192 protein-coding genes and 2 rRNA genes (2 of these 194 only partly in view) are annotated in these 228,646 nt (G+C 70.7%); 84 read left to right on the top strand and 110 right to left on the bottom strand.

The window, feature by feature from the left end:
- Positions 1 to 1,252 carry the 5' portion of a S1 family peptidase gene (locus tag OV207_RS02325; RefSeq protein ID WP_267552199.1) on the bottom strand. It extends 8 nt beyond the left edge of the window, so the window shows 1,252 of its 1,260 coding nt (coding positions 1–1,252); the start codon lies at positions 1,250 to 1,252; its stop codon lies beyond the left edge, outside the window.
- A gap of 280 nt (positions 1,253 to 1,532) precedes the next feature.
- Between OV207_RS02325 and infC the strand changes: the two genes are divergently transcribed.
- Complete coding sequence (gene infC, locus OV207_RS02320) at positions 1,533 to 2,279, top strand: translation initiation factor IF-3 (protein WP_193347367.1); 747 nt, start codon at positions 1,533 to 1,535, stop codon at positions 2,277 to 2,279.
- A gap of 165 nt (positions 2,280 to 2,444) precedes the next feature.
- On the opposite strand, the gene OV207_RS02315 is transcribed toward infC, so the two are convergent.
- From OV207_RS02315 to OV207_RS02295, 5 genes are all read right to left on the bottom strand, one after another.
- Positions 2,445 to 3,929: a sialidase family protein gene (locus OV207_RS02315; protein ID WP_267552198.1), complete on the bottom strand. Its 1,485-nt coding sequence runs from the start codon at positions 3,927 to 3,929 to the stop codon at positions 2,445 to 2,447.
- A gap of 160 nt (positions 3,930 to 4,089) precedes the next feature.
- A complete protein-coding gene (locus OV207_RS02310; protein ID WP_267552777.1) occupies positions 4,090 to 5,433 on the bottom strand; it encodes a DHA2 family efflux MFS transporter permease subunit in 1,344 nt (447 codons plus the stop codon).
- Positions 5,434 to 5,730: 297 nt separating this feature from the next.
- Complete coding sequence (locus OV207_RS02305; protein ID WP_267552196.1) at positions 5,731 to 6,264, bottom strand: hypothetical protein; 534 nt, start codon at positions 6,262 to 6,264, stop codon at positions 5,731 to 5,733.
- 31 nt (positions 6,265 to 6,295) lie between these two features.
- Complete coding sequence (locus tag OV207_RS02300) at positions 6,296 to 6,670, bottom strand: hypothetical protein (RefSeq protein WP_267552194.1); 375 nt, start codon at positions 6,668 to 6,670, stop codon at positions 6,296 to 6,298.
- Positions 6,671 to 6,676: 6 nt separating this feature from the next.
- The gene (locus OV207_RS02295) at positions 6,677 to 7,576 is read right to left on the bottom strand and encodes a hypothetical protein (RefSeq protein ID WP_267552192.1); all 900 of its coding nucleotides are present in this window, start codon (positions 7,574 to 7,576) and stop codon (positions 6,677 to 6,679) included.
- A 249-nt stretch (positions 7,577 to 7,825) separates the two neighbouring features.
- Between OV207_RS02295 and OV207_RS02290 the strand changes: the two genes are divergently transcribed.
- From OV207_RS02290 to OV207_RS02275, 4 genes are all read left to right on the top strand, one after another.
- Positions 7,826 to 9,889, top strand: coding sequence for a M3 family metallopeptidase (locus tag OV207_RS02290; protein ID WP_420715170.1), 2,064 nt, complete (start codon positions 7,826 to 7,828; stop codon positions 9,887 to 9,889).
- A gap of 343 nt (positions 9,890 to 10,232) precedes the next feature.
- Entirely contained in the window at positions 10,233 to 11,867 is a 1,635-nt protein-coding gene (locus OV207_RS02285; protein WP_267552190.1) for a DUF1592 domain-containing protein, read from the top strand.
- On the top strand, positions 11,864 to 13,198 hold the full coding sequence (locus OV207_RS02280) for a DUF1552 domain-containing protein (RefSeq protein ID WP_267552188.1): 1,335 nt from the start codon (positions 11,864 to 11,866) through the stop codon (positions 13,196 to 13,198). The genes OV207_RS02285 and OV207_RS02280 overlap by 4 nt, the downstream gene beginning before the upstream one ends.
- Before the next feature lie 105 nt (positions 13,199 to 13,303).
- Positions 13,304 to 13,963 carry a CAP domain-containing protein gene (locus OV207_RS02275; protein ID WP_267552187.1) on the top strand — a complete coding sequence of 220 codons (660 nt, stop codon included), beginning with the start codon at positions 13,304 to 13,306 and terminating at the stop codon, positions 13,961 to 13,963.
- A gap of 107 nt (positions 13,964 to 14,070) precedes the next feature.
- On the opposite strand, the gene OV207_RS02270 is transcribed toward OV207_RS02275, so the two are convergent.
- On the bottom strand, positions 14,071 to 14,751 hold the full coding sequence (locus OV207_RS02270; RefSeq protein ID WP_267552185.1) for a tetratricopeptide repeat protein: 681 nt from the start codon (positions 14,749 to 14,751) through the stop codon (positions 14,071 to 14,073).
- A 49-nt stretch (positions 14,752 to 14,800) separates the two neighbouring features.
- Positions 14,801 to 15,013 (bottom strand): hypothetical protein, encoded by a 213-nt coding sequence (locus OV207_RS02265; RefSeq protein ID WP_193346145.1) that lies wholly within the window; start codon positions 15,011 to 15,013, stop codon positions 14,801 to 14,803.
- A gap of 116 nt (positions 15,014 to 15,129) precedes the next feature.
- On the opposite strand from OV207_RS02265, the gene OV207_RS02260 reads away from it, so the two are divergent.
- Positions 15,130 to 15,780 (top strand): CAP domain-containing protein, encoded by a 651-nt coding sequence (locus tag OV207_RS02260; RefSeq protein WP_267552182.1) that lies wholly within the window; start codon positions 15,130 to 15,132, stop codon positions 15,778 to 15,780.
- A gap of 25 nt (positions 15,781 to 15,805) precedes the next feature.
- Here the strand turns inward: OV207_RS02260 and OV207_RS02255 are convergent, their stop codons facing one another.
- The 3 genes from OV207_RS02255 to OV207_RS02245 form a co-directional block, all read right to left on the bottom strand.
- A complete protein-coding gene (locus OV207_RS02255; RefSeq protein ID WP_193346143.1) occupies positions 15,806 to 16,654 on the bottom strand; it encodes a dienelactone hydrolase family protein in 849 nt (282 codons plus the stop codon).
- Positions 16,655 to 16,865: 211 nt separating this feature from the next.
- Positions 16,866 to 17,696, bottom strand: a complete 831-nt coding sequence (locus tag OV207_RS02250; RefSeq protein ID WP_267552178.1) for an FKBP-type peptidyl-prolyl cis-trans isomerase — start codon at positions 17,694 to 17,696, stop codon at positions 16,866 to 16,868.
- A 219-nt stretch (positions 17,697 to 17,915) separates the two neighbouring features.
- Entirely contained in the window at positions 17,916 to 18,173 is a 258-nt protein-coding gene (locus OV207_RS02245; RefSeq protein ID WP_193346141.1) for a GlsB/YeaQ/YmgE family stress response membrane protein, read from the bottom strand.
- Between the two features lie 101 nt (positions 18,174 to 18,274).
- On the opposite strand from OV207_RS02245, the gene OV207_RS02240 reads away from it, so the two are divergent.
- Positions 18,275 to 19,381 carry a GNAT family N-acetyltransferase gene (locus OV207_RS02240; protein ID WP_267552176.1) on the top strand — a complete coding sequence of 369 codons (1,107 nt, stop codon included), beginning with the start codon at positions 18,275 to 18,277 and terminating at the stop codon, positions 19,379 to 19,381.
- 3 nt (positions 19,382 to 19,384) lie between these two features.
- Here the strand turns inward: OV207_RS02240 and OV207_RS02235 are convergent, their stop codons facing one another.
- The gene (locus OV207_RS02235; RefSeq protein WP_267552174.1) at positions 19,385 to 20,842 is read right to left on the bottom strand and encodes an MATE family efflux transporter; all 1,458 of its coding nucleotides are present in this window, start codon (positions 20,840 to 20,842) and stop codon (positions 19,385 to 19,387) included.
- 193 nt (positions 20,843 to 21,035) lie between these two features.
- Here OV207_RS02235 and OV207_RS02230 point away from each other — a divergent pair, with 193 nt between their 5' ends.
- Both OV207_RS02230 and OV207_RS02225 read left to right on the top strand, forming a co-directional pair.
- Entirely contained in the window at positions 21,036 to 22,091 is a 1,056-nt protein-coding gene (locus OV207_RS02230) for a gamma carbonic anhydrase family protein (RefSeq protein WP_267552173.1), read from the top strand.
- A gap of 72 nt (positions 22,092 to 22,163) precedes the next feature.
- Entirely contained in the window at positions 22,164 to 22,544 is a 381-nt protein-coding gene (locus OV207_RS02225) for a hypothetical protein (RefSeq protein WP_267552171.1), read from the top strand.
- A 10-nt stretch (positions 22,545 to 22,554) separates the two neighbouring features.
- Here OV207_RS02225 and OV207_RS02220 read toward each other — a convergent pair whose 3' ends face one another.
- The 4 genes from OV207_RS02220 to OV207_RS02205 form a co-directional block, all read right to left on the bottom strand.
- Entirely contained in the window at positions 22,555 to 23,724 is a 1,170-nt protein-coding gene (locus tag OV207_RS02220; RefSeq protein ID WP_267552169.1) for an aromatic ring-hydroxylating oxygenase subunit alpha, read from the bottom strand.
- A 19-nt stretch (positions 23,725 to 23,743) separates the two neighbouring features.
- Entirely contained in the window at positions 23,744 to 25,405 is a 1,662-nt protein-coding gene (locus OV207_RS02215; protein WP_420715169.1) for a GH3 family domain-containing protein, read from the bottom strand.
- 180 nt (positions 25,406 to 25,585) lie between these two features.
- Positions 25,586 to 26,347 carry a hypothetical protein gene (locus OV207_RS02210; protein ID WP_267552166.1) on the bottom strand — a complete coding sequence of 254 codons (762 nt, stop codon included), beginning with the start codon at positions 26,345 to 26,347 and terminating at the stop codon, positions 25,586 to 25,588.
- Positions 26,348 to 26,351: 4 nt separating this feature from the next.
- Positions 26,352 to 29,201, bottom strand: coding sequence for an FG-GAP-like repeat-containing protein (locus OV207_RS02205; RefSeq protein ID WP_267552164.1), 2,850 nt, complete (start codon positions 29,199 to 29,201; stop codon positions 26,352 to 26,354).
- A 152-nt stretch (positions 29,202 to 29,353) separates the two neighbouring features.
- Between OV207_RS02205 and OV207_RS02200 the strand changes: the two genes are divergently transcribed.
- On the top strand, positions 29,354 to 29,983 hold the full coding sequence (locus tag OV207_RS02200; protein ID WP_267552163.1) for a hypothetical protein: 630 nt from the start codon (positions 29,354 to 29,356) through the stop codon (positions 29,981 to 29,983).
- Between the two features lie 4 nt (positions 29,984 to 29,987).
- Here the strand turns inward: OV207_RS02200 and OV207_RS02195 are convergent, their stop codons facing one another.
- The 5 genes from OV207_RS02195 to OV207_RS02175 all read right to left on the bottom strand — a co-directional run bounded on the left by OV207_RS02195 (position 29,988) and on the right by OV207_RS02175 (position 34,724).
- Complete coding sequence (locus tag OV207_RS02195; RefSeq protein WP_324291496.1) at positions 29,988 to 31,205, bottom strand: imm11 family protein; 1,218 nt, start codon at positions 31,203 to 31,205, stop codon at positions 29,988 to 29,990.
- 48 nt (positions 31,206 to 31,253) lie between these two features.
- Positions 31,254 to 32,588, bottom strand: coding sequence for an AHH domain-containing protein (locus OV207_RS02190; RefSeq protein WP_267552161.1), 1,335 nt, complete (start codon positions 32,586 to 32,588; stop codon positions 31,254 to 31,256).
- Between the two features lie 63 nt (positions 32,589 to 32,651).
- On the bottom strand, positions 32,652 to 33,077 hold the full coding sequence (locus OV207_RS02185; protein ID WP_267552160.1) for an STAS/SEC14 domain-containing protein: 426 nt from the start codon (positions 33,075 to 33,077) through the stop codon (positions 32,652 to 32,654).
- 49 nt (positions 33,078 to 33,126) lie between these two features.
- On the bottom strand, positions 33,127 to 33,618 hold the full coding sequence (locus OV207_RS02180; protein ID WP_267552158.1) for a CinA family protein: 492 nt from the start codon (positions 33,616 to 33,618) through the stop codon (positions 33,127 to 33,129).
- Positions 33,615 to 34,724: a GRAS family protein gene (locus OV207_RS02175; protein WP_267552156.1), complete on the bottom strand. Its 1,110-nt coding sequence runs from the start codon at positions 34,722 to 34,724 to the stop codon at positions 33,615 to 33,617. The genes OV207_RS02180 and OV207_RS02175 overlap by 4 nt, the downstream gene beginning before the upstream one ends.
- A 374-nt stretch (positions 34,725 to 35,098) precedes the next feature.
- On the opposite strand from OV207_RS02175, the gene OV207_RS02170 reads away from it, so the two are divergent.
- The 3 genes from OV207_RS02170 to OV207_RS02160 all read left to right on the top strand — a co-directional run bounded on the left by OV207_RS02170 (position 35,099) and on the right by OV207_RS02160 (position 39,864).
- Positions 35,099 to 37,867 (top strand): TonB-dependent receptor domain-containing protein, encoded by a 2,769-nt coding sequence (locus OV207_RS02170; RefSeq protein ID WP_267552153.1) that lies wholly within the window; start codon positions 35,099 to 35,101, stop codon positions 37,865 to 37,867.
- 1 nt (position 37,868) lies between these two features.
- Positions 37,869 to 39,152 (top strand): carboxypeptidase-like regulatory domain-containing protein, encoded by a 1,284-nt coding sequence (locus OV207_RS02165; RefSeq protein WP_267552151.1) that lies wholly within the window; start codon positions 37,869 to 37,871, stop codon positions 39,150 to 39,152.
- A 148-nt stretch (positions 39,153 to 39,300) separates the two neighbouring features.
- Positions 39,301 to 39,864, top strand: coding sequence for a hypothetical protein (locus OV207_RS02160; protein ID WP_267552149.1), 564 nt, complete (start codon positions 39,301 to 39,303; stop codon positions 39,862 to 39,864).
- Here OV207_RS02160 and OV207_RS02155 read toward each other — a convergent pair.
- From OV207_RS02155 to OV207_RS02135, 5 genes are read right to left on the bottom strand one after another with little or no spacing between them, the layout of a single operon-like run.
- Positions 39,833 to 41,197 (bottom strand): sensor histidine kinase, encoded by a 1,365-nt coding sequence (locus tag OV207_RS02155; RefSeq protein ID WP_267552147.1) that lies wholly within the window; start codon positions 41,195 to 41,197, stop codon positions 39,833 to 39,835. The genes OV207_RS02160 and OV207_RS02155 overlap by 32 nt on opposite strands.
- Positions 41,194 to 42,615 carry a sigma-54-dependent transcriptional regulator gene (locus OV207_RS02150; protein ID WP_267552145.1) on the bottom strand — a complete coding sequence of 474 codons (1,422 nt, stop codon included), beginning with the start codon at positions 42,613 to 42,615 and terminating at the stop codon, positions 41,194 to 41,196. Before OV207_RS02150 ends, OV207_RS02155 begins: the two co-directional genes overlap by 4 nt.
- A 31-nt stretch (positions 42,616 to 42,646) precedes the next feature.
- Positions 42,647 to 45,067, bottom strand: coding sequence for an ABC transporter permease (locus tag OV207_RS02145; RefSeq protein ID WP_267552143.1), 2,421 nt, complete (start codon positions 45,065 to 45,067; stop codon positions 42,647 to 42,649).
- Positions 45,068 to 45,078: 11 nt separating this feature from the next.
- Entirely contained in the window at positions 45,079 to 45,816 is a 738-nt protein-coding gene (locus tag OV207_RS02140; protein ID WP_420715168.1) for an ABC transporter ATP-binding protein, read from the bottom strand.
- Positions 45,816 to 47,012 carry an HlyD family secretion protein gene (locus OV207_RS02135; protein ID WP_267552139.1) on the bottom strand — a complete coding sequence of 399 codons (1,197 nt, stop codon included), beginning with the start codon at positions 47,010 to 47,012 and terminating at the stop codon, positions 45,816 to 45,818. Before OV207_RS02135 ends, OV207_RS02140 begins: the two co-directional genes overlap by 1 nt.
- 266 nt (positions 47,013 to 47,278) lie before the next feature.
- On the opposite strand from OV207_RS02135, the gene OV207_RS02130 reads away from it, so the two are divergent.
- Positions 47,279 to 48,406, top strand: a complete 1,128-nt coding sequence (locus OV207_RS02130; RefSeq protein ID WP_267552137.1) for a hypothetical protein — start codon at positions 47,279 to 47,281, stop codon at positions 48,404 to 48,406.
- Positions 48,407 to 48,583: 177 nt separating this feature from the next.
- Here the strand turns inward: OV207_RS02130 and OV207_RS02125 are convergent, their stop codons facing one another.
- The 6 genes from OV207_RS02125 to OV207_RS02100 form a co-directional block, all read right to left on the bottom strand.
- A complete protein-coding gene (locus OV207_RS02125; protein ID WP_267552135.1) occupies positions 48,584 to 50,095 on the bottom strand; it encodes an ABC transporter substrate-binding protein in 1,512 nt (503 codons plus the stop codon).
- A gap of 176 nt (positions 50,096 to 50,271) precedes the next feature.
- Positions 50,272 to 51,840, bottom strand: a complete 1,569-nt coding sequence (locus OV207_RS02120) for a hypothetical protein (RefSeq protein ID WP_267552133.1) — start codon at positions 51,838 to 51,840, stop codon at positions 50,272 to 50,274.
- A 30-nt stretch (positions 51,841 to 51,870) separates the two neighbouring features.
- Positions 51,871 to 52,740 (bottom strand): hypothetical protein, encoded by an 870-nt coding sequence (locus OV207_RS02115; protein ID WP_267552130.1) that lies wholly within the window; start codon positions 52,738 to 52,740, stop codon positions 51,871 to 51,873.
- A 48-nt stretch (positions 52,741 to 52,788) separates the two neighbouring features.
- Positions 52,789 to 53,373: a hypothetical protein gene (locus tag OV207_RS02110; protein WP_267552128.1), complete on the bottom strand. Its 585-nt coding sequence runs from the start codon at positions 53,371 to 53,373 to the stop codon at positions 52,789 to 52,791.
- A 388-nt stretch (positions 53,374 to 53,761) separates the two neighbouring features.
- Positions 53,762 to 54,331, bottom strand: a complete 570-nt coding sequence (locus OV207_RS02105) for a hypothetical protein (RefSeq protein WP_267552126.1) — start codon at positions 54,329 to 54,331, stop codon at positions 53,762 to 53,764.
- A 36-nt stretch (positions 54,332 to 54,367) separates the two neighbouring features.
- Positions 54,368 to 55,099, bottom strand: coding sequence for a hypothetical protein (locus tag OV207_RS02100; RefSeq protein ID WP_267552124.1), 732 nt, complete (start codon positions 55,097 to 55,099; stop codon positions 54,368 to 54,370).
- Positions 55,100 to 55,139: 40 nt separating this feature from the next.
- On the opposite strand from OV207_RS02100, the gene OV207_RS02095 reads away from it, so the two are divergent.
- Both OV207_RS02095 and OV207_RS02090 read left to right on the top strand, forming a co-directional pair.
- On the top strand, positions 55,140 to 56,687 hold the full coding sequence (locus OV207_RS02095) for an AMP-binding protein (protein ID WP_267552774.1): 1,548 nt from the start codon (positions 55,140 to 55,142) through the stop codon (positions 56,685 to 56,687).
- A gap of 199 nt (positions 56,688 to 56,886) precedes the next feature.
- Positions 56,887 to 57,255 carry a response regulator gene (locus tag OV207_RS02090; protein ID WP_193346115.1) on the top strand — a complete coding sequence of 123 codons (369 nt, stop codon included), beginning with the start codon at positions 56,887 to 56,889 and terminating at the stop codon, positions 57,253 to 57,255.
- A 13-nt stretch (positions 57,256 to 57,268) separates the two neighbouring features.
- Here the strand turns inward: OV207_RS02090 and orn are convergent, their stop codons facing one another.
- The 4 genes from orn to OV207_RS02070 form a co-directional block, all read right to left on the bottom strand.
- Positions 57,269 to 57,817 (bottom strand): oligoribonuclease, encoded by a 549-nt coding sequence (gene orn / locus OV207_RS02085; protein ID WP_193346114.1) that lies wholly within the window; start codon positions 57,815 to 57,817, stop codon positions 57,269 to 57,271.
- Positions 57,818 to 57,881: 64 nt separating this feature from the next.
- A complete protein-coding gene (locus OV207_RS02080; RefSeq protein WP_267552121.1) occupies positions 57,882 to 59,081 on the bottom strand; it encodes an OsmC family protein in 1,200 nt (399 codons plus the stop codon).
- Positions 59,082 to 59,537, bottom strand: a complete 456-nt coding sequence (locus tag OV207_RS02075) for an archease (RefSeq protein WP_267552118.1) — start codon at positions 59,535 to 59,537, stop codon at positions 59,082 to 59,084.
- Positions 59,538 to 59,593: 56 nt separating this feature from the next.
- Positions 59,594 to 60,289, bottom strand: a complete 696-nt coding sequence (locus OV207_RS02070; RefSeq protein ID WP_193346111.1) for a phosphoribosyltransferase — start codon at positions 60,287 to 60,289, stop codon at positions 59,594 to 59,596.
- Between the two features lie 130 nt (positions 60,290 to 60,419).
- Between OV207_RS02070 and OV207_RS02065 the strand changes: the two genes are divergently transcribed.
- A complete protein-coding gene (locus tag OV207_RS02065) occupies positions 60,420 to 61,331 on the top strand; it encodes a ribose-phosphate diphosphokinase (RefSeq protein WP_267552114.1) in 912 nt (303 codons plus the stop codon).
- A gap of 11 nt (positions 61,332 to 61,342) precedes the next feature.
- Positions 61,343 to 62,095, top strand: a complete 753-nt coding sequence (locus OV207_RS02060; protein ID WP_193346109.1) for an enoyl-CoA hydratase — start codon at positions 61,343 to 61,345, stop codon at positions 62,093 to 62,095.
- Positions 62,096 to 62,183: 88 nt separating this feature from the next.
- Here OV207_RS02060 and OV207_RS02055 read toward each other — a convergent pair whose 3' ends face one another.
- Positions 62,184 to 64,940, bottom strand: a complete 2,757-nt coding sequence (locus tag OV207_RS02055) for a M1 family metallopeptidase (protein ID WP_193346108.1) — start codon at positions 64,938 to 64,940, stop codon at positions 62,184 to 62,186.
- 98 nt (positions 64,941 to 65,038) lie between these two features.
- Here OV207_RS02055 and OV207_RS02050 point away from each other — a divergent pair, with 98 nt between their 5' ends.
- Positions 65,039 to 66,097, top strand: a complete 1,059-nt coding sequence (locus OV207_RS02050) for a lysophospholipid acyltransferase family protein (protein ID WP_267552112.1) — start codon at positions 65,039 to 65,041, stop codon at positions 66,095 to 66,097.
- A 9-nt stretch (positions 66,098 to 66,106) separates the two neighbouring features.
- Here OV207_RS02050 and alr read toward each other — a convergent pair whose 3' ends face one another.
- A complete protein-coding gene (alr, locus tag OV207_RS02045; protein WP_267552110.1) occupies positions 66,107 to 67,318 on the bottom strand; it encodes an alanine racemase in 1,212 nt (403 codons plus the stop codon).
- 311 nt (positions 67,319 to 67,629) lie between these two features.
- Between alr and OV207_RS02040 the strand changes: the two genes are divergently transcribed.
- The 4 genes from OV207_RS02040 to OV207_RS02025 all read left to right on the top strand — a co-directional run bounded on the left by OV207_RS02040 (position 67,630) and on the right by OV207_RS02025 (position 71,060).
- Entirely contained in the window at positions 67,630 to 68,490 is an 861-nt protein-coding gene (locus tag OV207_RS02040; protein WP_193346106.1) for a transcriptional regulator, read from the top strand.
- 86 nt (positions 68,491 to 68,576) lie between these two features.
- Entirely contained in the window at positions 68,577 to 69,233 is a 657-nt protein-coding gene (locus OV207_RS02035) for a metallophosphoesterase (protein ID WP_267552107.1), read from the top strand.
- 66 nt (positions 69,234 to 69,299) lie between these two features.
- Positions 69,300 to 69,887 (top strand): hypothetical protein, encoded by a 588-nt coding sequence (locus OV207_RS02030; protein WP_267552105.1) that lies wholly within the window; start codon positions 69,300 to 69,302, stop codon positions 69,885 to 69,887.
- Between the two features lie 96 nt (positions 69,888 to 69,983).
- Positions 69,984 to 71,060: a hypothetical protein gene (locus OV207_RS02025; RefSeq protein ID WP_267552104.1), complete on the top strand. Its 1,077-nt coding sequence runs from the start codon at positions 69,984 to 69,986 to the stop codon at positions 71,058 to 71,060.
- Between the two features lie 6 nt (positions 71,061 to 71,066).
- Here OV207_RS02025 and OV207_RS02020 read toward each other — a convergent pair whose 3' ends face one another.
- The 3 genes from OV207_RS02020 to OV207_RS02010 all read right to left on the bottom strand — a co-directional run bounded on the left by OV207_RS02020 (position 71,067) and on the right by OV207_RS02010 (position 76,226).
- On the bottom strand, positions 71,067 to 71,969 hold the full coding sequence (locus OV207_RS02020) for a zinc ribbon domain-containing protein (protein ID WP_267552100.1): 903 nt from the start codon (positions 71,967 to 71,969) through the stop codon (positions 71,067 to 71,069).
- 175 nt (positions 71,970 to 72,144) lie between these two features.
- Positions 72,145 to 74,406, bottom strand: a complete 2,262-nt coding sequence (locus tag OV207_RS02015; RefSeq protein ID WP_267552097.1) for a serine hydrolase domain-containing protein — start codon at positions 74,404 to 74,406, stop codon at positions 72,145 to 72,147.
- A complete protein-coding gene (locus OV207_RS02010) occupies positions 74,403 to 76,226 on the bottom strand; it encodes a hypothetical protein (protein ID WP_267552095.1) in 1,824 nt (607 codons plus the stop codon). Before OV207_RS02010 ends, OV207_RS02015 begins: the two co-directional genes overlap by 4 nt.
- A gap of 242 nt (positions 76,227 to 76,468) precedes the next feature.
- Here OV207_RS02010 and OV207_RS02005 point away from each other — a divergent pair, with 242 nt between their 5' ends.
- Positions 76,469 to 76,816, top strand: a complete 348-nt coding sequence (locus tag OV207_RS02005; RefSeq protein WP_193347362.1) for a helix-turn-helix domain-containing protein — start codon at positions 76,469 to 76,471, stop codon at positions 76,814 to 76,816.
- A 100-nt stretch (positions 76,817 to 76,916) separates the two neighbouring features.
- Entirely contained in the window at positions 76,917 to 77,282 is a 366-nt protein-coding gene (locus tag OV207_RS02000; protein ID WP_193346098.1) for a response regulator, read from the top strand.
- 22 nt (positions 77,283 to 77,304) lie between these two features.
- Here the strand turns inward: OV207_RS02000 and OV207_RS01995 are convergent, their stop codons facing one another.
- Positions 77,305 to 77,910: a hypothetical protein gene (locus OV207_RS01995; RefSeq protein ID WP_267552091.1), complete on the bottom strand. Its 606-nt coding sequence runs from the start codon at positions 77,908 to 77,910 to the stop codon at positions 77,305 to 77,307.
- A gap of 137 nt (positions 77,911 to 78,047) precedes the next feature.
- Positions 78,048 to 79,601: a sensor histidine kinase gene (locus OV207_RS01990; protein ID WP_267552089.1), complete on the bottom strand. Its 1,554-nt coding sequence runs from the start codon at positions 79,599 to 79,601 to the stop codon at positions 78,048 to 78,050.
- A gap of 227 nt (positions 79,602 to 79,828) precedes the next feature.
- Here OV207_RS01990 and OV207_RS01985 point away from each other — a divergent pair, with 227 nt between their 5' ends.
- Positions 79,829 to 80,215, top strand: coding sequence for a serine/threonine protein kinase (locus OV207_RS01985; RefSeq protein ID WP_193346097.1), 387 nt, complete (start codon positions 79,829 to 79,831; stop codon positions 80,213 to 80,215).
- On the opposite strand, the gene OV207_RS01980 is transcribed toward OV207_RS01985, so the two are convergent.
- The 5 genes from OV207_RS01980 to OV207_RS01960 form a co-directional block, all read right to left on the bottom strand.
- Positions 80,205 to 81,224, bottom strand: coding sequence for a hypothetical protein (locus tag OV207_RS01980; RefSeq protein ID WP_267552086.1), 1,020 nt, complete (start codon positions 81,222 to 81,224; stop codon positions 80,205 to 80,207). The two genes, OV207_RS01985 and OV207_RS01980, sit on opposite strands and share 11 nt — an antisense overlap.
- Positions 81,225 to 81,230: 6 nt before the next feature.
- A complete protein-coding gene (locus OV207_RS01975) occupies positions 81,231 to 81,617 on the bottom strand; it encodes a hypothetical protein (RefSeq protein WP_267552084.1) in 387 nt (128 codons plus the stop codon).
- 10 nt (positions 81,618 to 81,627) lie between these two features.
- Positions 81,628 to 82,299 (bottom strand): hypothetical protein, encoded by a 672-nt coding sequence (locus tag OV207_RS01970; protein ID WP_267552082.1) that lies wholly within the window; start codon positions 82,297 to 82,299, stop codon positions 81,628 to 81,630.
- Entirely contained in the window at positions 82,296 to 83,237 is a 942-nt protein-coding gene (locus OV207_RS01965) for a hypothetical protein (protein ID WP_267552080.1), read from the bottom strand. The genes OV207_RS01970 and OV207_RS01965 overlap by 4 nt, the downstream gene beginning before the upstream one ends.
- Before the next feature lie 74 nt (positions 83,238 to 83,311).
- Positions 83,312 to 84,268, bottom strand: coding sequence for a hypothetical protein (locus OV207_RS01960; protein ID WP_267552078.1), 957 nt, complete (start codon positions 84,266 to 84,268; stop codon positions 83,312 to 83,314).
- Between the two features lie 529 nt (positions 84,269 to 84,797).
- On the opposite strand from OV207_RS01960, the gene OV207_RS01955 reads away from it, so the two are divergent.
- A complete protein-coding gene (locus OV207_RS01955) occupies positions 84,798 to 85,781 on the top strand; it encodes a pirin family protein (protein WP_324291488.1) in 984 nt (327 codons plus the stop codon).
- 31 nt (positions 85,782 to 85,812) lie between these two features.
- Here the strand turns inward: OV207_RS01955 and OV207_RS01950 are convergent, their stop codons facing one another.
- A complete protein-coding gene (locus OV207_RS01950; RefSeq protein ID WP_267552074.1) occupies positions 85,813 to 86,622 on the bottom strand; it encodes a hypothetical protein in 810 nt (269 codons plus the stop codon).
- A 407-nt stretch (positions 86,623 to 87,029) separates the two neighbouring features.
- Here OV207_RS01950 and OV207_RS01945 point away from each other — a divergent pair, with 407 nt between their 5' ends.
- Positions 87,030 to 88,211 (top strand): DUF2380 domain-containing protein, encoded by a 1,182-nt coding sequence (locus OV207_RS01945; RefSeq protein WP_324291487.1) that lies wholly within the window; start codon positions 87,030 to 87,032, stop codon positions 88,209 to 88,211.
- Between the two features lie 26 nt (positions 88,212 to 88,237).
- Complete coding sequence (locus tag OV207_RS01940) at positions 88,238 to 88,678, top strand: NUDIX hydrolase (protein WP_420715154.1); 441 nt, start codon at positions 88,238 to 88,240, stop codon at positions 88,676 to 88,678.
- Positions 88,679 to 88,726: 48 nt separating this feature from the next.
- On the opposite strand, the gene traA is transcribed toward OV207_RS01940, so the two are convergent.
- A complete protein-coding gene (traA, locus tag OV207_RS01935; protein WP_267552069.1) occupies positions 88,727 to 90,127 on the bottom strand; it encodes an outer membrane exchange protein TraA family protein in 1,401 nt (466 codons plus the stop codon).
- Positions 90,128 to 90,214: 87 nt separating this feature from the next.
- On the opposite strand from traA, the gene OV207_RS01930 reads away from it, so the two are divergent.
- Positions 90,215 to 91,438 (top strand): glycosyltransferase family 4 protein, encoded by a 1,224-nt coding sequence (locus OV207_RS01930; protein WP_267552067.1) that lies wholly within the window; start codon positions 90,215 to 90,217, stop codon positions 91,436 to 91,438.
- Here OV207_RS01930 and OV207_RS01925 read toward each other — a convergent pair.
- Positions 91,369 to 92,562 (bottom strand): glycosyltransferase, encoded by a 1,194-nt coding sequence (locus OV207_RS01925; protein WP_193346086.1) that lies wholly within the window; start codon positions 92,560 to 92,562, stop codon positions 91,369 to 91,371. The two genes, OV207_RS01930 and OV207_RS01925, sit on opposite strands and share 70 nt — an antisense overlap.
- 180 nt (positions 92,563 to 92,742) lie before the next feature.
- On the opposite strand from OV207_RS01925, the gene OV207_RS01920 reads away from it, so the two are divergent.
- From OV207_RS01920 to OV207_RS01875, 10 genes are all read left to right on the top strand, one after another.
- Complete coding sequence (locus tag OV207_RS01920) at positions 92,743 to 94,095, top strand: MATE family efflux transporter (protein WP_267552063.1); 1,353 nt, start codon at positions 92,743 to 92,745, stop codon at positions 94,093 to 94,095.
- Between the two features lie 207 nt (positions 94,096 to 94,302).
- Positions 94,303 to 95,529 carry an inositol-3-phosphate synthase gene (locus tag OV207_RS01915; protein ID WP_193346084.1) on the top strand — a complete coding sequence of 409 codons (1,227 nt, stop codon included), beginning with the start codon at positions 94,303 to 94,305 and terminating at the stop codon, positions 95,527 to 95,529.
- A gap of 10 nt (positions 95,530 to 95,539) precedes the next feature.
- Complete coding sequence (locus tag OV207_RS01910) at positions 95,540 to 96,475, top strand: hypothetical protein (RefSeq protein ID WP_267552060.1); 936 nt, start codon at positions 95,540 to 95,542, stop codon at positions 96,473 to 96,475.
- Positions 96,472 to 97,686 carry a methyltransferase domain-containing protein gene (locus OV207_RS01905; protein WP_267552059.1) on the top strand — a complete coding sequence of 405 codons (1,215 nt, stop codon included), beginning with the start codon at positions 96,472 to 96,474 and terminating at the stop codon, positions 97,684 to 97,686. The genes OV207_RS01910 and OV207_RS01905 overlap by 4 nt, the downstream gene beginning before the upstream one ends.
- Positions 97,687 to 97,688: 2 nt before the next feature.
- Positions 97,689 to 98,723, top strand: a complete 1,035-nt coding sequence (locus OV207_RS01900) for a Gfo/Idh/MocA family protein (RefSeq protein ID WP_267552058.1) — start codon at positions 97,689 to 97,691, stop codon at positions 98,721 to 98,723.
- Positions 98,714 to 99,547, top strand: coding sequence for a hypothetical protein (locus tag OV207_RS01895; protein ID WP_267552056.1), 834 nt, complete (start codon positions 98,714 to 98,716; stop codon positions 99,545 to 99,547). The genes OV207_RS01900 and OV207_RS01895 overlap by 10 nt, the downstream gene beginning before the upstream one ends.
- Positions 99,544 to 101,019: a YcaO-like family protein gene (locus tag OV207_RS01890; protein WP_267552054.1), complete on the top strand. Its 1,476-nt coding sequence runs from the start codon at positions 99,544 to 99,546 to the stop codon at positions 101,017 to 101,019. Before OV207_RS01895 ends, OV207_RS01890 begins: the two co-directional genes overlap by 4 nt.
- A 4-nt stretch (positions 101,020 to 101,023) precedes the next feature.
- Positions 101,024 to 101,890 carry a sugar phosphate isomerase/epimerase family protein gene (locus OV207_RS01885; RefSeq protein WP_193346078.1) on the top strand — a complete coding sequence of 289 codons (867 nt, stop codon included), beginning with the start codon at positions 101,024 to 101,026 and terminating at the stop codon, positions 101,888 to 101,890.
- On the top strand, positions 101,887 to 103,173 hold the full coding sequence (locus tag OV207_RS01880; RefSeq protein WP_267552052.1) for a glycosyltransferase family 4 protein: 1,287 nt from the start codon (positions 101,887 to 101,889) through the stop codon (positions 103,171 to 103,173). Before OV207_RS01885 ends, OV207_RS01880 begins: the two co-directional genes overlap by 4 nt.
- Entirely contained in the window at positions 103,170 to 103,916 is a 747-nt protein-coding gene (locus tag OV207_RS01875) for a PIG-L deacetylase family protein (RefSeq protein ID WP_267552050.1), read from the top strand. The genes OV207_RS01880 and OV207_RS01875 overlap by 4 nt, the downstream gene beginning before the upstream one ends.
- A gap of 73 nt (positions 103,917 to 103,989) precedes the next feature.
- Here the strand turns inward: OV207_RS01875 and OV207_RS01870 are convergent, their stop codons facing one another.
- From OV207_RS01870 to OV207_RS01855, 4 genes are read right to left on the bottom strand one after another with little or no spacing between them, the layout of a single operon-like run.
- Positions 103,990 to 104,781: a hypothetical protein gene (locus OV207_RS01870; protein WP_267552048.1), complete on the bottom strand. Its 792-nt coding sequence runs from the start codon at positions 104,779 to 104,781 to the stop codon at positions 103,990 to 103,992.
- A gap of 19 nt (positions 104,782 to 104,800) precedes the next feature.
- The gene (locus OV207_RS01865; RefSeq protein ID WP_267552047.1) at positions 104,801 to 105,385 is read right to left on the bottom strand and encodes an imm11 family protein; all 585 of its coding nucleotides are present in this window, start codon (positions 105,383 to 105,385) and stop codon (positions 104,801 to 104,803) included.
- Between the two features lie 18 nt (positions 105,386 to 105,403).
- Positions 105,404 to 106,252 (bottom strand): AHH domain-containing protein, encoded by an 849-nt coding sequence (locus tag OV207_RS01860; protein ID WP_267552045.1) that lies wholly within the window; start codon positions 106,250 to 106,252, stop codon positions 105,404 to 105,406.
- 23 nt (positions 106,253 to 106,275) lie between these two features.
- Positions 106,276 to 106,827, bottom strand: a complete 552-nt coding sequence (locus tag OV207_RS01855) for a hypothetical protein (protein WP_267552044.1) — start codon at positions 106,825 to 106,827, stop codon at positions 106,276 to 106,278.
- On the opposite strand from OV207_RS01855, the gene OV207_RS01850 reads away from it, so the two are divergent.
- A complete protein-coding gene (locus OV207_RS01850) occupies positions 106,816 to 107,019 on the top strand; it encodes a hypothetical protein (RefSeq protein ID WP_267552043.1) in 204 nt (67 codons plus the stop codon). The genes OV207_RS01855 and OV207_RS01850 overlap by 12 nt on opposite strands.
- A 76-nt stretch (positions 107,020 to 107,095) precedes the next feature.
- On the opposite strand, the gene OV207_RS01845 is transcribed toward OV207_RS01850, so the two are convergent.
- The 8 genes from OV207_RS01845 to OV207_RS01810 form a co-directional block, all read right to left on the bottom strand.
- Positions 107,096 to 108,264 (bottom strand): IS3 family transposase gene (locus tag OV207_RS01845; RefSeq protein WP_267552771.1). Its coding sequence is split into 2 segments (ribosomal slippage): positions 107,096 to 108,009 and positions 108,009 to 108,264, totalling 1,170 coding nucleotides; the frame shifts between segments, so codons are not numbered across the junction.
- Between the two features lie 470 nt (positions 108,265 to 108,734).
- On the bottom strand, positions 108,735 to 109,529 hold the full coding sequence (locus OV207_RS01840) for a hypothetical protein (protein ID WP_193347456.1): 795 nt from the start codon (positions 109,527 to 109,529) through the stop codon (positions 108,735 to 108,737).
- A 32-nt stretch (positions 109,530 to 109,561) separates the two neighbouring features.
- Entirely contained in the window at positions 109,562 to 110,629 is a 1,068-nt protein-coding gene (locus OV207_RS01835; protein WP_267552040.1) for a nicotinamidase, read from the bottom strand.
- Positions 110,630 to 110,649: 20 nt separating this feature from the next.
- The gene (locus tag OV207_RS01830) at positions 110,650 to 112,518 is read right to left on the bottom strand and encodes a hypothetical protein (RefSeq protein ID WP_267552039.1); all 1,869 of its coding nucleotides are present in this window, start codon (positions 112,516 to 112,518) and stop codon (positions 110,650 to 110,652) included.
- A gap of 4 nt (positions 112,519 to 112,522) precedes the next feature.
- Positions 112,523 to 113,326, bottom strand: coding sequence for a protein phosphatase 2C domain-containing protein (locus OV207_RS01825; RefSeq protein ID WP_267552035.1), 804 nt, complete (start codon positions 113,324 to 113,326; stop codon positions 112,523 to 112,525).
- Between the two features lie 193 nt (positions 113,327 to 113,519).
- Positions 113,520 to 114,209 carry an NUDIX hydrolase gene (locus OV207_RS01820; protein WP_120627027.1) on the bottom strand — a complete coding sequence of 230 codons (690 nt, stop codon included), beginning with the start codon at positions 114,207 to 114,209 and terminating at the stop codon, positions 113,520 to 113,522.
- A gap of 124 nt (positions 114,210 to 114,333) precedes the next feature.
- Positions 114,334 to 115,335: a diacylglycerol/lipid kinase family protein gene (locus tag OV207_RS01815; RefSeq protein WP_193346068.1), complete on the bottom strand. Its 1,002-nt coding sequence runs from the start codon at positions 115,333 to 115,335 to the stop codon at positions 114,334 to 114,336.
- An 84-nt stretch (positions 115,336 to 115,419) separates the two neighbouring features.
- Positions 115,420 to 116,424, bottom strand: coding sequence for an SDR family oxidoreductase (locus OV207_RS01810; protein WP_267552031.1), 1,005 nt, complete (start codon positions 116,422 to 116,424; stop codon positions 115,420 to 115,422).
- A 270-nt stretch (positions 116,425 to 116,694) separates the two neighbouring features.
- Between OV207_RS01810 and OV207_RS01805 the strand changes: the two genes are divergently transcribed.
- The 4 genes from OV207_RS01805 to OV207_RS01790 all read left to right on the top strand — a co-directional run bounded on the left by OV207_RS01805 (position 116,695) and on the right by OV207_RS01790 (position 124,770).
- On the top strand, positions 116,695 to 118,245 hold the full coding sequence (locus tag OV207_RS01805) for a PEGA domain-containing protein (RefSeq protein WP_267552029.1): 1,551 nt from the start codon (positions 116,695 to 116,697) through the stop codon (positions 118,243 to 118,245).
- Positions 118,246 to 118,296: 51 nt separating this feature from the next.
- A complete protein-coding gene (locus tag OV207_RS01800) occupies positions 118,297 to 119,718 on the top strand; it encodes an IgA Peptidase M64 (RefSeq protein WP_267552027.1) in 1,422 nt (473 codons plus the stop codon).
- Positions 119,719 to 119,849: 131 nt separating this feature from the next.
- Positions 119,850 to 121,799 (top strand): Ig-like domain-containing protein, encoded by a 1,950-nt coding sequence (locus OV207_RS01795; protein ID WP_267552026.1) that lies wholly within the window; start codon positions 119,850 to 119,852, stop codon positions 121,797 to 121,799.
- Positions 121,800 to 121,977: 178 nt separating this feature from the next.
- Complete coding sequence (locus OV207_RS01790; RefSeq protein WP_267552025.1) at positions 121,978 to 124,770, top strand: putative Ig domain-containing protein; 2,793 nt, start codon at positions 121,978 to 121,980, stop codon at positions 124,768 to 124,770.
- A 5-nt stretch (positions 124,771 to 124,775) separates the two neighbouring features.
- Here the strand turns inward: OV207_RS01790 and OV207_RS01785 are convergent, their stop codons facing one another.
- Both OV207_RS01785 and OV207_RS01780 read right to left on the bottom strand, forming a co-directional pair.
- A complete protein-coding gene (locus OV207_RS01785; protein ID WP_267552024.1) occupies positions 124,776 to 125,315 on the bottom strand; it encodes a hypothetical protein in 540 nt (179 codons plus the stop codon).
- Positions 125,316 to 125,520: 205 nt separating this feature from the next.
- A complete protein-coding gene (locus tag OV207_RS01780) occupies positions 125,521 to 126,399 on the bottom strand; it encodes a hypothetical protein (protein WP_267552022.1) in 879 nt (292 codons plus the stop codon).
- Positions 126,400 to 126,670: 271 nt separating this feature from the next.
- Here OV207_RS01780 and OV207_RS01775 point away from each other — a divergent pair, with 271 nt between their 5' ends.
- Complete coding sequence (locus OV207_RS01775; protein WP_267552020.1) at positions 126,671 to 127,447, top strand: hypothetical protein; 777 nt, start codon at positions 126,671 to 126,673, stop codon at positions 127,445 to 127,447.
- A gap of 168 nt (positions 127,448 to 127,615) precedes the next feature.
- Here the strand turns inward: OV207_RS01775 and OV207_RS01770 are convergent, their stop codons facing one another.
- Entirely contained in the window at positions 127,616 to 128,797 is a 1,182-nt protein-coding gene (locus tag OV207_RS01770) for a DUF6068 family protein (protein ID WP_267552019.1), read from the bottom strand.
- Positions 128,798 to 129,254: 457 nt separating this feature from the next.
- Here OV207_RS01770 and OV207_RS01765 point away from each other — a divergent pair, with 457 nt between their 5' ends.
- Together OV207_RS01765 and OV207_RS01760 are read left to right on the top strand one after the other, a co-directional pair.
- Positions 129,255 to 130,025: a zinc-dependent metalloprotease gene (locus tag OV207_RS01765; protein WP_267552018.1), complete on the top strand. Its 771-nt coding sequence runs from the start codon at positions 129,255 to 129,257 to the stop codon at positions 130,023 to 130,025.
- 30 nt (positions 130,026 to 130,055) lie between these two features.
- Complete coding sequence (locus OV207_RS01760) at positions 130,056 to 130,802, top strand: trypsin-like serine peptidase (protein WP_267552017.1); 747 nt, start codon at positions 130,056 to 130,058, stop codon at positions 130,800 to 130,802.
- A gap of 83 nt (positions 130,803 to 130,885) precedes the next feature.
- Here the strand turns inward: OV207_RS01760 and OV207_RS01755 are convergent, their stop codons facing one another.
- From OV207_RS01755 to OV207_RS01710, 8 genes are all read right to left on the bottom strand, one after another.
- Complete coding sequence (locus tag OV207_RS01755; RefSeq protein ID WP_267552015.1) at positions 130,886 to 131,644, bottom strand: immunity 52 family protein; 759 nt, start codon at positions 131,642 to 131,644, stop codon at positions 130,886 to 130,888.
- A gap of 12 nt (positions 131,645 to 131,656) precedes the next feature.
- On the bottom strand, positions 131,657 to 133,270 hold the full coding sequence (locus tag OV207_RS37620) for a Tox-REase-5 domain-containing protein (RefSeq protein WP_324291486.1): 1,614 nt from the start codon (positions 133,268 to 133,270) through the stop codon (positions 131,657 to 131,659).
- Positions 133,260 to 134,582 (bottom strand): hypothetical protein, encoded by a 1,323-nt coding sequence (locus OV207_RS01740; protein ID WP_267552013.1) that lies wholly within the window; start codon positions 134,580 to 134,582, stop codon positions 133,260 to 133,262. Before OV207_RS01740 ends, OV207_RS37620 begins: the two co-directional genes overlap by 11 nt.
- A gap of 1,341 nt (positions 134,583 to 135,923) precedes the next feature.
- Positions 135,924 to 137,114 (bottom strand): HNH endonuclease, encoded by a 1,191-nt coding sequence (locus tag OV207_RS01735; protein ID WP_267552804.1) that lies wholly within the window; start codon positions 137,112 to 137,114, stop codon positions 135,924 to 135,926.
- Positions 137,115 to 137,200: 86 nt separating this feature from the next.
- Positions 137,201 to 139,309: a DUF4209 domain-containing protein gene (locus OV207_RS37730; RefSeq protein ID WP_420715153.1), complete on the bottom strand. Its 2,109-nt coding sequence runs from the start codon at positions 139,307 to 139,309 to the stop codon at positions 137,201 to 137,203.
- A 118-nt stretch (positions 139,310 to 139,427) separates the two neighbouring features.
- Positions 139,428 to 140,717, bottom strand: a complete 1,290-nt coding sequence (locus tag OV207_RS01720; RefSeq protein ID WP_267552011.1) for a serine/threonine protein kinase — start codon at positions 140,715 to 140,717, stop codon at positions 139,428 to 139,430.
- Between the two features lie 174 nt (positions 140,718 to 140,891).
- Positions 140,892 to 142,727, bottom strand: a complete 1,836-nt coding sequence (locus OV207_RS01715) for a serine/threonine protein kinase (RefSeq protein ID WP_267552009.1) — start codon at positions 142,725 to 142,727, stop codon at positions 140,892 to 140,894.
- 11 nt (positions 142,728 to 142,738) lie between these two features.
- Positions 142,739 to 143,647, bottom strand: coding sequence for a DUF2381 family protein (locus tag OV207_RS01710; protein WP_267552008.1), 909 nt, complete (start codon positions 143,645 to 143,647; stop codon positions 142,739 to 142,741).
- Positions 143,648 to 144,021: 374 nt separating this feature from the next.
- Here OV207_RS01710 and OV207_RS01705 point away from each other — a divergent pair, with 374 nt between their 5' ends.
- The 5 genes from OV207_RS01705 (at position 144,022) to OV207_RS01685 (ending at position 148,538) form a co-directional block, all read left to right on the top strand.
- A complete protein-coding gene (locus OV207_RS01705; RefSeq protein ID WP_267552006.1) occupies positions 144,022 to 144,309 on the top strand; it encodes a hypothetical protein in 288 nt (95 codons plus the stop codon).
- Between the two features lie 227 nt (positions 144,310 to 144,536).
- Positions 144,537 to 145,604 carry a hypothetical protein gene (locus tag OV207_RS01700; RefSeq protein WP_267552005.1) on the top strand — a complete coding sequence of 356 codons (1,068 nt, stop codon included), beginning with the start codon at positions 144,537 to 144,539 and terminating at the stop codon, positions 145,602 to 145,604.
- Positions 145,601 to 147,136, top strand: coding sequence for a primase-helicase family protein (locus OV207_RS01695; RefSeq protein ID WP_267552003.1), 1,536 nt, complete (start codon positions 145,601 to 145,603; stop codon positions 147,134 to 147,136). The genes OV207_RS01700 and OV207_RS01695 overlap by 4 nt, the downstream gene beginning before the upstream one ends.
- On the top strand, positions 147,133 to 147,354 hold the full coding sequence (locus OV207_RS01690; protein ID WP_267552001.1) for a helix-turn-helix domain-containing protein: 222 nt from the start codon (positions 147,133 to 147,135) through the stop codon (positions 147,352 to 147,354). Before OV207_RS01695 ends, OV207_RS01690 begins: the two co-directional genes overlap by 4 nt.
- Complete coding sequence (locus OV207_RS01685; RefSeq protein ID WP_267551999.1) at positions 147,351 to 148,538, top strand: tyrosine-type recombinase/integrase; 1,188 nt, start codon at positions 147,351 to 147,353, stop codon at positions 148,536 to 148,538. The genes OV207_RS01690 and OV207_RS01685 overlap by 4 nt, the downstream gene beginning before the upstream one ends.
- A gap of 96 nt (positions 148,539 to 148,634) precedes the next feature.
- Here the strand turns inward: OV207_RS01685 and OV207_RS01680 are convergent, their stop codons facing one another.
- Positions 148,635 to 149,381, bottom strand: coding sequence for an SIMPL domain-containing protein (locus tag OV207_RS01680; protein ID WP_267551997.1), 747 nt, complete (start codon positions 149,379 to 149,381; stop codon positions 148,635 to 148,637).
- 124 nt (positions 149,382 to 149,505) lie between these two features.
- A complete protein-coding gene (locus OV207_RS01675; RefSeq protein ID WP_193346052.1) occupies positions 149,506 to 150,150 on the bottom strand; it encodes a hemerythrin domain-containing protein in 645 nt (214 codons plus the stop codon).
- A 311-nt stretch (positions 150,151 to 150,461) separates the two neighbouring features.
- Between OV207_RS01675 and OV207_RS01670 the strand changes: the two genes are divergently transcribed.
- Positions 150,462 to 151,433, top strand: a complete 972-nt coding sequence (locus OV207_RS01670; protein ID WP_267551995.1) for a PDR/VanB family oxidoreductase — start codon at positions 150,462 to 150,464, stop codon at positions 151,431 to 151,433.
- Positions 151,434 to 151,524: 91 nt separating this feature from the next.
- Complete coding sequence (locus OV207_RS01665) at positions 151,525 to 152,202, top strand: hypothetical protein (RefSeq protein ID WP_267551993.1); 678 nt, start codon at positions 151,525 to 151,527, stop codon at positions 152,200 to 152,202.
- Positions 152,203 to 152,250: 48 nt separating this feature from the next.
- Here the strand turns inward: OV207_RS01665 and OV207_RS01660 are convergent, their stop codons facing one another.
- Complete coding sequence (locus tag OV207_RS01660; protein WP_267551991.1) at positions 152,251 to 154,551, bottom strand: serine/threonine protein kinase; 2,301 nt, start codon at positions 154,549 to 154,551, stop codon at positions 152,251 to 152,253.
- A 338-nt stretch (positions 154,552 to 154,889) separates the two neighbouring features.
- On the opposite strand from OV207_RS01660, the gene OV207_RS01655 reads away from it, so the two are divergent.
- The 3 genes from OV207_RS01655 (at position 154,890) to OV207_RS01645 (ending at position 158,541) form a co-directional block, all read left to right on the top strand.
- Entirely contained in the window at positions 154,890 to 156,641 is a 1,752-nt protein-coding gene (locus tag OV207_RS01655) for a S8 family serine peptidase (protein ID WP_267551990.1), read from the top strand.
- A gap of 361 nt (positions 156,642 to 157,002) precedes the next feature.
- Positions 157,003 to 157,242 (top strand): hypothetical protein, encoded by a 240-nt coding sequence (locus OV207_RS01650; RefSeq protein WP_267551987.1) that lies wholly within the window; start codon positions 157,003 to 157,005, stop codon positions 157,240 to 157,242.
- A 135-nt stretch (positions 157,243 to 157,377) separates the two neighbouring features.
- A complete protein-coding gene (locus tag OV207_RS01645) occupies positions 157,378 to 158,541 on the top strand; it encodes a cytochrome-c peroxidase (protein WP_267551985.1) in 1,164 nt (387 codons plus the stop codon).
- Between the two features lie 53 nt (positions 158,542 to 158,594).
- Here the strand turns inward: OV207_RS01645 and OV207_RS01640 are convergent, their stop codons facing one another.
- The 4 genes from OV207_RS01640 to OV207_RS01625 form a co-directional block, all read right to left on the bottom strand.
- Positions 158,595 to 160,031, bottom strand: coding sequence for a M24 family metallopeptidase (locus OV207_RS01640; protein WP_267551984.1), 1,437 nt, complete (start codon positions 160,029 to 160,031; stop codon positions 158,595 to 158,597).
- A 109-nt stretch (positions 160,032 to 160,140) separates the two neighbouring features.
- Positions 160,141 to 160,455 carry a hypothetical protein gene (locus OV207_RS01635; protein ID WP_267551982.1) on the bottom strand — a complete coding sequence of 105 codons (315 nt, stop codon included), beginning with the start codon at positions 160,453 to 160,455 and terminating at the stop codon, positions 160,141 to 160,143.
- 55 nt (positions 160,456 to 160,510) lie between these two features.
- Complete coding sequence (locus tag OV207_RS01630) at positions 160,511 to 161,737, bottom strand: Kelch repeat-containing protein (RefSeq protein WP_267551980.1); 1,227 nt, start codon at positions 161,735 to 161,737, stop codon at positions 160,511 to 160,513.
- A gap of 148 nt (positions 161,738 to 161,885) precedes the next feature.
- Entirely contained in the window at positions 161,886 to 162,200 is a 315-nt protein-coding gene (locus OV207_RS01625; protein ID WP_267551978.1) for a DUF2171 domain-containing protein, read from the bottom strand.
- Between the two features lie 176 nt (positions 162,201 to 162,376).
- On the opposite strand from OV207_RS01625, the gene OV207_RS01620 reads away from it, so the two are divergent.
- Positions 162,377 to 162,574, top strand: a complete 198-nt coding sequence (locus OV207_RS01620; RefSeq protein ID WP_267551977.1) for a hypothetical protein — start codon at positions 162,377 to 162,379, stop codon at positions 162,572 to 162,574.
- 7 nt (positions 162,575 to 162,581) lie between these two features.
- Here OV207_RS01620 and OV207_RS01615 read toward each other — a convergent pair whose 3' ends face one another.
- On the bottom strand, positions 162,582 to 163,595 hold the full coding sequence (locus OV207_RS01615; protein WP_193346040.1) for an ABC transporter ATP-binding protein: 1,014 nt from the start codon (positions 163,593 to 163,595) through the stop codon (positions 162,582 to 162,584).
- A 348-nt stretch (positions 163,596 to 163,943) separates the two neighbouring features.
- Here OV207_RS01615 and OV207_RS01610 point away from each other — a divergent pair, with 348 nt between their 5' ends.
- Entirely contained in the window at positions 163,944 to 165,083 is a 1,140-nt protein-coding gene (locus OV207_RS01610; protein ID WP_193346039.1) for an AAA family ATPase, read from the top strand.
- 77 nt (positions 165,084 to 165,160) lie between these two features.
- The gene (locus tag OV207_RS01605; RefSeq protein WP_267551975.1) at positions 165,161 to 165,667 is read left to right on the top strand and encodes a hypothetical protein; all 507 of its coding nucleotides are present in this window, start codon (positions 165,161 to 165,163) and stop codon (positions 165,665 to 165,667) included.
- A gap of 24 nt (positions 165,668 to 165,691) precedes the next feature.
- Here OV207_RS01605 and OV207_RS01600 read toward each other — a convergent pair whose 3' ends face one another.
- On the bottom strand, positions 165,692 to 165,976 hold the full coding sequence (locus OV207_RS01600; RefSeq protein ID WP_193346037.1) for a DUF427 domain-containing protein: 285 nt from the start codon (positions 165,974 to 165,976) through the stop codon (positions 165,692 to 165,694).
- 38 nt (positions 165,977 to 166,014) lie between these two features.
- Positions 166,015 to 166,842 carry an alpha/beta fold hydrolase gene (locus OV207_RS01595; protein ID WP_193346036.1) on the bottom strand — a complete coding sequence of 276 codons (828 nt, stop codon included), beginning with the start codon at positions 166,840 to 166,842 and terminating at the stop codon, positions 166,015 to 166,017.
- Between the two features lie 184 nt (positions 166,843 to 167,026).
- Here OV207_RS01595 and OV207_RS01590 point away from each other — a divergent pair, with 184 nt between their 5' ends.
- The 11 genes from OV207_RS01590 (at position 167,027) to OV207_RS01540 (ending at position 183,106) form a co-directional block, all read left to right on the top strand.
- Complete coding sequence (locus OV207_RS01590) at positions 167,027 to 169,087, top strand: HEAT repeat domain-containing protein (protein ID WP_267551970.1); 2,061 nt, start codon at positions 167,027 to 167,029, stop codon at positions 169,085 to 169,087.
- Between the two features lie 19 nt (positions 169,088 to 169,106).
- A complete protein-coding gene (locus tag OV207_RS01585) occupies positions 169,107 to 169,388 on the top strand; it encodes a hypothetical protein (RefSeq protein ID WP_267551968.1) in 282 nt (93 codons plus the stop codon).
- 50 nt (positions 169,389 to 169,438) lie between these two features.
- A complete protein-coding gene (locus OV207_RS01580) occupies positions 169,439 to 169,975 on the top strand; it encodes a hypothetical protein (RefSeq protein ID WP_267551966.1) in 537 nt (178 codons plus the stop codon).
- Positions 169,976 to 170,149: 174 nt separating this feature from the next.
- The gene (locus OV207_RS01575) at positions 170,150 to 171,688 is read left to right on the top strand and encodes a TolC family protein (RefSeq protein ID WP_267551964.1); all 1,539 of its coding nucleotides are present in this window, start codon (positions 170,150 to 170,152) and stop codon (positions 171,686 to 171,688) included.
- Positions 171,676 to 172,848, top strand: a complete 1,173-nt coding sequence (locus OV207_RS01570) for an efflux RND transporter periplasmic adaptor subunit (protein ID WP_267551962.1) — start codon at positions 171,676 to 171,678, stop codon at positions 172,846 to 172,848. The genes OV207_RS01575 and OV207_RS01570 overlap by 13 nt, the downstream gene beginning before the upstream one ends.
- 9 nt (positions 172,849 to 172,857) lie before the next feature.
- Positions 172,858 to 176,046, top strand: a complete 3,189-nt coding sequence (locus OV207_RS01565; protein ID WP_267551960.1) for an efflux RND transporter permease subunit — start codon at positions 172,858 to 172,860, stop codon at positions 176,044 to 176,046.
- A 77-nt stretch (positions 176,047 to 176,123) separates the two neighbouring features.
- Positions 176,124 to 177,995, top strand: a complete 1,872-nt coding sequence (locus OV207_RS01560; protein WP_267551958.1) for a cyclic nucleotide-binding and patatin-like phospholipase domain-containing protein — start codon at positions 176,124 to 176,126, stop codon at positions 177,993 to 177,995.
- Entirely contained in the window at positions 177,992 to 178,960 is a 969-nt protein-coding gene (locus OV207_RS01555; protein WP_267551956.1) for a 3-oxoacyl-ACP synthase III family protein, read from the top strand. The genes OV207_RS01560 and OV207_RS01555 overlap by 4 nt, the downstream gene beginning before the upstream one ends.
- A complete protein-coding gene (locus OV207_RS01550) occupies positions 178,957 to 179,706 on the top strand; it encodes a lysophospholipid acyltransferase family protein (RefSeq protein ID WP_267551954.1) in 750 nt (249 codons plus the stop codon). Before OV207_RS01555 ends, OV207_RS01550 begins: the two co-directional genes overlap by 4 nt.
- A gap of 129 nt (positions 179,707 to 179,835) precedes the next feature.
- Positions 179,836 to 182,097: a hypothetical protein gene (locus tag OV207_RS01545; RefSeq protein WP_267551952.1), complete on the top strand. Its 2,262-nt coding sequence runs from the start codon at positions 179,836 to 179,838 to the stop codon at positions 182,095 to 182,097.
- A gap of 139 nt (positions 182,098 to 182,236) precedes the next feature.
- Positions 182,237 to 183,106, top strand: coding sequence for an SDR family NAD(P)-dependent oxidoreductase (locus OV207_RS01540; RefSeq protein ID WP_267551950.1), 870 nt, complete (start codon positions 182,237 to 182,239; stop codon positions 183,104 to 183,106).
- On the opposite strand, the gene OV207_RS01535 is transcribed toward OV207_RS01540, so the two are convergent.
- Positions 183,096 to 183,980, bottom strand: coding sequence for a methyltransferase domain-containing protein (locus OV207_RS01535; RefSeq protein ID WP_193346025.1), 885 nt, complete (start codon positions 183,978 to 183,980; stop codon positions 183,096 to 183,098). The two genes, OV207_RS01540 and OV207_RS01535, sit on opposite strands and share 11 nt — an antisense overlap.
- Complete coding sequence (locus tag OV207_RS01530; protein ID WP_267551949.1) at positions 183,977 to 187,564, bottom strand: serine/threonine-protein kinase; 3,588 nt, start codon at positions 187,562 to 187,564, stop codon at positions 183,977 to 183,979. The genes OV207_RS01535 and OV207_RS01530 overlap by 4 nt, the downstream gene beginning before the upstream one ends.
- A 189-nt stretch (positions 187,565 to 187,753) precedes the next feature.
- Here OV207_RS01530 and gor point away from each other — a divergent pair, with 189 nt between their 5' ends.
- On the top strand, positions 187,754 to 189,184 hold the full coding sequence (gene gor / locus OV207_RS01525) for a glutathione-disulfide reductase (protein ID WP_267551947.1): 1,431 nt from the start codon (positions 187,754 to 187,756) through the stop codon (positions 189,182 to 189,184).
- A gap of 71 nt (positions 189,185 to 189,255) precedes the next feature.
- On the opposite strand, the gene OV207_RS01520 is transcribed toward gor, so the two are convergent.
- The 7 genes from OV207_RS01520 to OV207_RS01485 form a co-directional block, all read right to left on the bottom strand.
- A complete protein-coding gene (locus tag OV207_RS01520) occupies positions 189,256 to 189,972 on the bottom strand; it encodes an immunity 52 family protein (RefSeq protein ID WP_324291495.1) in 717 nt (238 codons plus the stop codon).
- Between the two features lie 45 nt (positions 189,973 to 190,017).
- Positions 190,018 to 191,388 carry a Tox-REase-5 domain-containing protein gene (locus tag OV207_RS01515; protein WP_267551944.1) on the bottom strand — a complete coding sequence of 457 codons (1,371 nt, stop codon included), beginning with the start codon at positions 191,386 to 191,388 and terminating at the stop codon, positions 190,018 to 190,020.
- A 399-nt stretch (positions 191,389 to 191,787) separates the two neighbouring features.
- Positions 191,788 to 192,507: an immunity 52 family protein gene (locus OV207_RS01510; RefSeq protein WP_267551942.1), complete on the bottom strand. Its 720-nt coding sequence runs from the start codon at positions 192,505 to 192,507 to the stop codon at positions 191,788 to 191,790.
- 13 nt (positions 192,508 to 192,520) lie between these two features.
- Positions 192,521 to 193,810 (bottom strand): Tox-REase-5 domain-containing protein, encoded by a 1,290-nt coding sequence (locus OV207_RS37615; protein WP_324291485.1) that lies wholly within the window; start codon positions 193,808 to 193,810, stop codon positions 192,521 to 192,523.
- 608 nt (positions 193,811 to 194,418) lie between these two features.
- Positions 194,419 to 195,741, bottom strand: a complete 1,323-nt coding sequence (locus OV207_RS01495; protein ID WP_267551940.1) for a hypothetical protein — start codon at positions 195,739 to 195,741, stop codon at positions 194,419 to 194,421.
- A gap of 44 nt (positions 195,742 to 195,785) precedes the next feature.
- Positions 195,786 to 197,042 (bottom strand): RNA polymerase sigma factor, encoded by a 1,257-nt coding sequence (locus OV207_RS01490; RefSeq protein ID WP_267551937.1) that lies wholly within the window; start codon positions 197,040 to 197,042, stop codon positions 195,786 to 195,788.
- Positions 197,035 to 197,382: a YciI family protein gene (locus tag OV207_RS01485; RefSeq protein WP_193346017.1), complete on the bottom strand. Its 348-nt coding sequence runs from the start codon at positions 197,380 to 197,382 to the stop codon at positions 197,035 to 197,037. Before OV207_RS01485 ends, OV207_RS01490 begins: the two co-directional genes overlap by 8 nt.
- A 209-nt stretch (positions 197,383 to 197,591) precedes the next feature.
- Here OV207_RS01485 and OV207_RS01480 point away from each other — a divergent pair, with 209 nt between their 5' ends.
- Together OV207_RS01480 and OV207_RS01475 are read left to right on the top strand one after the other, a co-directional pair.
- Positions 197,592 to 198,848: a phospholipase D-like domain-containing protein gene (locus tag OV207_RS01480; protein WP_267551934.1), complete on the top strand. Its 1,257-nt coding sequence runs from the start codon at positions 197,592 to 197,594 to the stop codon at positions 198,846 to 198,848.
- Positions 198,849 to 198,961: 113 nt separating this feature from the next.
- Positions 198,962 to 199,618, top strand: a complete 657-nt coding sequence (locus tag OV207_RS01475; RefSeq protein ID WP_267551933.1) for an NAD(P)H-binding protein — start codon at positions 198,962 to 198,964, stop codon at positions 199,616 to 199,618.
- Between the two features lie 21 nt (positions 199,619 to 199,639).
- Here the strand turns inward: OV207_RS01475 and OV207_RS01470 are convergent, their stop codons facing one another.
- The 9 genes from OV207_RS01470 to OV207_RS01430 form a co-directional block, all read right to left on the bottom strand.
- Positions 199,640 to 200,449 (bottom strand): carbohydrate ABC transporter permease, encoded by an 810-nt coding sequence (locus tag OV207_RS01470; RefSeq protein ID WP_267551931.1) that lies wholly within the window; start codon positions 200,447 to 200,449, stop codon positions 199,640 to 199,642.
- Positions 200,446 to 201,270 (bottom strand): carbohydrate ABC transporter permease, encoded by an 825-nt coding sequence (locus tag OV207_RS01465; RefSeq protein WP_227026789.1) that lies wholly within the window; start codon positions 201,268 to 201,270, stop codon positions 200,446 to 200,448. The genes OV207_RS01470 and OV207_RS01465 overlap by 4 nt, the downstream gene beginning before the upstream one ends.
- A gap of 62 nt (positions 201,271 to 201,332) precedes the next feature.
- The gene (locus OV207_RS01460) at positions 201,333 to 202,613 is read right to left on the bottom strand and encodes an ABC transporter substrate-binding protein (protein WP_267551930.1); all 1,281 of its coding nucleotides are present in this window, start codon (positions 202,611 to 202,613) and stop codon (positions 201,333 to 201,335) included.
- A 56-nt stretch (positions 202,614 to 202,669) separates the two neighbouring features.
- A complete protein-coding gene (locus tag OV207_RS01455; RefSeq protein ID WP_267551928.1) occupies positions 202,670 to 203,314 on the bottom strand; it encodes an EcsC family protein in 645 nt (214 codons plus the stop codon).
- A 134-nt stretch (positions 203,315 to 203,448) separates the two neighbouring features.
- Positions 203,449 to 205,068 (bottom strand): LVIVD repeat-containing protein, encoded by a 1,620-nt coding sequence (locus OV207_RS01450; protein ID WP_267551926.1) that lies wholly within the window; start codon positions 205,066 to 205,068, stop codon positions 203,449 to 203,451.
- Positions 205,069 to 205,200: 132 nt separating this feature from the next.
- Positions 205,201 to 206,787 carry a sensor histidine kinase gene (locus tag OV207_RS01445; RefSeq protein WP_267551925.1) on the bottom strand — a complete coding sequence of 529 codons (1,587 nt, stop codon included), beginning with the start codon at positions 206,785 to 206,787 and terminating at the stop codon, positions 205,201 to 205,203.
- Entirely contained in the window at positions 206,784 to 207,245 is a 462-nt protein-coding gene (locus OV207_RS01440) for a response regulator (protein ID WP_267551924.1), read from the bottom strand. Before OV207_RS01440 ends, OV207_RS01445 begins: the two co-directional genes overlap by 4 nt.
- On the bottom strand, positions 207,238 to 210,651 hold the full coding sequence (locus tag OV207_RS01435) for a PAS domain-containing protein (RefSeq protein ID WP_267551923.1): 3,414 nt from the start codon (positions 210,649 to 210,651) through the stop codon (positions 207,238 to 207,240). The genes OV207_RS01440 and OV207_RS01435 overlap by 8 nt, the downstream gene beginning before the upstream one ends.
- 210 nt (positions 210,652 to 210,861) lie before the next feature.
- Positions 210,862 to 211,719, bottom strand: a complete 858-nt coding sequence (locus tag OV207_RS01430; protein ID WP_267552763.1) for a DUF4846 domain-containing protein — start codon at positions 211,717 to 211,719, stop codon at positions 210,862 to 210,864.
- Positions 211,720 to 211,964: 245 nt separating this feature from the next.
- Between OV207_RS01430 and OV207_RS01425 the strand changes: the two genes are divergently transcribed.
- A complete protein-coding gene (locus OV207_RS01425; RefSeq protein WP_267551922.1) occupies positions 211,965 to 212,543 on the top strand; it encodes a CDP-alcohol phosphatidyltransferase family protein in 579 nt (192 codons plus the stop codon).
- A 15-nt stretch (positions 212,544 to 212,558) separates the two neighbouring features.
- On the opposite strand, the gene OV207_RS01420 is transcribed toward OV207_RS01425, so the two are convergent.
- The 4 genes from OV207_RS01420 to glpD form a co-directional block, all read right to left on the bottom strand.
- A complete protein-coding gene (locus tag OV207_RS01420; protein WP_193346008.1) occupies positions 212,559 to 212,774 on the bottom strand; it encodes a hypothetical protein in 216 nt (71 codons plus the stop codon).
- Between the two features lie 78 nt (positions 212,775 to 212,852).
- Positions 212,853 to 213,815: a hypothetical protein gene (locus OV207_RS01415; RefSeq protein ID WP_267551920.1), complete on the bottom strand. Its 963-nt coding sequence runs from the start codon at positions 213,813 to 213,815 to the stop codon at positions 212,853 to 212,855.
- Positions 213,816 to 214,002: 187 nt separating this feature from the next.
- Positions 214,003 to 215,832 carry a S8 family serine peptidase gene (locus OV207_RS01410; protein ID WP_267551919.1) on the bottom strand — a complete coding sequence of 610 codons (1,830 nt, stop codon included), beginning with the start codon at positions 215,830 to 215,832 and terminating at the stop codon, positions 214,003 to 214,005.
- A 270-nt stretch (positions 215,833 to 216,102) separates the two neighbouring features.
- On the bottom strand, positions 216,103 to 217,806 hold the full coding sequence (glpD, locus tag OV207_RS01405; protein ID WP_420715152.1) for a glycerol-3-phosphate dehydrogenase: 1,704 nt from the start codon (positions 217,804 to 217,806) through the stop codon (positions 216,103 to 216,105).
- Positions 217,807 to 218,063: 257 nt separating this feature from the next.
- Between glpD and OV207_RS01400 the strand changes: the two genes are divergently transcribed.
- The 7 genes from OV207_RS01400 (at position 218,064) to OV207_RS01370 (ending at position 224,975) form a co-directional block, all read left to right on the top strand.
- A complete protein-coding gene (locus tag OV207_RS01400; protein ID WP_267551915.1) occupies positions 218,064 to 218,501 on the top strand; it encodes a hypothetical protein in 438 nt (145 codons plus the stop codon).
- A 397-nt stretch (positions 218,502 to 218,898) separates the two neighbouring features.
- Positions 218,899 to 221,103 (top strand): TonB-dependent receptor domain-containing protein, encoded by a 2,205-nt coding sequence (locus tag OV207_RS01395; RefSeq protein WP_420715151.1) that lies wholly within the window; start codon positions 218,899 to 218,901, stop codon positions 221,101 to 221,103.
- Positions 221,103 to 221,882, top strand: a complete 780-nt coding sequence (locus OV207_RS01390) for a hypothetical protein (protein WP_267551911.1) — start codon at positions 221,103 to 221,105, stop codon at positions 221,880 to 221,882. Before OV207_RS01395 ends, OV207_RS01390 begins: the two co-directional genes overlap by 1 nt.
- The gene (locus OV207_RS01385; protein ID WP_267551909.1) at positions 221,879 to 222,706 is read left to right on the top strand and encodes a hypothetical protein; all 828 of its coding nucleotides are present in this window, start codon (positions 221,879 to 221,881) and stop codon (positions 222,704 to 222,706) included. Before OV207_RS01390 ends, OV207_RS01385 begins: the two co-directional genes overlap by 4 nt.
- A 627-nt stretch (positions 222,707 to 223,333) precedes the next feature.
- On the top strand, positions 223,334 to 223,528 hold the full coding sequence (locus OV207_RS01380; RefSeq protein ID WP_267551907.1) for a hypothetical protein: 195 nt from the start codon (positions 223,334 to 223,336) through the stop codon (positions 223,526 to 223,528).
- A 121-nt stretch (positions 223,529 to 223,649) separates the two neighbouring features.
- Complete coding sequence (locus OV207_RS01375) at positions 223,650 to 223,994, top strand: DUF7577 domain-containing protein (RefSeq protein ID WP_193346000.1); 345 nt, start codon at positions 223,650 to 223,652, stop codon at positions 223,992 to 223,994.
- Between the two features lie 69 nt (positions 223,995 to 224,063).
- Positions 224,064 to 224,975, top strand: coding sequence for a tetratricopeptide repeat protein (locus OV207_RS01370; RefSeq protein ID WP_267551903.1), 912 nt, complete (start codon positions 224,064 to 224,066; stop codon positions 224,973 to 224,975).
- A 3-nt stretch (positions 224,976 to 224,978) separates the two neighbouring features.
- Here the strand turns inward: OV207_RS01370 and OV207_RS01365 are convergent, their stop codons facing one another.
- On the bottom strand, positions 224,979 to 225,278 hold the full coding sequence (locus tag OV207_RS01365; protein ID WP_120544379.1) for a tetratricopeptide repeat protein: 300 nt from the start codon (positions 225,276 to 225,278) through the stop codon (positions 224,979 to 224,981).
- Positions 225,279 to 225,309: 31 nt separating this feature from the next.
- On the opposite strand from OV207_RS01365, the gene OV207_RS01360 reads away from it, so the two are divergent.
- Complete coding sequence (locus tag OV207_RS01360; protein ID WP_267551899.1) at positions 225,310 to 225,510, top strand: SlyX family protein; 201 nt, start codon at positions 225,310 to 225,312, stop codon at positions 225,508 to 225,510.
- A 10-nt stretch (positions 225,511 to 225,520) separates the two neighbouring features.
- On the opposite strand, the gene OV207_RS01355 is transcribed toward OV207_RS01360, so the two are convergent.
- The 3 genes from OV207_RS01355 to OV207_RS01345 all read right to left on the bottom strand — a co-directional run.
- A complete protein-coding gene (locus OV207_RS01355) occupies positions 225,521 to 225,964 on the bottom strand; it encodes a hypothetical protein (protein ID WP_193345998.1) in 444 nt (147 codons plus the stop codon).
- Between the two features lie 198 nt (positions 225,965 to 226,162).
- Positions 226,163 to 226,279 (bottom strand): 5S ribosomal RNA (gene rrf / locus OV207_RS01350).
- A gap of 179 nt (positions 226,280 to 226,458) precedes the next feature.
- Positions 226,459 to 228,646: ribosomal RNA gene (locus OV207_RS01345) — 23S ribosomal RNA — on the bottom strand; it runs 780 nt beyond the window's last position.

Here is a 228,646-nt window from a genome sequence, read left to right as displayed (position 1 = left end):
AGTCAGTCCTGGACCGACCTCCTGGAATCCTCCGCCAGGACTGTCGCCACAGGAGCCCCAGGAGCACGGCCCCTGTGAAGCCCGGAGACGCGGGGGACGCGGCGCAGCCTCCTCCTTCGGCCCGGGGTTCTTCGTCCGGGCCCGGCGGGTCGGTGATGGCCTCACAGGGGGTGAAGCAGCGGCAGGCGTCGTCCCCGTCCACCTCCAGCCGGGCACACACGCCCTGCGCGCCACACGCGGCGTCCTCCGAGCACGACGCCCCGTAGGTCCCCGCCTGGAGCGCGGGCAGCAGGCACCGGGCGGGAGCGTCCCCGGCCGCGACGCAGAGGAGGCCCGCGGGGCACTGGGCGTCGGTGGCGCAGGACTCCCGGCAGAGCGCCTCCACGGGGAGGGGGGCGGAGGCGGGCGGGGGTGGGGCTTCGCCCAGGAAGGGTTGGAGGAAGTCCGCCAGCGCGTCCACCCGCACCTGGACCGCCTCCGAACGGCAGGCCACGTCCCCGCTCACGGTGAGCCCCCACAGCACCTCGCCTCCCTCCGGCCCTCCCAGCACCGGCCCGCCGCTGTCGCCCACGCAGGTCATCGCGGGGGCGGGGCCCGCCTGGAAGGCCGCGGCCTGCACGCCGGTCACCTGGAGCAGCCCCTGCCGCCGCCGGCCGGAGGGACGGGCCGCGTCCTTCGTGTCCCCGTAGCCCACCGCCCGCACGAGGCTGCCCACCGACACCGGGGCGTCCAGGCTCCCCGGGAGCCGGTAGGGTGGGACCTCCGTGACGGGCGTCGCCAGCCGCAGCAGGGCCGCGTCCCAGGCGTGGGTGGCCGGGACATAGGACGGATGGGCCATGGCCCGGGTGACGCGCACGAACCGGCCCTCCGGCCCGGCGGCCCCGGGCTCCGGGAACAAGGTAGGTCCCACGAACACCTCATAGGGCCCTGCTTCCCCGAAGACGGCCAGGCAGTGGGCCGCCGTCAGCACCACGTCCGGGGCGATGAGGGCGCCCGAGCACAGGAGCACCGGCGGCTCTCCGCCACAGCGCGTGCGCCGGGCCACCAGCGCCACCGTCGCCCCTTCCCCGGGGGCGTCCGTCCCCTGGACGAGGCCCCGGGCCACCGTCGGTGCGGGCTCCGGAGGCCCCAGGGGCTCCCAGGCAGGCAGGCAGCCGAGCGGCAGGAGGGCGGCGAGCGCGGCGAGCGCAACCTCCCTGGGGGGTCGGCATCCTGTCGGGTCCCGGCCGGACGCGGTGGACCGTTTCGCCATGGGGCGCATCATAGGCAACAGGGGGTCGTGGGAATGGGGAGGCGCCCGCGTTACCTTGCCTTGGGGGGTCGTGAACCGGATAGAGTCCGTTGCACGTCTCCCTGCCCACCCGGCCAGAAGGCGTGCTTCAAGACGCTCTTCGGCCGGTAGGTCTACCGGTCCGGACGGGAGTCAGACAGGCTGCCTGCCTGCCGGACATGCCGTTGGGGCCTGCCACATTGAAGGGCCCGCCACATCTTCACGGGTGGTGGGTCTGCAACCCTTTTTGGAGGATGTTCACATCATTCGCGAACAGAGAAACAGTCGCGGTCCCAACAGGGACCAGAGAACCAACCGCCGCATCCGCGCGCGGGAAGTCCGTGTCGTGGGCTCCGATGGTTCGCAGCTCGGAGTCATGACCATCGAGGCCGCCCTGGAGCGGTCCCGAACCGAAGGGCTCGACCTCGTCGAAGTCAGCCCCATGGCCAAGCCGCCAGTCTGCAAGATCATGGACTACGGCAAGTTCAAGTACGAGGAGAAGAAGAAGGCCTCGGACGCGAAGCGCACGCAGGTGGTCATCCAGCTCAAGGAAGTGAAGCTCCGTCCCAAGACGGAGGAGCACGACTACGAGTTCAAGGTGCGCAACACCCGCCGGTTCATCGAAGAGGGCAACAAGGCCAAGGTCGTCATCCAGTTCCGCGGGCGTGAAATCACGCACAAGGAGTTGGGCAGCGCCATCCTTGATGACGTCATCAAGGACCTGAAGGACGTGGCCGTCGCCGAGCAGATGCCGCGCATGGAAGGCCGGCAGATGTTCATGATCCTCGCGCCCACGCCGAAGGTCGCGCAGAAGGCCCGTGAGCTGACGCGCCAGGCCGCGGCAGCCGTCCGCAAGTCCTCGCCGCCGAGCCAGAAGAAGCCGCACCCCGAAGGTGGCCATCCCGCCGCGGAGGGTGCTTCCACCGCGCCCGCCGAAGCCGAGGAGACCGGTACCAGCGACGCCGCCGATACGGGCGACGAGCAGGACACCGCGACCGCGACGACGTAGCCGCTTCGCGCGAACGGGCTTCGCGTCTCCCCTTCCTTCTCGTGAGGATGGGAGACGCGCCCACGGGCGGTGCCCTCCAGGATGACCCCTGGGGACCCGCCCGCGCCCGTCGTCCGGGGCTGCTTCCCACGTCCCGCGCGTCGCGGGGGGACCGCTGTTCCCCCGCTAGAAGCGCAGGGCCCCGACGCGCCGGCGACGCCCCGCCTCCATCAGCAGCAACGTCACGCCCACCGCGAGCATCGCGCTGGCACCGCCGCACCCGGCGGCCATCGCCTGCTGCGAGGCCCCCGTCAGGGCGCTGCCCACCGAGCCCACGTCCGGGGGCGGGTCGAACGAGGACGGCCCTCCCGAGCCACCGGTGGCGGCCACGCTCCGAGCGTCTCCCGCTTCGTCTCCTGGGCGTTCTCCGGCGGAGGCCTCCGCCTGCTTCGCGGCCACCGTCTGGGACTTGAGCGACGACGCGCTGGTGGAGAAGAACGACAGCCGGACGCTGGAGCCGGACGAAGGCTCGATGCCGAAGAAGCACACCAGCGGCACGCCCGAGGGCAGCACCTCCGGCGCGGCCGGGTAGCCCGCGAAGCCGGACACCGACGCCAGCTCCCTGCCCGCCCCCGGCTTGCCGCTGGAGGAGAGCGCGCGGACCCACAGCCGGTAGCCGGCGCCGTCGCTCCGGGGCTGGTTGTAGAAGAGATACAGGGCGCTGCCCACGCGGGTGAGCGCGGGCTGCGTGGCCCAGTCCCCGTCCTCCAGCACGCGCACCGCGGAGCCGAACGCGCTGCCGTCGAAGCGGCGGTAGGCGAGCCGCTCGGAGTTGTCCTTGTAGACCAGGTGCAGGCCGCCCTTCCCGTCCGCCACCGCGCTCAGGGCGGCCCCATGGTAGATGCCGTCGGAGAAGGCCGTGCGCGTGGAGGACCAGGTGGACAGCGACGCGCTGTCATCGCGGATCCTGTAGTGCGTGCGGTCGTGGCCGTCGTGGGAGCTCCACAGCACCATCATCCGGCTGCCCAGGCTCACGAGCCGTCCACCGCCGCGCTTCGGGATGTCGCGCGCGAGCGCGGACTGTTCGCGGAAGGTGGAGCCCCCGTCGCTGCTCACCGCGATGCTCAGCGTGTTGCTGGCGTCCTTCTCCCGGAAGAAGGCCTGCACCCACAGCCGGCCCTTGGAATCGCGCGCCAGCTCCGCGCGGTAGTACGCGGTGCTGGAGCTGGTGGAGTCGAAGACGCGCACGGGAGACTGCGCGCTCCAGCGGCCCTTCGACGCGCTGTAGCGCCACCACTGGAAGTACACGTCCCGGCTGGTGGAGCCGCTGATGCCCGTGCTGTCCGGCGTCTCCACCGCGTAGACGAGCGCCACGTCCTGGCCCACCACGATGAGGTCCGCGCGGTCATACGGCGAGCCGTCGTGGATGACGCCCTCCAACTTCCAGGTGTTGCCGCCGTTGTCGCTGCGGAACATGCGCAGCCCCTGGCCGTCCAGCCCGCCCTGTTGCACCGCGGCGAGCAGCACGGAGCCCTCGCTGCGCGACACCCGCACGATGTGCCGGTGCGCGGGCAGCGTCAGCGCGTTGCCCCCTCGCACCGGGATGGCCGACGGCGGCGTCGCGGCCGTCATGCCCGTCAGCAACAGTCCTGTCAGTACTGCCCAACCCATTCCAGCCCCCATCCGTTGGATTCCTGGCGCGAAAGCTGGCCAGCGGGGTCGCCCTGGAGAAGGTGGGGGAAACGGGGCGTTGCCTGCCTGTCTGCCCTGCGGAGGGCACCCGCGCGGAGGCGTTGCGCGGACGGAGACGTCGTTTGGCGGACAGCGCCCTCTAGCCGCGCGCGGCGGCCCGGCCGCCGATCTGCGCCCCCGCGTCGGGAGGCAGCCGGCGGAAGAGGGGCCCGGCCAGCGCCGACACGAGGCCGATGGCCAGGAAGGGCAGCAGGAACCGCTCCGGCGTGAGGCGCACGTCACCACCGCCCCGCGCGACGTGCAGCATCAGGCCGCCGAAGCTGATGCCCACGCTCAGCGCCATCTGCTGCGTCACCACCGCCAGCGTGGAGGCACTGCTCACCGCCTCCTTGGGGAGGTCCGCGTAGGCCACCGTGTTGGTGGCGGTGAACTGCAACGAGCGCATGAAGCCGCTGAAGATGAGCGTGCCGATGATGAGCGGGACGGGCGTGCCGATACGGAAGAAGGCGGGCACGGCCGTCAGCGCGGCGGTGAGCAGGTTGGAGGCGATGAGCGTCTGGCGGAAGCCCACGCGCCGGATGAGCGCGGGCGCCACCGGCTTGCACGCGAAGGCCCCCATCGACGTGCCAATGGTGACGAGCCCCGCCTCCAGCGGCCCCCACCCCAGGCCCACCTGGAAGAGCAGCGGCAGCAGGAAGGGCGTCGCGCCCAGGCCCATGCGCACCAGGGCGCCCCCCATCATGCTGGCGCGGAAGGTGGGCACCTTGAACAGGCGCAGGTCGAGCACCGGACGCGGCGTGCGCAGCGCGTGGCGCACGTAGGCGACCAGCGTCCCCACGGCCACCAGCGCGATGCCCAGCTGCACCGGCCACGGCACCAGCCCGATGCCCGCCGTCTCCGCGGCGCCCATCAGCGTCGTGATGGCGACCGCCGCCAGGGCGAAGCCCTTCTTGTCGAAGGGGCCCGGGTCCGGCTGCTGCAACGCGGGCACGAAGCGCGCCACGGCCCACATGCCCAGCAGGCCCACGGGGACGTTGATGAAGAAGATCCACGGCCAGTCCGCGACGCCCAGGATGAGGCCCGCGAGCGGTGGCCCCAGCAGCGGCCCCACCAGCGCGGGCATGGTGAACCAGCTCATCGCGGAGACCAGCTTCTCGCGCGGCGCCGAGTTGACGACGATGAGGCGGCCCACGGGCGTCATCAGCGCGCCGCCCAGCCCCTGGAGCGTGCGGAAGAGCACGAGCTGCGTCAGGGACTGCGAGAAGCCACACAGCACGGAGGCCATCACGAACACGGCCATGGCCCACATGAAGACGCGGCGCGGGCCGTAGCGGTCGGCGATCCACCCGCTCGCGGGCGCCAGCACCGCCAGCGCCAGGATGTACGACGTCAGCGCGAGCTTGAGGTGGACCGGATCCGTGCCGAACGCCACCGACAGCGTGGGCAGCGCGGTGGACAGCGCCGTGGAGTCCAGGAACTCCATGAACAGCGCACTGGCTACCGCGACGGATGCCAGCCGGGAGCTTCGGGTGGAGCGGACGGGTCCGGTGGATGCGGTCGCGGTGGAGACGGACACGTCCTTTTCTATGCGCATGCCGCGCCGTGCCTGTCACGCACGCCCGGCCGGTGGGTCCCAGGAATCAGAAGCGAGCGTACTCCGAGCCCACAGCGTCGCCGGGCCCCCATCCGGACATGCCGGCCGGCCTCACGGAGGGCGGGCAGGCAGGCCCCGCGTCCGGGCACCCTGCGTCCTGCCCCGGAGCCGAAAGGCGCCTGGAGCTCAAGGCTCGGGCGGTTCGTTCCGGGCGGCCTCGGTGAGCGACCGCGCTTCCTCGCGCAGCTCCTCCAACCGGACGCGGTGACGCTGGAGCAGCGCCTCCACCTGTTCGACGCGAACCGTGTCACCCCGCGCCCGGGCCTCCTGCTTCTCCCCTTCCAGCCGCGTCACGTCCCGCCCCAGCAGCGACGCGACGTGCTCCGTCTTCTCCAGCTTCCACCGCGCCGTCTGCGGCAGCTCCTCCACGATGGGGTCGTTCGGCTGCGGGGGCGCCCCCTCCACCTCCGGCTCCGGCGGCACGTCCCCGGGGGCCGGTGGCACCACCGTGGCCTCCGGCGTCCTGGGCGCGGCCGGCCGCACCGGCGCCGTTCGCGGCGGCGCGACCTCCGTCGCCACGACCCTGGGGGGTGACGGAAGCTCCGGAGGCCTGTCGGTGGGAGCCCCCGTCTCCTGGGACGTCAGGAGCGCGACGGCCAGCACCCCGGCCACCACCAGCCCCGCGCCTCCCAGCAGCATCACCCGCTCACGGCGTCGCATGGTCCGCACCCTCGAAGCCTACGTGGGCCCTTCACAGCCGCAAGCGCCAGCCTTCCGCCTGGCGCTCCACCCGGAACACGAACGGCTCCCGCCGCTCCCGGCCGCCCTGGGACACGCGCGCCCGCACGAGCACCGCGTCCGGATCACGCCCGTCCACCTTCGCCTCGACGACGTCCACCAGGCGCAGGTCGTGCTCGTGCAGGTCCTTCACGGTGTCCTCGCACGACGGCAGGCCCTGGCCGCTCACGAGCAGCGGGCCCAGCACCGCGCAGTCCCCGGACGGCAGGGCCTGGAAGAAGCGGCGCACCGCCGCCTCGCCGGCCTCCGTCTTCGCGGACGTCGAGGACGAACAGGCGGCCAGGGCCAGCCACAGCACCACCGCCCCGTATCGCGTCACGCGTCCCATCCGCCGTCAGTAGCAGTTGGGCGCGAACAGCTCGTCGTCCGTGGCGGACAGGAACTGGTCGTCGCAGTAGGCGCTCGCCAGCATGTGCCCGTTGCGCACGCAGCCGTCGTGGTTCGTCGCGTCCAGCGTGTACTGCGTGTCACCGCCGCAGCCTCCGCCGCAGCGGCCGAAGCAGTTGCCCATCACCTTGGGGCGCGACCAGTGGTCCGGCTCACCGCACACCCAGGTGCTGCCGTTCATGTAGTACTCGTCGCCGTTGCACGTCGTGTGGTCACCCAGCTGGGCGATCTGCTGGTTCTTCGCGTTGTCGAAGCCGCCCTTGTTGCAGTCGTGCTTCGCGTACGAGTACCAGTTGTACGTGCCGCCGCAGCTGCCGGTGTTCTTGCCGCCGCACTTCGCGTAGCTGCACAGCATGGTGTAGCCGCGGCCCTGCTCGCCCATCACCGTGCGCTTCAGCGTGACGCTCGTGGGGTGCTGCGCCCACATGCCCACCGCGCGCCGCAGGTACATGGCCTCCGGCGTCGCCGCGTCGCCCGCGGGCAGGCCCTGGTTGAGCGCCTGGTAGAAGGCCGCCAGCACGTCGCGATCCGCGTCCACCACCTGCGTGTCCTGCGCGTTCTGGTCCGCGAAGCCATCCAGCGTGGACACGCCGGAGGCGGGGTCCATCAAGCCGGTGAGCGTCAGGCCGTGCGTGCGCACCTCCAGCCGGTACACCCCGGGCTCCACCTCGCGCGAGGAGAAGGACACCTCCTGTCCCTCCCGCGTCCAGGTGCCCCGGGTCAGCCCCGCTTCCGACCCGAGCGTCAAGCCCTCGGGAGAGCCCGGAGCGGCGGACGGCACGTCCGTCCCCGCGCCACCACAGCCCCACAACAGCAACGCCGCGACCGCACCCATTGCCTTGCGCATGTGTCTGTCACCCTCCGGCCAGGAGACCTGCTTGGACCACGAAGCAGCCGAGGGAGTTACCGGGAGGCCGGGCGCTGCTCAAGGCGAGGTGCGTTACGGTGGGCGCAAGGGGGTCAGGCCCCTCCCAGGGGGCAGGCGCACCGTTCACGGCGGACGGGCGCGGAGGGGTGGGGATGTGGCATGACGGGCCCGCGTTTCGCGTCGTTCCTTTTGGAGGAAGTCCCTTTGAAAATCCCCGCGCTCACCGTCATGGCGGCGCTCGCCGCGACGGGTTGCTCCAACGGCAGCATCACGAACAACCGCGAGGCCCAGGCCCGCATCGCGGCCAACGCATCCAAGCCCCAGCTGGCGCCCTTCAAGGGTTCGGAGCCGCTGGCGGGCACGCCGGACGCCTTCAAGGCCCTGTGCAAGGCGGACCTGGAGCGGGCCCAGGCGCAGGTGGTGGCGCTGAAGAAGCTGGATGCGAAGGCGAACGGGCAGGCGGTGCTCAAGGCCTATGACGAGGCGCAGACGGCGCTCATCAACGCCGCCAACCGCTCCAGCCTCACGCCCGCGGTCCACCCGGACCCCGCGATGCGCGACGCGGCCCGCGAGTGCGAGCAGCAGGTGGAGGCGGCCAACGTGGCGCTGTCCCAGGACCGCGGCGTCTATGACGCGCTGTCGCTGGTGGACCTGTCCAAGGAGGACGCGTCCACGCGCCACTGGGTGGGCCGCACGCTGCTGGACTTCCGCCGCGCGGGCGTGGACCGCGACGAGCCCACGCGTCAGCAGGTGAAGGCCCTCAACGAGGAGATCCTCAAGCTGGGCCAGCAGTTCGGCCGGAACATCGCGGAGGACGTCCGCAAGGTGGCCTTCACGCCCAAGGAGCTGGACGGGCTGCCGGAGGACTACAAGAAGGCGCACGCGCCGGGCGCGGACGGCAAGGTGGTCATCACCAGCAACTACCCGGACTACTTCCCGTTCATGACGTACGCGAAGAACGCCAAGGCGCGCGAGAAGCTGTGGCGCGCCTACCGGCAGCGCGCGTTCCCCGCCAACCAGGCGGTGCTCGGCCAGCTCATCGAGAAGCGCCACGCGCTGGCGACGCTGCTGGGGTACCCGAACTGGGCGGCCTTCACCACCGAGACGCGGATGACGCGCACGCAGCAGGCGGCGGCGGACTTCATCGACCAGCTGGCGCAGTCGTCGGAGGCCCGCGCGAAGAAGGAGATGGCGGAGCTGCTGTCGCGCAAGAAGAAGGACGTGCGGGGCGCCACCGCGGTGGAGCCGTGGGACCACGACTACTACGAGGACCGGGTGCGCGCGGAGCGCTTCGGCTACGACTCGCAGGCGGCGCGTCCCTACCTGGAGTACGCCCGGGTGAAGGACGGCGTGATGGGCATCACCTCCAGCCTGTGGGGCGTGACGTTCCAGCCGGTGAAGGAGCTGAAGACGTGGCACACGGACGTGGAGGCCTACGACGTCCTGGAGGGCGGCAAGCCCCTGGGCCGCATCTTCCTGGACATGCACCCGCGCGACGACAAGTACAAGCACGCGGCGCAGTTCGACCTCATCACCGGTGAGGCCGACAAGCGGCTGCCGGAGGCCGTGCTGGTGTGCAACTTCCCGCGCCCCGGCGACCTGATGACGCACGACGAGGTGGAGACGTTCTTCCACGAGTTCGGCCACCTGATGCACACCGTCTTCTCCGGCCAGCAGAAGTGGACGCCCATCTCCGGCATCTCCACCGAGCGCGACTTCGTGGAGACGCCGTCCATGCTGCTCCAGCAGTGGGCGCAGCAGCCGGAGGTGCTCAAGAGCTTCGCCAGGCACCATGAGACGAACGAGCCCATGCCCGTGGAGCTGGTGGAGAAGCTGCGCGCGTCGAAGGAGTTCGGCCAGGGCCTGTGGGCGCGCCGCCAGCTCTTCCTGTCCGCGGTCAGCCTCCAGTACTACTCGCGCGAGCCGGGCTTCGACACGTCCGCCGTCCTCGCCGAGCAGCAGAAGAAGCTCAGCCCCTTCCGCCACGAGTACCGCGACGGCACCCACTTCGAGGCCGCCTTCGGGCACCTGGATGGGTACTCGGCCGCGTACTACACGTACCTGTGGTCGTTCGTCATCGCGAAGGACCTGGAGTCGAAGTTCCAGGAGACGGGCTACCTGGACCGGGACACGGCGATGAAGTACCGCACCACCGTGCTGAACCCGGGCGGCTCCAAGCCCGCCGCGGAGCAGGTGCAGGACTTCCTCGGCCGCCCCTACGCCTTCGAGGCCTTCCGCGCCTACCTGGATGGCACCGTGAAGGCGCCGGGCACCGCGAAGGACTCGCAGTAGCCGTCCGCACCCCGTCGCCCCCGGAAGCAGGCGCGCACCGCCTGCTTCCGGTGGAGTTCCCGGCCACCGCGCGGAGGCCGTCGCCCGCCTGACCCGCCCTCGTGGGCAGGGGTCGGCGCGGCACCCACGCGCTCCAAGCACCGCCCCCGCCCGCGGAACTTCTCTTCCCTTCCCCGAACCTCCGCGTGCGCACATCCCCGCCCGGGGGACGGAGCCCTGCGTCCACCCGTCACCACCGCGCGGCTGGTGAGGCTTTTGCTTTGAGCGTGCCCGCCACGGACTCGTGGAAGGGGGACGCGACGTGACAGCCTGTGGTCGAAGTCGGGGTCGGCGCTGGAGGAGGATGGGGGTGGCGGTGTGGCTGCTCGTCGGCTGCGACAGCAGCGTGCCCAGGGCGCGGGTGCTGCCGGGGCCGGACGCCGGGGGCCCCGTGGATCCGCTGGACGCCCTGTGCCGCTCCGAGTCCCGGGACCCGGGCCGCGTCACCCTGCACCGCCTCAACCGCGCCGAGTACGACAACACCGTGCGCGACCTGCTGGGCGACACGAGCCAGCCCTCGCGGGACTTCCCTCCGGACGACCACGGCTTCGGCTTCGACAACAACGCGGACGTGCTCAGCATGTCCCCGCTGCTGATGGAGAAGTACTCGCACGCGGCGGAGCGGCTGGTGGAGGCCGCGTGGGCGAAGGGCACGCTGCGCACCTGCGTCCTGGATCCCGCCACGCCGGAGCCGTGCGCGCGGGACCTGCTGCGGAGCTTCGCGCGGCGCGCCTGGCGAAGGCCGGTGTCCGCGCAGGAGGTGGAGGGGCTCGTCGGCTTCATCGCGCTGGCCCGTCAGCACGGTGACGGGCCGGAGGTGGGGGTGAAGCTGGCGCTGCGCTCGGTGCTGGTGTCCCCGCACTTCCTCTTCCGCGTGGAGCTGGACCCCGCGCCCGCGTCCTCCAGGACGCACCCCATCAGCGACGTGGAGCTGGCGAGCCGCCTGTCCTACTTCCTCTGGAGCAGCATGCCGGACGAAGCGCTGCTCAAGGTGGCGGAGAGAGGCCGCCTGCGCGACCCCGTGGTGCTGGAGACGCAGGTGCGGCGCATGCTGGCGGACCCCAAGGCCCGGGCGCTGGTGGACAACTTCGCCGGCCAGTGGCTCTACACGCGCGCGCTCGACTTCGCGCAGCCGGAGGCGCGCTACGGCTTCGACGAACCGCTGCGCCAGGCGATGCGGGAGGAGACGCGGCTGCTCTTCCAGGAGTTCATCACCGGCGACCACCGGCTCAAGGACCTGCTGGACGCGCCCTTCACCTACGTGAACGACCGGCTGGCGACGCACTACGGCCTGCCCCCGCCCGGCACCGACGCCATGACGCGCGTGAGCCTGGAGGGCCACCCGGAGCGCGCGGGCCTCTTCGGCAAGGGCGCGCTGCTCACCGTCACCGCCAACGCGGATCGCACCTCGCCGGTGAAGCGCGGGGTGTGGGTGCTGGAGCAGTTGCTGTGCAAGGGACCGCCGCCCCCGCCTCCCAACGCGGGCGGCCTGGCGCCGACGGTGGACCCCACGCTCAACATCAAGGAGCGCATGCGGCAGCACCGCGTGGACCCCACGTGTTCGGGGTGCCACACGCTGATGGATCCGCTGGGCTTCGGCCTGGAGAACTTCGACCCGGTGGGCCGCTGGCGCCTGAAGGAGGAGGGCGGCGCGGCGGTGGACCCCAGCGGCGAGCTGCCCGGGGGCAAGGTGTTCAACGGCGTGGTGGAGATGCGCGCCGTGGTGAAGCAGGACCCGGACCTGTCCCGGTGCATGACGCGCCACCTGCTGTCGTACGCGCTGGGCCGGGGCGCGGAGCCGTCCGACCGCTGCAACGTGCACGACATCGCCCAGCAGGCCGAGTCCCGGGGCGGCCGCCTCGCCGATTACATCCTCGCCATCGTCCGCAGCGACGCGTTCCAGCAGCGGGGGGGCGACACGGAAGGACCGAAGCCATGAGCCGCCTGCCTCCCCTGTCCCGTCGGACCCTGTTGCGCGGACTGGGCGCGATGATGGCGCTGCCCCTGCTGGAGGGCATGCGCCCCGGCGTGGCCCGCGGTGCATCGCAGGCGCCGGTGCCGCGCCGCTTCGTGGCCTTCTACACGCCGTGCGGCATCCACATGGCAAAGTGGACCCCTTCGGGCCAGGGGCCGGACTGGTCCCTGACGCCCACGCTCGCGTCCCTGGCGCCGGTGAAGGACGACGTGCTGGTGCTGGGCGGGCTGGACAACCTGCCGGGCCGGCCGGACGGCGACGGCCATCACGCCGCCGCGACGTCCGCGTTCCTGAGCTGCGTGAAGGCCCGCAAGACGGAGGGCGCCAACATCCGCACCGGCATCTCCATGGACCAGGTGCTGGCGAACGCCGTGGGCAAGGCCACGCGCTTCCCGTCGCTGGAGCTGGGCATCGACCCGGGCAAGGGCATTGGCAACTGCGACTCCGGCTACGCGTGCCCGTACGCGAACAACATCGCGTGGGCGGGGCCGTCCACGCCGGTGCCCAAGGAGACGCAGCCGCGCGCCGCGTTCGAGCGGCTCTTCGCGGACTTCGATCCGAACGTCACCCAGGCGGAGCTGGCGAAGCGCCGGGCCTACGGCCTGAGCATCATCGACGCCGTGCGCGACGACGCGAAGGCGCTCCAGGGCCGGCTGGGCACCACCGACCGGCGCAAGCTGGACGAGTACTTCACCGGCGTGCGGGAGCTGGAGCTGCGCGTCAACGCGATGGCGGGCGCAGGCCCCACCTGCGGCACGGCCGTGGCCCCGGCGCGGACGGAGGACGTCCGCGAGAAGACGAAGGCGATGCTGGACCTCATCGTGCTCGCGTTCCAGTGCGACCTCACCCGCACGTGCACCTTCATGCTGGGCAACGCGCGCAGCCAGCGCGTGTATTCGTTCCTGGGCCTGTCCGGCGAGCACCACGCGTACTCGCACCACCAGAAGGCCCAGGCCAACTACGACGCGCTGGCGAAGATCGACAAGTGGGAGGTGGAGCAGTACGCGTACCTGCTCCAGCGCATGAAGGGCGTGCAGGAGGAGGGCGGGACGCTGCTGGACCACAGCGCCGTGTACTTCTCCAGTGAGATCGCCGACGGCAACATGCACGAGCACCGCAACCTGCCCATCCTCCTCGCGGGCCGCGCGGGCGGCGCGCTGGCTCCGGGCCGGCATGTGCGGTGCGGGGGCCAGCCCCTGGCGAACCTCTACGTCTCCCTGCTGAACATGTTCGGCGTGCCCGCGAGCACCTTCGGCGACGACGGCACGGGGCCCCTCACCGGGCTGGCCGGGTAGCGCACCGGGGCATCCGGGAGCAGGCACCCGCTCGGGCACCTCCGGGGCCGCCTGCCCCGTTCACTTCCCCTGCACGACGGGGCGCGGCGCGGGATGATGACGCCCATGCCTCTTCCAGTGCTCCGTCGCGGGCTCGCCGTGGTGTTGCTGGCCCCGCTGCTCGGCTGTGTCTCCTCGGCGAACCCCACGCGTCCCGCGCCTCCCGCCGCGAAGAAGGCCGCGGCCACCGCCGCCGCGCGCAAGGTCCCGGCGTCCACGACGACGCCGGCACCCACGGAGGGCCCCCGCAAGCCCGTGCCGTCCGCTACAGACCTGAAGCGCGACATGGTGAGCGCGCACAACCAGGCGCGGGCCCGGGCCTCGCGTCCCACGCCGAAGCCCGCGCTGCCGGCGCTGACCTGGTCCGACGAGGCCATGCGCAAGGCGGAGTCCTACGCGAAGGAGTGCCGCTTCGAGCACAACCTGGACCGGGGCTCGTTCGGGGAGAACCTGGCCGCCGCGACGCCGGACACCTGGACCACGGAGCAGGTGGTGAAGAGCTGGGCGGACGAGTCCGCCGACTACGACTCCGCGCGCGGCACCTGCAAGCCGGGGAAGATGTGCGGGCACTACACGCAGGTGGTGTGGCGCAACACGAAGGCGGTGGGCTGCGCGACGCGGCTGTGCACGAAGAACTCGCCCTTCGGCAGGGACGTGGGCACCTGGCAGCTCTGGGTGTGCAACTACGCGCCGCCGGGCAACTGGGTGGGCCAGAAGCCCTACTGACGCCCTACCGGGCCGCGAGCGGCGGGGCCGGCAGGTGGTGGCGGATGCCCCCGGACGCCCCCGTCACGGAGGCCGTCAGGGCATCCTGACACCCGGCCCCGGACGGCTCAGGCCGGGATCATCGTCAGCAGTTGCTGCGCCTGCGCTCGCAGGTCCTTGTCGTCGCCCTTGAGGACCTTCTGGACGTGATAGCGGGCCTGGGCGGGGTCACTGAGCCGCAGGGCCAGCGCCAGGTTGAAGTGCGTGGGGGCATCCGTCGGGTGCGCCTCCAGCACCGGGCGCAGCACGCGCGTGGCGAGCTCCGGCCCCTCCTGGGGAACGTGCTCCAGATAGTGCACCGCCAGGTCGTTCGCGGCGCCCGCCTCCGTGGGAGCGAGCGTCACGGCCTCCTCCAGCAGCGCGCGCACGCGGTCGCGCTGGCCCGCGACGTCCAGCGCCCGCGCGAGCTGCCGGCGCACCTCCACCGAACCCGGGTCCCGGCGGAGCACCTCCTCGAAGAGGGGCACGGCCTCCGCCAGCTTGCCGGCGAGCAGCGCGGCCATGGCGTGCAGGCCGATGAAGTCGGTGTTCTCCGGCGCCAGCTCGCGCAGCCGCACCGCGGCGGCCAGGGCGTTCTGCGTCAGGCCCCCGAGCAGCGACAGGTTGAAGACCTCCTCCCAGAGGACCGCGTCGTCCGGCGCCAGCGTCAGCCCGTCGCGCAGCTCCTGGAGGGCCAGACCCAGGTCCCCCGTCTCCAGATACGCCCGCGAGCGCTCCCACTGCGCGCGGTAGGACTCCTTCACCATCATCACCCTCCACCGGACCGGTCGCCCCAGGCGGGACGCCCGGCGGGGACGCTCAGCCCCGGAACACCTTGTGGAACAGCCGCATGAACATGCCCGACTTCGGCGCGGTCTCCGGGCGGCCGGACTGCTGCTGCTGCGCGTTCGCCTGGAGGTCCAGCTTCATCTTCAGCTTCTTGAGGTCGGGGTCGATGGAAAAGGTGCTGAACTCATCGTTCCCGTCCAGGGCTGTCTGGACCTTGCGCGCGCGGGATTCGTCGTGGCTCATGTCGCGTCTCCTGACCGAACATCGCACCCTAGCATGCCCCCTACCCCCACCCCATCCTGGCGGGCCCTCCCTGTCCGCTTGCCCGCACACCCACCCGCACGCGGATAATCCTGCCCATGCGCCGCCTCCCTTCCTTCCGCTCCCTCTCCGCCGTCGGTCTGCTCACGCCGTTCCTCCTGCTCGCCTGCATCCCTGACGGGGACACGGACCCCACGGCGGACGCGGGCCTCGACGGCGACGCCGGCACCTCCGGCGACGCGGGCACGTCCTCCGACGCGGGCACGACGTCCGACGGGGGATCCGTGGGGCCCACGCAGTTCGCCACGGACATGCTGGAGGCCCACAACGCGGCCCGCGCCGCCGCACAGCCCACGCCGTCCCCCGCCCTGGTCCCGCTCGTCTGGGACGCCACCGTGGAGGAGACCGCCCGGAAGTGGGCGAACAACTGCAAGTTCGAACACAACGCGGGCCGGGGCAACGCCGGGGAGAACCTCGCCGCCTCCTCGCCGAACAACCTCACCACGAAGGGCGTGGTGAAGGGCTGGGACGACGAGAAGAGCGACTACGACTACGCGAAGAACGCCTGCGCGGCGGGCAAGGTCTGCGGCCACTACACGCAGGTGGTGTGGCGCAACACCACGCGGCTGGGCTGCGCCTACAAGCGCTGCACGATCAACTCGCCCTTCGGCGCGAACTTCCCCACGTGGGACCTGTGGGTGTGCAACTACGCCCCGCCGGGCAACTACACCGGCCAGCGTCCGTACTGACGCGGGCCGGGCACTTCGCGCGCCTTCAGCGCTTGAGGGTGCGCGCGAGGAACGCGGACGTCTCCGCCCAGGCCGCCGCGGCGGAGCGTTCGTCGTACCGGCCGCCGGACGGGTTGGCGAAGGCGTGGTCCGCGTCGTACTCCAGGATGCGGCTTCGCACGCCCGCGTCGTCCAGCGCCTTCTCGAAGGCGCGCACCGTCTCCGGCGGGATGGACTTGTCCTTCGTGCCGAAGACGCCCAGCACCTGCGCCTTGATGGTGGAGAGCTGCTGCGCGTCCGTCACCGGGTGGCCGTAGTAGAGGACCGCCGCGCTCAGCTCCGGCACGGCCATGGCGGTGCGCAGCGACCAGCCGCCGCCGAAGCACCAGCCGATGCTGCCCGTGCGCGGGGCCTGGATGCGCGGGTCGCTCTTCAGGAAGGCGTGCGCGGCCAGCAGCGTCTTCGTCGCCTGTTCGGGGTCCACCGCCTTCACCAGCGCGAGCGCCTCGTCCGGATTCGTGGCCACCTTGCCGCCGTACAGGTCCACCGCGAGCGCCGCGTAGCCCTCCGCGGCCAGGCGGTCCGTCCAATGCTGCACGTGCGCGTTGAGGCCCCACCACTCGTGGATGACGAGGACGCCGGGCAGCGGGCCGCCCTTCGCGTTCTCCGGGAGGCTCAGGTAGCCCTTCGCGCCGCCGGGCAGCTCAATCTCCACGCCCTTGCGCTCGGGCGCGGCGTCCGTGCGCAGGGTGTGCATGGCCTTGAACTCCGCCTCGGAGACGGCGCCCGTGGCGGACGGCGTGCGGTCCACCTCCGCGGGCTTGCCCGTCGCGCAGGCGCCCAACAGCAGCGCTGCCGCCACTCCCCACGTGAGCCTCTTCAGGTCCGGCCTCATCGTCGTCGCGTCCTTTCAAGGCCCGGCGCTTCTCGCCTGGGCCCGTTGCGTGCTCGGGTCCGGGCGTAGCGCGGCGGGGGCGGGGGCGCCAGTGCGGCGGGCCGCGCGGTGTCGCCCTGGAACGCGAAGAGGGCCGGCGCGAGGGAGTGTCCCCCACGTCCGGCCCTCGTCTCACCGCTCCGTCAAACGGAGGCGATGGGTGATGCGGTGATTACTTCGTCGGCGCGGGAGGAGGCGTCGTCGGCTTCGGCGCGGGCTTGCCAGCGGGGGGCGGGCCACCCATGCCGCCGGGCATGCCGGGCATGCCAGCGGGAGCGCCTTCGGGGGGCTTCACGATCTCGATGAGCTCCACGTCGAACACCAGGGCGGCACCGCCGGGGATGTTCGGGGGCGCGCCGCGGTCGCCGTAGGCGATGTCGGAGGGGCAGGTGAGCTGCGCCTTGCCGCCGACCTTCATCTTCTGGAGGCCCTCGGTCCAGCACTTGATGACGCCCTGGAGCGGGAACTGGGTGGGCTCACCGCGCTTGAAGGAGCTGTCGAACTCCTTGCCGTCGGAGAGGGTGCCCTTGTAGTGCACCTTCACGATGTCGGAGGCGACGGGCTGCGCGCCGGTGCCCGGCTGGGTCTCCTTGTAGACGAGACCGGACTCGGTCTTCTGCGCGCCGGGCTCCTTGGCCTTCTCCTCCAGGAACTTGACCGACTTCTCCTTCTCCTGCGTGGCCTTGCGGGTCGACCGCTCGCGGGCGAGCTCCTGGAGCTTGGGACCGTAGGTCTCCAGGTCCACGTCCGTCTTCGCGCCGGACACCTGCGCGCCGAGGCCGGCCTTCACGAACTCCAGCTCCTGCGGGGACATGTCGAACACGCTGATGCTGCGGCCGATGGACAGGCCCAGCGCGTAGAACGTCTTCTGCTCCTCGGTCTGGGGAGCGCCGGCGGTGGCCGCCGTGGTGGAACCGGTCGCGCCGGGCTTGTCGCCCGCGCCGCCCTGACCCTGGCAGGCCGTCAGGCTCAGCAGGGTCGCAATCAGCATCGTCTTCTTCATGATGTCGTCGCCTTTCCTTTGGCTCAGCGGCAGCCGACCACCCGCTGCATGCCCGGGGCGCGGTCTACTACAGAAAATGCCCGCCATCCTCTTGGGAACCGTGCTTTCCCCGGATGGGTGCCCCCGGCAGGTAGGACAACCGGCCGCCGGGCCTACAACCGGGGGGCCGGGCCGGGATTCCCAGGGGTGAAGCCCCCGCCGGGAGCCAGGGGGCCACCCCTACGGCTTGCGGCCGAAGGCGGCCTGGGACACCAGCAGCAGGACGATGGCGCCCAGGATGGCGCCCAGGAAGCCGGCGGGCTCCGGGTCGCGCCAGTTCGTGCCGCGCCACACGGACGTGAGGAAGCCCCCCACGAACGCGCCCGCCACGCCCAAGAGCGTGGTGCCGATGCAGCCCAGGCGCTGGTTCCCCGGCAGCACGGCCCGGGCGATGAGGCCCGCGAAGAAGCCGAAGATGATCCACCCCAACAACCCCATGGCACCCCTCCCGCGCGACCCTGCGCGCGTGCCCGCAGTGTGGCGCAGCGCACGCGGGGGCGGAAGTCCGGCGGCGTGTCGCATACGCTGCCGCGCAAGCCATGAGCCCCCTGCGACGCGCCACCCGGGACGACAACGCCGCGCTGCTGGAGCTGTTCGGCGACGTGCCCATGACGGGCGACCTGGTGCTCAGCACCCAGCGCGCGCCGGACTACTTCTCCCTCTTCGCCATGCAGCGCGGCGAGGCGGAGGTCTGGGCCCACGGTGAGGCCTCCCGCCTGGACGGCATGGGCGCCATCCTCGTGCGCGACGGCTGGCTGGACGGCAAGCCGTGCCGCGTGGGCTACCTGGGCGACCTGCGCACCCGCTTCTCCGCGCGCCGCGCCCGGGGCCTCGCGCGCTTCTACGGGCCGGTGCTGGAGGAGACCGCCCGACGCCATGGCGTGGACGTCTTCCTCACCTCCGTCATGGCCTCCAACGCCGCCGCGCTCCAGGCCCTCGTGCGCCGGGCCGCCACGCGCGAGGCCCAGCCGCATTACCACCTGCTGCGCGCCTTCTCCGCCGTCTCCATCCAGTTCGTCCTCCGCCGCCGCCCACGCCCCAGCCGCTTCACCGTGCGCCGGGCCACGCCCGCGGACGTGCCCGCCATGGCCGCGCTGCTGGACGCCGACCACCGCTCGCGCCCCTTCGGCTACCGCTACGACACGGGCGAGTTGGAGCACCGCTTCGCCCACTGGCCGGGGCTGCGCGTGGAGGACACGTTCCTGGCGTTCGATGGGCACGGGCGCCTCGTCGGCTGCACCTCCGCGTGGAACCCCGACGCGGTGAAGCGCTACCGGGTGCTGGCCTACCGGGGCGGCATGAAGTGGGTGCGCCGGGGCTTCAACGCGCTGGCCACCGTGACCGGGGCTCCGCGCCTGCCGCCTCCCGGTGGGGACTTCCGCTACTTCTACCTGTGCAACACCTGCGTCCCCGGGGACGACCCGGCCGTCTTCCGCGCGCTGCTCGACGCGGTGTACGCCGCGTTCCACGGCCAGGGCTTCCACTTCTTCACCCTGCAGCAGGACTCCGGGGACGCGCTGGCGCCCGCGCTGAAGGGCTTCCTCCAGCGCCAGTTGGACTTCCACCTGTACGCCGTCACGCCCGCCTCGCGTCCCCCGACGACCTTCGCCCGGGGACGCACCGGCTTCGAAATCTGCCTGCCCTGATGGCTACACGACGCGCGTCTTCCAGCGCCCGCGCCGGAACAGGAAGATGCCCGACGCGGACATCGCCGCGAAGGCCACCGGCACCGCGATGTACGCGCCCACCTCGCCCAGGCCGAACGGATGCGCCAGCACCCAGGCCAGCGGCAGCTCCAGCGCCCAGAGGCAGCACAGGTCGATGAGCGTGGGCGTCGTCGTGTCCCCCGCGCCGTTGAACGCGGAGGTGAGCACCATGCCGTACGCGCAGGAGACGAAGCTCAGGGAGAAGATGCGCAGCGCCGTGGCGCCCGACGCCACCACCGCCGCGTCCGTCGTGAACACCCCCATGAGCGGCGTGGCGAAGACGAAGAACACCACGCCGATGGTGCTCAGCACGATGAGGTTGTAGCGGCCCGCCATCCACACCGCCTTCTCCCCCCGCGCCACGTCGCCCGCGCCCATGCTCTGCCCCAGCAGCGTGGACGCCGCGTTGCCCAGGCCCCACGCGGGCAGCAGCGCGAACAGGACGATGCGGATCGCGATGGTGTAGCCCGCGAGCGCCGTGCTGCCGAACGACGACACGATGCGCACCAGCACCACCCAGCTGGACGTCGTCACCAGCGCCTGCACCATGCCGGCGCCCGACAGGCGCACCATCGCCAGCATCGTCGCGGGCTCCAGCGACACGTGCTCCCGCCGCACCTGGAGCCGCCCGTTCGCCTGCGCCAGTCGGAACAACTGGTAGAGCACGCCCGCGCTGCGCGCCAGGGTGGTGGCCCACGCCGCGCCCACCACGCCCATCTCCGGGAAGGGGCCCAGGCCGAAGATGAGACACGGGGCGAGCAGGATGTTGAGGCCGTTGGCCAGCGCCAGCGTGCGCATGGCGATGGCCGCGTCACCCGCGCCCCGGAAGATGGCGTTGATGAGGAAGAGCAGCAGGATGCTCACCACGCCGCCCATCATCACGCGCGTGTAGCCCACGCCGTGCTCCAGCACCCAGGGCGAGCCGCCCAGCGCCGCCAGCAGCGGCCGGGCGAAGACGATGCCCGCGATGGCCAGCACCGTGGAGAGCATCACCCCCAGACCCATCGCCTGCACCGCCGTGCGCGCCGCCCGCTCCGCGTCCTTCTCCCCGATGCGCCGCGCCACCATGGCCGTGGCGCCGATGCTCAGCCCCATGCCGACCGCGTAGATGATGGTGAGGATGCCCTCCGTGAGGCCCACCGTGGCGACCGCCTCCGCGCCGAGCCTGCCGACGAAGGCGACGTCCACCACGGCGAACACCGACTCCATCAACATCTCCAGCACCATGGGCACGGCCAGCAGGAAGATGGCGCGCCGCAGGGGCAACCGCGTCAGGTCCATCTCCGTGCCGTGCAGCGCTTCCTTCACCAGCGTCCACAGGCCCTTGGCCGGCGTCACCGGGGCCTCGACGGCGGATGGAGTCTCCGACGGAGGTGTCTCTTCCAGGGGTGCGGGTCTCATGCGTGAGGCCTTCCTACAGGAACGCGGTGACGGTTTGGCGCCCCGAGACGCCCAGCGCCCCCAATGCCTGACGTCTGGAGGTGCGGCACCCACCCCTGTCCGCCCAGCGGGCGAGCGTCGGGTGCAGGACGGCGGTGTCGCGCTTGGGGGTGACACCCGATGGAAGGAGCGAGGTGTAGCTTGTGGCCTCCCGATGAGTCCTTCGACAGCGACCGCTTCCGCCCTGCCCACCGTGGTGGGACCGCATTTCACGCTGGCCTCGTCCGCGCGCCTGCTGGGCACGCTCCAGGTCGGGCCCGGGGCCGTGATCGCCCGGGGCGCCGTGGTGCGCTCGGTGGGGGGCTCCGTGACGATGGGCGCCTGCTCCACCGTGCGCGAGGACGCGGTGGTGGTGGGCACACCCGAGCGCCCGGCCTTCCTGGGAGAGAAGAGCATGCTGGGGCCCCGCGCGCTCGTCATTGGCGCCCGGGTGGGCGCGCTGTGTGACATTGGCGACGGCGCCATCCTGATGCCCGGCGTGACGGTGGGCGACCGCTGCGTGGTGGGCGAAGGCACGGTGATTCCTCCCGGCATGACGGTGCCGGATGGGTCGGTGGTGTTCGGCCGGCCCGGCCAGGTGCTGCGGCTGCTCTCCGCCGAGGACCTGGCCCGCCTGCAACAGCGCCGGGGCGGCGACCTCTCCCTCACTGCTCCACCGTTGACCTCTTTTTCCGCGCGGGACCGCGCCGAGGATGCCCCCATGGGCCAGCTCTACGCCTTTCGCGACCGTCACCCCTTCGTCCACCCCACCGCCACCCTCTTCTCCTCCGCGGAGATCTCCGGCGACGTCGTCGTCGGCGCGGGCGCCATCATCGGCGCGGGGGTGAAGATCACCGGTGATTTGAACGGCCCGGTCCGCATCGGGGCGCGGGTGCAGATATTGGAGAACACGGTGCTGCACCTGCTGCCGGACACCATGCTGGTGCTGGAGGAGGGCGTGGTGGTGGGGCCGGGCTGCGTGCTGCACGCGTGCCAGCTGGGCGCGGGCACGGTGGTGGAGCCCGGCGCCATCCTCTGCGAGGGCAGCCACCTGGGCAAAGGCTGTCACGTGAGCGCCGGCAGCCTGGTGAAGGCCCGCGCGGTGTTCCCGGACTACGCGCTGGTGGAGGGCTTCCCCGCCGTGCAGGTGGGCACGCGCACGTCACCGCCGGAGTCGCCGCGCTGGGTGCTGCGCCCGGAGGACCTGCCGGGCCTGCGGCGCATGGGGTGAGGTTGCTCCATCGGGTCGGCTCGGGCATCTTCGGACGCCATGGGCAGGCTCGAGCAGATTGAAGCGATCAGGGTGGTGGTTGAGATCGTGGGGCCGCTGGCCCTGGGGTTGATCAGCGGCGCGCTCTACAAGAAGTTTGTGTTCCCCCGGGTCCTCGAACGGATGAAGGGCGGCCTCGCGGGGATGGTGACCTCTCCCGCCAACCGCCTCTTCCAGGGCCTGACCATCGGCATGAACCTGGGCGTGGCGGCGTCGTGCCATGCCTCCAACGCGCCGGAGACCCTGGCGTGGCTCCAGACACACCTCAGCGTCCAGCCGCCGCCAGAGGCCCTGCGGATCGCCTTCTTCGTGGCGACCTTCCTCTGCGGGTACAACCTCGTGGGCCTCTCCGCGTCCACCCCCGAGGAGGACGGCGAGTTCCACGTGGATCCGCGCACGGGCCGGCGCTCGTAGGCGGGCGGGGCTACACCCAGAACACCACGTCGCGCTCCGCGTCCTCCGGACCGGGGCCCTGGGCGCCTTCGCGCAGCCAGCGGCGCAAGGCCTCCACGTCCGCGTGGTGCAGGTCCGCCTCCGTGCCGGAGTACACGCCGCCGCCGGGTCCATCCGCGAGCCCCTGGCGCTGCGTCTCCATGATGACGACGTCCTGCTGGATGACCTGCCGCGTGTACCAGCGCACGAAGGGCGTCAGCGCGCGGCCCACCCACGCGCCCGGCAGGTCCACCGGCAGCCGGTAGCTGATGGCCGTGTACACGAGCGTGTCCGTGGGCCCGATGGGCGTGCACTGCGAGTTGATGGCGAAGCCGCTGTCACCCCACTGGTAGTCCACGCGGGTGACGTTGGGCGCGATGAACTCATCCGTGTGCACCAGCGGCAGGCCGCGCGGGTTGAACAGGCGCCCCAGGCCCGTGAGTGCGTCCTCCTCCTGGAGGTAGGTCATCCGCACGCGGCCCGCGTGGCGCTTCACCGTGGAGGGAACTCGCTTGCGCGTGGGGTCGCGGAACCAGCCCCGGTGCACGAAGGACGTGTGCGGCACGTCCATGAAGTTCTCCACCAGGTTCGTCACGCCGTTCGCGAAGCGCGTCACCATGAAGTAGACGGTCCAGCCGCGCGTGCCCCAGTAGGGCACGCGGAAGGGCTCGGCCCGCGCCCGCGTCACGTCCCCGCCCAGGTAGACGTAGACGAGGCCGTCCTGCTCACGCGTGGGAAAGCGCGCCAGGCGCCCCAGCTCGCACGGCGCGGGCTTCAGGCCCTCGCGCGCGCAGGCGACCGCGTCCAGCTTCTCTCCGCGCTGCGGAGGTCCCAGCGCGGGGATCTCCACCACCGCGCCGGACGCGTCGTACACCCAGCCGTGGTACGGGCAGCCCAGGCGCCCGTCGAACACGTCGCCCTTCGACAGGCGTGCGTTGCGGTGGAGGCAGCGGTCGCGCAGCGCGGTGGGTGCGCCGTCCGGCCCCCGGAAGAGGACCAGCCCCGTGCCGAACACGGTGCGCGCCAGCGGCTTGTTCGCGGGCAGCTCCGTGGACAGACACGCCACGTACCAGAAGTCCTTCAGCGCCCCGCAACGCGCGAGGTCCGCCTCCGCCTCCAGGTCCACCGCGGGCGCTTCGTGACGGTCGTGGGGGTGCCTCATCGGATGACGTCCTTGCCTGTCATGTCGTGCCTCGCGCGAACCAATCGGACCAGCCCGGCTGACGGTGCAGGTCCACGGGCTTGATGTCCCCCGCGCGTTGCCCCAGCGCGATGCACCGGGCCTCGTAGTGGCGGGCCCCGTGCTCCACCCGCACCGCGCGCACCGGCCCGAGCTGCCCCAGCTCCCGCGCATACCGGTAGTGGTGCCCTTCGCACAGGGCGCGCTCCACGCCCGCCGCCAGGGACTCCAGGCGTTCGTCAGGCAGGTCCGTCTCCAGGAAGAGGCGGTAGGCCGGAGGCGTCCCCCACTCCGGCGCGAGCATGGCGAAGGCGGGGTGCGGTGTGCCCAGCGTGGCTTCCAGCACCGTGCCCACCCGCGCGGCGGAGAGCTTCTCTCCCACCAGGTCCATCACCGCGTCCGCGCGGCCCAGGAAGCGCAGGCAGGGGGTCGCGTGCACGAAGCCCTCCACCTGAACGAGGTCGCCCAGTCGATAGCGCAGCAGTCCGCCGGACGTGGAGAGCAGTACCGCATAGGCGCGGCCCACCATCAGCTCGTGCGCCAGGAGGGGGCGCGCGTCCGGACGCTCTGGATCCACGAACTCCAGGAAGTGGCTGCGCACGGCGAGCACGGGCGCGGGAGCGTCGAAGAGCGGGAGCGTGATGACGCCCTCCGTGGCGAGCAGGCCCTTGCCCTGCACCTCCACGCCTTCGAAGCGCCGACGTGCGGAGGCCACCGCGTGCGCGGCCTGAGCGTCCGTCCACATGCTCAACAGCGCGAGCCCCGGCCACAGCGTGCGCGCGGACGATGCGCTGTCTCGCAGGGCGGATCGCAGCACCTGGGCCCTTGTGGTGTCCCTTGTCCCCTGGAGGCCTCGCACCAGGGACTCCCAGCCCGGTGCGCGCTCGGTGTTGGCCAGGGGCACTCCGTCCGCGTCGTGTTCAGGGGGCCGCAGCGTGCCGCGCTCCAGGTCTTCGGCCAGCCGCTCGCCGTGACGCTCCAGCGCGTCCATCAGCAGGGTGAGGAAGCTGGGATTCCACACGCTCACCAGGGACAGGTCCGCGCACCGGACCAGGAACCACAGCGTCACGTAGCGGCACGGCTCCACGTGCGGCGCCTGTCCCACCGCGCCCGGCACGGCGAAGACGCGCGAGAGCAGCGGCTGCAACGGGCGCGGGAACCACGCGCTGTCCTCGGCCGAGCCCACCGGGATGCCGCCTGCGGTCCGGTGCTGCTTGCGGCCCAGCGGGGAGATGGACCAGTAGCTGGGGCCCGCTCGCACCGCGGGCCGGCGCAGGAGCACCTCGTGCAGCATGGGCCCAAGCGCGCGCTGGAACTCGCCCAACAGGCCGCGTGTCACGGGCACCCGCTTGGACGCTCCAGAGGAGCCGCCCGACAACTCGAAGCGCAGCACGGGTTCGCGCGTGAGCACGCGGGCCTCGCCCCGGGCGATGCGCTCCACATCCGTGGCCATCGCATCTGGCGTGGACACCGGCACAGCGTCCTGGAACTCCCGCGCGGTGCGGATGCGGCTGAAGTGCGCCACCCGTCCTGCCTGGGCCGTGCCTTCCACCGTCCGGAGCACCCGCGCGAGGCACTCCGCCTGCGCCGCTTCAGGAGCCCGCAGCGCGTGACGAAAGCGCAGCGCGGAGGGGCTCAGCGCCGCCAGCGTCGCGGACAGCATCGTGCGCGAGGTCAGCACCGGACGGCCCCCTTGAAGCCAAGAGGCATCACAGCGGCGCTCCAGCGCGGGCCCTGCGCCACGGACTCCCACTTCGGACAACGAGACAGCGTGACCGCCCTCCAGCGCGAAGCCGGCGCTTCACGACCGAGTCCAGCTCCACCAGGAACCGCGCCCCGCACGTCACGTCCCCACGCGGATCCGCGAGGCATCGCGCTCTCGTCGGGCCCACCGCCGAAGCTGCCCCCACACGCTGCGCGCCAATGCCCGCGTCAGGTCCCAGCCACGGATCTCCACCAGGCACACCAGCTCCTCGCCGTCGCCATGGCCCGGGTTGCGCTCCGCGAAGTAGGCGATGTGCGGGTGTGCCGCCGCGTCCCGGTCGATGGGCGAGACACCGTCGCGCACGCGGTAGTGCGCCCCGTCGAACCGCAGCGTGCCGCGCCCCGCGTCGTACTGCGCGCCGAACCACCGCGTCGCCAGCGCATGCAGGAACTCCGGGCGTCCCACGGGCGGCGCCCAGTCCCGCCTCGGGTGCGTGCGCGGGAAGTAGTTCACCGCCAGCAGGTACGTCTTGTAGCCGCCCGACAGCAGCAGCCAGTACAACGGCCGCCACGGCCTGCGCAGCTTGCGCGCGAGCAGCAGCCGGCCGAACACCACCTGCAACGTCTTGTGCCCCCACCAGTCCGGGTGGATGACCGTGTCGCCCGAGTACAGCACCTCCGCCCCGTCCTCCTCCGCGAGGCGCACCGTGCTGAACCCCACCAGTTCCCCCGTGCGCCGGGCGTGCAGCAGGAACACGTACTGCTTCGCGTCCAGGTCCTCCTGGAAGCGCTCCGCGCTCACGCCCACGTAGCAGCACTGCATCAACGCCAGCATCCGCGCCCGGGTGTCGGCGGGGAGGTCCTCGCGCCGCACGGTGGTGCCCTTCATCGCGGAGAGCATCGCGTCAGCGTCCTCCCCGTCGCGCCGTGGGGGCAGGCGGCTGGCGCACCTCCTGGTAGCGGTCCACCTCCAGCGTCACCTCCTGCGGCTCGGCGCCATACCAGTGGACCGTCGCCTTCACCGGCCCCGTGTGACGGCCCAGGCCGAAGTGCAGTCGCGGATCCGCCGACGCGGAGAAGCCCCCCATCAGCCCCACCTCGCGCACCTGCTCCACCCGCCGGCCTTGCTCCTCGTAGGAGAGGACCACGCGCGTGCCCACCGCGCTCCGGTGCGTGCGCTGACCGTCCCCCACGAGCGACAGCCCCACGAAGTGGGCCTCTGGCTTCGCCTCCGTGGCGCTCGCGCGCAGCGTGTTGCGGTACAGCGACACCGGCGCGTGCTGGTTGGTGATGAGCACGTCCAGGTCCCCATCGTCGTCCAGGTCCGCCATCAGCACGCCGCGCGAGTTGTCCGGCGCTTCGATGCCCACCTCCCGCGCCACGTCCACGAAGTGCCCCGGCCGCGCGTCGCCCAGGTTGAGGTACACGCGGCGCGCCTCGTTCGGGTAGAGCACGCGGCCCCGGATGTCGCCCCACTTGTCCGCGTACGTGTGCACCTCCGGACCCGACTGCATCAGCTTGTGGTTCACGTACCAGTAGTCGTTGCGCTGCCCGTCCGGGATGCGCCACTTCAGCGCGTCCAGGCGCGCGTCCACCATGCCGTTGGCCTGCACCAGGTCCGGCCATCCATCCGCGTCCAGGTCCCCCGCCGCCGCGCCCCAGCCGAAGCGCCGCTCGTTGAGGGCGCCCCGAAAGGTGGCCTCGTCCTTGAACGATGGCACGAAGGCGTCCGTCCCCGGCCCCACCATCCACAGCAGGCTGCCCTCCGCCTGGAGCGAGTGGTGCACGTTGGACACGTACACGTCCAACCAGCCGTTGCGGTCGAAGTCCGCCACGCTCGCGTTCATGCCCTTGTAGGTGTCGCGGCCAATCTCCCCGAAGCGGGGGCCCACCAGGCGGCGGAAGTGGCGCCCGCCCTCGTTGAGGTAGACGTCGTCCGGCCCGAAGTCGTTGGCCACGTAGAGGTCCGTCCACCCGTCGTGGTTCAGGTCCACCGTGCTCACCGCGAGCGACCAGTGCGTCTGGGACAGGCCCAGCGCGTCCACGTCCTGCTTCTCGAACGTGCCGTCCCCCCTGCCCCGGTAGAGCGCGTTCTTCCCGCCGTTGTTCGCGTCATGCCAGCCGTCGTGCATGAAGCGCAGCATCCGCCGGTCGCCCGCATACTCGGGCGCGGGGAGCTGGAAGAGGTTGAGCGGCGTGGGCGTCGGGTAGTCCGGCAGGTGCGTCGTCATCGCGTTGAGCACCAGCAGGTCCAGGTGCCCGTCCCGGTCGTAGTCCAGGAACGTGAGCCCCAGGCTGACCGCGTGGTCCGTCACGCCCGCGGCCTCCGTCGCGTCCTCGAAGCCCGCGGTGCCCGTCTGCTTCAGCGTGTTGCGCAGCAGGCGCACCGGCCCGAAGGCCACCGCCACCGCGAGGTCCAGGTCACCGTCGCCGTCCCAGTCCACGAAGGTGCCGCCGCCCGCCAGCCCCTCTTCCTTGTAACGGGTGGCGAAGCGCTCCAGCGCGGGCACCTGGACGCGCTCGAAGCGCAGGCCGCCCAGGTTGCGGTACAGCCCCGCGTGGTGCTCCGGCGTGCCCAGCGGATGCGTGAGGAACAGGTCCAGCCGCCCGTCCCCGTCGAAGTCGCCGGTGGCCACCGCGTCGCCCACCGCGACCAGCCACTTGGCCACGTGGGCCACGCGCGCATCCAGCTCCTCCAGCGTGTTCCCCATCGTGGAGGACAGGCCCGCCTTCGCGACGTCCTGCGCGTCCAGTTGGAACGTGAGCGGCGCCGAGCGCGCACCGGGCGCGGCCATCACCGTGTGCCCCAGGGCCAGCACCGCTCCCAGTCCTCCCACCACGCCCACGCGCCGGAGCACGTCCGGCGACAGGAGCCGGCGCAGGGACTCACGGCCTCCGGCGCGCCAGGCGGCCCGGGCGTGCATGAACACGAAGCGCGTGGTGGCCACGGTGAGCGCCGCGTAGAAGAACGTGTAGACGCTCTCCTTCAGGTGCAGCACCAGGTCCACGAGCGTGATGGCCAGCGCGAGCAGCACCTGGGCCTTGCGCGTCCCGGGCGACGTGGCCGGGTCGGTGAGCATGTAGAAGACGAAGATGAAGAACGAGGGCGCGCCCAGCGTGCCCAGGAACAGCACCTCCGGCGGCAGGTGGTGGCGCAGGATGAAGGCCCGGAGCGCCGTCTGGAGCGCGTAGAAGCCGAGGAAGCTCACCACCAGCCAGCCCCGCCCCACGCGGAAGAAGAACAGCACCAGCGCCGCCATCACGATGAAGGCCGACAGCGCCACCTCGCCGTTGGCCCACTGGTAGGCGGGCGCGGCCGTGATGAGCTCGCGCGTGACGAGCAGCGACACCGCCACCGCGAACATCGACGGGTTGAAGACGTGCCGCCCCTGGAAGGTCAGCAGGTACTTGGAGCCAATGGCCAGCCACACCGGCAGCCACAGCAGCGTGCTGGCGTGCGAGTAGTTGAGCAGCAGCGCCAGCGAGCAGCAGGAGATGTACGCGGAGAGCGGCACCACCTTCTGGCGCTTCAGCACCCAGCCCAGCGCCGCGTCCAGCAGCGTCCCGGAGACGACCAGGAAGGCCATCTGCCCGGGGCTGCGGTTGAAGCCGAAGAAGGTGAAGCCCAGCACGCCGTAGAGCGTGAGCAGCGCCGCGAAGGGCAGCCGCGGGTCGTTCCACCGGGGGAAGACCCAGCCGCCCCACTGCACACGCGTGGCCGCGAGGGCCGGCGTCACCGCCACATCCGCACTCATGATTGACCGTCCCGGGACACGCGCGGAGCGTGCCGTGCCCGCCTCCGGGTGTCCAATCCCCTCGGGGCTTGCATCCGCCACCCATGCGTGGAGTCGTAGCTCTTAACGACGTCCCGCTCGCTCCCTCCCCTGCCCCGGCTGTGTTCCCCCTGATGCTCTCCGCTTCGACGCGTGTGTTGTTGGTGGTGTTCCTGCTCGCGGTCGCGAGCGCGGCGGCGTTCTTCCGGCACCGGCAGAACGCCCGGGGGGCACGGGGTGGGCGCATCTCCGGGCCCAAGCTGGCGTGGCTCCTCTACGCGGTCTTCCTCTGGTTCCTGGTGTGTCCGCTGGTGGCCATGGATCCAGCGGTGCCCGGCGAGGCCCGCATCGTGCTGGGAGCCTTCGCGGTGTCCATGTGGCTGCGCGGGGCGGCGGAGCTCTACATGCTCTATGTGTCGCGCAACTGGCGACCGCCGTACGGCGTGGGGCATGACCTGGGGTGCATCGCGCTCGTGGGAGCGGGGCTCGTGTACACGGGGGAGAAGTGGGCGGGGGCGCTGGATGGGCGCGACGTGTGGGCGCTGGCGCTCGTGGGGCTGGTGCTGGTGAGCCTGGTGGTGGAGGTGGCCTACGCGGCGTTGTTCCACCAGGCTGTCGAGGGACGCACCACCGGCGAGGACGGGGTGTGGTTCGCGGACGCGGAGCAGGAGCGCTTCCGGCGCATCAACCGGCTCACGCTCGCGCTCAACGTGCCGCTGTACGCGGCGCTCGCATTGCTGCTCGCGGTGGGGATCGGCGGGTGAGGCGTCACACCACGGGCTGACGCCAGGCGCGGGACAGGTGGCCGGGGCCGTGCTCGTTGAAGCGGCGCATGAGTTCTTCGCGGCCTTGTCGGCCGTGCTCCAGCAGGTACGCGAGCTCCGCGGGCATCAGCGCCTTGACGGTGACGAGCCGGACTTCTCCGTCGGGCATCGTGAAGTGGCTGGGGAGGCTGGGGGTCTCCATGCCCAGCAGCACGCCCACCCGGCCGTCCTTCGTCAGGAGCGTCTCGGGCATCCGCTGCCCGTCCACCTCCATGGAGAGGAAGCCCGTCCTCACCTTCTCGCGCACGCCTTCGTGCTCCACGAGCTCGTTGCCGATGTGCTCCAGAATCAGTTGCTGCCAGCAGGTCGCCACGTCCGCGACGGGTTCGTCCGTCTCCAGCGCGAGTTCCAGGCCGAAACCCACCGAGGGCTCCTCACGGGCCACGTAGAAGTCGGACAGGCCGTCCGTCACGAAGAGGGTGCGGCCTTCCGGGCGGCGGATGACGCGCCAGACCTGACGACGGGCGGGCCAGCCTCCTCCGACGACAATGGGGATGATGGCCTCTTCGTCCAGCGTCCCCAGGGTGCGCCAGAAGGCCTCGCGGGCTGTCTCCGTCCGCTCGAAGAGTGCCCGGAGCTTGAGACTGCGCTCGCGTTCCTCAGGGGTGACGGCGCTGGGGCCAGTGACTTCCTCGAACTTCACCCCCGTGACGCCCGCGCGCTCCAAGGCGTCCTTGATGTCCTCGGAGACGATGAGCGCGATGGACCATCCCCAGGTGCGGAACACCTTCGCGTCGCCCACCTTGGTCGGGTCGATGCGCATACCGGAGACAGCCCGGTACGTACCGAGCTTCTCCGGCTGCGCATCTTCCGGTTGGAAGTACTGGACCTCTGCCGACTGCTCTTCATCAATGCAGCGGATGCTCCGCGTCGCGACGAGGATGCAATACGGCTCCGACTGTCCATCGACATCAACTGGGATGACCTGCACGTCGTCAGGCGCCAACTCCGTGAAGATGTTCGCCACTCGATGATGCACTACGGGAGTGGCACCGACACCTGCCAGGGAGAATTCGAGCGGTCTTCCCGGATGATAGATGGGGAACCGGAGTCGTTCCTCGACGCGCACGGGGCAGCCGTCCGTGAACTGCCAGGGATCATCCACCTCACGTCCCTGGGGATTCCTTGGAGCAGACAGGTACCAGCCTCCCTGGTCACCCATGTCATCGTGAAGGTCGAAGTACCGCCCCGCCATGCCAGAATCCTCGCGTCACTCGGTCCGGGTAATCCACTTGTGGAGCTGCGTACCGTCGGTCTTGAGCTCCGAAGCCAGTTGCTTGAGCCTTGAGGTCAGCACCTCTCTACACTGAGCCGTGCTTCGGCAGCGGCCCATTGCTTGCCTCAATCGCCGCAGGACCTCCTGATGATACGCCTTGGGATGAGGCCCCTTGTGGCCTCGAATGAAGACCCGGTTCGCCGGATCATCCAAGGACATCCCGGCCCGGTCGAACAGTTCCTGGAACTGGGGCGACCACGGCCCACCGTTGTGCGTGGCTTCCCACCACTTGTTCGTGGCGATGTGGTGCTCGTGGACCTCCAGCGCCCCTGACGTCGGCCCCCGCGCCGCCATCGCCACCGCGCCCGGTGCCAATTCAATCGTCACCGTGCCGCTCGACGACACGGCCACCGCGCTCACCTGTCCCACCGCCGCGAGACTGAAGCCTCCCTGCTCCGCTCCCACCAGCGCCGCCTGCGCCGCTCCCGGCAGCGTCGGCATCCTCGCCGCCAGCGTCTGCGCCGTGCCGCCCAGCGCCGCCATCGTCAGCATCACGAAGGCCCTCGCCGCCTGCTTCCCCATCACCTCCCCGTACTGCTCCCCTGCCTCCCGGATGCCCTCGAAGTCCTCCGCCTCCCTCACCCGCTCCGAGAGCAGCCTCCACCCCTGGATGAGGCTCCACACCGTGTCCCAGCCCAGGTACGCAATCAGCCCCGCCGTCAGCACCGCCGCGATGCCCTTGGACAACAGCGGCTCCGGCACCAGCCACAGCCCCAGGTACACCGCTCCCGTCGTCGCCAGCAGCGTCACCATCGACTCCGGGTCCGTCATCCCCTCCAGCGCGCTCGCCGTCTCCTCCCACACCGAGTCCAACGCGATGCGGAAGGCCAGCGTCCGCTTGCCCTCCTCGTCCAGCCCTGCCCCCTCCTCCAAGAGGTGCAGGCAGTCCCCACCCAGCCTCTTGCGCACGCACCAGCGCCCGTAGGCCTCCTCCGGCGCGGTGCCGCGCTCCGGTGCGTCCGCCACCCGCACGCGGCCCCGCCTGGGGTCCTCCAGCGTGACGAGCCCCAGGGACGCTCGCGCACGGCGGGCCTCGGGCTTCAGCAACCGGAGCGCTTCCCACCGGGGACGCGCCGTCACCGGCGCACCGGGGGCCAGCGTCCGGACAGCCTCCTTGAAGGGCTCGCCGTCCAGCGCCACCGGCGCCGTCGCCTTGCGTGGCGTGTACTCCCGGGCCTGCCCTTCGCCCGTGTCCAACCGCCACGTCCGCGACGTCGCGCACCCCGTCGCGCACACCACCCACAACAGCACGGCTGCCCAGCGCGACATCACCCACGTCCCCAGGGTCCGCGCCCCTGTCCTCAAGCGCGGAGCCCCGGAGTATGGCGACGCTCAGCCCTGGAGCGCCACGCCCAGCTCCGCGTCTCCGTGCAGCAGCCACGCCCTCGCCGCGGACTCCTGCCAGAAGCGGCGGAGGATCTTGTCCGTGCCGCTCCCAGAGGCCACCCGGTTGAGCTGCAGCGCGACGATCTGGTTCTGCACCAGCTCCGCCACCCGCGTCACCCCGGAGCGCAGGCCGTACTCCTGCACCCGGCGGATGAGGTCCGCGGCCTCCGGCGACGCCGGCCGGAACATGCGCAGGTCCGCTTCAATCTTGATGGCCTGCCCCGCCACCGTGTCCGTCGCCGCCTTCAGCTCCACCACGAACCGCTGCATCTCCTCCAGCCGGATGTAGCCCTCCAGCGCGAAGCTCACGATGGACTCAGCGCGATTCACGTCGATTCGATACATCTGGCGCTCCCTTCGTGTGGACTTCATCACCCATCCAGCCCGCTTCCACCAACGTCCCGCGGGACGAGCCAAGGATTCAGGACTCCACGGTGAGCTGCTCCAGAAGGAGGGCCAGGCCCCTGGCCGACGCGGCCTGACGCACCGCCCGACGGTCCCCCGTGAACAGATGGCGCTCCACCACCGCGGGGCTCCCCCGCCGCTGCACCGCCACGAACACCAGCCCCACCGGCTTCGCCTCCGTCCCGCCCCCCGGCCCGGCGATGCCCGTCTCCGCCACGCCCCAGTCCGCCCACGAGCGCTGCAGCGCGCCCTCCACCATCGCGCCCACCGCCTGCGCGCTCACCGAGCCGTGCTCCCGCAGCAGCGCCAGCGGCACCCCCAGCTGCTCCCCCTTCGACTCGTTCGAGTACGGCACGAAGGCGCGCTCCACCACCGCGGACGCCCCCGGCACGTCCGTCAGCGCCGCCGTGATGAGCCCTCCCGTGCACGCCTCCGCCAGCACCAGCCGCAGCTTCAACTCCCGGCAGCGCGCGATGACCCTGGGCGCCAGTCCCTCCAGGTCGCTCACGCGCCCTCCCGGGGCACCGCCGCCAGCACCGCCACCAGCACCTCGTCGCGGAACGCGATGCCCACCGTGCCCTCCTCCGCGCGCAGCGCCACCGCCGGGTGCACGCCCGGCGGACACACCGCGTCCATCCCACGCCTGGGCATGAAGCCCGCCTTGCGCAGCCGCTCCCACCAGACGAGCGCCGTCTCGTGGCGCTCGCACCGCTCCGACTCGTTCACCATGCCCACGATGTCGTCCACCTCCCGGCCGAAGAACCGCTTGATGGCGCGACGCTCCTCCTTCGGCACCTCCAGCGTATCCAGCAACTGGAACACGCGGGAGAAGTGCTGCCACGCATTGGCCAGCCGCTCGCGCGCCGGGGCCCGGTGGTGGTCCACGTTGGGCTCGCACAACACCACCCCCACCGGCCCCAGCGACGCCAGCCTCCCCAGCACCGTGTCGCGCGGCTCGCGGGCCCCGGCCGGGCCGTCCACCACGTGGTGCAGCGCGAACGCCGCGTTCACCACCAGCGGCCGGCGCACCCCTCGCAACGCGGACCACACCGCCGCGTCCAGGTCCTCCACCGGCGACTCCAACCCCGCGAACTCCAATGACAGCCCCACCTCCTCCGCCACCGCCGTCACCGCGCCTTGCGCCTCGCGCAGGCTGGCACCGCTGGGGTCCACGCCCACCACCGCCAGGTGCCGGGGCAGCGCGCCCGCCTTCGCCAGCGCGCGCAGCAGGTTGCACTCCTGCCGTCCCTGCCCGATGCCCACGTCCAGCAACGTCGCCTCGTCGTGGCCGCGCAGGAACCCCGCGAGCAGCGTGTTCGCCACCGCGTCCGCCGCCGACGCCAGCGGCAGGTGCTTCATCAACTGGCGGAACAAATCAATCTGCCTGGCGCCCCCATCCACCTCCGACGCCCGGTACGGGTGCAGCGCCCCCGCCGCCCCCTCCAACCTCCGCGTCAGCGCCGTGGCGAACACGCCGTAGTTCTCATCCTCCGGCACCCGCTCCACGTCCAGGAGCCGGTACAGCGCCGCCAGCGTCTCCACCGCCTCCATCGCCCGCGCCGACAACGCATGATCCATCGCCTGGAGCAGCAGTTCATCCTTCGGCGTGCGCATGCGCCCTCCCCGGGAAGCCCTGGCCGTGGCTTCCGCTCGACATGAAAAACTGTAACGACCTCCCTCTGCTTCCCTCCAGGGGCACGCACCGTGGACGCATCCCGCAGTGCGCGCGTGCACATCCCGCCCGGCCTCGCGGGGGGACTGGCGCGAAGCGGGGGCAATGGCAGGCGCGCCCGGCCTCGGACACTTCCAGCCCCCGGGGCCCGTTGCGCTCGCGCGCATTTTCGTTGCCGGAATCGCCCGCCCGAACCGTATGACGTTGACGGCCCACCCTTGACCCACGGCCGGGGGATGTTTCCCCACTCCGGGTGCAATCCCATGAATGTCCGCGGTGACAGCTTCGAGGAGCTCCGGTGTTGAGGCGGTCCTCCATGTTCCTCCCCCGTCTCCTGCGACTGCTTCCAGCCCTCCTCCTGCTCTGGGGAACGGCAGGGGCCGCCCAGGGCGTCCCCTCCGCCACCAGCGAGCCGCGCACGGTGGAGGTGGACCTCCAGGCGACCGACGGCGGTCAGGGCCTGTCCGCCGAGGACGCCGTCCGCCTGGGGCTCTCCCCCGACGCGGGCGACACCGCGCTGGTGCCCCCCACGCTCACCGCGGACGCGCCCGCCGCGTGGCCCGAGGGCCTGGAGGGCACCGCCGGAGAGGTGGAGCTGGAGCTGCTGGTGGACGTGGAGGGCCGCGTCGCGGAGGCGAAGGTGGTGCGCGCCGGCGCCGAGCCGAGCCTCACCGACGCGGCGCTCGCCGCCGCCCCGGGCCTGCGCTTCACCCCGGCCACGCTGGGCGGCCTCCCCGTGGCGGTGCGCCTGCCCTTCCTCTACCGCTTCACGCCGCCCGTGCGGGTCCCCGCCTCCACCACGCGCCTCACCGGCGAGGTGCGCGCGCGAGGCACCCGCAAGCCGCTGGCCGACGCGGCCCTCTTCCTGGATGGCGCCCAGGCGCCCGCCGGCACCACCGACCCGCGCGGCCTCTTCACGCTGGACGTGACGCCCGGCGCGCACCGCGTGGAGGTCCGCGCGCCGGGCCACGCGACGACGACGTTCGAGGAGAAGCTGGAGGCCGGCCAGACGCTCCAGGTCGTCTACCGACTCCAGCCGCGCGAGGTGAACCCGTATGAAACCGTGGTGCGCGACGAGCGCCCGCGCACGGAGGTCACCCGCATCAGCCTGCACGAGCAGGAGCTGCGCGAAGTGCCCGGCACGCTGGGCGACCCCTTCCGCGTGGTGATGCTGATGCCGGGCGTGGGCAGCCTCGCGTCAGGCATCAGCTACCCGGTGGTGCGCGGCAGCCAGCCGGCCGCCACCGGCTTCTTCCTGGACGGCGTGCGCATCCCGATGCTGTACCACCTGCTGCTCGGGCCCGCGGTGGTGCACCCGGACTTCATCGACACCGTGGACTTCTACCCGGGCACGCCGCCGGTGCAGTACGGCCGCGTGCTGGGCGGCGCGGTGGAGGGGCGCCTCAGCCGTCCGCGCGAGGACCGGCTGCACTTCACCGCGTACGCGGACCTGCTCAACGCGGGCGGCTTCATCGAGCAGCCCTTCGAATCCACCGGCACCAGCGTCAGCGTGGCCGGCCGCTTCAGCTACTCCGCGCTGCTCATCTCCCTCACCGCCAACGCGCTCAACCGCCCGGAGGCGTCGCAGGTGCGCGCGGGCTTCTGGGACTACCAGGCGCGCATCGAGCAGAAGGTGGGCCAGGGCCGCCTGCGCCTGTTCGCGCTGGGCAGCTCCGACGACGTGGGCCTCTCCCCCGAGGAGGTGGAGCGCTCCGAGGGCGGCGGCGTCACGTCGCGCTTCCACCGCATCGACCTGCGCGGCACGCACCCGCTGGCGGGCGGCGAGGGCGAGGTCGGCCTCACGCTGGGCTGGGACGGCCTGGGCCTCACCGGCGAGCGGACGAACCGCGTCGGCGGCGCGCTCGTGCGCCAGTCCGTGGGCGAGTACGGCCTTTCGCAGACGAGCCTCTCCGCGCGCGCCGGCTGGCGACGGGCGTTCACCGACTCGCTGGAGCTGGCGGTGGGCGCGGACGTGGAGAACCGCCGCTCCGCCACCACCCTCACCGGCACCGCGCGGCCCCCGGGCTGGCGCCCGTCCGACGACGCGGATCCGCTCAAGCGGCCCTCCGCCATCGCCACCTTCTCCGGCGCGTATGCGGGCGTCACCTGGAGGCCCGCGGAGCGGTGGGTGGTGTCACCGGGCCTGCGCGTGGACGCGTACCACCTGGTGCCGGGCATGACGTTCACCGCGGTGGAGCCGCGCCTGTCGGTGCGCCACACGCTGACGGACACCCTCACGCTCAAGGGCGGCGCGGGCCTCTTCCACCAGCCGCCCACGGTGCTCCTGCACCTGCCCGCCGTGGACACCGCCAGCCTGCGCTACGGCCTCCAGTCCGGCGCGCAGTTCGACGTGGGCGCGGAGTGGAAGGCCATGGACGGGCTGGAGCTGAGCGCGGACGCGTACTTCAACCCGCTGTCGCGCGCGGTGGAGTTCGACCTGGTGGACGTGGCGGAGAACCGCCGGCGCCGGGGCAGCCTGGGCCAGGACCCCGCCACCACCGGCTACGCCTACGGCCTGGACCTGATGGCGCGCCACCCGCTGGGCAACAACTGGTTCGGCTGGGTGTCCTACAGCTTCCTGCAGAGCAAGCGGAAGACGCGCTTCAGCCGCTACGGCGAGGACAACCGCGTGCTGGAGACGGTGGAGGGCAGCCTGCCCTTCGCCTTCGAACAGGCGCACGTCTTCAACGCCGCGCTCAGCTACAAGTTCGGCAACAACTGGACGGTGGGCACGGTGGTGCACTTCAACACCGGCCGGCCGGAGTCGGGGCAGATCACCTCCCAGACGCAGCGCTGGGTGACGGACGCCGACGGCGAGGGGCGTTGGGTGCGACAGGACCTGGACCGCGCCAGCCGGCTGGCGCCGTTCTTCCGCGTGGACGCGCGCATCGCGAAGTCGTGGGCCTACGAGGACTTCACGCTGGATGCGTCGCTCGACGTGCTCAACCTCTCCGCGCAGCAGGAGGTCATCGCCTACGAGCACTTCTCCGAAGGCGTCCTGAACGAGCCGGGCCTCTACCCCGTGCGCAAGCCCGTCCAGATTCCCGTCATCCTCCCGCTGTTCGGCCTCAAGGCGACCTACTGACATGCGCCACGCACCCCTCACCATCCTGGGCCTGGGACTGCTGGCCCTCACCCACGCCGGCTGCGAGCGCTACCCCGAAGACCCCATCTTCGCGTACGGCCGCGTGCGCCAGCTGGACGGCGCGCCGCTGGCCGGCGAGCCGCTGACCCTGGAGCGCCGGACCGACGGCGTCTTCGCCCCCCTGAGCACCGCCACCACCGATGCCAGCGGGGAGTTCACCTTCGAGCTGCTCTCCGGCGACGCGGTGCACTGGCGCGATGACGAGCAGCAGTCCCGGCTGCGCGTGACGCTGCCGCAGGACGCGAGCGGGCGGGGCATGTTCGCCCTGTTCTACATCCAGGACGACGTGGAGCTGCCCACGCTCCAGCCCTGGGACGCCCACCCGCGCGTGGAGGCAGGACCCCAGGGCCCCGCCGTGGCCTTCCCGCCCCCGCCCCCGCCGCTGGAGGTGCCGGAGACGGCGAGCCTCCCGCAGGTCATCGGCCCGGAGGACACCGTCCCCAGGCTCGTGTTCCCCTCGCCGCCCGCCACCCTGCTGTGGCTGACCTCCGAGGGGCAGCTGCTGTGGCGGTGGACGGGCACGACGTCACCCTGGACGCCGTCCCCCTACGTGCTGGAGGACTTCGCCGCGCCCCAGGTGCAGCTGCGCGCCGTCAGCGTGGGCAACTGGGGGTTCTCTCCCTTGGGCGGAGAGCCCAGCGGCGTGGACTTCCGGGTGGAGTGGCGCACCGCCCACGAGCCCCTCCCCCCGGGCTCCCTGCGCCCCGCCAGCCGGGGCGCGACGTGCGCGCCGCTCTTCCCGGAGGTCTGTCCCTGGACGGACGGACGGCTCGAGTCCGTGCCCGTGGCCAACCCCAGGACCGACCCGCCCGTGTACGGGCTCGTCTTCACGCTGCCCCAGCCCACCCGTCCCCGCCACGCGGTGGTGCGCGGCCTGCGCCACGCGGACAGCTACGAGGGCAAGGAGTGGCTCGTCCTGGAGGGCAGCCTGGATGGTGAGCACTGGAAGGTGCTCAGCCGCACGGTGCTGCGGGAGCTGGATTCCTTCACCCAGACCCAGAACTACTTCCTGTACAGCTATTACCGCGACCTCACCGAAACGGACTCGCCCTACGGGGATTCCCCCATCCACCTGGGGAACCAGACGCCTGTCTTCACCGAGCTGCCCCTCGCCGACGCAGAGCCCACCCGCTACGTCAGGCTCTCCGTGGAACTGTTGGAATATAGCGGTGGCACCACCCCTGGGGCGCTCCTCTCGCTCGGGGAATTGTCCGTCTTTGAATAGCGGTTGCCGTGTCTGACCATGCAACCCCAGGGGATTGCTTGTGCCAGACAAAACCCAGCAGGCCCTTTCAACCGGATAAATCAAGAAATAATGGCAGCCCCGTTCAAGACATGGGGCACAGAGCCCACCCGCGCCCGAGGAGGGACCAATGATTGCGCTGACCTGGACGTACGGGCAGCTCCTCAGGGGCCTGGCGGACGTGGTGCGACGGGTGTTGCTGGCGCAGTTGCTCTTGCTGGTCCCGTGCTTCTGGTTGCTGGAGCTGTCCCAGAACGTGGCCTTCCGGTGGATGAACGGGGACTGGGGCTGGGTGTATCCGGAGTCCTCGCACGGCTGGTTCTCCGTCATCAGCCTGGGGCTGTGGAGCGGCGCGGTGGTGGCGCTGTGGGCCCTGAACACCCGCTGGTTCCGGCCCGCGCGGATGCCCCGCTGGCAGCGGGTGCTGTGGTCCACCGCGCTGTGCTGGCTGGGACAGTGGCTGGGGGGCTTCCTGGCGGCGGAGGTGTTCCACCACCCGTTCCAGGTGTGGCCCGGCTCCCGGCTGGTCTACGTGAGCTTCAGCGCGCTGTTCTTCTGGGCCGCCAACGCGCTGCTCTACCAGTGGATCGCCAGGGACGACCCGGAGGCCCTCCCGCCCAGGGCCTCCGAGGCGACCTCCGAGCCCGTCAGGTCCCTGCCCGTCACGCGCGCGGAGCGTCCAGCGGGAGCTTGAGCCGCGCGCGGCAGCCGCGCCCGTCGGTGCGGTTCTCCAATCGCAGACTTCCGCCGTGGGCCTCCGCGATCTGCCGGCTGAGCGCCAGCCCGATGCCACTGCCCTGGGGCTTGGTGGTGAAGAAGGGCACGAAGAGGTTCGCGGTGTCGGACAGGCCCGGGCCTTCGTCCTCCACCCAGACCTCCACCGCGCCCGGCGCGTGTACCGCCCACGAAACCCAGACACCGCCCGGCCCTCCGGCGTCCGAAAGGACGGCGTCCACCGCGTTGCGCACCAGGTTGATGAGCACCTGCTCCAGCTGGTCCCCATCCCCGGGCACCGTGAGCGCGGGGCCGGGGCGCACCGCCACGGGACGGCGCGGCTCCAGCGCCACCACGCGCCGCACCCAGGCCTCCACCTCCACGCGGCCCTGCGCGGGCGGGGGCAGGCGCGCCAGCCGCGCGTGGGCGGACATGAAGCGCGCCAGGGCTTCGGCCCGGCGGGCGATGATGCCCAGCCCGTGCCGCGTGTCCTCCTCCCAGTCCGCGGGGCGGGGCACCTGGGCCACCGTGTCCCGGAGCGCGTCCGCGATGGATTGGATGGGCGTGAGGGAGTTGTTGATTTCGTGGCTGAGCACGCGCACCAGCCGGCGCCAGGCCTCGCGCTCCTCCTCGCGCAATGCCAGACCCAGGTCGGTGAGCACCACCAGCTGGTGCGGCCGGCCGCCCTCGCGGAACGTGCCCCGCCACAGCTCGTAGGGGCCGCCCTCCCTGGCGAAGGCCCGCGTCAGGCGGCGCGGCGCGGGGCCCTCCAGCAACTCCTGCCACCCCAGCGCCTCCGCCCGCTGGCCCACCAGCCCCGCGCGCGGCAGGCCCACCAGCTGGACGCCCGCGCGGTTCACCAGCTTCAGCGTGCCCTCGTCGTCGAAGGCCAGCACCGCCACGTCGATGGCCTCCATCACCTGCGCGAGCAGGGCGCCCGCCTCCATCGCGCCCAGCCGCTGTTCGCGCAGCGTGTCCCCCAGCGCGTTGACCTCCAGCAGCACCTCCCCCAGCGCGTCGCCCGCGCGCCCGCCCCGGCCGCGCACGGAGTAGTCCCCCTCCCGCAGCGCGGCCAGCAGGCCCGCCACCGTGTGCAGGGGCCGCACCACGCGCTCGCGCAATGCCAGACACAGGCAGGCGGGGACGCCCAGCACCAGGACGGCCAGGGTCCACCGCACCTTGGCGCTGAAGTCCCCCGTCCACAGCAGCGCCAGCGACACGACGACGGCGGGCAGGCCCGCGAGCACCGCGAGCCCCACGACGCGCAGGTCGTGCGGCCAGGGCTTCGGCCCGGGCTCTGGCCGGAGCCTCAACGCGCGCCCTTGATGCCGTAGTACTGGAGGCGCCGGTAGAGCGCGCTGCGCGACAGGCCCAGGGCCCTGGCCGCCTCGCTCACGTTGCCATCCTGCCGGCCCAGCGCGCGTTCGATGAGGTAGCGCTCCACCTCCTCCAGCGTCATCTCCTCCAGGCGCGTGGCGCCTCCGCCGCCCGGCCCCGTGCGCTTGAGCAGCAGGTCCTCCGCCTCCACCCGGTCCCCCGCCGCCATCAGGAGCGACCGCTCCACCGCGTGCTCCAGCTCGCGCACGTTGCCGGGCCACGGGTAGGCGAGCAGGGCCTCCAGCGCGTCCGGCGACAGGTGCACGCCGGGGCGGCCGTAGCGCTGGCCCAGGGCCGCGAGGAAGTGCGCGGCGAGCAGCGGGATGTCCTCGCGCCGCTCGCGCAGGGGCGGCAGCTGCACCTCCACCGTGTTGAGCCGGTAGAGCAGGTCCTCGCGGAAGCGTCCCTCCGTCACCGCGCGCCCCAGGTCCACGTTGGTGGCGCTCACCACGCGCACGTCCACCTTGCGCGTGCGCGACGAGCCCACCGGGTGCAGCTCCCCCGTCTGGAGGACGCGCAGCAGCTTCGCCTGCTGGGCGAGCGGCATGTTGCCAATCTCATCCAGGAAGAGCGTGCCGCCGTCCGCCAGCTCGAAGCAGCCGATGCGGTCGGTCTTCGCGTCGGTGAAGGCGCCCTTCACATGGCCGAACAGCTCGCTCTCGAAGACGCCCTCCGACAGGCCGCCGGAGTTCACCGCGACGAAGGGGCGGTCCGCGCGGGGGCTGGCCGCGTGGAGCAGGCGCGCCACCACCTCCTTGCCGGTGCCGTGCTCGCCGGTGACGAGCACGGGCGCGGCGGACGGCGCCACGCGTTCGATGAGCCGGCGCACCGGCAGCATGGCGCGCGACTCGCCCACCAGCGGGGAGCGTCCGCCCTGCTCACGGCGCAGGTGCTGGTTCTCCCCCTCCAGCCGCCGGGTGCGGCGCAGCGCGCGGGCCAGCTCCAGCTGCGTGCGCAGCGTGGCCAGCAGGCGCGTGTTGTCCCAGGGCTTCTGCACGTAGTCGCGCGCCCCCGCGCGCATGGCCTCCACCGCGCCCTCCACGCTGCCCCACGCGGTCATCACCACCACGGGCAGCAGGGCGTCCCGCGCGCGAAGCTGGCCGAGCAGGTCCAGGCCCTCGCGCCCGGACGTGGTGTCGCGCGCGTAGTTGAGGTCCATCAGCACCAGCTCCACGTCCTCCGCGTCCAGCGTGGCGAGCACGCCCGCCGGGGACTGGGCGCTCACCACCGTGTGGCCGTCGCGCTTGAGCAGCAGCCGCAGCGCCTCCAGCACGTCCGGCTGGTCGTCGGCCACGAGGATGCGGGTGGGGCGCGGAGTGCTGGGAGAAGAGGGGTCGGACACGGGGGACGCCACGGGTGGGGACTGTGCCAGAAACCAGGAGGGGTCAGTCAGCGCGCAGCGCGATGATGGGGTCCACGCGCGTGGCCCGCCGGGCCGGCAGCCAGGACGCGCCCAGCGCCACCCCGGTGAGCAGCAGCGCCACGCCCCCGAAGGTCCACGGGTCGTCCACCGACACGCCATACAGCAGCGAGCCCAGCAGCCGCGTCAGCGCCACGGACAGGACGAGCCCCACGCCCACGCCCGCCAGCGACAGCCGCAGGCCCTGCCCCAGCACCAACCGGAGCACGTCCCCCCGCGCCGCGCCCAGCGCCATGCGGATGCCCAGCTCCCGCGTGCGCTGCGCCACGGAGAAGGCGATGACGCCCGACAGGCCCAGCGCCGCGAGCAGCAGCGCGCCCCCCGCGAACAGCCCCAGCAGCAGCGCCGACAGCCGCCGGGCGCCAATGGCGTCGTCCATCCGCCGCGACAGGGGCGAGACGTCGAACAGCGGCAGGTCCGCGTCCACCGCGCGCAGCTCCGACTCCACCGCGACGCGCAGCGCCTCCGGGTCTCCGGACTTCACGCGCACCGCCATGCCCAGGTGCACGGAGGGCAGCTGCGGCAGGGCGTAGTACGCGGCGGGGCGCGCCGGCACGTCCAGCCCCCACTCGCGCAGGTCGTCCACCACGCCCACCACGGTGGCCCACTGGTTGTCCGGGCCGTGCAGCCTCATCCGGTGGCCCAGCGCGTCCCCCTTCGGCCAGAAGATGTTCGCGCAGGACTGGTTGATGACCACCGCCCAGGGCGCGTCCGCGCCGTCCCGGTCCTCCAGCAGCCGTCCCTGCTTGAGCTGGACCCGCAGCGCGCGCAGGTAGCCCGGGGTGACGGCGCGCATCTCCACCGCCTTCCACAGCTCCCCCGGCAGCCGCGGGCGCCCCTCGATGTCGAAGCTGTGGTCCATGGCGCCCCCCAACGGCAGGACGTTGGTGAGCCCCGCGGCCTCCACGCCGGGCAGCGCCTGGAGCCGCGACACCAGCGCCTGCTGGAAGGCCGCCTGCCGGGCCTTGTCCGGGTACGCCACCCCGGGCAGCGCCAGCTGGCCGGTGAGCACGCCTTCGGAGACGAAGCCCGCGTCCACGCGCCGGAGCGCGAGGAAGCTCCTCACGAAGAGGCCCGCGCCCACCAGCAACACCAGCGCGAGCGACACCTGGGCCACCACCAGCGCCGAACGCAGCCGGCCCGCGCGGTGGCCGCCGGTGCTCCGCGAGCCCTCGCGCATCGCCGCGTTCAGGTCCGTGCGGCTGGCCTGGAGCGCGGGCACCAGCCCGAAGATGACGCCCGTGAGCACCGACACGGCCAGGGTGAAGAGCACGGAGGGCAGGTCCAGCCGCACCTCGTGGGCCCGGGGCAGCCCCTCCCCCACCACCGCCACCAGCGCGTCCGTGCCCCACATCGCCAGCAGCAGGCCCAGCGCGCCCGCCACCACCGACAGCACCACGCTCTCCGTGAGGAACTGCGCCACCAGCCGTCCGCGCCCCGCCCCCAGCGCCGCGCGGATGGACACCTCGCGGCTCCTGGCCACCGCCCGCGCGAGCAGCAGGTTGGCCACGCTGGAGCACGCCACCAGCAACACGAAGCCCACCGAGGCCCAGAGGAGCCACAGCGTCTCCCGCACCCCGCCCACCACCTGCTCCTCCAGCGACTTCACCCCCATGGACCAGCCCGCCTGCCGGTACTGGTCCACCAGGTCCGGCGTGCGCTCCGCGCCCACGCGCCGCAGGTCCGCTCGCGCCGCGTCCAGCGTCACGCCGGGCTTGAGCCGCGCCAGGATGGACAGGGAGCGGTTGCCCCGCTTGGACTCCGCCGCCTGCTCCGGCGTGGGCGCGAACGGCAGGTACAGCTCCGTGTCCTCCGGGTAGGCCACGCCGGGCGGCAGCACGCCCACCACGGCGTGCGCCTCGCCGTCGAGCCGCAGCGAGCGCCCCAGCACCCCGGGGTCCTTCGCGAAGTGCGCGCGCCAGACGGCGTCCGTGAGGATGACGACCTTGTCCCGCCCCGGCGTCTCCTCCTCCTCCGTGAAGCCGCGCCCGAGCACCGGCGCGACGCCCAGCGTGGGCAGGAGTGAGGCGGTCCCCACGACGACGTGGAAGCGGCGGGGGGACTCCTGGCCGGTGAGCGTCACATCGCCGCGCCGGAAGGCCGACAGCGACGCGAAGGCCCGCGCGTTCGTGGTGAAGTCCCGGTACTCCGGCACCGAGTTGGACACCGCCTTCAGGCCGAAGGCGTCGAAGTCGGGCGCCAGGTGCACCAACTGCTCGGGGTGGGGGAAGGGCGGCGGCGTCAGCAGCACGCCCTTCACCACGCTGAACACCGCGCTGTTCGCGCCGATGCCCAGCGCCAGCGTCAGCACCGCCACCACCGCGAAGCCGGGGGCGTTGCGCAGGGAGCGCAGGGCGTAGCGCAGGTCATTGAGCAGGCGTTCCATGGGCATCCCCCTCAACGCAGCTGTTCGTCCTGCACGACGCGACCGTCGAAGAGGCTCACCGTGCGCGTGGCGATGCGCGCCTGCGCCGGGTCGTGCGTCACCATGCACAGCGTGGAGCCCGCCTTGTGCAGGTCCGCCAGCAGTTGCATCACCGCCTCGCCGTTCTTCGAGTCCAGGTTGCCCGTGGGCTCGTCGGCCAGGAGGATGAGCGGGTCCCCGGCCACGGCCCGCGCCACCGCCACGCGCTGCTGCTGACCGCCGGAGAGCTGGCCCGGCAGGTGCCGCGCCCGGTGCGCCATGCCCACGCGCTCCAGGGCCCGCTCCACGCGCTGCTTGCGCTCCTGGGCGGGCAGCCCCCGGTAGGTGAGCGGCAGCTCCACGTTCTCGAAGACGGTGAGGTCGCCGATGAGGTTGAAGCTCTGGAAGATGAAGCCGATGTGCTGGTTGCGCACCTTCGCGCGGTCCGCGGGCGACAGCTCCAGCACGCCGCGGCCATCCAGCAGGTAGCTGCCCCGCGTGGCGGTGTCGAGCAACCCCAGCACCGCCAGCAGCGTGGACTTGCCGGAGCCCGACGGGCCCACGATGGCCACCCATTCGTTCTGGCGGATGGTGAGGTGGATGTTGGACAGGGCGTGCGTCTCCACCTCCTCCGTCTCGAACACCTTGGTGAGCCCGTCCAGTTGGAGCAGGGCCTTGCCCGGCACCGCCACCGGCGCGCGGGCCTCGCTGTCGTTCGTCATCGTCGTCATCATCGCAGCCTCACGCGCTCCACCGCATCCCATGCGGTCATGTCCGACAGCACCACCTGGTCGCCTTCGGCCAGCCCCTGCACCACCTCCACGGCGTTCACCGAGCCCCGGCCCAGCTTCACCGGGATGCGCACCGCCTCATCCCCTCCGGGCAGCAGCCGGAAGAGCGCCAGCGTGCTCTCCGCCTGCGCCCCGGCGGGGCGGCCCACGGACAGCACGTCGTCCAGCCGCTCCAGCTCCACCGTGCCCTCCACGGTGAGGTCCGGCCGGGCGCCCTTCGGCAGCGCGTCCGGCAGGGCTATCTCCACGCGCACCGTGCCCTGACTGGCCGCGGGCGCGACGCGGGCCACGGTGCCTTCGACGACGCCGTTGCGCGTGTCCACCCGAGCCTTGAGGCCCGGCAGGATGTCGCGCGCCTGCGTCTCCGCGATCCGCAGCTCCGCCTTCAGCCGCTCCGGCTTCACCACCTTGGCCAGCAGCACGCCGGGCGTCACCCACTGGCCCAGTTCCAGGGGCAGCTCCTGGAGCACGCCGTCCTCGCCCGCGAGCACCTTCATGGACTCCACCTGCTGGCGGCGGAAGCGGGCCACTGCCTTCAGGCGCTCCACCTGCTCCTGCTGGGAGGCCAGCCGCTGGCGCAGGCTCTGGGCCATGACGTCCAATCGCTGGCGCTCCAACTCCAGACGCTGGCGGGCCTCCTCCGCCTTCTCCCGGGCCTGCCGCGCCTCCAGGTCGCCGACGAAGGCCTTCGCGAACAGGGCGGTGTTCGCCTGGGCGCGGCGGTCCGCGTCGGCGGACTCGGCGGTGAGCGTGGCCACGGTGGCCTGCTGGGACAGCCGCTGCGTCTGGAGCACCTCGCGCAGCTCCAGGAAGTCTCCCTCCGCGCTCGCCAGCTGGCGTTCGGCCTCCAGCGCCTGGAGCTGCACGTCCGGGTTGGACAGCTCCATCAGGAGCGTGCCCTTCGTGACGGTGGCGCCGGGGCGCACGAGGATGCGCTCCACGCGGCCGGCGGTGTCGGCGGTGAGCCAGCGGATGGATTCTGGCACCAGCGTGCCGGCGCCCTTCACCTGACGCACCAGCGGGCCGCGCTTCACCGTGTCCAGCCACACCGAGGCCCGCTCCACCGTGGGCGCGGCGGGCCGCAGCCGGGCCAGCCCCACCGTCACCGCCACGAGCACGGCGAGGCCCAGTCCCACCAGGAGAAAGGGTTTGCGGCGCGGGGGGCGTGCCTTCGGGATGTCCACGAAGCCGGGACATAGCCAGACGCGTGCCAGTGCATCCGGTGGGGACAAGCCCCCGGAATCAGGAAGCTCGCGCGGGGCGCCGGGCCCGCGCTGACCGCTTGCGCGAAAGGCGCGTCCCAGGAACGGACACGCGCGAAGAGTCCGCTGGGGGTGAATAGAAACAGTGCCTGGCCGTCTGGTTCCCCGATTCATCTCCCACACACTTCGAGAACCCTCCCATGCGCCCCACCGCTCTCCGGGTGCGTACCAGCATGCTGCTGGCCGCCACCCTTCTGCCCCTGTCTTCCCTGGCCGACCCCGTCTACTTCCAGCTCATCGACGTGGGCAGCGAGGTGGACGCCCCTGGATTGAGCGCGGGCACCGTGGCGGCGAAGACGCGGTATGGCATCGCGGAGGCGGTGAAGGCTGCAGGGTCGGAGTCCATCCTGATGGATCCACAGCACGAGGGCGCATCCGACGTGAACGTCACCGCGAAGGTGACGCGCGCGGGGGAGAAGTACCGGCTGACGTATCAATTGCAGACGACCTCGCAGCCGGTGCGCACCAAGACGCTGGCGTATGACTTCGTCAATCCCAGCCTGAGCGACAAGGGCGCGGTGGTGATGGCGCAGTCCGTGCTCGCGGAGGCCGAGAAGCTGGGCGCCGCGAGTCAGGAGGTGCCGACGTCCGCGCCCTCGGAAGAGCGCCCCACCAGCGACTTCGCGCCCGCGACGCAGGAGGAGGTGCCCGCCGCGCTGGAGTCACGGAGTGCGTCCGGTTCGACGCTGGCGGTGGACGCGCCGACCGGAGGGAGCATGGGCCAGGACTCGATGGGCCGCGACGCGTCCGAAGCGGCGGTGAAGCGCTCCTTCCGCTCCGGCATGACGACGCTGGACCTGGGCGTGTCGCTGGGCTTCAACAGCCCGTCGGGCGTCTTCGGCGGCGAGGTGGAGTACCGGCTGAAGCCGTGGCTGGGGCTCAACGTGAGCGGCGGCGCGGGCGCGTGGGGCGTGCGCGTGGGCCCCCTGGTCCGGCTGTATCCGCTGGGTGAGGTGCCCACGAGCCCCTTCGTGGAGGCGGGCACGAGCTTCAACTTCGGCGGGGAGTCCTGGTCGGAGGTGAACGGCGGCGAGCGACGGTACGCGGACATGCTGCTCACCCCGGTGGCGACGGTGGGCGTGGGCGTGCGCCGCTCGCTGGGCCCCCTCTACCTGGGCACGCGCGTGGGCTGGGGCTTCCGGATGCGTGAAGACAACTGGCGGATGCGCGACGGCGGCCAGAAGGACTTCCTCACCGCGACCGCCGTGGACCTCACCCAGCACGGCGGCTTCCTGTTCAGCTTCACCGCCGGCGTGGCGGTGTTCTGACGCGACCTTCGCTGGAAGAGCACCCGCAAGCGCAGGAGGCCCGGTCGGGTGAAGGCCGGCCGGACCACCTGCAATCCCTAGAAGGAGCGGCCATCGGGCGTGGTCCTGCGTGAGCGGAAGAAGGGTCCTGACGGGCCCCTCTTCAACCGCACCCGTTGGCCGCGGCCAACCCAACGACTACGGGCTGAACATGCCGGTGAGCACGCTGGCGCGGCCTCGGGGCAGCGAGCGCTTGAACGGGCTCGCCGCCAGGTCAGAGCCGGGCTGGTACCAGCTCTGGATCTCCGCGAAGTACGTCTGGCCCGCCTGCAGCACGCCCGGGGGCAGGTACACGCTCTGGAGGTCCGTGTGCAGCGCCGTCACGCGCGTCGCGGTGGTGTAACCGTTGCTCGTGCCCAGCCGGTAGATGTTCACCACGTAGTTCGTGGCCGTGCCGACCAGCGGCTTCGACCAGCGCAGCGAGGCGTCGGCCCCCACGCCCGTGAGGTTCTGGAACGCGCCACGCGTGTTCACCAGGGGCGCCTGCACCGGCCCGACGAGGGGCTGCACGGGCGCGGCGGTGAACGCGCTCGCCTCCTGATCCACGCGGATGTCCACGCTCATGGCGTAGGGCATCGCGGTTCCCAGCGCGTAGCTCTTCGTGAAGCCCGCGGCGGCGAGCGCCACCTTCTGCCACGTCGCCGGGAGCGGGTTGTTGTAGGTCATGCTCCCCGTCACGAGGTCGGTCCGCAGCGTGTCAGGATTGAGCTTCACGAGCAGTGGCTGCCCGCTGATGGACGCGAGCGCCGAGCCCAGCGCGGCCGGCCGGGCGGACATCCAGATCTCACTGTGCGTGCTGACCGCGTCCGGGTTCACCTGGGTGCGCAGGGCCTCGAAGGCCGAGCGCCTCCAGTCCACCGCGAAGGTGCCTGTCGCGACGGGCTGGGTGAAGGTCCCGCTGACGGTGACGGGCTGGCCCTCCACCTGCGTCATGCTCGTGTCGAGCACCTTGTGCATCGCGCGGTAGGGCACGCCATTCGCGCTCGTCCGCAACCGCATCTGCGCCAGCGAGAACACGTCCCCGCGGCCGCTGTCGAGCAGCACCGGGTTGAGCATGTTGGCGTAATTGAAGCTCAGCCCGGAGAGCGACGTGGCGCCCGTCAGGGGGAACCCCGTGGCGCCGCCGTGGATGTAGCCGAACGCGCCCGGGTTCAGCGAATACATTTCCAGGTAGTCCCCCTGCTGCCAGGGAGACAGGCCGGTGGCGGACACCGTCACGGGGGTGGGCAGCGAGGCGAAGGTGCCATCGCGGCCCCACTCCGTGGAGCCCAGGTCGAACGCGCGGCCGGTGCTCACCAGGTAGCGCGAGCCCAGCTTCAGGTAGATGCGGCCGGAGGGGACGTTCGGCACGGAGAGGGTGCCGTCCGCGGAGCCCGTGCCCGGATAGGCCGTGAACGCCCCGGTCGCGGAGTCCCGCATGTAGGCCACCACCGACGTGGCGGACTGGTCGTAGGGCTTCGTCTCATTGCCCGACGTGGTGACGAAGGTGACCGGGCTGGTGCCGGTGACCTGGGTGATCAGGCCCTGGGTGACCTGGGAGGTCGCGTCCGGCGACATGGAAGAATCCACCGCCTCGGCCTCGTCGAGCCCTCCGCAGCCGACCCCTGCCATGCCGACCAGAATCCCGAGAGGAATCAATGACATATTCATTGTGTAGGCGACCCTTTCGGCGACGCCCTAAAGGGCGCCGCGCAGGGAGATTCATACCAAGTCGGTCTGACATTTCCGGAGGCGTCCCCCGGTCCGCTCACCCCCTCGCCCAGCCTTGCTCCCAGCAGCGTGGCGAAGGTCGAGTCCGGGCTGGACGAAGGGGAGGGACGCGCCCGTCAGGGCACGGGCGCCCCATCCTCCAGGAGCCGCTCGACGGCCCGGTCCCGGGTGCGGCTGTAGCGCAGCACCCAGTAGAACATCGCCCACGACGTCTGCGCCTCCGAGGGCCACGGGGAGAGCAGCGCCCGACCTCCCAGCAGCAGCTTGCCCATCGCGTCGTTGCTCGCGTTGATGCCGTAGGCCAGTCCTTCGTGCAGGACGTACTCCCAGCGGCCCGGCTCCAGGACCTGTTCCGAGCGGACGCAATAGGCATACGCGTGGGGAGACTCCACCTCCACGCGCAGGTGCTGATGCAGCGGGATGTGCGGAGCCCCCGGGACGGTATAGGGACCCTTCGCATCCCAACCGTGCAGGGACTTCTCCTTCGCCGGCAACCAGCGCCAGTGTTGGTGAAGACAGTCATGGATGCAGAAGGGCGCCATGACGATCTCGTCCAGGTGCAGCTTCGCGTCCGGATAGAGGTCGCGGAGGGTCTTGGGTGCGCGCATGGGTGGCGCCACGTGGATGTTGTCGAAGTATCCCTGGCCCGGCATCAGCTCCTCCTGATGCTGCTCGTACCGTCCCGCCGCGTCGTTCCAGCGGTGCGAGAGAAAGCCCGGTCCTCCCGGGGCGTCCGGCGAGGCCATCAGGTAGCCCGCGCCCGCCGGGAGGTTCGTCTTGAAGCGGGAGAAGATGGAGGACCAGACCGGCGGAATCGAAACGGTGAAGATCTTCTCCCAGGCGACCTCCGGCGAGTTCGAGTCCGACCACATCCCCGTCGCCATCATGTGCGACATCCCATCCTCGTCGTCCGCGGGGGGCAGGCCCTCATGCGCCATGGTGGACATGGAGGGACGGCGGATGCTGATCTTCGCGGCCAGCTTCTCCAACGGACGGTTGCTCATGATCATCAGGTGCGGCCGGAACCGCGACGTGCGCGCCTTGGCGCCCGGCACGTAGTCGGTGCTCTCCTGGCAGCAGACGAACTCCGCGCACACCAGCACCCGCAGGGGCACGAGCTGGAGGGTGCCGGTCTCCGTGCGCGTCACCTTCATGACGGGAGCCTTGGGCGGCTTCGCGCCGGGCCTGGGCATGAAGTCGTCCTGCTCCAGCACATCCAGGGGGATGGGCTCCAGCGAGTAGGTCTTGGACTTCGCGCGCAGGTTCAGCTGGAAGCCGAAGACGAGCAGCATGCTCCGGTCGAGCTCCGCGGGAAGCCAGTAGGCGGATTGGCCCTCGGCGACGGTTCCACTGGAGGTCTCGTATTTGCGCACCAGGAACTTCTTGGTGAGCTCCAGCGTCAGGGGCAGGCCGCGATAGCCCACCTCGATGGGATGCCAGAGGAGCTCCTCCAGGACGGTAGGGGTCTGTTCGACGTACCAGGGCGTCCGGAGCAGGTGGTAGGTCACCCCGCTCACGCGCCCGGGCTTGCGGACGTCGTGGGACCACTTCCAGCGCCCCGGGGTGCCCGGGTCCGCCGCGGCGGCCTCCAGGGTGCCCGGGCTCGCGCCGTAGGACTTCCACGGTGCGTCGGGAGCGGCGGTGAGCAGCAGCGTGTCCTTCAACAGCGTTTCAAGATTCGGCATGGGTCTGGAGGTGTCGGTCGGGAAGGAGGTTCAGGGCAGGTCCGGCATGGATTCGACGGTCCATTCACCCAGGAGCGCGCCAGCAAGAGGGGCCTCGTCCTGGACGACGCCGAGCAGGGTGTAGACCTCGTCGCCGGTGCGGGGGATGAAGACCTCGCCGTGCGCGTCGGTTTTGAACTCCTGCTCCCGGCCGTCCGGGCCCCGGACGCGGATGCGACAGTTCGGGATGGGGTTCTGCTCCACGGAGTCATCCACGATGCGAAAGGCCGGGATGCCGGGCGTGAGGCGGAGGACACAGGAAACCGTTGGCTTCTCGCAGTCCCGTTGACAGTCGGGGACGTACGCGCTGGCGCCATCTGTTTTTTCATTGATGCGCAGCTCACCGGGTGTTTCCGGGACCTTCCCATCACAGACAGTGAACTGGGCATCGAAGACGTCCACGGTGTCTTCTTCCGTGGAGCCGTTCAGGTTCGGAGATGCGAGCCGCTGCACGGTATGGACCTGCATCCTGATGCGGTGTTCTTCGAGAACGAACGCGGACAAGGTCGCCCGATGATCGAACTCAGGCTTGATGGACAGGGAGACGGTCCCCGGCGTGGTGAGTCCAGAGACGACCTTCGTGGTCAGCAGTTCCTGTCGGAATTGCGGACCGGTGTTGATCACCGCGTCCTTGATCCACCCCTGGACCCGGTACACCGCTTTCGTGTCGTGGAAGTACGCACCCAGGACACTGTGGCTGCCTTGAAGGCGGAATGAGCCCGAGATGACCACCTGCGCGGCGTGTCTCGACTCACTTCGCATCCCCGCTGAATCTGGCTTTCCCTGGCGGCGCGTCGAATGCGCGATGACCATCCGGAAGCGGCAATACAGGAAGGGGACGTTGAACCAGAGGCTGGACATGTCGAGCTGACCCTTGCGTGGTCGGGAGGTGTCGGTCGGGAAGGAGGTTCAGGGCAGGTCCGGCATGGACTCGACGGTCCATCCACCCAGGAGCGCGCCGGCCAGGGGGGCTTCGTCCTGGACGACGCCGAGCAGGGTGTAGACCTCATCGCCGGTGCGGGGGATGAAGACCTCACCGTGCGCGTCGGTCTCGAACTCCTGCTCCTGGCGGCCCGGGCCCCGGACGCGGATGCGACAGTTCGGAATGGGGTTCTGCTCCATGGAGTCATCCACGATGCGAAAGGCCGGGATGCCGGGCGTGAGCCGCAGGACGCCGGAGATCTTCGGGCGCTCGCAGTTCCACCGACAGCAGTCGATGGCTTCGAGGCTGGTGCAGGAGGTTTCATCGAAGCGCAGCTCCCCCGGCGTCTCCGGAATCTTCCATTGGAGCAGGGAGAACTTGACCCGAAACTGATCCACGGAGTGTTCCTGCTCGGTGTGGTTCAGGTTCTCGCCCGTCATCTTGCGCACGGTGTCGACCTGCATCGCGGCGAAGGGCTCACGACCGTCAGCCCCTGTCCGGAAGTCCCCTTGATGGTCGAAGTCAGGATCGATGCTCAGGGAGACCCCGTTTGGCGTGGTGACTCCAGACATGACCATCGTGGTCTTCACTTCCATCCGACCCGCCGAACCAACCTGGACCAATTCATTCACACACCGACCCTGGACCCGAAACACCGCCTGGCCGTTGGAGAAGTACGGGGCCCGGGCACCGTGGGCCGCTTGAAGCCGGAACGCCCCCGCAATGACCACCTGCGCGTCGTGTGTTGAAACAACGCCGGCATCCGGTTTCTCGCGCACCGAATGCGAGATGAGCATCCGGAAGCGGCAATACAGGAAGGGGACGTTGAGCCAGAGGCTGGACATGTCGGGATGACCCTTGCGTCGGCGCCGCACGGAGGAGGCTTGAATGTATCACGCCCCTCCTACAGGCCCTGTCCTGCCCGGCGGCGTTCAAGGGCTCCCAGCGCCCTGACATGACTCACGGCTCGGGAACAGGGACTGGAACCCCCGCGTCCTGCCAGGAGGGCGGCAGGAACGGCGAGGGCCCTTCTCCCAGTGAACCGGGAGAGGCAGTCCCGGGCGCTCCCGAGGTGGAGTTCCCTCCTGAACCCGAGGGTGACGTCACGTCGGCTGCGCCGTCCATGAGCCGGCGGAGGATGCGGCCATCGCGGTGGATGGCATAGCTCGCGCCCGAGTCGAGGGCAGGGTGCGCGCGGCCACACGCCTTGGGATCCTCGTCGACGCGGATGAAGAAGAGCTCTCCCTGGCGAACCACCCGGTAGCGCTGGGACTCCAGTCGGCTGCCACATGGGAGCGCCTTGTCCTGGGGCGGAAGCAGGTCCTGGGTCGCGATGGAGAGCGCCCTCAGGGTGTCGCCATCCAGTTCGTACACCGTTCCCTCCGTGTCCAGGGAGATGGAGGGCTGCGCGAAGAACGCAGGGAATGTGATGGAGAGGTCCTCCTCGTACCGCGCTGGAAGGACGGCAGGAGGTCGCAGGCAGCTCGCGAGTGGGAGCGCGAGCACCAGGATGGAATGGAGCCTCTTCATGGGTTGCTCCTGGCAGGGCACTGGCGCGTGCGCACGCTACTTCTCATCGATCCGGTAGTGCTCTTCATCCTGCCAGGTCACGGTGCCAAGCATCTCCTGACGCCACCCGCCGGAGGCATCCCCGGTCCACTTCTTCAACTCACCATTCACCGGAATGTACTGGAAGAAGCCATCGCATGACGGCTGACCCAGGTCGTCGGAGTTCGAAAAGAACGCGACGATGGAGAGGGGCACCCTCTTCCCGCCCACATCCACGACCCACTCATGCAACCGACCCATTGAAACAATCGTCCGGATGTCCCCGTCCGACAGCCGCCCCTCGTAGGGATGGTTGTGCAAGGCAAAGACATATTTGATGCTTCCCACGGGGAAGCGGGCATCGTCGACCGTCTCAGGCAACAGGCAGCTCTTCCTGCGGTCCAGCTCATCCTGCTCTGACTGATCCGTGAGCATGCTCATCTCGTACTTGCCGGCTGGCGTGTAATACAGCCAAGCGCAGTATTCCTTCGAGATGCGCCAGCGGACGCGAAAGTCCTGGGCCTCCTTGCGTCCCGCGGTCGCATGGGGCTTGGAGAGGATCACCGGACAGGCGGCGATCAATGCATCGGAAAAGGTGTCGAACGGTCCAACCCCTGGCATGGGGCCCGGCAGGCTCTTGAGCCGCTCTCCGGGCCTGCCGCGGACAACACCCGGGGTGGGCCGTGGCGCCGAACAGGACAGCCCCACGAGCACCAGGGGGACTCGGAGCGCCTGATGGAGCACGGACATGCGCGCACCGTACTCCGTCCCAGCTAGGCTCGCGGGCACCATGCCGGCCTCCCTGCTCGAAGTGTTCCTCGACCATGCCCGTCACGCGCCCTCGCGCCCGCTGCTCTCCTTCGAGGGCACCACCTTCACGCGCGGACAGCTCGCGGAGCGCGTCACCGCGTTCGCTCGCGGCCTCAAGGCCCGGGGCCTCGCTCCCGGTGAGCGCGTGGCCCTCTTCCTGGAGAACAGCGACGCGTTCGTCATCACCTGGCTGGGCGTCCAGGCCGCCGGCTGCGTCGCCGTGCTCGTCAACACCGCGTACCGCCAGGTCGAGCTGGCCCACATCCTCTCCGACGCGGAGGTGAAGGTCTGCGTCACCGGCACGTCGGGCGCCTCCGAACTCGCGCCCCTGCGCGACCAGCTCCCCGCGCTGCAATGGCTCATCACCGTGGAGCCGCCCCCGCCGGACCTGCCCGCGTCCCTGCCCACCGTGCCCTTCGATGACATCCTCGCGCAGGGCGCCGCGTCCCACGTCTCCCTGCCCCTGCCCGGCGCGGAGGACCTCGCGGTGCTGGGCTACACGTCCGGCACCACCGGCCGCTCCAAGGGCGCCATGCTCCAGCACCGGCAGCTGCTCGCCAACGTGCGCGCCGTCACCGAAGCGTGGCGCTGGACGGACGCGGACCGGCTGCTGCTCACCCTGCCGCTCTTCCACACCCACGGCCTCATGGTGGGCCTGCACGGCACCCTCTTCACCGGCGCCAGCGTGGACCTGCGCCGCCGCTTCGTCGCCTCCGAAGCCCTCGCCTCCCTCCACGGGGATGCGTCCCTCACCCTCTTCTTCGGCGTGCCCACCATGTACGGGCGCCTGCTGGAGGAGTCGCGCCGCACCGGCGTGAAGCCGCGCGCCTTGCGCCTGTGGGTGTCCGGCTCCGCGCCGCTGAGCCCCCAGCTGTGCCTGGACATCGAAGGCCAGCTCGGCGCCCGCATCCTGGAGCGCTACGGCATGACGGAGACGCTCATGAACACCACCCAGCCCTACGACGGCGAGCGCCGCCCCGGCACCGTGGGCATGCCCTTCCCCGGCCAGGAGGCCCGCGTCGTGGACGTGCGCTCGCGTGCGGTCCTGCCCTGCGGCGAGACAGGTGAAATCGAGGTGCGCGGACCCCACGTCTTCACCGGCTACTGGCGCCGCCCGGACGCCACCACCGAGGCCTTCGACGCCGACAGCTGGTTCCGCACCGGCGACCTGGGCGAGTACGACCCCGACGGCTTCCTGCGCATCACCGGCCGCGCCCGCGAGCTCATCATCAGCGGCGGCTTCAACGTCTACCCCCGCGAGGTCGAAGAGGTCCTCGCCGGACACCCCTCCGTCGCCGAGGCCGCCGTGCTGGGCCTGCCGGATGCCGACTTCGGCGAACAGGTCGTCGCCGTCATCGTCTCCACTCCCGGTGCGCCCCAGGACGCCCAGGCCCTGGTCGACTGGTGCCGCGAACGTCTGGCCGCCTTCAAGAAGCCGCGCCGCGTCGTCTTCACCGACGCCCTGCCCCGCAACGCCCTGGGCAAGGTCCAGAAGCACGTCCTCCGGGAGCGGCTGTCATCCCCCTGAGACCACACTGGCCGCCACCTGCCCAACAAAACCCACATCGGCCCCTGGCCGAAGTCGCGAGGCGACCTACCTTCTCCAACAGATGCTTCCGGAGCCCCTACGTGATGCCGCTTCCTCCCCGACACCGCCTGCCGCACCCCTGCGCCTGCTTCCAGGAGGAGCCCAGGTGGGACATCCGGGCGGTGAAGGCCGGGAGCGCATGAAGCGGCTGCTCATCGTCGATGACGAGCTGGCCATCGTGGAGGCCCTCCAGGACATCCTGTCCCTGGAAGGGTACGACATCGACACCGCCTACAACGGTGACGAGGGCCTCCAGCGGCTGCTGGCCGCGAAGCCCGACCTCGTGCTCCTGGACCTGATGATGCCGGTGATGGACGGCGGCGAGCTGCTGCGCCGCATCCGCGCCCACCCCGACCTGCGCCACATCCCCGTGGTGGTGATGAGCGCCGGCCGGCTCACCGAGGAAGAGCGCCGCGCCAGCTCGCACTTCCTGGCCAAGCCCTTTGAACTGGACGACCTGCTGGGCACCATCGCCCGGCAGCTCCCCGCCGAGGCCGCCCGCGTGTGACGACGGCTGGCGGCTAGCCTGGCGTCGCGCGGAAGAGGATGTCCCGGTAGTACTGCAGCTCCGTGAGGCTGGAGCGCAGGTCCGCCAGCGCGGTGTGCCCGCTGGGCGGCTTGCGCGGCTCCACCAGCGCCGGATACCAGGCGCGCACCAGCACCTTCAGGCTCGTCACGTCCACCATGCGGTAGTGCAGGTAGCGGTCCAGCATGGGCATGTGGCTGATGAGGAAGCGCCGGTCGGTGTGGATGGAGTTGCCCGCGAGGATGCCCTCGCCCAGCTCGCAGTGGTCCGCGACGAAGGACGTCACCTCGCGCTCGGCCACGCGCAGCGACACGTTGGATGAGCGCACCTTCTCGATGAGGCCATTCTTCGTGTGCATGTCGCGCACGACGGGCTCCATGCGCTGGAGCATCTCCTCCGGCTGCCAGATGACCCGCTCGAACTCCGCGATGGGGCGCAGGTCCGGGCCGGTGATGATGACGCCCACCTCGATGATGCCGCAGGACTCCGGGTCGAGCCCGGTCATCTCCAGGTCGAGCCACACAAGGCGGGTGTCACGGGGCATGTACGAAGATCCTGATCGCGAAGGGAAAGAAGGCTCCCTATACCAGCCCCGGGCCCCGGAGCACTCACTCCGTGGATGAATCGTCCCACCGCGTCCGCACGTCCACCTTGGATTCGAGCGTGCGGTGCACCGGGCACAGGTCTGCGACGTGCAGCAGGCGGGCGCGCTGCTCGTCCGTCAGGGGGCCCTCCAGCCGGACGAAGCGCTCCAGCCGGTCCACCCGCCCCACCCGCGACTCGCACTCCGCGCAGTCCTTCGCGTGCACCGTGTCGTGGGCCAGGCGCACGCGCACCCGCGTGAGCGGCCAGCCGTGCCGCTCCGCGTACATGCGCACCGTCATGGCCGTGCACGCCCCCAGCGCCGCCGCCAGCAGCCCGTAGGGCGTGGGCCCCGAGTCCCGCCCGCCCAGCGTCAGCGGCTCGTCCGCGCGCAGCCGGTGCGAGCCCACGCGGATGTCCTGGGCCAGCCCGCCCTCGGCCGCCTCGCGCACCTCCACCTGTCCCTCCGCCAGCGGCGCCTCACGCTCGCCCACCGGCGCCACGTGCCGCGCGGCCCACGCGCCCAGGAGGTCCGCCGCGCAGGCCGCGTCCTCCGGGCGCGACAGGAAGTGGTCCGCCCCATCCAGCACCACCAGGCTCGCCGGCCTGCGCGCGTGCGCGACCAGCGTGCGCGCGCACTCCAGCGTCACGTACCGGTCCCCCGGGGCCTGCATCACCAGCAGCGCGCCCGGAAAGCCCCCCAGCGCCCTCCCCACCGCCGCCCCGTCGATGGCGGCGAGGAAGTCACGCCGCAGGCGCAGCCGGCCGGGCCCCAGTTCCAACACGCCCTCCTCCGCGTCGCGCTCGCCGGGGGGCAGCAGCCCGCGCACCTCGCGGTCCCCGGACGGCGCGTTCACCAGCGCCACCGCCGCCACGTCCGGCAGCCGGGGCAGCGCCGCCACCACCGCCGTGCCCCCCAGGCTGTGGCCCACCAGCAGCCGGGGCGCGGGCGCGCGCGTGGCGAGCCAGGCCGAGGCGGCCACCACCGCCTCCACGCTCGGCACGGTGTCCGGGCGTGCTTCCCCTGCGGGCCCTCCCGGGGCCGGGCCTTGCGTGAAGTCCAGCCGCAGCACCGCGAAGCCCCGCGACACCAGCGCGCGCGCCAGCCGCTCCGGCCCGGGCGAGTGGCCCAGGCAGGCGAAGCACGACACCAGCACCGCGCTCGCCACGGGCACTCCGGCGGGCAGCTCCAGCCGCCCGCCCCCCGCCGGCAGCGCCACGGACATCTAGAAGTCCACCAGCGCCTCGGCCGTCCACACCCCATGGGGGCCCTGGCGCACGGACACCTGGGTGAACGACGCGCCCGTCACCGCCACGTTGGCGCCGTGGCGCTCCGCCCCCGCCCGCTCGCCGAAGCCATGGCCGAAGAGGTTCAGGCCATCCAGGCGCACCGCGAAGCACTGGAAGCGCAGGCGCCGGCCCGCCATCGCGCCCACCACCTCGCGCAGCCATTCCGCGAGCAGCTCGTCATGGTCCGCGGAATGACAGGACACCTCCAGCTCCTCGTGCGCCTCCACGCGCTGGGGCTCGGTCACCAGCGCCGCGAGCGCCAGCGCCGCCATCTCGAAGGCCTGCTCCATGGAGCGGCCCACGCCCCGCACGCCCAGCTGCTCGTCGCGCGTGAAGTGTTCCCAGTGGTTGTGGGGTCTGCCTTCCTGCGACTGCACCGCTTCGACGTCCATACGGCCTCCTGTTCCTTCCTCGTTCGCTTCGCCCTCCCGGTCGAACCCCGACCGCTTCAAAACCACCATCCGCCGCCCACGTCCGGCGCCACCCCGGAGGCGCGCGCCGGGGAGGAGTCCCGCGCGCGCGTGAGCCACCGGCGCAGCTCGTCCCCGCTGAGCGAGGGGAACGAGTCGTAGACCTCCGCCACCTCGCGCAGCCCGACCTTGAGCATCAGCGCGTGCACCGCGTCCGCCCGGCCCCGGATGAGCTCCAGCGCGACCGGCGTCGCCACGCCCACCGCCACGATGCGCTGACGGGCCCCCCGCTGCTGGAGCGCCAGGAGCGCCGCGGCCATCGTGGCGCCCGTCACCATGCCGTCGTCCACCAGCAGCACGACGCGCCCCCGCACGTCCGGCGTCGGCCCGCCCCGCAGCTGCCGGGCCTGCTTCTCCACGTCCTCCAGCTCCCCGCGCAGGAAGTCCTGGAGCGGCGCGCCGGACAGGGGGGACTGGGGCGCGGCCTGCGCATCCAGGAACACCCCGCCGCCTTCGGTCACCGCCCCCAGCGTCAACTTGTGGGTGTTGCGTCCCGGGACCCGCACCTTGCGCGCCACCCACAGGTCCAGGGGGGCCTCCAACGCCCGGGCGACCTCCAGGGCGACGCTCGGTCCACCCCGCGTCAGTCCCAGCACGCGCACGTCCGCGGAGCGGTAGGGCGCCAACACCCCCGCGAGCTTCTGCCCGGCGTCTGACCGATCCTTGAAACGCATTGACCGCCTCCTCACGGAAGGTGCGCGTTCCCCGCCAACGTGGCGCCGAAGACACAGGCAGTGGCTCTCCCGGTGGGATGCCCGGGAGGCCAGGGCACCGCGAGGGAAAGCCGCGCTAGGGTGGGGCCCCATGACGCCACCCGCCCTCGTCGTCGGCAGTGCCAGTCCCCACCTCGGCCGTGCGCTCGCCCAGGCGTTCGGCGTCTCGCCCGTGGCCACGAAGATGGAGCGCTTCCCGGACGGGGAGCTGCACATCGAAGTGCCCCCCGACGCCATCCGGGGCCGCCGCGTCGTCCTCCTCCAGACCTCCACGCCGCCCGTGGGCGAGCACCTGCTGGAGCTGCTGCTGCTCGCGGACGCGTGCTGGCGGGCGGGCGCCGCGTCGCTCCAGGCCGTGATTCCCTACGTGGGCTATGCGCGCCAGGACCGGCGCGCCCGGGCTGGCGAGCCCCTGGGCGGGAGGCTGGTGGCGGACCTGCTCTCCCACGGCCGCTTCGAGCGCGTGTTCACCGTGGACCTGCACAACCCGGCGCTGGAGGGCTGCTTCGGCGCCCCGCTGGAGCACCTGTCCGCGCTCCCGCTCCTGGCTGAAGCGCTGCGCCCCCATGTGTCCGACACATCCGTGGTGGTGGCGCCGGACCTGGGCGCGGTGAAGCGAGCGGAGGCGCTGGCCAAGCTCCTGGGCCGGCCCTGGGCGGTGGTGCACAAGGCGCGGCTGAGCGGCAACGACGTGGAGACGCTGGGCCTGCTGGGCCAGGTGCGCGGCATGCGCCCCATCCTGGTGGACGACATGATCTCCACCGGCGGCACCCTGGCCGCGGCGGCGAAGGAGCTCAAGGGCGAGGGGTGCGTGGACGACTTCATCCTGGCCACCACGCACGCCCTGCTGGTGGGCCCCGCCCTGGAGCGCCTGCACGGCGTGCCCGTCAAGCGGCTGGTGAGCACGGACAGCGTGGAGCCCCGCCAGGGCGTGCCCTTTCCCCACCAGGTGGTGACCCTGGCCCCGCTGCTCTTGCGCGCACTCTCGCCCGACGCGCGTTAGTCTGCCCGGCCATGTCCGACACTGTCCTGACGCAGCTCGAAGCGGGGGTCCTCTCCGTCACCTTCAACCGGCCGGAGAAGAAGAACGCCTTCACCCACGCCATGTACGAGGCCGCTACGGCCGCCCTGCTGGACGCGGATCGCCGGGACGACGTCCGGGTGGTGCTGCTGTCCGGCGCGGGCGGCGCGTTCACCGCCGGCAACGACATTGGCGACTTCGTGGAGCACCCGCCCGCGGGCGAGGACAGCGCCGTGTTCCGCTACCTGCGCGCCCTGGCCAACATGGCCAAGCCCGTGCTGGCCGCCGTGGAGGGCGCGGCGGTGGGCATCGGCACCACCATGCTGCTGCACTGTGACTACGTGGTGGCCGGGGAGAAGGCGCGCTTCTGCATGCCCTTCGTCAACCTGGGCCTGTGCGCGGAAGGTGGCAGCAGCCTGCTGCTCCCCCGCGCGGCGGGCTTCGCGCTGGCGTCGGAGCTGCTGCTGTTCGGGGACCCGTTCGACGCGGGCACCGCGCTGCGCGCCGGCATCATCAACAAGGCCGTCCCGGAGGCGCAGCTCAAGGAGGTCGCCACCGAGCGCGCGCGCGCCCTGGCCACCCGCCCCATGGAGGCGCTGAAGGTGACCAAGCAGCTCATCCGCGGCCCGCTGCGCGAGCAGGTGGAGACCACGATGAAGCGCGAAGGCGCGGAGTTCATCCAGCGCCTGCACTCCGACGAGGCCCGCGAGGCCCTCATGTCCTTCATGACGCGCGGCCGGAAGTAGCCGCCGCTTCGCGAAGTCCCCATGAAAACAGCCGGGCCCGCGTGACGTCACGCGGGCCCGGTGTCGTTTCAACGCGCGGCCTGACGGACTACAGCGGCGCGGGCGGCGCCTGGGGCGTCTTCGGGGCCTTGCCGGACAGGAAGGACCCGATGCTGTCGCCCTGCTTCTCCTTCAGCGCGCCGCACTGGTCGACGATCTCCAGCACCTGCTGGAGCACGCGCTCGGAGCCGGGGAGCTCCTTGCCACGCGGCTCGAAGAAGGTCGCCAGCTCCTGGCGCTTGCCCGCGTCGCAGTACCCGGCGCCGACGTAGGGCAGCCGCGAGCCCATGCCCTCCGGCAGCAGGCCCGGCTTGCCCCCGGTGCCCACCAGCGTGTCGAAGTTCGTCTTCACGAAGTCCACGGCCGTGTCACGCGTGCGCGGGTCGCGCGACGCGCCGAACAGCAGCCACAGGCTCTCGCGCAGGTCCGTCTTCGGCTCCAGCAGCATGCCGAGGTTCTCCTTCACCAGCTTCGGGTCGCTCACCTGGGACAGGCCGCCCAAGAGCTGCTGGCGCGTGTAGCGGTCCTTCTCCGCGCGCAGCGCCTCCACCAGCTTCGTGTTGAAGGCCGCGTCGCCGTGGTTCGCGGCGATGGAGAGCACGGGCCCCACCACCTCCGGGGCCACCGCGCGCCGGTCCTTCAGCCACTGGTCCGCCAGCGTGCGCGCCTCGGCGATGAGCTTGGGGTCGTCTCCCTCGTTGCCGGCCAGCTCCAGCAGGCGCGGACGCAGCAGGCGCGTGTCCTCGCTCTCACCCGCGCGGGGCTTGAAGCCCAGCTTGCGCGCGCGCGGCCCGAAGGTGTCGCGGATGTAGCGGGCGCGCTCCGGCGCCTGCGCGGGCGTGAGCAGCCGCGACGACACCAGGTCGAGCAGGTCCAGGCCGGCCTCCAGCACCTGGCGGTCCGGATCCTCCGCCACGCGCGTGAGCAGGGGCAGGGCCTCCGCCGCGGGTAGCACGCCCGCCTGCGCCAGCGCCAGCGCGTCGCCCAGCAGCACCACGCGTTCGGCGCGCGACAGCTTCGTCAGGCCCGCCTTCATCAGCTTCGCGCGCGTGTCGTCCGCCAGCCGCACGCGGTAGTAGCCCGCGCCGTCCGCGTTCGGGAACACCCACGCCGGGCACGCCTTGGCCTCCGGCAGCGGCAGTTCCGCCTGGGCCTGCGTCATCAGCGTGCACGCGGTGGCGTCCTGGGTGGCGCCCGGGTACTTCACGCACACGGGCACCTTCCACGTCTGGGCCATGTCCGGCGTCTTCGAGCCCAGGCGCAGGTAGCGCTGCTGGGAGAGCGCCACGCGCGGCTTGCCTCCGTCACACAGCAGGGTCGCGGTGATGAAGGGCGCGCCCGTCTGGTCCAGGAAGCTGTTCAGCACGGAGGCCACGTCCTTGCCGGACTCCGCGGACAGCGCGGCCACGAAGTCCTTCGCGGTGGCGTTGCCGCCCGCGTGCGCGCGGATGTAGCGCTGGATGCCCTTCTGGAAGACCTCCCGGCCCAGCCACGCCTCCGTCATGGCCAGCACCGCGCTGCCCTTGCCGTAGGTGATGCCGTCGAAGGCGTTCTGGATGTCGCCCGAGTCACGGATGGGCTGGCGGATGAAGCGCGCGGCCACGAGGCTGTCCGCGTCCAGGGCGCTGTTGCGCTGCTGCACGCGCTCCACCGGCCCGTCCCAGGTGGGCTGCCACGACTCCACCATGCGCGGCGTCATCCACGAGGCGAACGATTCGTTGAGCCACAGGTCGTCCCACCACGCCATGGTGACGAGGTTGCCGAACCACTGGTGCGCCAGCTCATGCACCTGCACGTTCGCGAACGCGCGCTGGCGGCCCACCGAGTCGTCCTCCGGCCGCGACAGGATGAGGCGCGAGTTGAACGTGACGAGGCCCGGGTTCTCCATGGCGCCGCCCATCAGCGGCACCGCGAGCACGTCCAGCTTCTCGTACGCGTACGGGATGCCGAAGTACTTCTCCAGCTGCTCCAGGATGTCGGGCGTCACCTTCGCGGCCCACGCGCCCTCGCTGGCGCGGCCCTTCGGCGTGATGATGCGCGTCTTGACGTGCTTGAGGCCCGCGTCCCGGGCGGGCAGGAAGTCGAAGGGGCCCACGCCGAACGCGATGAGGTAGCTGGGCAGGGGCTGCGTGGGCGCGAAGCGGAAGATGCGCCAGCCGTCCGCGCCGGCCTCCTCCGCGAGCTGCGGCGTGTTGGTGACGGCCACGTTGCCCTGCGGCACGTGGAAGGTGAGCTGGAAGGGCACCTTGAAGGACGGCTCGTCGAAGGACGGGAATGCGCGGCGGGCGCCCAGCGGCTCGAACTGCGTGTAGACGTACCAGTCGCCGCCCTCGTTGACGCGGAAGGCGCCGGAGGTCTCACGCTCGGACGCGGTGCCCGTGTAGACGAGGTGCAGCTTCGCGCCGCCCACGGCCAGGGGCTTCTCCAGCGACAGGCCCAGGAAGTCCTCGCCGCTGGACGACGGCTTCACCGGCAGCTTCACGCCGCCCTGTTCGATGGAGGCCTCCTTCACGATAAGGCCCTTGCCGTGCAGCCACACGACGCGGGTGGGCTTCGTCACGTCCAGCGTGATGTCGACGGTGCCTTCGAAGGTCTCCACCTTCGGATCCATCTTCAACACGATGGCGTACTGGGTGGGGCGCACCTCCGTGGGCAGCCGCAGGCCCGGAGGCGTGGGCGCGGCGGGTGCCTGGGTGACGGGCGGTGTCTCGACGGAGCCGGGCGCGGGAGCGTTGCCCTGTCGGGCACCGCATGCCGCGAGGAAGGTAACGGTGGCCAGGGCCACCGGACGGAGCAGGTTGGGCATGGCCGGGGAGTGTGTCGTAGACCGGCCGGGCAAGGTAGCGCCGAGCAAGCGGCGCGTGGCCTTGCTGTCAGGTCGTGTTCGCGGTGGAGTGCGCCACCGTGTCCTCCCCGCTCTCCGCCCATCCGCCCCCAGCGCAAACGAACACCCCTCCCGACGAGGGAAGGAAGCCACCGGAGCACCTGCGCCGCATCATCGGCGAGCCGCCCGGCCCCATCGTGGCGCTGCTGACGCGCGGCGTCTGGGCGTTGCTCACCGCGTTGTCGCCGGGAGCGCGGGACGCGCTGGCGCGCTTCGTGGGGAACCTGGCCTACACGCTGGGCATCCGCCGCAAGGTGGCGCTGGACAACCTGGCGCACGCGATGCCGGAGAAGAGCGAACAGGAGCGCCGCGCCATCGCGAGGGGGGCGTACATCACCATGGCGCGCGTGGTGGTGGAGTCGCTGCCGTCCGGCGACCGGATGGCGCCGGACTGGGACCAGCAGGGCATTGAAGGCGAGGAGGCGTGGGCTGCGCTCAAGGCGCACGTGGCCACGGGCAAGGGGGTGCTGCTGGCGACGGCGCACTTCGGCAACTGGGAGCTCGTCGGGCAGATGCTCATCCGCCTGGGCGTGCCGCTCAACGCGCTGGTGCGCCCGCTCAAGGGCGCGCTCAACACGCGCATCGCGGAGAACCGGCTGGGCGCGGGCGCGGGGCTCATCTACCCGAAGGGCGCCATCCAGGAGGTCACCGCCGCGGTGCACCGGGGCGAGTCCGCGTTCATGCTGCTGGACCAGGCGCTTCCGGCGAAGGCGGCGGTGTTCGTGCCGTTCTTCGGAAGGCTCGCGTCCACGACGCCCGCGATGGCGGTGGCCGCGGAGCGCACGGGCATGCCGGTGTTCGTGGTGGTGGGCGTGCGTCCGCCGGGACCGGGCGCGCGCTTCCGCCTGGAGGTGGAGGGCCCCATCCCGGCCCCCGCGCCGGGCGAGTTCGCGGACCCCATCACCGAGCACACGGCCCGGGTGACGGCGGGGCTGGAGCGCGCCATCCGCCGGCATCCGGAGCAGTGGCTGTGGCTGCACCGCCGCTGGAAGGTGCAGCCGCCCGCCGCCGCGCTGGTGAGCGCGGCCTCGCCGGGGCTGACGCAGGGCACGGTCGCCGAGCCGGCACGCAGGGACTGAGGCGCGCGCCTACGCCACCACCACGCGGCGCAGGTGCGCGCCCAGGCGCGTGAGCAGCTCGTAGTGGATGGTCTGCGCCCAGCCGGCCAGGGACTCGGCGGACACGGACTCCTCGCCATCGCGGCCCAGCAGCGTCGCCGTCACCGGGCGCTCGTCGGACACGGCGCGCGTCACGTCCACCATCAGGTGGTTCATCATCACGCGGCCCAGCACCGCGCACCGGCGCCCGTTCACCAGGACGTGCGCCTTGCCTGACGCGAGGCGCGGATACCCGTCGTAGTAGCCCACCGGCAGCACCGCGAGGCGCGTGGGCTCCGGGCAGCGGTACGTGCAGCCGTAGCCCACGTAGCTGCCCGCGGGCAGCCACTTCACCACCTGGCTCCTGCACCGCCACGACAGCACCGGCTTGAGCACCGGCAGCTCCCCCAGCACCAGCCGCGCCGACAGCCGCGTCTCCGGTGACGGCCACAGGCCATACAGGGAGATGCCCACCCGCGCGGCCTCGTAGCGCGACCGGGGCAGCACCAGCGCGGCGGCGCTCGCGGCGATGTGGCGCTGCAGCGGCCGCGCGGGCTTCAGCTGCGCGGTCAGGTGCGCGAGCCCCGTCTCGAACGCGTCCAGCTGCGCGAGCGCGTACCCCTGCTCCGTCACGTCCTCCGTGTTGGCGAAGTGGCTGAGCACGCCCACGGGCTCGAACACGTCGGGCGCGTCCGCGAGGAACCGTGTCTCCTTCGGGAGCTGATCCGCCGTGAAGCCCTCGCGGCCCAGCCCCGTGTCCAGGTGCACGTGCACGCGCAGGGGGCGGGGGAGCTTCGCCGCGCGCAGGCCCGGCACCGCGTCCGCCCAGGAGCGGTCGGCCACCACCACGTCGATGCCGAGGCCCGCCAGGACGACGGCCTCCTCGGGGGCCACCGCGCCCAGCACCACCACCTGGCGCGCGGGCAGGCCGTGCGCGGCTTCGTGCGCGCGCACCGTGAGCGCATCCTGGGGCGCGATGAAATAGAGGACGTCCACGCCCGCGTGCACCAGCGGCAGCACCTGCCCGAGCCCGTGGCCGTACGCGTTGCCCTTGAGCACCGCGCCCAGCGCCCGGGGCGTGGGGCCCGACGACTCCAGCGCGCGGAAGGCCGCCACGTTGTGCTGGAGGTGGGATGCGCTCAGCTCCAACCACGAGGAGTGCACCGCGTCCCCGGGCCCACCACCGACTCGCTCCACGTGCACACCTCCACGCCTTCCAACCGCTGCGCGCTCCGCCGTCTACCAGCAAAGGCCGGGCCATGGGCGTCCGTGGCCGGGGAGCCACGGGGGCCGGATGCCACCCGGGCGGACAGGGGGCCTGCCCGGGGCGGCTGCCCTTCCTGGCGCGGAGGGCGTGCGGGGGTGGACACGCATGGGGCCGGAGCGTGTCCCGGGGGACACCTGGACTCCGGGAAAGCGGTTGCGGCGTGGGGAGTGGTTCGGCGGCGTGACAGGGGCCGGTGATAGTGTTCCGTGGCGTGGCCCCTCCGGATTTGCCCCTAGCCCAGGCGTTCATGACCGCCCGAGGAAGAGCGGAGCCCCCTGGTGCCCTGCCCGTCCTCCAGGAGCGGCTGGCGGCGGCGCTGGAGGCGGCCCGTCAGTCCTGGCCCGGGGTGACGCTGGAGGGCCCGCGCTTCGCGGCGCACCTGGCCCGGCTCGTCCCGGCGGAGGGCAACGAGGAGGCCTGGGGCAAGCTGCACATGGCGGACGTGTACCTGGCGCGGGCGGCGGCGGACGGGCTGCCCACGGCGCTGGCGACCTTCGAGTCGCGCCTGATGCCGGAGGTGGACGCGGCGGTGGCGCGGCTGAAGCTGCCCGCGGCGGGCCTGGACGAGGTGCGCCAGCTCTTGCGGCAGCGGATGCTGGTGGGGAGCGCGGACGCGCCGGCGCGGCTGGCCGCCTACCCGGGCACGGGGCCGCTGGCGGGCTGGGTGCGCGCGGCGGCGCTGTGGCTGGCGCTGGACTGGCAGCGCCAGCGCTCCGGGCAGGGGCAGTCGGAGGACGGCGACCTGTCCATGCTGGTGGCGCCCGGGGATGACCCGGAGCTGGCGTACCTGAAGCAGACGTACCGGGCGGAGTTCAGCGCGTCGTTCCAGGCGGCGCTGGCGGCCCTGTCGGCGCGGCAGCGCAACTTCCTGCGGCTGAAGTACCTGGACGGGCTGGGCATCGACCAGTTGGGGGCCCTCTACGGGGTGCACCGCTCCACGGCGGCGCGCTGGGTGGTGGGGGCGCAGGAGGAGCTGCTGGACGGGACGCGGCAGCGGCTGACGGAGCGGCTGCGGCTGACGCGCTCGCAGCTGGACAGCGTGCTGCGGCTCATCTCCAGTCAATTGGACGTGAGCCTGAGCCGGCTCTTGCGCACCCACTCCGAGTGACGCGGCGCGCGAGCCCCGCCCTGGACGTCAGGGGCCCGAGAAACCGGGCAGGGCGGACGCGGCCAGTGCGTTAAGAGGGGGGTGGGATGCGAACGCTCTTCATCGGGGATGTGCACGGCTGTTCCAGCGAGCTGGATGCGCTCCTGAAGGCGTGTGACTGGAGTCCGGCGGACCGGGTGGTGCTGGTGGGGGACCTGGTGGCGAAGGGGCCGGACTCGGCGGGGGTGGTGCGGCGGGCGCGGGAGCACGGCTTCCGGGCGGTGAAGGGCAACCACGACGCGCACGTGCTGCGCTGGCACGCGGGCCGCGCGGCGAAGGGCAAGAAGCTCAAGCCGGAGCACCGGCAGGTGCTGGACACGCTGACGGCGGAGGACTGGGCGTACCTGGCGACGCTGCCCGCCTACGCGCACTTCCCGGAGCTGAACGTGGTCGCGGTGCACGCGGGCCTGGTGCCCGGGGTGCCCATCGGGGAGCAGAAGGAGGAGTTCCTGCTGAACATGCGCAGCATCGCGGCGGACGGGACGCCGTCGAAGCGGCTGGAGGCGGGAGAGCCCTGGGGCAGCCTGTGGAAGGGCCCGGAGCTGGTCGTCTTCGGCCATGACGCGATGCGCGGCCTGCAGAAGCACCCCTTCGCGCTGGGGCTGGACTCCGGCTGCGTGTACGGCGGGAAGCTCACCGCGTACGTGCTGCCGGAAGGGAAGTTCTACTCCGTGCCGGCGGCGCGCGCATACATGGCGCTGTAGGGGCAGGACGCTAGAGTCGGACCACCTTTCACAGGGGGAAACCGATTGGTCCGCTCGATTCAAGGCATGGGTGTCGTCGTCGCTGCGTTGCTGCTCTCCGCGTGTCCAGCCTATACGGTCACGCGTTATTCGGTGTCCGTCGACAACGTGGAGATGCTCCGGTCGTTGCAGAAGAAGTACCCGCAGGGCGCGCTCAAGGTGTCTGACTTCATTTCGGAGTCCGGGCCCCAGCGGGAAATCCTCTGTCGCGGCGCGGGCCCGGTGGCTCCGCCGGACCAGAAGACCTTCGAGCAGTACCTCCAGGCGGCCCTCCGGGATGAGCTGCGCATGGCGGGGGTCTACTCGGACAAGAGCAAGGTGGAGCTCTCCGCGAAGTTCCACGAGCTCGACTTCAGCTCGATAGACGGAACCTGGAACCTGGCCGCGAGCGTCTCCGCCAGCCCCGTGCAGCCCTTCCAGGTGTCCCACGTGAGCAGCTTCTCCAGCAGCCCCATTGGAGACAACGCCTGCAATCTGACCGCGCAGGCCTTCATGCCGGCCACCCAGGACTTCTTGAAGAAGCTGGTTTCCAGCCCTGAGTTCGAGAAGGCCTTCGCCGCGTCCGAGGAAGCGCCCGCGCCCCTGCCCACGACCGAGGCCGTTCCCGGAACCTGATGTCCGGTGACACCATGTGCGCTCCAAGTGTCTTCCGCTCTTACCCGGATTTCTGCCATATTACATGGTGGTCATCTTTTTCCGGGAGGGTTGCACATGGTCCGCGCCTCGTGCCTCGTCAGCGCCGTGCTCCTCATGAGCGCCTGTCAGAAGCCCCCGGAGCCCTCCGTGCCCGAGCCGGAGGTCCCGCTGGCGCCGGTGAAGGTGGCGCCGTTCTCGCTCTCCGTGCTGGAGGACGCGGCGCCGTCGGGCTGTACCTGGCTGCGCCTGGAGTCCGACGGCAGACGCAGGGCCCTGCTCACGGTGGATGCGGCGTGTGACGGGCTCCAGTTCGCGTGGAGCGCGGATGGACGGCACGCGGCCGTGCGCGACCCGGCCGGCAGCGCGCGGGGGCCCGGGCGCGTGTGGGTGGTGGACCTCACCTCCGGTCAGTCGGCGGCGCAGCTGCTGCCCGAGGAGGGCCTGACGGGGGCGGTGGGGTTCGACTCGGTGGGCCGGCTGGTGGCCCTGGTCGCGCACACCGGGGACCTGGTGCGCCGCGCGGACGGCGCGAGGGAGGTCTTCCTCTTCGAGGGCCGGCGCATCCCCATCCCGGAGACGGAGGAAGGGGCGGGGCTGGCGCACGCGTTCCGCCTGGAGGCCGGCGTGTGGAAGCGCATCGAGACCGTGGCCACGGGCGACGACGCGGACGCCGTGTTCGCGCTCACCACGACGGAGATGCTGGTGTCCTCCACCGTGTCGGTGGATCCAGACGCGCTGGCGCTCCAGTCCCTGGAGGAAGACAGCCAGGAGGCCGCGCGGCTCGACGCCGTGGTGGCGCACCGGGGCCACGACGTGTTCGGCGGCTGGGCGCGCGTGGAGACCCGGAGCGGTCCGCTCTTCGCCTGGCGGACGGCGGGGGAGCAGACCACGCTCATGATGCCGGTGCGCTGGGAGGTGGATGACGGCCACCTCGCGGAGCCCCAGGGCCTGGGCCTGTCCGCCCGGAGCCCCGTGCAGGCGATGGCGCGCGGAGACCTGCTGCTGCTCGCGGGCACGACGCAGGCGCGCGTCTACGACCTGGACTCCAAGCGGCTGGCCGCGTCCTTCGACGGGCTTCGCGGCGCCCGCTTCTGGCCCACCGCCAGCCCGCGGGTGCCCCACGGCGCCACCGCCGCGTCCGGCCCGCCGTAGGGCCGCTCAGTCCCCGCTGCCCGACACGCCCTTGAACACCGCGAACATGATGGCCGCGTAGCCGCCGCCACAGATGCAGCAGGAGAGCACCGGCGCCAGGAGCGCGCCCGCCGCGGCGGTGCCCCAGGTGGTGCGGTGCAGCGTCCGGTACGTCACCACGCGCAGGCCCATGGCCCAGAAGGGCGCGGAGTAGAGCGCCACGAAGGGGATGACGCCGACGATGTAGGGCGCCAGGGAGAGCGCGTGCGCGCGCATCGTCACCGAGAAGCCACGCTCCACGCCGCCCATGCGCAGCAGGAGGTGGTCCATGCCCGCGTTCACGAACGTCATGCCCGCGCTGACCAGGGGCATCAGCACCGTCCACACCAGCATCCCCACCACCACGAACAGCTTCGCGCTCTGGGGCCTGATGGGGTTGTCCGGGGTGCTCCCCTCCGGTTCGGGCACGAACGCCATGATGCCGCCGAAGATGACGGCGTAGAGCAGGCCGGTCGTCACGAAGCCCGCCACCGCCGTCAGCAGCACGAAGGTCATCGAGCTGCCCACCGGCGCGTCGGGGTTGATGCCCTTGAGCGTCTCCGTGGGCCGCATCAGCATGCCCAGGCACGTCTGCCAGAACGCCTTGAGCGTCCCCAGCTCCCCACGCCGGTCCCACGGCACCGTGCCCATGGGCGCGCGGTCATGGCAGCTCGCGCACACCCCGCCCTCGGAGCCCTGGCGCAGGCAACTGGCGCAGGCGAACGCACCGCACCGGGCGCAGGTGCCCACGCTCCGCCACTGCGGATGCACCGCGCAGACAGGCTCGGAGCTTCCGGGGGTCGGCGCCACCAGCAGCGCGGCACCACACGCGCCACACGTCTGTGCGCCGGGAACGAAGGGGGCCTGACAAGAAGGACAGGAAGGCGTCATCGCCGCGCATCCTCGCACGGCCCGGCCTCCTCCGAGCATGCGGCCTTCCAGGACACACGCACCGCGCGGGCGGCCCCGCGCTCCGGACCTGAAGCACCTGTCGAGGCCCTCGCGCCCGAGGCCAGGGCTCCTGGCGGCCCCACACACACCGCCGCCCCCTCGCGGAGGTCCCGCCCTACGGCTCCGGTGGGGCCTCTGGATCCACCGGCACCGAAGGCGACGTGGTCCCACTGGGCGCCTTGTCCGGCGCGCTCCCGGCGGGCGCCACGATGCCCGGCGGAAGCGGAGCCCGGGCCTCCTGCGCCGCCCGGACCTGGCGGGCGCGCTTCGCCTGCCCCTGCGCCACCTTCGCCGCGCCCGCGTCGCCCAGGGCCCGCTCGCGCTTGGCCAGCGCATCCCACAGCTCGGGCGCGTCCGGATGCAGCGTCACCGCCGTGCGCAGCAGCCCCCGGGCCACCTTCGGTGAGCGCGTGTCCAGCAGCCTCCGCAGGAAGCCCGTGGGCGACAGCACCAGCGACCCTTCTGGCGTCTCGAACGCTTCGCGCACGTGCGGCCCGGCCTCCGACTCACGGCCCGCTTCGAGCAACCCCACCGCCCGCGCCAGGTGCGCGTCCATCGACTCCGGGTGCAGCTCCGTCGCGCGCTCCAGCCAGCGCATCCGCTCCGCCGGCTTGCGCTTCGCGCGGTCCGCCAGCGTCAGCAGCTCATCCGTGTAGTCCGGCCGCACCGAGGGCGCGCGCGCCGCCGCTTCCTTCAGCGTGGGCCACAGCCCTTCGGGGTCCTTCACGTCCTCCAGCCGCGAGCGCCGCAGCGCCGGCACCTCCGCGCGCTTCCACCCCGCGACGAAGCGCGCCACGTCGTCCCGCACGCCCTTGTTGAAGCGCTCCGACTCCGGGCACTTCAGCGACTCGCACGCGGCCAGGTAGTCCGCGAAGAAGGCCGCCGCGCCCTGCGTCCGGTACGCGCGCAGCCGCTCCACGCCCAGCACCTTCTCCACCGTGGCCGCCATGTGCGCGCCCACGCGGATGAAGACGGATTCGCCCCGGGGCTCGTGCGCGCCGCGGATCCGCTCCATCGCGCCCCGCGTGTCTCGCGCGATGGCGGCCCGTTCGAGCAGCGCCTCGACCTTCGCGAACGCGCCCGTCAGGTCCGCCTCCGGCGGCAGCGCGCCGGGCCCTCGCGTGGCCCAGTCGTGGTAGGCGAGCCCGTAGCTCGCCAGCCGGCCCATGCCCTCGTACGCCACCGCGTCCACGGGGTCCGTGAAGTGGCCGCCCCGCGCCGGCGCGCCCTCGTCCAGCACCGTCTCCATCAACCGCAGGGACAGCCGGCGCAGCCGCTTCGCCTCGTCCTCCACGTTGGTGGCCAGCGCGATGGCCGTGTCCTCCGCCGGCAGCAGCACCAGCAGCGTCGTCGTCTCCGGCTGGCCGCCCGCGTGCGCCACGATGTAGTGGCCCCGGAGCGGGTAGGTCGCGAAGCCCATGCCGTAGTCGGTGATGCGCCCGTCGCGCGTCACCATCGTCGCCTGCATGCGGCCCATCGTCGCCTTCGTCACCAGCGCGTCGTCCAGCACCGCGCGCGCGAAGCCCAGCAGGTCCTCCACCGTCGCGCGCGTGCCGCCGCCCGCGAAGCGGCTGGTCACGTCCAGGAAGCGCGACGGCTTGAGCGCGCCGCCCGCCACGCGGTAGCCCAGCGCGTGCTGCGCGTCACGGGTGCCCAGCACGTCCAGGTCCGCGTGGGTCATGTTCGCGGGCCCGAAGACGTGGTCGCGCAGGTACTCGCGGTAGGACTGGCCGGACGCCGTCTCCACCGCCGCGCCCAGCAGGTTGAAGCCCCACGTCGTGTACAGGTAGCGCGTGCCCGGCTCCGACACGAGCGGGCGCTCCGCGAACAAGCCGATGGCCTCGCGCGTGGACACCGGCTTCGTGTTGTTGCCCGCGCTCGGGCTGTCGTAGGTGGGGACCCCGCCCAGGTGTCCCAGCAACTGCCGCACCGTCACCGGCCACTGCTTCACCGGGTACTCGGGCACCAGCGTGCGGATGTCCGCGTCCAGGTCCAGCTTGCCGGCCTGCGCCAGTTGCATCACCGCGACCGCCGTGAAGGACTTGGTGATGGACGCCATGCGGTACGTGGTGCGCACCGTGGCCGGCAGCTTCTTGCCCAGGTCGCGGAGGCCATAGCCGCGCGTCCACCGCTGGCCGCCGCGCATCACCCCCACCGACAGTCCCGCCGTGGGGCCCTGCTTCAGGTCCGCGCGCACCAGCGCGTCCAGCGCCCGCGCCACCTCCGGCGGGAACTCCGAGGCGACCTTCGCGCGGGGCTCCGGCGCGGGGGCCGCGGACTTCGCGCGGGACTCCGGCGCGGGCACGGCCGCCTTCGCTTCGACAGGCGCGGGCGCCGCGCCCACGAACAGCCACAGCGCGACGAAGGCACGCCTCATCGCACGTCCTCCGCGGTCGGCTTGCTTGCCTCGGCGGGCCACGTCGGGGCCTCCTCGCGCGAGGACGTGAGCGGCGGCGCCAGCGGCGTGCCCTGCTCCACCCAGGCCTGGAGCAGCGCATCCGAGACCAGCTGCCCCAGCAGGTCCAACCCCTGCCCGCGCGGGTGCACCAGGTCGTCGTGCATGAACCCCGCCTGGTTGAAGCGCGCGAGCGAACCCGCGCCGCCCATCGCGGCGAACAGGCTGAAGAAGCCGCACCCCTCCGCGAGCGCCACCTCGCGCTCAATGAGGATGGTGGCCTCCAGGAACGGCCGCTGCGTCAGCGGCTTGCCCTTGACGTGCCCGTCCTGCACCGCGTCCATGGGCCCCACCACCAGGCACGCGCTCCCGGGGGAGACGGCGCGGGTGCGGCGCAGGAGGGCCGTCAGGTCCCGGCGCACGGTGTCCAGGTCGGTGCGCTTCCACTCCAGGCGCTTGGACTCGTTGCCTCCCAGGAAGAAGAGCAACAGCTTCGGGTCGCGCTGCGCGAGCTGCGCCTTCAGCGCGTCCTCCTCCAGCCGCGAGTACAGCGTGGCATCCGCGGACGGCACCCCGAGCATGTCCAGCACGATGCCCGGCCCGTCCTGCTGGAGCACCACGCCCTGGACGATGGCGCCCGGGCGCTCGGCCGTGACGTCCAGCCACTTCGCCCCCGCGGGCAGGTCGAAGGACGTGGTGCGGCTGGCCCCATCCCCCTGGGGTTCGGTGCGCACCAGCACCGCGCCGTCCACGGACACGACGAGGCGGCCCGCGTCCTTCACGTCCCTCCACCACAGCGTCCCGCGCGGCTCGCCCTCCAGCTTGAAGCGGCCCCGGGCCCGGGCCTCGGTGGCCACGTGGTACACGCCGGTGATGCCGAACGGGTGCGGCGGCGCGCGCAGCTCGCCCAGCGTGCGCGGCTGCCAGCCGTTGCTCACGGCGGCCGTGCGCGTCCTCCCTCCGTACGGCGCCATGCGGTCCACCAGCAGCACGCCCCGCCCCGCCCCGCCGAAGCCGGCGACCAGCTCGTCACGCATCACGTCCACGATGCGGTCCCCCGCGATGAGCGAGTTGCCGAACGCGGCGATGACCGTGGGGGCCTTCGTCGCCTCCCCGGCGCCCGTGACCAGCCCATCCAGCGCGGCGAAGAACGGCGTCAGCGCGGAGCGCGCGCAGCCGGTGTCCGTGGGTTCAAGACACGGAGCCTCCACCGCACCGCCCGGCGTCATCAACCGCGTCCCCAGCGCATGCAGGCGGCGGCTCTGCTCGGTGGTGGGAGGCATGGCGCGGAGCGCGCCGCGCAGGGGCGGCGCGAGGCGGTTCGCCTCCCCCACCACCGCCACGGCCTGCATCCGCGCATGCGTGTCGGCCGCCTCCTGCCGCGCCGGAGCGAGGGCACCGGCGGACGTGCCCGTCCGGCGCGAAGCCTCCACCCCCAGCACCTGGGCCTCGGCGGACGTGCCCCCGCGCGAAGCCTCCACCGGGGCACCTGGCTTGTCAGACGCATCCACCCGCCGCGAAGCCTGCACCGGCACCGATGCATCAGCGGACGCATCCCCCCGTCGCGAAGCCTCCACCGGGGCCCGGGCGGAGGCCGCCTCCGGCACCGGAGGCTCCGGGGTCGGCGCGGACAGCGTCGGCTCCGGACGCACGGGCTTTGACGCGGCGGGCTTCTCCAGCGGCGTCGTGAGGGGGATTCGGTGAGAGGGTGTGCGGGACTCGCACCCGGGGAGCAGGGCACCCGCCAGGAGGGCGAACAGCCACGCCCGCTCGCGCCCCCGCGAGACTTCGGGAACCGTCATGTGACCCCCGAGCGTAGACGAAAGCCCGGGGCTGCGCATGTTCCCTACCCCGTGCTCGGTTGCCCCGCGGGCCGCCCCGCCCCGTACCCCCGTCCAGGACATCCGTCCGACACCGCACGCTCCAGGCCATCGCGCCCCTTTGGGAAGAGGGGGGTATCCGCCCTCGGCGCGAATGCTCGGTCAGACCGCCAACACGCGCCCTTCACACACCGCGACGAGACCCCAGATTGTCCGCAGCGAATATGGCGAAGAACCGGCTGACAACGTGGACGAAGCTCCACCGAAGATTTGGCGACCACGTGCGAAGCATGCGCACCCATCGCGGCCTGACCCAGGAAGCGCTCGCCGAGCGCAGTGACCTGTCCGTGGAGGCCATCCGCCGCATCGAACGCGGTGGCTTCTCACCGTCGCTCGACACGCTGGGCAAGCTGTCCGTGGGCCTGGACGTGTCGCTCAAGACCCTCTTCCATTCCTTCGATCTCGAACGCTCCGACGGCGTGGCGGAGATCTGCGACTACCTCGCGTGCCGCTCCGGCCCCGAGGTGAAGCTGGCCTGGCGCGTCCTGCAGGCCATGTTCGACAAGTCCTGAGCCGCACCCGCGTGGTGGAAAAGGGACGTCACGCTGCCGGTCGCACCCGGCAGATGTGCCCTGTCCCACGGCGCGTGTCCGGCCTATGCGTCCGGGCACCATGAGCCGCGCCTCCCCCACCCTCCTCATCGTCGAGGACGACAGCGACCTGCGCGACGCGCTCGTGGAGATCCTCACCGCCGAAGGCCTCACCATCGTCGCCACCGCGAACGGGGACGCGGCGCTCTCGTGGCTGGAAACCCACCCGCCCCCGGCGCTGGTCCTCCTGGACATGTGGACGCCGCAGCGGGACAGCTGGCTGCTGCTGGACTCGCTGCACCTGCGGCCCACGTTCGCGGACGTGCCCGTCGTGACCATCAGCTCCGGCGAGGAGAAGCACCCCGTCATCCGCGAGGTGCTCCAGAAGCCCTTCGACCGCGACGTGCTGGTCGCCTGCGTGCGCCGCTTCGTGCACCCCCTGCACTGAAGGGTCCGCGCGCCCGTTGGCCTCAGGTGCCGCGCGTCTGCTTGCCCAACCGCCCCGCCACGGACGGGTCCAGCCGGAAGGAGTCGAAGAAGCGGTTGGCGTCCTGTGGCGGGCGCCCCTCCGGGTGCAGCAGCAGCTGCTGGTACAGGCGGGGCCCCACCATGAAGAAGCGTCCGCGCAGCCGGCGCGGGCCGGACAGGCCGCCCACCTCCTGGCCCGGGAAGCCGCCCTCCATCTGGACCGGCTTCGCGGAGATGCCCGTGGCGCCCAGGGCCTCCAGCGCCCCCTGGCTGGCGCGGCTCACCACGTCGCGCGGGTCCACCTGGGCCACCGCCGAGGGCGGGAAGTCCGTGTAGGAGACGTAGTAGGCCGTGTCGTCGTCCGCGCGCGCGGAGATGAAGGTGTGCAGCGTCACCTCGCCCACGTCGGTCGGCTGCACGCGCCGCTCCTCGGTGACGGGGCCGGGGAACGCCACGCTGAAGCCCCCTTCCGTGGACTGGACGACAGCGGGCGGCGCCTGCACGGGCTCGGCGGCGGCCTCGGGCGGCGCGGACTGCGTACGCCCCGCGCATCCTCCCAGCACCAGCAGGGCGGCGAGCGGCACGGCCCGGCGCGAAATCTTCATCATCCAGACGGCTCCTGACGTTGGTGCCGCAAGGTACGCCCTGCCCGGTCCGGGCGCATCCCTTTGCCGTCCCGGGCCCCACGCCGACGCGCGGCAGGCAACGGTTGCCCCGCGCCGCGGGCCCCGGCTCCAGCCGGCCGTCAGTGCAGGGCGCCGGTGCCTTCGCCCTCGGCGGGCTCCTCTTCGTCGGGGGCGGCGGGCAGGCCCGGGGCGCTGACGTCCACCCGGGCCAGCAGGACGCGGAACACGGAGCCCTGGCCGGGCTGGCTCTCCACCTCGATGCGGCCGCCGTGCGCTTCGATGATCCGCCGCGACACCGACAGCCCCAGCCCCACGCCCGGGGCGCGCTGCCTGGCGTTGCCCGCGCGCTGGAACGGCACGAAGAGCCCCTTGAGCTCCTCCGGGGACATGCCGATGCCCTGGTCCGCCACGGCCACCACCGCGTGGTGCGCGTCCCCCTGCACGGACACCTCCACGCGGCTGCCCGCCGGTGAATACTTGAGCGCGTTGCTCACCAGGTTGGTCAGCACCTGCTCCAGCCGCGCGGGGTCCGCCCGCACCAGCACCGGGGCGTCGGGCAGCGCCAGCTCCAGCGTGTGGCCGGGCTCACTGGACTGGTACAGCTCCACCACGGAGCGCGCCAGCTCGCGCGTGTCGCGCACCTCCGGCTGCAGCTCCAGCTTGCCCGCCTCGATGCGCGTGGCGTCCAGCAGGTCCCCCACCATCCGGTCCAACCGGGCCACCTGCCGGCGCACCAGCGAGAGCGTGCGCTGCATCCGCTCCGGGGTGACCTCCGCGCGGCCGGGCGCCGCCAGCGCCGTGGACAGCTTGAGGGCGGACAGCGGGTTGCGCAGGTCGTGCGCCACGCCCGCCAGGAACGCCAGCTGCTGCTCCTGCTGGTGGGTCAGGCTGTCCGCCATCTCGTTGAAGGTCTGGGCCATGTCGCGGATCTCCGACGGGCCCTCCTCCGGCGCGCGCGAGGCCTTGTCGCGGCCCGCGCCAAAGGCGCGCATCGCACGCTGGAGGCCCGCCACCGGACGCAGCGCGGAGCGCCGCAGCCAGAAGCTGCCCAGCCCCAGCGACGTCAGCAGCAGCAGGCCCAGCACCAGCCCCAGCAGGTTGGCCGTGTCGCTCCAGCGGTTCGCGAGCACGCGCTCATGCTGGGCCTGGTCCACGTTGATCTGGATGAGGCGCTCCAGCGAACGCAGCGCCGCGTCCAGCGTGGCCACCATCCGCCCGTCGAACGACGACGAGTTCCGCCCTGTCTCCGACAGCCGCTGCTGCGCCTCCAGGTAGGCGCCCACGTGGCGCTCCACCTCCGCCACCACCTGACGCTCCTCGTCGGTGGAGGCGGTGGTGTGCAGATCCTTCAACTGACGGTGCACGTCCGATTCAATCTCCAGCGGCGAGCGCCCCCGCGAGGGGTCCGCCACCAGGGGCGTGTCCGGCGACGAGACGAGCCGCGAGTGGACCAGCAGGTCCACCTCCAGCTCCTCCGCCTGCCGCACCCCGTCCACGGATTCACTCAGGGTGGAGGCCACGCGCTCCAGCGCCTGGGTCACCCCCACGAGCAGGGTGGCGGACAGCAGGCTGAGCAGCACCAGGCCACCCACCACGGTGGAGAAGAAGGCGCGCAGACTCATCGCGCGCCCCGTGCGGGCCTCCGCCCGGCGTCCCTCTTCATGCTTGAGCATCCTCCCTCCGGGCGGCGCCAACCCACTTCGACGCCGTCCTCTTCCTGAGGAGAGCAACAAGCGTCCGATATCGGGGATTCACCTCCCCTGGCTGGCAGGCCAGCCCCCAACAGCCCCTTGAAAAGGAGCCGGCCCCACGAGGCCCGGCCATGCTAGGCAGCACGCACACGCACCCCGACGCGCCTGCTGGCGTCCGGGCGCCCGCCCCCTTCCGAAGAGGTCTCCCGATGGATCTGATCTCCCCACCGGCCCGCACCCTGACGTTCGATGCCTTCTGGCGATGGATCCAGGAGCACACCAACTGCATCCTCCGGTGCGGCTCCCCGGACATGACCCTGTTCGACCACGACGACTTCCACTGGATGCTGATGGAAGAGGAGCGCCAGCACGTCCTCCAGCTCATCAAGGGCAAGTCCCTGGTGGGCGAGATGGTGATGGTGGGCCGTGAGGTCTCCGAAGTCTCCGTCTCGCCGGATCCGGACGCGGACCCGCAGCAGGGCCACTTCCTGGTGGAGCTGATGGGCGGACCGAAGGACGACCCGCAGGTGCTCTACCACTTCATCATGGCCCACGGCATCGAGCCGGCCGCCAGCCACCAGGGCTTCAAGCACTGAGCGCGACGCGCTCGATGGCGTCCACCGCCCGGTGGACGCCGTTGACGTAGGCAGGAGGACGCCCGGGCCCCCCCGCCCGGAGGACGGCCTCCAGCAGGGAAGCCACCCGCGCCTCCAGCTCCGCCGCGTCCGTGACGCGCTCCCCGTCCGTCAGCCGCAGGGCCTGCCGGTCATACAGCCGGGGCCGCGCCCACGCGACGAGCGGCGTCCCCGTGGCCCGCGCCTCCCGCACCGTGTTGTAGCCGCCGGACCCCACCAGCACGTCCACCCCCGGCAGCACCGCGAGCGCCGGCCAGACGGCCAGGCCCCCGGCCGCGCCCGCACCATCTCCAGCCGTGGGGACCAGCCATCGCACGTCGGCCCGCGCCCCCAGCGCCGCGCGCAGCCGCCCGGCGGTGTCGCGCGCGTCCACCACCTCCTCCGGCCGGCCGCAGCCCAGCACCGCCACCACCGGCCGGGCCCCGTTCGCCTCCAGCCCCAGCCGCAGCCGGGCCTGCTCTCGCGGCAGCAGCGCGTCCGCGTCCAGCAGCAGCCACGGTGGCGTCCGCACCGCGCGCGGGTGGTGCGCGAAGGGCGCGTCCTCCCCGGGCACGACGAGCAGGTCGAACGCGTCCACCGCGCGGGCCACGTCGAAGCGCTCCACGTAGACGGGGTTCAGGTCGCGGTGCACCAGCACGCGCGGCGCGCGCACCGTGGGCAGCAGCCCGGGCAGCTCCCCCGCGAGGCCCCGGGGGAAGGTGTCCACCACCAGCACGTCCGGCGTCGAGGCGCCCAGCCACGCCGTCACCGCCGCCACCGTGGCCGCCTTGTCCAGGCGCGCGTCCAGGCGGTGCACGGTGGCGCCGGGGCCCAGCAGCGACTCCAGGGGCAGGCCCGGGGCGAACGGGCTGTTGGTGAGCAGGTCCACCGCGTGGCCCCGCGCCACGGCGGCGCGCGCCAGGGCCCCGGCGCGCGTCAGGTGCCCCAGGCCTCCGCCGAGCGCGTACACGCGCCAGTGCTGACGTCGCACGGCCGCTCAGCTCCCGCCCAGGTCCTCCTCGAAGGAGGCGTCGTCCTCGCGGCGCAGGCTCTCGCCGTCGGCCTCGGTGAAGTCGTTCCTGTCGTGGGAGGCGCCCGCCGTCGTCCACGCGCCACGACCGTAGTAGCCGTAGCCGTCGTAGTAGTAGCTGGGGTCGTTCTCGTCCCAGTCGGTCTCGGAGCCGTCGTTGCTCTCGCCGTTGTCCGCCATCCGGGCGCACGACACGCAGACCGACTCCGCGCCGTCGAGCATGCGCATGTGCAGCAGGCACAGCGGCTTCTGGCAGCGCGTGCACTGCGTGGCCGCCGCGCGCTCGCACGCGTGGGAGAAGAGGAAGCCGGACGTCTCCAGGCAGTGTTCGGCGGAGGGGAAGGGAGGGGACATGGCGGATGGCTCAGGGCGCGGAGGCGCCCGCGGGGTTCTGGAGGCGGAAGAGCAGGGCCATGCGCACGGGCAGGTCCAGGGAGCCGAAGCCCAGGCACGCGGCGGCTTCGGGGGACACCGGCGTCTTGGTGGCGAGCACCGTGTTGCCCGCCGGGTCGCGCAGGGACAACTTGCCCTCGCGCACCTTCACGCGCAGCTCCTCCGCGCCGGACGCGCCCCTCACGGACGCGCCACCGCCTTCGAAGGCCACGGTGTTCAGGACGGCGCCCTGCGCGTCGGTGAGCTTCCAGCCGGCGCCCTCGCGCGCGAGGGTGTAGCGCACGGCCCCCTTCGCGCCATCCTTCACCTGGAGCACGTCCGGGCCGCCGGTGACGTACGCCAGCACCGTGTCGTCCGGACCGGTCACCTTGAGGTCGCCGCCCTTCCACTTGTAGCGGGCAAGCTCCCGGTCCTCGCCGTCCACCAGCTTGGCGCCGTCGTCCTTCGGCTTGAGCGAGAAGCGCTCGCGGTCGTCGCCGTCCTTGAACTTGAGCTTGGCGCCGGCCTCCTTCGGCTCGGCCTCCGCGGCGGACCGAGCCTGGGTGGGCCGGGCCCCTTCGTTCGCGCCGGGAGCGCCCCCTTGCGAACACGCCGAGGACGCGAGCACTCCCAGGCCCACGAGGAACAGGACACGCAGCTTCATGAGGTGGCCCTCGCATCCGAGCGCCTTCGCTGGGAGCTGGAGAAGTTGAGCACCTGGTAGAGGCTCAGCAGCATCATCGTCGCGGTGCGCGACGCGTCGTGCTTCCCGGGCGGCACCACCGGGACCTTGGGCTTGCGGCCCTTGCTGGGAGCCATCGCGAGGGACGCCCGAGGGAACTCGGGCTTCGGCGCGCGCGCGACCCAGTCATGGTCCAGCAGGGCGCGCATCGCCACCCGGTCGGCGTCCACGCGGATCCGCGACAGGTGGATGCCGGGCGGCAGGCGCGCGGCGCTCTTCGCGCTCGTGGTCAGTGACGCGAGCCCGGGGTGACGCTCCGGCTTCACGCGCAGCGACACCTGCATCAGGGCCTTGCCCTTCTGCTTGCGCTTCGTCTTCGTCTTGCCACGGGCATTGCGCTGCGTGCGGCTGCGCTTCCGCAGGTGCTCCACCATGGACAGGTGCAGGTGCGTGCCGTCCGCGAAGCGGCCCTGCAGTTGCAGCCACGTGTCGGTGAAGTCCTCGTACTGCCACTGGCCCTTGGAGCCCTGGTCCACGCGCTTGCGGACCTCGTCGTTCGGCGCCAGGTCCAGCGTCAGGTCCACGCGCGCGTCCTTCTCCAGGTCCACCTGGAGGCGCGTCAGCAGCGTGGTGACCAGGCCATAGCGCCGGTTCTCCAGGTCCGTCCGGCCGCGGCGCGCGCGCACGATGAACAGCACCACGGCCACGGCGGCCCCGAGCAGCCCGAACGGGCCCAGCACGAAGCAGGACAGGAAACCCACCCCCAGCAGGACCCAGGCGGCGATCCACAGCGCGCGGCGTACGGACTCGACCTTCTGGTCCAACGACCCCAGGGCCTTCAGGTCCTCCAGCACCTCCGGCACGGGGGCGTGGGCCTGATACACGAGGGTCTTCTGGAATGCGGAGAGGTCGAGCGCCACGGGGAGGAGCCTTGTTCAGCCGGGACCGTCCAGCGGTCGGCCGTGACCGAGCGTAGGAGGCGCCCCGGGGTAGGTCAAACCGACCGTCGCTGGCGCCGCGCCGCCTGCCACTTGCCGCGCCGCCGGGCGTAGTGGAGCACCTGGTAGAGGCTCAGCAGCATCATCGTCGCGGTGCGGGACGCGTCATCCTTCTCCAAAGCCCGCCCCTCCCGCGCCACCCAGTCCTGGGCCAGGCGGGCGCGCACGGACAGCCGGTCCGCCGCGACGCGCACCCGCTCCAGCTCGACGCGCCGGGGCAGGCGCAGGGCCCGGGTGGCCTGCGCCTTCAACGCCCCGAGCCCCGGATGACGGTCCGCCTTCACGCGCAGGGACACGTCCAGCCGGGCGAACCCCTTCGTCTTGGTCTTCGTCCGCGTCTTGCCGCTGGCGCTCGTCTTGGAGCGCTCGCGCTTCTGGAGCCGCTCCACCATGTGGATCTTCAGGAAGGTGCCATCCGCCAGCCGGCCCTCCAGCGTGAACCACGGGTCGACGAAGAACTGCGTGTCCCACCACCCCACCATCTCCTGCTTGACGCGCTTGTCCTGCACGTCGGGCTGCCGCAGGTCCAGCTTCAGCCGCACGGATGCGTCCGGCGCCAGGTCCACGTGCAGGCGCTTGAGCAGCACCCGCGCCAGGTCATAGCGACGGTTGTCCAGGTCGCGCGGCCGCAGGCGGGAGCGCCAGATGAACAGGAAGGAGCCCACGCCCAGCAGCAGCAAGCCGACGGCGAGCGCCCAATCCGCGAACTGCGCCTCCTCGCCGGAGAGGGGGGTCGCCCCATCCGCGCTGCTGGCCCAGAGGCCCCAGCACAGCCCGATCAGCACCCCGCCGGGAACCCCGGTGAGCCAAATGCCCTTCTTCATCGCGCCCAGCTGCTCCTCCGCGCGGGCATCCAGGTGTCCCAGCACCTCCATGTCCTGCAGCAGCTCCGGCACCGTCGCGTGGGACTGGTAGAGAAACACGTTGTGGAATCGGGTGATGTTGACCGCCACGGCGGAGGACTCTCCCTGCGACGCCTGTCGGGCGGACCGCGCGCGGAGCGTAGGGGCGCGGCGGAAGGGCGGTCAAACCGGGCCAGGGGGCCTTCCGGGACTTCTTCGGCTTTGGTGCCGGCGATGCTCACGAACCCCAGGAGGAACCGCTCCCAGCAGCCACGGCGCATCCCGTCGCGGAGGGGGCGCGTCTTGAAGCGCTGGAGCACGTCCAGGTCCGCCAGCGCGTCCTGCGGATGCGCCATGCCAGGGGGCCGAAGTCCCATCGTGAAGGGGGCCCCTGCGCCTGACGAGCCGGCGCGACCCGAGCGGCCCGGAGACGACGTTGTTAGTAGGATGGACGGCCACGGGCGCGAGGTGGACCTTGGATGATGTGAGCAGCAGGAGAGCAGCGCTGAAGCTCATCGCGGCGGCGGGGGTCACCACCGCCGTGGGGTGTTCACGCGCTTCGGACAAAGCAGGGGAGCAAGCCATGGGTCAGCAGCAGGGTGTTCAGCCAGAAGCCGTCATTCGCGTGGATCCGCTCGGGATGGGTCCGTGGCGGACGCCGGATCCGTTCCTCTTCTGCGTGCACCACGACGACCGGTATCCCGCGGGCAACGAGCGCTTTGGCCCCGCGGCCCCGCTGACGGGGCGCGACATCGGGCAGGACTTCGGTGGGCGGGACGGCTGGAACATGTACCACGGCACCGTCGTGCCGGGCTTCCCCCAGCACCCGCACCGGGGCTTCGAGACGGTGACCATCGTGCGCAACGGTCTCATCGACCACTCCGACTCGCTGGGCGCGGCGGCGCGCTTTGGCGGCGGGGACGTGCAGTGGCTCACGGCGGGCAGTGGCATCAACCACTCGGAGATGTTTCCCCTGCTCCGCGCCGACACGCCGAACCCGCTGGAGCTGTTCCAGATCTGGCTCAACCTGCCGCGCGCGAACAAGCACGTCGCGCCGCACTTCTCCATGCTCTGGAACCACGTCATTCCCCGGCACGTCGCGAAGGACGAAGCGGGGCGCGCCACGGAGATCACCGTGGTCGCCGGCCGGGTGGGTGACGTGAAGCCGCCGCCGCCGCCGCCGAAGTCCTGGGCCGCGCAGGCCGACTCGGACGTGGCCATCTGGACGCTCAAGCTGGAGCCGGGCGCGCGCTGGACGCTGCCCGCGGCGGCCAGGGGCACGCACCGCATGCTGTACTTCTTCCGGGGCTCCGCGCTGCGCGTGGGGGGCCGCGACATCCCGCCGTCGCGAGCCATCGAGCTGCGCGCCGACCTGGACGTGGCGCTGGAGAACGGCGCGGACGAGACGGAGCTGCTGATGCTCCAGGGACGCCCCATTGGCGAGCCGGTCGTCCAGTACGGGCCGTTCGTGATGAACACGCGGCAGGAGATCCAGCAGGCCTTCGCCGACTACCAGCGCACCGGCTTCGGCGGCTGGCCGTGGCCAAACCCCGACCCGGTGCATGGACGTGAGGAGGGGCGCTTCGCCCGCCACGCGGACGGTCACACCGAACGGCCAGCCTGAGGACGCGCGGCCTTCACCGAGTCACCCAGGGCTACTTCGCGTCCTTGGGTGGCTCCCAGGTGAAGCTCACGGACGGCGCCTTCACCGCCTTCGCGTCCTTCATGAGGAAGCCCTCTTCGCGTCTGGCCGCGCGGTCGAACGCGGGCCGCAGGGCCTTGGGAATGGGCAGCAGGACGCCCACGACGAACTTGTTGCCGCGACACGCCTCATGGGCGTAGCCGAACGCGATGCGCACGGCGACCTTGTCACCTTCGAGGTGATGGAACGCGACCGAGCCCTTCACCGAGTCGAGCCCCAGGTCGAAGCCCACGCAGTCTTCGCCAGCCTCCAGGCTTTGCAGCATCGCCTCCACCGTCATGGCCTGGGTGAAGGCCTCCTTGTCGTGGATGTGCTTGCGCACGAAGCCATCCGCCTTGAGGGCCTGGAGGACATCCTTCTCAGCGAACACGTCGAGCAGCGAGAAGGCGTCCTTCGTCACGTCCTGGGTGACGTAGCTCGTGGACGCATACGGATGCGCGCCGCCGGTGTAGCCCGAACCTGACCGCTCGTAGCTCACCCACGGCCCGACCACGGACAGCACGTTCACGGACTCGGAGACGTAGTCCCCATCCGACATGCTCGGCCCCGCCCCGAAGTCGGCGAGGATGGCCGCCTTGCGCGACTGGAGGCCGAAGACTTCCTTGTCGCCACGCAGGGCGCGCAGATCCTTCGGGGACTGCACGAACGTCACGTCCGTGCCGGTCACCCTCCACGTCCGCGATTCGGCCGGAGCCGACTTTGAAGTCGGAGCAGCAGCGGGCGCCGCGACCAGCGCCACCATCACCACGGTGCTCATGAACATGCGCGCCATCTTGCACGAACTCGTTGGACGCGTGCGATGGGCGCTGAACGTCAGACGTGCGCCCTTTGATGCCGCTGTCGTGGGCATTCTCGGGAGCGCACATGCGGATGCAGGAACGTGGGGCGGGATGGCGATGGCAGGGCAGAAGCGCTGCGCATCACGGCCGGGAACCCCTGGAACAACGTCTCCGCTCCAATGTCTTCCTTTTGGGCCTTGCGCTGTGGGTCGCGGGCTGCGCCTCCGTGTCTGAGCGAGGGACCACCTTGCACCAGACTGGGGCCACATGGCCTTCCTCTTCCCGCGCATCCTCCGTCTCACTCACGGAGCATCCGTCACGCCGCCAGTCTCCCAGGGACGCTCCGGACGCGGAACCGACACGGCAGGCGGTCCTCGATGCCATCGCCGAGGTGAAGACGTCCACGGGCACCTTCTCCCGCTCGATTCCCAAGCTCGCGGCGTACCAGTCGCACGATGTCTTCACCCGCTACATCGCCTACGGCTCCAACCAGTTGCCCTGGCTCCAAGGTGCGCTGGGCAGCGCCACCCTGCTCGCGAATACCTCCGGGTCGGTCGAGGACGCGGAGTTAAAGGGAGCCCTGCTCCGGATGACGGGCCCACGTCTTCAGGCCGCCATGTCGGGCGCCATGTTGCTCGCGGCCTGGCTCGACTTCCTCCACCTCGCGGACGTCGTGCGCGGGCAGTGTCCCGTCTACAGCCCGGAGCAGCTGTTCGTGGACATGGACCGCGTGCAGAAGTTGATCGAGCCCTCCATGGCGGCGCTCGCATCGATGGAGCCTGGGCAGGTCGAAGCCACCGCACGCGCACTTCCCGGCGTGATGGCGCAGCTCACCCGCGAGTTCCATTCCATCCGGGAAGGGGCGCGCATGGCGACGGAGCGCGCGGGCAAGGTCATCGCGGTGGCGCAGTTCATGGAGATGCTCACGCTGGTCTCGACGCTGAGGGCGTCGCTGCCACGGCTTCCGCCCGCGGCGCCCGCCACGCTGGGGGTGGGCCTCATGATGGGTTCAGGCGGAGTGATGACGGGCTCACGCCTGGTCGTCTCCGCCGAATGGGTGGAGATGATGCGCAGGCTCGTGCAGGCGGGCGTCATCTCCGCTCCCGCCGTCAGCTCCGCTGTTCGCATCCATGCCGGTCAGGTGCTGATGGCCCAGTCGAACCGGGACCTGCCACAGGGCGTGCGCGACGCGCTGGGCGACAGCCCCGAAGTGCGCGCCATGCACGAAACTGGAAGGGCCGGAGCCGGCATGTCCGACGCGCCGAAGCACCACGTCCTGCCTCAAGAGCACCGTGAGTGGTTCGAGAAGCGCGGGTTCAAGGGCGCCATGGATATCGACCAGTTCTGCGTCAGGATGGATCAGGCGCACCATGAGGCCATTCACGGCGGAGGGAACTGGCGTCAAGGGCGCTCCTGGCCCGGAGAGTGGAACCAGATGATCATGGGGGATCTTCGCGACGCAGAGCGCAAGGCAGGTCGGATGTTGACCCGAAACGAGATCCTGAAGGTCGTCGCAAGGAGGATGCGGGACTATAAGATTCCGATGAACTTCACCTCCCGGAGGGGCCAGTGACTGCCAGAAACCCTTGGGAGGGCAACGTGCGGGCCCGCTTGTACGAGAGGGTCCGTGAGCGTGGTTACGACTCGCTCACCGCTTTCGCCGATGCCCATCCTGCGGTCCCGCTCTATGTCCTGGCCGATGAGTTGGGGAAGGACGATGTTGCCGCAGTGCAGGTATTCAGCGGCTTGCTCGGAGAAGCAGAGCAACGACGTCAGGTCACGCGCTTGGTGCGAGATATGTTCGTGCGCGAGTTGGCGGAAGACTTCTCCAACGGCTGGCCGACAGTCTTTGACGACAAAAATCGTTTCGAGGTGGCGATGGCGCTCGCCCGATGGGGCTCCTACACCCCAGAAACCCATAAGGAGCGCGTAAGCCAGGCCGGCGATGCGCTCCTTTCCCATCCACCGCCCCCCGGCTGGCGCCCCCTCGGTCCCGACGACGAACTCCTGCGCACGCTGCTCCCAGACGAAGAAGCCTGACCCCAGCGGCAGCCCCACGACAGGCGGGCTGCACCGCCTCACCGCGCTTCAGTGATGCCGCGCTGGGTGTCTCCGGCTCCGCCGCGCGAAGAGCGCCAGTCCCACCAGGGCCATGGGGGCCAGACCCGACGCTCCACTTCCACAACCACAGGAGGAGATGTCCGGCCCTTCATCCTCCCACGACGAGCCGGCATCACGAGCGCCCGCGTCCACCGCCGTACCTGCGTCCGAAGGCCCTGTCGCGCCACCATCAGGCTCCGACACCGAGCCATCCAGGCTGCCCGCATCCTCGCCGGGCTCCGAACCACCTCCGTCCACGCCCGCGTCGAAAGACTCGCACGTACCGTCCTGGCAGGTTCCTCCCGGACACTCCGTTCCGTCCGGGACCGGAGAGGAGGAGCAGGTCGCGCTCCCCGAGCAGCCCGTGGTGTGGCACGCGTCCGGGGCCGGGCAGTCGTCGGCCGTTCGGCACTGCACGCACCGGAAGTCCTCGAACGCGTCAGAGCAGAACGGCGTGCTCGCCCCGCACGGTGAGCAGGACGCGCCGCAGGACGCCGCGGAATCACAGGGAGCACACAGCGCGGCGGCATTGCAGCGGTAACCCGTCCCACAGCCGCCGTTCCCGGCCGTGTTCGCCTCCTGCCGGCTGCACTGGACACACTGGTCGAGGCTCGAGAAGGAGGCCCCGCCTGACTCCGCCTGGTGGAACTGCTCGGGCGCGATGAGCGCGAACCCTTCGGTCCGCAGATTGACGACAGGAGGCTGGTTCGCGGGCCGCTCGAAGTCCGTGAAGGTGCCTTCGAACAACGACAACTCCAGCGCCGCATGCTCGGAAACCTGCGCGTGGAGCACCTCCACGCCATACAGGCCGGCCTGTTGGAAGACGACCGTGCTCGTCAGGCGCCAGGTGGGGATCCCCAGCGTCGGCGGACGCACCACCACGGTGTACGACTGCGCGGCGCGGTCGTAGAGCGTCAGGCTGACGGAGTCATCGGCATAGAGGCCGAAGTGCAGCGACTTCCCCACCTGCGCCTCCGAGATGGCGATGAAGCCGCGCAGGCGCGTGGCGAAGATGGTGGACCCGCCGCTGTACGCGAACGCACAGCCTCCAGCGCCACAGGCTCCGGTGAAGTCGCCCTGGCTCAGCGTCCCCCCGTCGTCGAAGTTGTTCGACAGGTCCGTGTCCGTGCGCAGCACGGAGGTGATCCATCGGGCCCGGCTCCCTTCCATGAAGGCGTTGATGCCTCCGACATAGGTCGCCTGGCTCTGCGGGAGGTCGGACGCGGGACTCAGCCAACGGCTCGACACAGAGCAGAGCCCCGTCCCCGGCCCGTCCGGAAGCGGCGCGATGGGCGCCCCGGTGACGACGACCTGCACGGGTTGCGCGGAAGCAGGAGGGGACAGGACGAGCGCGCACAGCACCAGGATGAACGACAGGAACGGTCGCATGGCCCGCCCTATATCGCGCCACCTCCTCGCGAGGGCAGCACCTGCCCCGTTTGCCGTCGCGCCCCCATCGCGGTAGCACCTCCTCCCGTGTCCTCCTCCGGAATCGTCTACGCGTCCTTCGACCGCTTCCCCGCTCCCAAGGGCGCGGCCGTGCACATCCGCGCCTTCGTGGAGGCGCTGGGCGCCGCGTTCGGCCCGCTGGACCTCGTGGCCATTGGTGAGGCTCCTGGCGCCCCCGCGCCGGCCCTGGGCCCAAACGTCACGTACCACCCGCTGAACGCACGCGGAAAAGACCTGGTCGCCCAGGCGCTCACGTTCCGCGCGCACCTGGGCGCGTGGTGGCAGGGCCGGCCGCGCGCGAAGGTCGTGCACGTGCGCTCCATCTTCGAGGGCTACCCCATCGCCCGGCGCAAGGCGTCCCTCACGGATGCCCTGGTGTACGAGGTCAACGGCCTGCCCTCCATCGAGCTCAAGTACCACCACCCGGACGTCGCGGACGACGCGGAGCTCATGGGCAAGCTGCTCGCGCAGGAGGCCGCCTGCCTCCAGGCCGCGGACCTGCTCGTCACCCCCAGCGCCGTCACCGCGGAGCACCTGCTGTCGCGCGGCGCGGACCCCGCGCGCCTGCGCGTCATCCCCAATGGCGTGGACCTGGACGTGTTCCGCCACGCCCCGCCGCGCGCCCCCGCACCCGGCCGTCCCGTGCGCCTGCTCTACAGCGGCACCATGACCGCGTGGCAGGGCGTGCACCACGCGCTGGACGCCTGCCGCCTGCTCCTGCGCGATTTGCCCGTGGTCCTCACGCTGGTGGGCCCGCTGCGCAAGCACGCGCGCCGCGCGCTCCTGGACCGGTGCGGCGACCTGCTCCTGCAGGGCGCGGTGGAGCTGCTCGAACCGCTGCCGCAGGAGGACCTCGCCCGGCTCCACCACGCCTGTGACGCCGTGCTCGTCCCCCTGCCGGTGAACGACCGCAACTGCGTGCAGGGCTGCTGCCCGCTGAAGCTGCTCGAAGCCATGGCCACCGGCACGCCCGTCATCGCCAGCGACCTGCCCGTGGTGCGCGCCCTCGCGGAGGACACGGAGGTCTTCCGCATCCGGCCGGGCTCGCCCAAGGCCATCGCGGAGGCGGTGAAGACGCTGCTCGCCACCCCCACCCTGGGCCCCGCGCTCAGCGCCCGCGCCCGCGCCCGCGTGGAGCGGGACTTCCCGTGGGGCCGCGCGCAGCAGGCGCTGGTGAGCGCCTACGCGGACGACCTGGGCATCGCGCGCGCCAGCACCCGCTCCAGCACCGCCGCCTCCGCGTCCGCCTGAAAGCGCGCCACGACGCGCTCCCGGGCCGCGCGCCCCAGCGCCTCGCGCTCGGAGGCGGGCATCCCCAGCACGTCCAGGCACGCCTGCCCCAAGTGGTTCAGCAGCGCCTTGGGCACGAGGAAGCCGTTCTTGCCGCTGTCCACCGCCTCCGGGATGCCGCCCGCGTCGCTCGCGATGACGGGGCGCGCGCACGCCATCGCCTCCAGCAGCGCGTTGGGCATGCCCTCCCACAGCGACGGCTGGAGGTAGACGTCACACAGCCGCAGGTGCTCGGCGATGAGCGCGGGCGACTCCAGCGCGCCGGAGACGACGATGCGCGCCGCGGCCTCCGGGTGCTCCGCCCGGTACGACAGGAGGTGCTCCGCGTCCCGGGCGCGCACCTCGCCAATCACCAGCAGGCAGGCGGGGCGCACGCGCCGCACCTCGGTGAGCGCGGCGAGCAGGAACGGCAGCCCCTTCTTGTGGCGCAGCTCTCCGGAGAAGCCGAGCACCACCTCGTCCGCCGCGATGCCCAGCCGCTCGCGCAGGGCCGCGTCCCCGGGCCCCGGTGAGAACAGCGCCGTGTCCACCGCGTTGGGGATGACCTCCACGCCGGGGTCCCTCCCCAGGAGCACCGCCATCTTGCGGCCCAGGTCCGCGGACGCCGCGGTCAGCACGTCCGCCCGCTCCAGCGTCCAGAGCAGGCGGGCGAAGTCCCCGGGCGGGAACATGAGCTGATCCACGTCGTTGCCCCGCGCGCTGAGCACGGACGCCAGCCCCGCGCTCTTCGCGAACACCACCGCGAGGAAGCCCGGCGGGTACAGGTAGTGCCCCCACACCAGGTCATACCTGCGCCGCGCGTGCAGGTAGCCGAGCACGTCGAGCGTGTGCTGCATGGACAGGTCCGCCTGGCCGAACAACCCCAGCCGGTGCAGCGTCACGCCCTTCGCGAAGGGCGACACCTCCCCTGCGTCCTCCACCGTCTCCAGCGCCCCTGGCGACGCCGCGCGCGTCCAGGCGACCACGTCCACGCGTGCGCCCAGCCGCACGAGCGAGCCCGCGGTGCGCGCGCCGCTGCGGGCCAGCCCTCCAATGTCGGGGGGGAAGCGCTCGGCGAGGAGGAGGACGCGGGGACCGGAGGCCATGCCGAAATCCTACCCATCCCCCGCACCGGCAGGCGGGGAACCGTGAGGGATGAAAGCCGGCGGGGGTCCCGTTGCAACGCCCAATCCATGATGCAACCCCCTCCCCTCGACTCCTCCTCCCCCGTCGCCTCTCCCCCAGCCACGGGGTTCAGGGGCTTCCTCGCCTCCCTGTGGCTGGCCGTGCGCGGCACCACGGAGGACCTGGCCACCGGGCCCGTGGACCGCGCCTTCCTGCTGCTGTCCGTGCCCATGGTGCTGGAGATGGTGATGGAGTCCGTCTTCGCGCTGGTGGACGTCATCTTCGTCTCCCGCCTGGGCGCGGACGCCATCGCCACCGTGGGCCTCACCGAGTCCGTGCTCACGCTCTACCAGACGGTGCCGCTGGGGCTCGCCATCGGCGCCACCGCGCTCATCGCCCGCCGCGTCGGGGAGAAGGACCCGGAGCGCGCCGCGCGCACCGCCGTGCAGGCGCTGGGATTGGGGTTCGCGCTGTCCATCCCCATGGCCATCCTGGGCGCCGTGTTCGCGCGCCCCATCCTCCTCGCGCTGGGCGCGGCCCCCGGCGTGCTGGAGCACGGCGTGTCCTACGCGCGGCTGATGCTGGGCGGCTTCCCCGTCATCATGCTGCTGTTCCTGTTCAGCGCCGTCCTGCGCGGCTCCGGCGACGCGACCACCTCCATGCGCGCGCTGTGGCTGGCCAACAGCGTCAACATCGTGCTCGCGCCGCTGTTCATCTTCGGCCTGGGGCCCGTGCCCGCCCTGGGCGTGCTCGGCGCGGCGGTGGCCACCACCGTGGGCCGCTCCACCGGCGTCCTGTATCAGGTGTATCGCCTGCTCAAGGGCAATGGACGTCTGGAGTTGCGCCGCCGTCACCTGTGCGTGGAAGGGGACACGCTGCGCTCGCTCCTGAAGCTGTCCGGCGGCGCGACGCTCCAGTACCTCCTGAGCATGTCCAGCTGGCTCGTCCTCATGCGCATCGTGGCCACCTTCGGCAGCGCGGCGCTCGCGGGCTACACCCTGGCCATGCGCGTCCTGCTCTTCGTGCAGCAGCCCTCCTGGGGCCTGAGCCACGCGGCGGGCACGCTGGTGGGCCAGAGCCTGGGCGCGGGCGACACCGACCGGGCGGAGCGCGCCGCGTGGCGCGCCAGCTTCTACACGCTCGGGTTCCTCGGCCTGGTGTCGGTGGGCTTCCTCGCCTTCGCCCAGCCCCTCATCCATGCCTTCACCCCCGACCCGGAGGTGGCCCTGCACGCCACGCGCTGCCTGCGCATCGTCAGCTGCAGCCTGGCCCTCTATGCCTTCGTCACCGTGCTGCCCCATGCCTTCAACGGCGCGGGCGACACCACCACGCCCACGCTGGTGAACCTCGTCTTCTCCTGGGGCCTCCAGCTACCGCTCGCGTGGTTGCTCGCCGTTCCCCTGGGGTGGGGCCCGTCTGGTGCATTCGCTGCCATCGCCATCACTTATGGCGCCCTGGGGCTCGCCAGCGCGGCCCTCTTCCGGCGCGGCCAGTGGAAGCTTCGGCACGTTTGATGGATGCCAGCCGCCGACACCGGACAGTCGGCACGCTCCAGAGGCTGAGTTGAAACCCCTCCCCCAGGTGCCGACTTTCCCGGAACTCCCGCAGCGGAGGGGCGCCCAGGCGCTCCAGTCGCAGGGCGCTCCCGACATCCCGGAGCCGCCCCATGCGTCGCCGCGGGGCTCACGGGATGAAACGGTCGAGGGGAAGGGGCGGTACACATGGCGGGCAACGAGCGGCTGGGCGTGGCGATTGTGGGGTTGGGCGGGGCGGTGGCGACGACGGCGGTGGCGGGGATGGAGTTGCTGCGCAGGGGGCGCGTGGACACGCGGGGGCTGCCGCTCGCGGGCGCGAAGGACATGGGCCTCACGGAGTACGGGGCGCTGACGTTCGGCGGTTGGGATTTGTTCGAGGAGGACCTGGCGCAGGCCGCGCGCAACCACGCGGTGCTGACGGAGGCGCAGATGGAGGTGGTGGCGCCGGTGCTCAGCCGCATGCGGCCCTGGCCCGCGGCCTCCAACGCGAAGTTCTGCAAGAACGTCGTCGGCACGGCGACGAAGAAGACGCGCGGCCTGCGTGAGCAGGTGCAGGCCATCCGCGACGACCTGGTCCGCTTCAAGAAGGAGCAGGGCCTGGAGCGCGTGGTGGTGGTGAACCTGGCCTCCACGGAGAAGAGCGTGGACCTCACCCGGCCGGAGTTCGCCACGCCGGAGGCCTTCGAGAAGGCCCTGGACGCGAACGACGCGGACATCGGGCCGGCCATGCTCTACGCCTACGCGGCCATCGTGGACGGCGTCCCCTTCGCCAACTTCACGCCCAGCGTCGCCGCGGACGTGCCCGCCCTGCTGGCGCTGGCGAAGCGCACCGGCGCGCCCATCGCCGGCAAGGACGGCAAGACGGGGCAGACGCTGCTCAAGACGGTGCTCGCCCCGGCGCTGCGCGACCGCGCGCTGCACGTGGACGGCTGGTACTCCACCAACATCCTGGGCAACCGCGACGGCGAGGCCCTCAACGACCCGGCGTCGAAGCAGAACAAGCTCGACACCAAGGGCGCGGCCCTGGACAGCATCCTCGGCTACAAGGTCCAGGACCACATCGTGCAGATCCAGTACTACCGCCCGCGCGGGGACAACAAGGAGGCCTGGGACAACATCGACGTGTCCGGCTTCCTCGGGCAGCCCATGCAGATCAAGCTCAACTTCCTCTGCAAGGACTCCATCCTCGCCGCGCCGCTCGTCGTGGAGCTGGCGCGCACGCTGGACCTGGCCAAGCGCCGGGGTGAGGGCGGCGTCATCGACGCGCTCGGGTGCTTCTTCAAGGCGCCCATGTCGCCCGACGGTCGCCCCGTCGAACACGCGATGCCCGAACAGCAGCGCCACCTGATGACGTGGCTGGCCAAGGGCCGCGCGCGGCAGGCGGAGCAGACCCCGGAACGCATCAGGGGCTGAAGACACCACCATGAACGCACCCGCGCGTGACACGACGGTGGCCCCGGGCCGCCTGGCGGAGCTCCGCCCGCTGCTGTCGGAGCTGATGGACCTCAAGCGGATCCGCACCCCGGACCACCCGGACGGCCTCGCGGCGCACGGCTTCCGTCGCGCCTGGGGGGCCCTCGCCGCGGGCATGGACCCCGGCGCCGTGGCGCTCCAGGAGACGGCGCGCGCGGTGGCGGCGGTGAGGCTGGGCGGCCTGGACGCGGCCGTGCTTCAACGCACCGGCGTGTCCTCCCGGGACACGCTCCGGGTGCTGCGCCGCGGGCTGGACGCGGTGACGGGACCGCTGGACGCCACGCTGAGGGAGCGGCTGTCCCAGGCGCTCGCCGGGGAGCTGGAGCCCACAGGCAGCTTCACGCCCCCCGCGTTCGTGGAGCGGCTGGTGCATCAACCGCGCGCCGGGGCCACGTTCCCCGGCCGCGCGCGCCTCCTCGTCCCGCCGCAGGAAGGCCACGCCGACCACTGCTACGCGGTGGCGGTGGGCGCGGTGCTCGTCGCGCCGCGCTTCGGCGCCGACCCCGCCCTGCCCTTCCTCGCGGGCCTGTCGCATCACCTGTTCAACGCGGAGCTGCCGGACACGGGCTACGCGGGCGAGGCGCTCCTGGGGGGCCTGCTGGAGCCCCTCATGCAGGACCTCACGCACAAGGCCCTGGCGTCGCTGCCGGAGCGGCTGGCCGGGGACGTGCGCCAGGCGCTGAAGCTCACCGGCCACGTGGAGACCGCCGAGGCGCGGGCCTTCAACGCCGCGGACGCGCTGGACCGGGTGCTGGAGCTGGACGCCCACGCCCGCGCGGCGGGCTTCACCCTGCGCCAGGCCCTGGAGGAGCTGGAGCTGATCCACCCCGGCCCCCTGCAGGCCTTCGGCAACGGCGTCCTCGCGGAAGCGGCGGTCTGGCCATGACCCCGCTCCGCAGGCCCTCCGACAGGGAGGCCCCCAGGTTGCTCGCGCCGGACACGGGCCGGCCGCTGTACCCGCGCTCACCGGCGACGCCCGACCTCTGGACGGACGGCACCGGGCACTGGCCCGTCGTGGACGGCATCCCCTTCCTGCGCACGGGCCGGGACCTGCTGCGCGACGCCGTCATCCAGGCGCTGGAATTGGGCGACCGTCGCCACGCGCTCGCGCTGCTGCTGCGGGACCAGGACGACCACGCGCGCCTTTCGCCGCCGTCGCTCGACGAAGCGGCCGCCGTGGTGGCGGGCGTGGAGGAAGGCCGGATGGGCCTGCGCGAGGCCATGGACCGGCTGCGCTTCGGGCCGGTGGCCGCCTACTTCGCGCACCGGCAGTCCGCGCCCACCTTCCTGAGCGCGCTGGGCCTGCTCGCGCAGCACTGGGACACGCCGCCCTGCCTGGTGGAGGTCGCGTGCGGCATCGGGCAGGTGCTGCGCGAGGTGACGCTCCGGGGCACGCCCGGCGTGGGCGTGGACGTGGTGTTCGCGAAGCTGTGGCTCGCCCGCCACTTCATCGTGCCGCGGGCGCAGCTCGTCTGCGCGGACGTCGCCGCCACGGGCCTTCCGCTGTCCTGCGTGGAGGGCGCCACCGTGCTCTGCCACGACGCCTTCTACTTCCTGCCGGACAAGGCCGGGGTGCTGCTGGAGATGCGCCGCGTGGCGGGCGCCACCGGCCGGGTGCTGGTGGGGCATGCGCACAACCGGCGGGTGGACCAGCGCGGCGTGGGCGGCACGCCGCTGAGCCCGGAGGAGTACGCGGCGCTCCTGCCGCACGCCGCCTGCTACGACGACGCCGCGTTCGTCACCGGCTTCCTGGAGCAGCGCCCGGTCCCCGCCGCCCCGCCGGCGGCGCTGGAGCACGCGGAGGCGCTCTCCTTCGCGTGCCCGGCGACCCCGGGACGCCGGGCCATCGACTTCGGGGCGCCGCTGCCCCACGCGCGGCTGCGCCCCAACCCCCTGCTGACGACCCGGGACGGGCTGCTGTGTCCCGCGTGGCCCACGCCGGGCCTGGCGCTCGAGTACGCCCACGCCGACTACCTGCGCGGCGAGGACGCCGACGACACGGCCCTCTTCGCGAGCGCCTGCCGTGGAGCGATGCCCGACGAGCGGCCCTTCCTGCTGCGCCGCCGGTGGCTGCTGGACCTTCCGGAGAGGTGGTGACCATGTTCGATGCGAAGCCGAACGCCCGAAAGCTGGGCTGGGCCGTGGTGGGGTGTGGCTGGGTGGCGCGGGACTACGTCATCCCCGCGCTCCGGGGGGCGAGCAACGCCAGGCTCACCGCGCTGTGTGACGCGAACGCGGAGGCGCTGATGCGCGTCCAGGCGGACGACGCCGCCCGGTACACCGCGCTGGCCTCCGTGCTGGAGGACAAGGCCGTGGACGCGGTCTACATCGCCACGCCCAACCACCTGCACGCGGCGATGACGGAGGCGTGCGCGGCGGCGGGCAAGCACGTCCTGTGTGAGAAACCCATGGCCGTCACGCCACAGGACGGGCTGCGCATGGTGTCCGCGTGCCAGCGCGCGGGCGTGCACTACGCCACCGCGTTCGACCAGCGCCACCACGCGGCGCACCGCAAGCTGCGCACCCTGGTGAAGGAGGGCGTGCTGGGCACCGTCACCCAGGCGCGCATCCACTACGCCTGCTGGCTGCCCGCGGACTGGACCCCGGACAACTGGCGCATCGACCCGGAGCAGGCGGGCGGCGGCGCGATGATCGACCTGGCGCCCCACGGGCTGGACCTGCTGGAGGTGCTGCTGGGGGACGAGTGGCAGTCGCTCACCGCGATGACGCAGCGGCGCGTGCACGACTACGCGGTGGACGACGGCGCGGTGCTGGTGGGGCAGTTCAAGAGCGGCGCGCTGGGGCTCCTGCAGGTGGCCTACAACTGCCCGGACGCGTACCCCCGGCGCACGCTGGAGCTCATCGGCACCAAGGCGCGGGCGCTGGCGTACAAGACGATGGGGCAGACGCCCGGCGGCTCGCTGTCGCTCACCGACGCGAAGACGGGCGAAGAGACGTGGCTCCACCTGTCGCCGGAGGAGGACAGGAGCCCCTTCCTCCACCAGGTGGAGGCCTTCAGCGCGTGCGTGCTGGAGGGCAGGCCGCAGCCCTTCGCGCCCGAGCGCGACGTGCGCCTCGTGGGGCTGCTCAGCCAGGCGACGCGCTTCGGAAGGGCGTTCCCGCCATGCCACTGATCCGCTACGCCTGCACCCACTGCGGCACGTGGCAGCCGGGGTTCGCGCACGCGCCGCCCACGGGCTGTCCCACCTGCCTGGACGTGCGCAACGCCCTGCCGCGCGACGGCTGGAACTTCCAGACCGCGGGCCAGGTGTCGGAGAAGCTGAGCACGCGCTGGGAGCAGACGCTCCCCGGCATCTGGGGCTTCGCGTGCGAGCCCACCTTCGGCCTGGGCTCCACCGGGTGGCTGCTGCGCCGGCCCGAAGGCAACGTCGCGTTCGAAGGCGCGCCCTGGTACTCCAAGCCGGCGCTGGAGTACCTGGAGGTGATGGGCGGCATCCGGGTGCTGTCCGCGTCGCACCCGCACGGCTTCGGGGCGCTGTGGCAGTTGCAGGAGCACTTCGACCCGCTGCTCGTGCTGCACAAGGACGCGGTGCCGTACACCAAGGCCTTCCAGGTGCGCTGGCCGGTGGACGACTTCCACGAGCTGGCGCCGGACCTGACGCTTCACTGCGTGGGCGGCCACTACGAGGGCCAGACCGTGATGTACGACGCGCGCACCCGCTCGCTGTTCTGCGGGGACGCGCTGAAGGTGGACCTGGACGCGCGCGGCAGGCCCACGGCGCTGTCGTGTCACAAGGGCTTCCACTACGCGATTCCGCTGAGCCACGGCGAGCTGCGCCGCTACCGCGCGGTGTTCAAGCAGCTGCCGTTCGAGAACGTCTTCACCCCCTTCGAGTTCGCCCGGGGCGTCACCCGCGAGCACGCGCTCGCGCTGTTCGACCGGTTGCTCGAAGGCATGCCGCACACCCGTCCCCTGTCATTGGAGGAATTGTCATGAGCGTGTCCCAGGCCCTGGATGCCTATTTCCGCGCGGTCTCCACGGGCGCATTGCAGACCTTCCGCATGGACCCCATCGACCGGCTGGGCGTCCCAGTGGTCTCCGCGAGCCTGCGGACCGGGGGCACTCCGGATGCGGTGTCGCATTGCAGCAGCTACGGGCTCACGGAGGAAGAGGCGCACGTGGGCGCCCTGGGCGAGCTCGTGGAGGAGACCTTCGCCGAGCTCGCGATGAAGCGGATGCCGCGGATCCACGGCAGCTACGCGGCGCTGGTCCGCGCGCGGGGCCCCACGGCGGTGGTGGATCCGCTCACGCTGGGCCTGCCCGCGGGCAGCCCGTACCAGCCCGACATGCCGCTCGTCTGGGTGGAGGTGCAGCGGCTGGCCACCGGTGAGCGGGTGCTGGTGCCGGAGGAGTTCATCGCCATCCACCCGGGCCAGCTGCAGGGCAAGTCTCCCCTCATCACGCCCATCACCAACGGCCAGGGCGCGGGGCTGACGCGTCAGCAGGCGCTGGCGCACGGGCTGCTGGAGGTGTTGCAGCGCGACGGCAACGGGCTCCAGTACCGGGCCATGGACCAGGGCGTGGTGCTGGACCTGGAGGACGCGGAGCTGGCGCCTGACATTCGGACCATCCTGGAGCGCTACCGGCGCGCGGGCGTGGAGGTGATGGCGAAGCTGGCGAGCACGGACTTCGGGCTGGTGAACGTGTACGTGGTGGGCCGCGACCTCACCGTGGGAAACCAGCCGCTGATGGTGACCGCGTGCGGCGAGGCGGCGGATCCGGACCGGGACCGCGCGCTGCGCAAGGCGCTGCTGGAGTACGCCGGCTCACGCGCGCGAAAGGCGTTCGCGCACGGCCCGCTGAGCGAGGTGGCCCGCTTCGCGCCAGCGGAATACATGGAGCGCTTCGTGCCCCTGGTGGACCTGGGCGCGGAGGAGCCCCGGGCGCTGCACGGCATGGCGGAGTGGGCGCGGATGTCGGCGGACGCGCTGCGCGAGCTGACGGCGTGCACGCTGATGACCCGGCGCAAGGTGCGCTTCGGCGACCTGCCCCGGGCCCCGGTGGTGGAGGACCCGTCGCTGCGGTGCGACCACGTCGTGGGCCAGCTCCACGCCGCGGGCTTCGACATCCTGGTCGCGGACATGTCCCCGCCCGGACGCTCGGTGCACGTGGTGAAGGCGCTGGTGCCAGGGCTGGAGGTGGAGACGATGACCTACTACCGCCTGGGCGAGCGCAACGTGGCGCGGCTGCTGGAGCGGCGGGATCCGCTGGTGGGCCAGGGCGCGCCGCCCCCGGGGGCGCAGCCGGTGCGGTTGACGCCGGAGGCCGAGGAGCGGCTGGGCGGACTCGCCTGGTTCAACGTGAAGCTGGCGGAGGCGCGCGTGGGCCGCCTGTATCCGCTCTACCGGGAGCCGGATCGCCACGCGGTGCCCGCGCTGCTCGCCAGCCGCCGCTTCGGCGGGGAATGACACCATGGCCCTGCGCTTTGCCTACAACACCAATGGCGTGTCCAACCACCGCTTCGAGGACGCGCTGAGGCTCATCGCGGACAGCGGCTACGACGGCGTGGCGCTGACCCTGGACCACCACCACTTCGACCCCTTCGCTCCGGACTTCGAGCGGCGCACGGAGCAGCTGGCCGCGCTGCTGGAGCGGCTGGGCCTGGGGCTGGTGGTGGAGACGGGGGCGCGCTTCCTCCTGGATCCGCGCAGGAAGCATGAGCCCACGCTCATCACGCCGGACGCGGAAGGACGGGCGCGGAGGCTGGAGTTCCTCCAGCGCGCGGTGGACGTGTGCGGGACGTGCCGCGGCGAGGCGGTGTCTTTCTGGGCGGGGGTGCCGCGCCCCGGGGTGACGAAGGACGTCGCGTGGCCGTGGCTCGTGGAGGGGGTGGCGCGGCTGGCGGACCACGCGGCCTCGCGCGGGGTGGTGCTGGCGGTGGAGCCGGAGCCGGGGATGCTGGTGGAGACGGTGGACGGGTGGCGCCAGTTGCAGGCGCAGGTGGCCCAAGCAGGGGCGGCGCCGGTGCGGCTGGCCCTGGACGTGGGGCACCTGCTGGTGACGCAGGAGCGGACACCGGCGGAGGCGGTGCGCGAGTTCGCGCCGGTGCTGGGCGCGGTGGCGCTGGAGGACATGAAGCGCGGCGTGCATGAGCACCTGCCGTTCGGCGAGGGGGACGTGGACGTTCCGGCCGTCCTGCGGGAGCTGACGCGGGTGGGCTACGAGCGGCTGGTCTGCGTGGAGCTGTCCAGGGATGCGCACCGGGCGCATGAGATGGTGCCCGGTGCGTTGGCGTGGTTGCGGGCGCGCCTGCCGACGGGCGCGGAGGTGGCGGCATGAACGAGCTGAACCGGCTGCGAATCTGTTTCATCTCCCGGCGCTTCTTCCCCGCCATTTCGGGGATGAGCGTCTATGCGCTCAACCTGGTGCGGGAGCTGGTGGCCTGCGGGCACGACGTGACGATGGTGAGCCAGTACCGCAACGACCCGGCGGGCATGGCGGTGTACGGGGGCGGGCCCCCGCCGGGAATTCCGGGAGCGCACGTGCTGGGGTGTGAGTCCCTGGGCGAGCAGCGCATCAACCACGGCCAGCCGGCGAGCTTCGAGCAGGACGTGGAGGGCCTGGTGGACACGGTGATTCGCGAGCACCGGCGCCGGCCCTTCGACCTCATCCACGCGCAGTATGGCTATCCCTGCGGCCTGGCGGCGCTGGAGGCGGCGAGGCGGCTGGGATTGCCCAACGTGGTGTCCATCCAGGGCGGCGACGGGCACTGGGTGGGGACGTGCTGTGAGACGCACAAGCAGGCGATGCTCGCGGTGCTGGGGCACTCCGGGGCGCTGCTGATTGGCAGCCGTTCGTTCGCGGAGGAGGTGCACGGGCACCACGGCACCCCGCTGAGCCGCTTCACCATCGTGCCGGGGGCCACGGACACGCAGCGCTTCCATCCGAGGAGTGAGCGGGCGCTCGGGGCGATGAGGGACGTGCCGGTGCTGCTGTACCACGGCCGGGTGGACGCGAGGAAAGGCGTGATGGAGCTGCTGGACGCGGTGAAGCGGCTGGTGGGTCAGGGCCGCCGGCTGCGGTTGCGCGTGTCTGGGATTGGGCCGGACGTGGAGGCCGTGCGCGCGAGGGTGGAGGCGGAGGGGCTGGGGGCCACGGTGGAGCTGGTGGGGGTGTCCACCTACGCGGAGGCGCCGGACCTGTACCGGAGCGGGGACGTCTTCGTGTCGCCCACGTATTCGGAAGGGTTCTCCAACACGCTGCTGGAGGCGATGGCCTCCGGGCTGCCCATCGTGTCCACCCGGGCCGTGGGCGTGGTGGACTGCCTGGAGGACGGGCGGGACGCGCTGCTGGTGCCACCCAAGGACAGCGACGCGCTGGCGGACGCCATCGCCCGGATGCTGGACGACGCGCCCCTGCGCGAGCGCCTGGCGACCACGGCCCTGGAGGAGGTGCGCAAGCTGTACTCGTGGCAGGCCGTGGGCCGCACGATTCAGGGCATCTACGCGCAGCTGACGGGCACGCGGCCGGACACGCGGTGGACGCACCTCTACGACCCGGCGACGACGGAGGCGCACGCGGACCCATCGTGCCGCTTCCGGTCCGCGCCGCACCTGCTATGAGCACGGCCCTCTTCATCTCGCCGCACCTGGACGACGTGGCCTTCTCCTGCGGGGGGACGCTGGCCGCGCTGAAGCAGCAGGGGTGGACGGTGGCGCTCGTCACCGTCTTCACCCGGTCGGTGCCGGAGCCGAAGGGCTTCGCGCTGCAATGCCAGACGTCGAAGGGGCTGGGGCCGGAGGTGGACTACATGGCCCTGAGACGCGAGGAGGACCGGGCGTTCGCGAAGCGGATGGGCGTGGACCTGTGCATGTGGGGCGACCTGGAGGAGGCGCCACACCGGGGCTACGCGAGCCCCGCGGAGCTGTTCCAGCCGCCACGGAGCGACGACGTCATCGGGGCCTGGGTGCGGGGGTGCCTGCGACCGGTGCTCTGGGAGCTGAAGCCGGACCGGGTCTTCGTGCCGCAGGCGCTGGGCAGCCACGTGGACCACGTGCAGGTGGTGAGGGCGGTGCAGGGGCTGGGCATCCCCGGGAACCGGGTCCTCTACTACCGGGACACGCCCTACGCCGTGAGACAGCCGGACGCGCTCCCGGACGCCGCCCTGCCCCAGGGCCTGCGACCCCTGGCGGTGGACATCACGGAGCACCTGTCGCGGAAGGTGGAGGGCTGTGCCTGCTACGGCAGCCAGCTGGGCTTCCAGTTCGGAGGCGTGGAGGGCGTGGCGCCGGTGCTCACCGCCTTCCACCAGCGGGAGGCCCGGGCCCAGGGCCGAACTGGCGCCGCGGAGGTCTTCCTTACTTGACTCCGCGCTGAAGGACACCGGCCACGGGATCTTGGGGATGCGCCCGGAGGAGGCCCGGAAGCGAGGAGCGTGCTCACCCTTCCAACGTCCGCCACGGATCGTCGAAGGATGCGAGGGGCACCGCCAGGGCCACCTCTGGAATGAAGCGCTGTGGCAAGACGTCTTGCATGCCCAGATGGGATGCAAGCCGCGCCAGCGCCAGCCCCTCCATGAAGACGAAGGTCTGGGTCTGCGCGTCTTCTGGTGCAATCGAGTCCGTCTCGCTCAGCTCCGCGAACCAGGCTGCGTGCTCACTACCCATGCCTTCGAGGGCCTTCGCCAACCCGGCATCGTCCCCATGGAAGAGCGCCGAACTGGCGTCGTAACGGAACGACAGCGTCGGATCCTTCTCCGCATCCAACGCACGGAGCTTCTCCTGCAGCAGCGCCGTGTCCTCGCCCCGCGCCATGGCCATGATGACGTCGAAATACAGGAAGAGGACAGGGTCCTCCATTCCCGGATGGGGCTGCGCAGGAACGAGCGCGGCAATCTCCGCGGCCAGCGGGAAGTCGCCCGCCGCGAGTGCGTCCCAGAACGGCTCCGCCCTGCTCCGGCAAAGGTAGTAGGGATCCACGGCCGTACCCACCCGCGCCTGCCTGAGCATGAACACATAGGCCCTGGCGCTCTGTTGCAGGTGCTGGGAGTAGGCCCTCACGTCCAGAGCGCCCAACAGGTGCGCGATGGCCAGCCGACGGTGGTCCAGGCAGATTTTCAGGAGTGCCGCGCCGTCAAGCTGCCCCTTCGCCAGCTTGCCGACCGCGCGCGGAAGACCCCTGGCGATTTCGAATGTAAGGTTGTCAATGGTGATATCGAGATCGGTCTTCATGGAAGGCACAAGGGCCGGCTCAGAGGATGATTTCCGTATCGAGGTCGAGCGTCGCCAGTCCTGTCACACCTTGCTCCCGGAGCAATTGCAGCAGATCCGAGCGGATGATGAATTCGTGCATCATCTGCTTCAGGCGGAACAACTTTTTGTCCTCGGGAATCCTATCGAGGTGGAGGTTGAGTTTGTACAGATTGGCAATACCTCCAGGCTCAAGCGGATCTTCGTCGAACTTTGATCGTGCGGCGTCCAGACAATCCACGCCGCCAATCAGATTGGCCACGCTGTAATCCCGGCTGACCACGGAGCCCCTCTTGTTGGCCAACTCGAAGGGAAGGTACTCGACGTCCGAGACGCGTTCCGCCTCGAACAAGGCGCGAACTCGGGAGGAGATCATCAGCAGCGACAGGACATTCGGAAGCAGATCAGGAGTCATGTCCCCCGCGCGCTTGTCCATTTCGAAACGTGCGGTGGAGGGGAAGTCCGCCCCGAAGAGGGCTCCCTCCCGCAGCCTCCACGCCTTGAGGATGGTTTCCGGCTTGCGCTTGATGGCGCAGAACCTTGGATCGTAGGGGGATGTAACGATATGGAATTTGAAGTTCGGCATCTCGAATCCTCAATGAGCCTAGAGGGAGTCCAGTTCGTCCAGCGAGGCCCCAGGTGGCATGGCCATTAGGGTGGCAAGGAGCTTGTCGGATAAGAGGTTCATCGCCTTCTTGATCTGGGCAACGTTCGTATCATTGAGTTTGTGGGGTGTACCTGAGGCAAGCACCTTGTCCAGTTGATTCGCGATCCGACATAGATGCTTCTCACAGGCTTTTGAATACGTAGGGTGGCTCATCTGACCATAGGGACAATGAATGGGCAGCCCCAGGGCCCGACCCACGAAGCTTTCCTTGGGGAGCAGGACAATGTTCTGGCCGCAGTTCATGTTGTAGAGCGACGTCATCAACAGAAGCAAACGCTTCGCTCCGTCTGGACCACCACCGACGTATTCGTTGATGGCCCCGTTCGGAATCATGTGATGCCAGTTGTGATAGTAGGGCCGGTGCATTCCCCCTTCTGGGTCATGCGCCTTGGGAACGAAGTTCTTCGGGTGCGTGGGCTCACCGATGAACCAAGCCTTCGGGTCATGGTCCAGGGGCCTGCTGGTGTAGCGGACGCTACGTCGGTACTTCTTGATGAAGTCGCGCAGTCGCAGGCCGAACTCGCCGGACGTCTCTCCTGAGCGCTGTTCCTTCCGCGCCGCCGCATGGAAGATGTCGCCATCCGCCTTGTCGCGGTCGATCCAAGCGCGGCGGAGCGGCTTGTTGTACATCCCTGAGCGCGCCGCGGTCTTGCTGATCTGGTATCCGTTCCATTGATAGTCGCACGGACTGCTCTTCCTGGCCGACTCATGACGGAGAATGCAGGCCCCCTTGTCATGGAGGTCGTTCTTCGTCATCTGCGTGACGTGCTCCGCGGACTGGGCCATGGCCCCCCCTGCTGTCGTGGTTCCTATCGCTTCTGGAGTCCGTCCCATCTGGGATCGCGCAGCACCAGCGCTCCCTTGGAACCTGCGTAGGATGACATGGCAATGAGCGCGTGGGGAGAGCCCGCGTAATGGCGTGCAAACGCGCGCACCGCCATGCACACCGCGAGAGGCCCCGTCGCGGCGCCAGTCTCACCAAACGACAAAGGAGGAAACCATGCGCGTGGTTCGCGGAGCATCTCCCAGTCCGCCAACCTGACGAGCGCCGTGCCCCATTCCATCGCACGCCAGGGATCCCCGTTGAGGTTGTGGAGGACCAGAACGGGTCCGGAATGACTGTCGCGAATGGCCTCCAACGCATTTCCCATCGCCGCGGCAAGGCCTCTCCCGTGGGAGGGGCCCGAGAAGCGGTGCATCTCCTCGTTGGACAGAGCGGTAGTCACCAGCTCCGCTTCAATGCGTGCGCCACGCTGACGGGCCGGGGCGGCCCGCTCCAGAGAGAAGAATGCCGCGGCCTCCCCTGGCATGAAGCCCACCGGGTTCCCAACCGTCTTGAGCAACCGCAGGTGGGCCAGCATTTCGAGCGTCTTCCGCTCAAGAAAGGACTCAATCCCTCCGATGAGGCAGCGCTCGACGACTCTCCGCCTCAGCAGCTCGCAGGCGTCGTGCAATGCCGTCGCGACACCGTGGTGGTCATCCCGCAGGACGAAGCGAAGCGCCTGCGGGATGGGCAGGCCGCCAAACTGGCAGAGCGCATCCGCCAGGGATGAAGATGGGCCGCTCTCAAGGGGCGCCCCCTCCGGGAAGCCTGCGGATGAGCTTGCCCGGTTTTCGTGGACAGGTGGGTTACGCAGCCAACGGCACCTGTGAGGCGGCCTTCTCGAACTCGACGGGGCTGACGTAGCCGAGCGAGGAGTGCCGCCGCTTGCGGTTGTAGAACACCTCGATGAACTCGAACAAGGCGGACTTCGCGGACTCGCGCGTCAGGAAGTCTACCTCGTGCACCAACTCCGTCTTCAGGGTGGAGAAGAAGCTCTCCGCCACGGCGTTGTCCCAGCAGTTGCCTTTGCGACTCATGCTGCACTGGATGCCGCGGGCGGCGAGGGCTCGCTGGTAGTCTTCACTGGCGTATTGGCTGCCGCGATCCGAGTGGTGCAACAGCCCCTTGGGGGGACGGCGGCCCTTGAGCGCCATGTCGAGGGCCGAGAGCACCAGGTGCCGGTCGATGCATCGGTCCATGGCCCAGCCGATGACGCGCCGACTGAAGAGGTCCAGCACGACGGCCAGGTACAACCAGCCCTCTCGCGTGGGCACGTAGGTGATGTCCGTCACCCAAGCCCGGTCGGGCTTGGATGGATTGAAGTCGCGAGCGAGCACGTTGGGTGCCACCGGCAGGCCGTGCTTGGAGTCCGTGGTGTGCACGAAGCGCCGGCGCCGACGGGCCCGCAGCCCGGCCTCGCGCATCAGCCGGGCCACGCGATGCCGGCCTACGTGCTGCCCCTGCGCCTTCAGCTCGGCGCGCACACGCGGGCTGCCGTAGGTGCGGCGGCTGTCCTGGTGCACCTGCTGGATTCGCTCCGCCAGCGCCGCATTGGCCTTCTGGCGGGCGGACGCCTCCCGCCCCTCCCAGGCGTAGTAGCCCGCTCGCGACACCTCCAGCACACGACACAGCAGGGCTACCGGGTAGCTCGCCTTCTTCTCCTGGATGGCCGCGAACCTCACGTGCTCTCCCTGGCGAAGAAGGCCGCCGCGTTTTTTAGGATTTCACGCTCCATCCGCAGCTGGCGTACCTCGCGGCGCAGCTGGGCGAGTTCTTCCTTCTCACCCGTCGTCAGCGCCCCGGACGGCCCCTGGCCTGCATCGGTTCGTGCCTGCCTCACCCAGGTTTCCAGGGCGCTGCGCGTCAGGTCCAGGTCCTTGGCCACCTGCGCCCGGGACTTGCCCTCCTCCAGCACCTGCTTCACCACCCGGGCCTTGAACTCCGGCGTGTACTTCCTTCGCTCTCGTCTCGGCATCATCGTGGACATCCTTCGGTCACCTCATCTCGGGTGTCCACAAAACCCGGGGAGGCTCAGGAGGACTCTCCGACCCTGGAGAGGAAGGAGCTTCCCACGTTGAGGAAGAGGGCCGTCCGCGACAGATCCTCTGGCTGAAGCGCGGAGTATGCGAGCAGATTCTTGAGAGCGGCGGTCCCCAGGCGAATCCGTCGCGCATCTCCCTGGAACCCTTCCGTCAGGGGGTGACACGAATGACCCGCAATCGGAACGACCTCCACGACGTCATCGTCAATGGCCCCGAAAGCCGCAAGTTCCCGGGCACGGTTGATGCCGGCCCGGGCCGCTGCGCATGCGGTGACCACGTCATCCAGGCTGCTCGCCAGACCAAGACCCGTGACGACCATGCCACTCAAGCGTTCGCACCTGGATGCACAGGAGCCCCCCCTCCAGCCAGTGCGTCGACGTTAACAGCCGGGTAACTGCTTCTCCTAACGTCCAAACCCACCCAGCGCCGTGCGGCTGAAGCTGGCCGCGCCCTGGCTGACGCGGACCGCGGACTGGCTGAACACCTGGAACGCGGCGCGGATCTCCTGGGCGCTCTGTCCCGGCGTGAGGATCCACCGGTCCGCGATGCCCATGCTCTGGAACACCTTGCGGAAGTCCGTCACCCCGTCGTCGATGCCCATCGCCGCCACGATGTGGTTCTCCACGCGGTGCAGGTCCTTCACCAGCGCCGCCACGTCCTTCGCCCGCGCCTTCGTCGAGCCCGCGTCCGCGCCGTCCGTGATGAGCAGCGTCACCGTGCGCACCGGCACCCCGTTGCCGCTGAACTCCTGCGCCTTCGCCAGCACCGTGCCCAGCAGCACCACCGCGTTGTCATACAGCGGCGTCCCCAGGTCCGCCGAGTAGTTGCCGGAGTGCATCCGCACCACGTCCTCCAGCGGCCGGAAGGGATTGAGCACGTGCCCGTTCAGGTAGCGCGTGTGGAACAGCACGCCGTCCTTCTGCTGGCTCGCCAGCAGCGCGTCCAGCACCAGGTTGTGCCCGTCGCACACCGTCTTCGTGTGCCCGGCGTGCGAGATGCTCCCCGAGTCATCCGGCATCACCGTCACCAGCACCACCTCGCTCGCCTGCACGTCGTCCACGTGCACGCCCAGGCCCGCTTGAATCTGGGCCCCCAGGTCCACCACCGTCAGCGCCTGCAACCCCGCGGGGCTCAGCACCCCTTCCGCGTGCGCATCCTCGAAGAGCTTCTGGACCCCGCCACCATTCGCCTTGCTCATGTCCGTGTCTCCTTTCGTGTGAATGCCAGACGTCACGCCAGGTGCAGGTCGGGCCAGCTCGCCAGCGGGTCCGTGGACTTCACCAGGTGCATGCCCGCGTCCGCGAAGCGCTTGAGCGCCGCGTCCGCCTGCGGCGTGAAGTCCGCCGCGAAGCCGCCCTTGCCGTCCGGCACCGTCACCGACGACATGCAGTCCGTCAGCAGGTACACCTTCCGGGCCAACGCCGCGTCCTGCGCGACGATCTCTCCCAGCAGGTCGTCAATGGAGCTCTTCACGCAGTGGCTGGCGGCCTGCCCGCCAATCACCACAGCGTCCGACGTGAGCAGCGTCTTCAGGAACTGCGTGTTGCGCTGCGCGAGCGGCTGGCCGTCATGCCGCATCAGCACCTCCGGCCGCATCACCGAGTAGTTCTCCGTCAGCGGGTTGCCGCCCTTCACCTCCGCCCACGACTGCACGCCGCGCGCGAACGAGTGGAACAGCCGCGCCTCCTGCACCACCCCTGACAGCGCGTGCCCGTCGCTGCCCAGCAGGCAGTGCGGCGGCCACAGGTACAGCGTGTACTTGCCCGCCCGCTCCAGCTCCTCGCAGTAGTACTTCACCTGCTTGAGCAGCCACGGGTAGTTGCCGCCGCACAGCCACTTCGCCACCGCGGGGTTCGGCCGCGCCTGGCCGCGCTCAATCTGTTCGCGCGTCACCTCCCGGTGGGGCTGCAACGGCTGGTCATCCTGGTCCACCCAGAAGGACGGGAAGAAGATCTGGTAGGCGAAGTGCGTGTCCAGCGTCGCGGTGACGTTCGTCAGCGTCCCCAGGTTGCGGTAGATGAACTCCGCGATGCGGCGGTTGTCGTCGATGGCGCCCCGCCCGCTCCGCCCCGCGACGTACAGCGAGCCATCCGGGAAGCAGAAGTCCTTCTGCACATCAATGAGCAGCAGGTGCAGGTTGAAGGAGTCCGTCGCCGCCACCTTCACGCCCTGCGCCGCCTTCCACGCGCCGGCCTCCTGTTGCAGCTTCCCGGCGTTGGGGCCGTAGCCGTACTCCGCCGCATGGCTGGCATTGTAGAACCCGGGCAGCGGCAGTTCCTTCGCGGTCGTCTTCTTCATGTCCATCCCCCTTGCGTGTTTCACGTCATCCGCAACACGGCGAGGGCCTGGGCCCCCACCACCGTCAATCCCTCTCGCGACAACAACAACTGGCAGCCCGCGTCCACGAACGGCTCCGCATCTGGAAACTCGCGCACGGCCTCCAGCTGGCCCTGCCGGTGCTCCACGCGTGTCAGCCCCGCGTCCGTCGCGCAGAAGAGCGCGCCCCCCACCGCGCACTTCCCCCGCAGCACCCCCAGCCACGAACCGTCCCCTGCATCGGCCCGGGCGCTCGCACGCACCAACCCGTCCGGCCCCAGCAGCACGGCGTGGTGCACCGTGCGCCCTCCGGACTCCTCCGCGAGGAACAACCACACACAGTCCCCGTCGAACACGGCCTCCGCGTCCAGCAACTGCCCCGACGGCCATGGCAGCGCGAGCCCGTCCCTCAAGCCCTTGCGCTCCACGTCGAACAGGAAGGCCCCCCGCAGGCCCGCCGCGCGGTGGAACCCCAGGCCGAAGCGGGGCCCCACGAACAGCCGCGTCTGTCCTTCCAGCACGTCCCCCCAGCGCTCCGCCCCATGCGCACCGTCCCGCCACAGCCCGCCGCCCACCGCCCAGAACCGGTGTCTGGCATTGACCGCGAACACCGGCTTGTTCTCACAGGTGTCCACCCCCAGGAACTCCGGCGCCCGGCCCGGCGTGAACACCGCCACCCGGCCCCCCTGCCCCAGCAGCGTCACGTCCCCCTGCACCGCCCAGCGCAGCGATGGGTCCAGCCCACCGCGCATCACCGTGCGTCCGTCCTCGCGCCGGTACGCGCCGTCCGCGTGGTAGACGAAGCGCACGCCGCCGTCGTCCGCGCTCGCGTGCACCACCACGCCCCGGGTGGTGAACCTCCGCGTCGCCACCACCTGCCCCCGCACCGCCGTCACCGGCGTGGCCGCCGCCGTCGCGTGCGGCTGACACGAAGGACACGCGGCCCGCGCGTGCTCCACGCCGCACGACGCGCACACCGTGAAGCGCAGCCCCTCCAGCACCGGCAGCGGGAACGCGCCGCGGAGGTCCTCCACGAAGACTTGATGGAACAGGTGCAGCACGTCATCCGGCAGCGTCGCCCGGGGCAGCGCGGGCTTGGGGTACTGCACGTCCGGGTGGAAGACGGTGACGCGCTGGAGCACCCGCGCCACCGCGTTCAGCCGGGCGCCCTGCGCCTTCGGGCGGTGGATGCCGCCCTGCGGCCCCACGCACAGCAGCGACTGCATCACGGTGACGGCGAAGGCATACCAATCACTGTGCACCGTCGCCGGTCGCGCCGGCGTCAGCGCCTGGGCCTTCGCGTCCAGCCGCAGCGGGTCCAGGAACTTCTCCGTGAACACCGGGCAGACGTAGCCACCGAACTGGAAGCTGTCCGCGTCGATGAGGTACGCGTCCGTCCCCACCACCAGCACGTTCAGGTCGTTGAAGTCCCCCACCACCACGCCGCCCGCGTGCAGCCCCGTCAGCACCCGGTGCAGCCCCGCCAGCACCGTCACCGCGTCCGCCGCCCGGCCTCCCGCGCGCCGGAACGCCGGCTCTCCCCACCGGCGCAGCGGCTCCGCGCCGTCCAGCTTGCGCATCGCATAGCCCCGCACCTCCGTGCCCTTGCGGTCCGTGGCCAGCGCCTGCGGCGTCACCACCCGCGCCGGCAGCCCCGTGGGAAAGGCGCGCAGCTTGCGCTGGTGCTCCGCGAGCCGGGCCTTCGCGGCGTCCTGTTCGTGCGTCAGGCCCAGGTAGTCCGGATGCTCGGGCCGCTTGAAGACCTTGAGCGCCCGTCCGTCGCCCAGGTCATACACATCCGCCTCGCCGCCCTTGCCCAGCGCGCGCTGCGGATCCAACCGCAGCTTCTTGCCTTCCAGCCAGAGGTCCATGGCCTCACGCCCTCCCCATCCGCCGACGCAGCACCACCAGCGTGGTGTCATCCGACAGCAGGCCCGGCGTGCGCAGCAGCCGCCGCTCCGTGAAGTCCGCGCGCACCGCCTCGCGGTTGAGCTGCGCGAGTCGCCGTCGCACCACGTCCGGGTTCGTGAAGTAGCGGTCCTCCGTCCAGAACCGCGACAGCGGCCCCACCGGCTCGTCGCGCTCGGGCAGCCGCGCCGCCGCCAGGGCCATCAGGTCCCCCACCCCATCCGTGCCCAGCAGCAGCACGTGCACGTCGTCGGTGGGCACCAGCGCGCGTGACACCAGCGGCACGTCCTCGCCACGCAGGAGCGCATAGGCCAGGTACGGGGGCGCGTTGCCTGGGAACGGCCCCAGCGCGTGCACCGCTCCGTTGAGCATCCACACCCCGTCCCCCGACGAGAAGACGAGCGTGTGCGCGGGCGTCACCACCGCCCCCACGATGGTGAAGAGGAAGTCCCCCAGCACGTCCCGGCCCAGCGCCGCGCCCAGGCCCTCCAGCAGCCCCAGCAGGTCGTCACGCAGCCCCGGCAGGAAGCCCTCCCCGTCCACCGCCTCCCCGCGCGCCAGCCGCGCCTGCGCCGCCTGCGCCAGCCGCCGCACCCCCAGCTGCGCCCCCAGCTCGCTGCACGGCTGACTGCCACACCCGTCCGCCACCAGCGCCACCAGCCCGTGCTCGCTCTCCCGGACACAGAGGGCGTCCTGGTTGTTGCGCCCCGACCGCGCATGCTCCCGGCCCTGCACCGAACCCACCGCGACGTCGAAGGGCAGCGTGGACATGGCTCTCCCGTGGCCCTCGAAGGGCACGCACGACAGGGACCTGCTGGAGAAGAAGCGGCCGGCGGCCGCCTCCAGCTTCGTGTATCTACGACATCAAGATAGTGTCCATATGACACGAAGTCAAGGCGACGCGCGGCTCCGGCACTCCGGGGTGCTCTGGAGCGCGGTCGTCAACAGGTGTGGAGGAGGCCCCTCAGAGCTCGAAGTTGAAGCCGGCCTTCTCGAGCTGTTTGTACTTCTTGTGGTCGAACCGGTAGAGGCGGGCGGCGCGGTGGGACACGTCCTGCTCCACCTCGTCCAGCTCCTCCAGCAGGTCCATGGCGAGGATCTTCTTGCGGAAGTTGCGCTTGTCCAGCTCGCGCTCCAGCACCGTCTCGTACAGCCGCTGGAGCTGCGACAGGGTGAACTTGGGCGGCAGCAGCTCAAAGCCGATGGGCTGGTAGCGCACCTTGCCCTTGAGCCGTTGCAGCGCGGTGGCGAGCACCTCCGCGTGGTCGAACGCGAGCTTGGGCGTGTCCCAGACGGAGAACCACGCCGCCTCGCGCGCGTCGGTGGCCGCCTGCAGGTGGTGGGCGCTGAGCTTCACCAGCGCGAAGTACGCCACCGTGATGACGCGGCCCCGGGGGTCCCGCTCCGGGGCACCGAACGTGTAGAGCTGCTCCAGGTGGCTGGTGCGCAGGCCCGCCTCCTCCTCCAGCTCGCGGCGCGCGGCGTCCTCCAGGGACTCCTCCATGCGCACGAAGCCGCCGGGCAGCGCCCACCGCCCCGCGTAGGGCTCCACCCCGCGCTGGATGAGCAGCACCTTGAGGTCCTCGTCGTCCAACCCGAAGACGACGCAGTCCACCGTCACCGCCGGGCGCGGGTACTCATAGGTGTGGCTCATGTGGGGACACCCTCCGTGCTTCCGCCCGGTGACGACCTTCGCGCGCGGCAGGCCAGCATCGTGTCCAGTGGACACGGTGGGGGCAAGCGCCTTCGCGCGAAGGGGGCCGGGCCGGGGACGGCGACTACGCTTGCAGGAGGCGGCCCAGGCGGCGCCAGTCGACGAGCTGGACGCTCTCCTCGGCCAGGTCGAACTCCAGCGAACGACGCATGCCCAGCACGTCGCCGCCCATCTGGAAGGGCACGTCGCGGTCGAAGTCCATGCGCAGGCGCTCCACGAAGAAGTCGTGCATGCGCGGCATGGGGTGCTCACCGCGCCACAGGCGGAACATGTTGCGCGTGGCCTCCATCACCCCGGCGCCGTACACGCGCACCGACAGCCGGTGGGGCACCGCCTGCGCGAAGGGGAACGCCTTGAAGCCGAAGCCCCACTCCGTCGTGGTGGCCGCGCCGGCCACGCCCGCGGGCCCCTGGTACAGGAGCGCGCCCTCGCCGCCGTTGGGAATGGGCCGCACCGCGCCCGTCGCGTCCACGGTCAGCGCGGAGCCGCCCAGGTTGTAGACGGACACGTTCGGGTTGCCGTCGCCAAACAGGTGCCGGGGCACCGTGCGGGTGAACATGGCGCCCAGGTAGCCGCGCAGGCCCGCCTGCGAACTCTTGAGCGGCCCGGCCGAGGCGAGCTGGTTCTTGAAGTCCTGGATCATCTCCGCGTCCCAGCCGGTGCCCGCGAAGGGCGCCACCCGGCCCTCCACCCGCACCAGCGAGAAGGGACGCAGCGGCGGCAGCCGCTCGCCATACGCGGCGATCTGCTTGAGGGCCACCTGGGGACGGGGCGCGCCGGTGACGCGGGCCCACGCGTTGCCCGTGCCCAGCGGCAGCACGCCGATGGCGGGCAGGGCCACGCCCTGGGCGCGCAGCTCGTTGAGCAGGCCGGTGATGGTGCCGTCCCCTCCGCCCGCCAGCAGCAGGTTGGGCGGGTCGTGCCGCAGTTGATCCACCCACTCCCGCGCTTCTTCGAGGGAGCGGGTGAGGGCCACCCGGGCCCGGGGGAGCAGGTCACGGACGAGTCCGCCCATGCCCTCGGAGCCTTTACGCGCACGCAGATTGACGAGGACGGCGATGTTCATGGCGGGCGCGACTCTTCCCCAGGTCATGTCATGGCCCCGTCACGGAAGCCCCCGGGATGGGGGCTCCCCCCCGAAACATGGCCATCACACCCCCAGCGCGTGGGAAAGCCTCAGACCCAGGCCACGGTCGCTCGCACGGCGACGCAGGGACACCACCGCGGCGGCCAGTCCTCCGGCCACCAGAAGACGGCGCAGCCATTGTTTTCCGGCCCCGTGGTAACCGCCTGAAGTCCCGGTGCCCTCGGGCATGGGCTGGAAGACGTTGCCGGGCGTGGGGCCCTGCCGCTCGTCCTTGAAGTGCAGGGCGTCCATGTCGGCGCGCATGGTGCGCTCGAAGGTGCCGGGCAGCAGCCCGTGCATCGCCGAGAAGCTCTTCGCCGAGGGGCCGACGAGGACCTCCGGTTCGGGGTGGCGCAGCACGCGCAGGATGGTGCGGGCCACGCGCTCCGGCGAGTAGACGGGCTCCACCGGGCGGATGCGCCAGCCGGTGTAGTTGGCGGTGTGGCGCCACAGGGGCGTGTCGATGGCGGCGGGCATCACCGTGCACACGTCGATGCCGGTGCGCAGCAGCTCCTGGCGCAGCGACGCGGAGAAGCCGCGCACCGCGAACTTGGAGGCCACGTAGGCGCTCAGGTACGGCGCGGGCATGGTGCCAAAGGCGGAGGACACGTTGACGAGCGTCCCGTAGCCCTGGCGGCGGAACTGGCCCAGCGCCGCGCGCGCGCCGCTCACCGTGCCGAAGAAGTTGGTCTCCATGAGCTGGCGGAACGCGTCGTCCGGCGTCTCCTCCAGGCTGCCCAGCATGTAGACGCCCGCGTTGTTCACCCACCCGTTGAAGTGGCCGAAGACGCGCACGGCCTCCTCCGCCAGGTGGCGCACGGACGCGGCGTCCGCCACGTCGGTAGGCACGACGAGGGCCTGGACGCCCAGGGCCTCGCACTCAGCCGCCAGGTCCTCCAGCGGCTCCTCCCGGCGCGCGGCGAGCACCACGTGCGCGCCCTTCCTGGCCAGCAGCAGCGCGGTGGTCCGGCCAATGCCGCTCGAGGCTCCGGTGATGACGATGACCTTCTTCTTCCAGGCGCGATCCATGGGATGGGGTCCTCTAGAAGGGTTCGATGGGCGTCGCGCGTGACGCTCCACGTCGCAAAGTGGGGATGGAGCAGGAGTCGTACCCATGCCTCCGGTGGCTCACCCGGAGGGCAACCGACGGAGCAGGGGGCCCACAATCCGGACAGGCGTCCAGCCTCCGGGACCGGGAGCGACGGTCCGGGGTCGCTGGCCTGGAGGGCGGGCAGTCCGATAGAGGACGGAACGCGGGCTGCATCCTGGCCCCGGCATCCCTTCCACTCCCACGTGCCCATGCGCTCCGCGTCCCTGACCTTCGTTTCGAAGCCGACCCCGTTCGCGCTGCTGTTGTGCCTGCTGTGCGCCGCCGCGCAGGCCGCCCCCCACCGGCTGGTGGTCTCCAGCGGCGACTGCCGGGACGCGGAGCTGAGCGGCCAGTCGAAGGCGTTCTACGACTCGCTGCGCGCCCGCCCCGAGCAGCGCGTGCTGGGCGCCCCGGAGTTCGGCGAGCGGCTCTTCCCCGCCCCCTCGCGCTCCTTCGAGGAGCTGCAGCGGCAGTTGGACGCCGCGCAGGACCAGTTCTACGAGGGGCGCAACGCCAAGGCGACCCAGCTGCTGGACGACGCGCTGCGCGACATCCAGCGCCTGCCGGGGGGCGAGGCGCGCTGGAAGCTCTTCGTGCGCGCGCTGCTGCTGCAGGGGCTCAACCACCGGGCGCTCGGCAAGACCCGGGACAGCGACGCGGCCTTCCTCCAGGTCCTGCGCCTCCAGCCGAAGTACCAGTTGGACCCGGACCAGTACGCCCCCTCCCTGCGACAGGCGTTCGACAAGCTGCGCCGCGACCTGGCGCGGGCCCCGAAGGTGAAGCTGTCGGTGAAGTCCACGCTGCCGGCGTCGGACGTGTACCTGGACGGCCTGGGCATGGGCCAGACGCCGCTCACCCTGGAGCTTCCCGCCGGGGCGTATGAACTCTCCATGGTGAAGGGGGACGTGGCGAGCTTCCCCCGCCAGGTGCAGGTCCAGGGCGTGGACACGCCGCTGCTGGTGGACCTGGCCTACGAAGGGTCGGTGACGGCCGCGCCCTTCCCGTGCCTCGCCATCGCGGACGGCAACGAGGAGCGCACGCTGAGCCACGCGGTGCGCCTGGGCGGCACGCTCGGCGTGGAGGAGGTCATCGTGGTGCGGCTGGAGCGTCCGAGCAGCGGGCCCAAGTGGTTCGCCGCCACGGTGCTCAACGTCGAGGGCGGGCAGAAGCTGCGCGAGGGCGGCTTCAAGACGCAGGGCCTGGACGCCCCCAGCGAGGCGCTCAACGCGCTCGTGGACTTCGTGACCACCGGGCGCTCGCCCTCGAACCTCGTGGTGAGCGCCAACGGCCGGGCCCCCTGGGACGCGGGAGGGCGCGGCGCGGCGGGCGCCAGCACGGGCGCGGAGCTCACCGCCCCCCACCGGCTGTCGGAGGAGACGGAGCTGTCCGACAGCGCCGCTCCGTCCGGGAAGGGCCTGCGCACGGCGTCCTACGTGACGGTGGGCGTGGGCGCGGCGGCCCTGGCCGGCGCGGGCGTCGTGCGGCTCCTGGCCCAGAAGGACCTGGACGGCCTGGAGGCCCGCCGCGCGGCGAACGACGGCCGGCTGGTGGGCACGGACGCCCAGACCGTCGCGCTGCGCGACGCGCTGGTGAAGAAGAGCCACCTGATGACGGGCCTGCTCGTCGGCGGTGGCGCGGCGGTCGTCACCGGGGCGGTGCTCTTCCTCGTGTCCTCGCCCGCGAAGCCGCCGCCCGCCCTCAGCGTGGGCATCGCGGCGGACGGCACGGGCGCGGCGGCGAGTGTCTCCGGGTCGTTCTGAGCGGACGTTCCCGCGAGAAGCGTTGGGGGCGTGCGCATAGAGTGCCGCCCCATGCGCGCCTCCCTCTTCCTGCTGCTGCTCACGGCGAGCACCGCCCTCGCCGCGCCCCGGACGTTCCGCGTCGACTACTTCCACACCGGCAACGCCACCGAGGAGCGCTTCAGCCTGGAGCGGCTCGTCGTGGAGCCCCTGCCCTGGCCGGGCCACCCCGCCCGGGCCCTGGATGAAACCAACCTGGGCAAGTACTTCTTCGAGGTGCGGGACCGGAAGACGAACCGGCTGCTGTACTCGCGCGGCTTCGCGTCCATCTTCGGCGAGTGGGAGCTGACGGGCGAGGCGAAGCAGGGCCACCGCACCTTCAGCGAGTCGCTGCGCTTCCCCTTCCCGGACCAGCCCGTCCAGGTCCTGCTGAAGAAGCGCGACGCCCAGAACGCCTTTCGCGAGGTGTGGTCGCTGGTCGTGGATCCGAAGGACCCCTTCGTCGACACGTCCTCCCCGCCCGCGCCGGGCGCGTTGATCAAGTTCCTGGAGAGCGGCCCGTCGCAGGACAAGGTGGACTTCCTCATCCTGGGGGACGGCTACACGCAGGCCGAGCGCCCCAAGTTCGAGAAGGACGCGCGGCGGATGCTGGACATCCTCTTCAGCTATTCACCCTTCAAGGAGCGCAAGGGGGACTTCAACGTCTGGGGCCTGGTGCCCGTGGCGGCCGAGTCCGGCATCTCCCGGCCCTCCACCGGCATCCACCGCCGCCCGCCCCTGGGCTCCACCTACGACGCGTTCGGCGCGGAGCGCTACATCCTCACCTTCGACAACGCCGCCCTGCGGGACACCGCTGCCTTCGCGCCCTACGAGTTCGTGGAGATCCTGTCCAACGGCAACACCTACGGCGGCGGCGGCATCTTCAACCTCTTCGGCACCGTCGCGGCCGACAGCCTCTGGGCCCCGTACGTCTTCGTCCACGAGTTCGGCCACCACTTCGCGGGGCTCGCGGACGAGTACTACTCCTCCGCGTCCGTCTACGGCCCCGCGCCCGAGGACCGGGTGGAGCCGTGGGAGAAGAACGTCACCGCCCTCAAGGACCCCGCCCAGCTCAAGTGGAAGGACCTGGTGTCCCCGGGCACGCCCATCCCCACGCCGTGGAACCAGGCCGCGTTCGACGCGCACTCCGTGCAGGTGCAGCAGCGCCGGCAGAAGATTCGCGCGGAACGTAAGCCGGAAGCGGAGATGGATGCCCTCTTCATGGCCCAGCGGGACTGGGAGGAGAAGTTCCTGGGCGCGCTGAAGGTCGCCGGGAAGGTGGGGGCCTACGAGGGCGCGAACTACGAGTCGCGCGGCTACTACCGTCCGCAAACGGACTGCGTGATGTTCACCCGCGACCGCGTGCCTTTTTGCTCCGTGTGTCAGCGCGGCATCACCGAGGTCATTGACCTCTACGCGGGCCCGGCCCGTGCCCAGACGCAGAAGAGTCCCTGACTTTCAGAGTTTCCAAGGGTCCTGTGCGTGACAGGGATGTGGCAGGGGGTTGGGCAAATGGACGACCCGGCGTTTTCAGGTGTAAGGGGAACGCAGTCTGCAATCTGGAACCCCCAATGGGAGGCATTCACATGCTGAAGCGGAGCTGGCTGCCGGCGCTCGTGACCACCGTGTTCGTCACGGTCGGTACGGGTTGTGGAGATGAGTGCATTGATCAGTTCGACTGTCGCGACAAGGGCACGCCGCCCGCGGGACAGGTCTACGCCTGTGTCGAGAACAAGTGCGAGCTGCGCACGCTGACGCCGGCACCCGAGGAGGACGCGGGCACGGAAGTCGACGCGGGCACGGACGCGGGCACCACGACGGATGCCGGCACCGACGCGGGCACGGACCCGGGCACCGGCCCCACGGCGTGCACCCCGGCCTGCTCCCTGGAGCAGGCGTGCAACGTCCAGACGAACACCTGCGAGGCCTCCGGCGTCACCACGCCCTCCACGGAGACGAGCACGCAGATCACCGCGGTCCTCGCCGCGGCGGCGGGCGCGCAGAGTCCCGCGCTGCCCATCAGCGGCGCGTACGTCACCTACGTGAAGCCCGCCGTGACGGGCAGCACCGAGGCGGGCGGCTTCTTCCTGCAGGCCGAGGCGAACGGGCCGGCCGTGTTCGTGCTGGGCTCCGCTTCCGCCACGGCGGTCGCCGTGGGTGACCGCGTGACGCTGAACGTCACGGACAAGGAAGTCACCACCGCGCGCAACGTGGTGAAGACCGTCACGGACCTGGTGGTCGTGAGCCGCAACCACGGCGTGTGGAACCTGGATACCCAGACGCCTCCGGGCCTCAAGGTGGACGTGTCCGGCGTGGACAGCTTCGAGGACGGCGGCACGGCCGCGACGTTCGAGAGCCGGCTGGTGAGCGTGTCCGGCAAGCTGGAGGCGGGTGCCGGCAGCGGCGCTGGCTTCACCGGCTTCGCCGTGGACACGGCGGGTGAGCCCACGGCCAGCAACCTGCGCCTGCGCGTTCCGTCGACCATCTCCTCGGACCTGGACCTGACGGCGGGCTGCGACGTGACCGTGCCCACGGGCATCGTCTGGCGCTTCAACCTCCAGAGCCAGGTGTCCGTGTTCCGGCCGGAGCAGCTCATCGTGAACTCCTGCCCCGCTCCCAAGCTCACCGAGGCGCGCGCTTCGAGCACGACGGAAGTGCAGCTGACGTTCGACCGCAAGCTGGACGCGAGCACCGTGCAGGCCACGGACTTCACCCTGGCGCCGGCCGCGGCCATCTCCGCCGCGACCGTCAATGGCAACCAGGTCGCCCTGACGACGGACGCCCTGCCGCCGAGCACCCCGTACACCCTGACCGTCAACGGCGAGGTGAAGGACACCGCCGGCAAGGTCCTGGACGCCGCGGCCAACAGCGCGACGTTCACCAGCCTGACGCCGCCCCCCGCCGGGGCCTCGCTGGTCATCAACGAGGTCGACTACGACAACGTGGGCACCGACAACCAGGGTGCGGAGTTCGTGGAGATCCACAACCGCGGCACTGCGGCGGTGGACCTGAGCGACGTGCTCCTGCTGTTCGTCAACGGCAATGCCGGCCCGACGGCCCCGCGCGCGGAGTACCTCCGCTTCGCCCTGTCCGACACGAAGGACGCGGCCGGCCAGCCGGCCACGTCGCTGCCCGCGGGCGGCTACCTCATCGCGGCGCCCCAGCCGTTCTTCGATACCGTGACCCTGCCGGCTGGCACGCTGCGGCTCATCATCAAGTCCACCGAGGCCGGCACCCCGAACACCGATGTCATCCAGAACGGCTTCGGTGACGGCGTGGGCCTGGTCCAGAACGCAACGGGCGTGCTGCTCGACAGCCTCTTCTACGAGCCGGGCACCCAGAACGCCACGTTCAACATCGCCACGGCCGCGGGCGAAAAGACGCTGAACTTCGAGGAGGGGACGCGCACCTCGGCCTCGGACTCGGGCACCAACGTCGGTTCGCTGCAGCGCGTTCCGAACGGGAACGACACGAACAACAACGACGCGGACTTCAAGTTCGTGGGCACGCTGACGCCCGGTGCGCCGACCCCGTAGTCGCCGCCGCTGACGTCCTGAAGTGACAGGGCCGTGATCCTCTCTGGGGATCACGGCCCTTCTTCTTGTCGGCCTGTGGATATGTCACGCTGTCCCCTGTCGGGACGCGCCGCCCGCCATCGCGTGGGCCTCTGTCTGGAGCCCTCGGCGAACCCCGGCGCCCGGCTCGGATGGCCCCATGGCTCCTCTTCGCGTTCTCGCTCCGCTGCTGGCCCTGCTGCTCGTCGCCTGTCCTGGTTCCGGTCCGGGTCCCACGCCCCCCGACAGCGGCGTGCCCGTGGATGCAGGCCAGATTCCCGACAGCGGCGTGCCCACCGATGGTGGCCTGTTTCCCCCGCTCGCCATCACCGCCGCGAGCCTGGAACCCGCCGCCGCGCTCGTGCCCTATCAGGCCACGCTCACGGCCTCCGGAGGCCAGTCGCCCTACGCCTGGCGGGTGACGCTGGGCCCGCCCGTGGACGGGCTCGCGCTGTCCTCCGAGGGTGTATTGACGGGCACCCCGCGCTTCTCCGGTGACAGCACGTTCACGGTGGAGGTGCAGGACGCCCGGGGCACCCGCGTCGAACAGACGCTGTCCCTGCGAGTCAGCGGCACCGCGTTCGCCCCGCTTCCGGACGCCTATGTCTCCGAACCCTACGCCTGGACCTTCCGCGCGCCGGACGGCGCTGTCGCCCCCACCTGGAGCACCGGGAGCACGCTGCCGGAGGGCCTGCGACTCGAAGCCGTGGGGAGCCTGTCCGGGGTGCCCACCGCGCCGGGGAGCGCCGTCCTCACCGTGGGCGTCCAGGACTCGGGCCGCGCGGCGTCCTGGACGCAGGCGCTGTCCGTCCTGCCGCTGCCGTCCATCACGACCACCACGCTGCCGGAGGCCGACGCGGCGCAGCCCTACTCCGCCACGCTGACGGCGACCGGGGGCAGGGCCCCGCTCTCCTGGACCGCCGCGCCCGGTGCGCTGCCTCCGGGGCTCACCCTGTCCGGGGAGGGCGTCCTGTCGGGCACTCTCACCTCGGAGGGTCCGGCCTTCACCGTCACCGTCAGCGATGCCAATGGCCGGAAGGCCTCACGCGAGCTGTCCCTGTTCATCGCCTCCCGGGACTTCGAGCTGAAGACCCAGCGGCTCGCGGACGGGCGCGTGGGCGACCCCTACTCCGCCACGCTCGCCGCGTCGGGAGGAAGTCCGCCGTACACCTGGAGCTTCACCGGCACGCTGGCCGCGGGCCTGTCCCTGACGTCCAATGGCACCCTGTCCGGGGTGCCCACCGCCGCGGGCACCGTGCCCTTCATCGTCACCGCGCGCGACGCGACGGGGCAGACGGTGTCGCGCCGCCTGCCGTTGACGGTGCTCGCGCCCCCGAGCCTGTTCACCGTGGGCCACTGGAACCTGGAGTGGTTCGGCGCCCCCAACCAGGGACCGCCGCGCTCCACCTCCGACGGAGGTCTGGCGGATGATCTCCAGGTCGCGGGCGCCCGGGACGTGATGGGCGCCGCCAACGCCCACGTCTGGGGCCTGGTGGAGATGGTGGACACCGCCGACTTCGACACCCTCAAGGCGGGGCTGCCCGGCTACAGCGGCTTCCTCGCCAACAACCCCACGTATGTGTTGAGCGGCACGTCGCTGTACTCCGCCGGGGAGCAGAAGCCGGGCATCCTCTACGACAGCACCCTCACCTACCGCAGCGCGCAGATCATCCTCACCGCGCAGGCCGCGGACTTCGGTGGACGCCCGCCCCTGCGCGTGGACTTCACCACCCGCATCCACGGCGAGGACGCGCCGCTGGTCGTCATCGTCGTGCACCTGAAGGCCTTCGAGGACCTGACCTCCTACGAGCAGCGCCTCCGGTCCGCCGCCGCGCTGAAGAACTACCTGGACGTCTGGCTGCCCGAAGCGCGCGTGCTCGTCATTGGCGACTGGAACGACGACCTGGACCACTCCATCTCCAAGGACAACGGCACGCCGCGCCCCACGCCGTTCGCGAACTTCCTCGACGACCCCACGCGCTACACGTTCATCACCCACCCGCTGACCGACACCAACACCCGCACCACCGTGGAGTTCGACGAGGTCATCGACCACACGCTCGCCACCGACGAGATGACCATCGAGGCCGTGCCCGGCGAGGTCCAGGTGCTCCGCCCCGACACGACCGTCCCGGACTACGGCGGCGCCGTCAGCGACCACTACCCCGTCCTCACCCGCTATGACTTCAGCGGCCCCGCCGGCCCGCGCGTGAAGCTCACCGCGCCCCTGGGCGGCACCTTCGTGAAGGGCGAGACGCTGACCGTCACCTGGCGCTCCTCGGGCGTGGACACCGTGCGCGTCGAGCTCTCCTACGACGGCGGCGAGAACTGGAGCGTCATCGCCCCTTCGGTGCGCGCGGACGTGGGCGCCCATGCGTGGACCGTGCCCGACATGGAGAGCTCCACGGTGCGCGTGCGCGTGGTGGACACCGCGGAGGACTCGCGCTTCGACATGGGCCCCGCGGCGCTCTGGTTCACGCGCACGCCGCCGCGCGTGTTCATCAACGAGCTGCTCGCCAACGAGCCCGCGCCCGGCAACACCGACTTCGAGTTCGTCGAGCTCTACAACGCCGGCCCCGCCCCCGTGGACCTGTCCCGCTGGAGCCTGTGGGATGCCACGGCCTCCCGGCATGTCTTCGCGCCGGGCACGGTGCTCGCGCCGGGCCGGGCCCTGGTCGTCTTCGGCGGCCCCGCGGGCTTCCCCCCCGGCACGCCCGACACCGTCGCGGCTTCGGGTGGGACGCTGAGCCTCAACAACACCTCGGACACGGTGCAATTGAGGCGCGTCGACGGTGGCGTCGTGGACACCTACGGCTACGGGAGCACCGTGGACGACGTGTCCATCAACCGCTCCCCGGACATGACGCCCGACGCGGGCTTCGTGCTGCACACCACGCTGTCCCCCGGCCTCACGTCCTCGCCGGGGCGCCGCGCGGATGGGGGTGCCTTCTAGGCAGTCTACCGGAGGGGCGGGGGGACGGGCTCGGGCTCCGGTGCCTTGCGCGCGGGCACCGCCTCCAGGTCGAGGGCCAGCCATCCCTTGCCCGTGGCCTCGTAGGTGACGCGGATCTCGTCGCCTTCCCTCAAGTCGCGCAGCTCCGCCAGTTGTTCATCCCGGCGCAGCCTCGCGCCTGGCTCGACCACGACCTCGCGCTCTTCGCCCTGGCCATCCACGAAGAGCACCTCGTCGTCCCCCACCCAGGAGACGCGGCCCGCAGCCCAGCCCTGGAGTTCGGGGCGTCCGGAGCCGCCCGTGCCCTCGGGCGTCGGCTGCCCGGCCATGGGCGTCCCCGCGGCCTCCCCACCCGTCGCCTTCAGGTTGTCGGGGGCCACCCGCTCCTTGGAGGCCATCAGCCCGCGCAGGACTTCCGAGCGTCCCTCACGGTGCTTGGCGGAGGGGCCTTCTGGTTTCGGCGCCGCGTCTCCACACGCCCAGGCGCTCCCCAGCCCCACGAGGCCCAGCACCAGCAGGCCCGCCGTCCCGCGCATTCCACGCATTGGCCACGTCCTCCCGCTCCGTGCGAAGGGGCCCGTGACACACCGGGCCCGATTCCCAGACTCCTTCCGGAAAACATGCGGATGGCTCGTTCCGCCGGGAACCACGGCCGTCAGACCTGGGGCTCGACCGGCGGGGAGCCCGCCCTCCCTGACTGGAGGGCAGGCCAGCAGGCGAAGGATCCGGTGACAGCGGGTCGCGGAGGGCTCAGTAGATGCCCCAGCGCGAGGGCAGCGGACCGCTCCACTGCGTCGCCATCCCGGGGGTGGCCAGGGGGGTGGCGCCGCCAATCCGCATGACACTGGAGGCGGCGCCCAGGCCGGACCAGTTCACCGCGATGTTGCGGCAGTAGCGGTCCCTGGCGAACTCCGACTGGGGATTGTCGATACAGGGGGTCGCATCCCAGACCCTGTCGGCTTGCAGCTGCCGGACCGCCGCGGCCGTTCCGTTGGGCATCGCGCCGGAGGCCTCGACGAAGGGGACGCCATCCACGGGCGAGCCATCCGCCGCCAGGAGCTCGAACACCTTGCCGGAGTAGCTCAGCGAGCCCGCCACGCTGAAGTCCCAGGCCTGCGCGCTGAAGGGCGCCGTCTGGCCACAGGCGGCCGGCGCCCCGGGCGTGTCGGAGCAGCCGCCTCCGAGGTGGAGCAGCACCACGGCTCCGGCCTCCACGGTGAAGCCCTGCGGGAAGGTGAAGCTGAACCCGGAGTTGGTCAGCTCCAGGAGGGAGATGCCAGCCAACGTCCCGCCGCGCACGGCCACCAGCTCGATGAGATCCTCCTCAAGTGAGGGGTTGATCTCGGTGATGCGCAGCGAGGCTCCTGACAGGCTGGTGCCAGCATCCGTGCCCGCGTCGCTCACGCCGGCATCCGCGCCCGCATCCGCCTGTCCCGCATCCGTGCCCGCGTCGCTCACGCCGCCATCCGCGCCCGCGTCCGTCTGTCCCGCATCCGTCGCGGGAGACTGAACACAGACTTCGTCGACACAGACGATGTCAGGCCCACGGGCCGCGCAGTCGCGATCCTTCGTGCACTCTGGCTCCGAACATCCGGAGAAGAGGGGGAGCAACACAAGGGCTGCGAGCATCGGGACGCCACGAAGATGGGACATGAAAGGACCTTGGGCCAAGGCAAGACGCGGCGCCAGGGGCTTCATGAAACAACGGGCGTCCGGGTGGGTTCATCCACGGGCTCCGGGCCGCATAGACTCCCGCCCATGAGCCACCTTCGAGGACTCGTGTTGCGGGCAGGTGGACCCCTGGCCTCCTCCGGGTGCGCGACGCCCGACACCCAGACGCCGGGTCGCGTCGACGAATGCAATCAGCAGGCGAAGACCTGCTCGTGAAGAGGAGGGGCGCATGCGACCGGAGCACTTCGAAACCCTGGATGGCTCGACACCGGACGTCACCCCGCTGGCGACGGAGGTCGCGAGGCTTCAGCCGCTGAGCGCCTTCACGCTCCTGGCGGGAGGCGACGTCTTCGAGGCGCGAGGGGGCCGTCCGCCCGCCGAGGGGCCCGCGCGAGCCCGGGCCTATGTGCAGGCGAAGGTGGAGCTCAAGCCGTACGGAGCCCCCGCCGCGCAGGTGCAGCGGGTGCAGGAGGAGCTCGCGCGGCAGCTCTCCGGCAACCTCGCGCTCATCGCCCGGATGGAGGCCGCCCGCCCCCTGACGTTGGAGCTGATCCCTCCCGGCCACACGCTGGTGAAGCATGGCTATCCGAAGGCGGTGTCGCCACGCGCCGCGGGGCTGTTCTGGGACCGCCCGGACTGGCCCCGAGCGCGCATCGCCCTGCGCCAGGACCAGTTGGAGTCGGAGCAGTACCTCGTCTTCCACGAGATGGCCCACGCCATCCAGGGGCTGGCCTTCACCCGGGAGGAGAACGAGCTCATCTACCGCACCGTGCAGCGCACCTACCGCAGCCGCGCGGCGGTGGACGAGGTGTTCGCCATCTACAGCGAGCGCGAGTTCGTCACCGGCGTCTCCGCCCACGACCTGCGCGCCCCGGGCGTCTACGGCATGGCCCGTCAGCGCTGGAACGAGGAGCACCTGTTCACCCGCTTCGTGCGCAACCTCTACTTCCCCTACAAGCCCCTGGCGGGGGGCAACGCCGGCTCGGCGACCTCCAGCTTCGGCTGAGCGGGGCACGGCATGTTCGGGTCCGCCGCGCCCCTGTGAGCCCCGAGCCACCAGGAGGTGCACCCGCGACGCCCGTGGAAGGGCGCCGCGCGCGCATCGCCACGGGATGTCACGCCACGGACCTGGCATCGGGCGCCAGCTCCGTGCGGACGCTGTCGCGCGCGGGCGTTACCTCGCGCCCCCGAGCCACGAGCCCCACCGCACGAGCCGCGTGCCGCCCTCGGGTTCGCGCTTGCCACCGGCGACCACGCGCTCGGTGCTGCTCGCGAGCGGCTGGAAGCGCGCTTCAAGGGCCAGGCCCGCGAGCTCCGGCGCCCACGGCTCGGCCGCGAAGGTCTGCGAGAAGACGCGCTGGATGCCCTCCACGTCCTCCGAGCCCTGCTCGATGCGCGCGGGCACGGCGCGGCCCTCCGCGGTGAAGGTGCCACGGGTGACGGACGCGCCCGCCGCGGGCCCCTCCTCCGAGGCCAGGGCCTCCCAGGGCATGCCCATCAGCACCTCTTCCAGCCGCTCCGGCTCGGCCTGGGAGAAGTCGGTGCAGGGGGCGGCGCCGGGGACGACGGGGCCTTCGGTGCGCAGCAGGTAGCCGCGCTCGGCGGTGAAGCACACGCGCTGCACGCCCGGCGAGGGGTCCACGTCCACGAGCCGGTCGTAGTACGCGCCCGGCCCCAGGGGCCGCGCCATCTCAGGCACGGGGGCGCTGGCTCCGGCGGAGCCCTCGCGGAACTCGCGCAGCGTCAGCTTGAAGCCGCCCGGGGTGTGGAAGCCGGCCGACTCGGTGCTCGCCTCCAGCAGGCCGTGGGTGAGGTAGAGCGGGCCCGGGTCGTTGGCGTACACGCGCGCGCGCAGGGGGCCGTCCACGGGCCGCTGGTCGCTGACGTAGCGCATGGCCTCCCAGGTGCGGCCGGCGCTGGAGGGCTTCTCGGCGGAGGCCTCGCCCCCGTGGGGCACGTCGAGCGGGCGCGTCGTGTCCGCGCGCACAGGCACCAGGAGGTCCTGCGCCAGGCGCGGCTGCGTCAGGGGCTTGCCGGCCTCGTCGGTGAAGGCCACGCGCACCCAGACCCAGGGCTGCTGCACGGCCACCACCTCCAGCGTCAGCTGCCCCCCGACGGTGCGCGCGGTGCCGCCGCCCTGGTGCGCGGGCCCCTGCGTCGCGGCGAAGTCGTAGGTGAGCCGGTCGCCCACGCGAGCGCGCTTCCAGGCGTCCGTGGCCTGCATGGGCGTGGACTCCTGGTCCGGGGTGTCGAGCGGAGAAGGGCCGGTGGACTTCGTGCTTCCACAGCCCGGGAGGAAGGACAGGGTCGCGCCCAGCAGCGCGGCGAGGGGAAGGGAGAAGTGGCGCATTGGCATGGAAGACGGGATACACCGGGAGTGGATTCACGCCCACCCTTCCCGCGAACCACCGGCCCCTCCCGACGCCCCGGGCATGTCGCGCCGTCAACACCTCGCGGGACGCACGCCAGCGGCACTTTCGCCCCTCTGTCCACCCCGGGTCCGTGACAGCCACCTGTGACGCCCGCGCAGGTGACCGATTCAAGGACACCCGCGCACCGAAATCAGGACACCTGTTCGCGAGTGACAAAAACCACGTCCGGACAGGTGATTGCCTTCCCAGGTGTCACGTTCCGTTACGACATCGTGACTTGGAGCTGGAGTATTGGTGCTCCATGTAATTCCCCAAATGCCAGCTATTCCCCTCTGATAATCCGAGTGGCCCGACAGTTGCTCAGTGGCGAGGCGCGCAGACCGCGGCTGACGGGAAGGTCAGGCGGAGGCGCGTTCCCCCCCGACTCAGAGGAAGAAAATCATGTTCAAGAAAGCGGCAGTCATCGTGGCGAGCTGTGGCGCGTTCCTGTCCGGCTGCGGTAACGACACGCAGCTTGAGAACCAGGAGATCGTCTCCAACCTGATCGAGGCCGGGTTCCCTGAGAACGACATCATGGTCGTCGACGACGCCGTGTACGTGGGTCTCGACGCGCACGTGACGCTCGAGGCGTCCCGCGAGATGCTCCAGACCGACCAGCAGACGGCGGAGCAGTACCGGACGACGAACCTCGTCAGCTCCACCAAGACGAAGATCTGCATCAACCCCAACGCCACGTTCAACAGCTACAGCCGGCTGAGCCAGGGCCTGGACCTGGCCATCCAGAACTACAACCAGCTCGGCCTGAGCTTCACGATGGCGCGTGGCCCGACCACGGGCTGCAGCGCGAACATCGCGGCGCGGACCATGTCCGGCGCCGGCGGCTCCGCGGGCTTCCCGTCGGGCGGCAACCCCTACGGCACCATCAACATCGGCACGGGCCTGCAGAGCTACAGCGTTGACGTGAGCGAGCACGTCATCACCCACGAGCTCGGCCACGCGGTCGGCTTCCGTCACTCGGACTACTACAACCGCTCCATCAGCTGCGGCGGCGCGGCCACCAACGAGGGCACCGCGGGCGTGGGCGCCATCCTCATCCCCGGCACGTCGGGCACGGCCACGGTCGGCGGCTCGGTCATGAACTCCTGCTTCCGTTCGACCGAGAGCGGCGAGTGGACCTCGTCTGACAAGACCGCGCTGAACGCCCTCTACTAGGCGATGGAATCCAGGCCCCCCGGTCAAGTCATGCGGCCGTGGGGCCTGTTGCTCACGGGCACCGTCCTCCTGGGCTTCACCGCCTGTGGAGGAAGCACGGTGCCCGTGGTTCCTCCGGTCTGCGAGGAGCCCCAGGTGCCAGAGGTGGGCAGCCTCACGCAGTGCGGCCCCCTGGCTGATTTCACCCCCATCAACCGCTATCAGGGCGCCTTCGCCGACGTCGTCCAGGCGCGCGAGGACGCGGTCGTCATCATTGATGGGCGCTGCACCGGAACCCTGATTCAAGCGAGCGCGGGCCCGGTCGTGGTGACCGCAGGGCACTGCGCCGCGGTCGGGGACCGGGCGCTGGTGGTCTTCAACTTCGAGGACGCGCCCGACGGCGACCCGCTCATCACCGAGGGCACCGTCATCGAGCAGGCGCTCGAACCCGACTACGCGCTCATCGCGCTCGACGTGCTGCCCGACGTCACGCCCGTCCCGCTGACGGCCCGGGCCACTGAGCGACTTGCCATCATCCAGCATCCCCGGGGCCGGCCCAAGGTCATCGCCGAGGGCGGCTACCTGGCCACCTGCCGGCAGCTTGTCTACTACACGGACCTGGACACGCTGGTCGGAAGCTCCGGCGCGGGTGTGCTCAACCGCGAGGGCCACCTGCTGGGCATCCACACCGACGGCGACTGCTATTCCACCGGCCAGGGCTCCAACAGGGGTTGGACGTCGGATGCGCTGGTCGAAGCGTCCCCGTACCTGCTGCCCTCCGACATCGTCGAACGCTGAGCCCCTGAAACAGTGTCAGGGCGTGGAGCGTCCGCCGATTTCGGGAGGGGCAAATGGCGCGGCCTTCGGTCACCCGATTGCGCTCAGAACGTCACGGCCGGCATGAGTCCCGCACGGGCCAGCAGTTCGCGCACACGTCGCGCCAGTGCGATGTGCTCGGGGTTGGCTGCCGTGAAGCGCTCAGGGGTCAGGATGATCAACGTGCCCTTGTCCTCCACCGGCTCGATGCGCACCGGAGCTGGAAGCGGCGGCACCGTGCCGATGCGGCGTGAGAGGTACGTGATCCAGCCCAAGGAAAAGGGGGCCGAGTCGGGCTCCCGGTACTGCATCCTGTAGGCGCTGGAGCCTGCCAACGCCCAGTCCGGCTCCCAAGAAGACACCATGCCGCGCACAACGTCCGTCAGCACTGGCGTCGTGAGCAACCGGCCCGCATTCGGCCCTTTCGATGGCAGGGAAAGCAGGCAGTGGTTGGAAACGGCCTCTGAAGACATGCCGCCATTGATGCGCAGACTCGCGCAATCATCACCGTTCCCACCGTTGTCGAAGGAGGAGCGAAAGCCCAGTTGCTCGATGGCCGGCCCTCCCTTCTCGCGGTTGACGCCTCGCCGGAACAGCTCGGTCAAGGTGGGCACATCAGGCGGCATGAGGGGCACATGGCGCGCGTCCTTGCGTGACCTGGCTGGCTTGTACCATTGGGCCAGAAGGGGATCGCACGAGGCCAGGAGGTTGAGGAAGGTGGCCGTTCGCCGAGCACATTCCTCGGGTGACTCCTTACGCGGGCCCCAGTAGGCGCCAGCATTGTAGGTTTCAGGGTAGGTCTCAGGCTCGGACTTACCGGTCACGATGTTCTCTCCTCAGAGCGCGGGGGTGTGGATGACCTTGATTCCTTTGACTTCCGCGTCCTCAAGCAGCTTCCGGATGGCATTCGCGGCATGCTTCTCCGAGACGTGCCACTCGATGGGAATGCCCATACCCCGAACCTTGTCGCTCTGTCGCTGGGCCTGATCAATGAGCCCCTGGGCTCCGGAGTTCCGGAACCACTCCCTGGGCTCCAGCCCCTCGAAGAAATTAGCGTAACCGGTTCCCTTGGCCTCCAGCAGCACGCCATCATTGAAGCCGTCGAACTTCACGCCGCCGGCCTGCGTGCTCGTGCCGCCTACCCAGTAGGCATCATCGGCGGAGTGTCCCGTGATCTGCTCCTGATAGCGCCGAGCGGGCGGTTTCATGGACTCCTTCGCTGGCCCCCACTGTCCCGGCCCCTGGGAAGGCGCTCCTCCGTTTGACGCCGTGTTCGCCCTCTGGAGGACGATGGCCGCCCCGGGTCCGCCGCTCATTGCCGCCGCCGCGCGTCCTGCTGGCACCGCGATGCGCTCCAGCGCCAGCGCGCCCTCCGCCGACAGCGAGAGCACCGGCACAGAGACTTCCGCGCCCAGCGCCATCCCTTTCAGCATCCGGGTCGTGGCCGAAGCCGCGCCCCCGGTCATGAGCAGGCCCGTCGTCAGCCGCGACACCTCGCGGATCTGCTCTCCGCGGGTCATGGACTGGAAGCGCTCCCAGTACATGGGCGAGGACGCGATGAGTGCCGCCGCGCCCGCCGGCAGGTTGCTCAGCCCAGCGAGACTGTCCACGGGACGCGTGAGCAACTGGCCCAGCGCGTGGTACAGCTCCACGAACGCATCTTCCGCTCCATCCAGGGTGCGGTTGATGACGTCCGCGTCGTCGTACACCTCGGCCATGGGCCGCCAATCCGAGGCCTGGAGTTGCACGTCCACGGTGCGGAAGACACCGCCCTTGCCGCTGTAGAAGCGACCCAGTTCGAAGCCATGCGCTCGGAAGGCGCCGTCCTTCCACTCGACGGGTGCCACCTTCTGCTGCGTGCGCCCCGCGAGGGCCCACGCCAGATAGCCGTCCGGTCGCAACACCGCGATCTGTTCCCGGGAGAAGCACTCGACTCGCCGCAGGAGTTCCTGCCGCGTGACTTCGCCTCCGTCCATCACCTCGCGCAGGATGAAGCCCACGGCCATGCGAGGCGGGAAGGCGTCCAACGTGACGGGCTTGCCCACCAGCACATCCAGCAGACGCGCGGCTTGCGTGGGCGTCAGCGCTCCTCCCACAGGGCGTTCGTCCCGCGCCTCCAGGCCCGCGTTCGTCAGCAACTGCTCCCAGGCGTCCGACTGCAAATCATCAGGGCGGGTGACGTCCGCCATGGCCACCGCACGGACGGGGCTCGCTCCCGTCACCACCTCACGCACGGCCTTGCGGCGGTACAACGGCGGCGCTTCCTCAGGCCGCGTGACGCTCATCGCCGGGGCGGATGCACGCGGCGCCTCGTCGTTCGACGCTCGCACCCCAGGGGCGCCCGTGGCCGTGCGGGCTGTGTAGCTCAGCGTCCTTCCGGGCCCGGGAGGCACCGAGGCGCAGCCGGTGACGAGGAGGGCCACGCACCCAAGCAGGACGTCAGCGCGCATTGTCCACCCCCAGGCCCACTGATGCGAAAGCACCTGGACGCAGCGTCCCGTCACCTCCTGGGAACAGCAGCGTGCCGCCCGAGGCCACCGCGTAGAACTTCCCCGCCACGATTCGCCAGCGCGCCTCCGCCGCGCCCAGGTAGCGCGCCCCGGGTTGGCCCAGGCCCGCGCCCAGCCCCTTCACCGCAAGCTCCAGGCTGCGCTCCAGGAGTTGCACCGCCAGCCGTCCGTCCGCATCCAGGCGGCCCCAGGAGAAGGCCTCCACGCTCAGCGACGCCATCAGGTGCCGTTGCAGTCCGCGATAGCCCACGCCGTCCCAGCCCACCCGTGCCTCCGCCTGGAGCGAATACCCGTCCGGGAAGTGAGAGGAGGCGAGCGGCGCACCCTCCGGGCCCATTGCCTGGAAGCGCGCCAGTTCGTAGTCCGGGCCGAAGAAGCCCTGTCGGAAGCCGCCGTGCTGCCTTCGCGCCTCCAGGCGGAGTGACATGTCCCGCGTCGGTGTCACCGCATCCGCCCCCACGCCCAGCACCGCGCCCCAGGCGCCTCCGACGCCCGGCCGCCCTCCCCAGCCCGCCAAGAGGTGCGCTTCCAGACCCGGGCGCCTGAGCACCACCGCCGTTGCGTCCAGGTGCGCCAGCGTCACGGACGGTGCATTCCCTCCAGCGCGTCCCCAGTCATGCACGGCGGAAACAGCGAGCGAGTAGCGTCCCGGCGTGTGATTGGCTCCTAGGAGAACGCGCCCCACGTCCAGCGCGACCTCCGCCCCCATCAACCGTGCGCCCAGCACATCCGAGGCGAAGGCCTCCGTGTAGAGCGGTCCGACGGTGCCCGTGAGGAAGCCACCCGCCGGGTGGTAGTCCGGGTTCGTCCGGTTGGAGTAGCGGCGCACCAGATGCGCCGACAGCAGGCTGTAGTCCTCCAGAGCGCCCAGCCACACTCCCACGGGCGCAGCGTCCGAGCCCAGCTTGAGGCCACGCACGAGCTGGCCCCAATCAGAGAGACGGTCCCAGTCCTCACGTCGCACGTGGCCCGCGCCGTCCCATGCTCGCAGTCGAACGGGAGCGCCCAGGTTGAGCCCGACCTCTGGGCCGCCATCCAGGATGAGCGTGGGCTCCAGTTGGACGAAGCCTTCGGCCCCACCGCGGCCCGAGCGTGGCAGGAGCACGAGCGTCGACACCTCCAGCCGAGCCAGTGAAGACCAAGAGCGGGTCGGCTCCCTGGGGGCCGAGGCCTCGGAGTGCGGCGACGCCGTGGCCTCCCCTCGCATGAGAAGAAGCCATGGCCAAAGCACCGCCCACCCACGGCTGCCCATCGCGCGCGCCTCCTGGTCGCACTCCGGTACGGTGTGCAGGACCCGGTCATAGCCACCAGGTCCGACAAGTCGACCGCGCCATGATTTCAGACGGTGAGCTGCTGTCTCGCGGCCCGGTGCAATCCAGCGTCTTGCACTGTCTTCACTTCGTCCGGGTGGGACGTTCAGTCCTGCTCCGCTTCCGCGTACAGCACGAATCCATCGACGGACATGGAGCCATGAGGGACGAGCATCTCCACGAGAAAGAGGTTGTCGCAGTGCCTGGCGTTCGGCCCGCCAAATACAGTCTTTCGATGGAACGATGACCCAGAACCGTGTCTTCACACGGTCCAGCGGAGGTTCGCCGTTCCAGTAGCGTCCCACGTCGTGACCGACGAACCCTGAGCGTTCGATATGCCCGCCAGCGTCCACTGGTCCACCGCAGGCTGAAGATGAAGTCACCCCACAAGTTCCGTACCGCGAACTCTCACCCCTGAGCCGTCTGATTGGACGGGGGCAACTCCACCCTCCCTGCCCACCAGCCTGACAGTGGTCAGCCTGAACCAGGGCCCTGGAGCCCTGGAGCCCTGGAGCCCTGGAGCCCTGGAGCCCTGAGCAACGCGCCTACTGGATGGCGAAGATGAGCGTCACCTTCGCCAGTGCGACAGGAAACCTTACGCAGGACGCGCGGTTACCCACCTGTCGCTCTGGTTTCGCTCGGGGCGCCATCCCGTGCTGTTCCGGGGAGTTCCCTGGTGTGCCCCTTCAATCCACGCTGGAGGGGCACACTGGGGGCACATGGCAGCAAGGCAGCAGAGCACTTGGCCACCCCTGCATGATTTCGAGCACGACAGGCTCAATGTGACGCGCAGATGCCTCTACCCCCCAGCCTCTTTGGATTAGCCCTCAGTTAAAACATCCCTCCTGAGCGTCACTTTCATCTAAAAGTGAAATCAGCTATTCATCTCTCCGCGTAACAGTACCAGCCCTTGATTCGCCTAACTGAGCGGAGGACGAGCTTGGCGTTTCCGCGTGGGGTTTCCGCAAGTTCGAGCACTTCCTCTATCCGCCGTGCGTCGCGTGCAAGTGCGAGAAACATGTCGACCGCGCTCATATGAGTGTCGGACGCGAGGGAGAAAGACTGCGAGCCTAGCGGCGTCGGAAACCGAAAAGCCAAGTATTTAACGCGATTACCCATGGGTCCCTGGCTCCCATCAAGCTGATAGGCCTTGGGGGCACGCCTTCGCGCCTCATCAAGAACTCGAACCAACTCCGCAAGACCAGTCACTTCAATCGGCATTACGGCTCCTCCCAATTCGCACGCAAGACTACGATCACACACCCCGCCCGCTCCAACAGCGCCTACTTCTGCGCAGCGGGAAGCACAGCAACAAAATGGTCGTACGCCACCTTCACATCAGCAACAATAGACTCCATCGCATCCACAAGTCGCAGATATCTATCTTCTTGCTCCGGAGATGGAGAGCCCCTGTCGACATTCCCTTGAGGCCAAAGGGCAAAAGCCGTATCTCGTTCATCAGCGCTCCCAGCAGAAGGGTACGGATAGAACCAATTTGCAACAAAACCAACCAACTGCTTGACGGCCAAGCACAACTCATCAAGAGGCTGGTATCCCGTACTGGCCAAGGCTGGCGCCGAGAGAGGTAAATAATCTTTCACAACCCCCAAGAACTTCCTGAACGGACCAATCTGGCGCAAGAAAACCAAGTGATCTACGTCCATGGCCGCGAGCAGATCAGCAACAACCTGCTTGCTCAGTACAAGAGGCACCTGCTCCACAAGTTGGCGCAGCGCCCTGTCGTCATGAAACCTCGCCAAGCTCACAATATCGACTGGCGTTTCAATAACTGGCCCATGAGCCAACCTGACCTTGAGCAGGCCAACAGTCGCCCCTTCAGGAAGGGGTAGACGCTCCCCCCCATCCTCAAAGCTCCATCCAAAAAACCACGAACCTTCAACTCCGTCGAAGGCCTGTAGCCGCTCACCTCGATGGTCCAACTTACGAAAACCGCCTCTATTACTCGGAAAGCCATTACTGGACGCGTTGACTTGTGTCCCTACGGTTAGCGTGGCACCCATCATCGTCATCGGCTGTTCGGACTCATTCCGGACGGAGACTGTCACGATGTAGTCTTGATGCGTGCTCGAATACACCGCCGTTGCCCAGTCGAAGACGGGCACAACCCCATTGGGCGCTCCTACAAGCCCGCCCATACGGAGTTCTGCTTCAGCCTTACGCGCGAGAAGCAACGCCACGGTAAAGGTCACCTCGTCGCGATCAATCTTGCCGTGACAGTTTCTACACAGCCAAATACCATTCTCAATAGCGCGTCGCTGATCATCTGACATCAAGGGGTCGTAGCGGCGAGCATCAGGCTTGTTGCCCTTTATATGCGCAGCCTCTCCAATCGAGGTGACTGCATTAGGGGCTTCTGCCGAGGCGCCCTTCGTGTGGACAAGGCAAAAGGAACAACATGCTCCCACACGTTCAGACAACGTCCGTTTCGTAGATTCTAGAAACTCTCCGCTCATCGTCCCTCCTGGTGGCCACAAGCCTATCTTAGCCTGCATTTGGGCAACATCGAAGAGCTTCCAGAGCGACTCATCGGCGACAAGACCTATGACGCTGACAAGCTCGACGAGTGACTGTGGCACGAGCGCGGAGTGAAGCTGATTGCTCCGCATCGCCGATGCGTAAGACAAAGACCCGGGATGGGCGAGAACTGCGTCGATACCGCCGACGTGGGGAAGGTGGAGCGACTCTTTGCCTGGCTCCAGAACCTCGGCGCCTCGTGACTCGCTACGGGGCGGAGGCGGAGGCGGAGGCGGAGGCGGAGGCGGAGGCGGAGGCGGAGGCGGAGGCGGAGGCGGAGAATTTCCTCGGCTTCCTCCACCTCGGCTGCGTCATCATTCTCTTGAGGCAATTTTGAGGTCACCTCTACCCACCGCCACTCAAGCTTCGCATCGGAGCAGCCAACTGAACAATGCCAAGCAAGACAAGAGCAGCACAAAACTCCCCCCAAATCCCTATCCAACAACAACCCATGAGCAACGGAATTCCTCAAGTTATAACCCCGCTCGTCCAAAAAAACATGCTTAACCCAAAACCACAGCCGAGGTCCCATCGCCTTTTTGGAATCACTAACCAGTCGCTCGTCTCCCTCTTCACCAAAAAAGACCCCCAGCGTTCGCTCCTGCAATCTCCCCCCTTGGTCAGCCCTGTACGTAGTTACGCTAACCCCCAACTTAAGCAGGCAGTTCCGAATCGCTGATTCAAACTGAGGGACAAGAACATGAACGGCAGAAATAAAATCTCCAGCAAAAAAACGAGCCACACCAGCCCTGACAGAACCCTCATGCCCGGAAGGAACTACACCTCTTGAAACCAAAAACCCAACCACGGCGTCTGCATCAAGGCCGCGAGCAACACATTTTCTCAACAAATTCAGCCAGAACAATCCGACAGCCACAGAAACATGATGACTTCGCATCCTTGCTCGTTCCGACTCCAGCCCGTTCGGATCATTCGCAACCCTGCGATCACCGACGAGCGTCGTGCTTGATGCAAAGTCGCTCAGTCTCGCATCGGCAGGGTCAGGCTCGCGCAAAGGAATGTCCAGATCAGGAATCAGTGTTTCTGATCCAGCACAGCGTTCCAGAACTTCATCAATCGACTCCGCGCTTAATATCCGTCCAAGAGCAGCATCGACGAATGCATCCGGCACTTCCACAGAAGAGACATACGTAGTCATTTGCTCCACACTCAAAACATTGGCTTCCCTTGCCTTTGTCTTCGCCAACTCTGCCGCCAACGGATCGCCAGCCACCAAAAACGCATCAATGGCTTCCATGAACAAAGAGCTAGCCAGGAGGCCATTTTTTGCGCTCAACTGGAATTCCCCCTGTCGCATCAACGACTCGGCGATGAATCGGTCACGAGGCCCTATGGGAGTCCCCTGGAGTTTATCAACCCGGCCAAGCAGCACTTCGGCCCGTCTCTCGTACTCGCCAAGCACAGGGTGTGACTGGCTGCTCTTAAAGTCTTCCAACACAGCTCGGACTGAACTAAGGGCACTTTGATCTAAGGCAAACCTAGCGCGGGATGAATTCTCACTTACATCCAGCATCGTCTCCGCTAGGAACAGAGTGATTCCCGGTTTTCTCAAGCCCTCAACAGCTCGGCTTTTTAATGCACCAGTAAGGCGCTCCGTCGCCCCTTGTACCCACTCAGGCCTGCGCACAAGAAATCCCAACTCAGCAACGCGCCGTCCGATGGTCTTAATGTCCATCCATCCGGTCGGAACAAGCTCCAGAGCATCAATCCAACCCAAATAGCCGCCAATCGCACTATTCACAAGCTCAATAGATCCTGGAAGCTTATGTATTTTTCTTGTTTCCCACAGAATGTCTCCGTAATGAGCCTTGAGAGCTGGGTTTTTTGTTGATTGAGCGCGCTCTCTCATTTTCACCCATTGTTCAGGGCTCATCTGGCTCCAGATTTTGGCAACCACCTCATCCAAGCCGTCTGCGGGCGAGAGCGCTGGGATGAATCGCGGCGATTCATCTGAAAGCGGCTGTCGCAGCCTCATCCATAGGAACATGCTCTCCGCACGAATCTCATCAGGGGCCGATTGAAGTTCGGGATACTCCTCACGGATTATTCCAAACACATGTTCAATGAAATGGGGGCACATTGCTGCCGCGTCCAGCCTCTCGAATACCTTCATTCAATCCCCAGCAATCTTCGTCCGAGATTCACGCCATTAAGCATCAGTGTCTTTGTGCGTTGCGACAATCGTTGGCAATTTACCGAAACCGTTGCTTCCCTGAAATGAGCAAAGAAACTTAGCACGCCGAGCGCGTGTTCAGCCGACGTGCCCCTGCCCCCGGAGCAGTAGTCACCTCGTCTGGGTGACGGTTTTTTGTAAGCTGACGCGGCAATATCTTGCTCGGTGCGGGCTCTGTCGAAACCTCATCTGGGCTAGCTATATCTAGGATCGGCACGGCAATGCCGCCCTCGTCATCTGGCACCTCGATGTCCCAGAGCTGATTCTCCGCTTCCACGATGGCTCGCTGAGCCTCCTTCACCGCGTCCTCCCCCGAGTAGGTCGGCAATTGCGCCAGACGCGCGCGGAATAGGCCCTCCAACTCTGATGCCGTGGCGAAGCGCTCCAGGGGGTCAGGCCGTAGCAACGAGTGGAGAATGTCGCGCAGTGGCACGGACAGGCCCTCCGCCGCGCGCTCCACGTCATCGGAGCGATAGGACATGGCACACCGGATTATGTCCTCCGCGAAGGGCGGCAGATTGAGCCCCAGGGAGGCCACGGACGCCGCGAGTACCTTCTCCCGTTCCTCCCGCGATAGCCGAGCCTCCACCCCGTCCGCGAGTAGGTGGCCCGGGTCGTAGAGGTGCCGGCCCGTGGCGAACTCCAGCAGGGTCAGCCCCAGGGAGAAGAGGTCGGCCCGCGCATCCACCGCGTCGCCCAGCAACGCCTCAGGCGCAGCATAGAGGACTTCGCCTTGGGGCCGGGGGAAGGATGTTGCCACGCGCCCCGTCAACAGGGAGAGGGCCACGCCGAAGTCCGTCATCCGCACTTCACCGCGCGGCCCCAGACGGATACGGCCCGGGTTGACGTCGCGGTTGACGATGCCCAGCGGCGTGCCCGCTTCATTCGTGCGCGTGTGCGCATAGTCCAGCGCCGCCGCAACCTCCGCGCCTACGTAGAGGACGAAGGACTCAGAGAAGTAGCGTCCGCGCGCCTGGGCCACCGACAGCAGCGTGTTGAGCGACAAGCCCTCCAGGTTCTCCATCACCACGCACAGCCCATGCGTCATCTCGACAAGCCCATGGACGCGCGCGATGCGCGGATGCTGGAGGTAGCGCGTAAGCCGCACCTCTTCCTCCAGCCGCGTCCGCGTGTGCTGAAAGCCTTCGGACAGCTCTTCGCCTTGCGGCAGAGGGATGCACTTGAGCACCACGCAGTCGCCCAGCCCTTGGGGCGTCCGGATTAAGGCGAGCAGGACGCGCTCTCCCAGCCGCCCCACTCCCAGGTCCCGGAAGAATTCGTAGGATGTGTCCCCCTGAGTGAAGAGTACGACGCCGCTGGAGAGCGGCGGATCAGACGGATGGGCCATGCGGATACCCCTTGCGCCTACGCGAGAGGAATTCGCGCGAAGGAACTTGCAAGGTAGTGCCCACATCGATCCTCGGGAACGACGCGGCGGGTTCAACTCCCCCGGAACTCCTCTCACTCCGGGTGAGAAGGACAGGGGCTGAATTGTAAATGAGTGTTACGTCGGGCAGGAGCCTCAACGCCAACGTTCGACCGCGATGCCAGACAGGTTACTGCGAGTCACGATCTCGCCCGGCTTGGACTCCTCGGCCCTAGTGCTCCATCCGAGGTCCTCATGGTTTCCCACCTCGATGCAGACCGGCACCCTCTGGCCATTCGGAAGCCGGGCCTCGGTGTAGCGTCCGAGCAGCCGGTCCTTGTTCCCCGTCCACAGGTAGCCGTACAGCAGCGTGCCTTTGGGAAGTTCGGGCCGGTCGTCGGTATACACCTCACCCGTCACGGGCCCCTCGCGGAAGATCCCATCATAACCCGCGCGCTTCTGACGCGCGTCCGCGTAGAAGGCGACATAGGCATTCTTCCGCAACCCCAACCCGCCGTCCGCCTTCTTGGTGAACATTGCCTTGCGTGAGGCCTCGGGGCAGTCCGCGGCCTCGGGCCGCACCTGGGCTCCCGGGCAGCCCATCTGGAGGGCAGCGGCGGCGGTCAGACCCGCGCACGTCTTGAGGAAGCCACCCCATTCCGCCGGGGGCCAGCCCGGGGAGACGGCCAGGGGCTTTGGCTTCCTGATAGCGGGAGCGGGCGGCGGAGACATGGGCGAGGGAGCGCGCTTCACGGGAGGACTTTCCTTCTGCTCGGGTGCGGACACGGGAGAGGCTACTTCAGGGGGCATCGTGGCGGGCGCTGGAGGGGGAGCAGGTTGCGTCAACTCTGGATTCACCTGCCATGCGGAGGAGGGCGCTAACGGCGTCCGCTGTGCAGCGGGAAGAGACTCCGAGGGCGTCGTGAAGCGCCAGAGCACGAGGCCGCCCAGGAGCACGGCAAGCGCCACCATGAAGGCCCCTCGCGCGGTCACCAGTCCCTTCCGGGCGGCCGGGGCAGGCACCTCTTGTGATGGCATGAGGGGTGGCGCTTCGGGGGCGAGTTGGACGTGGGGATTGGGAACGTGGAAGGGCTCCCTCCAAGCGATTCCCACCTCGGGCAGCAATGCGGCCAACTCGCGCTTCATCACCTCCGCCGTGGGGGCACGCTTCTCCGGATCCCGGGCAACGAAATGGAGGACGGCCGCGCCCAGAGCCGCTGGCACCCGAGGGTTGAGCGAATGCGGTGCGGGCAACTCCAACCTGCCCCCCAGAAACATGGCCGGAGACTCACTCCAGGGGCGCGCAATCGTCAGCAGGTCATAGAGGCAGATGCCCAGCGCGTAGACATCATCCGTGGCCTTGAAGGCGTAGCGCGCCTCGGACTCCTCGCCATGCTCGCGCAGGAACTTCGTGGCCTCGGGGGAGCGGTAGCGCCGGGTGCCGGGCGGCAGGGGGGAGTCCGTCAATTCGGGCGCCTGCGCGTAGCTGCCCACCCCGAAGTCCAGCAGGAAGGGCTCGCCGTCCGAGGCACGCACCAGGATGTTGCTCAACTTCAAGTCACGGTGGAACACGCCCCGCGCGTGCACGTGGGCCAAGGCGGAGGCGAGCTTGACGAAGAGGGCCACCACCTCGTGCGCCGTGGGGTGCGTCTTCTCCATCCACTCGCCCAGCGTGTAGCCCTCCACGTAATCCTCGACGACGTAGAGCCAGCCCCGTGTCGCGTCATTCCATCGGCCGTGGGCATACGTGCGCACGATGTTGGGATGGCCGCTCACCTGGGCCAGGCAGACCATCTCCCGCATCAGGCGCGCGTCCGACTGCTCCGCGTCTCCACTACTGGCGCGGTGCATGGCCATCTTCAGCGCGAAACGCTGGCCCTCCTTCTCCACAAGGTAGACGGCGCCGAAGGAGCCCGAACCCAGGGCCTTCACCACGCGCCAGCCATCCACCATCTGCCCGGGCTTCAAGCTGGCGGGAATGAAAAGCAGCATGGCCCGCGCTTCTAGAACACCAGGGAAGGGATGAGAAGGCGCCGGGCGCCCGCGCTGTCACGCAGCTCCACTCGGAGGGTGGCGTCTTCGGGCCAATCCTCGCCACGGGCCTCCACCACGACCAGCGCCTTTCCTCCGGGAGCGATGTGAGGCTCTCGCATCGCCACCATCGCGTGGGCGCGCCCACCACGCACTGAGGACAGTCGAGCCTCCGTGGGCGTCCAGGGCACTGCCCCTTCATTCGAGATTGCAAGCGAGAGCGCGACCCACCCTGTGCCTCGGAAGGCGGTGACACGCTCTACCGTCAGCCTGTCAGTGGGCTTCAACAGTGGGTCCGTGAGTTCTTTCACCTGGATGCCGTTGAAATCCAACATCCCAGCCAGGAGCATGCCCGAGGGTCCCGTGGCCGCAATTCGCGCTCGAAGTGCTTCCAATTCGATGTTCTTGCCCGCGCATGCGGCGCGCAGTTCGTCCAATTCGGCCTGCACCGCCTCGGCCGTGCGTGGCAGCCGCGACACCTGGACCTGCGCATCCACCTGTGTGGCGTTCGTGACGGGCGCGAAAACAGCGCGTGCTGGGGCCATGCCGTCCGCGAAGGGCACGGTCAGCAGCACGTGCTCACCCGCTCCCACGTCGCCTGTGGGCTTGAGTATGATCAGCCGGTCATTGACCACGATCAGCTCGAAACGGTCTCTGGCGTCCCCCAGCTTCACTCCTGCACGATCCACGGGGGAGTCGAACTCCAATGCAGTGAGGGAGCCAGAAGCGACGTGCAGCTCCACGGGCTTGCCGGTTGCGGACTGGGAGAGTGTCACCCGCCGCTGCACCAACTCACGCCCTCGTGAGGGCTCCTGAGCCGTGACGTTCGTGCCCAGCAGAAGAAGAGACAGCAGCAGCAACGGACGGAAAACCAGGAGCACCGGCAGGCAACCTCCGAGAAGACGGCGCTGACCGTAACAGGTGCCGTGGGGTCGCAGATCTCCGCGCAGCCTTCGCACGCGGTCGTTTCGGCAAGGAATCAGAGAGTACGCCGCGCATAACGAGGCCCCTCATTTTTCCTGAGAATTTTTCGAGCGTGTGGGACCTCCGAGCAAGGTCTCACAGGTCGACTCTTCGGAAATCAGAACCGGGGGGGACATGGACCTACCGCAGCAGGTCGTGGCGCTGAACCGTCCGGGTCTACGAGCCACAAGCGAGGGAGCGGCGCGGGCCCTGCGGAAACATTGGAGCGTGGGCCACCTTCGGAAATCGCACCCATTTACGGGGGCGAAGTCACAGCCAACGAAGGACGACCATGTTTGAAGCCGTCGAGAGTTACCGCCCTCACGTCATCGCGGCGCTGGGTGACGCGGGCGCCCAGGGCCTTACCGTGAAGGAGCTGCGCGCGCGCCTTGAAGCCGGAGAGGGCGTCATCCGTCGAACCCTCACCCTCCTACTGTGCACGGGCGTAGTGCGCGAGGCTTTCCGCTACACACCGGGCGCGCGGGGTGCGGCGCCACGGGCCTACACCCTCGCCCATGCGGATGACACGGCGCCGGTTGTCAGCTCAGCGACCGCCCTGGGACAGGCGGTGACGGAGTGACTGACGCGACCTGTTTTCCTCTCTCCTTTCTCTCTTCTTCTCCTAAGGAAAAGGAAGTTCTGTCACTCCGTCACGTGCAGAGTGAAAACCCCGGTGACGGAGCAGTGACGGAGCCCCCACGCGTTGAGTGCTCCGTCACATCCGCCATCGCGGCCGGCTGTTCTTCAACCTCCGCGCTCGCATCCTGGGCGGTCTGCCTGACGGACTCGCGGTTCACGCCCGGTGGCATGGAGGTCGTGACGTTCGGTCCACTGGCCGAGCTGATGACCGCGCTCTGGGAGGTGGCCGTGGATCCGCTCCTGCGCGAGGAGAAGGACGGCCGCGCCATCATCCCCGCCAGGCCGTGCCCACCCCGCGCTGATGGCCTCTACGAAGGCAAGGACGGGCAGCCCACACCCACGCCCTACCGGCGCAACGCGAACTTCTCCCACGTCGCGCTGGGCATCGTGGACTTCGACGGTGAGACCCAGGCCGCGCTTGAGGCGTGGCTTGCGAGCCTGCGCCGCCGTGGCCTGTGGTTCCTCGCCTACCCCACGCACTCCTACGGGCGCACGTCGAAGCCCATCCGCTATCGCGTCGTCTTCCCGTTCAGCGAGCCCGTTCCCGTGGGCTCACCGGGCCGCTGGTCAGAGCGTCTGTGGCCGCGCCTCATGCAGTGCGTGGGCCTGGGCGACATGACCGACGCCGCGCTGAAGGCCGATGCATCCTGCAAGGACGTGGCGCGGCTCTACTACCTGCCAAGCTGGGATCCCTCCAACGCAGTGCCACGCCCAGCCCCTGAACATCACCAGGGCCAGCCGCTGGACGTACAGGCCGAGTTCGGTCCCCTGCTCCGGGAGCCCTTCGCGCGCTACGCCGAACGCCCCAATGAAAAGCAGGTGGACGGCTTGCGAGCGGCGAATCCGAGTGACGTGCGCAAGCGGCTCCAGCGCTTCAAGCGTTCCGACGTGGTGACGGTGCTCGCGCAGATGGACGCGGGCGAAGTGCTCATGCTCGACGGGCAGCGGCACCTGGGCATCAACAAGCTGACCGAGTTGCTGGCCAGGGTGGCCAAGCCTGACGAGAGTTCAGAAAGCATCCTCGAATGCGCGCGCCGCTCGCTTGATGCCCTCGCCCACCTGGAATCCTCGCGCGACGTGTGGGGCGAAGCACTGCGTGGGTTGCGAGGCGCACGCGCCAAGCTCACGCAATGGGAGCGACAGCGGAAGGCTGACCAAGAGGCAGAGCACGCACGATGGCTCCGGGCTCTGAAACTGGTGGCCCATCCGAGCCTCGAAAACGGAGGCGAGCGATGAGCGCGGAGATCCAGCCCGGTAACGCTTTGGCTGACGTCGCCGACAGGGACACCGCGCTTGCCCAGGTGGCAAAGCTGCCGTTGGTGAAGATCGTTCCGCTGGAGCGCTACCTTGCACGTCGACACGACGGACACGGCTTCGCCCCCGAGTTCCTGACCCAGAAGGCCGCGGAGGACTACCTCATTTTGCGCGGGCTATTGGAGCCGCGCGATACGTGGCCACGTGGGGCGAGCCCGCTAGCGTCCTCGCCGAACGTCCCGGATCTCTGCGTGGGCGTCATGTCCATGGAGTGCCGGCCGCACGCCCCCGCGCTCCTCATGCGCAAGGACGGGACTTTCGCGGTCAACACCTGGGAGCCCCCTTCGCTCGTACCCGTGCCGGGAACGTGGTCCAACGTGCGCCGCGTGCTTCTCTGGCTCGCGGAGGACGAAGCCGGGTTGGACTGGTTGCTCGACTGGATCGCCTTCAAGGTCCAGCATCCGGGCTCCAGGCCGGGCACCGCCATCCTTCTGCAAGGGCCTCCGGGTTCCGGGAAGAACGTGCTCTATCGCGTGCTGGCGCACCTGTTGGGGCCGTCCAACTGCGTCCAGATTGGAGAGGCGGATCTGGCCAAGCCCTACAACTTCCACTTCGCCACGAAGCTCCTGATCTTCGCCAACGAGCTGCTCGATAACCACAAGCGCGGGGGCTCACTCGGCGACGGGCTCAAGGCGACCATCACAGACGGAGAGGTCTTCCTGGAGAGCAAGGGGGTTGCCCGGACGTCCGCTACCAACCGCGCGGCGTTCCTCGCAGCCACCAACCGGACAAAGCCCATCGAAATCGAAGAGGGCGACCGCCGCTGGACGGTGCTCCACAACAGGACCAAGCCCGCCGAGTACACGCACCCGGACCTGGGCATGACGCATCGGGAGTTCTTGGAATCGCTGCACGCTCCCGGAGAGGACGACGCGTTCACGCCCGAGTTCATGCGGCAGGTGGCCGCCTTCGCTCACGCCATGGTCAACCGCGCCGTAGACGTGCGACGGGTCCGCCGGCCCCACATCAATGCGTCCCGCGAGGAGCTTCAGCAACTCAGCGAGCCGGTGACAGAGCAGTTCCTGCGAGAACTCAGCGAGAGCCCAGATCCCGACGGACAGCTCCGCGACTGGGCGACGACGGGCCCGATGGCCCAAGCGATTCACCGTGGCGGCGCTCAGGTGGGCAAGACCCAGGCGTTCACGAATGACGCGCTGTATGCAGCGGTCTGCGGCTTCTGCATCGCGGTGGGGCAGAAGCATCCGCCCCAGAAACGGACCTTCCTTGCCGCGCTGAAGACAGCAGGCTGGACCGAGCAGCGCGACAACAGGGCACGGGGCTGGCTTCCCTCTTGGCATCAGCCGGCTCAGGACGCATCACCGCAAGCGGCGAAGGTCGTTCCGCTCACGGCCCCACGCGGTGTTCACGTCACGAGCATGAGCAACCCACAGCCGTCCCCCGCGGCAATGCCAGGCCGCGCGCCTCCAACCAACGGGGGCGGGCCGACGCGATGACGAAGCCCACGGAAGCAGGGGCCAGCGCACCCGAGTTCCTGACGGTCGATGAGGCCGCAGCGCTCCTGCGCGTGAACCGGAAGACGCTCTACGAGTTGATCCGCCTGACTCAACTCCCAGGCGTGATCCACATCGGCCGATCCATCCGCATCCGCCGCGACACGCTGTTAGCATGGCAGCCGGGTAACGGCGGTCCTGCGCTCGGAGAGAACCGATGAGCGTCAGACTGCGGAAGTGGAAGACGAAGGAGAGGAAGGTGCAGGAGGCGTGGTGGGTGGACGTGAAGTACCAGCACCCCAGCGGGAAGGTGGAGCGAGTCCGCAAGGCATCGCCCATCAACACCCGCCGGGGCGCGGAGGAGTACGAGCGTCAGGTCCGCCACGCCTTGCTGACCGGGACCTTCGGAAAGGAGAAGCCCACGGAGAAGCGCATCGTCACGCTAGCGGAGTTCGAGCCGCGCTTCATCACGTACAGCGAGAACAACAACAAGGGTTCCACCCTACTCAGCAAGCGGCAGATTCTGGCGGACCACCTCCTACCGTTCTTCGGGAGCATGGCGCTGGATGCCATCGGCCTCGCGGAGGTCGAGGACTTCAAGGCCGCCATGCGCAAGAAGCACTCGGGCGCACGAGCGCGGAAGGAAGCCCCCTCGCGGGCAGCCCTCCGCTTGCGCAAGGGCTCCGGGCCACCGCCCATGAGCCCCCGGTACATCAACAACACCCTCACGGTGCTGCACAAGCTGCTCACGCTCGCGCAGGAACAGGGCGTCATCGCCCATGTCCCTCGCGTGAAGCTCCTCAAGACGCGGAAGCCCGATTTCGACTTCCTCACCTTCGATGAGGCCGAGCGGCTTGTCGCCCACGCCGAACCCGCGTGGAGGGCGCTGCTCCTCGTCGCCATCAAGACGGGCCTTCGCGAGGGCGAGCTGATGGGCCTCCAGTGGAGTGACCTGGACCTGCCGCGCGGCAAGCTCCAGGTCCGGCGCACCCGCACGAACGGACAGGAAGGCTTGCCCAAGGGTGGCCGCGAGCGAGGGGTGGACCTGCCCGCATCCGTGGTCGATGCCCTCAAGGAACACCGGCACCTGCGCGGGGCCTACGTGTTCTGTCAGGAGGACGGTCAGCCGCTCACCGACGGCCTGATGCGGCGACCGCTGGAGCGCAGCCTGATTCGGGCGAGCATCACCCGCGAACAGGGCCGCATCGGTTGGCACGACCTGCGCCACACCTACGGCAGCCACCTCGCCATGCGCGGTGTCCCGCTCAAGGTCATCCAAGAGCTGATGGGCCACGCCACCATCGAAATGACGATGCGGTATGCCCACCTCTCCCCGGAAACGAAGGAGCGCGCCGTCCAGCAGCTCGACACGCCCGCTTCGCAGAATCGCGCCGCTCTGGCCTGAACGCGCCAGAGGGGCACATTGGGGGCACATGACGATCCCCCGACAACGCAGCACCCCGGCAAGCTGTTGAGATTGCTGGCCTTGGGATGCCAGTAGCTACTGGATGGCGAAGATGAGCGTCACCTTCGCCTGCACCGTCTGCTCTTCCGGACTGATGGGCGTGGTGGGCGCGGAGCGCGACTCCGCCATGTCCATGGCGAAGGTGGCCGGGTAGAGGCGCGGCGCTTCGGTCACCGTGCTCGCGTCCAGCACCGCGCCCAGCTTCACGTTGAGCGACGCGGCCAGCACCTCCGCCGACTTGCGCGCGCGCCCCACCGCCTGCCGCAGCGCTTCGCCCTGCACCGCGTCCTGGCGGCTCAGCCCGAAGCGCACCGAATCCACCCGGTTCGCCCCCGCCGCGAGCGCCTTGTCCAACAGCCCGCCCACCTTGGTCAGGTCCGTCACGTGGACGCTCACCAGGTTGCTCACGCGGTAGCCCTTGAGCTTCGGCTCCCCACCCTGCGGCGGCGACGGCGTGTATTCCGGATAGACGTTGTAGTTGCGCGTCTGGAGATCCCGCTTCGCGATGCCCGCGGACATCAGCGCCGCCAGCACCTTCTCCATCCGCTTCGCGTTCTCCTCGCCCGCCGCCTTCGCGTTCGCGGCGGACGTCTCCACCGCCACGTCGATGAAGGCCTCGTCCGGCTGCGCCTTCACCTCACCCGTGCCCTCCACGCGCAGCGTGCGCACCTGGGGATCAACGGGGGGACGCGCCTGGGGCGAACCGGGCGACGGCGACTGCGCGGCCGCGGTGAAGCCCGCGAGCACCACCAGCGTCGACAACATCCTGCGCACTGCGGACATGGCGCCTCCTTCCAAAGGCCGGGGACCACCCTCGCGTCTAGCGCGGAAGTCCCTCCTGCCCCAAGGACGCCGAGGGCCCGGCGGACATTCACCGGGCCCGTGACGTCGTGCGCCGGACGCTCGCTCAGTGCGGCAGCGACTCGCCCGCGGAGTCCATCGTCATCGTGGGCTCCGGCTTGCGCGCCGGACGCCGCGTGGCCTTGCGCACCTGCGTCTCCGCCTTGCGCCGCGCCGTGCGCAGGGCGTCCCGCCCCATGTCCATCACCGCCGACACCGCGCCCGCCAGCAGGTTGCCCGGCGGCGTGTCCGGCGCGGCCGGGTGCGGGTGCGTGGGCGCCGCCCGCTTCGCCAGCTCCAGCGCCTCGCCCACCTGCCGCAGCTCCTGCGGCTTGAAGACCTTCTTCACCTCCGGGAACAGGTACTGCTCCTCCTCGGTGACGTGCGCGCGCACGTTCTCCATCAACACGTGCATCTTCGCGTCGAAGCGCTCCGCCTCCGGCGGCATCGTGTCCAGCTCCGACAGCAGCCACTTCACGACGTGGTGCTCCTCCAACGCGCGCAGCACGTCCGGGGACAGCTCCTCCGCGCGCGCGCGAACCGCCGGATAGAAGACCTGCTCCTCGATGGCCGCGTGCACCGACAGCTCGCGCACGACCTCATCCACCAGCTTGCGCTTGTGCGCCAGCGCGTGGTCGCCCGACTTCTCGAACTTGCGGAACAGCTGCTCCACCGTCTTGTGGTCCGCCTTCAGCAGCGTGATGGCATCCATCGGCCCTCTCCCTTCCAGCAAACGGGGGCCCGCGCCTCCCCCTCCCGAATGCGCCGGAGTTCCTCGTCCTGGCGCAGCGCGGCACGCCCCGAATGGTGGGGATGGATTCCCGCCCGTGCCCACCGGCGCGCCACCGCCTCACCCGCCCGCCCGGAGGGCAGACAGCCAGGCTGGGCACCGCTGTTCGCAAGGCAGCAGGCGCAACGTCCCCGCGCGCACTGCCCGGGCCCCGGGCCTGTGCCCACCCTGCCCGACGCCGGCACCAGGGCCGGCCTCGCGTGGGCGGCGGGTCAGGGAACAAGGGGCATACCGTGACGACGAAGACGCTGCGCCTGCGGGTGGCGCGCATCACCCGCGAGGCCGAGGGCATCCTCTCCTACGAGCTGACGTCCGAGGACGGCGGCGCGCTGCCCGACTTCGAGGCGGGAGCCCACCTGGACGTCCAGGTGCCCACGCTCCACGGCCTGCGGCAGTACTCGCTGTGCAACGACCCGGGCGAGACGCACCGCTACGTCATCACCGTGCAGCGCGACGCGAACGGACGCGGCGGTTCGCGGGCCATGCACGACCACGTCCGCGAGGGCGACGTGCTCACCGTGAGCGAGCCCGTCAACGACTTCCCGCTCCTCTACGCGCGCAGCTACGTGCTCATCGCGGGCGGCATCGGCGTCACGCCGCTGCTGGCCATGGCGCGCGTGCTGGAGCGCACCGGCGCGGAGTGGGTGCTGCACTACTGCACGCGCGACGAGGGCCGCACGGCCTTCCGGGAGCTGCTCACCTCGCCGTCCTTCGCCGGCCGCGTGCACCTGCACCACGATGGAGGCGACCCCGCGAGGGGCCTGGACGTGCGCGCGCTGCTGGCCACGCGCGGCCCGGGCACACGGCTGTACTGCTGCGGCCCCGCGGGCCTGATGAAGGCCGTGCGCGACGCGGCGCTGCTGCACCGGTGGCCCGGGGAGAAGGTGCACTTCGAGGCCTTCAGCGCGGAGGGCGCCTCCGCCACCCACGCGACGCCGGAGGAGGACTTCGAGGTGTCCCTGCGCAGCACCGGCCAGGTGCTGCGCGTCCCGGCCGGCAAGAGCGTGCTCAACGTGCTGCGCACCCACGGGGTGAAGGTGGAGAGCGACTGCGAGGCCGGCTCCTGCGGCACCTGCCTCACCCGCGTGTGCGAGGGCACCCCCGAACACCGCGACACGTTCTTCCAGGCGGAGCCCGCGGGGGACTCACGCATGCTCGTCTGCGTCTCGCGCGCACGTTCCAAGCGGCTGGTGCTGGACCTGTAGTAGGAGTCCAGGCCGGGGCGCTCTCGCGGTGGTGCGCCCCTGCGTCGCGAGGCAGGCCCCCGGGCCCGCCCCGCGCGGACGAGAGAGGCCGATGAGCGACGGGGCGTTGTTCTCCATGGAGACCATTCCCACCGAGGCCCGCCACCAGGGCCGGCTGTGGGTGGCGGATCTGCTGGACCTCACGGGCTGTGCGCTGGTGGGGTGGGGCGCGTTGCGCGCGGCGGAGCAGGTGCCCACCGCGGGCACGCTGGCGCTCGCCGGGGCGGTGGCCTGGTTCGCGCTGTCCGCCGTGGGCGGGCTGACGCGCCGAACGCCGGGCCGTCACTTCCTGGGGCTCACGCTGGAGCGCGGTGAAGGACGCGCGCCCGGCCTGGGCAGGGGGCTCCTGCGCGGCCTCACCGCGCCCCTGGAGCTGCTGCTCCAGGTCGTGCTGCAACGCCGCCCGCTGGACGCGCGGCTGGGGGTGCACGCCGCCGCGATTCAAGGGGGCGTGCGCGGCTGGCTGCGGGGCGTGGAGGTTCCGCTGATCGGGGTGGTCCTGTTCGCGGCCGCGGTGTGGAGCATCGTCACGCCCACGCGCGATGAGATGATCAAGTACCTGGACCACACCCTGACCGGCTGGCACTGCTGCCACGGGACGCGCGACGTGACGTGGGAGTGCCGCACGTCCCTGGCCCGCGCGGTTCGCGAAGCGAAGGGCGGCGACACGGGGCTGGCGACCTTCCTGCGCCTTGATTGCCCCGTGGGGGCCGCGCGACTGAAGCCTTGAGGCCCGCGGGAGCACGGGGACACACCCCGGCCAGGCAAGGCGCACGCGCTACTGCTTGCGCAGCGGGAACTCCCCTTCGCCTTCCTTGCAGATGACCCGCACCACGCGCTCCGGCACCAAGGGCGCCTTGGCCTGCACCTTGAAGTAGGGCGCGACCGTCTTCACCTCGTGCTTCGAGTACGGCGCGAGCGACGCCATCTCAGCCTGCTGCCGCCGCGACAGCACCAGCTTGCACCGCGTCCAGGCGATGGTGTCCTCGTTGAGGATGGTGAGCGTCCGGTTGACGTTGAAGCCCAGCAGGCCATCCGTCAGCGCGGAGCCCATCAACTTGTGCGGCGCGGCGGGCGGCTCCTCTTGCACCGGCGCCGCGACGGGCTCGGGCGCCGGGAGCGTGGCCAGGCGCGGGGGCAGCACCACGTAGCGCTCACCCTTCGCCGCGTCGGCGTCGTCATCCAACCGCAGGACGATCTGATCCCTCCGGGGACGGATGCTCTCCACGCGGGCCATCCCCAGCAGCGGACGCTTGTTGGAGCCCCGCGCGGCCGGCCCCACCACCTGCAACGACGCCCCCGCGTTGAGCCCGGGCCCCGCGTCCGCCTTCACCGCGCGCTGGCCCCCTCGCAGCTCCTCGATGGGCGCCACCGGCGTGCTCACGGCCACCATGCGCACGGGCCGCCGCGTCTTCGACGCCGACGCTGACTTCACGTCCGACGGCTTGCCGGGGACCCCCGCCGGAGACGGCGCCAGGCCCGCGTCCGGCTCCCCGTTCTCAGCGACGACGGGCGCCTCCTCGGGAGGCGGCGTCACGTCCGGAGGCGGCGTCACGTCCGGGGGCGGCTCGGGCGCGGCCACCACCGGCACCGTCGGGGTGACGGCCGACGGAGGCGGCAGGATGGGTTCGTCTGGAGTGCGCGCGTGAATCACATACGTGGTGAGGCCCACCGTGACGCCCACCAGCAGCAACGCGGCCACGGCGATCTGCGCCAGCGGCCGGCGACGCTCGGGCTTCACCAGGGCCTGTTCGGAGGTGCCTCCCGCTGGAGCCAGGGCCGGAGCCGGGGGCTTCGGCATCCGGCGCACCGCGGTGGCGTCCAGCGAGGACGCGTCCGGCGCGTCGTCACCGCGGGCCACGCCCCCGGAGCCCTTCGTGCTGGGAGCCGGGCCCGTCCCCCCGGAGACGAACGTCCCGGAGGGGCCTCGCGCCAGGGGCTCCATCTCGATGCGCCCCGTGTCCCGCCGCACGGCCGCGTCGCCAGGCGTGCGCACGGCCGTGGCCTGGAAGGCCGCGCCCGACTCCGGTCCCTCTCCAGGAGCGCCATACATGCCGGTGCCGGAGCCCGAACGCGCGGTGGGCGGCGGCGTGCGGCGCTCCCCGGAGACGTTGGACGCCAGCTTGCGCTGCTCCGCGAAGGCCTCCGGACAGAGGCCGCGCACGAACTCGCCCACCTCTTCCGCGCCCATCGTCGCGCCGGTGCGCAGCAGCTCCGCGTTGAGCGCGCGGGCGAAGTCGTCCGCCCGCGCGTAGCGCTCCGCCGGCACGGGCGCGAGCGCGCGGCGCAGGACGGTCTCCAGCGAGGCGTCTACGTCCGGCCGGAGGTCCGCCAGGGGCGGCACCACCGGCTGCGACATGGCCGCCATCATCTCACCCACGGTGCCGTGGGGAACCAGCCCACGGCCCGCCAGCATCTCCCACACCACCACCGCGCAGGAGTAGATGTCGCTGCGGTGGTCCAGCGGCTCGGCGCGCACCTGCTCCGGGGACATGTAGCCCAGCTTCCCCATCACCGTGGCCGGCAGCGTGTACTTGCTGCGCGCGGTGGACTTCGCGAGGCCGAAGTCGATGACCTTCACCTCGCCCTCGTACGACACCATCACGTTGTGCGGGGACACGTCCCGGTGGACGATGCCCAGCGGTTCGCCATCCGAGCCCGTCTTGCGGTGCGCGTACCCCAGGCCCTCCGCCATGCGCTGGCCGATGTAGAGCGCCACCGGCGCCGGCACCGCCCGCCCCTGCACCCGCGCCTGCTCCAGCAGGTAGCCCAGGTCCACGCCCGCCACGTACTCCAGGGACATGTAGTAGGTGCCGTCCGCCTCGCCCATGTCGTACACCTGGGCGATGGAGGAGTGCACCAGGTGCACCAGCACCTTGGCCTCGTGGTGGAAGCGGTCCAGGAACTGCCGGTCCTTCACCAGCCCCGGCAGGATGGTCTTCACGATGCAGGGCTTCTCGAAGCCCGCCGCCCCGGTCAGCTTCGCCAGGTACACCTCCCCCATGCCGCCCTGGCCCAGGAGGTGGACGAGCTCGTAGCGCCCGAAAAACCGAGGGGACTCTGGGGGAGGGGTGCTCATGGCTTCAATGTGGGAGCGCAGCACGGACTCCCCCGTGGAATCAAGCCGCGCGCCCCGCTTCGCCCCTTCATCCCAGACCGGGCACACCCCGCGCCAGAAAAAGAGAAAGTCCCGGAGCCGACGGAAAACCCGACGTCGTGTTCCGCCGGACAACAGGTGGCGTGTGAACCCGCGCACGTCCAGGGCCGGGTGTCCCGCGGAACGTTGCGACTCCGTCCCCAGATGCGTTCCCTCAAGTGCGGACCGCCTCCTTCCCTTGGGAGGGAGGTGGGCACCTCCTGGCCCCCCGGCCGCGAGGAGACCTCTCACGAGGTCGTCGTCCTGGAAGGAGTCGCGTCATGAAGCGATGGGGATTCATCGGGTTGCTGGCGCTGGTCGCATGTGGGCCGGAGTCCTCCACACGGCCCGTGACGCGGGGGCAGGCGTGCCCGGGCGTCGTCGCCGGGGGGATGACACACCGTCAGGGCCTGGCCTCACCGCTGCCCTCGCGGGTGATGCAGGACGGGCGGCAGGCGGTCATCATCCGCTTCCACCGGGGCGGCGGCCAGACACGGGCCTCGCGCATCACGGCGGCGGGCGCCGAGCTCACCCGGGGCACCGGGGCGAAGGTGAGCGCCATCTACCGCAACATCCCCGCGGTGGCCGCGCGCGTGACGCCGCTGGAGCGGGTCCTGCTGGAGCGCAGCACGCTGGTGGAGAGCATCGAGGAGGATCAAACCTGGTTCGGCCAGGGCCTGCCGCTGTCGCTGCCGGCGCGGGTGCTGTCATCCAGCGAGGGTGTCGCGCCGACCGACGAGTACTCCGCGGGGCTGCGCCTGGTGCAGGCGCCCCGGGTGTGGGACGCGAACGCGGACGGCGTGGTGGATCCCGGCGCGCCCACGGGCGAGGGCGTGCGGGTGTGCGTCATCGACAGCGGGCTGGATGTGGAGCACCCGGAGTTCCGGGGCGCCGTGGTGGCCAGCCACGACTTCCTGGACGACGACGAGGATCCCACCGACAAGAGCGCCAGGGGCGAGTGGGGCCAGGGCCACGGCACGCACGTGGCGGGCATCATCGGCGCCCGGCTGGGGCAGGGCAGCGTCACGGCCCCCCGGATGAGCCCGGGGGGCATGGTGGGCGTGGCCCCCGGCGCCTCGCTGCTCATCGCGCGCGTGCTGGATGAGCAGGGCTCCACGCAGATGAGCGTCGTGCTCTCCGCGCTGGAGTGGTGCGAGTCCCAGGGCGCGCGCGTCGTGTCGCTGTCGCTGGGGGGCGGCACGGCCACGCGCAGCGCCCTGGAGGCGTTCAAGGCGGCGCTGGACCACGGCATGCTCGTGGTGGCGGCCGCCGGCAACCAGGGCGGCCCGGTGCTGTACCCGGCGTCGGACCCGTCCGTCCTCGCGGTGGGCGCGGTGGACGCGAACGAGCGGCGCGCGAGCTTCTCCTGCGTGGGCGAGGACCTGGGCCTGGTGGCGCCCGGCGTGGACGTGCTGTCCACCTTCCCCCGGGGCCTGGGCACCTTCGCGGAGATGGCCGTGAACGACATGGCCCCCATGTCCCGCTCGCTCCTGTATTCACCCACGGGCGATGCCCTGGGACGGCTGGTGGACTGCGGCCAGGGGGAGTCCCTGGACGCGTGTCAGGGCGCCACCTGTGACGGCTTCGTGGCCTACGTGCGCCCGGGCGCGGTGCCCGTCGACCAGGCCATGTCCAACGTGATGATGCAGGGCGCAAGCGCGGTCGTCTTCGGCGCGGATGACGGCCCCGCGGGCGGCGTGGTGGACATCATGTCCCTGCCCCGCCGGGGACACTGGGCGCCCGCCGTCAGCGTCAACCAGGCCACCAGCACCGTGCTGCGCCAGCGCCTGGGCACCTACGCGCGGCTGACGCTGGTCCCCATGGACTACACCCACGTCTCCGGCACCTCCATGGCCGCGCCCTTCGTGAGCGGCGTCGCGGCCCTCCTCTGGAGCGCCCACCCCACCCTCACGCCCCAGCAGGTGCGCGCGGCGATGGAGGCCTCCGCGCACGACCTGGGCACGCCCGGAAAGGACCCCGTGTTCGGCCACGGGCTGGTGCGCGCCCACGACGCCTTGCAGCTTCTTCAGTGAAGCCGGTTTCTCAACCCATGGGAGTGAACAGGGCGGATGTTCACGAACGGAAACCCAACCCCGGGAAGCAATCGCGAACGCACTTCAGCGTGGAATGAAGGCGCGGCGCATTTGTACGTGGCGCGCGCGAATGGCTCGCCTGGAAGGCAGCCAGCCAGCGTGAAAACCTTTCATTCTTGAATTGAGGATATCCATGTTGCGAATTGCTGTTGCCGCCTTCGTCCTTGCCGTGACCGGTTGCGCCTCGACGTCGAGTGGCGCGGCGGCAGCTGGGCGCGGGGGCAACGCCACGGTCACGGGAAGCATCACGTACCCGGAGAGCGGGCTGCAGGGCGACCCGTGCTCCGCGGTGGGCGTGAAGGTGACCGAGGGGAACTCCGCGGCGCTGGGTGCGGGCGAGGTGAAGCGCAGCCGCAAGAACACCTGCAGCTTCACCGTGGCCGGCCTGCCGGACGGCTCGGACCTGAAGGTGGAGCTGGTGGTGGATCCGAGCCTCAAGTGCGCCAGCGGGGCGGCGCCCACGGTGAGCCCGGAGCCCACGACGATGAACATCGCCCGCTTCCAGGCGAAGGTCATCAGCTACAAGCTCGCCTGCGGGTAGGCTGGGCCAGCAGGAGGGACGGGACGCGCCAGGCCGGGGCGTCCCTGTTTCCCCAGAAGGACGGGAGGGCCCGTGGGTGGGTTCTTCCGGGGACCATTGATTGCTGAACACAAGGGCGCCAAGCTCTTGCGGCCCATGTCCTTGTTCCGTCCGTGTACCGCCCTGCTCGCCCTGGCCCTGATGGGGACGGGTTGCGAGTCCGAAGCCCCCTTCCCCACCGAGGACGAGCTCGACCAGCTGAGCACCCTGCACACGCCGAGCGTGAAGCCGGAGGTGGATCCGACGAACAGGTTCGGGGACAACGCGGCCGCGGCCTCGCTGGGCCACCGGCTGTTCGAGGACCCGGGGCTGTCGCGCTGCGGGACGGTGTCCTGCCGCGGCTGCCACGCGGGGGAGAGCTACACGGTGGAGACGGCCACGGCGGAGGGCTGCGACGGGCAGCGCACGGAGCGCAACCCGCCCAGCCTGCTCAACGCGGGCTACAACCGCTGGTTCATGTGGGACGGCCGCGCGGACCGGCTCTGGTCCCAGGCGGTGCTGCCGCTGACGAACCCGGTGGAGATGGACTCGAACGCGGAGGTCGTGCGCGCGCGGCTGGTGGCGGAGCCCACGTACGTGGCGGAGTACACGCAGCTGTTCGGCACGGCGCCCGGGGATGAGCCGGACGGGGACCGGCTGATGGCCAACGTGGGCAAGGTGCTGGCGGCGTACCAGCGCACGCTCAACCGGACGGACTCGCCCTTCGACGCGGACGTGCGGCGCTTCCTCCAGGCGGTGGCGGCGGGCACGCAGGAGCAGGACCCGGCGTACCTGGGGCTGAAGACCTTCATCCGCAAGGGCCAGTGCGTGGTGTGCCACAAGGGCCGCATGCTGACGGACGACAAGTTCCACAACCTGGGCCTGAAGGACGCGGGCGCCGGCAAGCGCGGCCACGCGGACGCGGTGGAGCCGCTGCTGTCCTGGAAGTTCAACGCCGCGGGCCTCTTCAGCGACGCGCCGTCGGGCCTGGACGCGGCGCGGCTGCCCACGCTGCGCACGCAGGTGCAGGGCAAGCCGGACGAGGTGGTGGGCGCCTTCCGCACGCCGACCCTGCGCAACGTGGCGCTGAGCGCGCCCTACATGCACACGGGCGCGGAGAAGACGCTGGAGGACGTCATCGACTTCTACAACGAGGGCGGGGACCCGGACGGCACGTTCACCGGCGTGCGCACGGTGTCCATCGTCAAGCTGGACCTGAGCACCGAGGAGAAGCAGTCGCTGGTGACGCTGCTCAAGTCCATGACGGGCGTGGCGCGCTGAAGCTCCGGTGAAGCTCCGGTGAGGCCCGCGCGCGCGGGCCTCCGGGCGGGCCTTCAGCGCACCAGGTGGAAGGTCGTCTGGCGCTGGAAGGCCCAGTGCACGGTGCCCTCGGCGTCCAGCACCACGTCCTCCTCCTGGGCGGAGCGCACGGGCTGGCCCTTCCACTCCGGCACGGGGCTGGTGGCCTGGAGCTCGATGGAGAACCAGGTGGACGGCATCACGCGGTGCTCGCCGTTGCCGGGCACGCCCTCCTGCCGGTCCCACATGCCAATCATGGGGCCCGCGCCATGTCCGTGCAGGCCGATGGGGTGCGAGTACACGGTGCCGTCGATGCCCTCCGCCTTCATGCGCGCGAGCGAGGCGCGCAGCACCTCGTTGCCGGTGCGGCCCGGCTTGAGCTCCGCGGTGACGATGTCCTGGAGCCGGTTGGAAGCCTTCAGCGCGGCCTTCAGGCCCTCGGGCGCGTCCGTCTCCCCCTCGCGCAGCACGTAGCCCATGTGCTGGGTGTCCGTGTTGAGGCGCAGCGCGGTGATGCCGTAGTCGCAGTGGAGCACGTCGCCGCGCTGGATGACGGGGCTGTCCCCCAACTGCTCCTCGGAGGCGCCCATCCGCTGCACGCTCACGTCGGGCTGGAACCAGGTGTCCAGGCCCTGGTCGGCCAGGCGCTGGCGCATCCACCACTCCACGTCCTTCGTGGTGGTGACGCCGGGGGTGATGACGGCGTTGGAGAAGGCGGTCTGGATGATGTTCCAGGCGTGCTTCGTGAGGTCCTCGTAGAAGCGGGCCTCGTCGGCGCTGCGCCAGCCGAGCACGTCCAGGGGCAGGCCACCGGCGGGCTTGAAGCGCTTCACCCAGGCGGGGCCCAGGGCCTGGGCCATGCCTTCGTATTCGCCGTGGGTGAGGCCGTCCGCGAAGGCGATGGCGGGGGACACGTCGATGGAGATGGACTGGGGCTTGCGCTCCTCCACCACCTGCTTGAGGAGCGGCCACTGTTCGGGGCCCAGGAGTTCGGCGGGGCGCTGGGCGCCGCCCCGGTCCACCAGCTGCGGCGCGCGGCGGGCCTCGTAGAGACCGCCCTGCGTGCTGCCGCCCAGGGCCAGCCGCTCCACGCCCTTGTCACCGCCCCGGTCGAAGAAGACGTAGATGGTGCGGCGGCGGGCGGCGAAGGTGGTGGGCGACACGAGCGCCTTGAAGACGGGGTCCTCGTTGTACTCGCGCATGGGGACGATCCACATCTGCACGCCGTGCTTGCGCATGAGCTGGGGCAGCGCGGTCTCCAGGCGCTCGCGGAGCCAGGCCTGCTGGCGTTCGGCCTGTTCGCGCAGCGTGCCGAAGGGGCGCTCCGGCGCGGGCACGGCAGCGGGGGCCGGCGCGGGCGCCGCGGCGATGGCGGGGGCCGGGGCCTCGGGCTTCGCGGCGGGGACGGGCGCGGTGGCGCAGGCGGTGGAACAGACGAGCGGGACGACGAGCAGGTGTTTCCAGGAGCGCATGGGCGCACAGTCTGTCATGCGCCTTCGCGCGGCGCGACGAAGACAGACACCCGCCCGGCGGGTCCCGGGTTGCCGGCCAGCCGGGAAAACCAGACACGCTGTGCTGGCTTCACGTTGAATCCGTGGAGCCTGGGGGCGTGGCGCGCGGGCTGACCTTGCGCAGCTCGTGGAAGTGCTCTCGGACGAAACGCGCGGCGTTGAGCAGGGCATCCACGGGACCGACGCCCACCATGCTGACGGCCAGGGGCACGGCGTGGCCGATGAGCACGGGGCAGTACCAGTCCCCCTGGGCATCCTGGGGAATGGGCACGGGCCGGCCCAGCGTGACGCGAGAGACGTGCTGCCTTCCGTGGTCGTCCTCGAAGGACCAGAAGTCATCGGCCACGGGATCATCGATGGACGTGGGGTTCGGGGCAGGGGGCATGGAGGCAACGTGCCCGCTCCGGCGCGCCGTTGTCCATCCCATTGGACTCCGACGGTCAGGGGCCCTGCTCGACACCTGGAAGCGCGCCCGCCACGCACGGGCCGCAGTCGAGCGTCGCGCCGCAGCCGTCCAGCGCCACGCCGCACGCCGGCCCCCGGGCTTCACACGTCATGGGGACACAGGTGGCGGGGACGTACTCCTCGCTCGTGGCCAGCGTGCCCAGCTCGTTCACGCCGCCCACCACCAGCACCGTGCCCTGTCGCAGCCACAGTGCGCCCGCCTCGCCTCGCGGCTCATGCAGCGTGGGCGCCTGCGTCCACATGCCACGCGCCGGGTCGAACTGCTCCGCTGACGCGAGCGTGCCGCGCGTGGAGTGCTCGCCGCCCACCACCAACACCGCGCCCTCTCCCGTCACCAGCGCCGCGTGGTGTTCGCGCGGCACCGAGGGCGATGCCACCAACTCCCACGCCCCCCGCTCCGGCACGAACACCTCCGCCGTCTGCGCCGCGCGCGACGTCGTGCCGCCCACCACCAACACGCGTCCATCCGGAAGCAGCGTCACGGTGTGCCCCAGCCGGTGCGTGCCCGCCGCGCCGCCCACCGCGCCCGCCTTCTCCCAGTGGCCCGTCACCGGGTCGTACAGCTCCGCCTGCAGGCCGCTCGCGAAGAGCACCCGCCCGGAACGCAGCACCACCGCCGTCCCCTCGCCTCCCCGCACGAAGCCCGGGGCCTCCGCCGGCCGCCACGCCCCCATCGCCGGGTCGTACAGCTCCGCCGAGCGCACCGGCCGCAGGTCCACGTCCGTGCCGCCCGCCACCAGCACCCGCCCGTCCGGCAACAGCACCGCCGTCGGGTCGTTGCGCGCCTCGCCCATGGAGGCCACCGGCGTCCACGTGCCCGTGTCCGGCGCGTACACCTCCGCGCTCGCCAGCGCGCCCACCGTCACCCCGTTGGAGCCGCCCACCGCGAGCACCCGGCCGTCCGCCAGCCGCACCGCCGCGTGGTTGCGCCGCGCCGTGCGCAGCGCGCCCGAGGGCCGCCACCGGCCGGTGTCCGGGTCGAAGACCTCACTGGAGCCGAGCGTGCGGTGCCCGTCGTGGCCCCCCGCTGCCAGCACCCGCCCGTCCTCCAGCGCGACATAGGGCAGCAGCCGACGCGGCGTGGACAGCACGCCCGGCACCGGCGCCTCCACGCCTCCCGCATCCGCTCGCGGCGCGGGCCCGCACGAGAACATCACTCCCAACCACAGCACCGTGACGCAAGATGTCGAAAACCGTCGCATGACCCCACCGGGACGTCTGACCGAGGGGTCCGTCTACCGCGCCGGTCTGACATGCCACGCCCGCAGGGCCCAATGATTCCAGGCCCTTGCCCTGCTCCGCGGGTTGGAAGTTCCTGGAAGTCCCGGAGCGCGGCGCGGCGTTCCCGCGTCAGTGCCGCATGGGACCCAGGGGGTCGTTCGCGGGCTCCGCGTCCATCCCTTCACTGTGCCGGGGCGGCAGGGCCCCGCCGTCGTCGTCCTCCTCCAGCGTGAGCTGCGAGTGGTCCGCCGGCTTGAGGAGGATTTCATCCTCGCGCACGGCCTCCACGTCGCTGAACTCGATGAGGTAGTCGCGCCGGGGAATGGGGACCAGGCCCTGCTCCAGTTCGAAGTGCGTGTCGCCCACGCCCGCCACCCGGCCCAGCTTGTGCCCGTCGGCGGCGAGCACCGCCATGCCCTCTCTCACGTCTCCCGCGTGAATCATCGTGTCGCTCCTCGCGCCCATGGGGTCCTCACCAAGGGTGGGGTCGCTGCCGCCGCCGTGCGCGCCGTGGCAGGCGGCCCGGTGAGCCCCCGGGCAGCCTTCCCCCACGGCAGGGAAACGGCCCACGCACGCACCGGGGCGCGGTGCCCAACGTTCACGAGAAGGAGGACACCCTCATGTTGCTGGAACTGTCGAACGACGAGTCACGCGTGCTCAAGGAGACCCTGGACACGGCCCTGGCCACGCTGCGCGAGGAGCGCGCACGGGCGGAGGCGCGCGAACTCCAGGAGGCCCTGGGCCGGCGCTACGCGTTCATCCAGAGCCTCCAGCGCCGCCTGGAGCCGCTGGTGGACAGCGAGGAGGTCTACGCCTGACGCGGCTTCACACCGCGCGCCCCGTCTTCCCATCGAACCTGCGCAGGTAGCGCGCGTCGTGGCGCAGCCACACCAAATCCCCGCTCGCGGCGCGGAAGTCTCCGGGTGCCCTGGCCACCAGCCGCTCGCCGCCCGTCTCCACCGTCACCCAGACCTCCGCCCCCATGGGCTCCACCAGGTACACGCGGGCCTCGCGGGCCTCCGGGGGACGCTCGCCCTGGCCCACCTGGAGGTGCTCCGGCCGCAGCCCCAGCACCGCGTCCTCCGGCGGCAGGCCCAGCGTGTCCGGCTTCACCAGGTTGATGCGCGGCGAGCCGAAGAAGCCCGCCACGAACAGGTTCGCCGGGGCGTCGTACAGTTCGCGCGGCGGGGCCACCTGCTGCACCTCGCCCTGGCTCATCACCACCACGCGGTCGGACAGCGTCATCGCCTCCGCCTGGTCGTGCGTGACGTAGATGAACGTGGCCTGGAGCTGCTCGTGCAGCTTCTTGATTTCACCGCGCATCTGCGTGCGCAGCGCCGCGTCCAGGTTGGACAGGGGCTCGTCGAAGAGGAACACCTTGGGCCGGCGCACCAGCGCGCGCCCCAGCGCCACCCGCTGCCGCTGCCCGCCGGACAGCTCCTTCGGCCGGCGCGCGAGCAGCGCCTCCAGTCCCAGCACCCCGGACACCTCGCGCACGCGCGCTTCGATGTCCTTCGCGTCCATGCCCGCCACCTTCAGCGGGAACGCCAGGTTCCCCGCCACGTCCAGGTGCGGGTAGAGCGCGTAGCTCTGGAACACCATCGCGATGTCACGCTCGCGCGGGGACAGGTCGTTCACCACCTGCCCGTCGATGCACAGCGTGCCGCCCGACAGCTCCTCCAACCCCGCGATGAGGTTCAACGTCGTGGACTTGCCGCACCCGGACGGGCCCACCAGCGACACGAACTCGCCGTCCGCGATGTCCAGCGTCACGCCCTTCACCGCCGCCACCCCACCCCGGTACACCTTGCGCACGTCCTGCAGGGACACCGTCGCCACCCGCGCCACCTCCACCTGAAGAGGGACCGCCGCGTCTGCCTCACGCGCGGTCCGAAGAGGCGACCAGCATCGCCGCTCCCGCGCGGACGACAAGCCTGACGCTGACGGACGCGTGCACCCGACGACATCCGGGCGTCCGAGCCCCCTTGCGGAAGGGGCACGACCCACCAGCAATGCTCGCCCGCGCAAACTCATGTGCAGCAGGCACTGCGGCTGGATGGTTCCTCAGCGCGCCAAGCTCACGCCTCCGGCTCGCTTGGAGGGCTCACCCGCGAAAAGGGAGGTTCGTCGAGCGGAGCCGTGTGACACGTACGTGCGCAAGAAGAAGGCGGCGACTAGAGTCGCACCATGCGCATCACCCGCATCCGGATGCAGAACTGGCGAAACTTCCTTGAGGCCGACGTGCCCCTGGAACAGCGCGTCTTCCTCGTCGGTCCCAACGCCGCCGGCAAGTCCAACTTCCTCGACGCCATCCGCTTTCTGCGCGACGTAGCGGACGCGCAGGGCGGGCTCCAACGCGCGGTGGCCTCGCGACGAGGGGTATCGCAAATTCGCTCCCTGCATGCGCGCCGATATCCAAACGTCGAGCTTGAAGTCGAGGTCGATCTTGGCGAAGGCCCGCCTTGGAACTACCGACTCGAGTTCACCCAGGACAACCAGCGACGTCCCATCGTCAAATCGGAAGTCGTCACCCGTGGCGCGAAAACGCTCCTGGAGCGCCCCAACAGCGAAGACAAGAAGGATCCCGCGCTGCTGACCCAGACGCATCTGGAACAGGTGAACACCAACCGTCACTTCCGTGAGCTGTCTGACTTCTTCTCGAAGGTCCGCTATCTCCACCTCGTTCCTCAACTGGTTCGGGAACCAGACCGCTCCACGGGTCGGGTGATGGACCCATTCGGAGGAGACTTCCTGGAGCAATTGGCGCGTGCGACGCCCAAGACGCTCAACTCGCGCTTGAAGCGCATCACGAGTGCGCTCCGGGTCGCGGTTCCCCAACTCCAGGAGTTGGACCTGAAGCGTGATGAGCGGGGCGTGCCCCACCTCCAGGGTAAGTACAAGCACTGGCGGCCCAACGCTGGCTGGCAGAATGAGACCCAGCTTTCGGACGGCACCCTGCGGCTCTTGGGCCTGCTCTGGGCATTGCTGGATGGAACCGCGCCCCTGCTTCTGGAGGAGCCTGAACTGTCGCTCCACACCGCGGTCGTCCAGCACATTCCTCAAATGCTGGCGCGACTGAGTCGCAAGAACGACCGGCAGGTCATCGTCAGCACCCACAGCGCGGACCTGCTGGCGGACGAAGGGATTGGCGGCGAGGAAGTGCTCGTACTGACACCGCGCAAGGAAGGAACCCAGGTGTCCGTAGCAAGGGACAGCCAACCCATCCGGGATCTCCTTGAAGGAGGCCTGACGGTGGCGGAGGCCGTGATTCCCAGGACGGCTCCGGGCGGAGCAGAACAGCTTGCGCTCTTTGGCGAGGCGTTGTGACCCCCATCACCTTCGCGGTGGAAGGGCCTACCGACACGGCCATCGTCACGAGGCTCCTGCGTCACGCGGGCCTCCCCATGGGAACGGTCTACCCCATGGGCGGAAAGGCGAAGCTCGATGCGAAGCTGGCGGGCTTCAACCATGCGGCCCGCAATGCGCCCTGGTTCGTGCTGCGTGACCTGGACCAGGATGCAGCCTGCGCACCTGCGCTCGTGAAACGTCTCCTTCCAACGCCAGCGAAGGGAATGCACCTGCGCATCGCCGTCCATCAAGGCGAAAGCTGGCTGCTCGCGGACGCGGAACGCATCGCGACCTTCCTGGGTGTTCCGGTGAGTTCGGTCCCGCCCGCGCCCGACACGATTCCCAACGCCAAGCAGGCGCTGCTCAACCTGGCACGTCGCTCTCGTTCCCGAGAGCTCAGGGCCGCCCTCGTTCCAGCCGAAGGCTCGACAGCCTCGGTGGGAAAGCAATATTCGACAGTGGTGGCGGACTTCACGCGGGACGCCTGGCGCCCCGCGGTGGCCGCCCGCCGAAGTGACAGTCTCGCGCGCTGCATCCGCGCGCTCGAGTCCCTCGGACGGTGAGCAGCACTGCGACGGGCACGCCCGTCAGCGCTCCACCGTCACGCCCTTCCAGAAGGCCACGTACCCCTGGATGTTGGCCGCCTTCGGCTTCGGCTCCGGGTAGTACCAGGCGGCGTCCGCGTTCGTCTTGCCGTCCACCTCCACGGAGTAGTAGCTGGCCTCGCCCTTCCAGGGGCATTGGGTGTGCGTCGCGCTGGGCTTGAAGTGTTCCCGGTTCAGGCTGTCGGGCGGGAAGTAGACGTTGCCCTCCACTTCCTCGAAGCGGTCACTCTTCGCGAGCACGGCGCCATTCCATTTCGCGACTGGCATTGAACAAGCCCTCCTGTTTCGTTTCGGGTAACCGTGCTTCAGCCGGTGTGCGCGGCGTTCGTGGAAGCATGCTCGGTGAGGAAGGGGGCGAGTTCGGCATTCACCAACGCCGGCTCCTCCACCGTGGCCGAGTGCCCACCGCGCGACAGGCGCACCAGCTTCGAGCCGGGGATGAGGGAATGGATGCGCTCGGCCTTCGCGGGCACCGTGGCGCGGTCCTCCTCGCCCACGATGACGAGCGTGGGCGTGCGCAGGCGCGGCAGTTCCTCCGCGATGCCCTGGCGCTTGATGACGCCGTTGACGGCGCGCCAGATGTCGCGCCGGTTCTGGCGCAGGCGCGCACGCCACAGCGACCGCTCCGACGCCCGGCCCGGGTCGGTGAGGAACGACGTGCCGAACATGATGCGCATCACCGGCCCCGTCACGGGCGCGAGCCCCACGTAGCGGGCCACCAGGTTGAGCGCGGTGTAGCGGGGCACGTTGACGGTGGGCTCCGGGTCCGCGGACGTCTCCAGCAGCACCAGCGAGCGCACCAGGTCCGGCCGGCGCGCGGCCAGCCGCATCCCCACGAAGCCCCCCATGGACAGCCCCACGAAGTGGACCGGCGCCACGCCCAGCGACTCGATGAGCGCCACCGCGTCCGCGTACACCGTCTCCATGTCGATGACCGCGTCGGGCGGAACCTCGCTCTGCCCCTGCCCCCGGTGGTCGTAGGAGATGCACCGGAAGCGGCCCCGCAGCGCCTCCACCTGCGGGTCGAACAGGCGCGTGCTCCACAGGAGCCCATGGCTGAACAGGACCACGTCCCCCGGGCCGCCGGTGTCCTCGTAGTACAGCCGGGTTCCATTCACGGACCGCATGGGCATGGGACGGGCTCCTGTCGGGTGAAGGTAACGGCTCCCGCGCCCTACCACCCTAGTCCAGGGCTCCCCGGGACCGCAGCCCTCCCTGGGAGTCCGGTGTCGACTGGAGGAGATGGGCTGCCCGGGCTCGCTCGGAGCGCGGCTTGTGCCGCCTGGCGGATGGGAGGAGCATGGACGGCACCTCCGGATGCGTCCCTCTCGTCCTGTCCTCGTCGCCCTCGCGGTGGTCGCGCTCCTCGCCGCGGGCCTGTTCTTCGCCCTGCGCCCGGCCGCGCCCCCCGCGCCCCTGGCCCCCGTCACCCGGGCCCCCACGCCTCCTGCCGTGCTGGATGCGGGGAGCCCCGCCGCGCCCGCGCCGGTGAAGGCGGTGGCGGCCCCCGCGACGCCGAACCGGTTCGTGGGCTCCGAGGTTTGCGCGGACTGCCACGAGGAGCAGCACACGGGCTGGAAGCACGACTGGCACGCCCGCGCGCTGTCCCCGGCGACGAAGGAGTTCGTCGTGGGCACGTTCACGGGCGCGGGCACCCACTTCAAGGGCGACTCCAGCGAGGCGTGGATGCGCCGCGACGGCGGCAGGTACCTGATGCGCACGAAGGGCGCGGACGGGAAGCTGGGCGAGTGGCCGGTGCAGTGGCTGGTGGGCGGCAAGCGCATGCAGGACCCCATCACGCTGCTGCCGGACGGGCGCTGGCAGGTGCTGCCGGTTTACTTCCACGTCACGGGCAAGGGCGAGTGGGTGGACTACTCGGAGAAGAAGCAGGGCCCGCTGGCGCCGGACCACCCGTTCTTCTGGGCGAACTTCCGCCGCAGCGCGCAGCACGCGTGCCTGGACTGTCACGTCACGGGGCTGGACGCGCGCTACGACCGGGCGAAGCAGCAATGGCAGACGACGTTCGCGGACGCGGGTGTCGCGTGTGAGTCCTGCCATGGGCCGGGCGGCCGGCACGCGGAGTCGCAGGCGGCGGCGGACATCATCCAGCCGCGGAAGCTGGGTGCGGCGGAGTCCTTCGCGGTGTGCGCGCAGTGCCATGGGCCCCGCCGCACGCTGTTCCCGATGCTGGACGCGGAGCACCGCTTCCAGCCCGGCCAGCGCTACGACGCCAGCTACCAGCCCGTGGTGCTGCTGGTGGGCAACGAGCGCTCCGGGGACTTCTTCAACGACGGGCGTCCCAGCACCTCCAGCTTCGAGTACCAGGCGCTCATCCAGTCACGCTGCCACCAGCAGGGCGGGGCCACCTGCCTGACGTGTCACACGGCGCCGCATGACCCGCACGCGCCCAATGAGGTGAAGCCGCTGCCGAAGTCGGCGCCCGCGCGCACGTCCGCGAACGCGGCGACGTGCCACGGCTGTCACGCGGAGGTGGTGGCGCAGGGGGAGAAGCACACGCACCACAAGGCCGCGGCGGCGCAGGACTGCATCGCATGTCACATGCCGCCGGTGGTGTCGGGCGTGCTGGACCCCTTCGCGGACCACGCGCTGGACGTGCCGGCGCCGCAGAACACGGCGCGCCACGACGTGCCCAACGCATGCAATGCCTGTCACACGAAGGAGACGCCGGACGCGATGGCGCAGGCGTTGACGAAGTGGTGGCCCCAGGCGGAGCAGCGCCAGCAGCGGCGGCTGCGGCTGGCGGATGCGTTCGACGAGAAGACGGCGGCGCGGAGCCGGGGGCCGCTGGAGGCGGTGCTGGCGGACACGGCGGAGGCGGGCACGCTCCGGGGCGCGGCGGCGAAGTTCCTGGCGCGCCGGTTCAAGCGCGACGCGGTGCCGGCGCTGCGGGCGACGCTCAAGGGCACGACGGACAGCACGTTGCGCTCGGACCTCATCGAAGCGCTGGGCGCCGCGAACGCGCGCGAGGCGGCGGAGGACCTGGTGCCGCTCCTGAAGGACGGCTCGCTGTGGGTGCGGCAGGGCGCGGCGCTGACGCTGGCGGCGTTCGGGGACGCCCGGGCGATGCCGGCGCTGGAGGCCCTGGCGAACCAGCCGGAGACGCGCGGGCTGGTGCAGCCGCACATCATGCTGGGGCAACTGGCGATGCGCCGCAGGGACGTGGTCACCGCGACGCGCGAGTTCGAGCGGGCGTTGGACCTGCAGCCCTACAACGCGGACGTGCTGGTGCGGCTGGCGGACCTGTACGTGGTGCAGGGCAACGTGGCGAAGGGCCGCGAGCGGCTGGAAGAGGCGCTCCGGTTCGACCCACAGAGCCGGTCGGCGAAGCAGCGGTTGAGCATGCTGCCGCAGCCGTAGGAGGCGTGATTTTCCCTGTGTGGGAGCGCTCACGGAGCAGGACATCCGGTACATCGTCTCCATGGGATTGGCCCATGGCTGGGAAGTGAAGACGAAGGAGGGAATGCTTCGACTGTCCCTGGTGGCGTTCTTCTCGGCCTCCAACGACCCCTCGAAGCCCTCCTGCGACGGCTTCTTCCAATACACGCCCACCACCGGAGACCTGTCCCAGTGGACGCAGGTGCGAAGTCAGTGGAGTCGCAAGTCGCTGGGCACCGTGGTCTGGACCCACGAGCAGAGCTACCGGATCGACCGCCACTAGATGCACGGTCAAGGCATCAGCGAAGAGGGCACATGGTGACCAGGTGCTTCATGATTCTGACAGCCTCGCTCCTGGCGGGGTGCCCGCGAAGCCCGCCCGTTCGCACGCCCGTGCTGAATGACACCTCCATCCATTTCCCCAGTTTCTTCGAACAGCCCGTCCTGGAGGCGGGCGCCGAAGGAAGGCCGGTCGAGCTCAGCGGCGCCGTCCTGCGCGCGGTCGAACTCGCCGCCGAGGACTTCCTGGGGCCCCAGGATGCCGACACGCCCTGCACGAATCGACGTGAGTCGCATCGGTACAGGGTCATTCAGCGACAGGGCATCCTCTTCATCCGGATTGATGAAGACCCTCAAGCCTGTGGCCTGGCCGTTCCGGGACTCCACTCAGGCGCTCAGTATGCGGTGGGCAGCGACGGCACACTCCTGCGCCGCCTCCGTGACGGCGAGCCCGACGCCTCCTGGATGCCACCGGACGCAGGGCCTGGCACTCCGATTCCTTCGTCGGAAGTCGGCCGGTCATTCGACCTACCGGATGGCTCCGTCCTCCCGCCATTCATCCTCGAATCCAGTCAGGATGCAGGCACCTGAACTCCCCTTTGGGGTCCGCTGTCATTGATTGTCATCCTGTCCTCCGGGACAGGTCCCACGGACAGTCCATCCGCTGCTGAGCACTGGTCTGGCCGACTGTGTTGTCCATTGGGGAGGAGGGAACGTGGGCCGTGGCGGGAGGCGGGCTCCGCCCCTACCTGGACCGCATCCCTTATGCATACCCTCCCGTTCGCAGCCCTGCTGGCCCAGCTCGGGGCTTCCGGCGCGGTCCCCGCCCAGCCCGGTGCCGAACAGCTCCAGGCGCGGGCCCAGGACACCGCGCCCGCCGCGCTCCCGTCGGATGCGCCCAGACCTCCAGCGCGGCCCGACACGGCACCCGCACCCGCCCTGAATCCGGACGACGTGCCGGAGGTGCCTCCGCCCTTCCAGGCCAACGTGTCGGATCCGCTGCTCGCCCCGGTGCCCCCGGCGCCGCAGCAGCTCACGTCCTGGAACGAAGCGCTCACGCTCCTGCGCCAGCGCTCCACCGACCTCCAGGCCGCCCTGGGACAGATTGAAGTCGCCGCGGGCACGTGGCGCATCGCGCTCGCCAACCTGCTGCCCAGCGTCACCGGCACGCTGTCCGTCCAGTACAACGTCCTCAACCCGGGCGTGGCCGTCCTCGGCGGCGGCGGCGGCGGTGGCGGCGGTGGCGGCGGTGGCATTGGCGGCGGCATCGGCGCGGGCGCCGGCATCACCCCCACGGAGCTGCTGGGCGTGGGCGTGCTCAACGCCTCCGTGCCGGTGGTGGACCTGGCGGCCCTCTACGCCCTGGGCAGCGCGAAGGAGACGCGCCGCACCGCCGCCCTGTCGCTCGCGGAGACCCGCCGTCAGCTCACCCGGGGGCTCGCGCAGGCGCTCGTCTCCGTGTCCTCCACGGAGCGGCTGGCGGAGGTCAACCGCGTCAACCTGCGCACCGCGCTGGAGCGGCTGGCCCTCGCGCAGCGCCGCTTCGAGCTGGGCGCCGGCACCCGCCTGGACGTCGTCCGCGTGGAACAGGACGCCCAGGCCGCCCGCCGCAACGTCGTCATCGGTGACGAGGACCTGCGCCAGGCGCGCGAGTCCCTGGGGCTCGCGCTGGGCACCCCCTCCGCCGTGGGGCTCGCGGAGGGGCAGGAGCTGAACGCCCTCCTCCAGGACGCCCGGAAGACCTGCCAGCCCCTGGAGTCGCTGGAGCGCCGCGCGGACATCGCCACGGCCCGCTCGCGGTTGGTGGTGGCCGAGCGCGCCATTGGCGAGGTGAAGCGCCAGTACGCGCCCACCCTGGACCTCACCAGCAACACCACCGCGCTCACCGTCAACCCGGGCTTCGCGGAGGTGCCCATCTGGAACATCGGCGCCAGCCTCGTGCTGCCCTTCTGGGATGGCGGCGCGCGCGAGGGACGCCTGCGCCAGACGCGCGGCCAGCTGGAGCAGGCCCGCGCGGACGTCGTCTCGCTGGAGCGCGACGTCGTCGTGGAGGTCACCCAGGCGAAGCGCGCCGTGCAGGTGAGCCGGGCGACCCGCGAGCTGGCGGATCGCGAGCGCAAGCTCGCGGAGGAGAATGACCGGCTCACCCGCCGCAGCTTCGAGGTGGGCACCGGGACGAGCCTCGAGCTGGTGGACGCGGCCGGGGCCCTGCGCCAGGCGGAGCTGGGGCTCGTGATTCGCGACTTCCAGCTGCGCCAGGCCCAGGTGGACGCATTCTTGTCGGAGGCGGCATGCGAGTGGTGAGGGGTGGCTGGGGCGCGTGGGGGCTCGTGCTCGCGCTGGCGGGCGGCTGCAGCGGCAAGAAGGAAGGCGGCCCGGGCGGACCCAGCGGCCCGCAGGGCGGCCTGCCCGTGCAGGTGCTCCAGGTCCAGCCCGGCCCCGTGCGCGACACCCGCGAGTACGTGGGCACGCTCATCTCCCGGCGCAGCATCACCCTCTTCCCGCAGGTCGCCGGCTACGTGCAGTCCATCGCCGTGCGCCCCGGGGACACCGTGAAGTCCGGCCAGGTGCTGCTCGTCGTCGATCCCCGCCAGGAGCAGGCGAGCCTGCGCGCCACCCGGGCGCAGAAGGCCTCCGCGGTCGCCAGCCGCGAATACGCGCGCAAGACGCGCGAGCGCAGCGCGCAGCTTCTCAAGGAAGGCCTGGTGAGCCGCCAGGACTACGACCAGACCGTGGCCCAGGCGGAGCAGGCCATGGCCCAGGCCCGGGCGGCGGAGGCACAAATCCAGAACCAGCAGGTGCAGCTGGGCTTCTTCCGCGTGAGCGCCCCCTTCGACGGCGTGGTGGGCGACATCCCGGTGAAGCTGGGGGACTACGTGTCCCCGCAGTCGGCGCTCACCATCGTGGACCAGAACCAGGCGCTGGAGCTGTCCGTGCTGGTGCCGGTGGACCAGGCGGGCCGCGTGAAGCTGGGGCAGACGCCGCTGGAGGTGTTGGATCCGGACGGCAAGCTCGTGGTCCGCGCCCCCGCGTTCTTCGTCGCCACCACGCCCGACCCCGCCACCCAGTTGGTGGAGGTGAAGGCCGCCTTCCAGAACACCGTGGGCCTGCGGGCCGGCCAGCTGGTGCGCGCGCAGCTCGTGTACGACGTGCGCGAGGCCCTGAAGATGCCCACCACGGCGGTGACGCGGCAGGGCAGCCAGTCCTTCGCCATGGTGGTGGGCGCCAGCGACGGCGGCACCGTGGCCCTGCGCCAGCCGGTGACGCTGGGGCTGGTGGAGGGCAACGACTACGAGGTGCTGAAGGGCCTGGACGCGGGCACGCAGGTGGTGGTCAGCGGCGTGCAGCAGCTGCGCGACGGCATGCCCATCCAGCCCAAGCCCGCGTCGCGGCAGGGCCACACGGAAGGCATGCCGGAGACGTCCCCGCCCGGCATCGGCGGCGGCGCGGACGCGGGTCGCTAGGGGGCTGCCATGAACTTCTCCGAGTTCTTCATCAAGCGCCCGGTCTTCGCGAGCGTGCTGTCCATCCTCATCACGCTCATTGGCGCCATCTCCATTCCCGGCCTCCCGATTGAGCAGTACCCGGAGCTGGCCCTGCCCCAGGTGCAGGTGACGGCCACGTACACGGGCGCGTCCGCGGAGACGGTGGAGAGCGCGGTCACCACGGTGCTGGAGCGCCAGCTCAACGGCATGGAGGGCATGCGCTACATCTCCTCCACCAGCACCAACGACGGCCAGAGCACCATCACCGCCACCTTCGACCCGTCGCGCGACGTGGACCTGGCGGCGGTGGACGTGCAGAACCGCGTCGCCACCGCCACGCCGCAGCTGCCCCAGCAGGTCAACGCGCTGGGCGTCACCGTGCGCAAGGCGCAGACGCAGCTGCTCGTCTCCTTCGGCGTCTATGATCAGCAGAAGCGCTACACCACGGAGTTCCTCAGCAACTACGCGGACGTGTACATCCGCGACGCGCTGCTGCGCGTGAAGGGCGTGGGCGACGTGCGCATCTTCGGCGAGCGCCGCTTCGCCATGCGCCTGTGGCTGGACCCCACGGAGCTGGCCCGCCGGGGCCTCACCGCGCCGGACGTGCTGGTCGCCCTGGAGGAGCAGAACGTCCAGGTGGGCGCGGGCAAGGTGGGCCAGGCGCCCTCCTCCAAGGACCAGGCGTACCAGCTGTCGCTCCAGGTGAAGGGCCAGCTGTCGTCGGCGGACGAGTTCGGCGCCATCGTCATCCAGCGCGGGGCGGACGGCGCGCTGGTGCGCATCCGCGACGTGGGCCGCGTGGAGCTGGGCGCGGAGAACTACCAGCAGCTCTTGCGCTTCAACGGCCAGGAGGCGGTGGGCCTGGGCATCACCCAGCTCCCGGGCTCCAACGCGCTGGAGGTGCGCGAGGGCGTGGAGAAGGAGCTGAAGCGGCTGTCCGCCAACTTCCCGCCCGGCCTCACGTACAAGGTGGCCTTCGACACCACGAGCGCGGTGAGCGCCTCCATCGAGGAGGTGCTCAAGGCCCTGGGCGAGGCCATCCTCCTGGTCGTCCTGGTCATCTTCATCTTCCTGCACGGCTGGCGCAGCGTGCTCGTGGCGGTGACGACGCTGCCGGTGTCGCTCTTGGGCACGTTCATGTTCGTCAGCGCGTTCGGCTTCTCGCTCAACACGCTGACGCTCTTCGGCCTCACGCTGGCCACGGGCCTCGTCGTGGACGACGCCATCGTCGTCATCGAGAACGTCGAGCGCGTGATGGAGCAGGACAAGGTGGACGCGCGCGAGGCCACCTCGCGGGGCATGCAGCAGGTGTCCGGCGTCGTCGTCGCCACCGCGCTGGTGCTCTCCGCGGTGTTCGTCCCGGTGTCCTTCTTCCCTGGCACCACGGGCGCCATCTACCGGCAGTTCGCGCTCACCATCGCGTTCTCCATCAGCCTCTCCGCGCTCGTCGCCCTCACCCTGTCCCCCGCGCTGTGCGCGCGCCTGCTGCGCGTCAACGAGGGCAAGAAGTTCGTCCTCGCGCGCAAGTTCGACGCCGGCATGGATTCGCTCCGGCGCGGCTACGGCAAGCTGCTGGGCGTGCTGCTGGGCCGGGCGAAGTGGTTCGTCGTCGCCGCGTTCGCCGGGTTCCTCGTCGCCACGGGCTTCCTCTACCGGGCCACGCCCACGGGCTTCATCCCGGACGAGGACCAGGGCTACCTCATCGTCGCGGTGCAGGGCCCGGAGGGCACGTCCCTGGAGTACACGCGCCAGGTGCTGCTCCAGGTGGAGGGCATCATCCGCGAGCAGCCGGAGGTCATCGACATCTTCACCGTGGGCGGCTTCTCCCTGCTGGGCACGGGCGCCAACTACGGCTCGCTCTTCATCAACCTGAAGCCCTGGGAGGAGCGCAAGAAGCAGGAGGAGAGCGTGGCGGGGCTCGTGGAGCGACTGCGCGGGCCGCTGAGCCAGGTGGGCGGCGCGCGCGTGCTGCCCCTGCAACCGCCCGCCATCCGGGGCGTGGGCAGCGTGGGCGGCTTCGAGTTCGTGCTGGAGGACCAGCAGGGCGGCCGCACGCTGGAGGAGCTGGCGCAGGCCACGCAGTCCCTGGTGCTCAAGGCCAGCCAGGAGCCGCGCCTGCGCGGCGTGTTCTCCTCGTACACGGCGGGCTCGCCGCAGCTCAACATCGACGTGGACCGGGAGAAGGCCAAGGCGCTGGGCGTGCCCCTCTCCGCGCTGTTCTCCACGCTCCAGGTGTACCTGGGCAGCCAGTACGTGAACGACTTCACCTTCTCCAACCGCGTCTACCGCGTGTTCGTCCAGGCCGCGACGCCCTTTCGCGACAACCCGAAGGACATTGGCAGCTTCTACGTGCGCTCGGAGAGCGGCGGCATGGTGCCCCTGGAGAGCCTGGTGAAGGTGACGCCGGTGGCCACCGCGCAGAGCATCACCCACTACAACCTCTTCCGCTCCGCGAACCTCAACGGCCAGGGCACCCCCGGCGTCAGCACCGGCCAGGCGCTCCAGGCCATGGAGGACGTGGCGAAGCAGGCGCTGCCCACGGGCTTCACCTACGAATGGACCGGCCTGTCCCTGGAGCAGAAGAGCGCGGGCAACACCGTGCTCGTCATCTTCGCGCTGGGCATCGTGTTCGTCTTCCTGGTGCTGGCCGCGCAGTATGAGAGCTTCGCCCTGCCCTTCGTCGTCATGCTCGCCGTGCCCGTGGCGATGATGGGCGCGCTGCTGCTCCAGGGCGCGCGGGGCCTGGTGAACGACGTCTTCTGCCAGGTGGGGCTGGTGATGCTGGTGGGCCTCGCGTCGAAGAACGCCATCCTCATCGTGGAGTTCGGCGAGCAGCTCCGCGCCCAGGGCCAGGGCGTCGTGGAGTCCGCCATCAACGCGGCGGAGACGCGCCTGCGCCCCATCCTGATGACGTCCTTCGCCTTCCTCTTCGGCGTGGTGCCGCTGATGCTGGCCACCGGCGCGGGCGCGTCCGCGCGCAAGTCCCTGGGCACCACCGTCTTCGGCGGGATGCTCTTCTCCACCTTCGTGAACCTCATCTTCATTCCCGTGCTCTACGCCCTGGTGGAAGGCGCGCGCAGCAAGGTCCTGAAACACCGCAAGCCCGGCAATCCGCCGTCGCAGCCACCCCCGCCCCTCCCTCCCGAGGGGGAGCCACCGCGACCCCAGCCCGCATAGGGTGCGACCCATGAAGCGGGCAGGCACTCCGGCGCGCTATCCGGCGCCGGAGCACGTTGGTTATCCTTGGTCGACGCATGGCTTCTCCCATCACGGTCGATGAGCGGCGTCGGTGGCTGTACACGTTGAAACAAGCGCCCGCGCTGCGCCACACCCGCACGTCCATCCTCCTGCGCCTGCTGGGGAGGGCCCGCCTGGTGGAGCCCGCACCGGGCGGGTGTGTCTGCACGGAGGGACAGGAGGTGGACGGCGTCTACCTGCTGCGCTCGGGCGAGTGGAAGGTGACGGCGGGAGGGACGGTGCTCCTGCACCTGCGCTCGGGCATGTCGCTGGGCGTGGAGGCGCTCGCGCGCGGCGCCTGGCCCGTGACGGTGACGGCGGTGGCCGCGTCCCAGGCGCTCTTCATTCCCCGCGCGGAGCTGGAGGTGGCCGCCGGGGCGCCCCGGCTGGGCCTGCCCGCGCCCGGGCCGCGCGCGGAGGTGGTGACGTTCCAGACGCAGGGGCTGGAGCTGCCGCCGGGCGTGCTGTCCACGCTGGTGGAGCTGGTGGCGAAGGTGATGGTCCACGACTTCGGGGACCGGGTGCTGCTGCTGCGCGCCGGCCGGCGGGGGGCGAAGGACGCGGTGCGCGGCCCGGACGGCGTGTTCCGCCGCACCGTGGGGACGCGGGGCACGTCGCACGCCGCGCCCCGGGTGGCGGCGGAGGAGGACTTCGACTGCGTGCTGTTGGACGGGCTCGCGGCGCCGGACGGCGTGGTGGCGCGCGAGGTGCGGCTGGTGCCCGCCGGAGGTGAAGCGGTGGGCACGGCGTCCGGCGCGTCGGTGCTTCCCACGGTGCTCCTGTCGCCGTGGAAGGTCCGCGGCAGCCCGCGCAACAACCCGGGCCTCCAGGGACGCCCGCTGCCGGACGAGGACGGGTGGGACGTGGACGCGCCGCCGCCCTCGTGCCGGCTGCGGCTGGACTGGGCGCGGCTGGCGTCGCGGCCCGGAGACACGCGCCCGCTGGACGCGCTGGGGCTGGACGCCGGGACGCGGGACGCGCTGTCGCGCTGGGCGCGCGCCATCACCTGCCGGCGCGTGGGACTGGCGCTCAGCGGCGGCGGCGTGTGGGGCTTCTACCACGCGCACCTGCTGCGGCGGCTGACGGCGCTGGACGTGCCGGTGGACTTCCTCAGCAGCTCCAGCATGGGGTCGCTGGTGGGCGCGTACTTCTGCGGCACCGCGCGCGACGGGCGCGAGGGGCTGGATGGCCTGCGCCGGCTGCGACACCGCGCCAGGAGCGGGCACCTGTCCGCCGCGGCGCTGTCGTCGGTGGTCACCACGCAGGCCATGGAGTGGCTGGTGCGCGGCGACCTGGGGGACCTGACGCTGGAGGAGCTGCCCACGGGCTTCCTGCCGGTGACGACCGACCTGACCACCGGCCGCTGCGTGGTGCTGGAGCAGGGGCCGCTCGCGCTGGCGGTGCGCGCCAGCGGCTCCGCGCCGGGGGTGTGGGCCCCCACGCTCCAGCCCCCCGCGCGCTACGTGGACGGGGCCTTCACCAGCATGGTGCCGGTGGACGTGCTGCTCAACGCGGGCGCGGACCTCATCTTCTCCAACAACATCTTCCCCGCGGGCCACCACCAGGCCGCCAGCCCGCTGCTGCCCGGGGCCGTGGGGCGGTTCCTCTCCGCGCTCAACCCGGTGGCCCGGGCCATGGACCTGCTGACCAGCGGCGTGCTGCTGCTGCACCGCAATGGCGACCTGGAGTCGGCGCGCGGGGACCTGCGCTACGACGTGGGCACGCGCGACCATCCGCTGCGCGGCTCCATGCGCTTCACGCACGTGGACGACGTGCTGGACGAAGCCGCCCGCGACATGGCGCTGGAGCAGAAGCTGTTGGAGTTCAAGCAGGCGTGGGAGGCCCTGCGCGTGCGCCGCAACCCGTCCGGTGGAAGGAAGGCCGCGTGATTCCCGTTCGCATCCTGGGCACCGCCAGCGTGCTGCCCGGCCCCCCGGTGACGACCGCGGCGCTGTGCGCGCGCGTGGGCCGCGACCCGGCGGCCGTCGAGCAGAAGACGGGCATCCGCACGCGGCACTTCGCCCCGGAGGGGACGCGCGCGGCGGACCTGGGGGCCCAGGCCCTGCGAGGAGCGCTGGACGCGGCGGGCCTGGAGGCGACGGCGCTCCGGCGCATCCTCTTCGTGTCGTCCATGGGCGGGGACGTCACCACGCCGGCCAACGGCAGCCGGGTGGCGGCGGCGCTGGGGCTGTCGGGGACGTGCGACGCGATGGACGTGGGCAACGCGTGCATGGGGTTCCTGAGCGCGTTCGACCTGGCGGCGCGCTCCGTGGCCACGGGGCTGGGGCCGGTGGGCGTGGTGTCCGTGGAGCTGCTGTCGCGCACGACGCGGCCGGAGGACCCCCGCCCCTACCTGGTGCTGGGCGACGCGGCGGCGGCGGTGGTGCTGGGCCAGGCGCGGCCGGGCGAGGGCGTGCTGGGAGCGGCGTTCGGCAACGACGGCACGCTGCCGCCGGACGTCGTGCTGCACAACCCGCACCTGACGGGCGAGCGCGAGGGGATGCGCTTCCTCACGCCCGCCAAGGACATGACGCGCGTGGCGCTGGGGGCGCTGACGCGCGCGGCGACGGCGGTGCTCCAGGGCGCGGGGCTGACGGTGGCGGACGTGGACTGGGTGCTGACGCACCAGCCGAACGGGAGCATGTTCGCGGCCATCCTCCAGGCGCTGGAGGTCCCCGCGGACAAGAGCGTGACGGTGGTGGACACGGTGGGCAGCGTGGGGTCCGCGTCGCTGGGCGTGGGGTTGGACCGGCTGTGGCGCACGCGGCCGGTGAAGCCGGGGGACCGGGTGCTGCTGGTGGGCGTGGGCGCGGGCGTGGCGCACGGCGCGGTGCTGTACCGGGTGGGCGGGTGACGGCGAAGGGGGGCGCGGCGCGGTCCGCGTGGCTGACGACGTTCCGCCTGCTCCAGCGCTACCACCGCTATGAGGTGGTGAACCTGGAGCCGCTCCTGCGGCCGGGGGCGAAGCTGCTGGTGGGCTACCACGGGCGGCCCCTGGCGGTGGACCTGTGCATGCTGACGGTGACGCTGCACGAGCACCTGGGCTACCTGCCGCACGGCATCGCGCACGGCGCGTTCGACGCCCTGCCCGGCATGCAGCGCGTGATGGATGACCTGGGCTTCGTCACCGGGGACGGGCCCCGGCTGGCCGAAGCGGTGGCGAAGGGCGAGCACGTGCTGGTGCAGCCGGGCGGCACGCGCGAGGGCTGCCGCGACTTCCGGCACCGCTACCGCGTGGACTGGGGAGGGCGGCTGGGCTACCTGCGGCTGGCCGTGCGCCACGGGCTGCCCATCGTGCCCATCGCGGGCCACGGCATGGACGACGCGTACGTGGGCCTGAATGACGGCCACGCCTGGGGCAAGCGGCTGCGGCTGCCCGGACGGCTGCCCCTGTGGCTGGGCGTGGGCGCCACCGGCCTGTGGCCGCTGTCGCTGCCGTTCCCGGTGAAGATGACACAGTGGGTGGGCCAGCCGCTCACGCGCCACCTGGCGCCCGGGTTCGACGCGGCGGACCGGGAGGCGCTGCTCGCGGTGCACCGCGACGTGACGGGCGCGGTGCAGGGCCTGCTGGACGCGGCCCGCTCCCAGCGCATCCGGTAGAGCACCACCGTTTCTTCATCAACACACCCACCTCCCCGACGTCAGACGGTCCTCCGCGTGGGCGCGTGCGACGCTGCTCCGGCGGTCGACCCTGGGGGGCAAGACATGGGCTGGAGCATCAACGTACCCGTGGCGAACACGCTGGACCTCGCGCTGGGGGATGCCGCGCACGGACAGGCGGTGTGCAGCGCGGAGGCCGACGTGGCCCGGGCCGTCCCGCTGCCCGGGGGCACGGCGTCCCTGACGGCGGCGCTCCGGGTGCCCATCGAGCTCTTCAACGGCCAGGAGGACGCGGACGCCCACGGCATCATCGGCAGGCCGACGGGGGGCTCCGACGGCACCGAACCCGAACCCCTCTTCACGCCGGATGGCGCCGCGTGCTGGCTGAAGTACGCCGCCGAACTCAACGCCCAGGCCAGCGGTGAAGGCAGCTTCCCGTTCGTCGCGCTGAGCGGCAGCGGCGTCGTCAACGTGCTCGTCGCGGACTACCGCCAGCACGCCCCGACGCGGACCCTGGGCGACGCGCTCCGCCACGACGTGAAGTCGCTGCGGCTGCCCTTCCTCCTGGAGGACGTGCAGGCGCTGGTGGCGGGCGACGCGCTGTCGTTCCAGACGCGCATCCAGCTCAAGGCCGGGCTCACCCTGTCCTGGCCCGCGGTGACGTCCACGGTGGTGGCGTCGCTCGCGCGGCGCGTGGGCGGACAGGTGGCCCTCCAGCTCAAGGCGGAGGTGGGCGCCAGCCTGAGCGGCGAGGTGAAGCTGGAGGACGAGCTGCGGCTCGTCTTCTCCCGCGCGAAGGATGGCGGCGCGTTCCACGTCTCCCTCCGCAAGGCCATCACGTCCTCGGTGTCCGCCGGCATGAAGGTGGGGGTGACGCTGGACGTCGCCTCGCCGCTGCTCAACGCGCTGCTGGGGGCCGTGGCGGACACGTCCCAGGCCCAGAGCGTGTCGCGCATCGTGGAGGGCCTGGACAGCGGCACGCTGGGCGCCGTGCTGGTGCCCGTCGCCACGTCGCTGTTCGGCGCGCTCGGCTTCAAGCAGGAGCTGGACGGCACGCTGGCCGCCGTCAAGAAGGTCCACACGGAGCTCAAGGGCCTCATCGAGGACGGCGTCAGCACCGCGCTCCAGGCCGGCTTCGAATACGAGTACGCCCGCACCGCGCAGGACGCGACGCTGATGGAGCTGGAGGTGCCCGCGGACGCGCTGCCGGGCGTGCACGGCGCGCTCATCTCCGGGGACCTGGCCAGCATCCAGCGCCGGACGAAGGACGCGTGGATCCGCCGCTACTTCCACATGCGCACCACCGGCATGCAGCGCACGCGGGGCTTCGGGCTGGGCTGGCGCGACACCTTCCTGGTGAAGGTGGAGGACCGCAAGCAGCTGAAGGCCGTCACCCAGCACGCCTCGCGGGACCACGCGCACGGGCCGCGCCGCTACGCCTTCCAGGGCTCGCGCTCCTATCAACACGAGGGCTGGCTCGCCGGGAACAAGGTGCTCCAGGGCATCGACTTCAACGCGCAGATGCCGGCGTTCTCCACCCGGCCCGCCGCGGACGCGTTCGACTACGCCTTCTTCGCGCAGTCCCGCGTGGAGGGCAGCCTGTCGCTCCAGGAGCTGGCGGACCAGGCCCGCGTCTGGGGCGCGCTCCGCGACGACGCGTCCGCCGAACCGCTGAGCAGGCTCTTCCAGTCCGTGCCGCGCGGCACCCGCGTCACCGCCCGCTTCGAGCTGAGGCTGGACTCCGCCACGTTCCGCAAGCTGCTCCGGAAGCTGGGCACCGACCCGGAGGCGGAGCGTCAGGCGTTCGCGGTGGCGCTGGCGCGCGCGCTGCCCCGGGACTCCGTCGCCTCGCGCGAGTCCCCGGCGGTGCGCCAGAAGCTCTACGCGCCCCTGTGGAACACGTACCTGGTGCAGCAGGGCCGGGGCTGGACGAAGGAGTTCATCACCCAGAGCGTGGGCGCCCACCTCAAGAAGCAGCTGGGCGCGGGGGGGCTCGTGGCGTGGAACTGGGAGCAGTCCCGGCACTCGGGAGGAGGCCCCACGCCCGGCACCTTCATGGGGGTGATGGAGGGGGCGTCGAAGTACGGCGGCGACACCGGCGGCCAGCCCTATGGGAACCTCTTCGTCATCTGGCAGCGGCTGACGCACGCGCTGCAGGACCTGCAACAGGCCATCGACGCGCGGAGCCCCCTGCCGGACGACCCCGAGCAGTCCCTCATCGCGCGCGCGTTCGACCCACTGGAGGACGCGGGCTCCAACCCGTTCCGGCTCACCGCCACCGTCGCGTGGTTCGTGGAGCTGGCGCGGCGCTGGGGCTTCCGCGAGGAGGTCCAGCCGCTGCTCGGCCTCAAGGTCGGGGAGCAGGAAGAGCTGCTCCTCACGTCCCTCTGAGGCGGGCCGGTGTCCTCCACGGGCGGTCGCGGCGCGCGTGGGCCGCGCTCCAGGCCTCACGGCCCTGACTCATCCTCCAGGAGGGGCCAGCACGGACCCACGAGCCCCACCGGAGGTGGCTTCCTATGATTGCGGCACCATGCCCGCGCCACGACACCTCGACGACACTCCTCCGGACGGCACCCCTTCAACAGAAGACCCTCCCGACCCGCGCTGGGCGTTGATCCTCGGCGTCTCGTCGGGGACGGGGGCGGCCATCGCGGAGGCCGTCGCGCGCAAGCCGGGCCTGGAGGTCTTCGGCGTGCATCGGGGCCGCTACCCGGACACCGCGCGCCAGGTGGAGGCCCGCGTGCGCGAGGCGGGCCGGGCCGTCTTCCTGCGGCAGGCGGACGCCTCCACCCCTGACTCCGCGGAGGCCGGCGCGGACGTCCTGCTGGAGCGCGCGGGCCCCCGGAGCGTGAAGCTGTTCGTCCACGCCATCGCCGGCGCGTCCGTGGGGCGCTTCCTGTCCGAGGGCCCGGACCGGCTGCACCCGCGCCGCGTGCAGCGCACCTTCGACTGCATGGCGCATTCGTTCGTGTACTGGACGCAGGCGCTGGTGAAGCGCGACCTGCTGGCCCCGGACGCGCGGCTGCTGGGCCTCCAGAACCCGCTGGACCAGACGCACCTGGGCAACACCGGCCTCATCAGCGCCGCCAAGGCCGCGCTGGAGATGTACGTCCGTCACCTGGCGATGGAGCTGGGGCCCCGGGGCCACCGCGTGAACCTGCTCAAGTTCGGCACGGTGATGACGCCCGCCCTGCACCACGTCTACGCGCCGGAGGCCCTGGCCCACCTGGAAGCGCGCCACGCCGCCATGACGCCCGCGGGGCGCATGTGCACGGTGGAGGAGGTGGCCCGCTTCGTGTCCGTGCTCACCGGCGACGAGGCGGGCTGGTTCAACGGCGCCACCATCGACTTCAGCGGCGGCATGACGCTGCGGCTGATGGACCTGGTGCTCAACCCGTGACGGCCGGCTCCAGCGCCGGAACGCGGAACGTGAGGCAGTAGTAGAAGGGTGACACCTGTTCCTCGATGACGCCTTCGGCGTTGAGCGGCAGCAGCGCGCGAGGGCTCCTCGCCTCGCGCGTGTAGAACGTGAGGGCGCGGAAGGCGGCGCGCTGGAACAGCGACGGCCGGAAGTTCGCGTCCAACTGCTCGTCCACCACCACCAGCGGCGTGCCGGGGCGGGCCACGCGCGACATCTCCAGCAGCGCCACCGCGGGCTGGCGGTAGCCGCCAATGCCACCGACGTGGAAGACGCGGTCGAACGTCGCGTCGCGGAAGGGCAGCGCGTGCGCGTCCGCCAGCAGCAGCCGGGTGTCCTCCAGCCCCTGGCCCCGGCGCCTGCTGCCCACGCGCTTCTCACACTGCGCCAGCATGCCGGTGCTCAGGTCCAGGCCCCACACCTCCACCGCCAGGCCCGGCGGCAGCGCGCCCCGGATGCGCGGCAGGTTCGCGCCCGCGCCCACGCCCACCTCCAGCACCCGCACCGGCTGCCCGTCCTCGCGCGGCTTGAGCGCGCCCAGCTCCAGCCGGCGCATGTACGCGTCGCGCATCCGCGACTCGGAGACGGACTGGAAGAGCGGCGTCAGCACCGCCGTCAGCGGATCATGCAGCGAGGGCAGCCCGTCGTAGATGTGGCGCATCAGCCGGTCCGTGCCGCGCACGCGGTCCTCGCGGTACAGCCGGGCCCGCCCCTCCTCCACCTCCCACGTCTCGCCGCAGCCGCCGCAGCGCAGCCGGCCCTCGGTGAGCCGGGCGTCCTCGTTCTGCCCGTGCCACACCAGCCGGCCCCGGCAGTCCGGACAGGCCAGGAGCGCCACGTCCTCCACTCGCATCATCGCGTCGCCACCTTGACCATGCCTCGCACCATGCCGTCCGCCCCTCCGGGCCGTGCCTGTTCGGCCAGCGCGCGCGCCAGGTCGTCGCGCGCCTCCAACCGGGTGAAGTCCTCCACCGCCAGCCGCAGCAGCTCCGCGCGCTCCGGGGCGTCCCCGGGCAGGTGCCGCGCCCACTCCAGCCGCGCGCGCGCCGCCTCGTAGGGCATCTGGCGCCGCGTGGCCTCCGCGATGCACCGCCTCCACGCGCGCAAGGCCTTGCGGTGCCGGCCCGCCAGCCACGCCTCGGAGCCGCGCCACAGCCACGCGGCGGGCTCGCCAAAGGGGAACACCCGGGCGAAGTCCTCCACCGCCTTCAGCGCCGCGCGGGCGCTGTGCGTGAGCGCCTGCAACCCCGGCCCCGGCGTCTCGCGCGCCCACAGGCCCAGCAACACCTCCGCCACCGCGATGGCGCCGAAGTAGACGAAGTGCGCCACCGGCTTGCCCGCCGACAGCCGCACCAGCGCCTTCTCCGCCGCCGCGCGCGCGCCCGCCGCGTCGCCCTCGCGCAGGCACAGGAGCGCCAGCGTGCCGTCCACGATGATGCGGTCGGTGGCCCCGCCGTGCGCCTCCGTCCACGCCAGCGCCGGCTCCAGCGCGACGCGGGCTCGCGCGTGCTCGCCCAGCCGCAGGAGGATGTGCGCGCGGTAGTGCATGGCCCAGTGCTGCGTCTGCACCGCGCCCCGGCGCACCGCGGACGCCTCCAGCCAGTCCATCAGCGGCAGCCCGCGCGCGAACTGGCCCTGGTAGCAGAACGCCACGGTGAGCAGCGCGCGGCACTCCTCCGCCAGCCGCAGGTCCCCCACCGAATCCACGATGGACGTCGCGCGCCCCAGCCACGCCTCCACGTCCTGCCAGCGCGCCTGGTACACCGCGCACACCGCGTTGCGGTTGAGCACGTAGGCCACGTCCGACGGGCGGCCCACGGTGTCGGCCACGTCCTGCGCCCGCTTCACCCACGCGTCCGCCACGCGGTGCACCGGCACCGTGCCCGCCACCACCGCCATCACCGTGTAGCCGCGCGCCAGCTCCGGCGAGGGCCCCGCGGGCTCGCACAGGTTGAGCATGCGCAGGCCGCTCCAGAGCACCGGCAGCGCCTCCTGCGCGTAGATGAACGCGTCGGTGAGCCGCATGAGCAGCCGGCCCGCCACCCGCCGCGCCTCGCGGCGTCGCGCCGAGTCATCCACGTACGCGTCCGGCCGCGCGCCCTGCGCCAGCCGCTCCACCGCCTGCACCAGCGTGCCCACCATCCACCCGACGCGCGTCGTGGGCAGGGGCCAGCCGAAGTGCGTGAGCGCCGCCTGCGCGTGCACGCGGAACGCCTCCAGGTCGCCCAGCTGGAAGTGCGCCTCCGCCAGCAGCGCCTCCACCTGCCCCTGCGCCAGCGACGTCGCGTCGGGGGCCCCCGTCAACGCCCGGGAGAGCAGGGGCAGCGCCTCGCGGCACGCGCCCACCGCCAGGGCCTCCTCGCCCGCGCGCCGCGCGTGGAGGGCCTCGCGCGCCGCGTCCTGGACCTGGCCCCAGTGGTACGACAGCGCCGCGGCGTGGCCCGTGGGGTGGGCCGCCTCCAGCGCCTGCGCCGCGCGCCGGTGGAGCGCGGGCTTGGACGCGGAGGGCAGGTCCTCCAGCAGCCGCTCCCGCAGCTTGTCGTGCGCGAAGCGCCAGCGCCCGTCCGCCACGTCCAACACCGCCGCCGCCGCGCAGTCGGTGAGCCACGCCTCCACGTCCACGCCCGGGGCCGCGCACTGGAGCACCGTCAGGTCCAGCTCCCGGCCGAGCAGCGCCGCCACGTCCAGCAGCTCCCTGGCCGCCCTGGGCACCTTCTCCAGCCGGCGCTGCACCAGGGCGCGCAGGCCGCCGGCCCACACGCGCTCCGGCAGCGAGCGGCCGCCCAGCCGGTCCAGGCCACCGGCCTCCTCCGCCAGCGCGCGCACCACCTCCACGAGGAAGAACGGGTTGCCCTCGGATTCGCGCCGCAGGAGCTCCAGCACGTCGGGGCGGCGGCCCGCGGCGCCCAGCATGGACTCGCCCAGCAGGGCGATCTCCTCCGAGTCCAGGCGCGGCAGCCGCAAGGTCCGGGTGCCGGGCAGCAGCGTTGGGAGCCGGGGGGACTCGTCGTCGCGGAAGCTGGCGAGCAGCAGCAGGGGCCACCCGGGCGCGCGCGCCGCCAGCTGGGCGAACAGCTGGAGGGATTCGCTGTGCGCCTGGTGCAGGTCCTCCAGGATGACGACGGTGGGCTGGGGCAGCCGGCCGAAGAGGTCCTCCACGGTCTGGTGCAGGCGCAGCTGCGCCATCTCCGCGTCCAGCTCCGGCGCGGCCGGCACCGCGTGGCCCAGCAGCGCGTCCAGGTCCGGCACCAGCGGCTTGAGGACGCGCGCCTCGCGGTCGGACAGCTCCGTGAGCATGGGCAGCCAGCGCAGCACCGCGCGCCACTCCTGGTACGGCACGCCGCCGGTGTCCACCGCCTGGCCGCGCAGCACGACCGCGCCGCGCACCAGCGCCAGCGAGCGCACCTCGTCCAGCAGGCGCGACTTGCCCACGCCGCTCTCCCCGCCAATGAGCCACGCGCTGCCCCGTCCCGCGAGCGCATGGTCGAGCACGTCCGTCAGGTGCTCGCGCTCCCCCACCCGGCCCACGAAGCGCGCGGACTGGAGGAAGCTCTCGCGCGTGGCGGCGGACTCGGCGGGCACGGGCTGGCCGGTGGCGGCGCACAGCGCGGCGATGACGGCCTCCGCGTCGCGCGGGCGGCGGTGGGCGTCCGGGGCCACCAGCCGCTCCAGCACGTCCCGGAGCGCGGGGGGGAAGCCCGGCGTCGCGAACACCTGCCCCCCGTGGGGCAGCCGTCCGAAGAACATCTGGCACGCCATGGCGCCAAAGCCGAAGAGGTCGGTCTGTTCGGACGGGGGCTGGTCCGCGAAGAGCTCCGGGGCCAGGTAGCCCGGGGTGCCGGCCGGGTGCGCGCGGCGGCCCTGGTCGCGGCCCACCGCCAGCCCGAAGTCCAGCACCTTCACCTGCCCGCGCACCACCAGCACGTTCCCGGGCTTCAGGTCGCGGTGGATGATGCCGCGCCGGTGCAGGTACGCGAGCGCCTGGAGCGTCTGCACCAGCAGCCCCACCTGCGTGGACAGCGGCGCGTCCGTGCCGGCCTCCACCAGCGTGCGCGCGTCCTCCAGCAGGTCCATGGCCAGGTAGGGCCGGCCCTCGCCGTCGAAGCCGTAGTCCAGCACGCGGATGACGTGCGGGTGGCGCAGGGACACCAGCGTCTGGAACTCGTGGGCCAGCGACAGCGCCATGTCCTGGGTGGCGAAGACGGAGGGCGTCCCCCGTCCGGGCCGGCGCGCCAGGTCCGCCATCGTCTTGTGCAGCCGCTTGAGGGCCACCGGTCCGGACAGCCCGTCCTGGGCGCGCCACACCGTGCCCGCGCCGCCCCGGCCCAGCAGGTCCAGGATGCGGTAGCGGCGCCCCACCACCTCCGGATCCACGGACAGGGACACGTCGGAGTCCGGCACGTCCGTGCGGAGGGATGTCAGGCTGGAGGGGTGTGACATACGGGGGGGGCCGCCCTGTGAGCGAGGATATCCCCCCTTCCCGTTCGGGAGGGGATTGAATGCAACGCGGGGTAAACGAGGCAGGAGGCGCTTTGGACCCTGGTGGGCAGCCCGGCGGGCAGGGCCCGGCTGGCTCCTTCCCTCCGGGGTGGCAGGGCATCATTTCTTGAAACACGCGGGAGGCTGGCGATGGCGGGCTACGACTTCGATTTGTTCACGGTGGGCGCGGGTTCAGGTGGCGTGGCGGCCAGCAGGCGCGCGGGGGCGTCCGGGGCGCGGGTGGCCATCTGCGAGGAGGGGCGCGTGGGCGGCACCTGCGTGCTGCGCGGGTGCGTGCCCAAGAAGCTGCTCGTGTACGCGGCGCACCACCGCTACGACTTCGAGGACGCGGCCGGCTACGGCTGGGCGGTGAAGGAGCCCGCGCTGGACTGGAAGCGGCTCCAGGCGATGAAGGCGAAGGAGCTGGACCGGCTGACGGGCATCTACGGGCGGCTGCTGCGCGACGCGGGGGTGACGCTGGTGGAGGGCCGGGGCCGGGTGGTGGACGCGCACACGGTGGAGGTCGCGGGCAGGCGCTACACGGCGGAGCGCATCCTGGTGGCGACGGGCGGGCGGCCCTTCCTGCCGCGGGTGCCGGGCATCGAGCACGCGCTCACGTCGGAGCAGGCGCTGGAGCTGCCGGAGCTGCCCCGGAGGGTGGCGGTGGTGGGGGGCGGCTACATCGGCGTGGAGTTCGCGGGCATCTTCGCGGCGCTGGGCGTGAAGGTGACCATGCTCATCCGGGGCGACACGGTGCTGCGCGGCTTCGACAACGACGTGCGGGCGGCGCTGACGCAGGAGATGCGCAAGAAGGGCGTGGACATCCGGCCGGAGACCTTCGTCGAGGACATCGAGAAGCGCGCGGACGGCACGCTCAGCCTGATGACGCGCATGGGGGACACGCTGGAGGTGGACGCGGTGCTGTACTCCACCGGCCGCGTGGCCAACACGGAGGGGCTGGGGCTGGAGGAGGCGGGCGTGAAGCTGGACGCGCGAGGGGCGGTGGTGGTGGACGCGCAGTCCCGCTCCTCGGTGGAGAGCATCTACGCGGTGGGGGACGTCACCGACCGGCTCAACCTCACGCCGGTGGCCATCGCGGAGGGGCGGGCGATGGTGGAGACGCTGTACCGGAACAACCCGGTGACGATGGACCACGCGAACGTCCCCTCCGCGGTGTTCAGCCAGCCGCCGGTGGGCACGGTGGGGCTCACGGAGCGGGAGGCCATCGAGCGGCACGGCCCGGTGGACGTCTACGTCTCCAGCTTCCGGCCCATGAAGCACACGCTGACGGGCCGCGACGAGCGCACCATGATGAAGGTGGTGGTGGAGCGCGGCACCGACCGCGTGCTGGGCTTCCACATGGTGGGCGCGGACGCGCCCGAAATCATCCAGGGGCTCGCGGTGGCGCTGAAGTGCGGCGTGACGAAGAAGCAGCTCGACGGCACGGTGGGCATCCACCCCACGGCGGCGGAGGAGTTCGTCACCATGCGAGACAAGCGGCCGGATCCGTCCGAGAGCGCCACGGTGCTGGAGCTGGGGCACTCGAAGTCCCCCGAGCCTCCGGGCCCGCCGCGCGGGTAGGACGTGCCGAGGGACGGCCGCCTCCCGTCCCGCCCCCGTGTGTCTCCCTGAATCGAAAGGCCACGGTCGAATCAGCGGGAGATGACGGGCTCCAGCATGCCGGCCCTGGCCAGCAGCTCGCCCACGCGCCTTCCCCGTTCGACATGCTCGGGGTTCCCTGCGGTCAGCCGCTCCGGGGCCAGGACAATGAGCGTCCCCCGGTTCTCGACGGGCTCGATGCGGACGGGGGCTGGCAATGGGGGCACCGTCCCACGGCAGCGCGGCAGGTACGTGACCCAACCCACGAACCCGCCAGCCCTGGGCGTTTCGTCCATTGCCGCACGGTGGTCCCACGATGTGGCCACGGCCCAATCAGGGTCCCAGGCTTGAGCCATGCTGCGCAGCACGTCCACCAGCACCGGGGCGGTGATGAGCCGCTCCGCATCCGCTCCGCTGCTCGGCAGGGTCATCACGCAGGAGTTGGGGGTGGCCCCTCCATGATCACCACAGGTGATGCGCAGATCCACGTCCGCGCCCCTGGCGCCTCCGTTGCCGAACCAGAACGTGAATCCAAGTTGCTCGATGGCTGGTCCTCCTTTTTCACGGTTGGCACCACGCCGGAACGACTCGGTGAGCATGTCCAGATCCGGTGGCATCAAGGGGTGCTTCCGGGCTTCCTGGCGTGTTCGAGCGGGCTTGTACCAATGGGCAAGGAGCGGATCACATGAGGCCAGGAGCGTGAGGAATTCGGCGGTGCGCCGCGCGCAGTCCGCAGGGGACTCCTCACGAGGTCCCCAGTACGCCCCCACGTAGTAGTCCTCTGCTTCAGGCTGCTCAGCCACGATGGCCTCCTCTCAATGTGCCGGGGTGTGGACGACCTTGATGCCTCCAATGTCCGCTCCATCCAAAAGCCGGCGGATTGGATTCACTGCACTCGCTTCGGCCACATGCCACTCAATCCGTATACCTGTCCCCATGACCTTCTGGGTCTGCCGCCGAGCTTGTTCAACGAGGTCCACAGCCCCCGAGTGGCGGAACCATTCCTTGGGCCTCAGTCCCTCGAAGAACTCCGCGTAGCCGGGCCCCTTCGCCTCCAGTAGCACGTCGTCCCTGAACCCATCGAACTTGATCCCCCCAGCCTTCGTGCTCGTGCCGCCGACCCAATAGGCTTCGTCGGCGGAGTGCCCCGAGCTCTGCTCCTGATAGCGCCGGGCGCGCTCCGACATGGACTCCCGGGCAGGCCCCCACTGTCCGGGCCCGGCCGGCGGAGTGGCCGTGTTGGCCCGCTGGAGCAGGATGGCCGCCCCGGGCCCGCCGCTCAGCGCCGATGCAGCCCGCCCCACGGGAACAGCGACGCGTTCAAGCGTGAGTGCTCCTTGCGCGGACAGCGACAGCACCGGCACCGCGGCCTCCGCACCCGCCAGCGCGCCTGTCACCGTGCGCGTCGCGGAGGTCGCGGTGCCCTTCGTCACGAGGAGGCTCGTCGTCAGCTCCGCCACGGCCTGCACCTGCTCGCCGCGCGTCATGTAACGGAAGCGCTCGAAGTATTCGGGCGATGACGCGATGAGCGCGACCACTCCCGCGGGCAGGTCCTTCAACGCGGCGATGCTGTCCCGAGGAGAGATGAGGAACTGGCCCAGCGCGAGCGCCAGCTTCACGAACGCCGCCTCGGCTCCGTCCAGGGCCCGGCTGATGAAGTCCGCGTCGTCGTACACCTCGACGAACACCGGTCCGTGCACGGGCGCCAATTGCGCATCCGCCAGCTCGATGACGAAGCCGTTGCTCACGTAGAAGCGACCCAGCTCGAATGGGCCCGCCCGGAACGTGCCGTCCTTCCATTTCAGGGTGCCGGCCTTCTGCTGCGTGCGCCCGGTCCACACCCAGGCCAGGTGGCCATCCGGCCGCAGCACCGCCACCCGGCGGAAGCGGTCCACCCGGCGCAGCAGCGTGTCCCGGGACACCTCGCCTTCCTCCAGCACTTCGCGCAGCAGGTGGCCCACGGCCATGCGCGCGGGGAAGGTGCCGAGCGTCACCGGCTTGCCCAGCAACACCGACAGGAGCCGCGTCGCCTGCGTGGGCGAAAGGGCGCTCCCTGGCAGGGGCCGCGCATCCCGTTCCTCCAGCCCCGCATCCGTCAGCAACTTCTCCCAGGCATCCGCCTGAATGCCGGAGTTCGAGTCACCGCGAGGCCCCCATTTCGTGCGAACGGGACTCGCGCCCTTCATCCCTCCACGACGATGCATCCGTGCCGGCGCCACGGGGTCCGTGACAAACCGTGGCGGGGCGGCGGACACCTGGAGGGAGGCATCACTCGGTGGCGCTGAAGCAGGGCTGCTGGCCTCGCGAGGCGTGTAGCTCAGGCTCCGCCCCTGGTTGGACGCAGGAGTCAGCCCCGCGCAGCCGGTGACGGCCATCGCCATGCACAATAACAAGGCCTCAACGCGCACGGCCGCCCCTGGTCCACCGAAGCGAAGGCGCCCGGTCGCTGCGTCCCGTCCTCTTCAGAGAACAACAGCGTACCGCCTGTACGCATCACGCAGAAAGTCCACACGTGGGCTCGTCGGTGGAACTGGGCCGTGAAATTTGAGCCCCCTCCGGACAAGGGGCGCGGATCTGCCTGACCGTCAGGGCGAAACGGGCTGCATGAGTCCCGCTCCGGCCAGCAGCTCTCCTACCCGCTCGGCCAAAGCCATGTGCTCAGGGTTCGCGACTGTAAAGCGTTCGGGGGTCAAGGTGATCAGTGCTCCCCGCCCCTCGACATTCTCGATGCGAACAGGAGCAGGAAGCGGAGGCACCACACCTCGATGCACCTCAAGGTACGTCACCCATCCAACGCGCGGGGCGCCCCTGACGCCACGCTCGTCCAGCAACTTTCGATGAGCCTGTGACGTAGCAATGCCCCAAGCTGGCTCCCACGCGACAGCAGCAGCACGCAACAGCCCGGCCAGCACCTGAGCAGTCACTACCCGGTTCGCATTGGGCCCTCTGCTCGGAAGCGTGACTGCACAGGCATTGCTCACCCTTGGCGCATGACTGCCACAGGTCACAAGGAAGCCGCTTGCATCATGGTCATCCTCCACACCATTCCAGCCATCCACTCGAAAACCAATCTCCTCCACGACACGGTCCTTGCCACGGCGAACCAGCCTTTCAAGCTCCGCCGGCTCCAGCCCGATGGGACGTGTCAGCGCGGCCTTGCGCGACCTCCCCGTCTGAAACCATTGGGTGAATGAGGGGTCGACATCGCGCAAGCCCGTGAGAAAAGCTCCCAGTCGAAGGGCGCACGCTTCCGGCGTTTCCTTCCTGGGGCCCCAATAGCTTCCGACATGGTAGGTCTCATTCATGATTGCGCCCTGCTCACGGGATGGGAGGGGTGAAGACAACATCAATCCCCTCGACGCCATTGAGCCTGAACAACTCCCTGATGGCCTCGGTCGTCTTCAGCTCGGCGACATGCCACCGGATGGGCACATCCGGGGGCGCTCTCGCCAGTTGCCGCTGTGCTTTCTCGACGAGGGCCTTCGCGCCCGACTTCTGGAACCAGACCCTGGGCGAGAGGTTGTCGAGGAACTTGTTCGCGTAACCCGGCCCCTTCGCCTCCAGTAGCACACCGTCCGCGAAACCGTCGAACTTCAACCCACCGCTGTCCTTGCCCACGCCCCCCATCCAATACGCCTCATCGGCGGAGTGCCCCGAGATCTGCTCCTGATAGCGCCGGGCGCGCTCCGACATGGATTCCCGGGCAGGCCCCCACTGTCCGGGCCCGGCCGGTGGAGTGGCCATGCTGGCCCGCTGGAGCAGGATGGCCGCCCCGGGCCCGCCGCTCAGCGCCGATGCAGCCCGCCCCACGGGAACAGCGACGCGTTCAAGCGTGAGTGCTCCCTGCGCGGACAGCGACAGCACCGGCACCGCGGCCTCCGCACCCGCCAGCGCGCCTGTCACCGTGCGCGTCGCGGAGGTCGCGGTGCCCTTCGTCACGAGGAGGCTCGTCGTCAGCTCCGCCACGGCCTGCACCTGCTCGCCGCGCGTCATGTAACGGAAGCGCTCGAAGTATTCGGGCGATGACGCGATGAGCGCGACCACTCCCGCGGGCAGGTCCTTCAACGCGGCGATGCTGTCCCGAGGAGAGGTGAGGAACTGGCCCAGCGCGAGCGCCAGCTTCACGAACGCCGCCGCGGCTCCGTCCAGGGTCCGGCTGATGAAGTCCGCGTCGTCGTACACCTCGACGAACACCGGTCCGTGCACGGGCGCCAATTGCGCATCCGCCAGCTCGATGACGAAGCCGTTGCTCACGTAGAACCGGCCCAGCTCGAACGGGCCCGCCCGGAACGTGCCGTCCTTCCATTTCAGGGTGCCGGCCTTCTGCTGCGTGCGCCCGGTCCACACCCAGGCCAGGTGGCCATCCGGCCGCAGCACCGCCACCCGGTGGAAGCGCTCCACCCGGCGCAGCAGCGTGTCCCGGGGCACCTCGCCTTCCTCCAGCACTTCGCGCAGCAGGTGGCCCACGGCCATGCGCGCGGGGAAGGTGCCAAGCGTCACCGGCTTGCCCAGCAACACCGACAGGAGCCGCGTCGCCTGCGTGGGCGAAAGGGCGCTCCCTGGCAGGGGCCGCGCATCCCGTTCCTCCAGCCCCGCATCCGTCAGCAACCTCTCCCAGGCATCCGCCTGAGTGCCGGGGCTGGTGCCACCGCGAGGAACCCCGGTCGTGCGAACGGGACTCGCGCCCGCTCCCACCTCACGGACGCCTTTGTGACGGCGCAGCCGTCCTGCCTCGGAGCCTGTGACGAACCGTGGCTGGGAGGCTGGCTCGCGTGGCGCCTCCTCCCCCAGCGCTGGCGCGACAGGAGGATCAGATGCATCGCGGAGCGCATGGCTCCGCCCCTGGACAGGCGTGGATGGCAACGCCGCGCAGCCGGAGACGGCCATCGCCATGCACAACAACACCAGGGCCTCAACGCGCACTGTCTACCCCCAGGCCATCCGAAACGAAGGTTCCCGGTCGCAGCGTCCCGTCCTCTTCAGGGAAGAGCAACGTGCCGCCGGTGCCCATCACGTAGAGCTTCCCGCGAGGACTCGCCAGCGCGCTTCCGCCGCCCGGGCTGTCCCAGGCCCACCGCCACCGCCAGGGCCCACGCCAAGAGCCGCACCCCACGCGGCCCCAGGAGAAGACTTCCGCGCTCAGCGACAGCATCCATGTGACTGCGCGCGGCGCTGAACTCCCATCGCGCACTCACGAGGCTCGCGGCGGGTGACGCTCAGTCGGTCTCGTGCAGGTCGAACGCGCTGGTGCCGGTGTGGTGCTTGCGCGCGGTGAGCCGGTGCTCGGCGCGGAGCTGGTTCTCGTAGAAGGGCAGGTGCGCGTCCGTCCGGAGCTTGCGCAGGGAGCGGATGGTCTCGTGTTCGGTGGTGTTGCTGTAGCCGTGCTTCCCGTGCCCATGCGCATAGGGCTGGATGTGGAGCACCATCATCTGCGGATAGCGGTTCTGGAGGACGTGGATGAGCTCGTGCCCGTACACGATGAAGGCGGGCGCGGGGATGGTGTGGCCATCACTTGAGAAGTTGCGCTGCGTGCTGTCGCGCAAGCCGGTGCGCAGGCGGAGCACAGAGCTCCGTCCGGTGCCCTTGCCCGCGAGCCCCGGCGCGGGTTCGCTCAGCATGTAGTCCTCGCCGTGGCCGTCCTCCTCGTACCTGGGGAGCTCCGACTTGATGAAGTCGAGCCGACTGCCGACCTCCTCGCAGGCTTCGTAGGCCTCCACGTACTCCCTCGACTCCGCCCGCAGGCGCTCCCGGAGCACGGCCCACGGTTCGGTCCCACGTCGCGCGTCCGTCTCCATCTTGGACACGATCCCCGACAGCTCATCGAACTGCCGCGTCAGGGGTTCAATCTGCCCCGACATCGTGTCCAGCCGCGCCTTGTTGAGCACCACCTTCTGCCGGAAGGTGGCCGAGGGCGTGAAGGCAGGGGTCAGCGCGAGCGTCACCGGCCACTCCGGGCTTGCCTCGGTGACGTCCAGGATCCACCGCATCAGGCTCCGCCCATGCGCACGCGAGAGCAGTCGGGCGTGGATGGCGCGCACTTCCCGGTTGCCGCGCTCGTAGGGCGCCCCCGAGGGAAGCTTCACCGCGCCCGTTCCGTTGCGCAGCGCATCCCAGTCCGCGTCCAGTTGTCGGAGCGCCGCATCTCCCAGGAGCCCACGGTCCGGGGTGTAGAGCTTGAGGTTGTTCGTGTGGAGGTAGTCCACCAGGTCGATGTGCGCCTGCTGGATCTCCACCAGCATCCGCATCAACAACATCCGCGCGGCCTGCGCGGCCACGAGCCGTGCCCGCTCCTGGTCGAACAGCGCGTACAGGAGGTGCTCGGCGTCATCGAGCGCCTTCAGCTTCGCGTGGGCCCAGGGCTGCGCGCTCCGGAAGTAGTAGGTGGCCTTGGCGAACAAGCCACTCCAGTCCCCGTGGTAGGCGTCGAGCGCGGTGCAGAACGGCCGGACGAAGTCGCCGCCGTGCGCGCGCACCACCGTCATGCCGGGCACGTTCGCGTCCAGTGCTGCCTTGAAGACCGCCGAGGTGCTCAACGCCATGTCCGCCGCTCCCGCTTCTCGCGCTGGAGCCTGACGCTAACACCTCACCCCAGGGCACGAGCACGGCCCAGCAGGTACTCACGCTGCGGCGGTGTCCTCGCCAGCGCGGCGGCCTGCCGGAAGCAGTCCGCCGCCCTGCCCCGCTCCCCCGCCTGCTCCAGCAACATGCCCTCCACGGCGAAGCGGTACGGGTAGCGCTGGAGCACCCCCATCGCGCGCAGCGGCCCCAGCGCCTCCAACGCCGCGGCCGGTCCCCGCACGCGCCCCAGCGCCACCACGCGCCCCAGCGCCACGATGGGCGAGGGCTGGAGCGAGAGCAGCGCGTCGTACAACGCCAGCAACCGCGCGCTGTCCTCCGGCCCCGGCACTGCGTTGTTCGCATGCAGCAGGGCGATCTCCGCCTCCAGGTGCAGCGGCGTCAGCACCGGCCCCATGGACGCATGCAGGTGCCCCAGCCCCCGGGCGCGCAGCACGGGCGACGCCTCCGTCCCCTCCCGCGCCGCCTGCGGCACGAACGCGCCCCGCGCATCCACGCGGCCCGGCAGTCGCGCGGCGCGGAAGCAGAACAGCGCGGCCAGGGCGTGGCCCTCCGGCGTCGCGGTGCCCGGGTGCGCGAGCAGCACCTCCGCCAGCCGCAGCGCCTCCGCGCACAGCTCCGCGCGGGACAGGTCGTGGCCCTCGGAGGCTTCGTAGCCTTCGTTGAAGAGCAGGTAGAGCGCGGGGTGCACCGCGCCCAGCCGCTCCGGCAGCGCCTCCGGGGGCGGCACCTCCAGCGTCGCGCGACAGGTGCGCAGCGTGCGCTTCGCGCGCACCAGCCGCTGCGCCACCGTGGGCTCGTCGGCGAGCAGCGCGGCGGCGACCTCGCGCACGGAGAAGCCGCACGCCACCTTCAACGTGAGCGTCACCTGCACCTCGCGCGAGAGCGCCGGGTGACAGCACGCGAAGAGCAACCGCAGCGCGTCGTCCGGAAGCTCGGCCGCGTAGCGCGTGGGCTCCGCGTCCGGCTCCACGCCGTCCTCCTCCGGCGCCTCCGGGGCCTCGGGGGCACGCAGGCGCACGAGGTCCGTCAGCCGGTTGGCCGCCACGCGCAGCAGCCACGCGCGCGGCTGCTCCGGAACGCCATGGAAGCCCCAGGTGCGGGCGGCCTGGAGCATGGCGAACTGGACCGCGTCCTCGGCCAGGTCCAGGCGCCCCAGGCCCACGCGCCGGGCCAGCGCCGCGACGAGGCCGGCGGACCACTGGCGGAAGGCCAGGTCCAGCACCGCGCGGACGTCGGTGGAGGCCGGCGGCGTCTCAGGCATCGTCGATGGCGCGCAGCTCGACTTCACCGTGGCGCAGGTGGGGACAGGTCCGGGCCAGGGCCACCGCGTCGTCGTACGACTCCGCCGACAGGATGAAGAGGCCGCCCACCACGTCCTTCACCTCCGCGTACGGCCCGTCCGACACCAGCAGCTGGCCACCCTGCTGCTTCAGGCGCCGGCCGCCCTCGTCCACCAGCTTCTCCGACAGCAGCAGGCGGCCCTCGCCGCGCAGCCGGTCGCTCCACTGGATGTACTCCTCCACGATGGCCTGGAGCTCCGCGGGCGACTTGGTGGCGAAGTGGGCGGGGTTCTCGTGCAGCAGCATCAGGTAGCGGGACATGGGGTGGACCTTTCGTGCGACGGCGGGTGCGCCGGCCCGCGACATGCGGAGCGTTCACCCGAAAAGACGGCCCATGTCGCGGAAGATCGACATGCCCCTGAACGGGACATCGCTTCCAGCCCGTCCCTACTTCGCCGCACCCTGCGCACACCCACCCAGGCCGCCAGAGAACACTCGCCTCGTCCTCGCGGGTGACACGGCCTTCGCGCGTGCCTACCCCTCAAGACCAGGAGGCAGCGGGCACCGACGTGGGCAAGGACTGGCGATGGGTGGCGGGGTTGGGGGCGCTGATGCTCGCGGGATGTCCGTCCGCGTGCACCACGGAGGAGTCGTCACGTCCATTCCATCTCACGGGACAGGTGGGTTCGCGCGGTGCGGACTTCGCGGCGGCGCTGTACCAGACGACGGGCGTGCGGATGGAACCGCGCAACCGCATCCGGTGGGCGAACAACGGCGCCGTGTTCGACGTGATGGTGGAAGAAATCGGTCGGGCCCGCGCCTCCATCAACATCGTGATGTTCATCTGGCGTCCGGGGCGAGCCTCCGACCGGATGATTGAAGCCCTGAGCGAACGTGCCACCAGGGGAGTCACCTGCCGCGTGCTGGTGGACCCCATGGGCAGCGGCCCGTTCGAGAAGGAGGTGAAGCCGAAGCTGGAAGCGGCCGGCTGTGAGGCGCACATGTTCCGCCCGCTGCCCGCGGACGAGAACCTGGCGCGCAACCACCGGAAGATCCTCGTGGTGGACGGCAAGGTGGCCGTCACCGGCGGGCTCGCCATCCAGGACGAATGGCTGGGCGAGGCGCGCAACGAGAAGGAGTGGCGGGACACCAACGCGCGCATCCAGGGCCCGGTGGTGGCGCAGCTCCAGCAGGCCTTCGCGGAGAACTGGCAGGAGTCCACGGGCGAATTGCTGCCCGCCACGGACTTCCCCACGCTGTCGCAGGGCCAGCCCGGCCTGGACGAAGCGGGTGGGGGCTGGGCGGGCTTCGTCAGCAGCACGGCGAACCCGGAGGTGACGCGCGCGGAGCGGCTGACGCAGTTGATGGTGAAGGCGGCGAAGGAGCGGCTGTGGATCTCCCAGTCGTACTTCACGCCCAACGACGCGCTCATGCGGCTGCTGGTGGAGCGGGCGCGGGCGGGCGTGGACGTGCGGGTCCTGACGCCCGGGGACAAGAACGACCAGCCGGCCATCACGTTGTTGCAGCGCGCGACCTACGACACGCTGCTGGAGGCGGGCGTGCGCATCTGGGAATACCAGCCGTCGATGATGCACGCCAAGACGATGCTGGTGGATGACCGGCTGGTGCTGGTGGGGTCCATCAACTACGACGCGCTGTCCTTCAACCTGCTGGAAGAGGGCTCGCTGGTGCTGGAGGACGTGAAGGCGGCGCGCGAGCTGGAGGCCTTCTTCCTGGAGGACGTGAAGCGGGCGCGCGAAGTCCACGCCGAGCGCGCCGCGCGCTGAAGGCCCGGGTGCTGTCCGGTTTCGCGCGGGAGCGCGGGAAGCCCTGGGCAAGCCATGGGCCCCTGTGCTCAAGAGGGAGCGCGGGCCAGCGGTCAGGCCCGGGAGACGCCACCATGAGCACCGACTCCCCTCGTCATCTCTTCATCGCGGGCGCCACGGGCGCGACCGGCCGCACGCTGATGCGACAGGCCCTGGCGCGCGGGCTGGACGTGCTCCCGCACGTCCGTCCCAAGAGCACGGGCACGGAGCCCGCGAGCACCTGGCCGAAGAAGGCGGTGCTGGAGCTGGCGGACGCGCCCGCGCTGGCGGAGGCGATGCGAGGCTGCACCACGGTGCTCCAGCTCATCGGCACGATGCGCAAGCGCTTCGCGGCGGGAGACACCTACGAGTCGAGCGACATCGGCACCACGCAGCAACTGGTGGACGCGGCGAAGGTCGCGGGCGTGGACCACATCGTGCTGCTCACGTCGGTGGGCGCGGGCCGTCCGGTGGGCGCGTACCTGAAGGCCAAGGCGGAGGCGGAGCGCATCGTGCGCGACAGCGGCATCGCGTTCACGATGGTGCGCCCGCCCGCGCTGGAGGGCGAATACCACCGCCCACCCGGCCTCCTGCACACGCTCGGGAAGCTGCCGCTGCTGGGCAACCTCAAGCCCATGCACCTGGACCAGCTGGCTACTGTGCTGCTGCGCGTGGCGGAGCGCCGGGCTCCCATCAACGCGGTGCTCGAAGGCAAGAGCCTGTGGGCGGAAGTCGAAGCCGCGGGGCGGTAGTCAGACCCACGCGGCCCCGCGCTACTCCTTCACCGCCCCGGCCGTGAGGCCGGACACGATGCGCCGCTGGAACAGCACCGTCAGCACCACCAGCGGCAGCGTCGCCACCACGGACGCGGCGGCGATCTCCCCCCACGGTTCCTTGTACTCACTGGCGAAGAGGCTGATGGCCACCGGCACCGTGCGCTTCTCCGGCGTGGACAGGAACGTCAGCGCGTAGAGGAACTCGTTCCACGCGAAGATGAAGACCAGGATGGCCGTCGTCGCCAGCCCCGGCGCCGCCAATGGCAACAGCACCCGGCGGAACGCGCCAAACGGCGTGCACCCATCCACCCGCGCCGCCCGGTACAGCTCGTCCGGGAGCTGGCGGAAGAACGACGTCAGCACCCACAGCGTCAACGGCAGCGCGAACGTCGTATACGGCAGCGCCAGCCCCACCAGGCTGTCCCGCAGGCCCACCGCGTTGAGGATGAGGTACAGCGGGCTCACCGTGGCGATGGGCGGGAACATCGACACGCCCAGCGCCGCGGACAGCAGCAGGCCCCGCCCCCGGAACTCCAGCTTCGCCAGCGCGAACGCCGCCGACGCGCCCACCGTCAGGCAGAACAGCGTCGTCAGCGTCGCCACCACCAGCGAGTTCAACACCGCCCACAGGAACGGCCGCCCGAACAGCACGCTCTGGTAGTTCGCGCCCGTCAGGTGCGACGGCCACGGCCGCGTCAGCTCCCCGTCCGGCCACAGGCTCGTCAGCACCTGCCACAGGAACGGGCCCAGGAAGAACGTGAGGAACGCCACCACGGCCAGCGCCGTGCCCAGCCCCGGCCGCCTCATCGCCGTCCCTCCTCACGCCCCAACCACTTCAGCCACACCACCGCCAGCAGCACCACGCACAGGAACGTCGCCACCGACAGCGCGCTGCCGTAGCCGAAGTCACCGGAGCGCATCAGCGTCTTGTACGCGTAGATGCTCAGCGTCTCCGTCGTGTTCGCCGGCCCGCCCTCCGTCAGGACATAGATGGCGTCGAACACGCGGAACGCATCCAGCGACCGGAACAGCACCGCCAGGAGCAGCGCGGGCTTGAGCAGCGGCAGCGTGATGGCGCGGAACTGCCGCCACGTCGAAGCGCCGTCCACCCGCGCGGCCTTGTAGAGGTCCTCCGGAATGCCCTGCAACCCCGCCAGCACCAGCAGCGCCACGAAGGGCGTCGTCTTCCACACGTCCACCAGGATGGCGGCGTGCAGCGCGTACCCGGGCGCCCCCAGCCAGTTGATCTCCGCGCCGCCCAGCAGGCGGTTGATGAGCCCGTAGTCCGGGTTGAACATCCACGCCCACAGCCGGGCGCTCACCACCGTGGGAATGGCCCACGGCACCAGCACCGACGCGCGCAGCAGCCCCCGTCCCGGGAACGCGCGGTTGAGCAGCAGCGCCAGCGGCACCGCGAGCAGCAGCTCCACCGTCACCGCCACCGCCGTGAAGTACGCGGTGTTCCCCAGCGCCGACCAGAAGCGCGCATCCCCGACGAGGTAGACGTAGTTCGCGAGCCCCGTGAAGCGCCGCTCTCCGAACACCAGGATGAAGCGGTGCAGGCTCAACCAGATGGCCGCCAGCACCGGGTAGAGCGCCACCACGGCCAGCACCAGCACGGCGGGCATCACCAACAGGTACGCCTGCCGCCGCTCCCGGGCCTGCGAGCCGCCACGCACCACCGGAGCGCTCACTGCGCGTCCTCCACCGTTGCACCGGTCAGGTGGTCCACCTGCTTCTGCGCGCGCGTCAGTGACACCTCCGGCGAGCGGATGCCGGACACGGCGGCGGAGAACTCGCTCTGGAGCACGTCCGCGATGAGCAGGTAGTACGGCGTGACCGGCCGGGGCCGCGCCCGCGCCAGCGCCTCCTTCAGGCTGGCGATGAAGGGCTCCGCCCGCCTCAGCTCCGGATCGTCATACAGCGCCAGCCTCGGTGGGTTGCGAGCGTAGTGCAGCGCCAGCACCCGGTTCGCCTCCGGAGACGTCAGGTGCGCGATGAGCCGGGCCGCGGCCTTCCGGCGAGCGGGCGAAACGTGCGCGTTCACCGCGAGCTGCCATCCCCCCAGCGTCCCCCACCCCGGCTGGCCATCCTTCGTCGGCAGCGGCGCGATGCCCACCTTGCCCCGGATGGGAGAGCCCTCCGCCTGCGCCTCGCTCCACGCATAGGGCCAGTTGCGCATGAACACCGCGCGGCCCTCCTGGAACACGCGCCGCGCCTCCTCTTCACCAAACCCCGTCACCGTTTGCGGAGACAACCCGTCCGCGATCAACCCGTGCAGGTACGCCAGCGCCTCGCGAGCGGGCTCCGTCTCCAGCAGCACGCGCCCGTCCTCCCCCAGGGACTGGCCCCCATGGCCCCAGATGGCCTCGTACACGTTGCACGTCAGGCCCTCGTACTGCCGGCCCTGCCACACGTAGCCCTGGATGCCCGGCGCCTTCGCCATCGCGTCGCGGGTGAAGCGCCGCAGCTCCTCGTAGGTGCGCGGTGCGCGCGGCACCAGGTCCGTGCGGTAGTAGAGGACGCCCACGTCCACGTACCAGGGCACCGCGTACGTGCGGCCCTCCACCACGACGGAGTCCACCGGCCCGGGGAGGAACTCCTCGCGAAGCCGCGCCGGGGGAAAGTCCTCGGACAGGTCCGCCACCCACCCTGCCCGGGCGAACTCCGGCACCCACACGACGTCCGCCACCAGCACGTCGAAGTCCGTCGCCTTGCCCTGCAACGACGTGAGGAAGAACTGGTGCGCCAGGTCCGACGAATTCGGCAGCGCCTCCGTCACCAGCTCCACGTCCGGGTTCGCGCGCGAATACCCCGCCAGCAGCTCACGGAACGGCGCCGGGTCTCCCCACAGCGGCTGGAACTTGAAGACGATGCGCGTGCGGCCCGCCGCCCCCTGCTCCTCCGACGAGCGTTTGCAGCCCGCCGAAACGAGGCCCAGCGCGACGAACAGAACGAGGAGGCGGCCCATGCGCCCGGATGAGTCCAGCGCCAGGACCCACCGTCAACGCAAGGTACGCGCCCGGGTCATCCAGGCGACATGCCCGGGGACGGCAGCGGCCCCGGGCAGAACAGCCGCCGCGCCGTGGCGCCCACCGCGCGGCACGCGAGCGCATCCACCGCGCCGCCCACCAGCCCGCCGGCCAGGGGCACCACCTTGGACAGGTTCACGATGCCCCTCGGGCCCGCCTTGCTCACCAGCCGGAAGCCCACCGCGCGGTTGATGCTGCTCAGCGCGTGCTTCGGCACCGCCTCCAGCGCGCGCATCCCCAACTGGTGGCCCACCTCGATGCCGGCCTGCTTCACCACTTCCTTGCCGATGTCGCCCACGATGGCCAGCAGCGTGAGCGTCCGCACGCGGTCCTCCTCCACGTCGTGCCCGTGGATCCGCGCGATGGCGCCCACCAGCCGCGCCTGCACCGCCCACGACACGCCCAGGCCCGCGGGCAGCGCCACCGGCAGCGTGAGCAGCCCACCCAGCCCGGACAGGAAGCCCGTGGTGAACAGCTTCCCCGTCTCCCAGTGGATGAGCGCGTTGATGCGCGCCTCGTGGTCCGCGTAGCGCGCATCGCCCAAGTACTCGTCCGCCAGCCCCGCCGCGCTGCACAGCGGGCCCAGGCCCGCGAAGCCCGCGTCCAGGACGGCGTTCACGACTTCCAGCGGCTTCGACATGCGTCCCACCTTCCGCCTTGAGCCTAGAGCGGGCCTCGACGTCGGGAAAGGCGACCGGAGCAAGCCCGCTCGGCCGCTCGGCACACCCCGGCGAAGGGGGAGGAAGGAGCGGTCCCCTCCCTCCCATCTCGCACTCAGGGCTCGTTGAAGATGAGCAGCCCGCGCGACGTGTCCACCACGTAGACATACCCGTCGCCCGGGACGCGGATCCCAATGGCGCCCTCGAAGACGCTGGCCGTCCGGCGCGGGTCGTTCTCCTGGTAGGTGTTGAAGTAGGCAACCTCCTTGGGGCGCGTGGGGTTGGCCACGTCGAACACCCGCACGCCTTCCTGGTACCAGGAGACGTACAGCCGGGTGCCCTTCAGGATCATGTTGTGGATGGACGTGGTGGCGCGCATCCGGTGCTCACCGATGAGCTGGATGTGGGCCGGGTCGGTGACATCCAGCACGCGAAGGTGCGCACCATCCTGCTCACTGCCTTCGAACGCGATGGTGCGGCCCGCGAAGGTCCCCACCGCGCTGGCGTGGCTGTATTGCCGGTGGTGGAAGTACCGCCCCAGCTCCTTGACCTGCATGGGGTCACTCGGGTCGGTGACCAGGAAGCCGATGTCCGTGTGGTTGATGTAGAGGCGGCCCTCGTAGGCGAAGGCGTCGTGCGGATAGGTGGAGATGAACTCCTCTGACGAGAAGGTGACGCGGTTGAGCAGGACGGGGTCCCGCGGCGACGTGATGTCGAAGATGAGCGTCTGACTGTTGGGCCAGATGGCCATGGCGTAGAGCCGGTTGCCGTCCACGAACAGGGTGTGCACGTCCAGGGGCGCGCCGTTGGGCACGCTGCGGATGTAGGTCGGATCCCCCGGATTCGAGATGTCATAGAGGATGACGCCGGAAGCGCGCGTGGCGATGTAGAGGACGTCGTCCTTCGCCCACGCGGCGTTCCAGTACCCATCGCCCGGCAGGGAGATGACCTTCTTCAACACGGGGTGGGCGCGGTCGGTGACGTCGAAGACCGTCAATCCACCCGGAGGCATTCCTCGCGGCTGGAATGACACCACGTAGGCATGGTTCTTCGTGACGTAGACATCCCCCGGAAAGCCAAGCCCGACGAAGGATTCAGAGACGAGGTGGATGCCCCCGGCGGACTCGGCCTCACCGCGGCCAAAGATCATGCGGTCCGCGTCGAAGGTCCCCTTGTCCAGGATCAGGCCGTCGCGGCAGAACGCAAAGCAGCCGGTGAAGTGGTTGGGCTCAGGCACGTCACAGCCCGCCATCACGAACTGCATGCGTGAGCCACCGCTCGTGCTGTAGCCACCCGTGAAGAAGATGCCCTGGTCGCCAAACTGCTGCCGCGTGAGGGGCTGGTCACTCATGAATCCCGGGCCGCCGTCACTCGGGAGCACGATGCCGGACCCTCCAAAGAACGGGTACTCGCCTGACTCCGGGCGCATCTCGAACATGTAGATGCCTTGCGCATCCACCTTGCTGAGCGCGCCCTGATTGCATCGCGACACGTCGAAGAGGGCCGGGTTGTCGCACTCGAGCCGGGTTCCGATGGGCGCGGTGTACTCGCAGGGGGCCAGGACGCCGCGGTCAAGCCAGTCGCCCTTGTCTTCGAGCGGGGTGTAGGTGCCATCCCACGCCACCACCGGGGGCGTGCCGGCATCCGTTGGCCCCTTCGCGTCGTCGGAGCAGGCCATCAGCAGTACGGGGCAGGCGAGCAGCAGCATTCCCAGACGGCGCGGAAGACACATCATCAAGAGGGGCTCCAGTGCTGGGCATTCTCCGACCGTGCGTGCTCGGATTCACCCGCAGTGTAGGGCCGTTCGCGAAAGGGAGATAGGGGGCCGCTTGCGACGCGGCGACGCCCCTTCTCCACCGTGACGCGCCTACGACTCCGTGCCGGAGGAGGGCGTTTCGCTCGCGGGCACGCGTGGCAGGCGCACGGTGAACTCCGTGCCCTCACTGGCCGACGAGCGCGCGTCCACCGTGCCCCCGTGCGCCAGCACCAGCTGCCGCACGATGTACAACCCCAGCCCGATGCTGCGCTCGGAGCGGCCCACCATCGTGCCGCGCTGGAGCGGCTCGAAGATGCGCGGCAGCAGCTCCGGCTGGATGGGGTCTCCCCCGTTGCGCACGTGGACGACGAGCGCGTCCGGCTCTCCCCGGCTCTCCACCCGCACGGGCGTGTCCTCCGGGCTGTACTTCAGCGCGTTGCCCAGGATGTTGGACAGCACCTGCGCCATCCGGTCCGAATCCCACGCGCCCTGCCCATCCCCCTCCTGCGCCACCAGGATGGTGCGCTCCGGGTGCGCCGTGCGCGCCTCCTCCACCACCTGCATCGTCAGCGCGTGGAAGTCACACGGCGCCGCCTGCACCGGGATGCCGCCGCCCATGCGCGCCTGGGTGAAGTCCAGCAGGTCGCGGATCATCCGCGTCGCCCGCTCCGCCGCGGACAGGATGCGCGCCGCCGCCTTCGCGTGCCACGGCTGGATGTCCTCGCGCCGCAGCATCAGCGACGCCCCGGTGAGGATGGCCCCCAGCGGGTTGCGCAGGTCGTGGCTCACGATGCCAATGAGCTGCTGCTCGAACTCCACCCGCTTCTGGGCCTCGTGCACCAGCTTCTGCTTCTCCTCCTCCGCGCGCCGCCGCTCGGTGATGTCGCGCAGGGCGCCCACGATGCGCCGCACCTTGCCGCTCGCCCCGCGCACGATGCAGCCCTGCGCCGCCACGTACGCATACGACGCGTCCTTGCGCAGCACCCGGTACTCGTCCTGCCACCGGTCCTCGTCCGCCTCGAAGGCCCGCTGCAACCCGGACAGCACCCGCTCGCGGTCATCCTCGTGGATGTGCCGCCGCCACCACGCCGCGTCCGCGCCCACCTCCTCCAGCCGGAAGCCGAAGACCTCCTCCGTCGCGTCGCCAATCCAGTGCATCGCGTCCGTTTGCAGGTCCCAGTCCCAGATGGCGTCGAAGCTCGCGTGCGCCACCAACTGGTAGCGCTCCTCCGAACGGCGCAGCGCCTCCTCCGTGCGCTTGCGCAGCCGCACCCCCTCCGCCTCGCGCAGGGCCCGGCGCACGCTGGGCCCCAGCCGCTCCAGCCGGTCCTTGAGCACGTAGTCGGTGGCGCCGCGCTTGAGCAGCTCGATGGCGCGGTCCTCGCCCAGCGCCCCGGAGACGAACAGGAAGGGCGTGTCCGGACACACCGCCTGCGCCGCCTCCAGCGCGCTCATCCCGTCGAAGCCCGGCACGTTGTAGTCGGACAGGATGAGGTCGAACTTCCCCTTCGCCAGCGCGTGGGTGAAGGCCGTCCGGCCCGCGGCGCACTCCAGCGTCGCGGGCAGCCCGCCCTCCTCCAGCTGCGCGGCCACCAGCTGCGCATCCAGCGGGCTGTCCTCCAGCAGCAGGATGGACAGCGGACGCCCGGAGGCGGCGGCCGGATTCAGCTCCAGCGCGGCATTGCCGCGTCCACTCACTTCGGGGCTCCCGGCGTGGGCGCCCCCGGGGGCGGCTGGTTCACCACCGCCCAGAACAGGCCCAGCTCGCGCAGCGCGGACACGAAGTCCGGGAAGGCCACCGGCTTCACCACGTAGGCATTCACGCCCAGGCCATAGCTGCGCGCCAGGTCCCGCTCCTCGCGCGACGAGGTGAGCATCACCACCGGCACGGCCTTCAGCTCCGGGGCGCCCTTCACCTTCTCCAGCACCTCCAGCCCGTCCACCTTCGGCAGCTTCAGGTCCAGCAGCACCACGGCCGGGTGGCCGTCCTGGCGGCCCGCGTACTCCCCCTTGCGGAAGAGGTAGTCCAGCGCCTGCTGCCCGTCGCGCACCACCACGACCTCGTTGGCCAGGTGCACCTCCTCCAGCGCCGCCAGCGTGAGCGCCACGTCGTTGGCGCTGTCTTCGACCAGGAGGATCCTCTTGAGCTCAAGCACGCGTGCGCTCTTCTTCCTTCTTCTCCGTCAGCGGAGAAGTCCGGGGCAGGGTGAAGGTGAAGGTCGCGCCCTGCCCCACGGCGCCCTCCGCCCAGGTCCGTCCGCCATGGCGGGACACGATGCGCCGCACGTTCGCGAGCCCGATGCCGGTGCCCTCGAACTCCTCGGCCGTGTGCAGCCGCTGGAAGACGCCAAACAACTTGTCCACATACTGCATCTCGAAGCCCACGCCGTTGTCGCGCACCCAGACCACCGCTTCCCCTTCCGCCTCGCGCGCCCCCACCTCGATGAGGGCCTCCGGCTTCGGACGCGTATACTTCAGTGCATTGGCCAGCAGGTTGTGGATCACCTGTCGCAACAATGCCGGGTCGCCCTCCACCGTCGGCAGCTCGCTCACCTGCCACCCGACCTGGCGCCCGCTCTCTTCCGGCAGCAGGTCCTTGCGGGCCTCCGTCACCAGCTGCCCCAGGTCCACCGGCGTGCGCCGCATCTCCGCCCGGCCCATGCGGCTGAACGCCAGCAGGTCGTCCACCAGCGTGCCGCCCTGCTTCGCCGCGCCGGCGATGGTGGTGAGGTAGCCCCGCGACACGTCGTCCAGCTTCGCCGCCGCCCGCCGCTCCAGCAACTGCGCGAAGCCGGTGATGTGGCGCAGCGGCGCGCGCAGGTCGTGTGACACGGAGTAGCTGAAGGACTCCAGCTCCTTGTTCGCCTCCTGGAGCTGGGCGGTGCGCTCGCGCACGCGCTTCTCCAGGCCGGTGTTCAGGCGGCGGATCTCCTCCTCCGCCAGCTTCAGGGCCTCCACCGCCTTGCGCTCATCGTCGATGTCCGTGTTCGTGCCGAACCAGCGGACGATCCTCCCCTCCGCGTCCCGCACCGGCATCGCTCGCGACAGGAACCAGCGGTAGGTGCCATCCGCGCGGCGCAGGCGGAACTGGTCCTCCCACAGCCGGCCCTCGCGCATCGCCTCCTGGTAGTGCGCCACCACCCGGTCCACGTCGTCCGGGTCATGCACGGACTTCCAACCCCAGCCCGCCATCTGCTCCAGGCTCGTGCCGGTGTAGTCGTACCAGCGCTGGTTGTACCAGAAGATGCTGCCGTCCGGCTCCGTCATCCAGGACAGCTGCGGGATGGAGTCCGCGAGCGTGCGGAACTGCTGCTCGCGATCCTTCAGCTCCGCGGCCAGCGCTTCGATGCGCCGGCGCGCGACCACCTGCTCGGTGACCTCCCACGACACGGACACGATGCCGTCCACGCGCCCCTCCGCGTCGCGCAGCGGCTGGAACGTGAGGTTGAAGAAGCCCTCGGGTGCGTCCTCGCCCTGGTCGCGCCCCAGGCGCAGGGGAATCTCACGCCCCTGGTACGTCTCTCCCGTGCGGTAGACCGTCTCCAGTTGCTCGATCTGCCCCTGGTCCTTCAGCTCCGGCAGGGCCACGCGGACGGGCAGCCCCATCAGGGGCCGCGAGCCGGTGAGCTTCAGGCGCAGGTCGTTGGCCATCTCGAACACCAGGTCTGGGCCGCGCAGCACGGTGATGGCGGCGGGCAGCTGCTTGAGCACCGCGAACAGGTTGCGCCGCTCCGCCTGCGCCGTCTCGTACAGGCGCGCGTTCTCCAGCGCCACGCTGGCCATCTGCGCCAGCTGCACGGCGACCATCTCGTCCTCCGCGTCGAAGTCGCCCTCCTGCTTGTCGGACACCTGCACCAGCCCCAGGTTGCGGCCGTCGTGCCCCACCAGCGGCGCCGCCAGGAAGCCGCGCAGGGGCAGCGCCGGCTCCGGCGTGGGCGTCGCGTCCCGCCACGCCGGATGCGCCTGCAACGCCTCGCGCGTCAGGCGCAGCGAGCGGTTCTCCCGGCACACCTGGGCGAAGAGGCCCCGCTCGTCCACCACCGCCGCGCCGTCCGCGCCCACGCCCGACAGGGCGGTGAGCGGCTGGGCCGAATCACGTCCCTCCATCATCAGCACGGCGGACTGGTTCGCGCCCATCAGCTTGCGCGCCTTGAGGGTGACCAGGTCCAGGATGGCCTGCACGCCTCCTGCCGCGTTGAGCGCCAGGCTCGCGCGCGACAGCCCGCGCAGCTGCTCGGTGCGGCGCAGCTCCCCCGCCAGCAGCCGCGCCCGCTCCTCCTCCGCGAGCCGGGCCTCGGTGATGTCCTGCACCGTGCCCACGAAGCGCAGGGCCCGCCCGTCCTCGAAGAGCGTCCGCCCCGTGGCGCGCACCCAGCGCACCACGCCATCCTCCAGCCCCACGGTGCGGTAGGCGACGTCGTAGTCGCCCGTGCCGGATGGGTCCGTGCTGCGCGCCACCGCCTGGTTCACGCGCTCGCGGTCCTCCGGGTGCAGCCCCTCCAGGAACCGCGCGTAGGTGACCTCCCCGTCCGGCGGCAGGCCGAAGAGGGTCTTGCAGCGCGCATCCCAGTCCAGCGCGCCCGTCAGCATGTTCATGTCGAAGGTGCCCAGCTGCGTGGCCGTCAGCGCCATCCGCAGGCGCTGCTCGCTCTCACGCAGGGCCTCCTGCTGGCGGCGCAGGTCCTGGGTGAGCGCCTCCGTCTGCTGGCGCGAGCGCACCCACTCCGTCACGTCGGTGGCCAGCGTGATGATGCCGGACACCTTGCCGTCCACCTCCACCAGCGGCTGGTAGATGACGTTGAAGAAGACGGACTCCAGCTTGCCGTTGCGCATCAGCGGCACCTGGAACTCGGGCCGCATGAAGGGCTGCTTCGTGCGCACCACGTCGCGCAGCACCTGGAGGATCTCCGGCTGCGCCGCCATCTCCGGGAACACCGTCGTCAGGGGGGTGCCCGGCGCCACCTTCCGGCCCACCAGCAGCTCGTAGTGGGGGTTCGCCAGCTCGAAGGTGAAGTCCGGCCCGCGCACGATGGAGATGCCCACCGGGGCCTGCATGAGGAAGGTGTGCAGCCGCTCGCGGTGCACCACCTCCAGGGCGCTGCGCTCGCGCTCGCGCAGCGCCTCTTCCCGCAGCTGCACGGCCTCGCGCGCCAGGTGCAGCTCCACGAACATCGACACCTTGGCCAGCAGGATCTCAGGGCGCAGCGGCTTGCGCAGGTAGTCCACCGCGCCGTGCGCGTACGCGGCCAGCCACTCCTTCTCGTCCCCGTCGCCCGCGGTCATCAGCAGCACGGGCGTGCGCTTGTTGCGCTCGCGCTCGCGCATCAGGTTCAGCACGTCCACGCCCGTCATGTCGCCCAGGTTCATGTCCATCAGGACGGCGGCGAAGTCCTCGTCCAGCACCCGCCGCAGCGCCTCGCGGCCGGACGCGGCGCGCACCAGGCGCTGTCCCAGGGGCGCGAGGATGCCCTCCAGCGCCAGCAGGTGGCCGGGGGTGTCGTCGACGATGAGCAGGCTCGCCCGGCGGGGAGAGGAGGACAGGGGCGCGGCGGCGGAGGACATGGTGGAGGCTCGGGGACCGGGACCCCCTTCCTTTAGGCTGCTTGGTGGTGCGCGGGGGGAGCACGAACCCGGAAGCGGCGCGGCCGCGTTGACGGCAGGACAACACTTCGCCGCCCCACCCTCCAGCGGAACCCCGCGGCCCCACGCCCCCACTGCCTCCCCGTCTGCCCGGGGACGCACCGGGAGGGCGCCCGGCGCGGGGAGCCCGGCTCAGGGCGACGGCAGTCGGCGCAGCGACGTCATCGGGAACGGCGCCCAGAAGGGCGTCGCCACGGCGTCGCCTTCCAGGGAGAACCAGGGACCGTCCCGGCCCGCGAGCACGTGGAAGTCCTGCGCGGGCGTGAAGCCCTGCCCTATCAGCGCCACGCGCTCGCCCTTCGCGTTGGTGGCCACGTCCAGCACCAGCACGGTGTGGCCGGGGCTGCCGCCCAGGACGAAGAAGTCCCCGGGGCGCAACTGCTCGCGGGTGGGCCGCGCGCCCTCGGCCTGGATGGACAGCGTGCCCGCGTAGGTGAAGAGCAGGTCCAGGTACGCGCGGAAGGCCTTGCGCGACGCATCCGCCGCCCCGGCGCCCGGCACCCACGTCACCTTCGAACCGGAGACGCGCGCCCGGTCCCCCGCCGCGTACCGGGGCCACGACGCCACGTGCCCGCTGGTGAAGCGGTAGGCGATGCGCTCCTTCTGCCCGGAGGCCCACCGCCACTCGGCGTGCAGCCGGAGGATGGAGTCCGCGCATTGCTGGAGGTTCACGGAGCCCACGTCCAGCTCCCCCACCGCCGCCAGCCGCGCGTCGCGGGCGGCAAGCACCGTCCCTCCGGCGAAGTCGCGCACGGGCGAGCCTTCGGGCCGCAGGGGCAGGCCGCGCAGCCACGCGCCAAAGGACCCCGCGTCCAGGGGCACCCGCGTGTAGCCCTCCGGCGGCGCGAAGGTCTCCTCCAGCGCGCGCACCTTCGCGGTGGCGGACAGCCACGAGTAGCGCGTCCGTTCCTCCTCGGTGACGGCGTGGGGTGGGGGCGCCGCCCGCCTGGCTGCCTCGCCGCTCGCCTCACAGCTCAGGAGCAGCGGCATCGCGGTGGTGACGAGCGCGAGCACGGCGCCCGTCACCCGACGGCGCAGGGGGTGGATGGCATTCACGGGCGCAAGACTCCTGGAGGCGGACCGGGACCTTCCCGGTGCGTCCCGGTGGGACACCGGTGGGCGGTCCATGGGTCCGGGCGGATGCGGATTCAGCGGTCGCCGGGGGCGTTGGTCGCTGGACGCTCGCCGCCCGGGACAGGTGCGCCCTGGGAGCCGAGCACTACCTTTTGAGAGCCATGCACCGTCGGGCAAGCCTCGTGCTGCTCAATGCACTGTCCCTGTCGCGCCTTCCGCTCGCCGCGGTGTTCATCGTGGTGTCGGATTCGCGCCTGCGGGCGTTGCTCGTGGTGCTGGCCGCGGCCACGGACTTCCTGGACGGCTGGATTGCCCGGCACCGGGGGCTGGCCACGCGCTGGGGGGCCCTCATCGACCCCGTGGCGGACCGGGCCTTCATGGTGACGGCCTTCCTCGTGTGCCTGCTGGACGGGCTCATCGGGCCGGTGGAGCTGACGCTGCTGCTGCTGCGCGACATCGGCACGGCCATCGGGTTCATCGTCGCCAGGCTGCGCCCGGACATGCGGGCCATCGAGCTCAAGGCGCGGATGCTGGGCAAGCTCGTCACCACGTTGCAGCTCGCGGTGCTGCTGTGCGTGCTGCTCTACCCGCCGCTGGTGCGTCCGCTCGTGGCGCTCGTCTGCCTGTTGTCGCTGGCGTCGGTGGTGGACTACACGCGCGCGGTGTGGGGCCAGCGGCAGCGCCAGCAGCGGCCGCCCTCCCCACCGCTGGGCGCGCCCATGGGCTCCGTCCGCAAGTGACGCGGGCGCGCGGCCTCAGGCAGGCAGGGCGTGTTCGTCCGGACGGGCAGCGGCGGTCAGGCGCTCGCGCTCGCGCTCCATCGCGGCGCGCTCGCCTTCGGACATGGCGTCCCAGACCTCGTCCATCGTGTCGAGCAGCGCATCCACTTCGGGCGAATCACCGCCCGGAGCGCGAGCGCGGACCAGGGCCAGCTTGTGCAGCAGACTGCGGTATCGGTCGAAGACCGTCATGATGAAAACCTCCGCCCCCGAGACGTGCCCCACCCCGCACGACTGACGGACGCGGGGGCACGGGTGGGGGACAGGACTTCAGCGCAGCCCGGCGGCGCGACGGGCGGCGTCCTTGGACAGCACGGCGATCTCCCGCGTGTGGCTCTTGCCCACGATGTTGACCACGGCACGCACCTTCTCTCCCTCCTTGAGCTGGTTCACACGGATGGCCTGGCCGTCGCGAAGGATGCGCGTGCCGGAGCCAATCTCCAGCGGCAGCCGCGTGCCCGCGTCCACGATGACGACCTCCTTCGAGGACACCTTGGTCACGACCCCCGTGTAGATGGCATCCACCACCGCGATGCCCTCCTGGGCCGCGGGGGCGGGCGCCGCCGCCGGAGCCCCCGTGGCACCAGTGCCCGTACCACCGGTGCCCGGATTCGCACCTGCTGCCTGGTTACCGTTGCCACCGGCATTCACATTGGAGTCCCTGGCCTCCGGGTCGGGGTCCGCGGAGGGACTTCCGTCAAACGGGTTCGCGTCCGCGTCCGTGCCGGCATTGCCCGCGCCGCCGGTGCTTGGTGTCGCGCCCGTGTTGGCGTTGCCTGCGCCGCCGGTGCTTGGTGTCGCGCCCGTATTCGCGTTGCCTGCGGCGCCAGTGCCCGGACTCGTTCCCGTGGGGCTCACATCCGCGCCGCCAGTGCCCGTATTCGCGTTGCCCGCGCCGCCGGTGCCCGGAGCCACGCCCGTGTTGGGAACGGCCGTGTTCGTCCCCGCCGCAGGGGCCGTCTCGGAGGCAGGCGCCTGCTGTGCCTCCATCCCCGTGCCTGTCGTAGGCGCCTGTGTGGCGGGAGGCGATCCGACCGCGGGCTGCGCCGAGTCCTCGGATGACTCGGGATCTCCCGAACCGGACTGGGCCAGCAGGATGCGCGGCGCCCCGTTCAACGGCTCCACCGGCCCCCGTGAAGGCCTCTCGTCCGGCGTGGCGAGCGCGGGCCCCGTGCCCATCAGCAGGCAGGCCACGCCCGCGATCCCCAGCCCCATCCAGGTGTCTCGCCTCATGCGTGGCTTTCCTCCCATCTGGGAAGGTGCACGCGCAGTCCTCCAAAGCCACCGTCCCTGCGCCCCTGCGCCCGTCCCCCTGCCTGCCCTGCCGTCACGATCAGGAGCCCGTGTCTGCAAGCACAACGCCCCCGGTCCCGCTGAAGGGGCCCGGGGGCGCTGGGGAAGGTCGGAAGCCAGGGAGACGCTACGGCAGCGGGAGCGGCCCGCCGCCCGGGGGCAGCGCGCGCGCCAACATCACGGCCCTCTGCGCCTGCACGACGCCGTGGCCGTACTTCTCGTCGAAGCCCGGCGTCAGCACGTCATCCTGCGCGGTCTTCTCGAGCACCGCGCGGACGTGCGCGGCGGACAGGTCCGGCCGAGCGCTGAACACCAGCGCGGCCACGCCCGTCACGTGCGGGGTGGCCATGGAGGTCCCCGACTCGCGCTGGTAGTCCACGCCGTCGATGTTCACGGTCACCATCTGGCCCTCGAGCTTCTTGAGGGCCGCGCCGGACACCAGCGACACGGACACCGTGGGCACCCAGTGCGAGGACGCGGTGCCCAGCGTGAACTGGCCGTCGCCATCCTCAGGCTCGTTGTTGCCGATGATGACGGCCCGCGCCCCGGCCTCGATGACGTTGCGCGCCTTCTCCTCGAACAGGTAGTCGCCGCGGTCCACGTACGCGACGAAGCCGTCACAGGTGGCGGCATTGCCGCAGGCGGCCCGGTCCGCGCCCAGGCCGCAGTTGACCAGCCGGCCCGTGTAGCTGCCCTGCGCGGTGAACGCCAGCGGCGACGACGACATGGGCTTCGCCCCTGCCTCCAACGAGGACTGTGACGCCGCGCCCAGCACGGTGGCGCTCAGCACATCCACCCCCGGTCCCACCACGGAGAGCTCCGGACCGAACTGGGAGAAGCTCGCGTACTCGCCCTGCGAATCCACCGCGCCCACCGCCATCACCGTCTTGGGGTACGCGGCCGGAAAGGCGATGCCCTGCGTGCCGTCGTTGCCGCTGGCCGCGATGGACAGCAGCCCCTTGCCGTCGTTCCACACCGCGTCGAACGCGTCCTTCTCGCTCACGGAAGGCTTCTCGGCGCCCAGCGACATCGAGGCGATCCTCGCCCCCTGCGCCTGGCACCACTGCACGGCCTCGATGACGTCGTCGGTGCTGCCGCCGCCCTTCACGTCCAGCACGCGGGCGACGAGCAGCGACGCGCCAGGCGCCACGCCCACCACGCCGTTCGGCTCCTGGCCGGCGACCACGCGCCCGCCCGAACCCAGCTGCGCCACGATGGTCGCCGCCACGTGCGTGCCATGGCCGCCGCCCACCGTCACGATGCCCAGCGCATCAGCGCTCTGGTCGGACGGGTCGTCGTCATTGTCGACGAAGTCCTTGCCGCCCACGTAGGCCGCCTTCAGCTCCGGGTGCTTGCTGTCCCAGCCACTGTCGATGACGCACACCTTGACGCCCTCACCCGTGGGCGCGGTGACGTCGAGGATGCCGTCGTTGTTGGCGTCCCACACCTGCGGCGCCTGCACCAGTTTGAGGCCGTCGGTGTACTCGCCCACGGACCCCTGGGTGTTGAACGCGCCCTGCCACGACACCACCGGGGGCAGCGTCGGCAGCCTGGACGCATACACGCGGCGGTTGGGCTCCACGGCGAGCACGTCCGGGTTCTGCCGCAGCTTCTCCAGGGCCTCGGGCGACAGCCGGGCGGACACCTTGTGGAGGTTGGGGAAGCGGCGCTTCACCGTGCCGCCCTCGCGCTCCACCAGCGCCGCGAAGTCCGCCGTGGCGGCCCGCGCGCTGGCGGTGACCTTGGGCTTGAAGGTGATGATCACCCCGTCCGGAGGCTCCTGCGCCCTCAGCGCGGAGGACGCGGTGCCGGGCACGGAGAGACCGGTGGTGCCGGGCAGCGAGAGGTCGGTGGTCCCGGGACACGCCTGGGGAAGGACGACATCAATGGGGTCCGGCTCTCCGCCGCAAGCCACCAGACCGGACAACCCGAGCCCAAGCCAAAGCCAACGCTTCATGGGGTGCATCTCCTTCGTGCCCGGAAAGCGGCAGGTACCGCGCCGTGACCTGCCGTCTCCGCGAGGAGGCGGCCGGGAAGAACGGGGCAGCCCGGCGTCCCGTTCCCAGAAACAATTTAAGCATGGACGAAGGACGGCTGCTCGGGCGGCTGTCATGCGCTCGACGGGCACGCGGTGCCGGCCAACGTGCTGCGGCCAACGCTCCGTGAGCAGCATCCATCGCCTCCCACGCGAGCACGGCGTGCCGCGTCGCGGCGCCCACCCAGGCGGTCAGGCGTCCGCGGGGTCCACGCCGAAGATGCGGTGGGCATCCACCGCATAGGCCGCCAGCTGTCGCTCCGTCTCCGCCGCGTCCCACCCCAGGAGCGGCGCCATGACGGAGGCGGCGCGGACAGCGGCGGAGCGCCCCTGGTCGCGCGTCTCGAACGCCACCTTGAGGCGGCGGATGAGCAGGTCCGCCAGCGTCTGGACCATCTCGTGGGACACGCCCCACGCGGCCTCGGCGCGGCGGTACGGCAGCCCATCCACGAGCGGCTCGGCCAGCGCCGGCGTCTCCTGCGTGAGCGCCCACACGGCGCGCCAGCGGCTGCCGTACGCGCGCACCAGATGGTCGGCCGTGGGCGCGTCCCCCACCTCTTGCCGCGCCGAAGCGAACTCCGCCTCCAGCTTCGCGATGTCACCGCCCGGCAGGGGGCGGGCATCGGTGGTGGACTTGCGGTGGGGCATGACCAGGTGCCGCTCCACGGCGTTGACCACGTCGCGCGCCATGACGCGGAAGGTGGTGAGCTTGCCACCGCTGATGGCGAGCACCCCGGACGGGCTCACGTCGATGGCGTGCTCGCGGCTGGCGCTGCCCGCGTCGGTGTTGCCGTGGTAGCCGCTGGCGGCCAGCGGCCGGATGCCGGCCCAGGCGCTGACCATGTCCTCGCGGGTGAGCTTCGCCTCCGGGAAGAACGCGTTGGCGGAAGCGAGCAGGTAGGCCACGTCCGCCTCGCTCGCGCGCACCTCGGCCGGGTGGGCGCGGGTGGCCGTCTCCGTGGTGCCGATGAGGGTGAACGCATCCGCGGGCAGGATGAACATCACGCGGCCGTCCACGGGGGACAGGAGCGTGAGCGCGTCCTGGATGCCCAGGCGGGACCGGGGCACGGCGATGTGCACGCCCTTGCTGCCGCGCACCGCAGGCCCGGAGCGGGTCGTGCCCGAATCGAGCTGGCGGATCTCATCACTCCAGGGCCCGGTGGCGTTGACGATGGCGCGAGCCCGCACCGTGTGCTCGGCGCCGGTGAGGTGATCCACCACCACCGCGCCCGTGGCCTTGCCCTCCTCCATCACCAGCCGCTTCACGGAGGCATGGTTGAGCACCACCGCGCCCGCATCGCTCGCGCCCAGCACGTTGGCGAGCGTCAGGCGCGCATCGTCGGTGGCCGCGTCGTAGTAGCGCGCGCCGCCCTTGAGCCCCTCGGAGCGGATGCCCGGCTCCGCCTCCAGCACCTGCTTGAGCGACAGCCGCTGATACGCCTTCACGTTCCGGAACAGCGACAGGGCGTCGTACAGCATGAGGCCCGCGTTGAGCTTCCAGCGCGGCACCCGCGCCCCGGCATAGACGGGCCACACGAAGGCCAGCGGGCGCACCAGGTGGGGCGCCAACTGCAGCAGGCGCCGCCGCTCGATGCTGGACTCGAAGACGAGCCCCAGGTGTCCGTGCTCCAGGTAGCGAAGGCCGCCATGGATGAGGCGCGACGAGCGGCTGGACGTCCCACTGGCGAAGTCCTCGCGCTCCACCAGCGCGACCTTCAAGCCGCGCAGCGCCGCGTCCCGGGCAGCCCCCGCGCCGGTGACCCCGCCGCCAATGACGAGCAGATCAAAGGACTCGGTCTCCAACGAGCGCAGCCGCTCCGCGCGCGAAGGCGGCGGCGCGGGAGTCACACCCGTGGAGGCAGGAAGCGAACGGAGCACGGCGGATTCAGAACGCACCCCAGGAGTCTATGACGGGAAGACTTCGGCTGCAGCGGATTCCAATGCAATGCGTCAAGAGGTCCACGGGCAAGGGGGCGGAACGGCGGGGACAGTGTCGGACAGCGGGCGGGGGAAGGCTGCTTGCGTGTCCAGGGGCGGACGGCTAGGGAGGCGGGGACCGATCACCCGTCGTCCTGGACGACAGCCGTTTTTCGCGCGAACGAACCGCCGTGTGGGACTCCCGAGACCGACGTGACCTGGCATGCCTGGGACTGATGCTCCTGGTGTACGGGCTCGCGGTGGCGCCCGTGCTGCACGCGGTGGTGGGGCACGGTGTAGGCCGCAGTGGGCACACCCACGCACACGGGCCGGCGAGCCACGTCCACCGCGCAGGGGGCGAAGCGAAGGCCCCCTGCGGCGCGTCAGCGGAGTCGGAAGGGGCGCTCGCGCGAACCGTGAGCGCGTCCCAGGCGAAGCCGTCCACGTGCGCGGCGGAAGCCGGACGCGGAGACGAGCCGCGAGGGGATGACGGCCAGCAGGGCCACCAGCATCAGGCAGGCTCCGTGGAGCACCTGTTGGCGGTGGCGGCGAGCTGGACGGTGTACCTGCCGCCCTCGTTGCGGTGGGTGTCGTGGCGGGTGGAGCAGGCGCGGATGCCGGCGTGGTCGCCGGGCCAGCGCTGGCGGTCCACCGCGATGCCGCAGGGTCCGTAGAAGGACCCGCGCCCTCCGCACCTTCGTCAGGACGCTTCGCGTGCATGGGACCCGTCTGGCCTGAGCCAGGAACGGGCCATGGGCGCGTTGGGCCTCGCGCTGTCCTTCATTCATTGCGTCCCGGGCGCGCGCGTCGAGTCGCGTGCCTGGGACGTACCGCCATTCCCTCGTGCCGTTGTCTCCCGTGCCCATGTTGCTCTTCGCCATCGCCACGCTGTCGACGTGCCTCCACGCGGTGCCGCGCTCCGGCCAGGAAGCGGCTGCCGCGGTGACAAGCGCCACGCCGACACAGCCGCGAACACAACCAGCCCAGGCCGAAGGGTTTACCCACGAGCCGCTACTGATCAGCCTCGCCGGAACCGGACGCGCGGGAACAAGCGACGAAGCAACGCAAGACATGCCCACGCCTGGCCATGTCGAAAGCGACACACCGGCATCAGCCAACAAGCCGCAAGCGCCAGCCTCCGCACCGTCGACCGAGCCGGGAGGTCCGCTCAGCAGCCCGGGCATCGCGCCCCAGGCCCTCCCCTCCGCGTCTCCAAGTCCGAGCGCCCCACCCACCGAGCCACGACACCCCGCCGCGCCAGCTCCCACCACCGCTTCGGACGCGCCCCCACCACCTGAACGTGCCGTCCCGGACGAAGGCACGAAGCAGCGCGCCACCGTGGTGCGAGGCGCGCGTCCGGCGCGAAGCGCATCGGAGGTGACCATCGGCCGGGACATCCTCGACACGGCGCCGCGCACGAACGCGGTGGACGTCCTGCGGGTGGTCCCGGGCCTCGTGGCCTCGCAGCACAGCGGCGAGGGCAAGGCGCAGCAGCTCTTCCTCCGAGGCTTCGACGCGCTACACGGCCAGGACGTCGAGCTGAACGTCGGTGGCCTGCCGGTGAACGAGGTGAGCCACATCCACGCGCTCGGCTACGCGGACACCAACTTCATCATCCCGGAGCTCGTGCAGTCGCTGGAGGTCACGGAGGGCTCCTACCGCGCCTTCCAGGGAGACTTCGCGGTCGCGGGCACCGTGCGGATGGACCTGGGCGCTCGGGAGCAGGGCGTTGAGTTCGCGGGAACCCTGGGCCAGTTCGGCCAGCGTCGCCTCGTCGTGACCGTCCGTCCCGGAGAGGACCCCGGCACCTTCGCCGCGGCCGAGCTGGGCGAGGGTGAAGGCTTCGGCCCGCAGCGGGCCTACGGTCGCGCCTCCCTCCTCGCGCAGGCCCGATTCGACCTGGGCCACGGCCTGAAGGCCCGGGTCCTCGGGGGCAGCTACGTCACGCGCTTCGACTCACCGGGCGTGGTGCGCGAGGACGACCTGGAAGCCGGCCGGCGCACGTTCTACTCCGGCGCCTTCCCACGCCAGGGCGGAACGGTGTCCAGGCACCAGCTCCTGCTCGGCGTGGACCTGCCGCGTGAAGGCACGGCGCGCACGCGGCTGGAGGCCTTCGGAATCCTCTCGGACCTGAGGCTGCGCAACAACTTCACCGGCTACCGCGTGGACGACCGGGGTGACGGCCTGGAGCAGACGAACGGAGGCTCCACGCTGGGCCTGCGCGCCGAGCACCGCCGCCAGGTCACCCTCTTCGGCCAGCCCGTCTCGTTGGAGCTGGGCCTGGGAGGAAGGCGGGACGGCATCCAGCAGACGCAGCGCCGTTACCGCGAAACGGACGGCACCTTCTTCGCGGAGGAAGTGGACGCGGAAATCACCCAGACGGATGTCTGGGGTTACGCCGAAGCAAGGCTCCCCCTCGGCCGCTGGGCCTTCCAACTGGGAGGCCGCGCCGACGCCCTGGGCATCGAGGTCTTCGACGCGCTGGCCTTCCGGGACCCGCGCTTCTACGACGGCCAGGGCTACTCACGCAGCGCGTTCGGGGTGCACTGGGGCGCGAAGGCAGGCATTGAGTACGCCCTCACGGACACCTGGGCCCTCTTCGCCAGCTATGGCGACGGCTTCCGCTCGCCCCAGGCACGAAGCCTCTCCGAGGGAGAACAAGCCCCCTTCGTGAACGTGCGTGGCGCGGAGCTGGGGACCCGGAGCGAAGGGCAACGCCTGTCCTTCCAGGCCAGCCTCTTCGGCTCGCAGGTGGAGAATGACTTCTTCTTCGACCACACCGTGGGCACCACCGTGTTCACGGGAGAGACGCTGCGCACGGGCCTCTCCGCCGCCTTGCAGGCCCGTCCCCTGCCGGGCCTCACGGCCGCGCTGAGCGCCACGGTCGCGAACGCGACGGTGACGAAGACAGACGCGCGGCTGCCCTATTTCGCGCCATTGGTCGCGCGAGCGGACCTGGGCTGGGAGCGACCGCTGCCCGGCCTGGGGGCCCTGCTGTCATTGGGGACGGGGCTCACCCTCATCGGCCCCCGGCCCCTGCCCTACGACGAGTTCAGCCGCACGGTGTTCCTCGCGGACGCACAAGCCGCGCTGCGACGGGGCGCCTTCGCCCTGCGGCTCGACGTGAAGAACCTGCTGAACACGCGCTGGCGGGACGGCGAGTTCGTCTACAGCTCGCGCTTCGACCCAAGCACGCCGCCCAGCCTCGTGCCGGCCCGGCATTTCACCGCGGGGTCGCCACGCACGGCCTCGCTCACCCTGGAGGTCCACCTGTGATGCCAAGAACCCCTGCCCTGCTGCGCGACACGCTCGCCGTGGCGGCGACCCTGATGTGCCTGGGCTGCGGCGACGACAAGACGGAGGCGGAGCGCCGCACGTTCGGAGTGTCGATGACAGCGACACCGCCCACGGCCCCCAACGCGCACGGCTGGACGGTCACACCGGAAGCCGTCCAGATGTCGGTGGGCGCGGTGCGCTTCTTCGAAGGCCGGGTGTTGCTGTCACGCGCCCCGCGCTTCGACTGGTATTCGCTCATCGGAGGCACCGCGCACGCGCACCCGGGCCACTACGTCCCAGGCGACGCGCTGGGAGAGGTGCTGAAGGTCCAGACGGTGGACCTGCTCGCGACGGGAGGCGCCTTCCTGGGCGACGCCAACGCCGTCACGGGCTCCTACGGCTCGTTGGAGCTGACGCTCGTGACGCCCACGGCGGCCACGGACGCGCAGAACGTGCTGGGAGGCCACCAGGTGCACGTGCGGGGAACCGCGCTCCACACGACGGGGGTCACCGTGCGCTTCGACGCCGCGGTGGATCTCCCCAAGGCCATTGAAGGCGTGCGCTTCGAGCGTGAACTGAAGCAGGAGCCCGGCGCCGTGAGCATCGCGGTGGACCTGGGCAAGTGGATGAGCCGCATCAACTTCGCCACCGCGTCGCTTCCGGACGCGGCAGGCGTTTCCACCTTCCCCGCTGACAGCCAGGCACAGAATGCCCTGGTGCGCGGCGTGGAAGACACCAGCGCCTACGTCGTGACGTGGGTGGAAGGAGCAGCGCAATGAAGCAGTGGCTGATGGGTGTGTCGTGTCTGGGCCTGATGGCCTGCTCGTCGGGGCAGGGCAACGTGACGTTCACCGCGTACGGGGAGGACTTCATCGAAAAGGAGATGCCCGCCTCCGCGTTCGAGGACGGCTGGACCGTGCGCTACGACAAGTTCCTCGTGAAGCTGGGGGAGCTGAGGGTCGCCAACCGCGAAGGCGAAACGGCCGCGGAGCAGACGCCCGCGAAGGTCTATGACGTCCACCGTCCGGGCCCCGTGAACGTCGCGGCCTTCACCGACCTGGCCTCGGAGGAATGGGACGCGGTGAGCTACGCCATCGCCCCCGTCCCGGACGCCACCGCCGGCAACGCGGACGCCGCGGATGTGACGCGGATGAACACCGAAGGCTGGTCCGTCTACGTCGAGGGCACCGCGACGAAGGGCGCCGTGTCGAAGCGCTTCCGTTGGGGTTTTCCCACCAACACCCTCTACGAGCGCTGCGAGAGCGAGGACATGGGCAGCGGCGTGACGGTGCCCAAGGGGGGCACGGAGACGGTGCAGCTCACCATCCACGGCGACCACCTGTTCTTCGACGACCTCCAGTCCCCTGACGCGAAGATGCGCTTCGACGCCATCGCCGCCGCGGACAGCGCGGGCGTGGTCGGCCCGGACGGCGAGGTCACCCTGGATGAGCTGGGCACGGTGGACCTGACCACACTGCCGTCCGGCCAGTACGGAACGGGGGGCGCGGGCAGCGTGCTCACCCTGCGCGACTTCGTGACGGCACTCGTGCGAACCGTGGGGCACTATCGCGGCGAAGGCGAGTGCTCGCCGCGCGTCCGCTGACACGCTGAGGCAATGGGGGCCGGCAAGGACACGCTGCCGGCCCCTCGCACGCTCCGCCCGGTGTTTCGGGGAACCACTCCCAGACAATTCCCGCGGCGCCCCCGCGAGGAACGACAGGAACGTTCTGGATTCAGCGCGTCGAAGCCGTGACCCGGACCAAGGCATCAGGGTCGGGAGTGGCGTTCCCACGCGGCGGATCGCGGCCGCAGGACGTCCAGGCAGACGTGTCCGGCCAAGGCGCACGGGGTGTCCTCCCGAAACGCATGAACCGGAGCGCCGCAGTGTCGGGCATCGGTCGCTCGAGCGCGCCTCCCTGGCCCGGCAACGTCCCAGGCATCCCTTCCCGGATGCGGACCTGAAGACGGATGCCTACTCCTGAACCGAGGGAGGTACGGCGCGTGAAGACGGTGACCTACGAGCGCAGTGGTCGGACCAACACGGGCGCCCAGGCGCTGCGAGTGGAGGGATTGAGACACCTGCGCGTCCTGGAGCAGGGCGAGCCGGTGGTGGAGCGAGACCTGACCCCAGAGGAGATTCATCGGCTGAGCCCGTTGCTGGAAACGCTCCAGCGAGAGCCCGAGCCCGCGACGCTGGCCTCCCAGGGGCGGCGGCCCGGACGGCCTGGCCGTGACCCTGGCCTTCGAGGACGAGGAGACCCCTCGCCTGCGCCTCGCCACCGAGCGGCTGCCCGCGAAGGGCGCCGGGGGCGGATATGATCGCCTGCTCGCGGAGCTGGACGCATTGCTGACCGCCGAACTGCACGCCCGGGCACCACGCCACGCCCACGCCGTCCTGCCACACCAGCTCCGTCACGATGAATGACGGACGCCCACACGGTCCGGCAGGGCCGGGATAAGTCCGGGGCAGGAGCGGGACAAGAGAGACAGCAGGGGGGCGGCCGGGCGCGGTTGCCGCGACGGCGCGCTTCTGACAGACAAGCATCATGAAGCGCGTGCAGTTCTCCGTGCACCGCACGGTCGGAGAGGCGCGGATGCTGGCGGGCGCCCTGGAAGCGGCCGGTCTCTCGGTCGACGTTCGTGGCGAGTCCCTGGCTCCGCTGAGTGGTGAAATCCCCAGCACCGAGGCCTGGGTGGAGCTGTGGCTATGGCCGCAGGAGCTGGAAGCTGGACGGCAGGTCCTCGCCGAGCTCCAGGCCAACCAGGAGGCCTCGAACCGGTCGGTGACCTGCCCCCGCTGCGGTGAGGAGATCCCGGCCAACTTCGAACTCTGCTGGAGCTGCGGGCTGGAGCTCCCCTCGAACCTGCGCCCCCACCTCCGAGCCGTCTAGGAGCCCGCCATGAGCGAACCATCGAACGGGCCAGCTCATCAGCGTCACGACCGGCGCTGGCATCAGGGGATGCGAGGCGTCCTGTGGGTGTGCGCGGGCGCGCTCGCCATCCACCTCATCCCGCTATTCCTGCCCCGGAACATGCCCGAGCAGGAGCTGGCCATCGCCCGCGCGACGCCGGACATCAACAGTCGGCGGACCTTCCTGGTGCCGTTGAAGACCAACGACAAGGCGACGGCCGCGGACCTGCGCGCCGCGGCTGAACTCCTGCGCGAAGGCGCCCCGGCGGAGGCCCACGACCTGGCCCTGGAAGCCGAGCGCAGGGACCCCACGGCGGTCGAGACCCAGCTCCTGCTCGCCCGCATCTGCGACCTGGAGCGGATGGGGCGCTGCGTGGAGCAGTCCCTGCGCAAAGCCAACCAGCTCGCACCGACAGACGCCCGGGCGGACCTCCTCCGGGCGGACCTGAATGAAGAGAAGGGCGATCTCGCCGGCGCCACGGAGGCCCTCGCCCGGGCCCACCAGCGCATCCCTGGCGATGTCCAGGTCGGGGTGCGCTACGGACGGTTGCTCAGTCGCCTGAGGCAGCCCGATGAGGCGCTGAAGGTCTTCGCCTCGCTGGAAGGAAGGCTGCCTCCGGCCCGGCTCCTGGTGGAACGGGGTCTCGTGTTCGGCAAGGAGGGACGGGGGCGGGAAGCCGTGAAGATGTTGCAGCAGGCAGTCCAAGCAGATCCGATGCTCGCGGAGGGCCACTTCCAGCTTGGACTCGCGTGGGCCCAGCTCGGGAACGACGATGCCGCCGAGGAAGCCCTGCGGCGAGCGGACCGTTTGAACGTCGCGGACACGCGGGCGCTGGCCACCCTGTGCACCCTCCAGGTGAAGTCCGGACGGCTTGAGGGAGCACGTCAGACACGCAGCGATTTGGAGCGGCGCTTCCCCCAGCGGATGGACGCCATCCGAGAGCAGTGCCGGCTGCCCTGAACGTCAGCGAGGCTCCTGTCCCCGAATCTGGCGCAGCATCCGCGCCGACGCGATGACGGGGGCATCCACGGAACCATCAGCCCGTTCAGTCCGGACCACCGCCTGGAGGAAGGGGATTGCCTCTTCGTCGCGGCCCTGCTGGAAGAGCAGCTCCCCCAGCGCGAAGCGGGCCTGGGTGAGGAGGACGAGGTCCTCCGCAGCCACGGCCGCATCAATGGCGTCACTGAGCGCGGACTCCGCCAGCTCGGGCTGCCCCCGCCCGAGCAACTCGCGGGCTCGCTGAAGGTATTCGAGGGTATTCATGGGGCAGCATTCCCCCGCGGAGAAGACGGCAATGGAAAACAAGCGCCTGGTCGAGCTGGAAATCCGCTACACGCAGCAGCAGGAGCTGCTGCAGGAGCTGAGCGACGTGCTCTATCAGCAGGGGCGCGTCATCGACACGCTCCGCGTGGAGCTGGACCGGCTCAAGCTCAAGCTTGAGGCCGAGCCGGGCCTGGTGGACGCCCGCCAGCAGGAGCGCCCGCCCCACTACTGAGGCTGTGTCCTCAGAACTTGTAGCCGAGCCGCAAGCCGATGATGGGATTCGGGTCGAGGTAGCCCACCTCGACACCGATGCTCGCGGCCTTCCCCTGCAGACCAAAGCCGAACGCCGCGTGGGCCTTGAAGGCGTCGCCCTTGAAGAAGATCCAAGGTCCCGCCAAGCCTTCGATGTAGACGGTCCGGCCGATGTTCGCACGCAGCGAGATGTCCAACGGAACGCCAATCACATTGCCGTCCGTCACCAACACCGCGCCAAAGCGGGCGCCGACGAAGATGGGACCTGCCACATGGCCCTCGACGCCCAGGGTGAAGTTGAAGGCCGCGCTGGTATCCACCCAGTAATCCGCGCCCACGCCAAGGCGAACCCCAGCGGCAGCGTCGGAACGGGCCGGTGCGAGAAGGAAGCCCAGCGCGAGCAGACCAGCGGCGTAGATTCGAAGCAGATGCATGCGAGAGGCTCCTGTCCTGCAAGAGGGGAAGGAGCGACACTCAAGCAAAGCAGGCACGACCAAGCCAGCTTCAAAGACAGACCTGGTATGTTCGCACCACGCCGGATCAATCCACGGGGGCGAGTACGGACAGGGGCAGCCCGCAAAGCGGAAAGCCCCTGGCGCCTTTCGGCACCAGGGGCTTTCCTTGAAAAAAGAATCCGGCAGCGACCTACTCTCCCACGCGGTTTCCCGCGGAGTACCATCGGCTCTGGAGGGCTTAACTTCCGTGTTCGGGATGGGAACGGGTGTGACCCCTCCGACATTGCCACCGGAAAAGCGATTGACGGTGCATACGAAGGGTAAGTTGCAAGCTTCTGCTTGAGTGAAGCCTCTTCTTTGAGAAGAAGAGTGAAACAGCTGTTGTCTTCCGGGCGGACGCCTTGCTTCGCGTCCTGGCCTCGGCCTTGGCCCCGAATCCCTTACTCCCCGGTTGGGGCATGCAAGAGAAAGGGGAAAGTAAGCCGCTCGACTTATTAGTACTGGTTAGCTTAACGCGTTACCGCGCTTACACACCCAGCCTATCAACGTGGTAGTCTTCCACGAGTCTTCAGGGGCTTGCGCCCGGGATACCTGGTCTTGAGGTCGGTTTCCCGCTTAGATGCTTTCAGCGGTTATCCAATCGGCACATGGCTACCCAGCGATGCCTCTGGCGAGACAACTGGTACACCAGCGGTGCCTCCAACCCGGTCCTCTCGTACTAAGGTCAGAGCCTCTCAAGTATCCTACGCCCACAGCAGATAGGGACCAAACTGTCTCACGACGTTTTGAACCCAGCTCGCGTACCGCTTTAATTGGCGAACAGCCAAACCCTTGGGACCTGCTCCAGCCCCAGGATGCGATGAGCCGACATCGAGGTGCCAAACCTCCCCGTCGATGTGAACTCTTGGGGGAGATAAGCCTGTTATCCCCGGAGTACCTTTTATCCGTTGAGCGATGGCCCTTCCATTCAGGACCACCGGATCACTATGACCTGCTTTCGCACCTGCTCGACCTGTCGGTCTCGCAGTCAAGCTCCCTTATGCCATTGCACTCGACGCCCGGTTTCCAATCGGGCTGAGGGAACCATCGCGCGCCTCCGTTACTTTTTGGGAGGCGACCGCCCCAGTCAAACTACCCACCAGACAGTGTCCCAGTCCCGGCTGACGAGACATGGTTAGACACCAGAAATCAGCAGGGTGGTATTTCACCGTTGCCTCCACCGAACCTAGCGGCCCGGCTTCAAAGGCTCCCACCTATCCTACACAGCCAATCCCTAGTGTCACTGTCAAGTTGTAGTAAAGGTTCACGGGGTCTTTCCGTCTTGCTGCGGGTAAACTGCATCGGCACAGCTATTTCAATTTCGCTGAGTCCCTCTCCGAGACAGTGCGGAAGTCGTTACTCCATTCGTGCAGGTCGGAACTTACCCGACAAGGAATTTCGCTACCTTAGGACCGTTATAGTTACGGCCGCCGTTTACTGGGGCTTCGGATCATCGCTTCACCTTGCGGCTGACGAATCCCCTTAACCTTCCAGCACCGGGCAGGAGTCAGACCCTATACGTCGGCTTGTCGCCTTCGCAGAGTCCTGTGTTTTTGGTAAACAGTCGCTACCGCCATTTCTCTGCAACCTCTCTCGGCTTCGGCTGTACGCCTACACCTACCAGAGGCCCACCTTCTTCCGAAGTTACGGTGGAAATTTGCCTAGTTCCTTGGAGGAGAGTTCTCTCAAGCGCCTTAGGATTTTCTCCTCACCCACCTGTGTCGGTTTGCGGTACGGACACCCTGCAGACTCCCTGCGGGACTTTTCTTGGAAGCAGAGCATCAGCGACTTACCCCTTGCGGGGCGCCATGGGATCTCGGGGATAGCTGCCGCGCCTTTATTCGTACGCGACACCCCTACGTCTTTAGACTGACACAACCACCGGTCAGCTCGCCTAGCTTTCTCCGTCCTCCCTCAGTTCAACGTCTGCAAGATGGCGCAGGAATATTAACCTGCTTGCCATCACCTACGCCTTTCGGCCTCGGCTTAGGACCCGGCTAACCCTGGGAAGATTAACTTGACCCAGGAAACCTTGGGTTTACGGCGAGGGGGTTTCTCACCCCCTTTATCGCTACTCATTTCGGCATCAGCACTCCCAGTCGCTCCAGCAGCCTTTTCAGTCTACCTTCGCTGCAACTGGGACGCTCCCCTACCGCCATACGCGCCTGACGCGCATGACCCGAAGCTTCGGCACTAGTCTTGAGCCCCGTTACATTTTCGGCGCGGCCTGTCTTGACCAGTGAGCTATTACGCTTTCTTTAAAGGATGGCTGCTTCTAAGCCAACCTCCTGGTTGTCAATGACCTGCCACATCCTTTCTAGTGTTCACTTAGACTAGATTTGGGGGCCTTAGCTGTCGGTCTGGGTTATTCCCCTCTTGCCAATGGACGTTATCACCCACTGACTGCGTCCCGGGATAACAATTGCCGGCATTCGGAGTTTGGTACGGTTTGGTAATCTGGTGAGACCCCTAGCCGTTCCAGTGCTCTACCTCCGGCATTGAATTGCCCGAGCCGATACCTAAATATCTTTCGGGGAGAACCAGCTATCACGGAGTTTGATTGGCCTTTCACCCCTACACACAGCTCATCCCAGAAATTTTCAACTTTCATGAGTTCGGTCC

The organism is Corallococcus sp. BB11-1 (assembly GCF_026626625.1).
Taxonomy (GTDB): Bacteria; Myxococcota; Myxococcia; order Myxococcales; family Myxococcaceae; genus Corallococcus; species Corallococcus soli.
The sequence above is the reverse complement of the archived record's forward strand: the minus strand, read 5'-3'. Positions and strand labels throughout refer to the sequence as shown.

Excerpts from the sequence above, each read along its gene's own strand:
- OV207_RS02265 (WP_193346145.1), bottom strand. The coding sequence starts at position 15,013 with ATGAGCCACGACGAATCCCGCGCGCGCAAGGTCCAGACAGCCCTGGAC.
- OV207_RS01760 (WP_267552017.1), top strand. The coding sequence starts at position 130,056 with ATGCGGCCGTGGGGCCTGTTGCTCACGGGCACCGTCCTCCTGGGCTTC.
- OV207_RS01685 (WP_267551999.1), top strand. The coding sequence starts at position 147,351 with ATGAGCGTCAGACTGCGGAAGTGGAAGACGAAGGAGAGGAAGGTGCAG.
- OV207_RS02115 (WP_267552130.1), bottom strand. The coding sequence starts at position 52,740 with ATGTCCAGCCTCTGGTTCAACGTCCCCTTCCTGTATTGCCGCTTCCGG.
- OV207_RS01355 (WP_193345998.1), bottom strand. The coding sequence starts at position 225,964 with ATGCATCTGCTTCGAATCTACGCCGCTGGTCTGCTCGCGCTGGGCTTC.
- OV207_RS02080 (WP_267552121.1), bottom strand. The coding sequence starts at position 59,081 with ATGTCCGTGGCGCTGCCGGCGGGGGGCGGGCGGCTGGAGCTGCCCGCC.
- OV207_RS01695 (WP_267552003.1), top strand. The coding sequence starts at position 145,601 with ATGAGCGCGGAGATCCAGCCCGGTAACGCTTTGGCTGACGTCGCCGAC.
- OV207_RS01610 (WP_193346039.1), top strand. The coding sequence starts at position 163,944 with ATGCGCATCACCCGCATCCGGATGCAGAACTGGCGAAACTTCCTTGAG.
- OV207_RS01370 (WP_267551903.1), top strand. The coding sequence starts at position 224,064 with ATGCGAGGCGTCCTGTGGGTGTGCGCGGGCGCGCTCGCCATCCACCTC.
- OV207_RS01900 (WP_267552058.1), top strand. The coding sequence starts at position 97,689 with ATGTTCGATGCGAAGCCGAACGCCCGAAAGCTGGGCTGGGCCGTGGTG.
- OV207_RS01720 (WP_267552011.1), bottom strand. The coding sequence starts at position 140,717 with ATGGCCCATCCGTCTGATCCGCCGCTCTCCAGCGGCGTCGTACTCTTC.
- OV207_RS01905 (WP_267552059.1), top strand. The coding sequence starts at position 96,472 with ATGACCCCGCTCCGCAGGCCCTCCGACAGGGAGGCCCCCAGGTTGCTC.
- OV207_RS01360 (WP_267551899.1), top strand. The coding sequence starts at position 225,310 with ATGGAAAACAAGCGCCTGGTCGAGCTGGAAATCCGCTACACGCAGCAG.
- orn (WP_193346114.1), bottom strand. The coding sequence starts at position 57,817 with ATGCCCCGTGACACCCGCCTTGTGTGGCTCGACCTGGAGATGACCGGG.
- OV207_RS01510 (WP_267551942.1), bottom strand. The coding sequence starts at position 192,507 with ATGAATGAGACCTACCATGTCGGAAGCTATTGGGGCCCCAGGAAGGAA.
- OV207_RS01375 (WP_193346000.1), top strand. The coding sequence starts at position 223,650 with ATGAAGCGCGTGCAGTTCTCCGTGCACCGCACGGTCGGAGAGGCGCGG.
- OV207_RS01955 (WP_324291488.1), top strand. The coding sequence starts at position 84,798 with ATGGGTCCGTGGCGGACGCCGGATCCGTTCCTCTTCTGCGTGCACCAC.
- OV207_RS02055 (WP_193346108.1), bottom strand. The coding sequence starts at position 64,940 with ATGCCCAACCTGCTCCGTCCGGTGGCCCTGGCCACCGTTACCTTCCTC.
- OV207_RS02005 (WP_193347362.1), top strand. The coding sequence starts at position 76,469 with ATGGCGAAGAACCGGCTGACAACGTGGACGAAGCTCCACCGAAGATTT.
- OV207_RS02195 (WP_324291496.1), bottom strand. The coding sequence starts at position 31,205 with ATGGGTGACCAGGGAGGCTGGTACCTGTCTGCTCCAAGGAATCCCCAG.
- OV207_RS01495 (WP_267551940.1), bottom strand. The coding sequence starts at position 195,741 with ATGGCGTTGAGCACCTCGGCGGTCTTCAAGGCAGCACTGGACGCGAAC.
- OV207_RS01665 (WP_267551993.1), top strand. The coding sequence starts at position 151,525 with ATGAGCGACGGGGCGTTGTTCTCCATGGAGACCATTCCCACCGAGGCC.
- OV207_RS02220 (WP_267552169.1), bottom strand. The coding sequence starts at position 23,724 with ATGAGGCACCCCCACGACCGTCACGAAGCGCCCGCGGTGGACCTGGAG.
- OV207_RS01775 (WP_267552020.1), top strand. The coding sequence starts at position 126,671 with ATGCGACCGGAGCACTTCGAAACCCTGGATGGCTCGACACCGGACGTC.
- OV207_RS01655 (WP_267551990.1), top strand. The coding sequence starts at position 154,890 with ATGAAGCGATGGGGATTCATCGGGTTGCTGGCGCTGGTCGCATGTGGG.
- OV207_RS01560 (WP_267551958.1), top strand. The coding sequence starts at position 176,124 with ATGGCTTCTCCCATCACGGTCGATGAGCGGCGTCGGTGGCTGTACACG.
- OV207_RS02210 (WP_267552166.1), bottom strand. The coding sequence starts at position 26,347 with ATGCTCTCCGCGATGAAGGGCACCACCGTGCGGCGCGAGGACCTCCCC.
- OV207_RS01875 (WP_267552050.1), top strand. The coding sequence starts at position 103,170 with ATGAGCACGGCCCTCTTCATCTCGCCGCACCTGGACGACGTGGCCTTC.
- OV207_RS01865 (WP_267552047.1), bottom strand. The coding sequence starts at position 105,385 with ATGCCGAACTTCAAATTCCATATCGTTACATCCCCCTACGATCCAAGG.
- OV207_RS01770 (WP_267552019.1), bottom strand. The coding sequence starts at position 128,797 with ATGCCAATGCGCCACTTCTCCCTTCCCCTCGCCGCGCTGCTGGGCGCG.
- OV207_RS01535 (WP_193346025.1), bottom strand. The coding sequence starts at position 183,980 with ATGATGCGAGTGGAGGACGTGGCGCTCCTGGCCTGTCCGGACTGCCGG.
- OV207_RS01700 (WP_267552005.1), top strand. The coding sequence starts at position 144,537 with ATGGAGGTCGTGACGTTCGGTCCACTGGCCGAGCTGATGACCGCGCTC.
- OV207_RS02025 (WP_267552104.1), top strand. The coding sequence starts at position 69,984 with ATGGTCCGCGCCTCGTGCCTCGTCAGCGCCGTGCTCCTCATGAGCGCC.
- OV207_RS01605 (WP_267551975.1), top strand. The coding sequence starts at position 165,161 with ATGGGAACGGTCTACCCCATGGGCGGAAAGGCGAAGCTCGATGCGAAG.
- OV207_RS01430 (WP_267552763.1), bottom strand. The coding sequence starts at position 211,719 with ATGCCGCTGCTCCTGAGCTGTGAGGCGAGCGGCGAGGCAGCCAGGCGG.
- OV207_RS01625 (WP_267551978.1), bottom strand. The coding sequence starts at position 162,200 with ATGATTCACGCGGGAGACGTGAGAGAGGGCATGGCGGTGCTCGCCGCC.
- OV207_RS02240 (WP_267552176.1), top strand. The coding sequence starts at position 18,275 with ATGAGCCCCCTGCGACGCGCCACCCGGGACGACAACGCCGCGCTGCTG.
- OV207_RS01390 (WP_267551911.1), top strand. The coding sequence starts at position 221,103 with ATGCCAAGAACCCCTGCCCTGCTGCGCGACACGCTCGCCGTGGCGGCG.
- OV207_RS01890 (WP_267552054.1), top strand. The coding sequence starts at position 99,544 with ATGAGCGTGTCCCAGGCCCTGGATGCCTATTTCCGCGCGGTCTCCACG.
- OV207_RS02000 (WP_193346098.1), top strand. The coding sequence starts at position 76,917 with ATGAGCCGCGCCTCCCCCACCCTCCTCATCGTCGAGGACGACAGCGAC.
- OV207_RS01690 (WP_267552001.1), top strand. The coding sequence starts at position 147,133 with ATGACGAAGCCCACGGAAGCAGGGGCCAGCGCACCCGAGTTCCTGACG.
- OV207_RS01925 (WP_193346086.1), bottom strand. The coding sequence starts at position 92,562 with ATGGCCTCCGGTCCCCGCGTCCTCCTCCTCGCCGAGCGCTTCCCCCCC.
- OV207_RS02035 (WP_267552107.1), top strand. The coding sequence starts at position 68,577 with ATGCGAACGCTCTTCATCGGGGATGTGCACGGCTGTTCCAGCGAGCTG.
- OV207_RS01855 (WP_267552044.1), bottom strand. The coding sequence starts at position 106,827 with ATGCTGGCCCACCTGCGGTTGCTCAAGACGGTTGGGAACCCGGTGGGC.
- OV207_RS01785 (WP_267552024.1), bottom strand. The coding sequence starts at position 125,315 with ATGCGTGGAATGCGCGGGACGGCGGGCCTGCTGGTGCTGGGCCTCGTG.
- OV207_RS37620 (WP_324291486.1), bottom strand. The coding sequence starts at position 133,270 with ATGCGCGCTGACGTCCTGCTTGGGTGCGTGGCCCTCCTCGTCACCGGC.
- OV207_RS01620 (WP_267551977.1), top strand. The coding sequence starts at position 162,377 with ATGTTGCTGGAACTGTCGAACGACGAGTCACGCGTGCTCAAGGAGACC.
- OV207_RS01635 (WP_267551982.1), bottom strand. The coding sequence starts at position 160,455 with ATGCCCCCTGCCCCGAACCCCACGTCCATCGATGATCCCGTGGCCGAT.
- OV207_RS02010 (WP_267552095.1), bottom strand. The coding sequence starts at position 76,226 with ATGACGGTTCCCGAAGTCTCGCGGGGGCGCGAGCGGGCGTGGCTGTTC.
- OV207_RS02215 (WP_420715169.1), bottom strand. The coding sequence starts at position 25,405 with ATGCTGTCCGCGACGCTGGCGGCGCTGAGCCCCTCCGCGCTGCGCTTT.
- OV207_RS01420 (WP_193346008.1), bottom strand. The coding sequence starts at position 212,774 with ATGACGGTCTTCGACCGATACCGCAGTCTGCTGCACAAGCTGGCCCTG.
- OV207_RS01765 (WP_267552018.1), top strand. The coding sequence starts at position 129,255 with ATGTTCAAGAAAGCGGCAGTCATCGTGGCGAGCTGTGGCGCGTTCCTG.
- OV207_RS01910 (WP_267552060.1), top strand. The coding sequence starts at position 95,540 with ATGAACGCACCCGCGCGTGACACGACGGTGGCCCCGGGCCGCCTGGCG.
- OV207_RS01795 (WP_267552026.1), top strand. The coding sequence starts at position 119,850 with ATGCTGAAGCGGAGCTGGCTGCCGGCGCTCGTGACCACCGTGTTCGTC.
- OV207_RS01385 (WP_267551909.1), top strand. The coding sequence starts at position 221,879 with ATGAAGCAGTGGCTGATGGGTGTGTCGTGTCTGGGCCTGATGGCCTGC.
- OV207_RS01970 (WP_267552082.1), bottom strand. The coding sequence starts at position 82,299 with ATGAAGCTGCGTGTCCTGTTCCTCGTGGGCCTGGGAGTGCTCGCGTCC.
- OV207_RS01975 (WP_267552084.1), bottom strand. The coding sequence starts at position 81,617 with ATGTCCCCTCCCTTCCCCTCCGCCGAACACTGCCTGGAGACGTCCGGC.
- OV207_RS01815 (WP_193346068.1), bottom strand. The coding sequence starts at position 115,335 with ATGAACATCGCCGTCCTCGTCAATCTGCGTGCGCGTAAAGGCTCCGAG.
- OV207_RS02110 (WP_267552128.1), bottom strand. The coding sequence starts at position 53,373 with ATGTCTGGAGTCACCACGCCAAACGGGGTCTCCCTGAGCATCGATCCT.
- OV207_RS01645 (WP_267551985.1), top strand. The coding sequence starts at position 157,378 with ATGTCCTTGTTCCGTCCGTGTACCGCCCTGCTCGCCCTGGCCCTGATG.
- OV207_RS01820 (WP_120627027.1), bottom strand. The coding sequence starts at position 114,209 with ATGAGCCACACCTATGAGTACCCGCGCCCGGCGGTGACGGTGGACTGC.
- OV207_RS01810 (WP_267552031.1), bottom strand. The coding sequence starts at position 116,424 with ATGGATCGCGCCTGGAAGAAGAAGGTCATCGTCATCACCGGAGCCTCG.
- OV207_RS01415 (WP_267551920.1), bottom strand. The coding sequence starts at position 213,815 with ATGAGGCGAGACACCTGGATGGGGCTGGGGATCGCGGGCGTGGCCTGC.
- OV207_RS02100 (WP_267552124.1), bottom strand. The coding sequence starts at position 55,099 with ATGTCCGTGCTCCATCAGGCGCTCCGAGTCCCCCTGGTGCTCGTGGGG.
- OV207_RS01565 (WP_267551960.1), top strand. The coding sequence starts at position 172,858 with ATGAACTTCTCCGAGTTCTTCATCAAGCGCCCGGTCTTCGCGAGCGTG.
- OV207_RS02165 (WP_267552151.1), top strand. The coding sequence starts at position 37,869 with ATGCGCCACGCACCCCTCACCATCCTGGGCCTGGGACTGCTGGCCCTC.
- OV207_RS01575 (WP_267551964.1), top strand. The coding sequence starts at position 170,150 with ATGCATACCCTCCCGTTCGCAGCCCTGCTGGCCCAGCTCGGGGCTTCC.
- OV207_RS01490 (WP_267551937.1), bottom strand. The coding sequence starts at position 197,042 with ATGCCTGAGACGCCGCCGGCCTCCACCGACGTCCGCGCGGTGCTGGAC.
- OV207_RS01675 (WP_193346052.1), bottom strand. The coding sequence starts at position 150,150 with ATGGATGCCATCACGCTGCTGAAGGCGGACCACAAGACGGTGGAGCAG.
- OV207_RS02015 (WP_267552097.1), bottom strand. The coding sequence starts at position 74,406 with ATGAGGCGTGCCTTCGTCGCGCTGTGGCTGTTCGTGGGCGCGGCGCCC.
- OV207_RS02030 (WP_267552105.1), top strand. The coding sequence starts at position 69,300 with ATGGGTGTCGTCGTCGCTGCGTTGCTGCTCTCCGCGTGTCCAGCCTAT.
- OV207_RS02295 (WP_267552192.1), bottom strand. The coding sequence starts at position 7,576 with ATGCGCAAGGCAATGGGTGCGGTCGCGGCGTTGCTGTTGTGGGGCTGT.
- OV207_RS02125 (WP_267552135.1), bottom strand. The coding sequence starts at position 50,095 with ATGAATATGTCATTGATTCCTCTCGGGATTCTGGTCGGCATGGCAGGG.
- OV207_RS01915 (WP_193346084.1), top strand. The coding sequence starts at position 94,303 with ATGGCGGGCAACGAGCGGCTGGGCGTGGCGATTGTGGGGTTGGGCGGG.
- gor (WP_267551947.1), top strand. The coding sequence starts at position 187,754 with ATGGCGGGCTACGACTTCGATTTGTTCACGGTGGGCGCGGGTTCAGGT.
- OV207_RS01475 (WP_267551933.1), top strand. The coding sequence starts at position 198,962 with ATGAGCACCGACTCCCCTCGTCATCTCTTCATCGCGGGCGCCACGGGC.
- OV207_RS02315 (WP_267552198.1), bottom strand. The coding sequence starts at position 3,929 with ATGGGTTGGGCAGTACTGACAGGACTGTTGCTGACGGGCATGACGGCC.
- OV207_RS01735 (WP_267552804.1), bottom strand. The coding sequence starts at position 137,114 with ATGAGCGGAGAGTTTCTAGAATCTACGAAACGGACGTTGTCTGAACGT.
- OV207_RS02280 (WP_267552188.1), top strand. The coding sequence starts at position 11,864 with ATGAGCCGCCTGCCTCCCCTGTCCCGTCGGACCCTGTTGCGCGGACTG.
- OV207_RS02095 (WP_267552774.1), top strand. The coding sequence starts at position 55,140 with ATGCCGGCCTCCCTGCTCGAAGTGTTCCTCGACCATGCCCGTCACGCG.
- OV207_RS02130 (WP_267552137.1), top strand. The coding sequence starts at position 47,279 with ATGCGCCCCACCGCTCTCCGGGTGCGTACCAGCATGCTGCTGGCCGCC.
- OV207_RS01705 (WP_267552006.1), top strand. The coding sequence starts at position 144,022 with ATGTTTGAAGCCGTCGAGAGTTACCGCCCTCACGTCATCGCGGCGCTG.
- OV207_RS01640 (WP_267551984.1), bottom strand. The coding sequence starts at position 160,031 with ATGCGCTCCTGGAAACACCTGCTCGTCGTCCCGCTCGTCTGTTCCACC.
- OV207_RS02255 (WP_193346143.1), bottom strand. The coding sequence starts at position 16,654 with ATGAGGCCGGACCTGAAGAGGCTCACGTGGGGAGTGGCGGCAGCGCTG.
- OV207_RS01530 (WP_267551949.1), bottom strand. The coding sequence starts at position 187,564 with ATGTCACACCCCTCCAGCCTGACATCCCTCCGCACGGACGTGCCGGAC.
- OV207_RS01455 (WP_267551928.1), bottom strand. The coding sequence starts at position 203,314 with ATGTCGAAGCCGCTGGAAGTCGTGAACGCCGTCCTGGACGCGGGCTTC.
- OV207_RS02145 (WP_267552143.1), bottom strand. The coding sequence starts at position 45,067 with ATGGAACGCCTGCTCAATGACCTGCGCTACGCCCTGCGCTCCCTGCGC.
- traA (WP_267552069.1), bottom strand. The coding sequence starts at position 90,127 with ATGCGACCGTTCCTGTCGTTCATCCTGGTGCTGTGCGCGCTCGTCCTG.
- OV207_RS01660 (WP_267551991.1), bottom strand. The coding sequence starts at position 154,551 with ATGAGCACCCCTCCCCCAGAGTCCCCTCGGTTTTTCGGGCGCTACGAG.
- OV207_RS01570 (WP_267551962.1), top strand. The coding sequence starts at position 171,676 with ATGCGAGTGGTGAGGGGTGGCTGGGGCGCGTGGGGGCTCGTGCTCGCG.
- OV207_RS02310 (WP_267552777.1), bottom strand. The coding sequence starts at position 5,433 with ATGGAGTTCCTGGACTCCACGGCGCTGTCCACCGCGCTGCCCACGCTG.
- OV207_RS37730 (WP_420715153.1), bottom strand. The coding sequence starts at position 139,309 with ATGAAGGTATTCGAGAGGCTGGACGCGGCAGCAATGTGCCCCCATTTC.
- OV207_RS02060 (WP_193346109.1), top strand. The coding sequence starts at position 61,343 with ATGTCCGACACTGTCCTGACGCAGCTCGAAGCGGGGGTCCTCTCCGTC.
- OV207_RS01780 (WP_267552022.1), bottom strand. The coding sequence starts at position 126,399 with ATGCTCGCAGCCCTTGTGTTGCTCCCCCTCTTCTCCGGATGTTCGGAG.
- OV207_RS02300 (WP_267552194.1), bottom strand. The coding sequence starts at position 6,670 with ATGGGACGCGTGACGCGATACGGGGCGGTGGTGCTGTGGCTGGCCCTG.
- OV207_RS01595 (WP_193346036.1), bottom strand. The coding sequence starts at position 166,842 with ATGCCCATGCGGTCCGTGAATGGAACCCGGCTGTACTACGAGGACACC.
- OV207_RS01870 (WP_267552048.1), bottom strand. The coding sequence starts at position 104,781 with ATGAAGACCGATCTCGATATCACCATTGACAACCTTACATTCGAAATC.
- OV207_RS01600 (WP_193346037.1), bottom strand. The coding sequence starts at position 165,976 with ATGCCAGTCGCGAAATGGAATGGCGCCGTGCTCGCGAAGAGTGACCGC.
- OV207_RS01395 (WP_420715151.1), top strand. The coding sequence starts at position 218,899 with ATGCCCACGCCTGGCCATGTCGAAAGCGACACACCGGCATCAGCCAAC.
- OV207_RS01400 (WP_267551915.1), top strand. The coding sequence starts at position 218,064 with ATGCTCCTGGTGTACGGGCTCGCGGTGGCGCCCGTGCTGCACGCGGTG.
- OV207_RS01740 (WP_267552013.1), bottom strand. The coding sequence starts at position 134,582 with ATGGGCAGCCGTGGGTGGGCGGTGCTTTGGCCATGGCTTCTTCTCATG.
- OV207_RS02290 (WP_420715170.1), top strand. The coding sequence starts at position 7,826 with ATGGCGGCGCTCGCCGCGACGGGTTGCTCCAACGGCAGCATCACGAAC.
- OV207_RS01540 (WP_267551950.1), top strand. The coding sequence starts at position 182,237 with ATGCCCGCGCCACGACACCTCGACGACACTCCTCCGGACGGCACCCCT.
- OV207_RS01630 (WP_267551980.1), bottom strand. The coding sequence starts at position 161,737 with ATGCGACGGTTTTCGACATCTTGCGTCACGGTGCTGTGGTTGGGAGTG.
- OV207_RS02205 (WP_267552164.1), bottom strand. The coding sequence starts at position 29,201 with ATGAGTGCGGATGTGGCGGTGACGCCGGCCCTCGCGGCCACGCGTGTG.
- OV207_RS02170 (WP_267552153.1), top strand. The coding sequence starts at position 35,099 with ATGTTCCTCCCCCGTCTCCTGCGACTGCTTCCAGCCCTCCTCCTGCTC.
- OV207_RS02200 (WP_267552163.1), top strand. The coding sequence starts at position 29,354 with ATGCTCTCCGCTTCGACGCGTGTGTTGTTGGTGGTGTTCCTGCTCGCG.
- OV207_RS02065 (WP_267552114.1), top strand. The coding sequence starts at position 60,420 with ATGACGCCACCCGCCCTCGTCGTCGGCAGTGCCAGTCCCCACCTCGGC.
- OV207_RS01470 (WP_267551931.1), bottom strand. The coding sequence starts at position 200,449 with ATGAGGCGGCCGGGGCTGGGCACGGCGCTGGCCGTGGTGGCGTTCCTC.
- OV207_RS02270 (WP_267552185.1), bottom strand. The coding sequence starts at position 14,751 with ATGATGGTGAAGGAGTCCTACCGCGCGCAGTGGGAGCGCTCGCGGGCG.
- OV207_RS01950 (WP_267552074.1), bottom strand. The coding sequence starts at position 86,622 with ATGTTCATGAGCACCGTGGTGATGGTGGCGCTGGTCGCGGCGCCCGCT.
- OV207_RS02090 (WP_193346115.1), top strand. The coding sequence starts at position 56,887 with ATGAAGCGGCTGCTCATCGTCGATGACGAGCTGGCCATCGTGGAGGCC.
- OV207_RS02105 (WP_267552126.1), bottom strand. The coding sequence starts at position 54,331 with ATGAAGAGGCTCCATTCCATCCTGGTGCTCGCGCTCCCACTCGCGAGC.
- OV207_RS01435 (WP_267551923.1), bottom strand. The coding sequence starts at position 210,651 with ATGTCCTCCGCCGCCGCGCCCCTGTCCTCCTCTCCCCGCCGGGCGAGC.
- OV207_RS02070 (WP_193346111.1), bottom strand. The coding sequence starts at position 60,289 with ATGCGTTTCAAGGATCGGTCAGACGCCGGGCAGAAGCTCGCGGGGGTG.
- OV207_RS01805 (WP_267552029.1), top strand. The coding sequence starts at position 116,695 with ATGCGCTCCGCGTCCCTGACCTTCGTTTCGAAGCCGACCCCGTTCGCG.
- OV207_RS02185 (WP_267552160.1), bottom strand. The coding sequence starts at position 33,077 with ATGAAGTCCACACGAAGGGAGCGCCAGATGTATCGAATCGACGTGAAT.
- OV207_RS01830 (WP_267552039.1), bottom strand. The coding sequence starts at position 112,518 with ATGGACCTCTGGCTGGAAGGCAAGAAGCTGCGGTTGGATCCGCAGCGC.
- OV207_RS01990 (WP_267552089.1), bottom strand. The coding sequence starts at position 79,601 with ATGCTCAAGCATGAAGAGGGACGCCGGGCGGAGGCCCGCACGGGGCGC.
- OV207_RS01460 (WP_267551930.1), bottom strand. The coding sequence starts at position 202,613 with ATGGGCCGCCTCCTCGTTCTGTTCGTCGCGCTGGGCCTCGTTTCGGCG.
- OV207_RS02190 (WP_267552161.1), bottom strand. The coding sequence starts at position 32,588 with ATGTCGCGCTGGGCAGCCGTGCTGTTGTGGGTGGTGTGCGCGACGGGG.
- OV207_RS01895 (WP_267552056.1), top strand. The coding sequence starts at position 98,714 with ATGCCACTGATCCGCTACGCCTGCACCCACTGCGGCACGTGGCAGCCG.
- OV207_RS02075 (WP_267552118.1), bottom strand. The coding sequence starts at position 59,537 with ATGGACGTCGAAGCGGTGCAGTCGCAGGAAGGCAGACCCCACAACCAC.
- OV207_RS01985 (WP_193346097.1), top strand. The coding sequence starts at position 79,829 with ATGGATCTGATCTCCCCACCGGCCCGCACCCTGACGTTCGATGCCTTC.
- OV207_RS01515 (WP_267551944.1), bottom strand. The coding sequence starts at position 191,388 with ATGAAGGGCGCGAGTCCCGTTCGCACGAAATGGGGGCCTCGCGGTGAC.
- OV207_RS02305 (WP_267552196.1), bottom strand. The coding sequence starts at position 6,264 with ATGCGACGCCGTGAGCGGGTGATGCTGCTGGGAGGCGCGGGGCTGGTG.
- OV207_RS02175 (WP_267552156.1), bottom strand. The coding sequence starts at position 34,724 with ATGCGCACGCCGAAGGATGAACTGCTGCTCCAGGCGATGGATCATGCG.
- OV207_RS01715 (WP_267552009.1), bottom strand. The coding sequence starts at position 142,727 with ATGCTGCTTTTCATTCCCGCCAGCTTGAAGCCCGGGCAGATGGTGGAT.
- OV207_RS02160 (WP_267552149.1), top strand. The coding sequence starts at position 39,301 with ATGATTGCGCTGACCTGGACGTACGGGCAGCTCCTCAGGGGCCTGGCG.
- OV207_RS01365 (WP_120544379.1), bottom strand. The coding sequence starts at position 225,278 with ATGAATACCCTCGAATACCTTCAGCGAGCCCGCGAGTTGCTCGGGCGG.
- OV207_RS01580 (WP_267551966.1), top strand. The coding sequence starts at position 169,439 with ATGATTCTGACAGCCTCGCTCCTGGCGGGGTGCCCGCGAAGCCCGCCC.
- OV207_RS01840 (WP_193347456.1), bottom strand. The coding sequence starts at position 109,529 with ATGAGCAAGGCGAATGGTGGCGGGGTCCAGAAGCTCTTCGAGGATGCG.
- OV207_RS02020 (WP_267552100.1), bottom strand. The coding sequence starts at position 71,969 with ATGACGCCTTCCTGTCCTTCTTGTCAGGCCCCCTTCGTTCCCGGCGCA.
- OV207_RS02040 (WP_193346106.1), top strand. The coding sequence starts at position 67,630 with ATGACCGCCCGAGGAAGAGCGGAGCCCCCTGGTGCCCTGCCCGTCCTC.
- OV207_RS01465 (WP_227026789.1), bottom strand. The coding sequence starts at position 201,270 with ATGCCCGCCGTGCTGGTGCTGGCCGTGGTGGCGCTCTACCCGGTGCTG.
- OV207_RS01680 (WP_267551997.1), bottom strand. The coding sequence starts at position 149,381 with ATGTCCGCAGTGCGCAGGATGTTGTCGACGCTGGTGGTGCTCGCGGGC.
- OV207_RS01425 (WP_267551922.1), top strand. The coding sequence starts at position 211,965 with ATGCACCGTCGGGCAAGCCTCGTGCTGCTCAATGCACTGTCCCTGTCG.
- OV207_RS01860 (WP_267552045.1), bottom strand. The coding sequence starts at position 106,252 with ATGGCCCAGTCCGCGGAGCACGTCACGCAGATGACGAAGAACGACCTC.
- OV207_RS01825 (WP_267552035.1), bottom strand. The coding sequence starts at position 113,326 with ATGTCCACGCTGCCCTTCGACGTCGCGGTGGGTTCGGTGCAGGGCCGG.
- OV207_RS02120 (WP_267552133.1), bottom strand. The coding sequence starts at position 51,840 with ATGCCGAATCTTGAAACGCTGTTGAAGGACACGCTGCTGCTCACCGCC.
- OV207_RS01995 (WP_267552091.1), bottom strand. The coding sequence starts at position 77,910 with ATGATGAAGATTTCGCGCCGGGCCGTGCCGCTCGCCGCCCTGCTGGTG.
- OV207_RS01410 (WP_267551919.1), bottom strand. The coding sequence starts at position 215,832 with ATGAAGCGTTGGCTTTGGCTTGGGCTCGGGTTGTCCGGTCTGGTGGCT.
- OV207_RS02250 (WP_267552178.1), bottom strand. The coding sequence starts at position 17,696 with ATGAAGAAGACGATGCTGATTGCGACCCTGCTGAGCCTGACGGCCTGC.
- OV207_RS02260 (WP_267552182.1), top strand. The coding sequence starts at position 15,130 with ATGCGCCGCCTCCCTTCCTTCCGCTCCCTCTCCGCCGTCGGTCTGCTC.
- OV207_RS02230 (WP_267552173.1), top strand. The coding sequence starts at position 21,036 with ATGAGTCCTTCGACAGCGACCGCTTCCGCCCTGCCCACCGTGGTGGGA.
- OV207_RS01835 (WP_267552040.1), bottom strand. The coding sequence starts at position 110,629 with ATGAAGAAGACGACCGCGAAGGAACTGCCGCTGCCCGGGTTCTACAAT.
- OV207_RS02275 (WP_267552187.1), top strand. The coding sequence starts at position 13,304 with ATGCCTCTTCCAGTGCTCCGTCGCGGGCTCGCCGTGGTGTTGCTGGCC.
- OV207_RS01800 (WP_267552027.1), top strand. The coding sequence starts at position 118,297 with ATGCGCGCCTCCCTCTTCCTGCTGCTGCTCACGGCGAGCACCGCCCTC.
- OV207_RS02235 (WP_267552174.1), bottom strand. The coding sequence starts at position 20,842 with ATGAGACCCGCACCCCTGGAAGAGACACCTCCGTCGGAGACTCCATCC.
- OV207_RS01885 (WP_193346078.1), top strand. The coding sequence starts at position 101,024 with ATGGCCCTGCGCTTTGCCTACAACACCAATGGCGTGTCCAACCACCGC.
- OV207_RS02245 (WP_193346141.1), bottom strand. The coding sequence starts at position 18,173 with ATGGGGTTGTTGGGGTGGATCATCTTCGGCTTCTTCGCGGGCCTCATC.
- OV207_RS01450 (WP_267551926.1), bottom strand. The coding sequence starts at position 205,068 with ATGATGTGTCTTCCGCGCCGTCTGGGAATGCTGCTGCTCGCCTGCCCC.
- OV207_RS02140 (WP_420715168.1), bottom strand. The coding sequence starts at position 45,816 with ATGACGACGATGACGAACGACAGCGAGGCCCGCGCGCCGGTGGCGGTG.
- OV207_RS01880 (WP_267552052.1), top strand. The coding sequence starts at position 101,887 with ATGAACGAGCTGAACCGGCTGCGAATCTGTTTCATCTCCCGGCGCTTC.
- OV207_RS01485 (WP_193346017.1), bottom strand. The coding sequence starts at position 197,382 with ATGTCCCGCTACCTGATGCTGCTGCACGAGAACCCCGCCCACTTCGCC.
- OV207_RS01790 (WP_267552025.1), top strand. The coding sequence starts at position 121,978 with ATGGCTCCTCTTCGCGTTCTCGCTCCGCTGCTGGCCCTGCTGCTCGTC.
- OV207_RS02285 (WP_267552190.1), top strand. The coding sequence starts at position 10,233 with ATGGGGGTGGCGGTGTGGCTGCTCGTCGGCTGCGACAGCAGCGTGCCC.
- OV207_RS01590 (WP_267551970.1), top strand. The coding sequence starts at position 167,027 with ATGCGTCCCTCTCGTCCTGTCCTCGTCGCCCTCGCGGTGGTCGCGCTC.